190 protein-coding genes, 4 pseudogenes and 2 riboswitches (2 of these 196 running past the window's edge) are annotated in these 230,686 nt (G+C 41.2%); of the genes and pseudogenes, 160 read left to right on the top strand and 34 right to left on the bottom strand.

Annotated features, from left to right (window positions below; genetic code table 11):
- From MKZ11_RS21395 to hfq, 47 genes are all read left to right on the top strand, one after another.
- Nucleotides 1-1,340: the 3' portion of a proline--tRNA ligase gene (locus MKZ11_RS21395; RefSeq protein WP_340796369.1), read on the top strand. The gene continues 367 nt to the left of window position 1, outside the view; only the last 1,340 of its 1,707 coding nucleotides appear in the window; its start codon lies beyond the left edge, outside the window; the stop codon is at nt 1,338-1,340.
- Nucleotides 1,341-1,628: 288 nt separating this feature from the next.
- A complete protein-coding gene (locus tag MKZ11_RS21390) occupies nt 1,629-5,939 on the top strand; it encodes a PolC-type DNA polymerase III (protein ID WP_340796368.1) in 4,311 nt (1,436 codons plus the stop codon).
- 342 nt (nt 5,940-6,281) lie between these two features.
- On the top strand, nt 6,282-6,758 hold the full coding sequence (rimP, locus tag MKZ11_RS21385) for a ribosome maturation factor RimP (RefSeq protein ID WP_340796367.1): 477 nt from the start codon (nt 6,282-6,284) through the stop codon (nt 6,756-6,758).
- A gap of 22 nt (nt 6,759-6,780) precedes the next feature.
- On the top strand, nt 6,781-7,977 hold the full coding sequence (gene nusA / locus MKZ11_RS21380) for a transcription termination factor NusA (RefSeq protein WP_340796366.1): 1,197 nt from the start codon (nt 6,781-6,783) through the stop codon (nt 7,975-7,977).
- Nucleotides 7,978-7,995: 18 nt separating this feature from the next.
- Complete coding sequence (rnpM, locus tag MKZ11_RS21375) at nt 7,996-8,274, top strand: RNase P modulator RnpM (RefSeq protein WP_340796365.1); 279 nt, start codon at nt 7,996-7,998, stop codon at nt 8,272-8,274.
- Nucleotides 8,271-8,648 carry a YlxQ family RNA-binding protein gene (locus tag MKZ11_RS21370; protein WP_340796364.1) on the top strand — a complete coding sequence of 126 codons (378 nt, stop codon included), beginning with the start codon at nt 8,271-8,273 and terminating at the stop codon, nt 8,646-8,648. The genes rnpM and MKZ11_RS21370 overlap by 4 nt, the downstream gene beginning before the upstream one ends.
- Nucleotides 8,596-11,034, top strand: coding sequence for a translation initiation factor IF-2 (gene infB, locus MKZ11_RS21365; RefSeq protein WP_340796363.1), 2,439 nt, complete (start codon nt 8,596-8,598; stop codon nt 11,032-11,034). The genes MKZ11_RS21370 and infB overlap by 53 nt, the downstream gene beginning before the upstream one ends.
- The gene (locus MKZ11_RS21360; protein WP_340796362.1) at nt 11,031-11,309 is read left to right on the top strand and encodes a DUF503 domain-containing protein; all 279 of its coding nucleotides are present in this window, start codon (nt 11,031-11,033) and stop codon (nt 11,307-11,309) included. Before infB ends, MKZ11_RS21360 begins: the two co-directional genes overlap by 4 nt.
- A 22-nt stretch (nt 11,310-11,331) precedes the next feature.
- Nucleotides 11,332-11,694 carry a 30S ribosome-binding factor RbfA gene (gene rbfA, locus MKZ11_RS21355; protein ID WP_340796361.1) on the top strand — a complete coding sequence of 121 codons (363 nt, stop codon included), beginning with the start codon at nt 11,332-11,334 and terminating at the stop codon, nt 11,692-11,694.
- Nucleotides 11,695-11,778: 84 nt separating this feature from the next.
- Nucleotides 11,779-12,690, top strand: a complete 912-nt coding sequence (gene truB / locus MKZ11_RS21350; protein WP_340796360.1) for a tRNA pseudouridine(55) synthase TruB — start codon at nt 11,779-11,781, stop codon at nt 12,688-12,690.
- 13 nt (nt 12,691-12,703) lie between these two features.
- Nucleotides 12,704-13,651 carry a bifunctional riboflavin kinase/FAD synthetase gene (locus tag MKZ11_RS21345; protein ID WP_340796359.1) on the top strand — a complete coding sequence of 316 codons (948 nt, stop codon included), beginning with the start codon at nt 12,704-12,706 and terminating at the stop codon, nt 13,649-13,651.
- A gap of 128 nt (nt 13,652-13,779) precedes the next feature.
- Entirely contained in the window at nt 13,780-14,049 is a 270-nt protein-coding gene (gene rpsO / locus MKZ11_RS21340) for a 30S ribosomal protein S15 (protein WP_179391441.1), read from the top strand.
- A gap of 192 nt (nt 14,050-14,241) precedes the next feature.
- Nucleotides 14,242-16,359 carry a polyribonucleotide nucleotidyltransferase gene (gene pnp, locus MKZ11_RS21335; RefSeq protein ID WP_340796357.1) on the top strand — a complete coding sequence of 706 codons (2,118 nt, stop codon included), beginning with the start codon at nt 14,242-14,244 and terminating at the stop codon, nt 16,357-16,359.
- A 230-nt stretch (nt 16,360-16,589) separates the two neighbouring features.
- Nucleotides 16,590-17,840, top strand: coding sequence for a M16 family metallopeptidase (locus MKZ11_RS21330; protein WP_340796356.1), 1,251 nt, complete (start codon nt 16,590-16,592; stop codon nt 17,838-17,840).
- A 40-nt stretch (nt 17,841-17,880) separates the two neighbouring features.
- Nucleotides 17,881-18,183 (top strand): YlmC/YmxH family sporulation protein, encoded by a 303-nt coding sequence (locus tag MKZ11_RS21325; protein WP_340796355.1) that lies wholly within the window; start codon nt 17,881-17,883, stop codon nt 18,181-18,183.
- Nucleotides 18,137-18,946 carry a hypothetical protein gene (locus MKZ11_RS21320; RefSeq protein WP_340796354.1) on the top strand — a complete coding sequence of 270 codons (810 nt, stop codon included), beginning with the start codon at nt 18,137-18,139 and terminating at the stop codon, nt 18,944-18,946. Before MKZ11_RS21325 ends, MKZ11_RS21320 begins: the two co-directional genes overlap by 47 nt.
- 12 nt (nt 18,947-18,958) lie before the next feature.
- The gene (locus MKZ11_RS21315; RefSeq protein WP_340796353.1) at nt 18,959-19,543 is read left to right on the top strand and encodes a dipicolinate synthase subunit B; all 585 of its coding nucleotides are present in this window, start codon (nt 18,959-18,961) and stop codon (nt 19,541-19,543) included.
- A 182-nt stretch (nt 19,544-19,725) separates the two neighbouring features.
- Nucleotides 19,726-20,751 carry an aspartate-semialdehyde dehydrogenase gene (locus tag MKZ11_RS21310; protein WP_340796352.1) on the top strand — a complete coding sequence of 342 codons (1,026 nt, stop codon included), beginning with the start codon at nt 19,726-19,728 and terminating at the stop codon, nt 20,749-20,751.
- Between the two features lie 26 nt (nt 20,752-20,777).
- On the top strand, nt 20,778-21,668 hold the full coding sequence (dapA, locus tag MKZ11_RS21305; RefSeq protein ID WP_340796351.1) for a 4-hydroxy-tetrahydrodipicolinate synthase: 891 nt from the start codon (nt 20,778-20,780) through the stop codon (nt 21,666-21,668).
- Between the two features lie 108 nt (nt 21,669-21,776).
- A complete protein-coding gene (locus MKZ11_RS21300) occupies nt 21,777-23,444 on the top strand; it encodes a ribonuclease J (protein ID WP_340796350.1) in 1,668 nt (555 codons plus the stop codon).
- Between the two features lie 253 nt (nt 23,445-23,697).
- The gene (locus MKZ11_RS21295) at nt 23,698-26,037 is read left to right on the top strand and encodes an FtsK/SpoIIIE family DNA translocase (RefSeq protein WP_340796349.1); all 2,340 of its coding nucleotides are present in this window, start codon (nt 23,698-23,700) and stop codon (nt 26,035-26,037) included.
- Between the two features lie 159 nt (nt 26,038-26,196).
- Complete coding sequence (locus MKZ11_RS21290) at nt 26,197-26,925, top strand: GntR family transcriptional regulator (protein ID WP_340796348.1); 729 nt, start codon at nt 26,197-26,199, stop codon at nt 26,923-26,925.
- A gap of 48 nt (nt 26,926-26,973) precedes the next feature.
- The gene (locus tag MKZ11_RS21285; RefSeq protein ID WP_340796347.1) at nt 26,974-28,047 is read left to right on the top strand and encodes a BMP family lipoprotein; all 1,074 of its coding nucleotides are present in this window, start codon (nt 26,974-26,976) and stop codon (nt 28,045-28,047) included.
- Nucleotides 28,048-28,181: 134 nt separating this feature from the next.
- Nucleotides 28,182-29,753 (top strand): ABC transporter ATP-binding protein, encoded by a 1,572-nt coding sequence (locus tag MKZ11_RS21280; protein ID WP_340796346.1) that lies wholly within the window; start codon nt 28,182-28,184, stop codon nt 29,751-29,753.
- Nucleotides 29,743-30,789, top strand: a complete 1,047-nt coding sequence (locus tag MKZ11_RS21275) for an ABC transporter permease (protein WP_340796345.1) — start codon at nt 29,743-29,745, stop codon at nt 30,787-30,789. The genes MKZ11_RS21280 and MKZ11_RS21275 overlap by 11 nt, the downstream gene beginning before the upstream one ends.
- Nucleotide 30,790: 1 nt before the next feature.
- A complete protein-coding gene (locus MKZ11_RS21270; RefSeq protein ID WP_340796344.1) occupies nt 30,791-31,750 on the top strand; it encodes an ABC transporter permease in 960 nt (319 codons plus the stop codon).
- 189 nt (nt 31,751-31,939) lie between these two features.
- Nucleotides 31,940-33,214 carry an EF-P 5-aminopentanol modification-associated protein YfmF gene (gene yfmF, locus MKZ11_RS21265; protein ID WP_340796343.1) on the top strand — a complete coding sequence of 425 codons (1,275 nt, stop codon included), beginning with the start codon at nt 31,940-31,942 and terminating at the stop codon, nt 33,212-33,214.
- A gap of 1 nt (nt 33,215) precedes the next feature.
- Nucleotides 33,216-34,514, top strand: a complete 1,299-nt coding sequence (yfmH, locus tag MKZ11_RS21260) for an EF-P 5-aminopentanol modification-associated protein YfmH (RefSeq protein ID WP_340796342.1) — start codon at nt 33,216-33,218, stop codon at nt 34,512-34,514.
- Nucleotides 34,511-35,245 carry an elongation factor P 5-aminopentanone reductase gene (ymfI, locus tag MKZ11_RS21255; protein WP_340796341.1) on the top strand — a complete coding sequence of 245 codons (735 nt, stop codon included), beginning with the start codon at nt 34,511-34,513 and terminating at the stop codon, nt 35,243-35,245. Before yfmH ends, ymfI begins: the two co-directional genes overlap by 4 nt.
- A gap of 151 nt (nt 35,246-35,396) precedes the next feature.
- Nucleotides 35,397-36,194, top strand: coding sequence for a DUF3388 domain-containing protein (locus MKZ11_RS21250; RefSeq protein WP_340796340.1), 798 nt, complete (start codon nt 35,397-35,399; stop codon nt 36,192-36,194).
- A gap of 16 nt (nt 36,195-36,210) precedes the next feature.
- Entirely contained in the window at nt 36,211-37,089 is an 879-nt protein-coding gene (locus MKZ11_RS21245; RefSeq protein WP_340796339.1) for a helix-turn-helix domain-containing protein, read from the top strand.
- A gap of 50 nt (nt 37,090-37,139) precedes the next feature.
- Nucleotides 37,140-37,718: a CDP-diacylglycerol--glycerol-3-phosphate 3-phosphatidyltransferase gene (gene pgsA / locus MKZ11_RS21240; RefSeq protein WP_340796338.1), complete on the top strand. Its 579-nt coding sequence runs from the start codon at nt 37,140-37,142 to the stop codon at nt 37,716-37,718.
- Between the two features lie 14 nt (nt 37,719-37,732).
- Complete coding sequence (locus MKZ11_RS21235) at nt 37,733-38,980, top strand: competence/damage-inducible protein A (RefSeq protein WP_340796337.1); 1,248 nt, start codon at nt 37,733-37,735, stop codon at nt 38,978-38,980.
- A gap of 180 nt (nt 38,981-39,160) precedes the next feature.
- Nucleotides 39,161-40,222, top strand: coding sequence for a recombinase RecA (recA, locus tag MKZ11_RS21230; RefSeq protein WP_340796336.1), 1,062 nt, complete (start codon nt 39,161-39,163; stop codon nt 40,220-40,222).
- Nucleotides 40,223-40,847: 625 nt separating this feature from the next.
- Nucleotides 40,848-42,410 (top strand): ribonuclease Y, encoded by a 1,563-nt coding sequence (rny, locus tag MKZ11_RS21225; protein ID WP_340796335.1) that lies wholly within the window; start codon nt 40,848-40,850, stop codon nt 42,408-42,410.
- A 64-nt stretch (nt 42,411-42,474) separates the two neighbouring features.
- Complete coding sequence (locus MKZ11_RS21220; protein WP_340796334.1) at nt 42,475-43,272, top strand: TIGR00282 family metallophosphoesterase; 798 nt, start codon at nt 42,475-42,477, stop codon at nt 43,270-43,272.
- Between the two features lie 86 nt (nt 43,273-43,358).
- The gene (locus tag MKZ11_RS21215; RefSeq protein WP_179391467.1) at nt 43,359-43,631 is read left to right on the top strand and encodes a stage V sporulation protein S; all 273 of its coding nucleotides are present in this window, start codon (nt 43,359-43,361) and stop codon (nt 43,629-43,631) included.
- A gap of 643 nt (nt 43,632-44,274) precedes the next feature.
- The gene (gene miaB, locus MKZ11_RS21210; protein WP_340796333.1) at nt 44,275-45,816 is read left to right on the top strand and encodes a tRNA (N6-isopentenyl adenosine(37)-C2)-methylthiotransferase MiaB; all 1,542 of its coding nucleotides are present in this window, start codon (nt 44,275-44,277) and stop codon (nt 45,814-45,816) included.
- A complete protein-coding gene (locus MKZ11_RS21205; protein ID WP_340796332.1) occupies nt 45,816-46,247 on the top strand; it encodes a RicAFT regulatory complex protein RicA family protein in 432 nt (143 codons plus the stop codon). Before miaB ends, MKZ11_RS21205 begins: the two co-directional genes overlap by 1 nt.
- A gap of 122 nt (nt 46,248-46,369) precedes the next feature.
- Nucleotides 46,370-46,930, top strand: coding sequence for an outer spore coat protein CotE (gene cotE, locus MKZ11_RS21200; protein WP_340796331.1), 561 nt, complete (start codon nt 46,370-46,372; stop codon nt 46,928-46,930).
- A 240-nt stretch (nt 46,931-47,170) separates the two neighbouring features.
- Entirely contained in the window at nt 47,171-49,738 is a 2,568-nt protein-coding gene (gene mutS / locus MKZ11_RS21195) for a DNA mismatch repair protein MutS (protein ID WP_340796330.1), read from the top strand.
- A 5-nt stretch (nt 49,739-49,743) separates the two neighbouring features.
- Nucleotides 49,744-51,564 carry a DNA mismatch repair endonuclease MutL gene (gene mutL / locus MKZ11_RS21190; protein WP_340796329.1) on the top strand — a complete coding sequence of 607 codons (1,821 nt, stop codon included), beginning with the start codon at nt 49,744-49,746 and terminating at the stop codon, nt 51,562-51,564.
- 15 nt (nt 51,565-51,579) lie between these two features.
- A complete protein-coding gene (gene glpK, locus MKZ11_RS21185; protein WP_340796328.1) occupies nt 51,580-53,073 on the top strand; it encodes a glycerol kinase GlpK in 1,494 nt (497 codons plus the stop codon).
- 18 nt (nt 53,074-53,091) lie between these two features.
- A complete protein-coding gene (locus tag MKZ11_RS21180) occupies nt 53,092-54,738 on the top strand; it encodes a glycerol-3-phosphate dehydrogenase/oxidase (RefSeq protein ID WP_340796327.1) in 1,647 nt (548 codons plus the stop codon).
- Entirely contained in the window at nt 54,735-55,661 is a 927-nt protein-coding gene (locus MKZ11_RS21175; RefSeq protein ID WP_340796326.1) for an alpha/beta hydrolase, read from the top strand. The genes MKZ11_RS21180 and MKZ11_RS21175 overlap by 4 nt, the downstream gene beginning before the upstream one ends.
- Nucleotides 55,627-56,592 (top strand): tRNA (adenosine(37)-N6)-dimethylallyltransferase MiaA, encoded by a 966-nt coding sequence (gene miaA / locus MKZ11_RS21170; RefSeq protein ID WP_340796325.1) that lies wholly within the window; start codon nt 55,627-55,629, stop codon nt 56,590-56,592. Before MKZ11_RS21175 ends, miaA begins: the two co-directional genes overlap by 35 nt.
- Nucleotides 56,593-56,635: 43 nt before the next feature.
- Entirely contained in the window at nt 56,636-56,863 is a 228-nt protein-coding gene (hfq, locus tag MKZ11_RS21165; RefSeq protein ID WP_340796324.1) for an RNA chaperone Hfq, read from the top strand.
- A 322-nt stretch (nt 56,864-57,185) separates the two neighbouring features.
- Here hfq and MKZ11_RS21160 read toward each other — a convergent pair whose 3' ends face one another.
- Nucleotides 57,186-57,785: a trimeric intracellular cation channel family protein gene (locus MKZ11_RS21160; protein WP_340796323.1), complete on the bottom strand. Its 600-nt coding sequence runs from the start codon at nt 57,783-57,785 to the stop codon at nt 57,186-57,188.
- Between the two features lie 145 nt (nt 57,786-57,930).
- Between MKZ11_RS21160 and MKZ11_RS21155 the strand changes: the two genes are divergently transcribed.
- A complete protein-coding gene (locus MKZ11_RS21155; protein ID WP_340796322.1) occupies nt 57,931-59,193 on the top strand; it encodes a methionine gamma-lyase family protein in 1,263 nt (420 codons plus the stop codon).
- 136 nt (nt 59,194-59,329) lie between these two features.
- On the opposite strand, the gene lexA is transcribed toward MKZ11_RS21155, so the two are convergent.
- Nucleotides 59,330-59,950: a transcriptional repressor LexA gene (gene lexA, locus MKZ11_RS21150; RefSeq protein WP_340796321.1), complete on the bottom strand. Its 621-nt coding sequence runs from the start codon at nt 59,948-59,950 to the stop codon at nt 59,330-59,332.
- Nucleotides 59,951-60,154: 204 nt separating this feature from the next.
- Between lexA and yneA the strand changes: the two genes are divergently transcribed.
- From yneA to MKZ11_RS21120, 6 genes are all read left to right on the top strand, one after another.
- Nucleotides 60,155-60,463, top strand: a complete 309-nt coding sequence (gene yneA, locus MKZ11_RS21145) for a cell division suppressor protein YneA (RefSeq protein ID WP_340796320.1) — start codon at nt 60,155-60,157, stop codon at nt 60,461-60,463.
- Entirely contained in the window at nt 60,460-61,122 is a 663-nt protein-coding gene (locus tag MKZ11_RS21140) for a YneB family resolvase-like protein (RefSeq protein ID WP_340796319.1), read from the top strand. The genes yneA and MKZ11_RS21140 overlap by 4 nt, the downstream gene beginning before the upstream one ends.
- A gap of 63 nt (nt 61,123-61,185) precedes the next feature.
- A complete protein-coding gene (locus MKZ11_RS21135) occupies nt 61,186-61,419 on the top strand; it encodes a DUF896 domain-containing protein (RefSeq protein WP_340796318.1) in 234 nt (77 codons plus the stop codon).
- A gap of 75 nt (nt 61,420-61,494) precedes the next feature.
- Nucleotides 61,495-63,501, top strand: a complete 2,007-nt coding sequence (gene tkt / locus MKZ11_RS21130) for a transketolase (RefSeq protein ID WP_340796317.1) — start codon at nt 61,495-61,497, stop codon at nt 63,499-63,501.
- A 176-nt stretch (nt 63,502-63,677) separates the two neighbouring features.
- Nucleotides 63,678-64,127, top strand: coding sequence for a sporulation inhibitor of replication protein SirA (gene sirA, locus MKZ11_RS21125; RefSeq protein WP_340796316.1), 450 nt, complete (start codon nt 63,678-63,680; stop codon nt 64,125-64,127).
- 203 nt (nt 64,128-64,330) lie between these two features.
- On the top strand, nt 64,331-64,573 hold the full coding sequence (locus MKZ11_RS21120) for a YneF family protein (protein WP_340796315.1): 243 nt from the start codon (nt 64,331-64,333) through the stop codon (nt 64,571-64,573).
- A 404-nt stretch (nt 64,574-64,977) separates the two neighbouring features.
- On the opposite strand, the gene MKZ11_RS21115 is transcribed toward MKZ11_RS21120, so the two are convergent.
- The gene (locus MKZ11_RS21115) at nt 64,978-65,904 is read right to left on the bottom strand and encodes an alpha/beta hydrolase (RefSeq protein ID WP_340796314.1); all 927 of its coding nucleotides are present in this window, start codon (nt 65,902-65,904) and stop codon (nt 64,978-64,980) included.
- Nucleotides 65,905-65,919: 15 nt separating this feature from the next.
- Nucleotides 65,920-66,822, bottom strand: a complete 903-nt coding sequence (locus MKZ11_RS21110) for a hydroxymethylglutaryl-CoA lyase (protein WP_340796313.1) — start codon at nt 66,820-66,822, stop codon at nt 65,920-65,922.
- Nucleotides 66,823-66,899: 77 nt separating this feature from the next.
- On the opposite strand from MKZ11_RS21110, the gene MKZ11_RS21105 reads away from it, so the two are divergent.
- Nucleotides 66,900-68,084 carry an acetyl-CoA C-acetyltransferase gene (locus MKZ11_RS21105; RefSeq protein WP_340796312.1) on the top strand — a complete coding sequence of 395 codons (1,185 nt, stop codon included), beginning with the start codon at nt 66,900-66,902 and terminating at the stop codon, nt 68,082-68,084.
- A gap of 19 nt (nt 68,085-68,103) precedes the next feature.
- Nucleotides 68,104-68,355 carry a DUF3886 domain-containing protein gene (locus tag MKZ11_RS21100; RefSeq protein ID WP_340796311.1) on the top strand — a complete coding sequence of 84 codons (252 nt, stop codon included), beginning with the start codon at nt 68,104-68,106 and terminating at the stop codon, nt 68,353-68,355.
- 92 nt (nt 68,356-68,447) lie between these two features.
- On the opposite strand, the gene MKZ11_RS21095 is transcribed toward MKZ11_RS21100, so the two are convergent.
- The gene (locus MKZ11_RS21095) at nt 68,448-68,720 is read right to left on the bottom strand and encodes an alpha/beta-type small acid-soluble spore protein (protein ID WP_340796310.1); all 273 of its coding nucleotides are present in this window, start codon (nt 68,718-68,720) and stop codon (nt 68,448-68,450) included.
- Nucleotides 68,721-68,917: 197 nt separating this feature from the next.
- Between MKZ11_RS21095 and MKZ11_RS21090 the strand changes: the two genes are divergently transcribed.
- The 4 genes from MKZ11_RS21090 to MKZ11_RS21075 all read left to right on the top strand — a co-directional run bounded on the left by MKZ11_RS21090 (nt 68,918) and on the right by MKZ11_RS21075 (nt 74,174).
- Nucleotides 68,918-70,183 carry an ATP-binding protein gene (locus MKZ11_RS21090; RefSeq protein ID WP_340796309.1) on the top strand — a complete coding sequence of 422 codons (1,266 nt, stop codon included), beginning with the start codon at nt 68,918-68,920 and terminating at the stop codon, nt 70,181-70,183.
- An 11-nt stretch (nt 70,184-70,194) separates the two neighbouring features.
- Nucleotides 70,195-71,085, top strand: a complete 891-nt coding sequence (locus MKZ11_RS21085; RefSeq protein WP_340797077.1) for a response regulator — start codon at nt 70,195-70,197, stop codon at nt 71,083-71,085.
- A 181-nt stretch (nt 71,086-71,266) separates the two neighbouring features.
- Nucleotides 71,267-72,547 carry a cation:dicarboxylate symporter family transporter gene (locus MKZ11_RS21080; protein ID WP_340796308.1) on the top strand — a complete coding sequence of 427 codons (1,281 nt, stop codon included), beginning with the start codon at nt 71,267-71,269 and terminating at the stop codon, nt 72,545-72,547.
- A gap of 736 nt (nt 72,548-73,283) precedes the next feature.
- Nucleotides 73,284-74,174: a 3-hydroxyacyl-CoA dehydrogenase gene (locus tag MKZ11_RS21075; protein ID WP_340796307.1), complete on the top strand. Its 891-nt coding sequence runs from the start codon at nt 73,284-73,286 to the stop codon at nt 74,172-74,174.
- Nucleotides 74,175-74,237: 63 nt separating this feature from the next.
- On the opposite strand, the gene MKZ11_RS21070 is transcribed toward MKZ11_RS21075, so the two are convergent.
- A complete protein-coding gene (locus MKZ11_RS21070; RefSeq protein ID WP_340796306.1) occupies nt 74,238-75,062 on the bottom strand; it encodes an aldo/keto reductase in 825 nt (274 codons plus the stop codon).
- A 396-nt stretch (nt 75,063-75,458) separates the two neighbouring features.
- Between MKZ11_RS21070 and MKZ11_RS21065 the strand changes: the two genes are divergently transcribed.
- The 10 genes and pseudogenes from MKZ11_RS21065 (at nt 75,459) to MKZ11_RS21020 (ending at nt 87,856) form a co-directional block, all read left to right on the top strand.
- Nucleotides 75,459-76,592 (top strand): DUF418 domain-containing protein, encoded by a 1,134-nt coding sequence (locus MKZ11_RS21065; protein WP_340796305.1) that lies wholly within the window; start codon nt 75,459-75,461, stop codon nt 76,590-76,592.
- Nucleotides 76,593-76,608: 16 nt separating this feature from the next.
- The gene (locus MKZ11_RS21060; RefSeq protein ID WP_340796304.1) at nt 76,609-77,733 is read left to right on the top strand and encodes a sensor histidine kinase; all 1,125 of its coding nucleotides are present in this window, start codon (nt 76,609-76,611) and stop codon (nt 77,731-77,733) included.
- Nucleotides 77,730-78,338 (top strand): response regulator transcription factor, encoded by a 609-nt coding sequence (locus MKZ11_RS21055; RefSeq protein ID WP_340796303.1) that lies wholly within the window; start codon nt 77,730-77,732, stop codon nt 78,336-78,338. The genes MKZ11_RS21060 and MKZ11_RS21055 overlap by 4 nt, the downstream gene beginning before the upstream one ends.
- Before the next feature lie 729 nt (nt 78,339-79,067).
- Nucleotides 79,068-79,307, top strand: a complete 240-nt coding sequence (locus MKZ11_RS21050) for a hypothetical protein (RefSeq protein ID WP_340796302.1) — start codon at nt 79,068-79,070, stop codon at nt 79,305-79,307.
- Entirely contained in the window at nt 79,304-79,711 is a 408-nt protein-coding gene (locus MKZ11_RS21045; RefSeq protein ID WP_340796301.1) for a conserved phage C-terminal domain-containing protein, read from the top strand. Before MKZ11_RS21050 ends, MKZ11_RS21045 begins: the two co-directional genes overlap by 4 nt.
- 228 nt (nt 79,712-79,939) lie before the next feature.
- Nucleotides 79,940-81,061: a DUF4145 domain-containing protein gene (locus tag MKZ11_RS21040; protein ID WP_340796300.1), complete on the top strand. Its 1,122-nt coding sequence runs from the start codon at nt 79,940-79,942 to the stop codon at nt 81,059-81,061.
- Between the two features lie 281 nt (nt 81,062-81,342).
- Nucleotides 81,343-82,650 (top strand): sensor histidine kinase, encoded by a 1,308-nt coding sequence (locus MKZ11_RS21035; protein WP_340796299.1) that lies wholly within the window; start codon nt 81,343-81,345, stop codon nt 82,648-82,650.
- Between the two features lie 165 nt (nt 82,651-82,815).
- Nucleotides 82,816-82,986 (top strand): annotated as a pseudogene (locus tag MKZ11_RS21030) (LexA family protein); the annotation flags it as partial.
- 613 nt (nt 82,987-83,599) lie between these two features.
- Nucleotides 83,600-87,082 carry a right-handed parallel beta-helix repeat-containing protein gene (locus tag MKZ11_RS21025; RefSeq protein WP_340796298.1) on the top strand — a complete coding sequence of 1,161 codons (3,483 nt, stop codon included), beginning with the start codon at nt 83,600-83,602 and terminating at the stop codon, nt 87,080-87,082.
- Between the two features lie 402 nt (nt 87,083-87,484).
- On the top strand, nt 87,485-87,856 hold the full coding sequence (locus MKZ11_RS21020) for a YrhA family protein (protein ID WP_340796297.1): 372 nt from the start codon (nt 87,485-87,487) through the stop codon (nt 87,854-87,856).
- A gap of 45 nt (nt 87,857-87,901) precedes the next feature.
- Here the strand turns inward: MKZ11_RS21020 and MKZ11_RS21015 are convergent, their stop codons facing one another.
- Both MKZ11_RS21015 and MKZ11_RS21010 read right to left on the bottom strand, forming a co-directional pair.
- On the bottom strand, nt 87,902-88,186 hold the full coding sequence (locus MKZ11_RS21015; protein WP_340796296.1) for a hypothetical protein: 285 nt from the start codon (nt 88,184-88,186) through the stop codon (nt 87,902-87,904).
- Nucleotides 88,187-88,565: 379 nt separating this feature from the next.
- The gene (locus tag MKZ11_RS21010) at nt 88,566-89,117 is read right to left on the bottom strand and encodes an ECF transporter S component (protein ID WP_340796295.1); all 552 of its coding nucleotides are present in this window, start codon (nt 89,115-89,117) and stop codon (nt 88,566-88,568) included.
- A gap of 226 nt (nt 89,118-89,343) precedes the next feature.
- Here MKZ11_RS21010 and MKZ11_RS21005 point away from each other — a divergent pair, with 226 nt between their 5' ends.
- The 4 genes from MKZ11_RS21005 (at nt 89,344) to MKZ11_RS20990 (ending at nt 92,391) form a co-directional block, all read left to right on the top strand.
- Nucleotides 89,344-90,192 (top strand): pyridoxamine kinase, encoded by an 849-nt coding sequence (locus MKZ11_RS21005; RefSeq protein ID WP_340797076.1) that lies wholly within the window; start codon nt 89,344-89,346, stop codon nt 90,190-90,192.
- A gap of 968 nt (nt 90,193-91,160) precedes the next feature.
- Nucleotides 91,161-91,421: a hypothetical protein gene (locus MKZ11_RS21000; RefSeq protein ID WP_340796294.1), complete on the top strand. Its 261-nt coding sequence runs from the start codon at nt 91,161-91,163 to the stop codon at nt 91,419-91,421.
- A gap of 56 nt (nt 91,422-91,477) precedes the next feature.
- The gene (locus MKZ11_RS20995) at nt 91,478-92,092 is read left to right on the top strand and encodes a hypothetical protein (protein ID WP_340796293.1); all 615 of its coding nucleotides are present in this window, start codon (nt 91,478-91,480) and stop codon (nt 92,090-92,092) included.
- Between the two features lie 221 nt (nt 92,093-92,313).
- The gene (locus MKZ11_RS20990) at nt 92,314-92,391 is read left to right on the top strand and encodes a hypothetical protein (protein ID WP_340797075.1); all 78 of its coding nucleotides are present in this window, start codon (nt 92,314-92,316) and stop codon (nt 92,389-92,391) included.
- Between the two features lie 265 nt (nt 92,392-92,656).
- Here the strand turns inward: MKZ11_RS20990 and MKZ11_RS20985 are convergent, their stop codons facing one another.
- Nucleotides 92,657-93,220, bottom strand: a complete 564-nt coding sequence (locus tag MKZ11_RS20985; protein WP_340796292.1) for a recombinase family protein — start codon at nt 93,218-93,220, stop codon at nt 92,657-92,659.
- A 119-nt stretch (nt 93,221-93,339) separates the two neighbouring features.
- Between MKZ11_RS20985 and MKZ11_RS20980 the strand changes: the two genes are divergently transcribed.
- The 3 genes from MKZ11_RS20980 to MKZ11_RS20970 all read left to right on the top strand — a co-directional run bounded on the left by MKZ11_RS20980 (nt 93,340) and on the right by MKZ11_RS20970 (nt 96,524).
- Nucleotides 93,340-94,749: a SulP family inorganic anion transporter gene (locus tag MKZ11_RS20980; RefSeq protein ID WP_340796291.1), complete on the top strand. Its 1,410-nt coding sequence runs from the start codon at nt 93,340-93,342 to the stop codon at nt 94,747-94,749.
- Nucleotides 94,750-94,762: 13 nt separating this feature from the next.
- Nucleotides 94,763-95,176 (top strand): universal stress protein, encoded by a 414-nt coding sequence (locus MKZ11_RS20975; RefSeq protein ID WP_340796290.1) that lies wholly within the window; start codon nt 94,763-94,765, stop codon nt 95,174-95,176.
- Nucleotides 95,177-95,408: 232 nt separating this feature from the next.
- Nucleotides 95,409-96,524 carry an S-layer homology domain-containing protein gene (locus MKZ11_RS20970; protein ID WP_340796289.1) on the top strand — a complete coding sequence of 372 codons (1,116 nt, stop codon included), beginning with the start codon at nt 95,409-95,411 and terminating at the stop codon, nt 96,522-96,524.
- A 119-nt stretch (nt 96,525-96,643) separates the two neighbouring features.
- Here the strand turns inward: MKZ11_RS20970 and dapA (MKZ11_RS20965) are convergent, their stop codons facing one another.
- Nucleotides 96,644-97,528 (bottom strand): 4-hydroxy-tetrahydrodipicolinate synthase, encoded by an 885-nt coding sequence (gene dapA / locus MKZ11_RS20965; protein WP_340797074.1) that lies wholly within the window; start codon nt 97,526-97,528, stop codon nt 96,644-96,646.
- Between the two features lie 363 nt (nt 97,529-97,891).
- A riboswitch (Lysine riboswitch) is annotated at nt 97,892-98,069 on the bottom strand.
- Nucleotides 98,070-98,399: 330 nt separating this feature from the next.
- On the opposite strand from dapA (MKZ11_RS20965), the gene MKZ11_RS20960 reads away from it, so the two are divergent.
- From MKZ11_RS20960 to MKZ11_RS20930, 7 genes are all read left to right on the top strand, one after another.
- Nucleotides 98,400-99,665 (top strand): polysaccharide deacetylase family protein, encoded by a 1,266-nt coding sequence (locus MKZ11_RS20960; RefSeq protein ID WP_340796288.1) that lies wholly within the window; start codon nt 98,400-98,402, stop codon nt 99,663-99,665.
- A gap of 20 nt (nt 99,666-99,685) precedes the next feature.
- Nucleotides 99,686-100,189 (top strand): sigma-70 family RNA polymerase sigma factor, encoded by a 504-nt coding sequence (locus MKZ11_RS20955; RefSeq protein ID WP_340796287.1) that lies wholly within the window; start codon nt 99,686-99,688, stop codon nt 100,187-100,189.
- Nucleotides 100,186-101,259, top strand: a complete 1,074-nt coding sequence (locus MKZ11_RS20950; RefSeq protein ID WP_340796286.1) for a S26 family signal peptidase — start codon at nt 100,186-100,188, stop codon at nt 101,257-101,259. Before MKZ11_RS20955 ends, MKZ11_RS20950 begins: the two co-directional genes overlap by 4 nt.
- A gap of 463 nt (nt 101,260-101,722) precedes the next feature.
- Nucleotides 101,723-103,735, top strand: a complete 2,013-nt coding sequence (locus tag MKZ11_RS20945; RefSeq protein ID WP_340796285.1) for an acyltransferase family protein — start codon at nt 101,723-101,725, stop codon at nt 103,733-103,735.
- 417 nt (nt 103,736-104,152) lie between these two features.
- Entirely contained in the window at nt 104,153-105,538 is a 1,386-nt protein-coding gene (locus MKZ11_RS20940) for an S-layer homology domain-containing protein (RefSeq protein ID WP_340796284.1), read from the top strand.
- A gap of 135 nt (nt 105,539-105,673) precedes the next feature.
- Entirely contained in the window at nt 105,674-107,038 is a 1,365-nt protein-coding gene (locus tag MKZ11_RS20935) for an S-layer homology domain-containing protein (protein ID WP_340796283.1), read from the top strand.
- Nucleotides 107,039-107,639: 601 nt separating this feature from the next.
- Entirely contained in the window at nt 107,640-107,855 is a 216-nt protein-coding gene (locus tag MKZ11_RS20930) for a hypothetical protein (RefSeq protein ID WP_340796282.1), read from the top strand.
- A 284-nt stretch (nt 107,856-108,139) separates the two neighbouring features.
- On the opposite strand, the gene MKZ11_RS20925 is transcribed toward MKZ11_RS20930, so the two are convergent.
- The gene (locus MKZ11_RS20925) at nt 108,140-110,212 is read right to left on the bottom strand and encodes a S9 family peptidase (protein ID WP_340796281.1); all 2,073 of its coding nucleotides are present in this window, start codon (nt 110,210-110,212) and stop codon (nt 108,140-108,142) included.
- 549 nt (nt 110,213-110,761) lie between these two features.
- Here MKZ11_RS20925 and MKZ11_RS20920 point away from each other — a divergent pair.
- From MKZ11_RS20920 to MKZ11_RS20905, 4 genes and pseudogenes are all read left to right on the top strand, one after another.
- Nucleotides 110,762-111,406 carry a 2OG-Fe(II) oxygenase gene (locus MKZ11_RS20920; protein ID WP_340796280.1) on the top strand — a complete coding sequence of 215 codons (645 nt, stop codon included), beginning with the start codon at nt 110,762-110,764 and terminating at the stop codon, nt 111,404-111,406.
- 191 nt (nt 111,407-111,597) lie between these two features.
- Nucleotides 111,598-112,157, top strand: a pseudogene (locus MKZ11_RS20915) (ATP-binding protein).
- Nucleotides 112,158-113,294: 1,137 nt separating this feature from the next.
- A complete protein-coding gene (locus MKZ11_RS20910) occupies nt 113,295-115,901 on the top strand; it encodes a cation-translocating P-type ATPase (RefSeq protein ID WP_340796279.1) in 2,607 nt (868 codons plus the stop codon).
- Between the two features lie 211 nt (nt 115,902-116,112).
- The gene (locus MKZ11_RS20905) at nt 116,113-117,690 is read left to right on the top strand and encodes a M2 family metallopeptidase (RefSeq protein ID WP_340796278.1); all 1,578 of its coding nucleotides are present in this window, start codon (nt 116,113-116,115) and stop codon (nt 117,688-117,690) included.
- A gap of 672 nt (nt 117,691-118,362) precedes the next feature.
- Here MKZ11_RS20905 and MKZ11_RS20900 read toward each other — a convergent pair.
- Entirely contained in the window at nt 118,363-118,584 is a 222-nt protein-coding gene (locus MKZ11_RS20900; protein ID WP_340796277.1) for a hypothetical protein, read from the bottom strand.
- A gap of 455 nt (nt 118,585-119,039) precedes the next feature.
- Here MKZ11_RS20900 and MKZ11_RS20895 point away from each other — a divergent pair, with 455 nt between their 5' ends.
- From MKZ11_RS20895 to MKZ11_RS20885, 3 genes are all read left to right on the top strand, one after another.
- Nucleotides 119,040-119,834, top strand: coding sequence for a SurA N-terminal domain-containing protein (locus MKZ11_RS20895; protein ID WP_340796276.1), 795 nt, complete (start codon nt 119,040-119,042; stop codon nt 119,832-119,834).
- A 170-nt stretch (nt 119,835-120,004) separates the two neighbouring features.
- Nucleotides 120,005-121,537, top strand: coding sequence for a DEAD/DEAH box helicase (locus tag MKZ11_RS20890; RefSeq protein WP_340796275.1), 1,533 nt, complete (start codon nt 120,005-120,007; stop codon nt 121,535-121,537).
- Between the two features lie 276 nt (nt 121,538-121,813).
- Nucleotides 121,814-122,596 (top strand): YqhG family protein, encoded by a 783-nt coding sequence (locus tag MKZ11_RS20885; RefSeq protein WP_340796274.1) that lies wholly within the window; start codon nt 121,814-121,816, stop codon nt 122,594-122,596.
- Between the two features lie 233 nt (nt 122,597-122,829).
- Here MKZ11_RS20885 and MKZ11_RS20880 read toward each other — a convergent pair whose 3' ends face one another.
- From MKZ11_RS20880 to MKZ11_RS20870, 3 genes are all read right to left on the bottom strand, one after another.
- Nucleotides 122,830-123,219, bottom strand: a complete 390-nt coding sequence (locus MKZ11_RS20880) for an immunoglobulin-like domain-containing protein (protein WP_340797073.1) — start codon at nt 123,217-123,219, stop codon at nt 122,830-122,832.
- Nucleotides 123,220-123,470: 251 nt separating this feature from the next.
- A complete protein-coding gene (locus MKZ11_RS20875) occupies nt 123,471-123,950 on the bottom strand; it encodes a class I SAM-dependent methyltransferase (RefSeq protein ID WP_445327061.1) in 480 nt (159 codons plus the stop codon).
- 249 nt (nt 123,951-124,199) lie between these two features.
- Nucleotides 124,200-125,414, bottom strand: coding sequence for a DUF418 domain-containing protein (locus tag MKZ11_RS20870; RefSeq protein WP_340796272.1), 1,215 nt, complete (start codon nt 125,412-125,414; stop codon nt 124,200-124,202).
- A gap of 138 nt (nt 125,415-125,552) precedes the next feature.
- On the opposite strand from MKZ11_RS20870, the gene MKZ11_RS20865 reads away from it, so the two are divergent.
- Nucleotides 125,553-126,251: a response regulator transcription factor gene (locus tag MKZ11_RS20865; RefSeq protein ID WP_340796271.1), complete on the top strand. Its 699-nt coding sequence runs from the start codon at nt 125,553-125,555 to the stop codon at nt 126,249-126,251.
- A 1-nt stretch (nt 126,252) separates the two neighbouring features.
- Complete coding sequence (locus MKZ11_RS20860; RefSeq protein ID WP_340796270.1) at nt 126,253-127,920, top strand: sensor histidine kinase; 1,668 nt, start codon at nt 126,253-126,255, stop codon at nt 127,918-127,920.
- 171 nt (nt 127,921-128,091) lie between these two features.
- On the opposite strand, the pseudogene MKZ11_RS20855 reads toward MKZ11_RS20860, so the two are convergent.
- Together MKZ11_RS20855 and MKZ11_RS20850 are read right to left on the bottom strand one after the other, a co-directional pair.
- Nucleotides 128,092-128,460: pseudogene (locus MKZ11_RS20855) on the bottom strand (VOC family protein).
- 167 nt (nt 128,461-128,627) lie between these two features.
- Complete coding sequence (locus MKZ11_RS20850; RefSeq protein WP_340796269.1) at nt 128,628-129,812, bottom strand: MFS transporter; 1,185 nt, start codon at nt 129,810-129,812, stop codon at nt 128,628-128,630.
- A gap of 124 nt (nt 129,813-129,936) precedes the next feature.
- Nucleotides 129,937-130,036: riboswitch (purine riboswitch) on the bottom strand.
- 246 nt (nt 130,037-130,282) lie between these two features.
- Here MKZ11_RS20850 and MKZ11_RS20845 point away from each other — a divergent pair.
- The 6 genes from MKZ11_RS20845 to MKZ11_RS20820 all read left to right on the top strand — a co-directional run bounded on the left by MKZ11_RS20845 (nt 130,283) and on the right by MKZ11_RS20820 (nt 136,814).
- Nucleotides 130,283-131,023, top strand: a complete 741-nt coding sequence (locus MKZ11_RS20845) for a hypothetical protein (protein WP_340796268.1) — start codon at nt 130,283-130,285, stop codon at nt 131,021-131,023.
- Nucleotides 131,024-131,092: 69 nt separating this feature from the next.
- Nucleotides 131,093-131,548: a tetratricopeptide repeat protein gene (locus tag MKZ11_RS20840; RefSeq protein WP_340796267.1), complete on the top strand. Its 456-nt coding sequence runs from the start codon at nt 131,093-131,095 to the stop codon at nt 131,546-131,548.
- Nucleotides 131,549-131,557: 9 nt separating this feature from the next.
- On the top strand, nt 131,558-132,091 hold the full coding sequence (locus MKZ11_RS20835; RefSeq protein WP_340796266.1) for a hypothetical protein: 534 nt from the start codon (nt 131,558-131,560) through the stop codon (nt 132,089-132,091).
- A 945-nt stretch (nt 132,092-133,036) separates the two neighbouring features.
- Nucleotides 133,037-133,552 (top strand): hypothetical protein, encoded by a 516-nt coding sequence (locus MKZ11_RS20830; RefSeq protein ID WP_340796265.1) that lies wholly within the window; start codon nt 133,037-133,039, stop codon nt 133,550-133,552.
- 235 nt (nt 133,553-133,787) lie between these two features.
- On the top strand, nt 133,788-135,080 hold the full coding sequence (locus MKZ11_RS20825; RefSeq protein WP_340796264.1) for an MFS transporter: 1,293 nt from the start codon (nt 133,788-133,790) through the stop codon (nt 135,078-135,080).
- Nucleotides 135,081-135,257: 177 nt separating this feature from the next.
- Nucleotides 135,258-136,814 (top strand): ABC-F family ATP-binding cassette domain-containing protein, encoded by a 1,557-nt coding sequence (locus MKZ11_RS20820; protein ID WP_340796263.1) that lies wholly within the window; start codon nt 135,258-135,260, stop codon nt 136,812-136,814.
- A gap of 631 nt (nt 136,815-137,445) precedes the next feature.
- On the opposite strand, the gene MKZ11_RS20815 is transcribed toward MKZ11_RS20820, so the two are convergent.
- Nucleotides 137,446-138,027, bottom strand: coding sequence for a hypothetical protein (locus tag MKZ11_RS20815; RefSeq protein ID WP_340796262.1), 582 nt, complete (start codon nt 138,025-138,027; stop codon nt 137,446-137,448).
- 455 nt (nt 138,028-138,482) lie between these two features.
- On the opposite strand from MKZ11_RS20815, the gene MKZ11_RS20810 reads away from it, so the two are divergent.
- The 4 genes from MKZ11_RS20810 to MKZ11_RS20795 all read left to right on the top strand — a co-directional run bounded on the left by MKZ11_RS20810 (nt 138,483) and on the right by MKZ11_RS20795 (nt 143,681).
- Entirely contained in the window at nt 138,483-139,028 is a 546-nt protein-coding gene (locus tag MKZ11_RS20810; RefSeq protein WP_340796261.1) for a GNAT family N-acetyltransferase, read from the top strand.
- A 271-nt stretch (nt 139,029-139,299) separates the two neighbouring features.
- Entirely contained in the window at nt 139,300-140,775 is a 1,476-nt protein-coding gene (locus MKZ11_RS20805; protein WP_340796260.1) for a protein adenylyltransferase SelO, read from the top strand.
- 137 nt (nt 140,776-140,912) lie between these two features.
- Nucleotides 140,913-142,310 carry a DEAD/DEAH box helicase gene (locus tag MKZ11_RS20800; protein ID WP_340796259.1) on the top strand — a complete coding sequence of 466 codons (1,398 nt, stop codon included), beginning with the start codon at nt 140,913-140,915 and terminating at the stop codon, nt 142,308-142,310.
- A 444-nt stretch (nt 142,311-142,754) separates the two neighbouring features.
- Complete coding sequence (locus tag MKZ11_RS20795; protein ID WP_340796258.1) at nt 142,755-143,681, top strand: dipeptidase; 927 nt, start codon at nt 142,755-142,757, stop codon at nt 143,679-143,681.
- Here the strand turns inward: MKZ11_RS20795 and MKZ11_RS20790 are convergent.
- On the bottom strand, nt 143,666-144,043 hold the full coding sequence (locus MKZ11_RS20790) for a DUF3899 domain-containing protein (RefSeq protein ID WP_340796257.1): 378 nt from the start codon (nt 144,041-144,043) through the stop codon (nt 143,666-143,668). The genes MKZ11_RS20795 and MKZ11_RS20790 overlap by 16 nt on opposite strands.
- Before the next feature lie 170 nt (nt 144,044-144,213).
- Between MKZ11_RS20790 and MKZ11_RS20785 the strand changes: the two genes are divergently transcribed.
- From MKZ11_RS20785 to MKZ11_RS20735, 11 genes are all read left to right on the top strand, one after another.
- Entirely contained in the window at nt 144,214-145,572 is a 1,359-nt protein-coding gene (locus MKZ11_RS20785) for a transposase (RefSeq protein WP_340796256.1), read from the top strand.
- A gap of 182 nt (nt 145,573-145,754) precedes the next feature.
- Nucleotides 145,755-147,404 (top strand): peptide ABC transporter substrate-binding protein, encoded by a 1,650-nt coding sequence (locus tag MKZ11_RS20780; protein ID WP_340796255.1) that lies wholly within the window; start codon nt 145,755-145,757, stop codon nt 147,402-147,404.
- Between the two features lie 243 nt (nt 147,405-147,647).
- Complete coding sequence (locus tag MKZ11_RS20775) at nt 147,648-148,580, top strand: ABC transporter permease (RefSeq protein WP_340796254.1); 933 nt, start codon at nt 147,648-147,650, stop codon at nt 148,578-148,580.
- Between the two features lie 53 nt (nt 148,581-148,633).
- Nucleotides 148,634-149,635 (top strand): oligopeptide ABC transporter permease, encoded by a 1,002-nt coding sequence (gene opp3C, locus MKZ11_RS20770; protein WP_340797072.1) that lies wholly within the window; start codon nt 148,634-148,636, stop codon nt 149,633-149,635.
- Between the two features lie 14 nt (nt 149,636-149,649).
- Nucleotides 149,650-150,669, top strand: a complete 1,020-nt coding sequence (locus MKZ11_RS20765) for an ABC transporter ATP-binding protein (protein WP_340796253.1) — start codon at nt 149,650-149,652, stop codon at nt 150,667-150,669.
- Nucleotides 150,669-151,688 (top strand): ABC transporter ATP-binding protein, encoded by a 1,020-nt coding sequence (locus MKZ11_RS20760; protein WP_340796252.1) that lies wholly within the window; start codon nt 150,669-150,671, stop codon nt 151,686-151,688. The genes MKZ11_RS20765 and MKZ11_RS20760 overlap by 1 nt, the downstream gene beginning before the upstream one ends.
- A 302-nt stretch (nt 151,689-151,990) precedes the next feature.
- Complete coding sequence (locus MKZ11_RS20755; RefSeq protein WP_340796251.1) at nt 151,991-153,289, top strand: serine hydrolase domain-containing protein; 1,299 nt, start codon at nt 151,991-151,993, stop codon at nt 153,287-153,289.
- Between the two features lie 345 nt (nt 153,290-153,634).
- A complete protein-coding gene (locus tag MKZ11_RS20750; protein ID WP_340796250.1) occupies nt 153,635-154,519 on the top strand; it encodes an alpha/beta fold hydrolase in 885 nt (294 codons plus the stop codon).
- On the top strand, nt 154,516-154,983 hold the full coding sequence (locus MKZ11_RS20745; protein ID WP_340796249.1) for a DUF2691 family protein: 468 nt from the start codon (nt 154,516-154,518) through the stop codon (nt 154,981-154,983). Before MKZ11_RS20750 ends, MKZ11_RS20745 begins: the two co-directional genes overlap by 4 nt.
- Entirely contained in the window at nt 154,946-155,566 is a 621-nt protein-coding gene (locus MKZ11_RS20740) for a GNAT family N-acetyltransferase (protein WP_340796248.1), read from the top strand. The genes MKZ11_RS20745 and MKZ11_RS20740 overlap by 38 nt, the downstream gene beginning before the upstream one ends.
- Before the next feature lie 105 nt (nt 155,567-155,671).
- The gene (locus MKZ11_RS20735) at nt 155,672-156,106 is read left to right on the top strand and encodes a YugN family protein (protein ID WP_340796247.1); all 435 of its coding nucleotides are present in this window, start codon (nt 155,672-155,674) and stop codon (nt 156,104-156,106) included.
- 196 nt (nt 156,107-156,302) lie between these two features.
- On the opposite strand, the gene MKZ11_RS20730 is transcribed toward MKZ11_RS20735, so the two are convergent.
- Nucleotides 156,303-157,481 carry an ROK family transcriptional regulator gene (locus tag MKZ11_RS20730; protein ID WP_340796246.1) on the bottom strand — a complete coding sequence of 393 codons (1,179 nt, stop codon included), beginning with the start codon at nt 157,479-157,481 and terminating at the stop codon, nt 156,303-156,305.
- Between the two features lie 150 nt (nt 157,482-157,631).
- Between MKZ11_RS20730 and xylF the strand changes: the two are divergent.
- From xylF to MKZ11_RS20700, 6 genes and pseudogenes are all read left to right on the top strand, one after another.
- Nucleotides 157,632-158,729: pseudogene (gene xylF / locus MKZ11_RS20725) on the top strand (D-xylose ABC transporter substrate-binding protein).
- Nucleotides 158,730-158,799: 70 nt separating this feature from the next.
- Entirely contained in the window at nt 158,800-160,320 is a 1,521-nt protein-coding gene (locus MKZ11_RS20720; protein WP_340796245.1) for a xylose ABC transporter ATP-binding protein, read from the top strand.
- A gap of 62 nt (nt 160,321-160,382) precedes the next feature.
- Nucleotides 160,383-161,480 carry a sugar ABC transporter permease gene (locus MKZ11_RS20715; RefSeq protein WP_340797071.1) on the top strand — a complete coding sequence of 366 codons (1,098 nt, stop codon included), beginning with the start codon at nt 160,383-160,385 and terminating at the stop codon, nt 161,478-161,480.
- A gap of 55 nt (nt 161,481-161,535) precedes the next feature.
- Complete coding sequence (xylA, locus tag MKZ11_RS20710) at nt 161,536-162,858, top strand: xylose isomerase (protein ID WP_340796244.1); 1,323 nt, start codon at nt 161,536-161,538, stop codon at nt 162,856-162,858.
- Nucleotides 162,859-164,009: 1,151 nt separating this feature from the next.
- Nucleotides 164,010-165,509 carry a xylulokinase gene (gene xylB, locus MKZ11_RS20705; protein ID WP_340796243.1) on the top strand — a complete coding sequence of 500 codons (1,500 nt, stop codon included), beginning with the start codon at nt 164,010-164,012 and terminating at the stop codon, nt 165,507-165,509.
- A gap of 20 nt (nt 165,510-165,529) precedes the next feature.
- On the top strand, nt 165,530-166,531 hold the full coding sequence (locus MKZ11_RS20700) for a Gfo/Idh/MocA family protein (RefSeq protein WP_340796242.1): 1,002 nt from the start codon (nt 165,530-165,532) through the stop codon (nt 166,529-166,531).
- A 68-nt stretch (nt 166,532-166,599) separates the two neighbouring features.
- Here MKZ11_RS20700 and MKZ11_RS20695 read toward each other — a convergent pair whose 3' ends face one another.
- Both MKZ11_RS20695 and MKZ11_RS20690 read right to left on the bottom strand, forming a co-directional pair.
- Entirely contained in the window at nt 166,600-168,075 is a 1,476-nt protein-coding gene (locus MKZ11_RS20695) for a DHA2 family efflux MFS transporter permease subunit (protein ID WP_340796241.1), read from the bottom strand.
- A gap of 65 nt (nt 168,076-168,140) precedes the next feature.
- Complete coding sequence (locus MKZ11_RS20690) at nt 168,141-168,578, bottom strand: MarR family winged helix-turn-helix transcriptional regulator (protein ID WP_340796240.1); 438 nt, start codon at nt 168,576-168,578, stop codon at nt 168,141-168,143.
- A 388-nt stretch (nt 168,579-168,966) separates the two neighbouring features.
- Between MKZ11_RS20690 and MKZ11_RS20685 the strand changes: the two genes are divergently transcribed.
- From MKZ11_RS20685 to MKZ11_RS20670, 4 genes are read left to right on the top strand one after another with little or no spacing between them, the layout of a single operon-like run.
- The gene (locus MKZ11_RS20685; RefSeq protein WP_340796239.1) at nt 168,967-170,574 is read left to right on the top strand and encodes a spore germination protein; all 1,608 of its coding nucleotides are present in this window, start codon (nt 168,967-168,969) and stop codon (nt 170,572-170,574) included.
- Between the two features lie 15 nt (nt 170,575-170,589).
- A complete protein-coding gene (locus MKZ11_RS20680; RefSeq protein WP_340796238.1) occupies nt 170,590-171,777 on the top strand; it encodes a Ger(x)C family spore germination protein in 1,188 nt (395 codons plus the stop codon).
- Nucleotides 171,778-171,783: 6 nt separating this feature from the next.
- Complete coding sequence (locus MKZ11_RS20675) at nt 171,784-172,008, top strand: hypothetical protein (RefSeq protein WP_340796237.1); 225 nt, start codon at nt 171,784-171,786, stop codon at nt 172,006-172,008.
- Between the two features lie 35 nt (nt 172,009-172,043).
- Nucleotides 172,044-173,156: a GerAB/ArcD/ProY family transporter gene (locus MKZ11_RS20670; protein WP_340796236.1), complete on the top strand. Its 1,113-nt coding sequence runs from the start codon at nt 172,044-172,046 to the stop codon at nt 173,154-173,156.
- Between the two features lie 150 nt (nt 173,157-173,306).
- Here the strand turns inward: MKZ11_RS20670 and MKZ11_RS20665 are convergent, their stop codons facing one another.
- Nucleotides 173,307-175,163, bottom strand: coding sequence for a serine hydrolase domain-containing protein (locus MKZ11_RS20665; protein ID WP_340796235.1), 1,857 nt, complete (start codon nt 175,161-175,163; stop codon nt 173,307-173,309).
- A 295-nt stretch (nt 175,164-175,458) separates the two neighbouring features.
- On the opposite strand from MKZ11_RS20665, the gene MKZ11_RS20660 reads away from it, so the two are divergent.
- Nucleotides 175,459-176,811: an amino acid permease gene (locus tag MKZ11_RS20660; RefSeq protein WP_340796234.1), complete on the top strand. Its 1,353-nt coding sequence runs from the start codon at nt 175,459-175,461 to the stop codon at nt 176,809-176,811.
- Here MKZ11_RS20660 and MKZ11_RS20655 read toward each other — a convergent pair.
- The 8 genes from MKZ11_RS20655 to MKZ11_RS20620 form a co-directional block, all read right to left on the bottom strand.
- A complete protein-coding gene (locus MKZ11_RS20655) occupies nt 176,796-177,422 on the bottom strand; it encodes a LysE family transporter (protein ID WP_340796233.1) in 627 nt (208 codons plus the stop codon). The genes MKZ11_RS20660 and MKZ11_RS20655 overlap by 16 nt on opposite strands.
- Nucleotides 177,423-177,544: 122 nt before the next feature.
- Nucleotides 177,545-178,777: an MFS transporter gene (locus tag MKZ11_RS20650; protein WP_340796232.1), complete on the bottom strand. Its 1,233-nt coding sequence runs from the start codon at nt 178,775-178,777 to the stop codon at nt 177,545-177,547.
- A gap of 151 nt (nt 178,778-178,928) precedes the next feature.
- On the bottom strand, nt 178,929-179,555 hold the full coding sequence (locus MKZ11_RS20645) for a LysE family transporter (protein ID WP_340796231.1): 627 nt from the start codon (nt 179,553-179,555) through the stop codon (nt 178,929-178,931).
- Between the two features lie 800 nt (nt 179,556-180,355).
- On the bottom strand, nt 180,356-180,673 hold the full coding sequence (locus MKZ11_RS20640) for a hypothetical protein (protein WP_340796230.1): 318 nt from the start codon (nt 180,671-180,673) through the stop codon (nt 180,356-180,358).
- A gap of 111 nt (nt 180,674-180,784) precedes the next feature.
- Nucleotides 180,785-181,006: a small, acid-soluble spore protein tlp gene (locus MKZ11_RS20635; protein ID WP_340796229.1), complete on the bottom strand. Its 222-nt coding sequence runs from the start codon at nt 181,004-181,006 to the stop codon at nt 180,785-180,787.
- Nucleotides 181,007-181,290: 284 nt separating this feature from the next.
- Nucleotides 181,291-182,739, bottom strand: coding sequence for an N-acetylglucosamine-specific PTS transporter subunit IIBC (nagE, locus tag MKZ11_RS20630; RefSeq protein ID WP_340796228.1), 1,449 nt, complete (start codon nt 182,737-182,739; stop codon nt 181,291-181,293).
- 75 nt (nt 182,740-182,814) lie between these two features.
- Nucleotides 182,815-183,633, bottom strand: a complete 819-nt coding sequence (locus MKZ11_RS20625) for a PRD domain-containing protein (protein ID WP_340796227.1) — start codon at nt 183,631-183,633, stop codon at nt 182,815-182,817.
- Between the two features lie 38 nt (nt 183,634-183,671).
- Nucleotides 183,672-184,154, bottom strand: coding sequence for a PTS sugar transporter subunit IIA (locus MKZ11_RS20620; protein ID WP_340796226.1), 483 nt, complete (start codon nt 184,152-184,154; stop codon nt 183,672-183,674).
- 400 nt (nt 184,155-184,554) lie between these two features.
- Here MKZ11_RS20620 and MKZ11_RS20615 point away from each other — a divergent pair, with 400 nt between their 5' ends.
- From MKZ11_RS20615 to MKZ11_RS20580, 8 genes are all read left to right on the top strand, one after another.
- Nucleotides 184,555-185,238: a YjgB family protein gene (locus MKZ11_RS20615; protein WP_340796225.1), complete on the top strand. Its 684-nt coding sequence runs from the start codon at nt 184,555-184,557 to the stop codon at nt 185,236-185,238.
- Between the two features lie 256 nt (nt 185,239-185,494).
- The gene (locus tag MKZ11_RS20610) at nt 185,495-187,135 is read left to right on the top strand and encodes a glycerol-3-phosphate dehydrogenase/oxidase (protein ID WP_340796224.1); all 1,641 of its coding nucleotides are present in this window, start codon (nt 185,495-185,497) and stop codon (nt 187,133-187,135) included.
- A 64-nt stretch (nt 187,136-187,199) separates the two neighbouring features.
- Nucleotides 187,200-187,760 (top strand): glycerol-3-phosphate responsive antiterminator, encoded by a 561-nt coding sequence (locus MKZ11_RS20605; protein WP_340796223.1) that lies wholly within the window; start codon nt 187,200-187,202, stop codon nt 187,758-187,760.
- A 167-nt stretch (nt 187,761-187,927) separates the two neighbouring features.
- Nucleotides 187,928-188,737 carry an MIP/aquaporin family protein gene (locus tag MKZ11_RS20600; protein ID WP_340796222.1) on the top strand — a complete coding sequence of 270 codons (810 nt, stop codon included), beginning with the start codon at nt 187,928-187,930 and terminating at the stop codon, nt 188,735-188,737.
- Between the two features lie 45 nt (nt 188,738-188,782).
- Nucleotides 188,783-190,276: a glycerol kinase GlpK gene (gene glpK / locus MKZ11_RS20595; RefSeq protein WP_340796221.1), complete on the top strand. Its 1,494-nt coding sequence runs from the start codon at nt 188,783-188,785 to the stop codon at nt 190,274-190,276.
- Nucleotides 190,277-190,421: 145 nt separating this feature from the next.
- Nucleotides 190,422-191,855 (top strand): 4-hydroxyphenylacetate 3-monooxygenase, oxygenase component, encoded by a 1,434-nt coding sequence (gene hpaB, locus MKZ11_RS20590; protein ID WP_340796220.1) that lies wholly within the window; start codon nt 190,422-190,424, stop codon nt 191,853-191,855.
- 248 nt (nt 191,856-192,103) lie between these two features.
- Nucleotides 192,104-193,156, top strand: coding sequence for a calcium/proton exchanger (gene cax, locus MKZ11_RS20585; RefSeq protein ID WP_340796219.1), 1,053 nt, complete (start codon nt 192,104-192,106; stop codon nt 193,154-193,156).
- A 136-nt stretch (nt 193,157-193,292) separates the two neighbouring features.
- A complete protein-coding gene (locus tag MKZ11_RS20580; RefSeq protein WP_340796218.1) occupies nt 193,293-194,966 on the top strand; it encodes a ribonuclease J in 1,674 nt (557 codons plus the stop codon).
- Between the two features lie 60 nt (nt 194,967-195,026).
- Here MKZ11_RS20580 and MKZ11_RS20575 read toward each other — a convergent pair whose 3' ends face one another.
- Nucleotides 195,027-195,959, bottom strand: coding sequence for an MBL fold metallo-hydrolase (locus MKZ11_RS20575; RefSeq protein WP_340796217.1), 933 nt, complete (start codon nt 195,957-195,959; stop codon nt 195,027-195,029).
- 269 nt (nt 195,960-196,228) lie between these two features.
- Between MKZ11_RS20575 and MKZ11_RS20570 the strand changes: the two genes are divergently transcribed.
- The 5 genes from MKZ11_RS20570 to MKZ11_RS20550 all read left to right on the top strand — a co-directional run bounded on the left by MKZ11_RS20570 (nt 196,229) and on the right by MKZ11_RS20550 (nt 203,583).
- Entirely contained in the window at nt 196,229-198,025 is a 1,797-nt protein-coding gene (locus tag MKZ11_RS20570; RefSeq protein WP_340796216.1) for a sigma 54-interacting transcriptional regulator, read from the top strand.
- A 268-nt stretch (nt 198,026-198,293) separates the two neighbouring features.
- Entirely contained in the window at nt 198,294-199,499 is a 1,206-nt protein-coding gene (locus tag MKZ11_RS20565) for an iron-containing alcohol dehydrogenase (RefSeq protein WP_340796215.1), read from the top strand.
- 60 nt (nt 199,500-199,559) lie between these two features.
- Nucleotides 199,560-200,903: a GntP family permease gene (locus MKZ11_RS20560; RefSeq protein WP_340796214.1), complete on the top strand. Its 1,344-nt coding sequence runs from the start codon at nt 199,560-199,562 to the stop codon at nt 200,901-200,903.
- 13 nt (nt 200,904-200,916) lie between these two features.
- On the top strand, nt 200,917-202,368 hold the full coding sequence (locus MKZ11_RS20555) for a CoA-acylating methylmalonate-semialdehyde dehydrogenase (protein WP_340796213.1): 1,452 nt from the start codon (nt 200,917-200,919) through the stop codon (nt 202,366-202,368).
- 60 nt (nt 202,369-202,428) lie between these two features.
- Nucleotides 202,429-203,583, top strand: coding sequence for an iron-containing alcohol dehydrogenase (locus MKZ11_RS20550; protein ID WP_340796212.1), 1,155 nt, complete (start codon nt 202,429-202,431; stop codon nt 203,581-203,583).
- A gap of 92 nt (nt 203,584-203,675) precedes the next feature.
- Here the strand turns inward: MKZ11_RS20550 and MKZ11_RS20545 are convergent, their stop codons facing one another.
- Nucleotides 203,676-204,464: an alpha/beta fold hydrolase gene (locus tag MKZ11_RS20545; RefSeq protein ID WP_340796211.1), complete on the bottom strand. Its 789-nt coding sequence runs from the start codon at nt 204,462-204,464 to the stop codon at nt 203,676-203,678.
- Between the two features lie 2,433 nt (nt 204,465-206,897).
- On the opposite strand from MKZ11_RS20545, the gene MKZ11_RS20540 reads away from it, so the two are divergent.
- The 21 genes from MKZ11_RS20540 to MKZ11_RS20440 all read left to right on the top strand — a co-directional run bounded on the left by MKZ11_RS20540 (nt 206,898) and on the right by MKZ11_RS20440 (nt 228,503).
- Nucleotides 206,898-207,389 (top strand): DinB family protein, encoded by a 492-nt coding sequence (locus MKZ11_RS20540; protein WP_340796210.1) that lies wholly within the window; start codon nt 206,898-206,900, stop codon nt 207,387-207,389.
- Between the two features lie 141 nt (nt 207,390-207,530).
- Nucleotides 207,531-207,947, top strand: a complete 417-nt coding sequence (locus tag MKZ11_RS20535; RefSeq protein ID WP_340796209.1) for a hypothetical protein — start codon at nt 207,531-207,533, stop codon at nt 207,945-207,947.
- Between the two features lie 22 nt (nt 207,948-207,969).
- Entirely contained in the window at nt 207,970-208,434 is a 465-nt protein-coding gene (locus MKZ11_RS20530) for a hypothetical protein (RefSeq protein WP_340796208.1), read from the top strand.
- A 627-nt stretch (nt 208,435-209,061) separates the two neighbouring features.
- Nucleotides 209,062-213,513 (top strand): S8 family serine peptidase, encoded by a 4,452-nt coding sequence (locus MKZ11_RS20525; protein ID WP_340796207.1) that lies wholly within the window; start codon nt 209,062-209,064, stop codon nt 213,511-213,513.
- A gap of 371 nt (nt 213,514-213,884) precedes the next feature.
- Nucleotides 213,885-215,189, top strand: coding sequence for a phenylacetate--CoA ligase family protein (locus MKZ11_RS20520; RefSeq protein ID WP_445327060.1), 1,305 nt, complete (start codon nt 213,885-213,887; stop codon nt 215,187-215,189).
- 108 nt (nt 215,190-215,297) lie between these two features.
- Complete coding sequence (locus MKZ11_RS20515; protein WP_340796205.1) at nt 215,298-215,537, top strand: ferredoxin; 240 nt, start codon at nt 215,298-215,300, stop codon at nt 215,535-215,537.
- Nucleotides 215,538-215,662: 125 nt separating this feature from the next.
- Nucleotides 215,663-216,613: a 1,2-phenylacetyl-CoA epoxidase subunit PaaA gene (gene paaA / locus MKZ11_RS20510; RefSeq protein ID WP_340796204.1), complete on the top strand. Its 951-nt coding sequence runs from the start codon at nt 215,663-215,665 to the stop codon at nt 216,611-216,613.
- Between the two features lie 18 nt (nt 216,614-216,631).
- On the top strand, nt 216,632-216,979 hold the full coding sequence (paaB, locus tag MKZ11_RS20505) for a 1,2-phenylacetyl-CoA epoxidase subunit PaaB (protein ID WP_340796203.1): 348 nt from the start codon (nt 216,632-216,634) through the stop codon (nt 216,977-216,979).
- Nucleotides 216,976-217,788, top strand: coding sequence for a 1,2-phenylacetyl-CoA epoxidase subunit PaaC (gene paaC, locus MKZ11_RS20500; RefSeq protein WP_340796202.1), 813 nt, complete (start codon nt 216,976-216,978; stop codon nt 217,786-217,788). Before paaB ends, paaC begins: the two co-directional genes overlap by 4 nt.
- Nucleotides 217,789-217,814: 26 nt before the next feature.
- The gene (gene paaD, locus MKZ11_RS20495; protein WP_340796201.1) at nt 217,815-218,315 is read left to right on the top strand and encodes a 1,2-phenylacetyl-CoA epoxidase subunit PaaD; all 501 of its coding nucleotides are present in this window, start codon (nt 217,815-217,817) and stop codon (nt 218,313-218,315) included.
- A gap of 17 nt (nt 218,316-218,332) precedes the next feature.
- Complete coding sequence (locus tag MKZ11_RS20490; RefSeq protein WP_340796200.1) at nt 218,333-218,635, top strand: EthD family reductase; 303 nt, start codon at nt 218,333-218,335, stop codon at nt 218,633-218,635.
- Nucleotides 218,635-219,411: an enoyl-CoA hydratase/isomerase family protein gene (locus MKZ11_RS20485; RefSeq protein WP_340796199.1), complete on the top strand. Its 777-nt coding sequence runs from the start codon at nt 218,635-218,637 to the stop codon at nt 219,409-219,411. Before MKZ11_RS20490 ends, MKZ11_RS20485 begins: the two co-directional genes overlap by 1 nt.
- A 12-nt stretch (nt 219,412-219,423) precedes the next feature.
- Nucleotides 219,424-220,197, top strand: coding sequence for an enoyl-CoA hydratase-related protein (locus MKZ11_RS20480; protein ID WP_340796198.1), 774 nt, complete (start codon nt 219,424-219,426; stop codon nt 220,195-220,197).
- A 13-nt stretch (nt 220,198-220,210) separates the two neighbouring features.
- A complete protein-coding gene (locus tag MKZ11_RS20475; protein ID WP_340796197.1) occupies nt 220,211-221,728 on the top strand; it encodes an aldehyde dehydrogenase family protein in 1,518 nt (505 codons plus the stop codon).
- Nucleotides 221,729-221,845: 117 nt separating this feature from the next.
- Complete coding sequence (locus MKZ11_RS20470) at nt 221,846-222,718, top strand: 3-hydroxyacyl-CoA dehydrogenase (protein ID WP_340796196.1); 873 nt, start codon at nt 221,846-221,848, stop codon at nt 222,716-222,718.
- Nucleotides 222,715-223,920: a thiolase family protein gene (locus tag MKZ11_RS20465; RefSeq protein WP_340796195.1), complete on the top strand. Its 1,206-nt coding sequence runs from the start codon at nt 222,715-222,717 to the stop codon at nt 223,918-223,920. The genes MKZ11_RS20470 and MKZ11_RS20465 overlap by 4 nt, the downstream gene beginning before the upstream one ends.
- A 197-nt stretch (nt 223,921-224,117) precedes the next feature.
- Complete coding sequence (gene paaX, locus MKZ11_RS20460; protein ID WP_340796194.1) at nt 224,118-225,008, top strand: phenylacetic acid degradation operon negative regulatory protein PaaX; 891 nt, start codon at nt 224,118-224,120, stop codon at nt 225,006-225,008.
- 327 nt (nt 225,009-225,335) lie between these two features.
- Nucleotides 225,336-225,737, top strand: coding sequence for an NUDIX hydrolase (locus MKZ11_RS20455; RefSeq protein WP_340797070.1), 402 nt, complete (start codon nt 225,336-225,338; stop codon nt 225,735-225,737).
- A 49-nt stretch (nt 225,738-225,786) separates the two neighbouring features.
- Nucleotides 225,787-226,812 carry a serine hydrolase domain-containing protein gene (locus tag MKZ11_RS20450; protein WP_340796193.1) on the top strand — a complete coding sequence of 342 codons (1,026 nt, stop codon included), beginning with the start codon at nt 225,787-225,789 and terminating at the stop codon, nt 226,810-226,812.
- 250 nt (nt 226,813-227,062) lie between these two features.
- On the top strand, nt 227,063-227,308 hold the full coding sequence (locus MKZ11_RS20445; RefSeq protein ID WP_340796192.1) for an AlkZ-related protein: 246 nt from the start codon (nt 227,063-227,065) through the stop codon (nt 227,306-227,308).
- A gap of 490 nt (nt 227,309-227,798) precedes the next feature.
- Nucleotides 227,799-228,503 carry a class I SAM-dependent methyltransferase gene (locus MKZ11_RS20440; RefSeq protein ID WP_340797069.1) on the top strand — a complete coding sequence of 235 codons (705 nt, stop codon included), beginning with the start codon at nt 227,799-227,801 and terminating at the stop codon, nt 228,501-228,503.
- A 917-nt stretch (nt 228,504-229,420) separates the two neighbouring features.
- Here MKZ11_RS20440 and MKZ11_RS20435 read toward each other — a convergent pair.
- Nucleotides 229,421-229,948, bottom strand: a complete 528-nt coding sequence (locus tag MKZ11_RS20435; RefSeq protein ID WP_340796191.1) for a gamma carbonic anhydrase family protein — start codon at nt 229,946-229,948, stop codon at nt 229,421-229,423.
- 88 nt (nt 229,949-230,036) lie between these two features.
- Here MKZ11_RS20435 and MKZ11_RS20430 point away from each other — a divergent pair, with 88 nt between their 5' ends.
- Nucleotides 230,037-230,686, top strand: the 5' portion of a protein-coding gene (locus tag MKZ11_RS20430; protein ID WP_340796190.1) for an NAD(P)H-dependent flavin oxidoreductase. The gene runs 325 nt beyond the window's last position; only the first 650 of its 975 coding nucleotides appear in the window; the start codon lies at nt 230,037-230,039; the stop codon falls past the right edge of the window.

Below are 230,686 nucleotides of genomic sequence, written 5' to 3'. Positions count from 1 at the left end.
AATCTTATAAGAAGTTGCCGCTGACAATGTTTCAAATCCAGACGAAGTTCAGAGACGAGCAACGGCCCCGTTTTGGACTTCTTCGAGGACGCGAATTCATCATGAAAGATGCGTATTCCTTCCATGCGACGGAAGAAAGCCTAGATGAGAAATACCAGGAAATGATGCAAGCCTATACGAATATTTTTACAAGGCTTGGGCTTGATTTCCGTGCAGTTATGGCAGATGGCGGCTCAATCGGTGGAACAGATACGCATGAATTTATGGCGCTTTCGGATATCGGTGAAGATACAATCGCATATAGTGATTCCTCTTCATATGCAGCTAACATTGAAATGGCTGAAGTGAATATGCAATATGAAAAATCGGACGAAGTATTACAGGCAATGGAAAAAGTTGCAACACCTGGCCAAAAAACGATTAGTGAAGTTGCTTCATTCCTCGATGTCGATGCGACTCGTCTGATAAAAACACTTATATTTAAAGCAGATGATGAACTAATTGCCGTTCTCTGTCGCGGCGATTATGAAATCAATGATATTAAGCTGAAAAATGCTCTTGGTGCATCTGAAGTTGAATTTGCTTCTGAAGAAGATGTTACTAAGCTTCTTTCTTGTGAAGTTGGTTCTATCGGTCCTGTTAAACTTCCACTCGATCTCAAAGTAATTGCGGACCATTCAGTCGCTTCAATCGTAAACGGTGTATGCGGAGCGAACGAAGATGGTTTCCATTTGATTAACATCAACCCTGAACGCGATTTTGCTGTGGACCGCTATGAAGATCTTCGTTTCATCCGTGAGGGAGACGTATCTCCGGATGGCAATGGGACAATTAAGTTCGCCAAAGGAATTGAACTTGGACATGTATTCAAACTAGGTACGACATATAGTGAACCAATGGGCGGAACATTCCTAGATGAAAACGGCAGGGCGAAACCGTACATCATGGGTTGTTATGGCATTGGTGTTTCGCGTATACTTGCAGCTGTTGCGGAGCAGTTCAATGATGAGTTGGGGTTGAAATGGCCGAAGAAAATCGCGCCGTTTGATGTCCATCTTATTGCGGTAAACATTAAAGATGACAGCCAAGTAGAATTAGCTGATGAATTATATAAAATTTTAAAATCTTATAGGTATGATGTACTCTATGACGACCGTCCTGAACGGGCAGGCGTTAAATTTGCTGATTCGGATTTAATTGGTTTGCCGGTTCGGATTACAGTCGGAAAGAGAGCTTCTGAAGGAATTGTTGAAGTTAAATTTAGACAATCCGGGGAATCTGCTGAATGGCAAAAAGAAGAAATCACTGAAAAGTTACAAGCATTTTTCACAGCTGAATAACTATCGAGAAGGGAAGGCCGCATGTCGGTACTTCTCTTCTTTTAAAAGATAAATTTATAAGTTTTTCAATATGGAACAGTGTCTAGCTCCAGGCGCCAGCCCCTTGGGTCATAAGCCGTTTTGCTATAGTGGCTGAAGTACGCCTCCTTGTGCCTGCAAGGATACAGGTATGCAGTCGTTGCGACAGGACTTCGCGATCCTAGACTGCCTTCCCATTATCTCTTATGCCTGTCGGGGCTAAACGGCGCCTTACGCTTTTCTTACACTGATGGAGGATAGGAGAGGCTTATGGACGCTATAAATAAATTATATATCTTGTTGCAGCAAATCGGGATGACGGATGACCAATATGCCATCCACTTTGAAAATGCAGCACTTAACCGCGTGAATATTCATCGGAAATCACGGGTATGGCAATTTAACTTAACCCTCGATAAGCCGCTGCCGGCGGATGTCTACGCTATATTTTCACAGCGTATAAATAAAACATTTTCGGCTATTGCGACGGTTAAGTTACATATAACATCCAATAGTCTGGAGATGGACGGTCAATTGCTTGCGGATTATTGGCCATTTATCATCGAAGAGATGAGTGATATGTCACCGCCGATTAGAGAACGCCTTATAAGCCAAAAGCCGGTCATGGCGGGCGGGAAAATGACGCTACTTTGCATGAGTGACATGGAACTGCAAACGATGAAAGGTAAGTATGCCGTACTTATATCAGATGTCTATACATCATTCGGATTTCCGCGGCCGGCTGTTGATTTTAAATTAACGGAGGAAGACAGCGGAGCAGAAGCGGCCCGTGAAGCGTTCGTTGCGCAACGGCTGGCCGAAGAGGAAGCTTTCGGCCAAAAAGCACTTGCCGACTTGAAGCAAAGGGAAACGTCCATGAAAGAAAGTGGCAATATATCTGGGCCATTCCGTCTTGGAACGCCTATTAAACCCGATGAGCCGTTGCTCGAAATCCAGCATATCCAAGACGAAGAACGCCGTGTGACAATCGAAGGATATGTGTTTGATACAGAAATCCGTGAACTACGGAGCGGACGATCACTTTTGACAATCAAAGTGACAGATTATACGGATTCAATTCTTGTGAAGATGTTCTCGCGTGATAACGAAGATGCAGAAATGATGAAGGTATTGAAAAAGGGAGCATGGATTCGAGCGCGCGGTGGTATCCAGAACGATACGTTCGTACGTGATCTTATTATGATGGCACAAGACATTATGGAAGTGTCACCTATTATCAGGAAAGACAAGGCACCGGAGGGCAGAAAGCGAATTGAACTACATGCGCATACGACGATGAGTCAGATGGATGCTGTCGTATCTGCATCAGCACTCGTTGGACAAGCGGCAAAATGGGGACATCCTGCAATCGCGATTACGGATCATGCTAACGTACAATCATTTCCAGAGGCGTATAACGCCGGGAAAAAACATGGTGTGAAAGTCATTTTTGGAATGGAAGCAAACTTGGTGGATGATGGTGTGCCAATCGTTTTTGAGGAACAGCACCGAAAACTTGAAGATGATTCATATATAGTATTTGACGTCGAGACCACCGGACTATCGGCGGTGTATGACACGATCATCGAGCTGGCTGCAGTCCGAGTGAAAAACGGCGAGATCGTTGATACCTTTGAAAGATTTTCAAACCCGCATCATCCATTATCATCTACTACGACTAAGTTGACCGGTATTACTGATGATATGGTAAAAGATGCACCTGAAATTGCAGATGTCACAAAAGATTTCATCGAATTCATCGGTGATTCGATTCTTGTCGCCCATAATGCAAAATTTGATATGGGATTCTTTTACGAAGCATGTAAAAAAGCAAGTTTGGAAGCTGCCGCTTATCCGGTAATTGATACACTTGAGCTAGCCCGTTTCCTCTATCCTGAAATGGGGAATCACCGGCTGGGTACGCTGGCGAAAAAGTTCGGCATCGAACTGACTCAGGCTCACCGTGCAATCTATGATACTGAAGCGACTGCGCATTTGTTCCTTCGTTTGTTAAAAGACGCGGAGGAGAAGGGTATCGAATACTTGGATGACTTTAACCGCCATATTGGTGAAGGAGACGCATACAAAAGAGCTAGGCCATCGCATTGTACGCTTTTGGCGACAGACGATGAAGGATTGAAAAACCTGTTTAAACTTGTTTCATACTCGCATATGGATTATTTTTACCGGGTTCCGCGTATTCCGCGTTCATTGCTTGTTAAATATCGTAAAGGACTCCTGGTTGGTTCCGGTTGTGATAAAGGAGAAGTGTTCGAGGGCCTTATGCAAAAACCGATGGATGAGGTAGAAGAGATTGCGAAATTTTATGATTACCTTGAAGTACATCCAAAACCAGTTTACTCTCATCTTGTTGAACTTGAATTGATCCGTGATGAGTGGAACATGGAAGACATTATGCGGAAACTGATCAAGCTTGGGAAAAAAGTCGGTCTGCCGGTCTGTGCAACAGGCAACGTTCATTATATCGATGAGACTGATGCGACATTCCGCCAAGTGCTAGTCAGATCGCAGGGCGGGGCAAATCCGATGAACAGGCATTCGTTGCCGGCAGTCCAGTTTCGAACAACTGATGAAATGCTGGAAGAGTTTGCATTTCTTGGTGAGCAAGTTGCGGAAGAAATCGTTATTGACAATCCGCATGCCATCTTAGAGCGGATCGGCAATGTGAAACCGATTAAAGATGATCTTTACACACCAACGATTGAAGGTGCTGACGAAGAAGTACGCGAATTGACGTATACGATGGCACATCACATATATGGCGAGCAATTGCCGGAAATCATCGAAGCGCGTATTGAGAAAGAATTGAAGTCAATCATCGGTCATGGGTTCGCGGTTATCTATCTCATCTCACATAAACTTGTGAAGAAATCACTTGATGATGGGTATCTTGTCGGGTCCCGGGGATCGGTGGGCTCGTCGCTTGTCGCAACGATGATGGAAATAACCGAAGTGAATCCGATGGCGCCGCATTACGTGTGCCCATCCTGTAAGACATCTGAGTTTTTCGATGATGGATCCGTCAGTTCTGGATATGACCTTCCGGATAAAGTGTGTCCTTCTTGCGGCACGATGTTCAAAAAAGACGGTCAAGATATCCCGTTCGAAACATTCCTAGGTTTTAATGGGGATAAAGTTCCGGATATCGATCTCAATTTCAGCGGTGATTATCAAGGGCATGCCCATAATTATACGAAGGATCTGTTCGGGGAGGACTTTGTATATCGCGCAGGTACAATCGGAACAGTCGCCGAGAAGACTGCATACGGATATGTGCGCGGTTATATGAATGATAACAATTTGAACTTCCGCGGCGCTGAAATTGATCGGCTTGTGCAAGGTTGTTCAGGCGTTAAACGGAATACTGGGCAACATCCCGGGGGAATTATCGTTGTTCCCGATGATATGGATATATTCGACTTCACCCCGGTGCAGTTCCCGGCGAATGATTTAAATTCAAGCTGGATGACGACTCACTTCGACTTCCATTCCATCGACAATAACTTGTTGAAACTCGATATTCTTGGTCACGATGATCCGACCATGATTAAAATGTTGCAGGACTTATCTGGTATCGACCCGTTGACGATTCCGCCGGACGATAAAGGCGTTATGCAATTATTCAGCGGTACGTCTTCACTCGGGGTCACGCCGGAGCAGATCGGCTGTAAGACGGGCACGCTCGGTGTACCGGAATTCGGGACAAGATTCGTTCGCCAGATGCTTGAGGAGACGAAGCCTTCGACATTTTCGGAACTGATTCAGATTTCGGGATTATCCCACGGTACGGACGTCTGGCTCGGCAATGCCCAGGAATTGATTCAGAATAAGACGTGCGAATTGTCCGACGTTATCGGCTGCCGTGACGATATTATGGTGTACTTGATCTATCAAGGGTTAGAACCTTCGATGGCATTTCAAATCATGGAATTCGTGCGTAAAGGCCGTGGTTTGACGCCGGAGTTCGAAGCGGAAATGAAAGTGCAAGGCGTGCCAAACTGGTACATTGAATCATGTAAAAAAATCAAATATATGTTCCCGAAAGCGCATGCGGCTGCCTATGTATTGATGGCGCTGCGCATCGCTTATTTCAAAGTGCATCATCCTATTTTGTACTATGCAACATACTACACGGTACGGGCAACCGATTTCGACCTGTTGTCCATGACACAGGGATCGGCATCAGTACGGGCTCAAATTAAAGAAATTAATGCAAAAGGGCTCGATGCAACACCGAAAGAAAAGAGTTTGCTGACAGTGCTCGAACTGGCACTAGAAATGTGGGAACGGGGCATCTCATTGGCTAAGCCGGATTTGTATAAATCTGATGCGACGAAATTTCTTATTGAAGGCAATACATTGATTCCCCCCTTTAACGCGGTGCCTTCTCTTGGAACGAACGTAGCGAATTCAATTGTAGAAGCAAGGAAAGATGGAGAGTTTCTTTCGAAAGAGGACTTTCAGCAGCGTGGCCGTGTTTCGAAGACAATTGTCGAATATATGGATTCACTTGGCTGTCTAGAAGGAATGCCAGAAGCGAATCAACTTTCCCTCTTTTAGCACAATGTTTGCACCACAATATTTCATATGGTATGATGGGAACAACTTTTGTAATAGTCTTGCGCAAAAAGAGTGGGATTTCCCGCTCTTTTCTGTTGTTCTGTACTGTTTTTTATCTTATTTGGCGGGAGTTCGTATTTTTGCTAAATAAGATTCAAGCCTCCGGTGGATGTCATAGGTTTTATAGTGAAGTGAATCGTGCAAGCATGCCACCTGTGTGAAAGCCTACACGATGTAGGTCATTGTCATCAATGCCACGGGACGTTCTTAGGCTAACTTCTCTGCTCAATCTGGGCACAAATACGCCGAGGCGTATTTGATTAATATTTCGGGAGGGATAAGATGAGTAATATTACGGAAGAAGTCACAAAACTCGTCAGTCCGATTGTAGAAGAATTAGAATTGGAACTTGTCGACGTCGAGTTTTTAAAAGAAGGAAGAGACTGGTTTTTACGCGTTTATATCGATACGCCTAATGGTCCTATCGATATTGACCAATGCGCTCAAGTTAGCGAAAAGCTGAGTGAAGAGCTCGACCGCACTGATCCAATCCCGCAAAACTACTTTCTTGAAGTATCTTCACCTGGTGCAGAGCGCCCGTTGAAGAAGGAAGAAGATTTTCAAAAAGCAATTGGACAGTTTGTATTCATTAAGACATACGAGCTCATTGATGGTATGAAAGAGTTCGAAGGTTATTTGCTGTCATATGGCCCAGATGCCGCAGAAGTTGAAATACGTATTAAGACAAGAAAATTGACCGTCGTGATCGACAAGGAAAAAATCGCACTTGCCCGTTTGGCCATCGACTTTTCCGCATAATTGAATAGTAGGAGTGATTAACATGAGTAGTGATCTACTCGATGCATTGACAGCCCTTGAAAAGCAAAAAGGCATTTCTAGGGACGTATTAGTAGAAGCAATCGAAGCGGCACTTGTAACCGCATATAAACGAAACTTCAACCAAGCTCAAAACGTACGCGTGGACTTGAACCTTGCAAAAGGAACAATGAAAGTCTATGCCAGAAAAGACGTCGTCGAAGAGGTTGAGGATGATCGTTTACAAATTAGTCTTGAAGATGCACACAAAATCAATCCTGCTTATGAACTTGAGGATGTCGTTGAAGAAGAAGTAACACCGCGTGATTTCGGCCGTGTAGCAGCACAAACTGCTAAGCAGGTTGTTACACAACGTGTGCGTGAAGCTGAACGCGGTATCATTTATGAGGAGTACGTCGACAGAGAAGATGATATCGTCAATGGTATCGTTGAGAGGCTCGACGCACGGAATCTATATGTTGGTCTTGGGAAAGTGGAAGCTGTTTTGCCGGTTGGCGAACAGATTCCAACTGAAACGTATCAGCCACATGACCGCATCAAAGTATATATTACAAAAGTTGAACGTACGTCGCGAGGTCCTCAAGTGTTTGTATCAAGAACGCATCCGGGACTTCTCCGTAGGCTGTTTGAAGTTGAGGTTCCTGAAATTTTTGAAGGCATCGTTGAAATTAAATCGATTGCCCGAGAAGCGGGCGACCGTTCCAAAATTTCAGTGCATACGAATAATGAAGCAGTCGATCCAGTCGGTTCATGTGTAGGTGCAAGAGGCGCCCGGGTTCAATCCATTTCAAATGAACTCAACGGCGAGAAAATCGATATTGTCGAATGGTCCGAGGATCCGGCTATATTCGTTGCAAATGCGCTGAGCCCGTCAAAAGTCATTGACGTTCAGGTGAATGAGGAAGATCGATCGACAACTGTCGTTGTACCTGACTATCAATTGTCACTCGCTATAGGTAAACGTGGACAGAACGCTAGACTGGCTGCGAAGATGACGGGATGGAAAATCGATATTAAGAGTGAAACGGATGCACGCGAACTAGGAATTTATCCGTCGGCCACTAGTGCGTTAATTATAGAACAGGTCCAGTTGGATGAAGACGCGAACGAAAGCGATCCATACTTCGTTGAAGATGAAGTGACAGAAGACATTGAAACTGAAACAATTGATCTGTATACGGATACGGAAAACGAAGACTGAGAGGGAGGATGAGTACACATGACTAACATGAAAAAAATTCCTCTACGTAAATGTGCGGCAACAGGCAATATGTTCCCGAAAAAGGAAATGATTCGCATTGTTCGCCCGAAAGAAGGGGAAGTTTCAGTCGATCTCACTGGCAAGAAGTCAGGCCGCGGGACATATGTGTCAAAATCCGAAGAAGCAGTTGAAACCGCGCGCCGTAACAAATCGATTGAGAGTCAGCTTGGAACGGCTATTCCTGAACAGGTATTCGATGATCTTCTTCACGCAATTCGTCGGGAGGCACTAAAATGACAGATCCGAAACGGATTTATCAAATGCTTGGCATGGCAGCCCGTGCAAGGATGCTTATAATGGGTGAAGATTTGGTTGTGCGGGAAATTCGTTCCGGTAATGCGCGTCTTGTGATTGTTTCTGAAGATGCCTCTAAAAATACGATGAAAAAGTTATCTGATAAAAGTACGTTTTACAACGTTGAGAAGCATGTTTTCGGGACTCGTGAAGAGCTTGGACATGCAGTTGGAAAAGAGTCGCGGGTTGTACTCGCGCTAACGGATGCCGGTTTTGCCGGAAAAGTGTCCGGGCTACTCAACGAATATAACCGGGGGTGGACTAATGACGAAAATACGGGTACACGAATACGCGAAAAAAGTGAATCGGACGAGTAAAGAAGTTATTGATGAGCTTGGAAAGATAAATGTGAGTGTGACAAATCATATGTCAACATTAGATACAGATGCAATTACGAAACTGGATAGTAAATTCAGTGCCAATGGGAACAAACAAAATGCACCAAAAGTATATCCAAAGGCTCCTGAGCGCAAAGAAGCACCGAAAGCTGCACAATCTGCAACCAATAACCGCCCAGCACAAGGATCAACAGGCGGCAATCGTCCGGCTCAGAGACCAGCAGGCGGCAATCGTCCAGCACAAGGATCAACAGGCGGCAATCGTCCAGCACAAGGATCAACAGGCAGCAATCGTCCAGCACAAGGGTCAACAGGCGGCAACCGTCCAGCACAAGGATCAACAGGCGGCAACCGTCCGGCCCAAGGGTCAGCAGGCGGCAATCGTCCAGCGCAAGGATCAACAGGCGGCAACCGTCCGGCCCAAGGGTCAACAGGTGGCAACCGTCCAGCGCAAGGCGCACCAAGCGGACAAGGCGGACGCCCAGGTGGCGGAGGCCCGAGTCGTCCAGGTGGCGGTCGCGGTGGACGTCCACCGGCACGCGGTATAAACCAAGGACGCAGAAGATACCGTCCGGCGAACCCGATTCCAAAAGTGGAGAAACCGTTACCGGAAAAAATCACTTTTTATGAATCACTTTCAGTAGCTGAACTTGCGAACAAACTGGGACGCGAGCCATCAGCTATTATCAAAAAGCTCTTCATGCTTGGTATCATGGCAACAATCAACCAAGAACTGGACAAAGATGCGATTGAACTCATCTGTGCAGATTATGAAGTTGAAGTAGAAGAGGAAATCCGTATCGACGTAACTGATCTTGAAACGTATTTTGAAGAGCATGAAGAAACAGCAACTGATCTAGCAGAGCGTCCTCCAGTCGTTACAATCATGGGGCATGTTGACCACGGTAAAACGACGCTTCTAGACTCAATTCGTAATACGAAAGTTACACAAGGCGAAGCGGGCGGTATCACTCAGCATATTGGTGCCTACCAAATCGAAGAAAAAGGTAAGAAAATAACATTCCTTGATACACCAGGTCACGCGGCGTTCACAACGATGCGTGCGCGCGGTGCGAAAGTGACAGATATTACGATTCTTGTTGTTGCAGCAGATGATGGTGTTATGCCACAAACAATCGAAGCAATCAACCACGCGAAAGCGGCTGAAGTGCCGATTATTGTTGCGGTGAATAAGATGGATAAGCCTTCTGCCAATCCAGATCGTGTCATGCAAGAATTGACAGATCATGGACTTGTAGCTGAAGCATGGGGCGGCGATGCAATTTTTGTACCGATCTCTGCATTGAAAGGTGAAGGGATAGATCAATTGATTGAAATGGTCCTTCTCGTTGCTGAAGTTGCTGAATTGAAGGCTGATTCAAACATCCGCGCACGCGGAAGTGTGATTGAAGCATCTCTTGATAAAGGTCGCGGTGCTGTTGCAACGCTTCTTGTCCAAGACGGAACACTTCACGTAGGTGACCCGATTGTAGTAGGTAACACATACGGCCGTGTCCGTGCAATGGTTAGTGATATCGGACGCCGCGTAAAAGAAGCAGGCCCATCCACACCGATTGAAATTACAGGCCTTAGCGATGTGCCACAAGCCGGAGATCGTTTTGTTGTCTTTGAAGACGAAAAGACAGCGCGTCAAATCGGTGAAACAAGAGCTGGTGAAGCACTCCAAGACCAACGTGTAGAAAAAACACGTGTGACGCTTGATAACTTGTTCGATCATATGAAACAAGGTGAAATCAAAGAGTTGAACTTAATCGTTAAAGCAGACGTACAAGGTACAGTTGAAGCGATGGCTTCCTCACTTATGAAAATTGAAGTCGAGGGTGTAAACGTGAAAATTATCCATACGGGTGCGGGCGCGATTAACGAGTCTGACATTTCACTAGCTGCTGCATCGAATGCTATCGTTATTGGATTCAACGTTCGTCCAGACGTCAACGCGAAACGCGCTGCGGAAGAAGAAGGCGTTGATATTAGGCAGCACCGTGTCATCTACAAAGTAATCGAAGAAATCGAGTTGGCGATGAAGGGGATGCTTGATCCCGAATACGAAGAAAAAGTTATCGGTCAAGTTGAAGTGCGCGAAACAATTAAAGTGTCTAAAATCGGGACGATTGCGGGAAGCTATGTAACGAGCGGTAAAATTACACGTGATTCAAGCGTTCGCATCGTCCGCGATAATATCGTTATCTTCGAAGGCGAAATAGATACATTAAAACGCTTTAAAGATGATGCAAAAGAAGTTGCAAAAGGCTATGAATGTGGGATTACAATCAAAAACTTTGATGATATCCATATCGGCGATATTATTGAAGCCTTCATCATGGAAGAGATTAAACGAGTATGATCGTCTACGCGGAATGTTCATTTTTCATTCCGGAGGCGGCTTCTTTGAAAGAGAAGCGGTCTGTTTTAAAACGGATGACTGACAGAGTGAAAAATGCTTATAACGTCTCCATTTCAGAACTTGATCATCAAGATCTTTGGCAACGGACAACAATCGCTCTTGTTGCTGTCGCCTCATCAAAAGATGCAGCTGAGCGTGAGGTTAGGCGGGCGATCCGATTCCTGGAGTCAAATCCGGAATGGGAATTGTCCAACTTGACGCTCGACTATTATTAAAACGGGATTGGGGTGACCATCCATGACAATGCGTGCTAATCGTGTTGCAGAACAAATGAAAAAAGAGCTTGGCGCAATTATCGGCCAAAAAGTGAAAGATCCAAGAATTGGTTTCGTTACAGTAACTGATGTTGACGTTACTGGGGATCTTCAACAAGCGACGATTTTTATTTCTGTTCTTGGAAGCGATTCGGAAAAAGAAGATACGCTGAAAGGGCTTAATAAGGCGAAGGGATTCATTCGCACTGAAATTGGCCAGCGGATCAGACTTCGAGTAACACCTGAAATCAAATTTGAATTTGATAGTTCCGTTGCATATGGAACACGGATTGAATCACTGCTTAAACAGGTGAAAAGCGAAGACGAAAAAGAAATTGAACAATGATGAGAGGAGGAAGTCGGTGTCCACAAGGACTTTCCGGCTTCCTCTTTTTACATATAATTGATACTTTGAGGGGTGGTGGCATGCATGAATGGAATACTTCCTCTATGGAAAGAAAAAGGAATGACATCGCATGATTGTGTATTCAAATTGCGTAAAATCCTTGGCACTAAAAAAGTGGGACATACTGGTACCCTTGACCCAAGCGTGGAAGGCGTATTGCCGATTTGCATAGGGCAGGCAACGAAAGTAGCTGAATATATAACGGATTCCGGCAAGGAATATATTGCGGTTGTCACCATTGGGACTGCAACTGAAACGGAAGATGCGGATGGAGCGGTAATCGCTTCGGATTTGACACTAAAACATATTACCCGAACGGAAATTGAAACAGCGCTCGCTAAGTTGAAAGGTGAAATTGTTCAAATCCCACCTATGTATTCTGCGGTAAAAGTGAATGGTCGTAAATTATATGAATATGCACGAAAAGGGATTGAAGTTGAAAGACCTGAACGAACAGTACTCATTCATGAAATTGAATTACTGGATCCTGTACAATGGTATGAAGGTGAAACAATCTCATTTCGAATCAGGGTTGCTTGCGGGAAAGGCACGTATATTCGGACGCTTGCTGTCCAGATTGGGGAACTGCTCGGCTACCCGGCGCATATGGCGGCTCTTGTCCGCACATCGTCAGGTACATATGTACAGAACGACTGCCGGACGTTGGACGAAGTGAGAACGCTTCAGGACGCAGGAAGAATTACAACATTACTTCGTCCTCTTGAAGATGCGCTCACTGATTTCGCCACTGTTGAAGTTAGTGAAGAGCTCCTTGAAAAAGTGGTGAACGGGCAAGTGTTACCTGAACATCCTTTGCTTGAAAGTGAAGAGGCAATCGTATTTATGAATGAAGGCAAGGCAATTGCAGTGTACAGGAAGCATCCTACCAAGCTTGGTCTCATGAAGCCTGAAAAGATGTTTCCGTTGAACAGGTAAGGGAGCGATTACAATGGACATCTACAAATTGCATTATCCCGGGAAAGTTTCGATTGAAAGTGAAGAGCATTTTTCCCTTGCACTCGGCTTCTTTGATGGCTTGCATAAAGGACATCAGACAGTTATCAACGAAGCAAAAAGGAAAGCTGAAGAGCTTGGTATCCGTTCAGCTGTTATGACATTCGATCCGCACCCTTCCCATCTATTTGGTGACGGAGAAAATAAAGTAGGCTACATTACGCAGTATGCAGAAAAGGCGCGGCTGCTTCGTTCTATGGGCATTGATGCTTTGTTCATTGTGGCATTCGATTGGGCGCTTGCTTCGCTTTCGCCTAACCAATTCATAGATGTTTTTTTGAAGGGACTGCATGTTAAACATGTGACCGCGGGATTTGATTATACATTTGGTTCAAAGGGCGCTGGTACTATGGAACAGATGGCTGAGTTGTCAGGCGGAGCATTCGGTACAACTGTCATAAAAAAAGTGACGGATAACGAGGAGAAGATTTCATCTACCCGGATTCGTAAGCTTCTTGCTGAAGGCAATGTTGAAGAAACAGCATTGCTTCTTGACAGACCTTATCGAACTGTCGGCATAGTCGTCGACGGGGAAAAAAGGGGAAGGCTGCTCGGCTTCCCGACTGCGAACGTGATGCCTGAGAAAAATACAGTGCTCCCCGCGAATGGTGTCTATGCAGTGCATTTCACTGTGGAGGGAAAAACGTATCAAGGCGTATGCAATGTCGGCGTAAAACCGACATTCCATGACCCAAGTGATAGACAGGCCGTCGTAGAGGTGCATGTACTCAATTTTGATGGAGATCTCTATGGTAAAGAAGCATTTGTAGACTGGATTGGACATATCCGTGATGAGCAAAAATTCGGATCCATTGATCTGCTTATTAAACAGATAGCAAAAGACAAAAATAGCGCAGTTAAGATTTTGGAAGCCCATCGATGATTGTTGCATTTCAAAAATAGGCATGGTACTATAAATACGTGCCAATACGCACAAACCATTCCTTGGCATCGCGAATCACCAACGCTTGCTCGGGAACCGGGGATATCTTACTATTGGAGGTGAAGAAGATGGCTATCACACAAGAACGTAAAAATGAATTGATCAATGAATACAAAATTCATGAAACTGATACTGGATCAGCAGATGTACAAATCGCTGTCCTAACAGAAGAGATCAATAACCTGACAGAACATTTCCGTCTTCATAAGAAAGACAACCACTCACGTCGTGGTCTTTACAAAATGATCGGAACTCGTAAAAGACTTTTGAGATACCTACGAGACAATGAAGTTCAGCGTTACCGTGATCTTATTGCTAAACTCGGCCTTCGCCGTTAATAAGATTTCTATCGAAAGCGGGCCTTGCCCGCTTTTTTCTTTGTTTAATGAAATATCAAGGCGTTACTACAGCATATAGCCCCGACAGACACCTTTCGCTTTACTATTCGCATAAGAGTGCCTTTTTTGATACACTACTACTAATACATACATGTATACAGTCCAGGCTGGAATATGGAGAGGGGTTCAATTATGACAGAGAAAAAAGTTTTTACACTTGATTGGGCGGGACGACCGTTAACAATTGAAACGGGTCAACTTGCTAAACAAGCGAACGGAGCAGTACTCGTACGCTACGGAGAAACGACAGTGCTTTCAACTGCAACATCTTCAAAAAATTCACGGGGGCTGGATTTCTTCCCGCTTACAGTGAACTATGAAGAGCGCATGTATGCTGTTGGTAAGATTCCGGGCGGCTTCATTAAACGTGAAGGACGTCCGTCAGAAAAAGCGGTCTTGACGAGCCGACTAATCGACCGTCCGATTCGCCCTTTATTTGCAGAAGGGTTCCGCAACGATGTACAAGTTATCTCACTTGTTATGTCAGTCGATCAAGATTGTCCATCTGAAATGGCAGCAATGCTCGGTTCTTCCCTTGCATTGTCGATTTCTGACATTCCTTTCGAAGGACCGATTGCCGGTATTCAAATTGGGTTAATCGACGGGAAATTCATCGTTAACCCAACACCGGCACAATTGGAGAAGAGTGAGCTTGACCTTGTTGTCGCTGGTACGAAAGATGCAATCAACATGGTTGAAGCAGGCGCACAAGAAGTTGCGGAAGATATCATTCTTGAAGCAATTATGTTCGGACACGGAGAAATCATTAAACTAATCGAATTCCAAGAAAAAATTATAGCTGAGGTCGGCAAAGTGAAAACGGAAGTTGCACTATTCACATTGGACGAAACAATCATGTCTGATATCAAAAATAGCTGCGAAACCGATTTAATCAATGCGATCCAGACAGTTGAGAAGCATGCACGTGAAGATGCTATCAATGCAGTGAAAAACGAAGTAATCGAACGCTACAAAGCAAACGAAGCGGACGATGCTACGATGAAACAAGTAAAAGGCGTTTTGGATCATATTGTTAAAGAAGAAGTCCGTCGTCTTATTACGGATGAAAAAGTTCGTCCTGATGGTCGTGGTCTTGACGAAATTCGTCCGCTTGCATCAGAAGTGGGCATCTTGCCACGTACGCACGGTTCGGGTCTCTTTACACGTGGACAAACGCAAGCGCTTAGTGTGTGTACCCTTGGAGCCCTTGGTGAAGTACAAATCATTGATGGTCTTGGCCTTGAAGAAACAAAACGTTTCATGCACCATTATAACTTCCCGAACTTCAGTGTCGGTGAAACGGGTCCAATCCGTGGACCGGGCCGTCGTGAAATTGGTCACGGTGCACTTGGCGAACGCGCACTTTCAGCGGTTATCCCGAATGACACTGATTTCCCGTATACAATCCGTCTCGTAGCAGAAGTGCTTGAATCGAACGGTTCTTCTTCCCAAGCATCAATCTGTGCTTCTACAATGGCTATGCTAGATGCAGGTGTTCCACTTAAAGCGCCGGTTGCGGGTATCGCAATGGGACTTGTGAAAAAAGGGGACAACTATTCTGTCCTTTCCGATATCCAAGGGATGGAAGATCATCTTGGCGATATGGACTTCAAAGTTGCAGGAACTGAAAAAGGAATTACTGCGCTTCAAATGGATATTAAAATCGAAGGTCTTTCCCGCGAAATTTTGGAAGAGGCATTGTCTCAAGCAAAAATTGGGCGCTTGAAAATTTTAAATCATATGATCACAGCAATCTCAGGCCCGCGTGAAGAACTTTCACAATATGCACCGAAAATTATCGTCATCAAAATCAATCCAGACAAGATTCGTGACGTAATTGGACCAGGTGGAAAAGTAATCAACAAAATCATCGAAGAGACGAATGTTAAAATCGATACGGAACAAGACGGAACGATTTATATCTCTTCACCAGATAATGAAATGAATGCCAAAGCGAAAGCGATGATTGAGAATATCGTTCGCGAAGCAAAAGTTGGCGAATATTACATGGCAAAAGTGAAACGAATTGAAAAATTCGGTGCATTCCTTGAACTCTTCCCAGGAAAAGACGGACTTCTTCATATTTCTGAAATTGCAGAAGAACGGACAAAAGCGGTTGAAGACGTTTTGAAAATGAACGATGAAATGTTCGTTAAAGTTATAGAAATTGATAACCAAGGACGAGTTAACTTGTCTAGGAAAGTTGTCATTCTTGAAGAAAAAGAAGCAGCTGAAAAAGAAAAAAACTGATTCCAAACACAGGAATAGGATGGAAAGCCTCTCTTCATTAAGTGAAGATGAAGGCTTTTTCTTTATGCCCGTACTTTCGAATATGAGAGAAAATCGCCTGTGTTTGTCACGGGTCTATAGGATGTGGTGAACTTGATCTGCGTTCTTTAGTCCGGGCCGCTTGCGCTTTTCTTCAGCCATCAAATATAATGAAGTCAAATAGAATAGAGTTCACAAGGGGGATTCGGGGAATGATAAAAACACATGTATGCCAAAATGGCGTCAGAATCGTCCATGAAAAAATGCCGCACGTTCGTTCAGTGGCGCTGGGCGTATGGGTCGGAGCGGGTTCAGGAGACGAAAAAGAATCTGAGGCGGGAATCGCTCATTTTATTGAACATATGCTCTTTAAAGGGACTGCGAAAAGAAGTGCCCGCACAATTGCTGAGGAATTTGATCGCATCGGTGGAGACGTCAATGCATTCACTTCCAAAGAAATGACTTGTTATTACACGACCGTACTCGGGCATCAAGCACCCCGCGCCCTGTCGATTATGGCTGATATGTTTTTCAATTCAACATTTGAAGAAGCTGAAATAGCAAAAGAGAAATCGATTGTCCTCGATGAGATAGCAGCAGTTGAAGATGCACCGGATGACGATGTGGATGAAAGATTATGGGCGGTCATGTATCCGGAACAGCCGATAGGTAAACCCGTTCTTGGCGATGAAAAGACAATAAATACATTCAATCGTAAAATGATAGATGAATTCATGGAGCGGAAGTATACGCCTGAACGAATTGTTATTTCAGTTGCAGGTAACTATGATGACCGATTAATACAGCTAATCGAAGTTCAATTCGGTTCGTTCAAAAGGGGTGAGCTGGCTGCCCAATCATCCACTTTAGCGTTACCTGAATTCCACGGAGGCATGACTTTAAAAGAAAAAGATATTGAACAAGCGCATATCTGTCTTGGTTTTTCAGGACTTCCTGTAAAAGATAATCGAATCCACGATTTAGTGGTGTTGGATAGTATAATAGGCGGCTCGATGTCATCACGTTTATTCCAGGAAGTCCGTGAAGAACGCGGTCTTGCTTATTCGGTCTATTCTTATTACTCAGCGTACAAAACGACAGGTACCTTTATGATCTACGGTGGAACTTCGCCTGAGAACTTAAAGGAATTGTCTGATACGATTGATGAAGTCATTCATTCCATTTTGACCGATGGGATAACGGAAAACGAATTGTACAATGCAAAAGAACAGTTAAAAGGCGGATTTTTGCTAGGGCTTGAAAGTTCTGAGTCGCGGATGCACCGCAATGGTAAAAACGAGCTCATATTAGAGGAGCATAAAACAGTTGATGAAGTCGTAGCTCTCATTGACAATGTCGAGTTAAGTCAGGTATATAGAATGGCAAACGATATCTTTACGGGGCAACGGGCAATTTCAATTGTTGCGCCAAAGGAGATTCTAAAAGAATTCAAAATTGATTGATGGTGTCAGTCAGTTTTCCTGTGTTCGTTTCATATGATGAATGGAGACGAAGGAAAGGGGAATGACGATGCTACTTTCAGAACTTGCTCAGAAAGAGCTTATTCAAGTTGAGGACGGGGTCCGCTATGGATTTCTAGCGGATACCGACCTTATTTTTAACGGGAGAACAGGTGATATTATCGGATTTGAAATTAAGAAAAAGTCCGGTCGTTTTTCATTCAAAAACCGTCAAGAAGGTTCGGATGAATTCATACCTTGGCATGAAATCGTCCTAATTGGGGAACATCGCATTCTATTTGGGAAAACGCATAGCATGGATGGGTTGGCTAGCGATGATAGATGATAACTGGCTTTTCATAGGCACAGATAGCAGATTAGCAGCTTGCAGTGAGATAATGGCTGAAAGAGGATTTACCACCCGCCATGCCGGGGTCGATCATTATACGGAGGAACTTGGTGAATGCATTACGGACTATTCACCACTGCAAATTGTATTCCCGATATTACAAATGAAAGGCTCGATCCCTCCTGCATTGCTAGAAAAAGGGACAGAGCTTTATACAGGCGTTGCGTCGGAAGAATGGCTGAAACCCCTCAAAGAAGCCGGGCTGCTAGTCAATTCTTATCTGAAAGAAGAGCAATTCATCTGGCAAAATGCAAAGCTGACTGCAGAGGGCTTCATCCATGACTATTATTCACATACAAGACGAAGCATTTTTGAAACTCATTTCTACGTGGCTGGTTTTGGTAAAGTCGGAAAGGCGACAGCTCATGCACTGGCATCTCTGGGGGCCAAAGTGACCGTTCTTGCTAGATCCGACGCTCAACTCGGTGAGGCATCTATCCATGGATATAAGACCGAACGGCTCACCGACGATTGGGGGATAAAAGAGGGTAATCTTATCAATACGATTCCCGCAAAATGGCTTTCCGTTTCAGAAAGTCCCGGACTCCATATCTTTGATCTTGCATCAGCGCCGGGCTGCCTAAAGGAGCAGCTTTCATCTGAATACTATACAGTACTCCTCGGATTACCGGGAAAACACTTTCCTGTAGATGCAGCAGTCGCTTTAGCGAATGCGCTCGAGAGAATGTATAGAAGATGAAAGGGGAACACGATGCTAAAGGGAAAAAGGATAGGCCTTGGAATTACGGCGTCACATTGTACGTATGAGGCAATCATACCGACCATTGATGCACTAAAAGACGCGGGAGCAACCGTTGTACCCGTTATCACTCACTCTGTTTTGACCGCTGCCACGCGTTTTGGAACGGGCGAAGAATGGATTGAACGAATTGAAAAGGCAACCGGAGAGAAAGTAATTTCTACTATTGTCGGTGCCGAGCCATTCGGTCCCAAAACACCTGTTGATTGTATGATCATTGCACCGATGACTGGTAACTCCATGAGTCGGTTTGCTAATGCAGCGACAGATTCGCCAGTATTGATGGCTGCAAAAGCAACACTGCGAAATGACAGCCCGGTACTCATTGGAATTTCGACAAATGATGCACTCGGTTTAAATGCGATGAATCTCATGAAGCTCCTTAATATGAAAAATGTTTTTTTTATACCTTTTGGACAGGACGATCCGTTCAAAAAACCAAACTCACTTATCTCCGACTTTACACTAATGGTACCCGCGGCGGCCGCTGCCCTCGAAAAACAACAACTTCAACCATTACTAATTATTCATAAATAAAATAAAAATACAGAGCAGAATATTTGAATATATGTTATAATTCCTCCAATGAACTGCTAACGGTGTAAGGGAATATAGGATTTCTGCCAATTGTGCCGCTTTTGGTGACAATGCGGAAATCAGCATGACTTATGCATATCCTGATTATTTATACAACCGTATAAGCTGAAAGGGAGATAGAGATGAATAAAATGAATATTGCGATAGTTGGAGCGACAGGCGCTGTTGGTACGAAAATTCTTGAAAAGTTACTTGAGCGTGATTTTCCTGTCGCTTCAATCAAGCTACTGGCATCTAAACGTTCTGCTGGAACAAAAATTACGGCGAATGGCCAGAACTATATTGTTGAAGAAACTGTACCTGAGTCATTTGATGGCATTGATATCGCGTTTTTCAGTGCGGGTGGCTCCATTTCAGAAAAGTTTGCACATGAAGCAGTTAAAAGAGGAGCGGTCGTTATTGATAATACGAGCGCGTTTCGCATGACAGAAAAAATTCCGCTAGTCGTTCCCGAAGTGAATGCAGGCGCTTTAAGCGGCCATAAAGGCATCATTGCCAACCCCAATTGTTCCACAATACAAATGGTAACTGCATTGCAACCGATTCGTGAGAGTTTCGGACTTAATCGAATCATTGTTTCGACGTATCAAGCGGTTTCGGGTGCTGGTTCTGAAGCGATTGATGAACTGGAAAGTCAAAGTTTGCAGTTTGAAAACCGTTCGAAAACGGAAGCATCTATTTTACCATCGGCATCGGCAGAACGGCATTATCCAATCGCATTCAACGCGATTCCTCAAATCGATTCATTCGATTCTTCCGGTTATACACTTGAGGAACTCAAAATGATGAATGAAACCAAAAAAATCTTCGATGATCAGAAGTTGTCCGTGTCAGCGACTTGTGTACGACTTCCTGTCGTTACAGGGCATTCTGAGTCGGTTTATATTGAAATTGGCAGAGAAGAAGTTTCTGTAGAAGAACTTCATGCCTTACTTGAAAAGGCACCGGGCGTCGTCGTCCAAGATGATCCATCTAAACAATTGTACCCGATGCCATTATTTGCTGAAGGCAAAGACGAAGTGTTTGTGGGCCGTATTCGAAAGGACCCAGAACATCCGGCAGGATTCCATCTGTGGATTGTATCGGACAATCTCTTAAAAGGAGCAGCACTCAATTCGGTGCAAATCGCAGAAGCTCTACTTAACTAATAAACCTAAGCAAAGGGCTGATAATTATGGAAATTGGACGTGTATCGACGGCGATGGTCACTCCTTTTTCATCAACGGGTGAAATTGATTACGACAAAACGGAAAAACTGATTGAACATCTGATTGCAAATGGAAGTGATTCATTGGTCGTCTGTGGGACGACTGGTGAATCGCCTACCCTTTCTGTAGAAGAGAAAGAATCACTATTTTCGTTCACGGTAAAAACAGTAAACAAGCGCGTACCTGTCATTGCGGGAACGGGCACGTTTTCTACAAAGGAAACAGTCAAGCTTACACGGATGGCGGAACAAGCAGGGGCTGACGGCATTATGCTGGTCGCACCTTATTACAACAAACCCGATCAAAAAGGAATGTACGCTCACTTCTCGCTTGTTGCAGGGGAAACCAGCCTGCCGGTGATGCTCTACAATATTCCAGGTCGGTCGGCCGTCAATATGCTTCCAGAGACGCTTATCGCTTTATCGAAAATACCAAATATCCGGGCGGTAAAAGAAGCTAGTGGGAGCCTTGACCAGATGGTGGATATCATTTCAGGAACGGATAATGGATTTTCCGTTTACAGCGGAGATGACGCATTAGCGTTACCGACTCTAGCGATAGGTGGAAAGGGAATCGTATCCGTCGCTTCACACGTCGCTGGGAATGAAATGCAGCAGATGATAGCAGCGTTCAAAGAGGGGCGGACAGAACAAGCCGGTGCGATGCATAGAGCGTTACTTCCTTTGTTCCGGTCAATTTTCTCTGCACCTAACCCGGTAATGGTGAAATACGCATTAGAAAAATGCGGAGTCCAAACAGGGGGAGTCAGATTGCCATTAATTGGGATGGGTGGCAAGGATGAAGCCTTCGATAAAGTCTGGGAAAATTATGAAAAAAACCTTCATATTTTCAATTAATCAAAGCCGGTATCAAATACCGGCTTTTTTTGTTTGTACAGATAGCTCCTCTCCCGTATAATGAAACATAGTCGTTATGGACGGGAATTATTAATAGGAGGAAACAAAGTGACAAAAACTCAAAATGAAGTAATTAAAATCATTCCGCTCGGCGGAGTGGGAGAAATCGGGAAAGCGATGTACGTAGTCGAAGTCGATGACGAGCTTTTCATCGTTGACGCGGGACTCATGTTCCCTGAAGGAGAAATGCTAGGAATTGACATTGTAATTCCGGATATAAGTTATATCGAAGAAAACAAAGAACGGGTAAAAGGAATCTTCCTGACACACGGTCATGAAGATGCAATCGGTTCTATTTCATATCTTTTGCAAAAAGTACAAGCGCCTGTCTATGGTTCGAAATTGACAATTGCACTGGCAAAAGAACACCTGAAGCAAATGCCGGCCCCCCAGAATGTTAAGTTTTTTGAAGTGACGAACAAAAGCCGGATGAATTTCAAAGGTACGTATGTGACATTCTTCCATACGACACACAGTATCCCAGATTCGCTCGGAATTGTTTTCCATACGAGTGAAGGCGCGATTGTGCATACAGGAGAATTCAAATTCGATCAGTCTGCTAAAGGCAAGTATCGTCCAGATATAGCGAAGATGGCTGCACTTGGCGAAGAAGGCGTCTTCATTCTTATGTCGGACTCTTCCGAAGCAGAGCGTCCAGGTTATACGACATCTGAATCGGTTATTGAAAAAAGCCTTTCTAAAACGTTCCACGGAGCTGAAGGCAGAATTCTAGTTGCACTTTATGCCTCCAACTTCATCCGTATCCAACAAGTTTTCGATACAGCGTTCGAAACAGGCAAAAAAGTGGCGGTCGTCGGTAAAAGTTTGGAAAGTTATTTTGAAGTCGGCATGAAACTCGGTTATTTGACGATTGAAGATGACATTGTTATCCCTGTCAAAGAAATCGAGAAGTATGACGATGATCGAGTTGTCATTATCGTCACAGGCAACCAAGGTGAGCCGCTGGAAGCTCTTGAGAAGATTGTTCGTAAACAGCATAGAGATGTGCGCATCAAAGAAACGGATACAGTTCTAATTACGTTTACGCCATCTCCGGGTATGGAAGTATCTATGTTCCAGACGATGAATGACCTTGCAAAAGCGGGAGCTTCGGTTCTTACTTCAAGTAAAAATGTTCACGTATCAGGGCATGGCAGTTCGGAAGACTTGAAACTGATGCTGAACTTAATGCAACCTAAATATTTCATTCCAATCCAAGGCGAATACCGGATGCTTATTGCGCATTCGAAGCTGGCACAGGAGACGGGAATGCAAAAGTCACAAGTATTTATTGCGGATAAAGGCGACATCGTTGAATATAAAAACAATAAAATGCGTATGAGCGGACGCGTTCAAGCGGGTAATATCCTGATTGATGGAATTGGAGTAGGGGACGTTGGAAATATTGTTCTCCGTGACCGCAAACTCCTTTCACAGGACGGGATCTTTACAGTTGTTGTAACGCTAAATCGTAAACAGAAACGTATCGCTGCCGGACCCGAAATCGTCTCTCGCGGATTTGTCTATGTACGTGAATCTGAAGAGCTTCTCGGTGAGTCGGCAAACCTCGTTACCAAAATTGTTGAGAAGTATGTGAATAAAGAGACGTTCGAATGGACAAACATTAAACAAGAGATACGCGATACACTTAGTTCGTACTTATACCAACAAACAAAAAGAAGGCCAATGATTATTCCTATCATTATGGAATACTAATTCAAAAACTATATAAGTTGAACATATGAATACGTGTATAATTTGAGCGTAGGCGCCTAGGGGGAGCAAGAGCCATAAGACTATTAGCCAAGCAGTCAGTCTTATGGCGGAAGGCATCCCAAAAGTGCCGAAGCGTATTTGAGGGAAATCTTTATTTCAATTTATATAAAATCTATAAAAACGTTACAAAGGGTTTCCTTGCCGTCTGACCGGCGGGAAACCCTTTTTTGTAAAAAGGAGGCAGCGTAAGAACATGTCGAAGAAAACAAGTAAAAAGAAAAAGAAATCGGCCGCTCAGAAAAAGAAATCATCCGAGTTGCATCCTTTGATATATGAAGTGATGGGCTTGGTAATGATCGGCCTCGCAATCATCATCATATTCGAATTCGGGGTTGTCGGGAGAGGACTCTCCTCCTTGTCTAGATTTATTTTTGGCAACTGGCATGTTGCAATCCCATTGTTGCTCATTGTACAGGCGCTTATGTTCATGATTAAACAGAAGGTAGGCGGTTGGAGAAACCGTGTTGTGGGAGGCAGTTTATTCATCTTGGCGAGCCTTGTTCTGTTCAGTCATGTCCACCTGTTTAAGGAGTTGTATGAAAGTCGTGTTCTTATGACGGATTCCGCGCTAAAAGAGACATGGAAAGTGCTCGTCACGAATGATGGCATTACATCGAGGAGTGGGGCACTTGGCGGGGGGATGGCGGGAGCATTTCTCTTTGCTATGTTTTACTCGTTATTCGATTCGGCCGGAGCAACAGTTGCAGGCATTTTATTCTTTCTCATTGGTCTTGTCCTCATAACTGGAAAAGCACTAGTCCCCTATGCGGTTGAACATTTACCTAAGTTGCTAGGGTCTTTAAAAGACTTATCCTTTAAAAAAGCACCGCCCGCTAAAAAGTCTGTCAGCCAATCGAGAACAACGCGCTCGAAAAAGAACGCAAAATCAGTGGAGGAACAACCAGCAGGAAATTCAGCAGGACTCCAGCCGGAAGTCGAGGAAGTCGTGTCACAACCGATCATCTCGGCATTTAGTGAACGGATTGATAAGCCAGTTGAGGATGAGCAAGCGGCTGTTGTGGAAGAACAGCAACAAGAAATTACCGGCGAGATCATCGGAGAAATTGCTGCCTATACAGGTGTGACGGGGGAAGAAGAGAATGAATCTTATATCCTGCCCCCCGCATCCTTACTGAAACAAACACCCTTAATCGATCAATCGGAAGAATATAATTCAATACAGGCGAATGCCCAAAAGCTAGAACGAACTTTTCTCAGTTTCGGAGTGAAAGCAAAGGTCACTGAGGTACATCTTGGACCGGCTGTCACGAAATATGAAGTATTGCCGGATACGGGGGTCAAAGTTAGCCGTATCGTCAGCCTTGCCGATGATATTGCACTCGCGCTAGCAGCAAGTGGTATCCGTATTGAAGCACCAATTCCCGGAAAGTCGGCAATAGGTATCGAAGTCCCAAACAGTTCGGTTGCAGTTGTCAGTCTCCGTGAAGTCGTTGAAGCGAAAGAAAATAATCGGCCAGATTCAAAATTGATGATTTCACTGGGACGTGACGTTACAGGACAGGCGATGCTCACAGAGTTGAACAAGATGCCACATGTACTTATAGCTGGCTCCACAGGAAGCGGTAAAAGTGTATGTATCAACGGTATTATCGTCAGTATATTAATGCGTGCGAAACCGCATGAGGTGAAAATGATGATGATCGATCCAAAAATGGTGGAGCTGAATGTCTATAACGGCGTTCCTCATCTTCTTGCGCCTGTCGTCACTGATCCGAGGAAAGCGTCACAAGCGTTGAAGAAAGTTGTCTCTGAAATGGAAAGAAGATATGAATTGTTTTCTCATACGGGAACTAGGAATATTGAAGGCTATAACGAGCATATCGAAGTGTGGAATGAAGAGAATGATGAAAAACACCCGCGCATGCCGTACATCGTTGTTATTGTGGATGAGCTAGCAGACCTTATGATGGTCGCATCCAGTGATGTGGAAGATTCGATTACAAGGCTTGCGCAAATGGCCCGTGCCGCAGGGATCCACTTGATCATCGCTACACAGCGGCCGAGCGTCGATGTTATTACGGGAATCATTAAAGCGAATATCCCTTCGCGTATCGCATTCGCAGTGTCGTCATCGATTGATTCTAGAACAATCCTAGACAGTGGCGGGGCGGAAAAACTGCTTGGTAGGGGAGATATGCTATTCCTTCCGGCTGGTGTTGCGAAACCGGTACGAATTCAAGGCGCTTTCGTCACAGACAGTGAAGTTGAGGCTGTTGTCGATTTTGTGATTGAACAACAAAAAGCGCAATATCAGGAAGAAATGATCCCGACAGATATTGAGGAAGTAGCTCCGCATGAAGAAACAGACGAGTTGTATGATGAAGCAGTTCAACTCGTGACAGATATGCAGACAGCTTCTGTATCACTGTTGCAGCGTCGTTTCAGAGTCGGCTATTCGAGGGCGGCACGTATCGTTGATCAGATGGAAATGCGCGGTGTAGTTGGGCCGCCTGAAGGCAGTAAACCGCGTCAAGTGCTGATGACTAAGGATGAAGCGGACATCCATTCGTAATTGGGGTGACTCAATAGGTACATTTCAGCACTTTAAAAGAACACATTCGTAATATTTTTCAAAAGTGTTGTTTATTTTATGTGACGAAAGTGATATAGTATGGTTGATTAGTAGTGACGTTTAACATCAGAGGTCTGACCTCGTTGAGGGGGAGATGTAATGATGGTAAAAACGGATCAAAGGCATTTGTATGTTCAGGTGATTGAACGTCTGAAAAAGGATATAGAATCGGGCATATTCAAAGAGAATGAGCGGTTCCCTTCGGAATTCGAACTCGCTCGTACGCTTGGTGTCAGCCGTGCAACACTCCGTGAAGCGCTTCGTGTGTTAGAGGAGGACAAAGTCATCGTCCGTAAACACGGTGTTGGAACATTTGTTAATCCTAAACCGTTGTTTTCTTCGGGCATTGAACAGTTATCAAGTGTTTCTTCTATGATTCGCGATGCAGGGATGGAGCCGGGAACGATTTTTATGGATGTTTCAGAAACACCTCCGTGTGAAGAAAACATCGCTAAATTTGACTGCGGTGGGGATGATCGTTTAGTTACCATTAAAAGAGTAAGGACTGCGGATGGCACTCCAGTCGTCTATTGTATCGATCAGGTGCTTTCAAAAAACCTTTCGTCGAGTACTGAAGAACTATTGAATGACTCTATATTCGATGCAATCGAAAAGTCTGGCACAATCCGTATCGTTCAAGCTGTGGCGCATATTGAGCCTGTTGGATATGATGATGAAGCATCGTCCATCTTGAGATGTGGTGTCGATGTTCCGCTACTCGTCCTCCTGCAACATCATTACAGTGAGGAAGGCGAAATGGTCCTTTACTCTAAAAACTATTTCCGGGCTGATAAATTCAGCTTCCACGTTGTACGAAAAAGGGTATAAGACGTTAATACGTCCTACTAATATGAAGAAAACAAGGGGGTTCCAACAATGAGCAAACGTAAATTTGGTCTTGCATTATCAATGGTCCTAGCTGCTGGTACAATTCTTGGCGCATGCGGAACGGATAAAGCAAAAGACAAAGAAAGTTCTACAGGCGGTTCGAAAGAAGATACATTTTCGATTGCAATGGTAACTGATACAGGCGGCGTTGACGACAAATCGTTCAACCAATCTGCTTGGAAGGGAATCCAGGATTTCGGTAAGGAAAACAATCTTGAAAGAGGCGACGGCGGATTTGAATATCTGCAATCTAAAGAGGATGCTGACTACCCGCCAAACTTGAACAAACTTGTTCAACGTGACTTCGATCTTATTTTCGGAATCGGCTTCCTGTTAAAAGATTCTCTTGAAGAAGTAGCTACACAGCGTCCAGACAATCAGTTCGCACTTGTTGATGAAGTTTCTGACATGCCAAACATTGCAAGCCTAATGTTTAAAGAGCAAGAAGGGGCATTCCTTGCAGGAGTAGCAGCTGCCCGTATGACAAAGTCTGATAAAATTGGTTTTGTTGGCGGTATGGATATTCCGGTAATTGAACGTTTTGAAGCTGGCTTCCTTGCAGGAGTAGCAGCAGTGAAACCTGACCTTAAAGTTGACGTTCAATATACGGGCGATTTTGCAAAAGCTGAACTTGGTAAAGCACTTGCAAACCGTATGTATTCTTCAGGCGTAGATATTATTTTCCACGCTGCTGGCGGTTCAGGTACTGGTGTATTCGCTGAAGCGAAAGAACGTAAAAAAGCAGATCCAAATGACTATGTTTGGGTAATCGGTGTTGACTCTGACCAGTATGAAGAAGGTAAAGTGGGCGACGATAACATTACTTTAACTTCAATGCTTAAACGTGTAGACATCGCAGTTAAAAACACAGCTGATCTAGCTGCTAAAGGTGAATTCCCAGGTGGAGAAGTAACAACTTTCGGTCTTGCTGACGATGGTATTGCACTTGCTGATTCACACGGAGCGATTCCACAAGAAGTGCTAGACGAAGTGGAAGAGTTTACAAAGAAAATTGCAGACGGTGAAATCGAAGTTCCAGAATTCAGAGCTAAAAAGAAATAAAAGTATAAGCAATCATGAAGACCGAAGTAGTTCGGCCTTCATGATTTAAATTAATAGAAGAAAAGATTCCGTACAAGGTTTCTTTTCTTGTGTTAATTTAATCTTACATACGCATACGCGAGGGAGTGGACCCAGTGGAATATGTTATAGAAATGCTGAATATCCGAAAGGAGTTCGGTAATTTTGTTGCCAACGACGATATAACTCTTCAGCTTGAAAAAGGTGAAATTCATGCTTTATTAGGTGAGAACGGCGCAGGGAAATCTACATTAATGAACGTTCTGTTTGGTCTTTACCAGCCTGAAGGCGGAGAAATTAGGGTGCGAGGAAAAGCAACTGCCATTACGGATCCCAATGTCGCGAATAATTTGGGTATCGGAATGGTGCATCAGCATTTCATGCTAGTAGAAAATCTGACAGTCACAGAAAATATCATTCTAGGTAATGAACCGAAAAAAATGGGTATGATTAACGTGAAGGACGCTGCAAAAAAAGTAGCTGAAATTTCGAAGTTATATGGACTTGACGTGGATCCTTATGCAAAGATTGAGGATATTTCGGTTGGTATGCAACAACGGGTTGAAATTTTGAAAACGCTTTATCGTGGAGCGGAAATTCTTATTTTTGATGAACCAACTGCATCTTTGACGCCCCAAGAAATTACTGAACTGATTTCAATCATGAAAAAACTGATTGAAGAAGGAAAATCGATTATTATCATTACACACAAACTGCAGGAAATAATGGATGTATCTGATCGTGTGACGATTATCCGTAAAGGTAAAGGGATTGGAACGGTTATTACTTCAGAAACGAATCCAGAAGAGCTGGCGACGTTAATGGTAGGACGTCAAGTGACGTTCAAAACAGAAAAAGGACCCTCCCATCCCACAGAGGAAGTACTTCGCATTGAAAATCTTGTCGTCGAAGACTATCGAGGGATTAGGAAATTGAAAGGATTGAATCTCTCTGTCCGCAAAGGTGAAATAGTAGGGATTGCAGGAATTGATGGAAATGGTCAATCTGAATTAATAGAAGCAATAACAGGTCTTCGTAAAGTGAAAAGCGGAAAAATATTTCTTGATTCCAAAGATATCACGGGAAAAAAACCGCGTGAGATTACAGAATCGGGTCTGGGTCATATTCCCCAAGATCGTCATAAACACGGACTAGTTCTTGACTTCTCTGTTGGCTATAATGCAGCTTTACAAAGCTATTATAAAAAACCTTTTTCCAAAAATGGCATCATGAATTATAAAGTCGTATCTGAAGAAGCAAAAGAAATCATCGAGATGTTCGACGTACGGACGCAAGGTGAGCATGAGTTGGTCCGTGCGCTTTCAGGCGGTAATCAGCAAAAACTTATCATCGGCCGTGAAGTGGTTCGGAATCCAGATTTACTTATCGCTGCTCTTCCAACACGGGGTCTTGATGTCGGTGCGATTGAATTCATTCATAAAAGATTAATAGAGCAACGTGATAATGGAAAAGCTGTTCTTCTTATTTCGTTTGAATTGGATGAGGTCATGAATGTTTCTGACCGTATTGCAGTTATTTACGATGGTGTTATTGTAGATACGGTAATACCTGTTGAAACAACTGAACAGCAACTGGGTCTTCTGATGGCTGGCCACTCGAAGGATGGGGCTGTCAGTAAAGGGGAAGAAGTTGTTTTGAAAGAAGGTGATGATCACCATGTCGAATAAAGTTGTAAATATATTGGTACCCATCATCTCGATTATTCTAGGACTGCTTGTCGGGGCAATCGTTATGTACTTTAGCGGATACAATCCGATTGTTGGATATACTGCATTATGGAATGGTATTTTCGGAGATATGTATTCAATAGGAGAAACGATTCGTCAAATAAGCCCTTATATATTAGCGGGTCTTGCTGTTGCTTTTGCATTCCGTACAGGGCTCTTCAATATTGGAGTAGAAGGACAATTGATGGTTGGCTGGTTTGCAGCAGCATACGTCGGAATGGCGGTTGAACTGCCGAAAATCATTCACTTACCGCTTGCTCTTATTGCCGCGGCATTGGCAGGAGCACTCTGGGGACTTATTCCAGGCATTTTGAAGGCGACACTTCAAGTACATGAAGTTATCGTCACAATCATGATGAACTATATCGCGCTTCATACAGTGAATGCGCTGATTAAAGCAGTCTCGGATGGCGGCTATAAGACTGAGAAAATTCATCAAACTGCATCGCTTCGTTCAGAATTTCTGTCCAATTTGACCGACTTTTCTACGATGCATTATGGGATTTTCGTTGCACTTGCGATGGTGGCGGTCATGTGGTTCATCTTGGAAAAAACAAAAACAGGTTTTGAGCTTAAATCGGTCGGTTTTAATGACCACGCTTCTCAATATGCAGGAATGAACGTGAAAAAGAACATTATCCTGTCTATGGTAGTCTCGGGTGCATTCGCGGGACTTGGAGGTGCGATGGAGGCTCTTGGAACATTTGGTAACATGGTGAATCGCGGTGCATTCACTGGTATTGGATTTGACGGGATTGCCGTCGCCTTATTAGGCGCAAATACGCCTCTTGGGGTTGTGTTCGGGGCATCACTGTTCGGATCATTAAAATATGGTGCCGGCAATATGCCGAATGAAGCAGGAGTACCAATTGAAATTGTTTCAATTGTCATTGCACTTATCATATTCTTTGTTGCATCAGGCTATATCATTCGGGTTCTTCTTAGCAAGATGAAAAAGAAAAAGGAGGCGAAATGATATGAGCATTCTAGAGATACTTTATTTCATTATCCCGATGACCATTTCATACGCTGCCCCTCTTATTTTCACTGCTATCGGAGGCGTCTTCTCGGAACGTGCGGGTGTAGTAAACATCGGACTCGAAGGACTAATGGTAATGGGTGCTTTTATCGGTATTTTATTCAATCTGATTTACGCTGACACTTTCGGTGCATGGACACCGTGGCTTGCATTACTTGTGGCAATGGTTGTTTCTGCCGTCTTCTCTATTATGCATGCTGTTGCATCAATTACATTTCGTGCTGACCAAGTGGTGTCAGGGGTGGCCATCAATATGCTTGGTATTGCCATTGCTTTGTTCTCTGTAAAAATGATCTATGGTAAAGGGCAAACCGATTTTATCCAACAGAGCATCCCACGTTTCAATGTTCCGATTTTACATGAAATTCCGTTTATCGGACCGCTACTTTTCAAAGGGATTTATGGTTCTTCGATATTAGCGATCGGACTTGCTTTTCTAGCATGGTTCATTATCTATAAAACGCCATTTGGCCTTCGTCTTCGGTCAGTCGGCGAACATCCGATGGCTGCCGATACGATGGGCATCAATGTAACGAAAATCCGTTATATTGCGGTTATTATATCGGGAGGCTTGGCAGGTATTGGTGGAGCTATTTATTCGCAAACGATGACGAATGATTTTAGTCATGCCACGATTAACGGACAAGGATTCATGGCACTTGCTGCGATGATTTTTGGTAAATGGCATCCGATTGGTGCGATGGGCGCTGCATTGTTCTTCGGATTCGCACAAGCGCTTGCGATCAGTTCGTCGAGCATCAGTTTCATGGAAAACGTTCCAGCTGTTTACTTGCATATCTTGCCGTACGCATTGACGATTCTTGCGCTTGCAGGATTTATTGGAAGATCGAAAGCCCCAAAAGCGAGCGGGGAACCTTATATTAAAGGAAATCGTTAAAAAATGAAAATACCTCGATAGTCTGTTACGTTGGACTTCGAGGTATTTTTGAGCCTATAGAAAGTAGGTCACATATCCATGTAGGGATTGCTTTTTTAAAATGCCTTACCTGTTTATTTGCATCTTTAGACTTACGGAATGTATAGTGAAGTGAGGATTCCGCATATTAACTAAAACAGAGGTGTTTATATGTTCAAAAAAGTCGAGTTACAAGAAGGCGTCACATTATATATCCGTAAGTCAGAACAATTCAAAACCGTCAATTTTTCTGTCAAGTGGAAAACAGCCCTTGATGAAAAGAAAGCGGCACATCGCGCAGTGTTGGCAAATGTCTTGGAAGATTCTAATGGCCGTTACCAAACACAAACCGAACTCCGCAATGCCTTGGACGAATTATATGGAACAGTCTTGTACACGGATGCTGGAAAACGTGGGGAGACTCATATCGTGTCGCTCTCCGCTGAATGTGTTAATGACGAATATCTTTCAGAAGGCGGAGTGCTTGAAGAAGTGTTCAGCCTGATCCAGACAGTGATCTTTGATCCCAACGTGGAGAACGGACAGTTCGATGAATCAGTTGTCAACCGTGAAAAAAGGTCTGTGAAAGAGCGAATTCGTTCACTTTACGATGACAAGACACGATATGCGCAAAAGCGTATGCTTGAAATAATACGTCCCAACAGCGCAGCTTCGGCACCCTCGTATGGAACGGAAGCGGACGTAGACGCACTTACCTCTGCAGATTTGTTTGCAGCATATGAAAGCATGTTAAATGAAGATGAAATCGATATCTATGTTGTAGGCGATATTGACGTTGAGGAGATGACTGAGAAAATTAGGTCATTATTCACGTTCAATGGCCGTTCAGTACATGGACGCCAATCAGCAGCACAACCCCCGGCAGATAAGGATAAAGATGTCCTCCATGTTCAGGAAAAGCAAGACATGAAACAAGGGAAGCTACATCTTGGTTTCAGTACACCTATTACTTTCCGCCATCCCGATTATTCAAAAATGCAAGTGACCAACGGAGTTTTCGGTGGTTTTGCGCACAGTAAGCTATTCATGAACGTGCGGGAAAAAGAAAGTATGGCGTACTACGCATCAAGTTCTTATTCTTCCCACTATGGACTTCTCTATGTAATGGCAGGTATCGATGCTGAACTTGAGGAGAAAGCCGTTAAACTTATTAAAGAACAACTGACAGCACTCCAACAAGGTGAAATTACAGACCTTGAAATGGAACAGACGAAAGCGTTACTCGCCAATGGTATTAAAAGTGCATTTGATTCCGCACGAGGACAGATTGAAGTATTCGATCAATACAAAGAACTGGATGAAAATTTCACTGCAGAAACAATCATTTCTGGCTGGGAATCTGTTTCCAAAGAGGATGTAAAAAACATGGCTTCTGAAATTAAACTAGAAATCGTTTATCTGTTATCTGGCAAGGAGGCTAACTAAGATGGAAAAGATTCAATTCGATAATTTGCAGGAAACATTATATAACGAGAAGCTCGCCAATGGATTGGACGTCTATATTTTACCAAAGCGTGGATTTTCAAAAACATTTGTGACATTCACGACTAAATATGGTTCAATCGACCGGACATTCATACCACGCGGAAAGACTGAAGAAGTGACGGTTCCGGACGGTATCGCTCATTTCCTTGAGCATAAAATGTTTGAAAAAGAAGACGGGGATGTTTTCCAGAAATTTAGTGTGAACGGGGCTTCCGCCAATGCGTTTACTTCATTCACACGAACTGCTTATTTGTTCTCTGCTACAGATAAGTTGTATGACAATACAGAGATTCTACTGGATTTTGTGCAGGAGCCTTATTTTACGGAAAAAACAGTTGATAAGGAAAAAGGAATCATTGCCCAGGAAATAACGATGTATGATGATCAGCCGGATTGGCGTTTATATTTTGGCACAATTGAAAACCTGTACCATGAGCATCCTGTGAAAATTGACATTGCCGGTACGGTCGCCTCGATTCAAGATATCACGGCGGACTATTTGTATGAATGCTATGAAACCTTCTACCATCCGTCCAATATGGTGCTTTTTGTTGTTGGTGCTGTTGATCCTGCGGAGATGATGGCATTCATTAAAAAGAATCAGGATGCAAAAACATTCGATGATCCTGCAGAAATTGTACGAAGTTTTCCAACAGAAGCGGATACCGTTGCATTGTCTGATCGGACACTTGCTATGGATATATCGAAACCGAAATTTAATATGGGTTTGAAATGCAATAAAACGGATATTGAAGGAGAAGAGATGCTCATTCAAGAACTTTCCGCAGGGCTTGTCCTTGATATTCTGTTTGGCAGATCCTCCGATTTCTTCACGGAAGCCTATAATGATGGGCTTATCGATGAATCGTTTTCATATGACTTCACGATGGAAAACGGATTCGGTTTCGCGATGATTGGTTCTGACACTGAGCAGCCAGAGCAACTGGAGAAAGAAATCCGGACAACGATACAAAATGCTGTGAAAACGTGGCCTATAACAGATTTAGAACTAAATAGGATGAGGAAAAAGAAAATTGGCCAATTCATGCGTTCATTAAATTCACCTGAATTTATCGCTAACCAGTTTACACGTTACACGTTCAATAACATGAACTTGTTCGATGTTGTGCCGACGCTCGAAAAATTAACGCTCGAAGATTTGAAAGATGCATTCCATACATTTTCAGATGAAAGCGGTCATACGGTTTATTCAATCGTTCCAGCTGAAAAGGCACAATGACAGAACGGAAATACTGCGTCGTTCTTGGCGCATCTGGTGGAATAGGCGAGGCGATTAGCCGGGACTTAGCATCAGCAGGCTGGTCGCTATTCCTCCATTACAATGAAAACGCAGCACATATCGGGAATTTGCAGAGGGAACTGATTGTGGATTATCCGCAATCAGATTTTCTATTGGTTCAGGCGGATTTCAGTACGCTTGACAGTGCGGAAACACTTGCTAGACAAGTCCGGCATGTTCGTGCTGTCGTTGTTGCGAATGGCCAATCGATGATGAAACTATTAACGGAAACGACTGCGGAAGACATGGATGCATTATGGAAAGTTCATGTACAAAACCCTGCACGATTTATAGGTCTTGTCTCTCCTCAATTACGCAAATTTGAACAATCATACATTGTAATGATAGGTTCAATTTGGGGCAATACAGGGGCGGCCGGAGAAGTGATGTATTCTGCTGTGAAGGGGGCACAACATGCTTTTGTGAAAGCGTATGCGAAAGAAGCAGCCTTATCAGGAATTCGCGTCAATGCTATCGCTCCGGGATGGATTGAAACCCGCATGAACAGTGATATACCAATGGACGAACGACAGATGGTCATCGATGAGATTCCGCTTATGAGAACAGGGACGCCCGCGCATGTTGCCGAAGCGGTGAATTTCCTGTTAAGCGGCAAGGCAGATTACATAACGGGCGAAATTATGAAAGTGAATGGCGGCTGGTATATTTGAGACAGGAAAGGGAAGGACCACAATCCTCGTTCTCTATTTCCCCTTTTTCCTTTTCATAATGCGTTAAATCCGCTATCATAGAACTAAGTTGCTTCTTGTGCGTCCTATAAGTAGTACGTGTTCAAAAAAACGGCAAAGGGGTGTGTGTCGGATGGGTGAATGGTATCTTGAATACGAAATTCAGGTTAACCGTCCTGGTCTTCTGGGTGATATTTCGTCGCTGCTTGGAATGCTACGCGTGAACATCGTTACAATTAATGGTGTCGATGGCGGACATCGCGGAATGTTGCTGCGGGCTGATAACGACGATCAAATAGCACGTTTTGAACAAATCGCTGAAACGATGGAAACAATTCATGTGATAAAAATTCGTGAACCGAAGTTGCGCGATATTCTTGCGGTCCGGCATGGGCGTTATATTCAGCGCGATGCGGATGAAAGAAAAACATTCCGGTTTCTGCGAAGAGATCTCGGGATTCTGGTTGATTTCATGGCAGAAATCTTCAAGCAAGAAGGCCATAAATTGATTGGTGTACGCGGGATGCCGCGTGTTGGGAAAACTGAATCGGTTGTTGCCGCTAGCGTCTGTGCGAACAAAAAGTGGATTTTCCTTTCATCGACAATGATTAAGCAAACGTTGCGTAAAAACTTAGCGGGCGATGAATTCTCTAAAGATAATATCTTTATTCTTGACGGAATCGTTACACGGCAGGCGGAAGATGAGCGCCATATGCAACTCGTTAGGGAAATGATGCGCATGCCATCTATAAAAGTGGTTGAGCATCCGGATATGTTTGTTCAGCATTCCGAATATAATATTGAAGACTTTGATTACATTATTGAATTACGAACAGATCCAGATCAAGAAATTACATATGAAATGATGGAAAAAAACCATATGATGTCCGACCGTGGAACAATGGATGGATCGGGTTTGTTTAACTTCTGATAGGCAGGTGTTTTTGGTGACCGGATTAGGTGATCGTCTCAAGCAGGCGAGAACGGCTAAAGGATTTACATTGGATGATTTACAGTCAATAACGAAAATACAGAAACGGTACCTTTCCGGTATCGAAAACGAAGATTTTAGTATGATGCCCGGTTCATTTTATGTGCGGGCGTTTATCAAGCAATATGCGGAGGCGGTAGGCCTTGATCCCGATGAAATGCTTGCTATGTATAAAGATACAGCTCCAGCAGTGCCGGCTGAAGAAGAATCGGGTCAGCTTTCTTCACCGACATTAACACGCAAAAGGGGTTTGAAAAGCAATACACAGCTAAATGAAATGATGCCGAAAATAATTGTTGCTTTATTTATCATCGTTATCTTGGTTGTTATTTGGACTCTCTATCAAGGAACATCTCCTGGCAAACAGGTGGACGTGGATAGCGGCGGGACGAATTCGCCAGTAACAATGGAAAATAGCAAGCAGGATCCTCCTAAGGCCGACAAAGATAAGGCAGAGGAAAAGCCTGTAGTAGAAGAAGAAGTAGAAGAAGAACCGGAGCCAGAACCCCAAGCTTTAACTTTTGAAAGTGCAAGCGGGGAAACATCAATGTATGGGCTAACCGGAGCGGAATCATTCCAACTTGAGATTCGCTTAACGGGAGGATCTTGGATCGGTGTTAAAGATAATACCGGAAAAGAATGGATGACACCTGCACGTGTTATGAACGCAGGAGAATCGATTGAATTTGATGTCTCTGCAACAGACAATGTCAGAATCCGTGTAGGGCGCCCAATGTCTACTGAAATCTATGTAAACGGAGAGTTACTTGAGTACGGCGTACCGCCACAGGCAACTGTTCCGCAAAACATTGTGATTGAATACAAGAAAGAGTGATAGTCATCTACTTCAGATGACTATTTTCTTTGAAAGGATGAGTGTAATTTATGAATTTGCCAAATAAAATAACTATATCACGCGTTCTGCTCATTCCGGTTTTTATGGTTTTCATGCTAGTCGATTTTAAAATGGGCACGATAACTGTCGCTGGTACTGAAATGATGAAAGAACATTTAATTGGTGGACTCCTTTTTATTATTGCTTCTATAACAGACTGGTTAGATGGCTATATCGCAAGGAAAAATGGTCTTGTAACGACTATGGGGAAATTCCTCGATCCTCTTGCTGATAAATTACTCGTTTCTGCTGCACTCATTATACTTGTTGAAATGGGTGTAGCTCCTTCGTGGATTGTTATCATCATCATAAGCCGGGAATTCGCTGTCACGGGACTTAGGCTTATCCTTGCAGGCGGCGGAGAAGTTGTGGCGGCCAACCAGCTCGGAAAAATTAAGACGACAACACAGATCTTGGCGATCGCTTCCCTGTTGTTGAACAATATATTTTTCGAATCGATTGGCGTGCCTTTCGGTATCATAATGCTTTATATTGCGCTCTTCTTTACAATTTGGTCGGGTGTAGATTATTTCTATAAAAACAGACGCGTATTAATTGAGTCAATGTAAGGGGGTGGGAAGCTATGAAAGCGGAGATTATTGCAATTGGTTCAGAATTATTGCTGGGGCAAATTACGAATACAAATGCAAAATTCATTTCATTAAAGCTCGCAGAAGTTGGCATCGACGTTCATTATCAGACGGTAGTGGGTGACAATCCGGATCGTTTGGATGAAGTAATTGAAATTGCGCGGAAACGTGCAGATGTTTTAATTTTTTCTGGCGGACTCGGGCCGACGAAAGATGATATGACAAAAGAGACCATCGTGAAACATATTGGTACGACGTTAGTCAGCGATGACGAGGCGCTGCTTTATATTCAACAGTATTTCGAACGAAGCGGTCGGGTAATGACAGAGAATAATAAGAAGCAGGCACTTGTGTTTAAAGGCGCGAAAGTCTTACCGAACCGTAAAGGAATGGCGCCTGGCATGGCTGTAGAAAAGGATGGCGTTCGATACATCCTTCTGCCAGGCCCGCCGCATGAAATGGAGCCGATGTTTACAGATGAGGCCATTCCTTATCTGCTGGGCGCTGCAGGGAAAAAAGAAGTGATTACTTCCAGGGTGCTGAAGTTTTATGGTATTGGTGAGGCTGAGCTTGAGCACCGAATCCAGCACATTTTGGAGAAGCAGACGAATCCGACAGTAGCACCGCTGGCAACAGCCGATGCTGTAACGCTGCGCATCACTGCAAAGGCGGAATCAGAGGCTGCTGCGTTTAAGCTTATTGCACCTATGGAAAAAGAAATCCGCTCACTGGTGGGGGACTATATCTACGGCACAGATGAGGATACATTGTCATCTAAAGCTGCTGAACTCCTAATGCGAAATGGTTGGACAATAGCTTCTGCAGAAAGCTTGACGGCAGGTCTATTTATGGCAGAATTAGCCGGTGAACCGGGAATTAGTTCGTCACTTGAAGGTGGCCTGGTTGTCTATAACGAGAAAACGAAAACCGAACAGCTTGGTATAGAACAGTCTTTGCTGACGGAATATGGCGTAGTTAGTGCAGAATGCGCCGCCGCTCTTGCGGTAAACGTAAAACGAAAGTTTAATGCTGATATCGGAATCGGCCTCACTGGTGCGGCGGGGCCAGACTCCCATGATGGAAAGCCGGTTGGTACTGTTTGGATTGGTATCTCTTCTGCAAACGCTGAAACCGAAACGTATAAATTGTTGCTGTCGGGTTCAAGAAATGTGAATCGTCTCAGAGCAGCAAGATTTGCGCTCTATTATCTCATCAAATATCTGTCTGCCAAAGAAAGCTAAATTCAAAATCTAAGCCATTTTCTCACTTAAATTTTGAATATACCCCTTATTCTCATTTAAATTCTCCTTTTAAGAAAAAATGACGAATAAATGTTCGCTTATTTATTGAGTATTTCTCAATAAAGGAGTATAGTAGAGACAGTAAGAAAAACAGAACATTACCTTTAGGGAGGAAATAAATTGAGCGATCGTAAAGCAGCATTAGATATGGCATTAAAACAAATTGAAAAGCAATTCGGTAAAGGATCCATCATGAAACTAGGGGAAAAAACGAATCTTGAATTATCAACTTCTTCAACAGGATCCCTGGCTCTTGATGCTGCCCTCGGTATAGGCGGATATCCACGCGGACGCGTTATTGAAATATATGGACCAGAAAGTTCAGGTAAAACGACTGTTGCTCTGCATGCTATCGCAGAAGTACAGGCAGCCGGAGGAACAGCGGCATTTATCGACGCTGAACATGCGCTCGATCCGGTTTATGCACGGAAGCTAGGTGTCAACATCGACGAATTACTACTTTCTCAGCCTGATACGGGAGAGCAAGCACTTGAGATTGCTGAAGCGCTTGTACGGAGCGGTGCAGTTGATATTTTTGTTGTGGACTCCGTTGCTGCATTAGTACCAAAAGCAGAAATTGAAGGCGAGATGGGTGATTCGCATATTGGATTACAAGCACGTCTAATGTCACAAGCCCTACGTAAACTTTCGGGTGCTATCAATAAGTCGAACACGATTGCCATATTCATTAACCAGATCCGTGAAAAAGTCGGTGTTATGTTCGGTAGCCCTGAAGTCACACCAGGTGGGCGTGCACTGAAGTTTTACTCTTCCGTACGTTTAGATGTGCGACGTGGAGAAGCAATTAAACAAGGCAATGATATAGTGGGAAATAAAACACGGATCCGCGTTGTTAAAAATAAAGTTGCACCTCCATTTAAAACAGCTGAAGTTGATATTATGTATGGAGAAGGGATTTCCAGAGAAGGGGAAATCATCGATCTGGGTGCCGAATCCGATGTTGTCCAAAAAAGTGGATCATGGTATTCATATGAAGGAGAACGACTTGGACAAGGGCGGGAGAATTCGAAACAGTTCCTTAAAGAAAACCCCGATATCCGTACGGATATTGCCAATAAAATTCGTGATTCATATGGACTTGCAAGCGCAAATGATATTATTGCCGGTCATGATGTAAACGATGAGGATGAAGAGTTGGAACTTCTCCTTGACCAAGAATAAGATTTTCTGAAAAACCGATCAGTCCTATTACTTGGGAGCTGATCGGTTTTTGTTTTTTCAAAAAGTGGATATATAAATTGAGGTATTGAATCCGTTGTAAAAACTGAGCGAAGCCACTGAAAAAGTTCTTTTTTAGTAAGAACTAGTTGATTGTAGTGAAAAGCGTCCGCTCGGAACGGAAATCAACGGGATTGAAAGAACTCGCACTTTTTCAGTACCCTTGCTTATAGCGGGAGTCATTCCCTTGCGCCGTAGCGGCAAAGGCATCCCCGTATTACAACTCTCTCATTATTGAGCACCACAGCAGATTCAATGGGATTCTTTAATTCAACATATATAGTGAAAATAACACTAAAATCCGAACACTTTGAAATTAAAAGTGATAGAGTCAAAGTAACTGAAGCCGACGGAGACTGATTGCAATTGCCGATTTGAGAGACAAAGACTGCTATTGCCACAAGTAATAATGTGTTGCGAAGACTTATGTATCCTTGACATGTTAAATTTACATAGATACAATTAGAATTGTATAATTTCATACCATTGAAATGATTTTGGCAGTATGTTGCACGTTGATATATGAGCCGACTGAAAATGAAAAGAATAGCAGGAGGAGGTGACCTGGATGTCAGGACTATATTTGTTCATCTCCGTTTTGGTCGGTCTGTTTGTCGGTGCCGTTGTTACCTATTTCTTTAATAAGAAAGTGAATGATTCAAAAGTGACTGGTGCCAAAAACTCGGCAGAACAAATCGTCGAAGAGGCGAAGCGTGAAGCAGAGGCTCTTAAAAAAGAGGCACTACTGGAAGCGAAGGATGAAACTCACAAACTGAGAATTGAAGCGGAATCAGAGATCCGTGAACGAAGGGCGGAACTGCAAAAACAAGAAAGCCGTCTTTTGCAACGGGAAGAAAATCATGATCGCAAGGATGAAGCTCTCAATAAAAGAGATGCAGGTCTGGAGCGCAAAGAAGAAGCGCTTACCGGAAGACAACAGCATATCGAACAAATGGAACGCAAGGCGGAAGAACTTGTTACGGTTCAGAAAAATGAACTTGAAAAGATCTCATCACTGACACGTGATGAGGCGAAAAGGCTCATCCTTAGTGAAGTAGAGAAAGAACTTGCTACAGATATTGCCGTTATGACAAAAGAATCAGAACAACGAGCAAAAGAGGAATCGGATAAAAAATCACGCGAAATCCTTTCCATTGCATTACAACGTTTCGCAGCAGACCATGTTGCCGAAACAACTGTATCGGTAGTAAACCTGCCAAATGATGAAATGAAAGGCCGTATTATCGGTCGCGAAGGACGTAATATCCGAACACTCGAAACGTTGACAGGAATTGACCTGATTATCGATGATACACCAGAAGCGGTTATCTTATCGGGCTTTGATCCGGTACGCCGCGAAACTGCCAGACTTGCATTAGAAAAACTTGTTCAAGATGGACGGATTCATCCTGCACGTATCGAAGAGATGGTTGATAAATCGAGGCGTGAAGTGGATGAGCTTATCCGGGAAACTGGAGAGCAGACAACATTCGATATTGGAATTCATAATCTACACCCAGATCTTATTAAAATCATTGGAAGATTGCGTTTCCGTACAAGTTATGGGCAGAACGTACTGAAACATTCGACGGAAGTTGCTTATCTTGCAGGCTTGTTAGCAGCGGAACTCGGAGAAGACGTTACGCTTGCAAGGCGTGCTGGACTCCTTCATGATATCGGAAAAGCGATTGACCATGAAGTTGAAGGAAGTCACGTGGAAATTGGCGTTGAACTTGCAACGAAATACAAAGAACATCCTGTTGTTATTAACAGTATCGCATCCCATCACGGGGATACTGAAGCTACATCAGTAATTGCAGTCCTAGTTGCAGCAGCAGATGCATTATCAGCTGCAAGACCGGGAGCGCGCAGTGAAACGCTTGAGAATTATATCCGCAGGTTGAAAAAACTTGAAGAGATTTCTGAATCGTACGACGGTGTTGAAAAGTCATTTGCAATCCAGGCTGGACGTGAAGTTCGGATTATTGTCCGCCCAGATCAGATCGATGACATTACAGCACATCGTCTAGCGAGAGATATCCGTAAACGGATTGAAGAAGAGCTCGATTATCCAGGACATATCAAAGTGACGGTCATCCGTGAAACGCGGGCGGTTGAATACGCAAAATAAAGAAAAAGGGGGTTTCCGTGCATTTCGGTCCGGGAGCCTCTTTTTCTATTGGGAGAGATTTTTAATGAGAGTATTATTCATAGGTGACATAGTGGGGTCGTTGGGACGAGATATGATATTCGACTATTTACCGCGGCTCAAAAGAAAGTATAACCCTGATGTTATTATTGCTAACGGGGAAAATGCAGCAGCCGGAAGAGGAATCACGAAAGCGATATTTGATGACCTGCTCCGTGCTGGAGTAGATGTTGTAACAATGGGAAATCATACATGGGACCAAAAAGAAATTTACGATTTTATCGATGATACAGATTATCTTATCCGTCCTGCCAACTTTTCAGATGAAGCACCTGGTAAAGGGATGACAACGATTTCACGTAATGGTGTAACGTTATCAATCATCAATTTGCATGGCCGCACTTTTTTACCTCCCCACGGAGATCCGTTTGAAAAGGCAGATGAGCTAGTAGCGCAAGCAAAAGAAATTTCTCCGCTTGTCTTCGTTGATTTCCACGCCGAAGCAACGAGTGAAAAAATAGCGATGGGTTGGCATCTTGATGGCAAGGCGTCTGTTGTTGTAGGAACGCACACGCATGTCCAGACAGCGGATGACCGCATTCTACCAGGGGGAACAGCCTATTTAACTGATGCAGGCATGACGGGCCCTTACGATGAAATCTTGGGTATGAAAAAAGAAGACGTCATCTATCGTTTCCGTACGAATTTACCAGTTCGTTTTGAAGTTCCGAAAACAGGACGTGCCCAGTTAAACGGTCTCTTTGCCGTATTGGATGATGAAACAGGAAAAGCAATCAGGGTTGAACGAGTTGCCATCAATGCTGACCGTACATTCAAAGGCTAAGACGCGTCTAAACATCGCCTCCGAATCATAGGATAGTTTATGGAGATATCCGTTCCATAGACACCGAAAAATAAGGAGGAATCATGTTGAATCCATTGAAAGTATCATCTCGCTCGAATCCGAATTCCGTAGCAGGAGCACTTGTCGCAGTTATCCGGGACCAGGGTTATGCAGAAATGCAGGCAGTAGGTGCTGGTGCATTAAACCAAGCTGTAAAGGCAATTGCGATTGCCAGGGGATTCGTCGCTCCAAGTGGCGGAGATCTCATCTGTGCACCTGCTTTCACTGACATCGAAATTAATGGTGAAGGCCGTACAGCATTGAAGTTGCTAGTTGAAAAAAGACAACGCAACGTTTAATTTTAAAAAAGTCAAGACCACAGGAAGCAACAAGTTCCTGTGGTCTTTTAGGTGTTTAGAAGAAAAAGAGCATTTTCAACACTAAACGAAGTCAAGAAAACGGGCGCCTTTCGCTATTCTTGGTGTCCAGCCGCTTGGGCGTGCAGGATGCAGGTCATGCAGTGGGGAGGGATTGAAAATTCATCCCTCCTTGTTGCAACACGATGTCGTGAACTTAGGCTGCCTTCCCTTTGTTCGCCTTATGCCTGTCGGGTCTACTATGGAGCTTGCGCTTATTTAAAAGATAAGAAAATATAAGTTTTTGAACTTGGAGCAGTGTCTAGCTCCAGCGCCCAGCCCCTCGGGTCTACCAAGGCGCTTACGCTTATCTTAAAAGATAAGAAAGTATAAGTTTTTGAATCTGGAGCAGTGTCTAGCTTCAGCGCCCAGCCCCTCGGGTCATAAGCAATCCAGCTATGTGGCAAAGAGCGCCACGTCGCTGGATTGACTTATGCCTGTCGGGTCTACCAAGGCGCTTGCGCTTTTCTTAACTGTGACAAACAAGCGACAAAGCTGTCTCTCCTTGTACAGGGGGGATACAATTAAGTATAATGGAATCATATGTTTAAATTCCTAAAGCTTCGTAGGAAAGGGGACAAGTTAAATGAGCGAAGAACAGCACCAAGACGCGGGGCTTTTGAAACCGGATCTTGAAAAGACATCTGAAAAGGACTATAGCCAATACTTCCAAACTGTCTATGCACCACCTTCATTGAAGGACGCAAAAAAGCGTGGTAAGGAAGAAATCGCATATCATGACGATTTCGAAATTGACGAACGTTTCCGTGGGATGGGAACAAACCGGAAGTTTTTTATCAGGACTTTTGGCTGTCAAATGAACGAACATGATACCGAAGTGATTGCAGGTATTTTGATAGGGCTTGGTTATGAACCGACAGAAACCGTCGCTGAGGCGAATCTCATACTGCTCAACACTTGTGCCATTCGGGAAAATGCGGAAAATAAAGTGTTCGGGGAACTGGGCCATTATAAACCGTTGAAACAGAAAAACCCTGATGTTTTAATTGGGGTATGCGGCTGTATGTCACAGGAAGAATCAGTCGTCAATAAAATTCTGAAAACATACGATCAAGTCGATATGATTTTTGGTACACATAATATTCATAGACTGCCTAACATATTGCATGAGGCATACTTATCAAAAGAAATGGTTATCGATGTATGGTCGAAAGAAGGCGATATCATTGAAAACCTTCCGAAAGTCCGGCATGGTAATATCAAGGCGTGGGTCAACATCATGTATGGCTGCGATAAGTTTTGCACGTATTGCATCGTTCCATATACACGCGGCAAGGAACGGAGCAGGCGACCTGAGGACATTATCCAAGAAGTCCGGCAGTTGGCATCGCAGGGCTATAAAGAAATAACATTGCTCGGTCAGAACGTCAATGCATATGGAAAAGACTTTGAAGATATTGGATACCGTTTCGGGGATTTGATGGATGATTTACGTAAAATTGATATTCCGAGAATACGTTTTACGACGAGCCATCCGCGTGACTTCGATGACCATCTTATTGACGTGCTTGCGAAAGGTGGCAATCTTGTCGACCATATCCATCTTCCCGTTCAATCAGGTTCAAGCGCTATTTTAAAAATCATGGCAAGGAAGTATACACGCGAACACTACCTTGAACTTGTCCGGAAGATAAAAAAGGCGATTCCGAACGTTACGTTAACGACGGATATCATTGTCGGATTCCCGAATGAGACGGATGAACAATTCGAAGAAACGATGTCATTGTACAAGGAAGTCGGTTTTGATATTGCCTACACGTATATTTATTCACCCCGGGAAGGTACTCCTGCTGCAAAAATGGTCGACAATATCCCTATGGAAGTGAAAAAAGAACGTCTACAGCGATTGAACAAACTCGTCAACGACCTGTCTGCAGAAGCGATGAAGCCATATAAAGGGGAAATCGTGGAAGTACTTGTCGAAGGGGAAAGTAAGCGAAATCCAGAGGTGCTGGCAGGATATACCGAGAAAAACAAGCTGGTCAATTTCAAAGCACCTCGATCGGCTATCGGAAAAATAGTCAAGGTGAAAATAATAGAGGCCAAAACATGGTCACTCGACGGTGAGTTTATCGGCGTCGTAGAAAAGGAAAAGGTGATGTCATAATGGAAAAAACATATACTAAAGATGAAATTATCGCAAAGGCACGCGAAATTGCAGTAATGATTGCGAATACAGAACAAGTTGAATTTTTCAAACGTGCAGAAGAACAAATTAATGAAAATCAGAAAATCCGTGAAAACATCGCAAGTCTGAAATCATTGCAAAAACAGGCAGTCAATTTCCAACAGTATGGGAAAGAAAAAGCGTTAAGCCTTATTGAAGGTAAAATCGAGAAAATCCAAAACGATATAGATGAAGTGCCGATCGTTCAGGAATTTAAACAATCACAATATGAAGTGAATGATTTACTGCAGCTCGTATCAAATACAATTGCAAATACTGTAACGGATGAAATCATCAAAGCAACAGATGGTGATATTAGACGCGGGGAAACTGGTTCTTATATAAAAAATACGACATATGAAAAACTATAATTAAATATACCAATCGGCGGAAAAATTTTCCTGCCGATTTTTTTCACTCTCTGGGCTTCTGTTGCATAGAATGGATTGAAGCGAATGGAGGAGGAATCGAGCTGAAAAATTTACGTCAGATCGTGACGAAGACGGTTATTGCCAAAGGGAAGAAGCGGACTGAAACGACTGTTTCATTGAAGCCGCCGAATCGTCCGACGAGTATACTGGGATGTTGGGTTATCAATCATACACATCAGGCTAAAAAGGTCGGTAAATTCATCGAAGTTACCGGTAAGTTCGATGTCAATGTTTGGTATTCCCATCAAGATCATTCAAAAACATCCGTCTTTACAGAGTCAGTTCCTTACAAAGACCGGATTCGTCTGCACTATCGGGATGAGCCGACATCAGGGCATGAAGAAGTTATCGTAGATGTCATCCAGCATCCAAATTGTACCGAAGCGATTATTTCGGAATGCGGCGAGAAATTCTTGATCACGATTGAGCGAGAGTTAGTAGCCGAAGTTGTGGGAGAAACAAAAGTTAATATTACGATACACCCAACAGATTTTGAAGAAGAGTGGTCGTTCCGAGATGAATCATCGTCACATGAACATGGCCACAGTCAAGAACATGAGCAAGGAAAAGGGAGAGATCCCGGACACGATCATAAAAAAGGAAAAGATTCATCATCATTTTGAGAGCCGGAAAACACTACCGGCTTTTTTTTCGTTTTTCTACGAATATAGGAGAGTTGCAATTACGGATGCTTCATTGTTCGGTGTTTGCAAGCCCATGTGACGTGCGCAGAAATTAGACCTTTTGTGTATAAATCATTTTGCTTAGATTTTGAAAACCATTAAAATCATACAGAAGTTGGGCTCTTTGTGGTCCAACTTTGGTATAATAATAAAAAATAGCAAACGTAAAGAGGTTAAATAATGACAACACATACACCAATGATTCAGCAATATTTAAAAGTTAAAGCGGACCATGAAGATGCATTTCTGTTTTTTAGATTGGGAGATTTTTATGAACTGTTTTTCACAGATGCGACAGAAGCGTCTCAAATTCTTGAAATCACATTAACGAGCCGGGATGCCGGGAGCCGCGATCGAATTCCGATGTGCGGTGTACCCTATCATGCGGCTGCAGGCTATATTGAAACACTTGTACGTAAAGGACATAAGGTAGCGATTTGTGAACAAACCGAAGATCCAAAAGTCGCAAAAGGGATTGTCAAAAGGGAAGTTGTTAAAATTATTACCCCAGGAACGATGACGGAAGGAAAAACGATTGACGCGAATACAAACCATTTCATCGGCTCAGCTGACATTATTGATGGTAACAATTATGCACTCGCTTATCTTGACCTTGCGACCGGGGAGGGGAAAGTAGAGCGTGTTGAAGGCGATGAACGGACGTTGATCGCTGAAATCGAGGCGCTTGGCATGAAAGAGGTCGTCGTTGGTGAAAGATTACATATTGCACTCAGTGACAGCATGGCAAAACGCAGCATTGTGTTATCTATTGAGTACGGTGACCAGCGGCCCGAGATTGTAGATCTGTTTGGTGCAATTCCACCCGAAGTTACAGAAGCATGCAGCATGCTCATTTCTTATGTGAAACGGACACAGAAAACGGCACTCGACCATATTCGTCCGTTCGAATTTATTCAAAAACAAGCGAAGCTATCCATCGACGCCAATTCAATGCGCAATCTGGAACTAATCCAATCAATTCGTAGCGGAAGCAAAGAAGGCACCCTTTACTGGCTCCTTGATGAGACTGTTACAGCGATGGGTGCACGGAAACTGAAGATGTGGATTCATCAGCCCCTTGCAGAAAAAATAGCAATTGAAAATCGTCTCAATGCAGTAACTGAGCTGATTGAAGAGTTTTTCCTGCGGGATGAATTGAAGACAAGCCTAAAGGAAGTATACGACTTGGAGCGCCTCGCTGGGCGTATTTCGATGGGCAGCGCGAGCGGAAGGGATCTCGCACAACTTCGTAACTCACTCCGTCGTGTCCCGGATATTAAAAAAGCACTTCATGAATCAGAGCGCTCTTTACTTCATCAGTTTTCTGATCGAATTGACGGTTGTGAAGAAGCGCTTCAAATACTTGAAACGGCAATCGCCGAAAATCCACCGCTGTCCGTTAAAGAAGGCGGCATTATCAAGGACGGATATGACACGAAACTCGACCAATACCGGGATGCATCAAAGAATGGGAAAGTGTGGCTTGCAGAACTTGAACGTGAAGAGCGCGAGCGGACAGGCATTAAATCTTTGAAAATAGGGTATAACAGGGTATTCGGCTATTTTATAGAGGTAACAAAATCCAATATCCATCTTGCCGATTTGGAGCGATATGAAAGAAAACAAACGCTTGCAAATGCAGAACGGTACATAACCCCGGAATTGAAAGAGAAGGAAGACCTTATTTTGAATGCGGAAGCGGAAGGGCAAGACCTTGAATATCAATTATTCAGTACTGTCCGTGATGCGATGAAAACCCATATTAGACATATTCAGCATCTAGCAAGTGTCCTGAGTGAACTGGATGTTCTTCTTTCATTTGCAGCGGTTTCAGAAAAACGAAACTACGTGAAACCGGTGTTCCAGGAAGGAAAAGCATTAGAAATCAAAAATGGACGTCATCCAGTCGTCGAAAAGATGATGGACCATTCACTCTACGTACCCAATAGCTGTAAATTAACAGAGGACGCAAATATGCTACTGATCACTGGACCGAATATGTCTGGTAAAAGTACCTATATGCGGCAAGTGGCGCTCATCGTCGTTATGGCGCAAATCGGCTGCTATGTACCTTGTGACCAAGCATTACTTCCTGTCACCGATCAAATATTTACAAGAATCGGAGCTGCAGATGACCTAGCTTCAGGGCAAAGTACATTCATGATGGAAATGATGGAATCGCAGCATGCTATTGCCAACGCGACTGCTCAAAGTCTTCTTCTTTTCGATGAAATCGGACGAGGTACCTCAACATATGACGGTATGGCTTTGGCACAGGCGATGATGGAACATATTCATAATGAAATCGGAGCGAATACGCTGTTTTCTACGCATTATCACGAACTGACTAATTTAGATAAAGAGCTGTCCCGCCTTGAAAATGTCCATGTCGCCGCAATGGAACAAGATGGTAAAGTCGTGTTCCTCCACAAAGTGATGACAGGACCGGCAGATAAAAGTTACGGAATATATGTCGCAGATCTAGCAGGGCTACCCGAATCGCTTCTGAACCGTGCTAAAACATTACTCATCACATTTGAAAATGTAGAGAAACTGCCGATTCGTGAAGATGAGCCTAGGCAATTGAACTTCTTTGATTTACAGAATGAAGAAAAGGGAGTCCTCTCAACTCTGGAACGAGAAGTGCTAACGAATCTGGGGGACGCTGATCTCTTAAACATGACGCCGTTTCAGGCATTGCAGTACGTCCATGAACTGAAAGAAAAGCTCGGATCTAAGAAAGGGTGAACCCGATGGACATCATCAGAGTGATGGATGATACATTGTCCAATAAAATCGCTGCAGGCGAAGTTGTCGAACGTCCTGCTTCCATCGTAAAAGAACTTGTTGAAAACGCGATTGATGCAGAGAGCACCGTTATTGAAATTGCACTTGAGGAAGCTGGTCTTTTGACAATTCGCGTCACAGATAATGGTAACGGGATGTCTAAGCAAGATGCTGTTCAAGCATTTGAGCGCCATGCGACGAGCAAAATAACGAACGAGCATGACTTGTTCCGAATTCGGACGCTCGGTTTCCGGGGAGAGGCGCTTGCGAGTATTGCATCCGTTTCTAAAATCATGATGTGGACATCTGACGGAGAAACGGAAGGGACAGAAGTCCAAATTGATGGCGGCCGGCTCGTTAAACATGATTTTGCGGCATTCCGCAAAGGGACGGATATTACGGTCTCCCAATTATTTTTTAATACACCTGCTCGTCTTAAATATATGAAAACAATCCAGACGGAACTGGGTCATACGATTGACCTCGTCAACCGGCTTGCGTTAAGTCATCCTTCAATTGCGTTTAAACTCTCACATTATAGTCAAGTATTATTGCAGACTGCAGGGAGCGGAGACCAACGCCGTGTCTTGTCAGACATATACGGCATAGCCGTAGCTCGTAAAATGGTGGGCTTTGCCGGTTCAAATGCGGATTACAAAGTGGAGGGCCATGTTACATTACCCGAAATGACACGTGCATCAAGAAACTATATGACGTTAATTGTCAATGGCAGATGGGTGAAAAGCCATGCGATAAATCATGCCGTTCTGGATGCATTCCATACCTATTTGCCAATCGGACGTTCTCCAATCGCAATCGTCAACATCGAAGGGGATCCTTATTTGACAGACGTCAATGTGCACCCTTCCAAACAGCATATTCGCATGAGTAAAGAGGGCGAGCTGTTGGCTCTCATTAAAGAATCCGTCCAGAAAGCGATTCGAAAAAATACAATCGTTCCAGATGCCGTAAAAAAAGAACCGGCACGGAAAGTTCAATCTGAACAAGTGAATATGTGGAATCAATTCCGACCGGAAAGACCGTTAGAGGCGATTGAACCATCGACGACTCCATTAGTAAAACCTGCGTACCAGCCTTACGATATTCCAGAAAGAGAAACAGAAACCGTGGAACAAACACCGTGGACGGTCAATGAACCACCGATTGTTCAAGAAGAAGTAGAACCTCATGAAATAGACAAAAACTTCCCTTTGCTTTTTCCTGTTGGACAAGTACATGGGACGTATATCATTGCGCAAAACGAAGATGGTTTTTTCATGATTGACCAGCATGCCGCACAGGAACGTATAAAGTATGAGTTTTTCAGAGATAAATTGGGTAAAGCAGATAATGATGAACGCCAACTATTACTTATTCCACTGATGTTCCATTACGCTGCAGACGAAAAAACTAAAATAGAGGAAAATATGAACCTTCTGAAAGATGTCGGTATTTTCCTTGAAGAATTTGGACCCTCTTCTTATGCGGTAAAAGAATATCCGTCTTGGTTCCCGGCAGGAGAAGAGACAGTGATCATCGAAGATCTTATTGAACAAGTGTTAACTACACGCAAAATTGATATTGGTAAACTTAGAGAAGATGCAGCGATCATGATGAGCTGCAAACGATCCATTAAGGCGAATCACCATTTGACACTGGCAGATATGGAAAAGCTGCTGAATGATCTGGCAGAAGCCGACAATCCCTTTACTTGTCCGCATGGCAGACCAGTGCTTGTCCATTTTACAACATACGAAATTGAAAAAATGTTCAAACGAGTGATGTAGGGAGGGGGAAGTAAAATGGGGAAATATATACTTGCAATTGATCAAGGTACCACCAGTACACGGGCAATTCTTTTTGATCGGCAAGGGGATATTGTTCATTCATCTCAACGGGAATTTAAACAGATCTATCCGAAGCCAGGCTGGGTTGAGCATAATGCCAGTGAAATCTGGGGATCTGTCTTGTCCGTTATCGCTTCTGTTTTGACGGAAAGTGGCAACCAGCCCGAGGACATTGACAGTATTGGAATTACCAATCAAAGAGAAACAACCGTCGTGTGGGATAAAGAGACGGGTCAGCCAGTGTATAACGCAATCGTCTGGCAATCCAGGCAATCGCAGGGAATTGTCGATGCATTGGCGGAAGCCGGACATGAAAAGATGATTCAGGATAAAACGGGACTGAAATTGGATCCCTATTTTTCGGCTTCAAAAGTAAAATGGATTCTCGATAATGTGGAAGGGACAAGGGAACGAGCTGAAAAAGGCCAATTATTATTTGGCACAATGGATACCTTTCTCATCTGGAAGCTATCAGATGGAGCTGTCCACGTAACGGATTATTCAAATGCATCAAGGACCATGCTCTACAATATCGGTGAACTGCAATGGGATACTGAATTGTGTGAGCTGATGCAAGTGCCCGACACGATGCTTCCTGAAGTCCGCTCATCTTCCGAAATCTACACAACAACAGCTAAGTCTATATTTTTTGGTGCCGAAATCCCCATTGCCGGCGCTGCAGGTGATCAGCAATGCGCGCTTTTCGGTCAAGCATGTTTCCATAAAGGTATGGCAAAAAATACGTATGGAACCGGCTGTTTCATGTTGCTTAATACGGGTGACAAGATGGTGCGGTCCGAAAATGGTTTATTAACAACGATTGCTTGGGGGCTTGAAGGGAAAGTGACATATGCGCTTGAAGGCAGCGTGTTTGTCGCTGGTTCGGCTATCCAATGGCTCCGGGACGGTTTGCGGATGATTCAGAAAGCTGCGGAAACGGAAGCGTACGCAACCCGTGTAACGTCCTCCGATGGCGTATATGTTGTTCCTGCATTTGTAGGACTCGGAACGCCCTATTGGGATTCTGATGCACGCGGAGCCGTCTTCGGTTTGACGCGCGGCACGGAGAAAGAACATTTCATACGGGCAACCGTAGAAGCACTTGCTTACCAGTCAAAAGATGTCTTGCTTACAATGGAAAAGGATGCCGGAATGGACATCGGTATATTGAGGGCAGACGGAGGTGCTGTAGCTAACGCATTTCTCATGCAATTTCAAAGTGATTTGTTGCAAGCGGATGTTGAACTATCCAAATACCATGAGACGACTGCACTCGGGGCCGCCTATCTCGCAGGTATGGCAACTGGATTCTTTGGAACACTCGAAGATGTGGAATCATTATGGACAAAAGATAAAACGTATTCACCTTTAATGCCAGAAGAAGAACGTGACCGCTTATATACTGGATGGCAAAAAGCGGTGGAGGCTACACGCATCTTTAAACGTTGACAAGAAGGGGATGAGCGCATGTTATCAGCGATTACAAGACCTAAAGTGAAACAGTTTATGAGCGACTATCAATTCGACGTCCTTGTCATAGGCGGCGGTATCACCGGGGCAGGGATTGCACTGGATGCAGTGACACGCGGCTTATCGGTGGCGCTAATTGAGATGCAGGATTTTGCAGCAGGAACCTCCAGCCGGTCGACAAAGCTTGTTCATGGCGGCTTGCGCTATTTGAAGCAGCTCGAACTGAAAATTGTTGCCGAAACAGGACGGGAACGTGATATTGTCTACCAAAATGCGCAACATGTAACTGTTCCTGAGAGGATGCTTCTGCCGTTTCACAAAGGAGGCACGTTTGGAAAATATACAACTTCTGCGGGGTTATTTGCGTATGACATGCTAGCTGGTGTGAAAAAAGATGAACGCCGTGAAATGCTGACAGCCGGAGAAACATTAGAAATGGAACCACTGCTAAAACGTGATGGGCTACTTGGCGGAGGCCACTATGTCGAATACCGCACAGACGATGCGCGGCTGACGATTGAAACGATGAAAAAAGCTGTGGAAAAAGGCGCGCTTTGCTTGAATTATGTAAAAGCGGAAGACTTTATCTATGAAGAAGGAAGAGTGACGGGGGCCATCGTTAAGGATATGCATCACGGAGATACGTTCCGTATTCATGCCTTGGCCATCGTAAATGCAACCGGTCCATGGGTAGATGAAGTACGCGGGAAAGACGAGCTTTCCAATTCAAAAAGATTACGCCTGACGAAAGGCGTTCATATCGTTATCGACCGTTCGATTTTCCCGCTTCGTCAAGCGGTTTATTTCGATGCACCGGACAAAAGAATGATTTTCGCTATTCCGCGAGGGGAAAAGGCGTACATCGGTACGACAGATACGTTTTTTGATGGAGAGAAATCATCACCGCTCGCAACGGAAGAAGATATTACTTATCTCCTGAGTACGGTGCGCCATATGTTTCCAACCACGGTTGTTACTCGACAAGATGTTGAATCGACATGGGCTGGTGTCCGACCGCTGATTTATGAAGATGGCAAAGACCCGTCCGAAATTTCGAGAAAAGACGAAATCTGGGAAGCGGGCAGCGGTCTTATCACAATTGCAGGAGGAAAACTGACTGGCTACCGTAAAATGGCGGAAACCGTCGTTGACTTGGTTGTCAAAAGGCTGGCATTGCATTCAACCGATCCATGTATTACAGAACATCTTCCATTATCAGGCGGTGATTTCGGCGGTATCCAAAAGTTTGAGTTGTTCATTGAGAGCAAAGCGAATGAAGCGGAGTTATTCGGACTAACGAAAGAAGAAGGAAGACGACTTGCCAGTTTCTACGGAACGAATGTCGATACTGTTTTCATCTATGCTCACGCGCTTGAAACCGCTGATTCGGATATACCGATTACATTGAAAGCAGAAGTTTTCTATTCGGTTCATCATGAAATGACGCTTACCCCGTCAGACTTTTTCATCAGAAGGAAGGGTGCTCTTTATTTTGACATCCATTATGTAGAACTCGTCAAAGGAAAAGTGACAAATTATATGGCGAAACTGCTTGGTTATAACCAAGTAGAAAAAATGCGTCATTTACAAGAACTGGACCGCCATATTGCCGAAGCAAAAGTGAAGGATGGTGCACCCCGATGAGAGAAGCGACACTTGAAATGTCAGATGGTTTTTTAGTCCATGCTATCGTGATGAAACCTGCAGGCAAACCGGTCGGACATATCCATCTGCTTCACGGTATGGCCGAACATATTGCCAGATATGAAGAATTTGCAGAATATCTCGTGGGGAAAGGATATATCGTATCCGGTCATGATCATCGAGGACATGGTAAGACTGCTAAAATGAATGGAATAAAAGGTCATTTTGCAGATGAAAACGGCTTTGATCGTGTTGTTCAAGATGCTTATGAAGTCATCTCGAACCTGCGGGGACAATATCCATCCCCGCGTTTTATTCTGTTCGGTCACAGTATGGGATCATTCGTTGCTCGGAGGTATGTTCAACTCCATGGCAGTGAAGTGGACTCGGCGATATTTTCAGGGACAGGCGGAGATCCTGGAGCCAGCCGTTTTGCAGGACAGGCAGTTGCTTATTTGCGTGGCAAGAAAAACGGTCTTGACCAGCCAGATAATTTCTTGAATAAGCTCGTTTTCGGAGGTTTCAATAAATCAGTAGATAAGCCAAAAACACCTTTTGATTGGCTATCCACGGATACTGAAGCTGTCGAGAAGTACATTGTGGATCCTGCTTGCGGAATAGTCCCGACAACGCAGTTTTTTGCAGATTTATTCAAAGGGCTTGGGGAAATCCACGCCACAGATGAAATAAATAAGATCCCGAAAGAACTTCCTCTTTTCCTCTTTTCAGGGAGCGAAGACCCGGTGGGGGACAATGGAAAAGGGGTTTGGAGTGTAGCAAAGCAATATGATAACGCGGGTATAGAAGACGTTACGTTATTTTTATTCGAAGGCGGCAGGCACGAAATGCTCCATGAAAAAAAACGTCAACATGTGTTCAAAGCCGTTTATGACTGGATTGAAAAAAATGAGAAATTATCCTGAAGTGATTGCAATAGTTGGACCGACAGCGTCGGGCAAGACGGCTTTAAGTATCGAACTCGCCAAAAAAATAGGCGGGGAAATCATTAATGGTGATGCGATGCAAGTATACAAAGGGCTTAATATTGGGACGGCAAAAATTACGAAAGAGGAAATGGATGGCATTCCGCATCATTTATTCGATGTAAAAGTACCGGATGAATCTTTTTCCGTCGCCGAATACCAAAGCGAAGTGCGCAAATGGATTACCGATATACGAGATCGTGGAAAAATACCAATCATCGTAGGGGGTACAGGATTATACATTCAATCTGTACTGTTCGATTTTCGTTTTACAGAAGAAGCGGCGGATCTTGAAGTAAGAACTCGATTAGAGCGGGAACTGGCTGAAGAAGGTGCCGCTTTCCTTTATGCAAAACTTGTTGAAATCGACCCCACGGGTGCAGAAAAAATTCATCCAAACAACCATCGCCGGCTTGTACGGGCACTGGAAATCATTGAAGTGACAGGTAAGACAAAAGGTGACCACGAAGACGGGGCAGGACGTGTACCGCTTTATGAGCATCACATCATCGGACTTGAAATGGACCGTGATCTCCTCTATGAACGAATCGGTCAACGTGTCGATTTAATGATGGAAAAAGGCCTTCTGGAAGAAGCGAATCGATTATGGGAGGAAGGAATTCGCGGAGTACAATCTGTCCAAGCAATTGGTTATAAGGAAATTCATCAATACATCGAAAAAAAATTGCTACTAGATGAAGCCGTTGAATTGATCAAGAAAAATACACGCAATTATGCTAAACGGCAAATGACCTACTTCCGTAATAAACTAGATATCTCCTGGTTCAATGCAGAATTGGGTACAGATGAAATTGTAAAGGGAATTTTGGCAATCTTGAAGGATTTTGATCATGCGGGTCGAATAAAGTAAGTGGGCAAGAGAAATATGTTATGACAACTGGAGGACTTGGCGTATGAAACAAGGAAGCATGCAAGAAATCTTTTTAAACTCGTTACGTAAGAATAATACATTTGTAACGGTATTCTTACTGAATGGATTTCAATTGAAAGGACTTATTAAATCGTATGATAATTATACCGTCCTGCTTGAATCAGACGGCAAGCAACAACTGATTTATAAACATGCGATTTCCACATATGTCCCATCGAAACCGGTTATATTAAAAGATGAAACGGTGTAAACAAAAGCGGAACAGGGAGTAAAAACCCCGTTCCGCTTTTATTTACGTTTAGACGCCAGCACCTAGAGGCACGGAGGCCCACATGATGTGGGTCACGCAGCCATTGCCGCAGGACGCGGCGTACTTAGGCTGTGTTCCTTTGTAACAGGCGCTTCCGCTTTGTTTAAAGATAAGAAAATATAAGTTTTTCAACCTGGAGCAGTGTCTAGCTCCAGCGCCTAGCCCCTCGGGACATAAGCAATCCAGCTATGTGGCAAAGACCGCCACGTCGCTGGATCGACTTATGCCTGTCGGGTCTACCAAGGCGCTTGCGCTTTTCTTATTAATGAATTTTTCCGTTAGGCAGTTTCCATTGGAAAACAAGCGAGAAAATGCGAAGACCGGCTGTCATCACGAGTAACGCATAAAGTGCCAGATCACTCTTAAATAGCCCGAGGCCGACTATAAGACCGGCGAGTGCAGCCCACACTGCGTAGATGTCCCGTTTGAAGACGAGTGGCTTCCTTCCTGCGAGCAAGTCACGGATGACACCACCGCCAGCTCCTGTTAAAACTGCTGCAACCATAACTGCATAAAGTGACATGTTCAGTGATATGGCTAGCATGGCGCCTTGAATGGCGAATGCAGCCAATCCGATTGCATCAAAGTAATTACCCCATCTATTCCAATGTGAAAGAAGATACCTAGAAAAAAAGAAAATAATGGTTATCAAAATACTTGCTACAAAAAATAAGAATTGCTGATCCCATAATACAGAGACAGGCACACCTATTAAAACATTACGAACTGCACCACCGCCAAAAGCAGTGACCATACCCAATATATAAACGCCAAAAATATCATATTCCTCTTCCATCGCAACAATTGCGCCCGAGATAGCGAATGCTGCCGTACCGATAAAACTAAAAACATCCCAAGCCACTTCATTTCCTCCATTCAATATACCCTTAAGAATTCTAACAGATAACAATTAATAATCAATGACAAAAACCTTGTAAACGTTGACCTCTACGGACAGACTGATAAGATAATGAAGTGACTATTTAAAGAAATGAGGAATACCCATTATGCTTACTGAACAAGACGACCTCTTATTCGAGGATGCGGAAGCAATCGAAGAGAAATTGGCACCATTTTTTAAAGGAATCGAAAAAACTGCTTTTTACAATCAACGGAAAGTGCTTGCTGCGTTCCGTAAAAATACGGTGAGCGATTTTCATCTGACAGGCTCAACAGGTTATGGCTATGATGACGCGGGTCGAGATGTATTGGAACAAGTATATGCTGACGTTTTTGGAGCGGAGGATTGCCTTGTGCGCAATCAAATCATATCCGGAACACACGCAATCTCCATCAGCCTTTTCGGTATTCTAAGACCGGGTGATGAACTGCTCTATATAACAGGGAAACCTTATGATACATTGGATTCCATTGTATCGGGAAAAGGGAAGGATACAGGTTCGCTACATGATTACGGCATTACTTATAAACATATTGATTTGAATGAAGATGGGACAGTTAATTTTGAAGAAGTCGTGAAAAACATGCACGATAAAACGAAAATAGTAGCCATTCAGCGCTCGAAAGGTTACTCCGATCGGCCGTCTTTCATGGTGGATGAAATCGGTGAAATGGTCCTTCAAGTGAAAGCTGTCAATCCGGATGTTGTCGTTTTTGTCGACAATTGCTATGGTGAATTTGTTGAAGAGAAAGAGCCGACCGAAGTCGGTGCTGATCTGATGGCGGGCTCGCTGATTAAAAATCCAGGCGGCGGTCTTGCAAGAACAGGCGGTTATATTGCAGGCCGTGCCGATCTCGTTGAAAAATGTGCGTACCGCATGACCTCTCCAGGCCTTGGCGCAGAAGCAGGAGCATCCCTTGATACACTACGGGAGATGTACCAGGGATTTTTCCTGGCCCCTCATGTTGTCAGCCAAGCTGTAAAAGGTGCGCTATTCACAGCCGCACTCCTTGAAAGTTTCGGGCTCGATACATCCCCGCATTTCACGGAAAAAAGAACAGATCTAATTCAGACCGTCTCATTCAAGAATGCGGACCAAATGATTGCATTCTGTCGATCCATTCAAGAAAACTCGCCCATCAATGCGCACTACGCCCCCGAACCGTCGTATATGCCAGGCTACACAGACGATGTCATCATGGCAGCAGGGACTTTCATCCAAGGTTCCAGCATCGAGCTGACTGCAGACGGCCCAATCAGACCGCCTTACACTGCGTATGTCCAAGGAGGCTTAACATACGAGCATGTAAAAGTGGCTGTATTATCTTCTATAGGTAAACTTGTTCGTGAGAACTTAATCGGCAAATAAAGTTGACTAGTAGATATGGCTAAGACGAAGGGTAAGCTGGAACCCGTCAAGGCAAAGCCTGGCACGGTCATATTAATTCCCCAAATAAAAAAGGGTTGTTTCCTTCGAAGGAAACAGCCCTTTTGCATACTATAAATTAATGAATCATGCGATAAACGCCGACTACTTTACCAAGAATAGAAACGTTATCCAAAATGATAGGATCCATTGAAGCATTCTCAGGTTGCAGGCGGAAATAATCTTTTTCCTTAAAGAAGCGTTTGACTGTAGCTTCGTCTTCATCAGTCATCGCAACAACAATCTCCCCGTTATTTGCTGTCTGTTGCTGTTTGACGACAACGTAGTCTCCATTGAGAATTCCGGCTTCAATCATACTGTTTCCTACTATTTCAAGCATGAACAGCTTGTCCTCTGAAGTACCGAAGGATTCAGGAAGGGGGAAATACTCCTCGATATTTTCAATAGCTGTGATGGGCAGTCCAGCCGTAACTTTACCGACAAGAGGCACGTGAAGAACACCTGGCTTTAATGTTTCCAAACCTTCCGGATCGAGTACTTCGATTGCTCTTGGTTTTGTCGGATCTCTTCGAATGAAGCCTTTGCTTTCCAAACGAGCTAGATGGCCGTGAACAGTTGAGCTTGATGCAAGACCGACAGCCTCGCCAATTTCTCTTACGGATGGTGGATAACCTTTTTGTTTCACTTCTGATTTAATGAAAGACAAAATATCTTCTTGTCTCTTCGAAATCTTTTTCATCCCATTCACCTCTCACCTTATATTCTGCTAATTTCCGAAAGTCGTGAAATAGGTCACCGACAATCTAGACTTTTCAATAGATTCATTATATCAGCCCTCTATAGAAATGGCAAACACAGGTTCTAATAAGTGTTGACATTTCATTTTGTATTTCCTATAATAGGAACAGGTATTCCGAACAGACATTCGCAAGGGGGAATTATAATGACTTTTATTAAAAAAAATAACTATGTTCTGCTTATTATCGTTTTATGTATAGGTTTCGCAATCATAGGTGCAAATAAATATGGACAAGAGCAGGCAATTACAACAATCACCATTACAGAAGGAGATACCCTTTGGGACCTCGCATATCTTCATTCCGAAAATGTGCCTGCAGATAAGTGGATCAAAGAGGTAATGAGCTTAAATGACCTATCATCTGCTACTATTAAAAAAGGGGAAGATTTGCTTCTGCCTGTTGTACGAACCGTTGAAAAAAATAAAACACAATTGGCTGGTGTTAATCGATGACTGGACAGCATGAAAAATGTGTCATCTACTGCCGGGTGAGCACTGAAAAAGAAACACAGGAAATGTCGCTGACGAGACAGGAAGAAGAACTAGTGGACTTGGCAGCTGAACTTGGTCTTGACCATGTTGCAACATTTAAAGATAAGCATAGCGGTTTTGATATCGACCGTGAAGGGCTTCTAAGTCTTCTGGATTACATTCGTGATGAAGAGGTCGATGCGGTTCTGATCCAAGATGAGACACGACTTGGACGGGGAAATGCACGGATGGCAGTGTTGCATCTACTGGCAAAAACAGACACTGCGATTTATTCGCATAATGACAGCGGGCCAATAGCGCTTAATGAAATGGATACAATGCTACTCGAAATTCTAGCCATCGTTGAAGAATATCAGCGTAAATTACACAATGCAAAAATCAAACGGGGCATGAAACGTGCGGTAAGAGAAGGATATCGACCGGAACGCAATTTGAAGAATAGAGGCAATGCAGAAGGCCGTGAGCGAATTGAAGTGCCGATAGGTGAAATTGTTTCGTTGAGAGAAAAAGGGCTGACTTACGAAGAAATTACAGGGGTTCTGAAAGGGCTCGGGCATGATATCAGCAAAGCTACGGTACATCGCAGGTATAAAGAATATGAGGTTGAGCAGGAAGGCTGATTCATTGCACTTTCTGCTCTTTTTGTATACGTTAATAACACAAAACTAAATGGAGGAAATAATATGCTATCAGCTGATAAAATCAAACGAATTAATGAACTTTCAAAAAAATCGAAGACGGCGGGTCTATCTATCGAAGAGGCAAAAGAACAGACCCAATTACGGAAAGAGTATCTTGAGACATTCCGCTCATCAATGCGAGACACGATTGAGAATGTTAAAGTGGTTGATCCTGAAGGCAATGATGTGACACCAGACAAAGTGAAAGACGCCCGTAACGGTAAATACCTAAACTGACCTTTGCATTCGCGGCGCTGATTGTCTAAACTAGGATATGTAGATAAATAGACAACACGGGAAAGGATGTACACAATGACTCAACAGATTGACCAACTAGCCATTAACACTATCCGTACACTCTCAATTGATGCAATCGAAAAAGCGAATTCCGGACATCCGGGATTGCCGATGGGCGCTGCTCCAATGGCCTATACACTTTGGACAAAGCATATGCACCATAACCCTTCGAATCCGCAATGGTTTAACCGCGATCGCTTTGTCCTCTCAGCGGGACACGGTTCGATGCTTCTATACAGCCTGCTTCATCTTGGAGGCTACGGTCTTCCTATGGAGGAAATCAAGAACTTTAGACAATGGGACTCCAAAACTCCTGGGCATCCAGAATATGGCCATACAGTCGGCGTTGAAGCTACGACTGGCCCACTCGGACAAGGTATTGGTATGGCAGTCGGAATGGCAATGGCGGAAAAACACCTTGCAGCGACGTACAACCAACCAAGTTTTGACGTAGTCGATCATTATACGTACGCACTTTGCGGCGATGGTGATCTTATGGAGGGTGTTGCAGCCGAAGCGATTTCACTTGCAGGGCATCTGCAGTTGAATAAACTGATTGTCCTGTACGATAGTAACGACATCTCACTCGATGGTGAACTTGACATGTCTTTCTCCGAAAATATCTGTAAACGCTTTGAGTCATATGGCTGGAACTATATCCGTGTTGAGGACGGCAATAACATTGGCCTCGTTTCGACAGCAATTGAAGAAGCGAAAGGCAATGTCGGAGGGCCAACGATGATCGAAGTTAAAACGGTCATTGGTTATGGTTCACCAAACCGCTCCGGAAAATCGGATGCACACGGCATGCCGCTTGGCGAAGATGAAATGAAACTCACAAAAGAATATTATGAATGGACACTAGATGAAGATTTCCATGTTCCTGAAGGTGTCTATGAAACATTCCAAGAAGCGGCTGAGAAGTTAGGCGCGCAAAAAGAACAGGAATGGAACGCATTATTTAAAAAATACGAAACGACACATGCGGATCTTGCGAAGCAATTGAAAGATGCGATTGACCGCAAATTGCCGGAAGGCTTCGAGAAATCATTGCCGACGTATGAAGCGGGTTCATCACACGCGACACGTTCTGCATCCGGCGACGCCATCAATGCAATTGCTAAACAGCTTCCATCATTCTTCGGCGGAAGTGCGGATCTTGCAGGTTCCAACAAAACGACGATCAAAGGATCAGGGGATTTCCTTCCTGCAAATTATGCCGGTCGGAATATTTGGTTCGGTGTACGTGAATTCGCAATGGGAACCGCGTTAAATGGAATGACTTTGCATGGTGGTTTACATGTATTCGGCGGAACGTTCTTCGTATTCAGTGACTACGTGCGTCCTGCAATCCGTCTTTCATCCCTTATGGGTATACCGGTCACATACGTATTCACACATGACAGCGTAGCCGTCGGTGAAGACGGCCCTACACATGAACCGGTTGAACATCTTGCTTCACTCCGTGCAATGCCGGGTCTTTCGGTTATTCGACCAGCAGATGCGAACGAAACTGCCGCTGCCTGGAACATTGCCGTGTCATCGAAGAATGCGCCGACTGCGCTAGTATTATCTCGTCAAAACTTGACTGTCCTTCCGAAATCAGCAGAGCTTGCAATGGAAGGCGTCAAAAAAGGTGCTTACACCGTTTCACCTGCTAATAAAGAACAAGCAGATGCAATTTTGATTGCAACTGGTTCTGAAGTAAGTCTTGCAGTTGCGGCACAAGCGAAATTGCTGGCTGAAGGAATCGATGTATCTGTCGTTTCTATGCCATCATGGGATCTGTTTGAGAAACAAGACGACGCATACAAACAAAGTGTATTGCCGAAAGATGTGAAAAAACGTCTTGGTATCGAAATGGGTGTGTCATTTGGTTGGCATAAATACATTGGTGATGAAGGTGCGATGATTGCAATCGACACGTTCGGAGCGAGTGCACCTGGAGATACTGTCATTAAAGAATTCGGCTTTACAGAAGAAAATGTCCTTGCTACGGTAAAAATGTTAATCAATAACTAAAAATGAAGCAGCTCTGTTTGCCTAAGATTCTTTGGCAAATGGAGCTGCTTTTTTGAAGGTTTTAACGGAATCTTTAGTTATCCGTATTTTCCGACAATAATAGTGTTCGTCCATTCCGCAATGTGACATCCTTTTTAAATCAACTAATGTAGGCTTATTACTAGGGGGTGGCGATTTTGCGATCATACGGAATTTATAAAGTGAAAGAAGCGTACCAGCCATTCGTCATTGGACGTGAACGGCTCTTGTATGACCTATTAAAAGAGGATGAGCAACAGAATGATTGTATGCTTGAAGTCCATTACTTATGTGACAAACTTGAAGAGAAAATGATTGATGAAGCCATTATTGCAAACTTAGGTGAAGGATTCACATCGATTGAATCCAGAAACGGGGAATACAAACTGACGCATCCCGTCAAAGGATCCATTCTTATTTCGCTATCATCATATTCACTTAATGTATATTGCGATGGATCCCGTATGCTGGACTTGGATTTGTTTGTTGCGTTGTCAGGCGCAGCTGATCGTTTCTTCGCTGTCATGGACGGTCACGGGGAATGGGGATGGCTTAAACCTGTCAAAACGACTGACTTTCGTGCATATGAAGAAGCTGCATATCTATAAAAACAAAAATCAGATACACAGACAAAAGGACCCGACTTGTATAAAAGGGTCTATTTGTCTGTCCAAATAGTAGCAAGTATAATTCCATATTATGTGATGATTAGAATATTTAATTACGGTCCATTGCTATTCACTAGTACAATGTTGTATAATTCATCATGGTTGAGTAAAATCGAATAACTGAAGTAGAGGAGGTATAGCGGATGACTACAGTATGGTGGATCGTTTTGATCATCGTCGCGCTATTAGCAGGTGTGGCCCTCGGATTTTTCATTGCACGTCAATATATGATGAAATATTTGAAAGATAACCCGCCGATTAATGAAGACATGTTACGTATGATGATGATGCAAATGGGACAAAAACCCTCACAAAAGAAAATTAATCAAATGATGGCACAAATGAACAAAGTGAGTGACAAAAAAGATAAAAAGACTAAAAAGTAATTAAAAGCAATCCAGTCATCATATAGTTTGTAAAAGAGTAGTGAAAAGACAACCTGCAATGTATTGTACATAGGTTAATCTTTCTGCCAACTAATTAGTAAACCACTTTTTCTGTTGAAGTTTTGACAGGAAAGGTGGTTTTTTGTTGTTTGTAAGTTACTGGGTCTTGGATTGAGGATGAGTTACCAGATGGCGAGGGGGGATGGGGCGGTCGCGAGGCTGATATGATCGGTTGTTGAGGAGATATGGGCGGTCGCGGGGTTGATATGATCGGTTGTTGAGGGGATATGGGCGGTCGTGCAGCTAATACGATCGGTTGGTGAGGATTTATGATCGGTCGTGATACAAACGTCTGGCAAATGAATAGAAAAAACATCCATTCAGCTCCCTGAATGGATGTTTTCTTAGTCTCTGAAACCGAATCGCCCTAGAAACTCCTGTACTGTCTTTTCGTATTGCATCGGATTGTCATTGAACGATTTGGCGTGGGTACCCTTTTGAAAGAGCTTCAGCATTTTGTCACCTTGTTTTGCTGCGTACAATTCTTCCGTCATATAGGGAAGGATGAAATCATCTTCCATACTATGGATGAAAAGAACAGGTTTCACAATGTTTTTAACTACTTCACGCGGTGAGACCAAGTTCAGCGTATAACCGTCACGCATTTTAAGAAAAACGTTGGCAATACGCAGAGCCATGGATGAGCGTATAGGAGTATTTTTTCTTAAAATATGAAGAATCTGTTCGGAAAAGTCCGAAAATGGACAATCGACGATATGGAAATTTGCTTCATCTTTAAATGTACCCGCATACAAAATTGTTGTTGCAGCACCCATTGATTCGCCATGGATGCCAAGCAAAGCTCTTTTTCCAATCCGTTGCCGCACGGCATGGACAATCGCCTGCAAGTCATTTTTTTCATAATACCCGAAACTCGTTGTCTTTCCGCCTGAGTCCCCGTGCCGTCGATGATCATAGACGACAGAGTTAAAACCAAGCCGTTCGAAAAGACGAGCATATTTCATTGAATTAATCTTATTTTCGGTTACACCGTGACAAATGATCACGGTTTTCGCCGTTTCAAGTGGTTTCAGAAATATCGCCCTCAATAAATAACCGTTTGGTGACTTAATCCACATATCATCTTTGCGCACTGTTTCATACCAATGTTCATCAAATCGTTTTGAAATTATTTCTCGTTCTAAAATAAAATTGGAATCCTTCAACTTCAAAAACATCAGCCTATTCGTGGAGACAATTCCAAAAATGGCCAGTAACGCAGTGAATGTACTAGAAATCACACCGGTTATATAAAGAACGCGCCGTTTCAACCCACTCAACTCCTTTTACAGTTGATCGTTCTCAAACAATCTGTACATTCCTGTGTCAATTGGCCGCGACACATGCGGCGCAATCACTTGGACTGCTTCACAAACTTTTTTCACATCAACGCCTGTTTCGATGCCAAGCGCATCGAGCATGTTGACTACATCTTCAGTCGCAACATTGCCCGTTGCACCAGGAGCGAAGGGGCACCCACCTAAGCCGCCCGCAGATGTATCAAATCGGTCAATGCCTGCTTGTAGCGAAGCAAAAATATTTGCTATCGCCATTTTGCGTGTATCGTGGAAATGAGCTGTTAATAGGACGTCAGGTAGTTCTTTCTTCAATGTCTTAAACAACTCATAACTTTCACGCGGATTCGCTTTCCCAATCGTATCCGCTACACTTAGCTCATCGGCTCCCATAGCGACAAATCGTTTACAAAGTGCTACGACATCCTCTATCTCTATCTTCCCTTCATACGGACAATAAAACGCAGTGGAGATGCAAGCCCGGATAAAAATGCCATCTATTTTCAGTTTCGCAAAGACGGGCTCAAGCGCGTCGATGCTTTCAGCGGTTGTTCGGTTAATATTTTTAGTGTTAAATGTATTGCTTACCCCGACGAACACGGCAATACTGCGTGCACCCGCTTCAATTGCAAGCTCGGCGCCTTTTTCATTTGGTGCAAGGACGAATTGCCTGCCGACTTTCTTTGTCTTTTCTACAATTGTTTTTGCATCCGCCATTTGCGGCACCCATTTTGGAGATACAAACGAAGTCAGCTCCATTTCCTGAATGCCTGCCCCTTGTAAAGCTTCAATAAATGCCAGCTTGTCGTTTTCATCGACATGCTTCTTTTCGTTTTGCAGTCCATCGCGCGGACCAACCTCGATAATTGTAACGTTGTTTGGTAAAATGAACATATCATCCCTCCTCTAGTATATTGTAATGAAGGGATGCATATACAGGCAACTTAAATAAGGGAATAGGGGGAAAAGAAATGTCGAATGAAGTCGTCATCATCAGTGCAGTTCGTTCTGCAATCGGGTCGTTCCTTGGTTCGTTGAAAGATATACCTGCAACTGATCTCGGAGCAACGGTCATAAAAGAAGCTCTCAAACGCGCTGGGGTAGCGCCGGAGAGCGTCGACGAAGTAATCATGGGGAATGTATTGCAAGCAGGGCTCGGTCAAAATCCGGCTCGGCAAGCTGCGATGAAAGCGGGACTTCCTGAAACTGTTCCTGCTCTGACCATCAACAAAGTATGCGGTTCTGGATTAAAGGCTGTCCATCTTGCCCGCCAGGCAATCCTTGCAGGAGATGCAGATATTATTGTTGCAGGCGGAATGGAAAATATGAGCCAAGCACCTTACTTACTGAAAAATGGCCGTGAAGGCTTTAAAATGGGTGACCAAAAAATAATCGATAGTATGATTTCAGACGGTCTATGGTGTGCATTTAATGATTATCATATGGGGACCACGGCTGAAAATCTATGTGACCGTTACGAAATAACTCGCGAAGAACAAGATGGATTTTCAGCAAAATCACAACAGAAAGCGGCGGCAGCAATTGAAGCCGGCACTTTCGCAGAGGAAATCGTTGCAATTGAGATTCCACAGCGCAAAGGCGATCCACTCATATTCAATCAAGACGAATATGTCAAAGCAGGAACGACTGCTGACAAGCTTGGAAAACTGCGACCGGCTTTCAAAAAGGATGGAAGCGTAACTGCAGGAAATGCATCAGGCATTAACGATGGTGCAGCTGCATTTGTTATTATGTCAAAAGAAAAAGCTGACGAGCTTGGCTTAACGCCACTCGCTACAATTGCCGCGAATGGGAATGCAGGCGTCGATCCGTCCGTTATGGGACTGGGTCCTGTGCAAGCGGTTAAAAAAGCACTGACTAAAGCAAATATGCAACTAGCCGAAATTGATTTAATTGAAGCGAACGAAGCATTCGCCGCACAATCAATCGCGGTAGGAAAAGAACTTGAATTTGATGAATCAAAACTGAATGTCAATGGCGGTGCAATTGCACTTGGCCATCCGATCGGGGCGAGTGGGGCGCGTATCTTGGTTACACTTCTTCACGAAATGAAACGTCGTGATGTAAAGTCGGGTCTTGCCACACTGTGTATTGGCGGGGGACAGGGTGTCGCAACCATCGTTACACGACCATGAACGAAAGCAGGTGAAAAAAATGGCGAAAAAACGTAAACAAACTGCACCACAGCCGAAAAAGAGAGACAATGGGACATCGGTATTTTCCGATGCACTTGATGATGATATTCTTGAAAAATTGAAAGCGGCGAAAAAAGCATTATCAGCCGCGGAAGAAACGAAAGAAGAGGAGCGTCAAGAGCAACTTCGCCTTGAGCGGAAAGAACGTGAGAAGAACAAAAGCTTTGGAGAACTACTCAAAGAGTATGGAGATACTGGATCCAAGTTCTAATAGGTGCACCGGCTGCAAGTTGGCCGGTGCTTTTCTAGGTGCTCCCATTCCTAAATAATCCAACGAGCGCGACAGAGTGACCGACCATCATTTCATTTCTTCGCCATTTGCTCTTGTGCCATTCTCACCATTTCTTTTACCATATTGCCGCCAATTGGTCCACCGATTTTCCCCGCTTGTTCCGACGTCAGTTTTCCGTTATATTCTTTAGAAAATGGAATGCCAAGTTCCTCTGCGATTTCGAATTTAACGTCATCAGGTGCAGATTTATCTACATTGTACCCTTGTGCATGCATGACATCTGCCTTTAGTCTATCCAACGCTGGTCGTGCATCAGGCACTAAAATTCTATTCTTGCTAGCCATTTTATCTCCTCCTTCAAACAGTAGTGTTCCCAGAAATCGAAAAATCACAACCGCAAATTGATGAAATGCCAACCGTCATAAAATTGAATTCAGCTTGTTCCTTCACAAGCAGCCAAATTTTCTTCCTTTCATTTTTCACTAAATAGGTTGATAATAAACTAAATAAATCAGTGTGAGATGTAATAAAGGAGAAAATAATGTTTTTTATAAGCAAACTTAAGAAACCTATCGGGACTACTGGCGTTTCTTACGTTGTAATCGCCTTATTGACTGCAATTGCTAGTGAAATTAAAGTGATTCCTTTTAACGGTGAGAATTTTCGATTCGGATTAGGGAGCATTGCATTTTTTTTACTTATTCTTATTCGTCCTTCAATTCCCTTGATTCGGACGGGTTTCATCACCGGACTAACTGTCGTTTGTTTTCGCCTAATTAGCGATCTTACGAATGAGCATATTTCTTTTTTTGCAAGTTTACAAAACCATTTTCCTGCTTTCTTGTATTATTTACTATTTGCAATCGGATTTAGCATTATTAAGATAGAATCCTACAAAGCGTCTCCGTTGTTTTTAGGGGCATGGGCTTTCTTATTCGAATTCATTGGAAATGGTGCAGAGCATCTTATGCGCTACTTATTATCAACGCATGTAGATTTAGGTATGCAGGAGTGGGCATTAGTAGGTGGAATGGCATTATTCCGCAGTTTTTTTGTTGTTGGTCTTTATAGCATGATCACGGTCTCTGAACAAAAGAAACAGGTGCAAGAGATGCTTGGCGTGGGGGCAGACCTCTATGCGGAAAGTCTTTATCTGCAAAAATCATTGGATCATATTGAACAGATTACAGCAGCAAGCCATGAGTTGTATCGAAAATTGAAAAAGGAAAACCTACAAGAGTTAAGCGTGCAAGCATTGCTTATCACACAAGAAATACACGAAGTGAAAAAAGACACACAGCGGATTCTTTCAGGAATTTCCAGTATATCGACAGAAAAAAGGAATAACGTTCGCTTGCTTTCCGAAGTGCTCAGTTTGGTCGTTACAGCAAATGAAAAATATAGTGTTTTGTTAAGAAAAAAAATCACTTTCCATTTATCTCTTTCTGTTGATTTCGAAACGACTCAACAAATTCCGCTTCTTGCTCTTTTGAATAACCTTACTGCAAACGCTGTTGAGTCAATTGAGCAAAAAGGCGAAATTGAATTAACGATATTTGAAGAAATGGCGCATACCTGTTTCATACTAAAGGATACGGGAGAAGGCATTCAGGAAGAGGATTTGCCAATCATATTTGAAGCGGGTTATACGACGAAATTTAATAATCACGGCGTTGCCGCAACAGGAATAGGCTTGTCTCATGTGCAACATATTATTCAGACGCTTGAAGGCCGAATCCAAGTTGAGTCTTCAGGTGAAGAGACGTTTTTCCGAATCCAAATTCCAACAAAGAAGCTTAGAAAGTGAGTTGAATGAAGTTGCAGTATTTTATTGTAGATGACGATACAGCCAGTCGGAAAATGTTGTCGAAAATTATTACGGAAGGCGAACTTGGCGTCGTAATTGGTGAGGCGGAAAGCGGAGTGAAGTCTCTCCCGCTCATACATTCCACAAATCCCGATTTTGTCTTGATTGATTTATTAATGCCTGAACTAGACGGAATTGAAACGATGGAACAATTAAGAACGCAAGGATTCCAAGGCCAATTTATAATGATTTCACAAATTGTGAATAAGGAAATGGTAGGGGAAGCCTACGGCAAAGGTGTGGAGTTCTTTATACATAAACCAATTAATCGTGTTGAAGTGCAAAGTATCCTAAAGAAAATGGTAGAACAATCGCGTCTAAAAAATTCTTTATTAGCTATCCGGGAATCACTGGCTCATATTGGCTCAACCACCGTATTACCTAAGAAGCAAACTATTAAAGAATGTGTTTTTTCACTGTTAAATGAGTTAGGGATCATCAGTGAACCTGGGAGTAAGGATATGGTTTTGATGATGGAGTTTTTAATGAACCGAAAAGAGACAGGGAGTCAATTGCCTTCCTTAAAAGATCTTTACGAGGCTGTAGCTAGTTCATATAAAACAGACGATAAGGATATAAAGAAGGAATGCAAGTCGATTGAACAGCGAATCCGCAGAACGATACTGACAGCAGTCACGAATTTTGCTTCGTTAGGAACAATGGATTACATGAATCCAAAGTTTGAATATTTTGCACCGCGCTATTTTGAATTTGAGGAAATTCGGCGACGGATGAAAGAGATTGATGAAAACACCAATGAACCGACAAAAGTGAAGATTAATATAAAAAAATTCCTTCAAGTGTTATACCTCGACACCGCCGAAAAGTACAATCAACCTTGATCTTTAAAACTTCGTTCAATAATAAGAGACGGGGTTTAAATCAATTACTGTGAAGGTTCTAAATAATTGATTGAGGGAAATTGTCGGATTTTGTTGGATTTCGTAATGCCCACTTATAATTGCTTACATGTTCTAAAAAACGAATGAGTAAGCGTTTTCATTTTTGAAAAGAGGTGGGTAAATGAAGAAATTTAAATTTACATTAGCGTATCAAATTCTACTTGGGTTGATCTTAGGGATTACGATCGGGGCAATATTCTTTGGAAACCCGGCGGTTGAAACATATTTGCAGCCAATCGGGGATATGTTCATCCGGATGATTAAAATGATTGTTGTACCTATTATTATTTCAACCTTAATCGTCGGAGTCGCGGGTACAGGCGATTTAAAACAATTAGGTAAGTTAGGTGGAAAAACACTTCTTTACTTTGAAATCGTTACAACAGTTGCGATTATTGTTGGTTTACTGGCAGCGAATCTATTTAAACCTGGTGTAGGTTTGGATATGTCCACAATGGAAAAAGGGGATATTTCGCAATACGTACAAACAACTGAAGAAGTATCCAATAATGGCTTTATGGATATAATTGTGAACATTGTTCCAAGCAATATTATTCAAGCGATGGCTGAGGGCGACATGCTCGCAATTATTTTCTTCTCTGTCCTGTTTGGTTTGGGTGTTGCGGCAATTGGTAAAAGAGGGGAGCCAATACTGGCCTTCTTCCAGGGAACTGCCGATGCGATGTTCTGGGTAACGAATCTTATTATGAAGTTTGCACCATTTGGTGTGTTTGCACTAATAGGGGTAACCGTTTCAAAATTTGGGTTGGAGTCGTTGATACCACTGGGGAAATTACTCGTCCTAGTGTACGCAGTCATGGCATTCTTTATCGTAGTGGTTTTAGGAGCTATTGCGAAAATGTGTGGGACAAGCGTTTTCCACCTTATCAAAGTATTGAAAGATGAACTACTTTTGGCATACTCGACGTCAAGTTCAGAAACGGTATTGCCAAAAGTAATGGAGAAGATGGAGAAATTCGGATGCCCGAAAGACATCGTATCCTTTGTCATTCCTACAGGTTATTCATTTAACTTGGATGGGTCTACACTTTATCAAGCGCTTGCAGCGATCTTCATCGCGCAAATGTACGGAATCGAATTAAGCATTATGCAACAAATTACATTGATGGTCGTGTTGATGGTTACATCTAAAGGGATTGCCGGTGTACCGGGCGTTTCTTTTGTCGTACTACTGGCGACACTTGGAACTGTAGGGATTCCGCTTGAAGGACTTGCTTTCATCGCAGGAATCGACAGAATTCTAGATATGGCAAGAACAGTTGTCAATGTAATCGGCAACTCATTGGCAGTCGTTGTGATGTCTAAGTGGGAAGGTCGATTTGATGGTGCGAAGGAGAAAGAATATCTTGCGGAAATTGGTAAACCTAGCGTGAGCGTATAAAAAATCGTTACCCCTTGGTAAGCGACTTTGCCCAGTTGATATAAGGGATTCATTTGTTCAATATATAGCACGAAAAAAGCATGACCCTCAGTAGAGGATCATGCTTTTTCCATTCCCCGATAAAAAGGGGGTGCACTCGGAAAATTTGATGGTTTTTTCAATTACGCAAACTGTTCTTTCTGACGATTATTAGTTAAACACTCGTCAGTGCAGTTTGATTGGGCTGACCAAAGTGACGATACAGTCGCAAGATGTTTGACACGCGATCTGTTTTTAAGTCAGTCTTCAAGTTGCACTTTTACAAAAAACTTAACGCTTACTGCTTGGTTACCACATCGAGATTTGAACCTGTGAACACGGTCCTTGACAAGTGTACCGATCGTCAGCAAAGCAAATTTTCCGCCAAGGCTGTGCATTTCATCCTCAGAATCGCCTGTAGGTTACTCGTCTATCAGGTTCATCTTTCGGTAGTTCCGCCTTGTGTTCTATGTATACCCGTAGTGAATGAGGATAAACCTCATTAAAACGAAAGTTTATTAAATAATCGCGAGAACTCGATTGCCTAGTAAAAAAGGAGGGGAGAACTGGTTATAAACCTCTGATTGGAAAAGGTGATTCGACGGTTTTATACACCCATTGTAATATAAGTATCAGCAGTGCATTTGAATTGACTTGCTTTTTTATAAGAGTAGCATTACTTGTATAGTAAATAATGCTGATAAAGGAGTCGAATCAAATGGATTTTAAAAATATTACTGTTGCAGGAAGCGGTGTATTAGGAAGTCAAATTGCTTTCCAAACCGCATTTCACGGTTACAATGTAACTGTTTATGATATTAATGAAGAAGCGCTCGTAAAAGCCGAAGAACGTCTGGCAAGTTTAAAAGAGGTTTATGCGAATTTCTTTAAAGATGCAGAAAAAGCTGAGAAAACACTTGGACGCTTTACATTTAGTGCAAATTTAGCCGAAGCTGTTAAGGATGCGGATTTGGTTATTGAAGCAATACCTGAAATCGTAGCTATTAAAAAGAGTTTTTATGAAGAACTTGCAAAAGTCGCGCCCGAGAAAGCGATTTTTGCGTCGAACTCTTCGACGATGGTGCCAAGTCAATTTGCTGATTATACAGGGCGTCCTGAAAAATTCTTAGCACTTCACTTCGCCAATGAAGTTTGGGAAAAGAATACAGCTGAAATAATGGGACATGCGGGCACAGATGAAAGCATCGCCCAACAAGTCATCGAGTTCGCGAAATCGATTGGAATGATTCCTCTTCATGTCAAAAAAGAACAACCCGGTTATATTTTAAACTCTCTTTTAGTGCCTTTTTTGAGTGCGGGACAAGGATTATGGGCAACAGGTGTGGCTGACCCGGAAACCATCGATAAAACGTGGATGATTGCTACAGGAGCACCAATGGGACCTTTTGCTATTTTAGATGTTGTCGGTATTCAAACTGCATACAATATTGTTTTAGCACAAGCGCAAGCAGATCCTACTAAACAACCGCTTGCTGATATGCTAAAATCACAATTCCTCGATCAAGGGAAGACAGGGCAAGGAACGGGTGAAGGCTTTTATAAATATCCGAATCCTCGTTACTTGGATGCAGATTTTTTAAAGGCTTAATCGGTAATAAACAGGAAGGAGCTAGCCATTAAGTAGGGCAGCTCCTTATTTTTTTGTCTGCACTTAACGGTTGTTTAATTCGCTAGGTACTGCATTATGGCGCTCATTGCGGTCAAGTGTCGCAATCTTATTTAGATCCGCGTTACTTAATTCAAAGTCAAATACGTTTAAGTTTTCGTCCATTCGTGAAGGATTCACAGTTTTAGGAATGGCAACGACATCTGATTGAATATGCCAGCGCAGAATGACTTGGGCTGGTGTTTTGCCGTAGTGATTTGCAATTTCCTGAATTACAGGATCTTGTAAAACCTTGGTACCGTTCATTAATGGGCTGTATGCTTCAAATAGAATGCCCTGTTCTTTACAAAACTCCTTGAGTTCTATTTGCTGTAAATAGGGGTGACACTCTACTTGGTTCACAGTTGGCATTATTTCGCATTCAGTTATGATTCGTTGTAAATGCTCGATATCAAAGTTGCAGACTCCTATTGCCTTTGCACGGCCATCTTTATAAATCGTTTCTAATGCCTTGTATGATTCAACATACGTATCATACATAGGTGTGGGCCAATGAATTAAATAAAGATCGACATAATCGAGAGCTAGTTTTTCAAGACTTTCATCGAATGCTTTTAGTGTATTTTCATAGCCTTGATCAGCATTCCAAAGTTTGGTTGTAATGAATAGTTCCTCTCGTGGCACATTGCTCGTGGCAAGTGCTTTTCCGACGCCAACTTCATTGCGATAAATTTTTGCGGTATCAATCAAACGATAGCCAGCTTCCAGTGCTTGTTCCACTGCAGTTTTTGCTTCCTCATCAGGGATTTTCCACACACCGTAGCCAAGTTGTGGGATATCGAGTCCGTTGTTTAGTGTTTTAAATTGCATAAGATCGCTTCCTTTCTTTGCTATTCTATTAGTTTATCATAGGTTTTAGAAAATTGAATTTTTTGAGGTGTGCATGAGGTGAAAATATCTCAAGGTAGTAAGCTTACAACCTTAAGACGCAACAAAACTTGGACAATGGTTCCTGTTTTGAAAAGTTATAAAAAAATGGTTTATGCCACCAAAGATCTTTGCTACTATCTGCTAAGGTCTTTTTAACTTGTTCGAAGAAGTGCATTGGAATAAAAACGATTGAATTTGTAACGTTATGGAAATTGAAGCCTCATTAGCTGTTCGGATATGACACCTGTCATCATCATTTTCTTACACCTGTGAATATGCGATGGACTTCCTGACAGCTACAATGAAGACAACAACTTAAGCTGGAGGGAGATTACTATGGGAACGCATCGTAATAGAATAAGATTATTGGACATTTTACGCGGTTTTGCAGTATTAGGAACGCTCGGAACAAATATTTGGATATTTGCCCATCTAGGTGATTTAGGGGCGATTACCACTTTGGACTTTGCAGGGAGATCGGAGACCGATGACTTAATCCGTATGTTTGTTTTATTTTTAGTGAATGGAAAGTTATTAGGTTTGCTAACGATCATGTTTGGCGTTGGTGTCGAATTGAAGTATCGGCAAGCTTTGCGAAATGGAAAAGCGTGGCCAGGTGTTTATCTTTGGACATCCGCCTTTCTCATTGCGGAAGGGTTCCTGCATTTTGTATTTGTCATGGAATACGATATTTTAATGAGCTACGGAGTGACAGCCGTCATTGTCGCTTTCGTTATAAAAGGTGGAAATCGTTCGATTAGCAGGGCAATGTGGGGATTTGGAGGCTTTCACGTTGTTGTCATTCTGTCGGTTCTACTACTTGGCTTGCTTGGCGCAAATATGTCGCTCGGGAGCTTCCAAGAAGTAACTGCCTTGTATCAAAACGGGTCATGGTTCCAACAAGTCGACTATCGCCTGTCCAATTTTCTCTTACTCAGGGCGGAAGCCATCTTTATTATCCCGATGAATATTTTCCTCTTCTTGTTGGGAGTTCGGATGATGCGCGCAGAGGTTTTTTCGCCTACTGAAAAGGGGCGACATCAGCGGAGTAAACTGTTGAAATTAGGTATTTTCATTGGAATCCCTTTGAATCTTTTTATTTTCATTCCGGGCGGTGTTTTTGATATGCCGGTTCGTTATCTGTTTGCCCCTTTGATGGCACTTGGCTATGTCGCTATTATTTCGAAAATGGTAGAATGGAAGAAATGGGACGGCTTTTGGCAACTCTTTGAAAATGCTGGAAAGATGTCGCTAAGCTGCTATGTCATGCAAAATATTATCGCTTCGGTTTTATTCTATAGTTGGGGATTTGGGTTGGGGGGGAAATTAAGTGCGTTGCAAATCATTGGGATTTGGTTATGCATTTCAATGATTCAACTTCTATTTGCTTCGGTCTGGCACAGGTATTTTGCATTCGGACCAATGGAAACAATCCGCAGGCGGGTTCTTGGGACGCTTTCAATGAGATGAAAAGGGGGAAGGCGATATGAACGTGAAGATTTACCCGAAAGAACAAATGAAACATTATTTGATCGTCGATGCAATTTCTCTGGTCTTCCTGTTTTTTATCGTTCTTGAAACAGAAACTGTCTTAGGAATGCCTTTGCGCCTAGCTTTGTTAGCTATCTTTCTCTTCACGTTCTATATTGGTTTATGGTATCGGGACGGGAGATTGCTGCTAGCTGTGTTAGTAGGCCTTGCTATCCTCACTGTCCTTGGGGTACTCATTAAACCAGCTGTACTACTGTTCGGATTCAGTTTTGCGGATTTCTTGGGAAGAGCAACTAGTCACTGGCACCGCGGAATAGGCATAGCGGCGATTGGTGCCATGTTCCTAATCGTTTTTTTCACGACATTCGATATGGGATTCGGATGGGAGCATTCGGTCCTTTTGCCCATCATGATTCTGCAAATGGGTTTCCCTCTGTTGATTTACATTCAGGATAAAAATATGCATTTGAAGGATGAATTGCTCGTAGCCAATCATCAGCTTGAGCAACAGTCCATCGAGGAACAGGAGAGGCATCGCATTGCAAGAGATCTCCATGATACATTAGGGCAAACATTAACGATGATTAAACTAAAAAGCGAGCTAAGCGCCAAATGGATTGATCGTGATGTGGAACAGGCCAAAAGAGAGTTAGTGGATATTTTATCATCGTCAAGAATCGCATTGAAACAAGTGAGAGAGCTAGTCTCTGAAATGAAATTCATTCCGTTGAATAAAGAAGTTGAGCAGCTGCGGCATATACTGACGCAAGCTGGAATTGATGCGACGGTAGAAGTAGAGGAAGCGCCTTCCCTTCTTTCTAGCGTAGAAGAAACGATGCTTAGCCTTTCATTGCGCGAAGCGGTAACGAACGTTATTAAGCATAGCGAGGCTACCCATTGTCTGATTAAGCTACGTGTGGAAAGTGATACATACCATGTTCAAGTCGTTGATAACGGAATCGGTTTACAGCAGATGAAAAACGGAATGGGTACGCAAACGATGAAAGAACGGATGCAGGCGATACTTGGAAGTGTCACTGTGGAAGATTATGTGCCAGGTGGTACTAGCGTTTCGCTTCGTCTACCAGTAAGTCATCATGAAAGGAGAGTCCTGGAATGATTCGAATACTCATTGCGGAAGACCAACAGATGGTTCGTAGCGCTTTCACTTCTTTATTACAGTTCGAACAGGATATCGATGTGATTGCTGCCGTATCCGATGGGAAAATAGCTTATGACTCAATCAGGCAACTTGTCCCTGACGTATGTATCTTAGACATTGAAATGCCAAATCTGAGTGGTTTAGAAGTTGCCCGAAAAGTCCGTGAAGACCGGCTGCCTTGTAAAATCATTATTGTTACGACATTCGCCCGTCCAGGCTATCTGCAAAAAGCGATGGATGTGCAAGTGGAAGGCTATTTGTTGAAAGATGAACCGATTGACTACCTTATCCAATCAATCCGCCGGGTAATGAAGGGAGAAAGGGTCATCAGTACAGATCTGTCGGCAATCCTATTCATGCAGGAGAAGAACCCACTTAGCGAAAGGGAGGCAGATGTACTGCGTTTGACGAAAGATGGGCTGACAACGGACGATATTAGCAAAACACTGTTCTTGACGAAAGGAACAGTACGGAACTACGTCTCATCAGCCATTCAGAAGTTGGAAGCGGAATCCAGGTCAGAAGCGGTGCAGATTGCGTTGGAAAAAGGTTGGATTGAGTAGTTGGCCTATTTCTTTGCAAACATGTTTTCCGAATCGGACCTTTCAATTGAGCAGGAGTAAAGATAATGGAGGTACGCTACGCATTATGATTCAAGCAGCGCAGACATACTGGAATGCGTATTGAAAGAACCAAGCTAGACCACAGTCAGTGAGTGTGTGGCAATTCGGGATTGAACCTGATTACTTTGCACAATTAGGCGTGGATGGAATTCACGGATGATATGTTACTCGTTTGCAAACGTTTTAAAGTGATTGATGTGAAAAATGGGGGAGATAAAAATTACTTATTTAAAAACTTAATTGACCCTTACCTGTGCATGATACAATAAATTCATACACGTGATAATCAATCATCCCTTCTGATTATTTCTTGAAATTAAAATAACTGATTTCCTCAAAAGCGCTTTAATCTTTCAAAATCTTTAACGGTATAAATTTGTACTTTCTTGACGTCACCCCATTGGTAAACTCATTGGCAACGAGTGGTTCATTCTTATGGCAGTAATCATTACCATCGTGAAGAAAAAATAAATTTCATCAAGCTGTATCCTTTTTCGAATGAATTGTCTATATAAAGAGTGAAGGTAGCGTTCGTCTAGGCAAAAGACGCTCAGGTCACAAGTCAATCCTGCTGTGCGGCAAAAAGCGTCGCTTCGCATGCTTGCCTTGTGCCTGTCGCATCTAAACAGGCGCCCTGCGTTTTTGTACTTCATTTGAGGAGGATTCGTGATGAATTTATTAATTAAAGAGTCGCCACTTCCAGTGCTTCCGTCGCTAGCAGTGGAAGTGGGATTAAACGCGGCTGTTTTACTTCAGCAACTGCATTTTAAATTGCTCATCTCGCCAAATGTGCGGGATGGGCATAAGTGGGTTTACAAAACATATGAAGAGTGGAAAAACGAAGAGTTCCCGTTTTGGTCTGTTATACAAAGCTGCAAGGGCAGTCGGTGCAACTTGCGCCTTCGATGACGGCAGAATCACCCCAAGAGGAAGTGCAGATTGCCCCCTCTACAGAGGGCAAAATGCCCCTAGCAATAACCAAAGAGGTTAAGAGTATTAAAAAAAACCTTGTCGAGAACGATCTCGACGTTGTATCTGTCATTGAGTATTTAAATGATATAGCAAACAAGCAATTCAAAGCTTCCTCGAAGGCGACAGCACGATTGGTGAAGGGGCGTTTCTCTGAAGGGTACACAGTGGCGGATTGCAAAAAGGCCATTGACACGAAAGCGAAGAACTGGCTGGATGATCCACATTGGCAGAAGTATTTACGTCCTTCCACATTATTCAATGCGACGAATTTTGAAAACTATTTGGAAGAATCGAGGGCAGTGACTTGCCAGAAAGCAGTTCACCAAAGCCACTCGAATTAGACTTTAGCAAAGGGGAGGCGTAACGGATGGCGTGTCAGGAGCAGATTGAAAAAAGTGTGTTAGGAACGATGTTGGCGGAGAATTATTTAATGATCGATAATAAAGTGAAATATTATTTTTTCATCAGCCAAATTTATTACTAAAGGCTTTGGTTTTGTTTTGTTGGGGTTCCTAATGTGATAAAATAGTACCATATAGACAATTTACGATTATCGGGGGACATGCTGTATGAACAATCAAACCTACTTCTATCAATTTCTTGAACCGCTCTCTAAAGAACTTGCATTTGTCGCACGTGAACTTGAAAACAGTATCTTCTCTAGTCCTCGTACAATGCTTACCCACGCGAGAGCGTTCGTTGAAAATATATTGCAACAAGTCATTCTGGCAGAAAAACTACCTAATGAACAATGGACAAACCTTAAAGAACGACTCGATCTGCTAAATGACAATGGTTATTTAACACCCGATATCCGTGACGCGCTTCACCACGTTCGCCAAATCGGCAACAAAGCGGCACATGATACCCGTAGATTCCGCTATTCTGAAGCGCTCCTTTCATGGGAAGCCATCTACACAATCGTCAAATGGTACGTCGAAGTATACGGACCTGTTGACCTTATCGTACCGGAATATGTGGATCCATCACCACAAGAAAAGACGTACGCCATCAGCGAGCTAGAGGGGCGGTTGAAAGTGCTTGAGGAAATGCTAAGACAAGCACTAAATACCGAGCCAATAGATCCCGGTCAAAAAGAACCTGCCACCATACCTGTGATGATCCCGTCCGTTACAGAACAACCAGGCTTTACAACAATCCGAACACTGACATACAAAGGGCAAACACTCGACATCCCATACTTCCTGCGCGATGCTTTCCTGTTGCCGCAGCGCTTCGACAAATCCGAAACGTTCCTCATTCGTCTCGGAGCAGAGCAACAAGCACGCATCATGAGCGAACTTCCAAACGACCTCGAAGGCTTGCACAAGCACGTCAAACGCTATACCGAAAAAAATGACGAAAACCTCTTTGGGGAATTAAAAACGTTTATCGAAGAAGAGAAAGTTCGTAGACAATTACTACTGGATCGACCAGGTGAACTATTTTTCTTCTACAAAGCCGACTATATTGTTGTAACAGAAGAACTGGCCATGATTCCATTCACAGTCGATGAATTCACAGGAAGCCCAAGTCTTCTTAAACAATTGAAGGAGGACCAGATTGAAACGGTTGGGCAATTACCGAATGAGCTTGTGATCTTGGCGAAGTATGAGCATGTTGGGGTTGGGACAGTGGAGAAGGTATTTGAGCAGTTGAAGGGGAAGCAAGGAATGGAAGTAAACGTATAAGGATTAATCATGCCTGTTTGTCGCGTAGGATCTGAAATAGGTTTAGAATATTTATTTAATCAATTGCGAGATATTGGCACCCAAAGCTTGAGGGAGTAACGAGAAAGAAGAGCTTTATATATTTCTTGCGAATGATCTTAAATAAAGTATGATAGTATGATGCTGTAGTTGAAAAGAGAATTCTTATTTTCATAGGCAAAAGAATATTTTATATGAAATTCGGATAATCAATGTGTTTACCCAAATTTTTAATTAAAAAAGATAAGGAAGTACAAGTCTGTATGAAAAATCGTAAAATAAAACTAATTTTAGTCTTATCTACTGTCTTGTTATTGTTGTTTACAAGTTTAAATGTCTTTACCTCATTCGTGAAGATGAAAAAGACGGTTGAAGAGTCAATGGCCAATCAAAGTCTTGTAGCAGCAGAATCCATTGCGTCTGCGATAGATAAAGAAACGTATCAGAATTTTTTGAAGAATCCCGTGAAAAACGAATATTATTGGGAATTAACAAACTACTTAGTTGATGCAAGAGAAAAACTGGGTGCATTAGTTGTGTATACATTAAAAATCGATAATCCAAAAGTATCGAACATAATGATAGGCGGATTACCGAAGGAATTAGACGATAGCTATAGCATTGGAGTGATTTGTACAGTACCCGAAAAGCAGGTCAAAAGAGCCTTTGAAGGAAATACATATGCTACAAATGTAATTGAGGATCCCGATCATGGCTCTTATCTTTCTGTTGGAGTACCGATAAAGGATGAAGTAGGAAAGGTCATGGGATACTTAGGTATCGATATTAGTGTTGATACACTTAATGATATTAAAAGGACAGTATTGAAAAATAATATCCTTCTCTTCATCTTTAATGGTGTCTTTATTTTGGTCGTAATTGGATCCTTCTTATTATTGCAAAGATGGTATCAAAAAGAAGTGGCAAAGGAAGTCGGGTATACAGAAGATACATACCAAGCTGAACTTAAAACGTTAATCACTTCCATTTCTTCTTTAAGACATGATTTCACCAATCATATTCAGGTTTTACATGGACTACTTCAACTAGGGGAATCTAAGCAGGCTCAGCAATACGTATCATCTTTGTCAAAAGAAGTTCTGGCGATAGAATCCCTAAAGTTAAATATAGATCATCCTGGTCTTTCAATCCTATTGCAAACAAAAAAACTGGCTGCACAAAACAATCATATTGATATGAATCTTACGGTTTCTCATGATGCATTCGATAAAATAAAAACAACAGATTTAATTATAATACTGTCAAATTTAATTGATAATGCAATTGAGGCAACAATTGCATTACCTAAAGATGAACGTGAAATAACGATTAGCTGTAAAACGAATGTTACGCATTATGTATTTATGATTACGAATACTGGGCCTGAAATTATTGATCATGAACATATTTTTAAACAAGGATATTCAACAAAAAAAGCAGAACAAGGAAAGATTAGAGGGCAAGGTTTATTTATTGTGAAGGAAGTTGTGAATAGATATAATGGGAAATTCTCAATTGACTCAATAAATGAATTAGAGACTATAGCCATTGTGGAAATCCCTCTAAAGTAAATTTGACTGAGAGTGTAAACTCCCTACTACTAGTTGTGGGGAGTTTTTTCATTAATAATACAAAGTAAATCAATACCTATACGGTTTTACTTCTCTATTTGTATTATAAATTTATAATGTGAATTGTTTGTCATGGTCACAGGCTGCCTGTAACCACACAGTTTCGGAGAAATAAAAGTTGCCATGACAGAAGATGATGAAGCTACTGTTAAACGTTTCTTTAAAGAGACATCATACTTCCGTTTGCAACCTGAAAATTCATCTATGGAACCAATTATCGTTGATCAAGTAACAATCCTGGATAAAGTTGTTGGTGTATATCGTCATATCCAATAGTATTATATATACTTGATAATTGTCGTGAAAACACGTATGATTACTTAGAGCCGATATCATATCTAAACGAAAAGTGGACATTTCCATTTAGATTATCGAAAAAACCCCCTTTACCTTTATGGTTGAGGGGGTTTTTCTTTGTGCGCCGAGCATGGACGTAGTCTATAGGATGCAAGTCCTGTATAAAGACAAGCATGAGTACCATTTGGGACAAAAAATAATACCACTTCGGACAAAATCTAGTACCATCTCTGCCACAGTGATGGCTGTCTGTGAACCACACAATTCAAATTTGTTCCTTCCATGGAGCAAATCTGATTGTTGAAACAAACATGAAAGTTTCGTGCACAGGCATACACCACTCATTCACGACTGCGGTTCTTTCGACCGTGCACGATTCTTTTAACCCCGGGTGCTTTCATCGTAGAATATTGGGAATGCCGAATCCGATCGTCAATTAGTGGAAATGGTGCTCAAATCAAGCAGTTCTTTACTCTGCCCCTAGGCTTACTAGTATACTTAACTGAGGATAGAACTCATTCGTATATTTGTGTTTAGAAAAATACAAAGTATAGAAATCAATTGAATTTACTAATAGAAAGTGGGAAGATACGTGGCAATTATTCAAGTGTCTCAGCGTGAAGGATCCAACTACAAAACCATTCAGGTTGCAGTAGAGGCAGCTCTACCAGGAGATACAGTGGAAGTTGATGAAGGTGTTTATTATGAACATGTAACAATCGATAAGCTGCTCGTTCTTCGAAGTTCAGAAGGTGAAGCGAGCTCAGTTCGTCTAACAGGAAGTGTTCGTATCGCGACAACGGAAGAAGTGCGTATCGAATCGATCAGTATTGGTGGAGGCACTGGTCCAGTGGACTATGGTTTACATATCGAATCAGGAGATGTAACTCTTCACCACTGTCTTTTCTATGAGATTCAAGGAGTTGCAATGCGAGTTGATGCAGCTGCAAAAGTATCCGCAGAGCATTCGATCTTTCAAAAAAACATACAAGGGATTGAGGTATTAGGGCGTTTGGCTTTGTTCGAATGCATAGTAGAAGACACGATCAAGTCTGCACAAATTAGTGTGCGCGCGGGAGGAGAAGTCGCGGTAACGAATTCCGGAATTTTAAGTGGGCAAGAAGAAGGCCTTTGCTTGTATGAAACGAGTCGAGCAACAATCACGAAAAGTTCATTCATCGGAAATCGCGGGGTTCAACTTCGTTTGGAACAAGACAGTTCTATGGACGTAGAAAGTACGAATTTTTATTTTGGACATGTCCAAGGAATCTATTGTGATCAATCTAAGGGTGTCCTGAAAAATTGTGTCTTTAAAAACCAAACTTTGGAGCATGTAGCATTTACGAATGGATCCCATATCGAAGTCGAGGCAAGTACGTTTGAAAATGGTGAGGCTGAAGGAATGAACGTCAGTGGCTCATCAGTTGAGCTATCCGACTCACAGTTTAAAAACCAAAAAGGAGATCAAATTTCCTGTAACGAACAAAGCAAACTCTCGATTACAAAAACACAGATCCTTTCCGGTGAGTCTAGAGGAATTGTGTCCGGAAATTCCACGTGTACTCTCACCGAATCTGAAGTGAAGTACAATCAGATGACGCAACTCTCTGTGTTTACTCAAAGCGTGTTCACGATTCTGGGTTGTGAAATTGAGAGTGGAAACAATAAAGGAATTTACGTGACAAGTAGTCAAGTGACTATTTCGGATTCTCTTATTAGCCATCATAGTGGTGTACAGATTTTTGCTTCTGAACAATCGGAAGTAATTCTGTCGAATACCGCAGTAAAGAGTGGGGATAGCGCAGGGATAGTTGTGAAAGAATCCGAGTTGACGGCGGCCAATTGCATCATCTTCGGTCATAAGGGATCCAACGTTTTACTCAGTGCTGCGGCTAAAGCAGAAATTACCGATTGTAAAATATCGAGTGGCGATAAGAACGGCATACTTGCAGGTCCTGAAGTAGTTATTTCAGTAGAACGGTCAATTTTGTTCAATCATAAAAGGCCACAAATAAGAGCAACGGAATCTGCAGAAGTCTTTATAACGGAGTGTGAAATCTATGACGGTAAATCGTCAGGAATCGTCTTGAGTCAGGTGGAGCGTACTGAAGTGACGGTAACTCGAGTACATGGTCATCAAGATGATCAAATCATCTTGCAAGATTGTTCGGATGCTGTATTCACTGGGGTGCAAGTGATGAAAGGAAAGAAGGCTGGACTGAGACTCGAGCGTTCGGTTCCGGTTCTTAACGACTGTTCTGTTGAGAACAACCAAGCAGGAGATTTAGTCCGCTTTGATGACAGTGTTCCTGTGCTCACCGATACGGACTTGCAGGTTCCACCAATCACTAGTAAATTAGGCGGCAGTGCTGGACATTCCTCTACTGTAGATTCATCACCTACTGATCAGATGGATGTTTTCATGAATGGTTTGAACGGGTTTATTGGACTGGAAGATGTGAAAAACAAAATCCAGGAGTTTAAAAACGTAAGCGACATTAATCAATTCAAATTAGAGCGTGGAATGAAAGCTAATCCGATGGTAGCGCCTCATATGGTCTTTCAAGGTAATCCGGGTACTGGTAAAACGACAGTCGCTCGGCTTATAGGAAAGATTTTTAAGGAACTAGGTTTATTAAAGACAGGCCACGTAACTGAAGTGAAGCGAGAAGATCTCGTTGGAACGCATGTTGGTGAATCAGAAGAACGAACGAAAGTAATTATTAAGGAAGCGATGGGTGGCGTCCTCTTTATAGACGAAGCGTATACGCTTGCAGCAGGGGGCAATTCTAGTAATGATTTCGGAAAAAAAGTAATTGAAACGTTGCTTCCTGCAATGGAAAATTCTCGCGGTGAATTCATTGTCATCGCGGCAGGCTATACCGAAGAAATGACCCGTTTCCTAGCGTCTAATCCGGGATTGAAAGATCGTTTTACTGAAAAGATTCACTTTCAAGACTATACACCAGATGAGTTGCTTCAAATCTTCTTAAGCCAGTGTGAAGGAAGCTATGTGCTTACTCCTGCTGCTAAACAAGCAGTTTATGAGGAGTTCGTGGAACGTTATCGTATGCGCGATGAAACATTTAGTAACGCTCGAATGGCACGTATACTATACGATCAAATCGGGCTTGCTCAGTCGATGAGAATTGCGAAACTTCCGCGTGAAGAGTGGACGGAAAAGGTATTGACGACGTTTGAAGAACAAGACGTTGTACAAGCGGTACAAGAGCGTGGAGCGAAGACGTACGAAGTACCAATCGATGAAGTACTACTCGCCCATAAACGTGCAGAACTCCATCAGTTTATCGGCCTTGATTCTGTGAAGGCTGAAATAGATAAAATGATTGAATTAATGAGATACTACAAACGAGAAAATCATTCTACAGAGAAATTGATGAACCACACGCTGTTGATTGGTAAACCAGGGACAGGTAAAACCGAGGTCGGTCGTGTGCTCGCTGGTATTTATCAAGCGCTTGGATTATTAGAACGAGGCGATCTGATTGAAGTAGATCGCAGCGATTTAGTCGGTAGTCATATTGGTGAAACGGAGAAGCTGACAGCCGGGCTGATTGAACGAGCGATGGGTAGTGCGTTGTTTATTGATGAAGCGTACACACTTGCGAGTGGTGGAGAGAATGACTTCGGGAAAAAAGCAGTGGACGTGTTGCTGAAAAAAATGTCCGATCGACAAGGCGAGTTCCTATTAATTGCCGCTGGGTACGAAAAAGAAATGAATCATTTCTTAGACAGCAACCCCGGACTCCGTCGACGTTTCGGACTAACGCTCCATTTTGAAGATTATACACCAAAGGAATTAATGGAGATTACCGACCTCTATAGTAAAGGGTACAGCATAACAGATGAAGCAAAGCGTGCATTAGTTCGTCACTATGAAGAAATTTATGCGCGTAGAGATAGTCATTTTGGAAATGCCGGTCTTGCTAAAAAAATAGCGAAAGAAATGACGCGTAAAGTCGATTATCGAATGGCTGTGGCGAGCAATAAACAAAATAGGATTGCACTCGAAAAAGAAATTACGGAGGATGATTTAGTTTTGTTGGAGAGTTGAATTAATTTCATGTACATATGATACTATTCCGACGATTAACTACAATTACATATTTATAAGGCGTGGATTAGGTATTTACTATAATATCTAATCTTCTTTGGTTTTTTATTCAATTGCGTGAATTGTTCGTTGTACCAATTAGTAGAGTCTTTGCCTTCTGTCTTTGTAACTTTTGTTATTAAAATAGTGAAATGAACAAGACTTAATGATACATATCATAAAGTTCTTACCAATTCACAAAAGGAATTAACTAAAGGCATGGAAGTTGGAGATTCAATCAATATTAAATGGCCACACCCAGAAGGATTTATATATCCAACAACTAAAAAATAGAGGTGAGAACATGATTTTAGAATTACTGGCTGATATTGAAAGACTCAAAAAACTAGATGGGAGTCAATTATGTTTCCTGTAAGCGATGAAAATATTCAAACCATAAAAGAGTGGATTTCAAGAAATATAAGTGAAAATCTATGGATAAGTGAATACGGAAATTTGTTGAAAAAAGTAAATGGGCTAGAATTTAATGAATTAGTTATCTACAATGCGAATTCTGATGATGAAAATAATGGTTTTATTGGAGCGAATGAAATTTGGCGAGATAATGAATGGGATAGTAATTATTTGTTTTTTGGAGATTCAAGTATTTCTTGGTATTGCCTAGATATAGAAAATAATGTATTCCTTGAACTCGACAAGCCGAGTGGGGATATAGTGGATAAATTTAACAGTTTTGATGAAATGATCAATGAAGCAATGAAGAGTGTTTTGTAAAACATAGTATATCATCAGGCGACTTTTTAAAGCCTTGATTAAATTTCAGGTACCCACTAGCGTTGCATAGCATTCATAAATAGTGAAAAAATCGATTATACCATCTATAAAACCAAAAAAGGAAACACGTCCGTAAATGACGAATTGTTTTCTTTTTTTTTCATTAGAGTTTTTACTTAAAAAATGATCTTCAGTAATCGGGCTTACAATCGCGAAATCTTCTCCAAAACGGATTTCTGTCGGTTTGGAATCCGGTAAGCTTTGCCTTCCTTTGCTTTTCTTTAACCGACGTTTACAGGTAGTTAAAAGTTGGCTGTTTGAATTAAACATATAGAGACGAAATACCCTTAAAAATTCCCATACTGATAAATTGAGCATATTTTAAAAAAGTAGGGGGTTTTGGCGTTTCCCCTGAACTTGATTTAGAACCGATGAACGACGGAATCATTGTAAAAGCCTTTATTACGGACTTCGAAAAGGACTCTTAATGAGTTCTATTTTTAACCGAATAAATATAAAAGTTTTACAATCAGAAATCACACTACAATTGCATAAATTAAAAGAAGAAGTCAACCATCTTAGCTTTTTGGTTGGCTTCTTTCTGTATTGATCTAACTTATCCTTGTGATTGCGCCCAGACTAAATTGAAATGCATGTTTGGCATTCATCCGGCCACTTATAAAAGAGGAGGGGCTTCCGCTGAATTAAGTTAAAAATTCCTTCGAAAGTACGGTGTTTTTTTCAGCACGATACAGACAGGAATCGCGATGAATAAACCGACTACATTTTGAATGATGTCCCCTGGAATGGATGCCAATGGCGCTACCCAGTTATTGTACATGAAACCTTGGCCAACATAGTAGACCGCCAACATCACAGGCATAGACACAATTGCCGCTAAAATGTTAAATCCAAGGTTGTCGCCCCGATGCCCCATCGACCAAGCAATTTTTCCAACGATGAAACCTTGTAATGCGCGGGCAACGATTGTAATGGGCGCCCAAATTAACCAGCCACCTAAGACATCGAATAAGCCCATCCCGATTGCTCCGGCGAGTGCCCCTTTTTTAGGGCCGAATAAAATTGCCGAGATGAAAAGCATGGATGTCCCTAAATGGATCAGGCCGCCTTGTCCGATCGGGAGTTTAATATTAATAAACAATGTTGAAACTAAAACAAGCGTTGCTAAAATCGCTGTTAAGACTAAATCAAATGTTTTCGTTCGCGTATTGTTATAGGATTGATTTTGTATATTTTGCATCTGAACTTGATCTCCCTCACTAAAGTTGATTTTTTTGATTACTTTTACTTTAGCAAAGGACTGACCATTGTAAAAGTGTCACTTTCATTAAAATTTAGAGGGTCAGATTGTTTTGTCTGTAAAATAATATTTCATTTCAACCTATATTAATTGGTGCATTTTCGCCTCTGCCTTATTATGATACGATGAAGAGAGTACAAGTAGGATTAGTTAGGTGGCGAATAGGATTAAAAAAGTTGCTGTAATTCAGGATATGTCATCCTTTGGGAAATGCTCTTTAACCGCTGTAATACCTGTGCTTTCAGTGATGGGTGTTCAGGCAGTGCCATTGCCAACTGCAATTTTAACCGCGCAGACTGGGTATCCAAGCTTTTATTGTGAGGATTTAACGTCAAAAATGGACTGTTTTGTAGAGGAATGGAGAAAACTTGGTGCAACCTTTGATGGCATTCATACAGGCTTTGTGACAGGAAAAGAGCAAATTGATAAGATATTTCAGTTTTTACAGGTGTTTCATTCTAGTGAAACGAAGCTACTTGTCGATCCTGTAATGGGCGATTCGGGCGAGGTATATAAAATGTTTACTGGCGAGTTGCTTGATCGTATGAAGGATTTAGTGAAGTGCGCAGACATTGTTACGCCAAATATTACAGAGTGTTGCTTGCTTACAGGGGTGTCGTATGAGAAGCTACAGAGCTATCGAAATGATTCAGATTATATTAAGGTGCTAGAGGAGGCGGGCCATCAGTTACAGCATGTAACAGGGGCGAACGTCATAATTACTGGGTTGAATCCGCCGTCAGCAGATGCGAACAAACGCTATATAGGCAATATGTATGTCGATGCAAATCATTCCTATTATCGTATCCGGGATTATAACGGCGAGAGCTATTCGGGAACGGGTGATTTGTTTGCATCAGTCATTATGGGTGGTATGATGCGGGGACAGGATTTAGTGGAGTCCATGAAGCTTGCGGAGGCATTTTTAGCCGCCGCGATTGAAGCTACGTCAAAGGAGCAAGTTCCGCGCGAGGCAGGCGTGAATTACGAACAATTTTTGCGCATGTTGCTTTAGTTGGTTGACAGTTACCTATTAACAAATCAAGCGTAAATTTAGATTTTTTATCTAAATAAAAATAGTATGTAATGACTAAAAATTGGACGTTTGCAGACGTTTAGGTCTTTTTACGTTAATTTATTATGTATTTACCAAAAAGGAATCTGCTCGTGCACGATTGAACGGTTAGATTCCTTTTTGCTATTTCTATTTTCCCACGAAACTTCTTCTATCCGTTTTTTTTATCTCTCCCAATCTTCCGGTGTAGCCGTAGACTTCTTTTTGGTTTACATCATGCACTTCATTTTCAACCTAATGAAAAATAAATAGCACCATTTTGTATCCTTTTTCGAGAATGTTGTCTATATAAAGAGCGATAAGGATTTTTCGTCTAGGCAAAAGAAGTTGTGCTGCCTTCAAAACGCTGCCAAGTAGGTGGAATTCTTTTTGTGATTTATTCGAAATGGGGGATGTTTGATGAATTTATTAATAAAAGAGTCGCCGTTTCAAGCGCTACCATCACTTGCAATACAAGTTGGATTGAATGTGGCAATTTAATTTTACTCCAATAATTCCATTTTGATCGCTCATCTCGACATTACTCGGGATGGGCATAAGTGGGTTTGCAAAACATATGAAGAGTGAAAAAACGTAGAATTTCCATTTTGGTCTGTCAATACCACATCCTACCCAAGAGGAAGTGCAAGTTGCCCCTTTTACAGAAGGCAAAGTGCCCTTAGCAATAACCAAAGAGAATAAAAGAATTAAAAAAGAACTAGTCGAGAACAATCTCGACGTAGTTTCTGTTATTGATTATTTCAATGACAAAGCAAACAAGCAATTTAAAGCATATTCAAAGGCGACAATGTGTTTACGTGAAAGGCACACAGTGGTGGATTGCAAAAAAAGTAATTGATACGAAAGTGAAAGTATGGCTATAGGCTCCTCGTTGGCAACAGTATTTACGCCCTTCCACATTGTTCAAAGTGACGAATTTTGAAAGCTTTTGGAACAAGCGAGAAGCTGGAATTCGGGTACCAGGTTATAAAACAACTCTGAATTGGTTTATAACCTGGTACCTTCCACTTCTTAGAAATACACACGCATCACCGCGACATGTTCCGAGAGACGGCAAAACGATGGATGAATGCCGATTGGGTACTGACGAAGGTTTTTCATTTTATACTTCCATCTTAACAAATTTGTTGCGTATTGTATTATATGGTAATTACACACCTCGTATATAATAGATAGTAAGAGTTTTCAGTAATGACTTTATTTTTTTATAAAGGAGATGGTGAAAATGAGGCGAATGGGGTTTGAACGACCGACAGAGCATTATGATGAACGAATTGAAACGATTGATGAACAACTATGTGCGTTGGTGAAACAACGAAAAGAGATGTCGAATAATAATCCTGGTTTTCCGGCAAATGAACGTATATCGACATGGGCGAAAGAATATCAGTTTGATGAGGCATTTTTAAACGTTCTTTTCGGGCATTTGTTTACAGAAGATTTGTATGGACCTGTTGTTGAACCAAAAGAATTTCTAAAAAACATTCCCGTTTTACGATCATTTGAAAAAGATGATTTGTTTTGTATGGTGACATTCGTGAGGCAATATGCCAATGCGAGTGTGGTGTCTCTCACGATAGATCGAGAGGCGTCTGAAGATATCCAAGGAGAGTTTGTCCAGCATGACTTTTTTGAGCTGTCAGTAGAGGAACAAAAAGGGACGGACTATACGTGTCGAAGTGATGGAGGGGGAGGTTCTGGTGGGCATATGGCGTATTCATACATTGTATCCCCATCTTTACCTGATGACCTTTCGATGGTGACGTTTCTGTTCAAAAAAGAAAAAGCGCCTTTTGGATCAAAAGCAACTCCATTTGAGTTTGTGATAACCGTAGAGTGAACAACACTGGTTAAGCGTTCGGTGGTGGGTGTGGGCGATTATTAAAATTGATAGATTGCTATTGTAACCTGGTACCTTTCACTAGTAAATTTATTGAAGTATAAACAACCATAATAGTTCGCCATATAGATGCCCTTTACCATTCCATACAAAAAGGAGAAAAAGTGAAAGCTAATGAAACGAATTTACTAAAGTTCCTATAAAGAAGTAAACAATTCCTTATTCCGATCTATCAAAGAAAATATGGTTGGACGATCACACAGTGCCAACAGCTTTGGGAAGACGTCTTGCCTGTCTAACAAGATGAACAGATTAAAGCTCATTTCATCGGTTCCACTGTTTCCATCGGAAGAGGGATTTATAATGTCTCAGCAGTCCCTCAATTATTGGTGATTTCACTAGCGTCGCATTAAGATAAAATAACTTGTAAGAAGGCTAATTGGAAATTTCTTCGATTACCTTTATGCGATATTTATGCGACGCTAGTGATCTACTATCTATATAACTTAAAAGGTACCCCTTTAAATTGTACTATTATTGCTAGCTACTTTTGCTTTAATACTACTACTCTTTCCCATCGGATATCAATGTAGAGCGATCATCCAAATAACGATATAAAGTGGATTTACTAATTCCAGTCGCTTCTTTTATGTCATATAACGTATAGGTCTTACTGTCATACATTGCAAAAGCCAACTGTAAATTATCATCTGGTTTTCGTGGACGACCAATCGATTTACCTTGCTGTTTAGCAGCTTGTAGCGTAAATGTAGAAGATTGGCTTAGAAATTTAGATTGTAAATCCGCAAAAAAAGCAGCACTTTGAAGTAGTGAAGCTTTTTGTATTGTTTGATTGGTTAATTGTTCATCGAGGAAGTGAATAGCGATTTGATCTCGTTCTGCTAGTCGTAAAATATCTAAAAGCTGCTGCAGGGAATCAGCTAATACTACAATATTTTGGACGAATAGTTCATCATCTTTTTTGAGCGCCATTAATAAGTGTTCAAGCTCTGTTCTTTTCCTGGCAAGTCCATGTGTTTCTTTAAATAATGTATCAATGAAAAGTGCATTTAATTGGTGGGCGCAATGTTGATCCAAGACTATCGGACGTATATATCCGTATTTCATTTTTTCGCTCCTAACTTCCCAAAAGTATTACCTTATGGGAATAAAAATGATATGATATTAACATTCTAACATTGGCATAAGCTTTTTTATAATTTTAGACTTCATGAAAGGGGAACAGTATGTATACTTTAAAACAACAATGGTTTGGGAATGTGCGTGCGGATATTTTAGCGGGTATTGTTGTAGGACTGGCACTCATTCCTGAAGCATTGGCTTTTGCGTTCATTGTGGGTGTAGACCCACGTGTCGCGTTATATGCTTCGTTTACAATTGCGGTCATTATTTCATTTGTAGGTGGGCGACCTGGTTTAATTTCAGCTGCGACAGGTGCGATGGCTTTAGTGCTCGTCAGCTTAATGGCGGATCATGGTCTACAATATGTCCTTGCAGCCACAATTTTAACAGGAATTATTCAATTAATACTCGGAGGATTTGGTGTTGCGAATTTAATGCGCTTCATCCCAAACTCCGTCATGCTTGGATTTGTGAATGCACTAGGGATTATGATTTTCATTACGCAAATGCCTTATTTACTGGGGTCAAACAGTATGACCTATCTATTTGCGATTGTTACATTAATTTTAGTGTACGCGGTTCCACGATTTTTCACGGCTATTCCTGCACCTCTTGTTGCGATTGTCGTTATGACTTGTATTGCACTCATAAGTGGTGTGAAGTTACAGACAATAGGTGATCTTGGAACAATGCCAAATTCATTACCGGTTTTTTTCCTTCCAGATATTCCACTTAACTTTGAAACGTTAAAAATCATATTCCCTTATTCTTTGGCTTTATCGATTGTTGGTTTATTGGAATCACTACTTACTTCCCAAGTATTGGATGATCTGACTGATACGTCGAGTAATAAAAATAAAGAAGCACGTGGCCAAGGGATCGCCAACTTTATTACTGGTTTTTTCGGTGGGATGGCCGGTTGTGCTTTGATTGGTCAATCAATCATCAATATTAAATCAGGTGGACGAGGACGCTTATCGACATTGACCGCGGGTGTATTTCTAATGTTTTTAATTATTGTTTTAGGTGATGTAGTTATCAAAATTCCAATGCCCGTTCTTGTCGGGGTGATGATTATGGTTAGTATTACAACATTTAATTGGGGTTCGTTTAAGTTTCTGAAACAAGCGCCTAAATCGGAATCACTTGTTATGCTCATTACAGTTGCGATTATTTTATATACACATAATTTAGCGATTGGTGTTGTTAGTGGTGTTATATTAAGTGCGCTATTCTTTGTTGCAAAAATTTCGCGTGTGACAGTGACGCATGATTTAGATGGGTATCAAGTAAAAGGTCCTTTGTTTTTTGCCTCAACTACAAAATTTATTCAGTCATTCGATAACGTTTCAGAAAATGAAATCGTCATTAATTTTGAAAATAGTCAGCTGTGGGATGAATCTGCGGTAGGTGCAATAGTTAAAGTGAAACAGAAGCTCGAGCAAAAAGATGTGAAGGTACAGATTCAAGGGTTGAATTCCTCAAGTGAACAATTGTACAAACGATTAACCTAAGGGAGGAATCTATATGAGGATTGCTGTAGCCATTGATGGGTCAGAAAACGCTTTACGTGCAGCAAAATATGCTATTACGCTTGTCCAATACCTATCCGAGACGCATTTAGAAGTTATTTATGTATCGGATTATGATAAGGCGAAAGATGAGCGACTGTTATCGCAAAGTCCAGAGAGCTTAACATTAAAACGAGAGCAAAAAGTGCATCCTGTTTTAAAAATAGCAAAAGACGCAGGAGTAAAGACGAAGCTTATCACGTTAAAAGGAAATCCGAGTCAAGAAATAATAAAGTATGTGAATTCTGAAGAAATTGACCAACTTGTCATCGGGAGCCGCGGCTTAAATACTTTTCAAGAAATGGTACTCGGTAGCGTTAGTCATAAAGTAATGAAGCATGTGGATTGTCCGATTACAATTGTTAAATAAAAGCTTTCTTTCCCACCCAATACTATATGAAGTGATGACTTAAATTTAGTGCCTATGCATCAAAATGAGGGATTAACCTATGAAGTATCCTCTTCTTTGCGTGCAGTCGCCCGCTTCAGCATAAATTCTCCCACCTTCCAAAACTTTTAAAAATACGTTTGAAACTTTTTCTGGAAATCTTCGTCTGTACGTTGCTTAACTGACAGTGGAAGTAGAAATAGGAGGAAGTTAAATGAAGAAGTGCAGAATGTTTATCGCAATCATGGCGGCAGCTGTTGCTATTTCTGCCATCGTTTTACCAATGCAGGCAGAAGCGGTAGTGAAGGGGCCGTTTAAGGACATATCCAAGAACAGCCCGTATTATGAGATCATCCATGAAATGCGGGACCGGCATATTATCAGTGGTTACGAAAATGGGGAATTTAGGCCGAATGAGGTCATCACAAGAAAACATGCGGCAGCCCTCGTCAACCGTGCGACAAAATTGCCAGCAACAAAGCATTTCGTTCCGTTCAAGGACGTATCCACGAAGAATGCCTTTTTCAATGACGTGAAGAAATTACAGCAAGCCGGTATTTTTGAACCTGATTCGAAGGGCAACTTCTACCCGAATAAACCGATTAACCGCGCAGAAATGGCAAAGGTACTAACGATCGCATATGATCTGAAAGTGAAAGTGGAACTGGATTTCATGGACGTGCCGAAAGACCATCCGGCAAACAAGTATATCCGAGCGTTATATTCGAATGGGATAACAACAGGGGATTTTGGGTTCTATAATCCGGACAAACCCATTACAAGAGCGCATTATGCCGTATTTCTACATCGATTGTTGCATATGGACGATCCCATCGATCCAGCGGCACCAGCACAACGGATCCTCGGGCAGTTTGCGGGCATTTCTGCGCAAGAGCTGGAGAGAAATTCCGGCACGATGGCCAATACGATGCTACGAATGCTTGCGCAAAAAGTGACGAGTCATCCATCCGATTATCTCATTACGGACGTGTTAGAGAATGGATGGGCGGAAGTGAATAGCTACTCCGCAGGCCATGCATCCGGACAAATGGCTAAGGAAAACATCCTCTATTTAAAAAGATTTGCTCCGAAGGGGTCTGAACTAGAAGGCATTTTGAATAAATGGTTGGATGGTGACTTTTCTCAAGTTAAAGATGACTATTTTGAATTGAGACGCATTGGAGACCCGGAATACGGGAATTGTGATATTTGTGAAGACCATTCTTCTATTCATATCAGGACCCAAAGAGCTGAAGAACATTTTGTGAACACCATCTATGGAGAAGAGGGATTACAACGGCATCGGTTGCAGTGGTATAAAGCGGGTTAACACTATCAAGCGCTAGGCACCAATTCAAACGGGTGCCTGGTCTTTTATGTGTTTTATTGTGAAAGGTGCCAGGTTCCAACACAATTTAGAATTGTGTTGGAACCTGGCACCGTTTCTTTTCAGACTTTCACATCATCATAGATTGACAACGTACGCTGTAGTGAATGTAGCTGTTCGTCGTTCAAGGGAATCATCGGCAAACGAACACTGCCGACTTGAATTCCTCTTAGGTTCAATGCCGCTTTTAATGGTGACGGATTCGGAGCGGCAAAAAGTGCATTCATCAGTGGCAACAGTTTACGGTGATCTGACGCCGCTTCTTTGACGTTGCCCATTTTGAAATTTTGGATCATTGTTTGCATTTCATTGCCTACAATATGAGATGCGACGGAAACAACGCCAACACCACCAATTGATAAGACGGGGATTGTTAAGCCATCGTCGCCGCTGTACAAGGAAAATCCTGTCGGTGTCTGTTCAATAATTTCAGCTATTGCATCTAAATTTCCACTCGCTTCTTTAACCGCGACGATATTAGGAATTGCAGCAAGGCGTACGACTGTATCGACAGCAATATTGACCAACGTTCGTCCTGGCACATTGTATAACATGACTGGTAAAGAAGTGGCTGCCGCAATTGTTTGAAAGTGTTGGAACATCCCTTCTTGGCACGGCTTATTATAATATGGAACGACGAGCATAACGCCATCAACACCGACATCTTCTGCTAACATTGTCAGTTCAACAGATTCTCTTGTATTGTTTGAGCCCGTTCCGGCAATTACGGGCACTCTTCCATTGACGACTTTTACCACAAACTTGAACAATTGTACCTTTTCCGTATTCGTTAACGTCGGAGATTCTCCGGTTGTGCCTGACACGACTAGACTATCTGTTCCGTTGGCTATTAAATGCTCAATTAAGTTCCTTGTCGCTTCAAAATCAATATCCCCGTGCTCATTAAAAGGAGTCACCATAGCTGTTACAACTTGTCCGAAATTCATCATTTCTCCACATCCTATTCATATTTGGTAGATACAATAGAGGGAGAAGGGCAATTTATCAATCTCGCCTCGGCGTGATTGCGTCCGGATTTTTTCGAGCGGGAGGCCTACACGATGTAGGTCATGCAGTCGTTGCGAATCGAACAGCGAAAGGTTCTATTTACCGTATTTCTGCGTTCTTTGCAGAAATTAAGGCACTTTCCGTCGCGAACTTAGTCTGCCATCCTTTACTTCCCTCGAAAATTCGTGACATTTGCCGGAGGCTTTAACTTGAATCGGCGTTCTTTGCCGATCCAAGATAAATGAACGCAAAAAGCAACAACGAGGGGTCGCTGTTGCAGTGAAATAATAGATTATTTCTTTGCATAAGATAGCCCTCCATATAGTCTCCTATATGACAATTCTGTGCTTATTCAACCCAGAACCAGCTTTGAGAAAATGAGCATCTCTCCACTTCGGCAAATCCCCCTTTCCACAGTCTTCATAGGACCTCATTATCCTCTGATTGTGTACTGATGGTCTTTGCGCCTCTATCCTTACTTCAAGATTTTGAAATAAGTAAATGTTTAATTGTTTTCACTTTACACGGAATTCGGTACAATTGCAAGTCGAAAAAGAAAATAACGTTCGTTTCCAACTAAACGGACGTCGTTTTATACTTGCAGGCACAAATGGCAACCGGACTTATTTAGCAAGAAATATAGACGCGGAATCAAATGAGGTATTGTCATATGAAGGTTCCTCTTCTTTGCGTGAAGTTGCCCACTTCAGCATAAATTCTCCCATCCTCCAAAACTTTTTAAAAAACTTTTGAAACTTTTACTGAAAATCTCCGTCTGTACGTTGCTTAATAGACAGTGGAGGTAAAGGTATGAGGAAAATTTCCAGCAATAAGCTGTTACTTGTGTGCTTGATTGTATTTATAATAAGTGTTGGTGCGATATGGATTTTGGTTGAATCGCAAGGAAGAGTGTTCGCGCAGGAAGGGGATCGGTTTGTCACAAAGCGGGTATTTGAGCGGGTGTTGACATCGCAGGAGCGTCAGCCGATTTATATGAAAGGGGCGAACTTGACGCAGATTGGCGATTTGGAGGCGGATCAGCCCGTTGCTATCATAGGTGAGGATGAGGCGTATTATGAGCTTCGATTGGGAAATATGGCTGCCTTTGTCCGTAAGGGGAAGGCGACGGTTGAAAAAAAGAAGCTTTCGACACTTGTACATACGGAGCGGTTGGCTGCTGTTCATACGCTACAAAAAACCGCGGTTTACGAGGATGCTGACTTGCAGAGCAGCGTTATACTGGAGTTGGAAGAAGGCTATCGCTATCCGGTTGTTCGGGAGGAAGAGGATTGGTATATCCTTACAATAGGAGAGCGGCCGGGATATATTTCTAAGCAGTCTGTTTCATTGGATGCGGGTCTACCGGTGCTTGTATATCATCAGGTTTTACCTCGCGAGTCGATGAGAACGATGGATAGTACGATTTCCTTGGAAGCGTTTGAGCAGCAGATGGGGTACTTGGCGGATCATCATTTCGAGACGCTGACGGCACATCAGCTGTATGATTATTTGGAAGGGCGCCTTGTTGTACCGAGCAAAGCAGTGCTCATTACATTCGATGACGGATTATTATCGACGAAGGAATATGCATATCCCATTTTAAAGCAATACGAGTTAAGTGCGCTTCAGCACATTATTTCCTCACGTACGGGTCGGGCACAGGGAGCCCAACTATTTGGTGCGGAAGGCCCGCTACAGTTTTTTACCGCTGCGGATTTAGAAGAGCTGGTGGATGTTTTCCAGTTCGAAGCACATACATATGAATTGCATTCACTTAATGAGGATTCGGGTGTAGGGGTGGCGTTAGATCATTCAAAAGAAGAAATTCTTTTGGATTTACAGCAAAATATAGAACAAGTGCCGGAAGCCGTCTCATTAGCCTATCCGTATGGGCATTATAATGAAGATTTCATCGCGGCGGCTAAAGAGGCAGGGTTGTTAATCGGCTTTACGACAACCGAGGGGTATGCAAATCGGAAGACTTCAAATTATGAAGTATGCCGATACGGAATAACAGAGAAAAAGTCATTTGAGCAATTTGTTGCGTATGTGGAGGGGGACATGACGTGGCCGTAGAAGAGGGCGAGGGTTCGTAAATGAGTACTATTGATCAAATAATCGATGAGCATTCGCGTTATTTAGTGCGCATCGCTTATTTATATGTGAAGAATTGGTCGACTGCGGAGGATATTGTACAAGAAGTATTTGTTACGTACTTCCAAAAGAGTGACCAGTTTCGCAATGAGGCATCCTTGAAGACATATTTGACGAAAATAACAGCCAATCGTGCAAAAGATTATTTGCGCTCGTGGAAGCATAAAAAAGATGTGCTGTTCGATACAATTTTTGTTTCTACAAAGGGCGCGGAAGAAGTAGTGTTGGAGAAAGAGCGGCTGGCTACACTTGAAAAAAATCTTTTCCAGCTTCCGTTAAAATACCGAGAGCCTTTAATATTATTTTATTATGATGAACAATCTATAGCGGAAATAGCTAACTATCTACAGCTGAACGAAAATACAGTGAAAACACGGCTGCGAAGGGGAAAGCAGCAGCTAAAGGAATTTTTTGAGGATGAGGACGGGGAGGTAACGAGCAATTGAGCGATTTTAAACGTAAGCTTGATCAAATGATGGGCGATACATCGAAGCAGGAAAAACGGATAAAGCAGCGTGTGCATGAACGTTTATGGTCACCGTCAAAAAAGTTTTCTTGGCAAGTGCTGTTTGTCACGGTGGCGCTTCCTGTAGTAGCACTGCTTCTTATTCTCACAATTGACCCTACAAATTATCTTTCTTCAGATAAGGGGCCTGGTAATCCATATGATCCACTGGATGATTTGGCGCAAATCTCGGCACTGCAGAAGAAGAAACAACTGTCAGCCGTTGATTATGAGGAATTTGCGGCACTTCCGCATTTTGATCAAGTCGATGGTCTGTATTATGTGGATAAAGAAACGTTTTCATTAAAAGGGAATTCGGAAGCAATGCATACGGTCATTGAGCGCAAAGCGAATTTATTCGATGAGGTTGTCTATGAGGCGGGCGACATAGTACGCACGATGACAAATACGACAAGCCATTTACCGACATATATGGATGCCTATTACGAGGTGATTGCGGTCCCGGGAGATCGTGTCGTGCTGAAAAACGGCCAGCTGAAGGTAAACGGCAAACCATTGCCATCTGAAATTATGGATCGTTATGAAAAACAGGGAGTCACGATTGCAGGGGGTTACGACCAGCTGTTGAATGCGCGGGAATATTTATTATTGAACCATTTCCCGGCAAGTAAAACAGTGCAAGGGGCAACGATTACCCCTGTGCATAAAATTTATGGGCAAGTTGTAGGCGTAGCAACGGAAGAGCGTACCCATTCAATTTATATGGATTATTTATCCGGACAGCTTACTGGTGAATATACACCGGAGCAATATTTTGATTTGTATTTATATGACGATCTGTTGGGGTTCGACAATTTGCCGGAAATACCTGCGTTTACACAAATTAGCCGGTTGGGTGAACTGTTTTTAGAGTCATCTTATCGAAAAGTGGCTCCTGTTTCTGAGAATGAGGTTGAAATCCGCTACCAATATGGGCGAGAAGGAGTAGCGGAGCAGGCGTTTACTATGAACCGGGATGCAGGCTCAGAGCGTTGGGTCATTCAGGAATAGTATGGAGTGAAGAAAGGGGGGATGCCAAATTTAGACGCAATTCAAGATAATTCATTCAATCATTTACGGGAAACCAGGTTGTTAGCTGTCCAGAAGAAGTAGCCGTCAACCAACCGCTCACTATATAGAGACACCAACCTGGTTTTCCATCCACTCAACGGTATTGAACAAAGGTGCCCGTTGGTAAGGATCGTTTCTTGCACCGTTCGCTGATTGGATTTAACCCAAAAAAGCAGAAGTACCTGAAATAGACTAATCAATGGACATTGTTTGGGAGCGTTTTTATTTGCAATTAGAATATACAAAAGACGTAAAGCATCTATTAGGAAAATCCTTCCACTGATTATTTTGTAGTAATTTGACCAAAGCGGAAGTAGGGTTTTTTTTTTATGGAATGAATTAATGAACTACCATATAAACATAGCGAAGGCATTCAAGATGTTGTCATAATACTGGGAGTGTAATGAATAAAATGGAAGATTTAAAGAGCCCTCAAAAAAGATATCGCCCGGAGATTGAAGGGTTACGTATGATTACGACGTTGTTAATCGTGATTTATCATATTTGGCTGGGGAGAGTATCAGGAGGAATTGATGTATTCTTTGTTCTATCAGGCTATTTGATTACCATGTCTCTTCTATCAAAAATAGAGAGAACGGGAACCGTGCAATTTGGAGATTTTTTAGTGGGACTTGCGAGAAGGCTTTTTCCTCAAGCCTTATTGGTCATCATCGTGATTGGAAGCCTTGCATTGCTGTTTTTACCTCAGTTGGAATGGAGCTCAATCATTACACATATGACCGCGTCTACCCTCTACTTTGAAAACTGGCGATTGGCGTTGGATGCTGTTGACTATCTAGCGCGAGATCATGCGGTAAGTCCATTTCAACATTTTTGGTCGCTGGGTGTACAAGTGCAATTTTATGTCCTTTGGCCGATTTTAATCACTTCCGTGTATTTTTTAGCCCGGAAAGTCTTGAAGACACCGGTACGTAAAACTTTTCTAATGGCATTGTTTGTCGTCTTCATCTGTTCGATTAGTTATTCTATTTATCAAACAGAAGTGAATCAGCCTTGGGCGTATTTTGATACGTTTGCGCGCATGTGGGAATTTAGCATTGGCGGTATGCTAGCATTGGTTTTACCATACTTACTGATGAATAAATGGGTAAACACGGTGTTGGGATGGCTCGGGCTCTCCATCATTTGTTTAACAGGTTTCTTGCTTCCAGTATCAACGGGGTTCCCTGGTTATTTAGCACTTGTCCCGATTAGTGGAGCAATATTGGTGTTACTCGCTTCCGAAAATAGTACGAAATTTGGCGTGGACCGATTGTTAAGTGTTAAGCCATTGACGTTTTTAGGCGGTCTTACTTATGGGATCTATTTATGGCATTGGCCTCTTTTGATCTTTTATAAGGCCATTGTGGACGTAGAAACCGTTCCGATTCTTGCAGGGAGTGTCATGGTCATGGCGGCGGTTCTTTTATCGCTGCTCTCTACAAAGCTACTGGAAGCACCCATTCTGAAGTTGGATAAAAAAAGAATGAAGGGCAGACTTGTGACTGTCTTATGTGGCCTGTTGATGGTAACAGGAAGTTCAATACTAGCCGTTACAACGTATATTGAAAAAGTAAAGGCTGATGCGCTGGTCGTCAGTCATGATGAAAAAAACTTCCCGGGAGCGAAGGCTATCTATGAGAATAGCGAGCCCCCAAAAGGCATCGCTCCGATCCCGGCTTCCATCGATATTCAATCAGATCTTCCTTCCTTTTATGAGAATCCAAACTGCTTTGCGAAAAATAGTGTCAACGTGAAGAAATGTTCGTATGGGGTGTTAACGAATCCTAGCTATACGGTAGCGCTGGTCGGCGGGTCGCATTCGGGACATTGGTTTCCTGCATTGGAAGTTTTAGCGGAAGACTTGAACTTCCAGATTGACGTCTACAATCAAGATGGCTGCCGATTTACAAACGAAGATCCGGAACATCACTTAACCAAAGCTTGTTTAAATTGGAATGAGAATTTAATCGAACACTTAAAAGAAGATCCGCCAGACTTGGTTTTCACCACATCCACATTGAATAAGCGGAAGACCATCCCAAAAGGTTACATTAACCAGTGGAAAGAACTGGAGGGGATTACCACGGTATTCGCTGTACGTGATAACCCTCGTATGAAAAAGAAAATCCCTAGCTGTTTAGAAAAGAAGAAAAACCCGTTGAGATGTGCGATTCCAAGGGATAAGGGGGTTTCGAAGGAAGTGCCATGGGAGAATACCGCGGGCATTCCATCGAACGTGATATTCGCAGACCTCACGGATTATTTCTGTGATCAAACAACTTGCTTTTCCGTTATTGGGAATATCATCGTGTATCGTGACAATAACCATATCACGGCAACGTATGCAAAAACATTAGCCTTACCTTTAAAGGAACCTTTGGAGCAGGCGTTGGAGAGTTTGGAAGGGTTTTAAAAAGAACTTTTTTGTTGAATAGTAATAAAGATAATGAAAGGTGCTTGGTTTTAATGCAATTCGGAATTGTTTTTGAACCAGGCACTTAAATTAACTCCGGTTTGATCAACAAATGAAAAAATAAACTGAATATATTAAGAGAGTGGCGGCGTCCTAACGACGCTAGCCACTTTTTTTAAACCGCTGCTGGTGTGATAATCTGTCATGTTTGTTACATGAATCCTATGAGGGCATGTATCGCGGAATTAGAACGCATTTCTATATTCTCCAAAATTATTTAAAAACATTTGAAACTTTTCCTGAAAATTGCCGTCTGTACGTTGGCTGCCGCAAACATTCATAATTGTTTCAATAAACACGAATGTTATTATTTCTATAAAAGTTTGTAGGCTCTGAAACTGTAAAAGGAGGACGATCATGATGAAAAGCAAATTAGCCGCAGCATGGATGACTCTGACACTGCTGCTCCTATTCGCAGTCATCCCATCCCAGGTACAGGCATCCGCCCTGTTTTCCGACGTGGATCAGCATTGGGCGAAGAAAGAGATCATGTACTTATCCGACCGTAATATCATCGGAGGCTATCCGGATGGCACAATCAAGCCGAATGAGCCAATCACACGAGCGCAGGCGTCCGCCATGCTCATTAAGGCATTGAACATTCCGTTGACGGAGGATACATCCGTCCAATTCAAAGATGTTTCGAAAAATTCTCCATCCTACAAGATTCTGGCGACGGTGAATGAAAAAGGAATCCTCCGCGGCGACAATGGTTTCATGCGTCCCGGTAAAATAACATCCCGTGCGCAAATGGCCGCGATTTTGCGCCGTGCGTTCGACTTGCCGCTTGACAAGCAAGCGACATTTGTTGATGTCACACCGGCTCACTGGGCGTATCAGGACATCAATGGAATCGCGAAACAGCGCATCGCGGGTGGCTCGGACGGCAAATATATGCCCGCAAATCCTGTTACCCGTGCACAATTTTCGGCATTTCTTGTGCGTGCGCTGGATGATAAAATGAAACTCAGCAGCTATCATTCTTATGTCAGTGTGAAAGGAAAAGCCGTCGAGCACGGCGGATCACTGTATACCATTCCTCCAGACTGCTATACATGCGGTAAACTGATCAAACAAGATTTGAAAACCGGCGCAAGCGAAGTGTTATTGAGTAATCAGAACTTTTCTTCTGATGCCATCTATATTGTCAGGTTCCATGAAGGTTTCCCGCTAATCGTCTATAACGAAGAAATTTTCATCCCGTTTTGGTCTGCAGTCCATGAAATGACCGATGTCCCGTTTTCGTATGGATTGATCCGAACGAAGACGAGTGTGGAGGACGCTCCCATTGACTCTTCTTTGATGCAGGGGATGGGTGGGCGAACGTTCCGCAATCTATTTATTTGGAATGATCGAATCTACTATACCAATGAAAAAAATCAAGATGAACCTTATTTAAATTGGAACTTTAACCAAGACATTCCACAGGACAGCCCGCTCATCCTCTATTCCACAGCGATGGACGGTAGCAATCAGAGAAAAGAATCTGCTTTTAATACACGGATTATTTTTGATGACGTATCTGCTATGCCAAGCGTTCCTTATGTGAACCAAAGCAACAAATCAGTGTTGTATGACCACTCCACTATGTACTATTTCAATAAAGCGGGCGTCTTCAAATACAGTCTGCTAGATAAAAAGTCGAGCAAGATTTCGAATGTGCTGGCGAAGGATATGGAAGCTACGACTACGCAGTTAATCGTCACGGATCAAAAAGGGAAGAAACATACGCTGAAGAAATAATGTCAGCAAGTACCAGGTTGGCAGCTGTCCAGAAGATAAAACCGTCAACCAACCGTTTACTATAGGGGCACACCAACCTGGATTTCACAAAAAGCGATCCTGCATAGGCATCGAAACCCAAGGAGGACTATCATTTTGAAAAGCAAACTAACCACAGCGTTGATGGCTCTGCTGCTCGTGTTCACAGCCATCCCGTTCCAAGCTCAGGCGGCCACCCGGTTTTCCGACGTGGACAAGCATTGGGCGAAGAATGAAATCAAGTACTTATCCGACCGTAATATTATCGGCGGCTACCCGGACGGCACGTTCAAGCCGAATGAGCCGATCACCCGGTCGCAAGCCGCATCGATGCTCATTAAGGCATTGAACATTCCACTGACGGAAAATACGTCCGTCGAATTCAAAGACGTATCCAAAAAATTACCTTATTATCAGATTCTGGCGACGGTGAATGAAAAAGGAATTCTCCGCGGCGACAATGGCTACATGCGTCCTGGTGAAAAAACATCTCGCGCGCAAATGGCCGCGATCCTGCGCCGTTCGTTCGACTTGCCGCTCGATAAGCAGGCGACGTTTATCGACGTTACGCCCGCTCATTGGGCATACCAGGACATCAACGGGATTGCAAAGCAGCGCATTGCAGGCGGATCCGACGGCAAATACATGCCATCGAATTCCGTCACCCGTGCACAGTTTTCGGCATTTTTAGTCCGTGCCATGGATGATAAAATGAAACTAAGCAAATACCATACTTATGTCAGTACAAAAGGGAAAACTGTTGAAAAGGATGGCTTTACCTATTTCACAGAGCGGGACAAAGAGTACCGTTATTCGATTATTAAAGAAAACAAGGAAACCGGTAAACGCGAAGTGATTTTGAAAAGAGAGGATATACCGAAGAGCCAATGGGATTTTGGATCAGTTATTTTCTTGCATGATAATACCCGGCTCGTCCTTTATAACGATGAGCTGTATATCCCTTACTGGAGCGGCGGATTTGCCGAAGCGGATGAAGTGCCATTCGCTTTCGCTGTGATGAAGATGAAGACGGATGGACAAGATTTGGTGAAAATGAAAGAGCCGAGCCAGATGACCAATATGTTTGTTTGGAATGACCGGATTTTCTACACAGATATGGGTCCACGCTCGATTGGTCCCGATGATTTTAAGGACAGTACGCTAGTGCTTTATTCCACAGCGATGGATGGCAGCAGCGATAAGAGGAAGGAACTTACTTTTGATGCGCGCGTGACGTATGACTTTTACGAGGAATCGCTCAACCAACCAAACTTGACTCGGGAAGCGGGCGGGGAATTCCTCTCCGTGCTGCATGACCACTCTATTATGTATTATTTCAATAAAAAAGGCGTCTTCAAGTACAGTTTACTGGATAAAAAAACAATCAAGTTGTCGAATATCCTTGGGAAACGGATGGAAGTGACGGATACGCAGTTGATTGTGACAGACACGAAAGGGAAGAAACATTCGCTGAAGAAATGATAAAAACAGTAAGTGAAATGTTGTTCTGAATTTATAAAAGAGTGGCAGCGTCCTGGCGACGGTTGCCACTCATTTTTAAACTGCTGCTGTGATAGTCTTGCGATGGGGATTTACCTTCGGCATCCATTCTTTCGTTCTCGAAGAATTACTAAAAAATTTGATACTTGTTCCGGAAAACCCCGTCATGCAGAATTGTTTTTCCTATTTCACTGAGCTGGATAAAGACGGGTACCAGTGTAAAAAGCTATCCGACAATGCCCTGTAATTGCATGAAAAGTAAATGGGGAGTCGATCATGTAGGTCTTAGAATGGCTCCTTATTGTACTTTGATCTTTTTAGTTGAATTGTTATAGATGCACCGTACTCAGCTGTCGCCACAATTTGAAAGGTACAAATGGTGTCAGTACCTGGCATCGAGGTATGTAGTATTTAACTTAAACCCTAGGTGCAGATAAGTTAAATAAGATCCCTTCCATCTGTTTAATTGTGTGTCCGCTCATGTTATAATAGGAAACTTAGGATAATTACGACTTTTACTCATAATTGAACGGATGCCCCAAAAAAGCCTCCGCCTATCGATAAAATATGGAGGTGTAAAAGAATGGCTAAACGATGGACAATCGATAAAATTAAAGTATTTGTAGAGAATAATTCCGAAAGTAAGTTGTTAACGACTGAATATCACGGTTTTTCTCAAAAGTTACTATTTAAATGTGCATGTGGAAGCGACTTTGAAAAAACATTTACGAAATTTAATAATAATAACCAACGTAAATGTGACGTGTGCCAACCGCCAAAAGCATCACGCAGCGTATAGGGAATAAACGAAGTGCTGATTTCTATTAAATAGAAATTGGTGCTATTTTTTTGTAGGAGAAATTGATTTTAGGTACCTGTGCTTAGTACTATTCAGTGAATCCAATACAAAGTGAAACAGTAAATGCGCGATTAACTTTGTATTTTGCGTAATTACTCAAACGTGTGAATTGTTCATCTTTGTGTCTAATACAGGTACCTCTTGTAAAATAAATCCAGGAGAAATGTAAAACCCGTTGGAGAAAAAACTTCCTGTTTTTCCAACGGGTTTATTTTAACTACTTATTAATGAGCCTCCTGAGCTTTTAGGTCGGCAGTCACACCAATCCTATCCAGAATGAATGCATAGCACGCCGCGGCTTCTTTCAAGTGATTGAAACGGCCTGACTCGCCGAAATGGCCGGCACCCATATTCGTTTTGAGGACAAGTACATGGTCGTCGGTTTTCAACTCTCTTAAGCGTGCGACCCACTTGGCTGGTTCCCAATAACCGACTCGCGGATCATTCAGGCCGGTAGTGACATACATATGCGGATAGTCTTTCGCTTCCACATTGTCATATGGGCTATAGGATTTCATATAGAAATAGTCTCCTTGGTCCCGAGGGTCGCCCCATTCGTCCCATTCTAGAGTGGTGAGGGGAATGGTCGTGTCGAGCATCGTTGTGACGACATCGACGAACGGCACTTCAGGAACGATAACTTGAAACAACTCGCCGGCCATGTTTGCCACTGCACCTGCAAGCAATCCTCCAGCACTGCCTCCGCGGGCAGCCATTTGGCTCGGGGTTGTGTATTCCTCTTCAATCAGATAATTCGCCGCAGCGATGAAATCAGTGAACGTGTTTCGTTTGTTACGCATCTTTCCATCCTCGTACCAACTACGCCCCATTTCGGAACCGCCACGAACTTGCGCCGTGACAAAGACAATTCCTTTTTCCAAGAGGGGGAGTCTGTACGGACTAAAATACGGATCGCTGTTCGCTCCATAGGATCCATACCCAGACAGGATCAGCGGAGCAGTCCCCTGATCGAACGCACTTTCCAGATAAACGAGGGTCAGCGGCACCTTAACTCCGTCTTCGGCTGTCGCCCAAACTTGCTTTTGGTGGAAGCGAGAACGATCGTAGTCGCCACTGACGGGAGCCACTTGCAAACGAAGCCTTTCTCCTGTTTGCAAATTTAGACTGTACGTTGTTTTTGGAGTGAGCAAGGACTCAAAGCTGAGTAATACTTCTGTTGCCTCATAGCTTTGATCGGATAAAATCGACACTGTGTAGAGTGGCTCATCCCATGTGAGCTGGACCAATTCACAGTCTTTTAGCTTCCAGATTTGCGTCAATCCATTCTCACGGCCCGCGACAAGCAAAGCGTCTTTGAATGGGTACATGGCTTGAAGATAACGATCTTTGTGATACTCCACGACTTTCACCCGTGAATGAAGGTCATCAAGTGGACAACGGAGTAGCTGAAAGTTCAGTGCCCCTTCGTTTGTCAGGATGAGTAGGTCATCTCCCCAATGCTCGACGTCGTATTTGATTCCGTCGCGCCGCGCATCTACTAGCTGTACAGGAGATAATGGAGAATCCGCATCGATTAGACGAATTTCGCTCGTCGTATTCGAATCTGAATGCACAACAATGAATTTCCCTGTTTGTGATTTATTCATATATAACGTAAATGTCGTATCTTTTTCTTCAAAGATCAGCTCATCGCTCTCGACATCACTTCCTAAATGATGCCGCCATAACCGGCAAGGACGTTGATGCTCATCGACGGTAACGTAAAATAGATAGTCACCGCACCGGCTCCATTCCATACTTCCATATATAAAGACATCTGGAATCCGGTCGGGTAGAAGCTCGCCTGTTTCCATGTCCTTTACATAGACGATATATCGGTCCGTTCCATCTCGATTCTCCAAATAGGCAAGACGGTGATGATCGGTACTCATTCGCTGTGCTGTAACGCTTAAATAGTCACCATCTGACGCCAATTCATTCAGGTCGAGCACCACTTCTTCCGGTGCTTCTGACAAGAGCTCGCGGCCTGCCGCCTTCTTGCGTGCATAGATGGGGTATTGCTTATCTTTGTCCAAACGGGAATAGTAGAAGTAGGGTCCGTGTTGAACCGGCACGTCTACTTCCGAATCAGGAACACGGTCCATCATGCTTTGATAAATCTGCTCAGTTTGTTCCTTGAGTGGATGCATGACTTCATCGTAATACCGATTTTCGTCTTCTAAATACTGGATAACCTCCGGATTCGTGCGATCCTTCAGCCAATAAAAGTCATCTTCGCGGACATCGCCATGCATTTCCTGGGTATATGGAAGGCGTTTAGCTATAGGTGGTTTCATTTATGATTCTCCTTTCGATATACGCATTATTTTCGCGATATGCTTCGGGAAACCCTCTTTTCAATAAGATTTACTCGAAACATTCTAGAATTTTTGAACAGACATGAATGTTTAAATAGCCTCATTAGTTTCATGCCTATGCAATTGCATGAAAAAAAGAAAACTCCTCCATTTTCACGTACAAAACGATTAAGGGATTTTAGATTTTCCCTTAGCATATAGAAAAATAACCGACTTTCCTTCACAAATGAAACTCCCAAGAAAAAATTGATAGTGTTATTCAGTTATTTTTCATTCTTTATATCCTCTTCATTAAATTTCACCACTAAATTTACACGGTATTAGCCATCGTATTTACGAAAACAGCCTTATGATAAAATGTTTTCTAAATTTGCGGTATGTTAAAAATATGTGATAAAATAGGACCATTCAGAGAAGATAGTATAAGAGCATTCTCTTGTAATCAAGTAAGAAGACCGTTAACACATATAATCATGTTAAAAAACGCACTCGTTCAGAAAATTAAATTGTATAAGGGGTCGTTTGAAGATGGTAACGGAGAATAAAGAACAAACTATATTTGATCACACTGGAAATAAAATAAAAACGGACAGAGAGATTGATATAATCACTCGATTTGAAGAGCCGTTAATCGTGGTTTTAGGTAATGTTTTAAGTAACGAAGAATGTGATGAACTAATCAGGTTGTCCAAGGACAAAATGCAACGTTCAAAAATTGGGAAGACACGTGAAGTAAATGAACTACGAACAAGTAGTAGTATGTTTTTTCAAGAAAGTGAAAGTGAAAATGAAACTGTAGCTAGAGTGGAAAAAAGAATTTCGTCGATTATGAATATACCTATTGAACACGGAGAAGGCATTCAAATTCTTAAGTATACCCCTGGTCAAGAGTATAAAGCTCATTATGATTTTTTTTCATCAACAAGTAAAGTAGCAAACAATAATAGAATCAGTACGCTCATTATGTACTTAAATGATGTAGAACAAGGTGGAGAAACCTTTTTCCCTAAATTGAATCTTTCGGTAACCCCACAAAAAGGTATGGCCGTTTATTTTGAATATTTCTATAATGACGAAAATTTAAACGAGTTAACTTTACATGGAGGCGCACCAGTTATAACTGGTGAAAAGTGGGTCGCGACGCAATGGATGAGAAAACAAAAAATTAGATGACAAAATCTTTTAATTTTAGTATTCATTCAACTGCTGTTGTTGCAAATAAAGGAATGAAAAATGGATAGTCGGTAAATTAGATTTTAACATATCATGAAAAGCGCTCAATACGAGTGCTTTTTTAGGTTGTAAAATTCCATCGAAATTGCACATGAAAAAACCTTACCTTCTTGAAGAATGGAGTTGCGTTGATGAAAAGGTTAGTGATTATGACCGTCGGTAAAACCCATAGCGGTAAAACTACATTTGCTAAAGCTTTAGAACAACAGCTGCCCAACTCACATGTGATTGATCAAGATAACCATGCTGAATTCATTAATACCTATTACAAAACCTTACAACCAAAAGAAGGACCTAATACGATCAAGTACGCCATCACCCAAACAATAGTAGATTATGCTGTTAACCAGACCAATTTTATCTCATTCTTTGTAACTCAAATCGTTCTCGCAAAGGTCGTTTGGATCTGCTCGCACATTTTCACAATAGAGGCTTTAGCAGCATCCTCGTCAATTTTGATATTCCGGATCAAGTTCTTCAAGCGCGAGTTGCTAAAAGTCAGCGCAGCACAGCTATATTTAGGAGTGCTTCTACTTTTGAGGAAGTACTTATTCGGCAACAGGCTAAGTCCCATAAAGACGACGTGACAGCACCAATAGAAAGTGAAGCTGGTCATTTCTTTGTAATCAAAAGTACGGATGAAGTTCAGCCAGTTACTCGAAAAATTATTGATATCGCTCAAAGTGTATAAGAATTCATAACGCATTGATGCGGTTGAAACGCGGGAACGATAAGGGGAACTCTTTAACTTACTGGATAATGATTAAGTTTAGTTTTGAACTATCTATGTTGAACAAATGAAAAAGCCCTAATACTTGGAGTGAATTAGAACTTCTACTAATACCGCTTCGACGCTTTGTGGATGCCTCCCGCGGTAAGCCGGAAAGGAGAGCACTTGGGAGGGATTGAACTGCATCCCTCCTTAGTCTTATCGCTCCGGCTACCACGAAGTCGCGCCTTCGTTGGATGGTCTATCTGAGAAAACGCATTTCATTATCTGTGATAAAATCTGCAATCTGGAGTCCGGCTTTCTTGACTATAATTAGTATCAAATAGTAATCACCTTATAATATGGGCATATACATTTTAAATTCACATTTCTCCCGATAATGAACACCCTAGCGCCGGCGCGGCAAAGGCATCCCCAAAGCGCCAAGCGATCTACAATCCACACCCCGAATTACAACTCTCTCATTATGGAGCGCTACAGCAGATTCAATGGGATTCTATAATTCAATATATATAGGTACCTTATTGCACTTTTGTTGCTTGTCTTATATGGAGAAAATACAGTTTAGTTGCATAATAATAAAATGAAAATCAGACATCTTGGCGAATGTCTGATTTTTTGTGTTTACTCATATATATATGTTGAACAAATGAATATCTATATAGACTAAGTGAAGGTGCCTTACAAGGCTACCTGGCTTATGGTGGGAGGCATCCCCTAGCGCCGAAGCGGATTCAATGGGATTCTTTATTTCAACATATATATATGAATTGTTTGCGTGAGTGTCTTACACAAGAACTCTTAAGTTCTTTCAGCTTTTTAGATTGATTATTATCATACGGGCATAGAATAAGGAATAATATTGCTAGAGTTTAAGTATTATGGTGGTGAAGTAGTTTAAGAGAAAAATGGATTGACTTATTATCAAACGCTATTTTTCGGAAATGTTTTCAAGTGAAGTCATTAATTGCAAAAGAAAGGACAAGTCAAAAGGGGTCTACTCAATGAGGAAATAAAATTCGCCAACTGAAAGATTAGGAAATAGAAGGATACTATCTACTGTATATAGTCAAGATCTCACACTGGAAGGAGAATCGAATGTCAGAATATCATCAACAATCATCAGTTGAAGTTATGAAGGTATTGGACGTAACAAATCAAGGATTGAGTGATTATGACGTCCAAAGAAGACAAGAAGTATACGGTTATAATGAGTTGGCGGAAGGAAAAAGGACGAGTACAGTCGCCGTTTTCTTTGGACAGTTTAAAGATTTATTAGTCATTATTTTATTGATAGCCGCTTTCATTTCATTTCTATTAGGTGAAGTGGAAAGTACGATTGTGATAATGATTGTCGTTATTTTAAACGCAATCCTCGGCACTGTACAGCATGTGAAGGCAGAACAGTCTTTGGATAGTCTGAAGACTTTGACCTCTCCCGTTGCAAAAGTGATGCGGGATAACCGGATAATGGAGATTTCTTCAGAAGATATAGTGGTTGGGGATCTTCTCTATTTGGATGCTGGTGACTATATAAGCGCTGATGGAAGATTGTTAGAAAGCTATAATCTGCATATAAATGAAAGTTCGCTGACAGGTGAATCATTGGCTGTGTCGAAAAGTACCACGCCCATCAAAGAAGAGCATGTAACGCTGGGTGATAAAAAGAATATGGTGTTCACTGGAAGCTTTGTCACGAATGGACGCGGTACTGTAATTGTTACAGCTATTGGAATGGAAACAGAAATCGGGAAAATCGCAAATTTACTGGATACTGCGAAAGAGAAGAAAACACCTTTACAGGTAAGCTTGGATCATTTTGGAGAAAAGTTAGCTTTAGGGATTACAATAATTTGTTTAGCCATTTTCACGATCGACCTTTTTCGGGGACGCGAGTTAGTAGATTCATTTATGTTTGCAGTTTCGCTAGCAGTTGCAGCAATTCCGGAAGCATTAAGTTCGATTATTACTATTGTACTGGCTTTCGGGACTCAAAAAATGGCGAAGGAAAATGCCATTATACGTAAGCTCTACGCTGTCGAAAGTCTAGGAAGTGTATCTGTTATATGTTCAGATAAAACGGGAACATTAACCGAAAACAAAATGAGTGTCCAACACGTATATGTTGATCAAAAAGTCATTCCGTATGATCAACTACATGTAGAAAATGTAATTGAGAAAAAACTACTCTTAAAAGCACTATTATGTAATGACGCCTTGGAAAGGGACCATAAAGAAATCGGTGACCCTACTGAAATTGCACTCGTGAAATTAGGGAAACAGTATAATCTTGACGAGTTAATCGTTAGAGATCACTATCCAAGAGTGGCGGAAATACCATTTGATTCAGACAGAAAGCTGATGACTACAGTAAATCAGTTCAATCAGCAATCGATCATGATTACAAAGGGAGCAGTAGATGTTCTTTTACCAAGGATTTTGAAAGTCGAGACTTCAAAAGGGATATTTGCGATTACGGAAGAACATCGTAAAAGAATCGAAGAAATAAACCGTGACTTCTCCATGAATGGATTAAGAGTGCTCGCAATTGCTTACAAAGAGGTAAAGAAAAATTTAACAATCGATGTGAAAATCGAAAGAGATTTAATCTTTGTCGGATTAATAGCGATGATGGATCCTCCGAGAAAAGAATCAAAAGCAGCGGTTGAAAGTTGTATAAATGCAGGTATTAAACCAGTTATGATTACAGGCGACCATAAAATAACTGCAACAGCGATTGCTAAACAAATTGGACTAGTAAATGAACCGTCAGAAGTGATTGAAGGATATGAAATTGAAGGATTAACGGATCAACAACTACAAGAAAAGGTTCAAGATGTCTCTGTCTACGCCCGCGTAACACCAGAACATAAAATTCGAATTGTGAAAGCTTGGCAGGAAAAAGGACATGTCGTTGCGATGACGGGGGATGGTGTCAATGATGGCCCTGCCTTAAAGCAAGCCGATATCGGTGTGGCGATGGGCATAACCGGGACCGAGGTAGCGAAAGATGCATCCTCCATGATCTTAACGGATGATAATTTTTCAACGATTGTCAAAGCGATTTCGAATGGCAGAAGCATGTATACGAATATTAAAAACGCTATTCAATTTTTATTATCAGGGAATGCGGGTGCTATCTTTGCTGTTTTATATGCAACCGTATTAGGTTTACCAGTTCCCTTTGCACCCGTGCATCTATTATTTATTAACTTACTTACCGATAGTTTGCCGGCAATTGCAATCGGTTTGGAGCCGCATAATAAAAATACGATGAAGGACAAGCCTAGAGATATTCATACACCATTATTAAATAAAACATTTACAACTCAAGTGGTACTTGAAGGTTTATTAATTGCTATCTCTACGATTATTGCTTTTCGAATGGGATTGTCAACGGGAGATACGCTAACAGCAAGCACAATGGCATTTGCAACATTATGTTTGTCAAGATTAGTACATGGCTTCAACTCCAGATCTAGAGAATCGATCTTTACAATTGGAGTATTTACGAATAAATATACGTGGTTTGCATTTTTAATAGGGTTTCTATGTTTACATTTAGTATTATTTGTTCCATCGCTAACGGGTGTGTTTGAAGTCGCGTCATTAAATGGAGTTCAATTAGGTTACATTTATATCTTGTCCTTTATGCCGTTTTTAATTAATCAGTGGTATAAAGTGTTATTCGTGAGAAGAAAATAATACTAGTTCAACGTTGGGGTTTAGATGTAGAATCTTTTGTTTTGCTATGTATCACCTAACTATAATCTACGGTACCAGCGTCTAACATAATCCGGAATTATGTTAGACGCTGGTACCATTTTAATTTTTGATGGATCGTATCGAACTCGAAGGACTTTCGCCACGACATGTGGAATATAGTGAAGAACGCTTGAATTAAGGGGGAGAAAAAATGACAGTTGAACAGTTTTTAGAAGAACAAAATAATGTCATCAAGGAATTGCATATCGCCAACACTGAAACTTCTTGGATGGCGGCGACGACAGGGGAAGATGAATGGAATCAAAAAACAGCCGAGGCGGAGACGGCTTATGATTTATATTTTGCGGATCCGGAGCGGTTTCAGAAAGTGAAAACGTATCTCGCACAAGATGATTTGACCGCCATTCAAAGACGGCAGCTGGAAGGCTTGCATAATGGCATGGTTGCGAATCAGATTCCCGAGAAAGATTTAAAGGAAATGGTGAGACTTTCGACAGAATTGATTGGTATTTTCAATACATACCGTGCCACAATTGACGGAAAATCAGTTTCGGAAAATGATGTCCGGCAAATTTTAATAAAGAGCAATGATTTGAAGGCACGTGAAAAGGCATGGCATGCCAGCAAACAGATTGGGAAAGAAGTGCAAGAGAAGCTATTGATTCTTGTGAAAAAGCGGAATGAGATTGCGCACGCGTTGGGGTACACGAATTACCATCAAATGAGTTTCGAGTTACAGGAGTTGGATCGGGATGAAGTTTTCTCGATATTCCACAAGCTCAAGGAACTTTCTGATGAGCCATTTCGTGAAATGAAACAAGAAATGGACGGCGAATTGGCTGAGCGTTTTGGCATATCAATTGAAGAGCTTCGTCCATGGCATTATGCCGATCCATTTTTCCAGGAGGCACCACCGTTAAAGGAGTTGGATCTAGATCCGTTTTATGATGGGAAAGATCTTGAGGTACTGACGATTGAAACGTTCAAGGCCATGGGCATGGATATTACGGACATGCTAGAGAAAAGCGACTTATATCCTCGTGATAAGAAAAATCAACATGCGTTCTGCACGGATATCGACCGTGAAGGCGATGTCCGTGTGCTATGCAACAATATACCGTCTGATTATTGGTCAGTCACAATGTTGCATGAGTTTGGTCATGCAGTTTATTTTAAATATGTCGATCCACAACTACCTTTCCTATTGCGAACGGCGGCACATACGTTGACGACGGAAGCGATTGCGATGCTCTATGGCCGATTCGGTAAAAATCCTGCTTGGCTGCAGCAGTTTTTAGGGTTAACTACATCCCAAGTGGAAGAATTGACGCCGCTCATTGCGAAATCGTTGCGTCGGCAAATGCTCATTGCAGGGCGCTGGATTATGGCATTCACTTTCTTCGAGCGTGAATTATATGAAAACCCCGATCAGGACTTGAACCAGCTATGGTGGAAGATCGTAAAGGATGTCCAATTTGTGAACCCCCCGGAAGGTATTGACTACCCGCATTGGGCAGCGAAAATCCATTTTACATTAGTTCCGGTTTACTATCAAAACTATCTAATGGGCGAATTGACGACTTCGCAATTGCAAACCTATATCGAGAAAAACATTTCGACCGACCTGTTCGCCCCAGAAGTGGGCAACTATTTGGTGGATGCGTATTTCAAACCAGGCGCGCTCTATCCTTGGAATGAAAAGATTAAAAAAGCGACGGGCGAAAAACTTAATCCACAGTATTTTATTGATCAATTTATGACGACATAAGCGAGAGTGTCTAATTAACTGTTCATTATTCGGAAAAGGAAGGACTGTTGATGATGCTTGCAGAGGCATTGATTGCATGAGGGGATTCTCAAAAAAGAATCACTTTCTATGTGAAGATGCAAGAAGGAGAAAAGCTGCTAATTGGGGGCGTTGGACTCAATGGTCGGTAGTGGGGCTATACCAAACGGTTCGAATGCCCCGTTACAACTGAAGACCAGTACTGTGACATGAATACAAATAGATTGTAAATGTAACTACCATGTACTACTTTGAGAAAGCAGTGAGGGTGGAGTCGGGGATCCCTTTGGGGGATGAAAAGTATCTATGGGTTAATCACATAGATGCTTTTTCATTTTTGGATGTCAGGTTCTCATTGTATTCGGAATCATATGGGTACCCAATGATAATTTTTATTAATGGCAATGCTATATACTCGTCACTATTAATTTAGAACTTAATGGAAACTGTAATAATCTCCTTGTACGACGAATGAATCCTGCGAAGGAGCGACAAGTGTGAGCTGGAGTAATGAGACTATGGAGGGATGCATTTCAATCCCTCCCCAGGGATCTTTTGACGGGCTCATTACGGGAGGCCATCACCAAGCGACGAAGCGGTATTGGAAACCACTTTCTTGTAATAATCATGAAAAACTCACTTATTTTCCATTTGTTAAGTGCCGAGTATGTAGTGTAATAATTCTATAATGTATTTTCTTACTACGGCAGTTTGTTCAACTTTTCGTCTATCTTGAATTGGTGTAAAATTAATCTTTTTTAAAAAATCAATAATCCTTTCTATTACTTCGCTTTTTGCTTCAGCTAAAAGCCCAACTTGCCAAAATACATATAAAGTAATTTTCCGGAGTGCATTGAGCAGGGAAATGATTAACATTAAACGTTTCTATATGTAAATTGTGAAACTGGGACCTCTCTGGAAGAGAGGTTTTATTTAGGCGGCTATTGATACGATGGAGTTTCAGACCATCGACAAATCTCAATTATATGCAGGAATATTTCCAAAGACATCTAAAAGCATTTTAGAAACCAAGGTTTCTGTTAGTGAAAAGTATCCGGTACCTCCATAATTTAAATAGATAAGGATATCCATGGGATTAATCACTCTACAATGAAAGTATAAACTGTACCTCATCTGTTCCTATAATAACCCTGTTTTTATATTCCGTTAAGTGCGCGCCCAATAGGTGATTATGTTGTTTGTTAATTTACATCCAGGTGACAATTTGATGTCATGGAGGGATATGGGTTTAACTTTTGACTAATATTCGTTAAGATACAATCTAAGCTCAAGAAATAAAGGGCGACAGATTTGAAAGGGGTTTACATGATATGAAATTTAAAAAAGTATTACTTCCGTTTATAGCAGGGGCGCTAGCATTAAGTTTAGCTGCTTGCAGTGAAGAAGATAAAGCGGCAAAAGACGCAAAGGACGAAGCACCACAAGAAGAAACAAAGCAAGAAGCTACTAAGGATCAAGAAGCCACTAAAGATCAAGAAAAAGCTGTAAAAGAGATGCAAGAGAAACTTGCGAAACAGCAAGTGGACAAGAACAAAATAGTAGCTGTTGTAAATGATGAAGAACTTAAAGGCGTGGAATATAACGCAGCATTATCATCAATCCAAGGTCAAATGCAACAAATGGGACAAGATCCATCGAGCGAAGAAGCAACTGAACAAGTAAAAGCGCAAACACTTGATACGCTTGTAAACCAGACACTGATTCTTCAAAAAGCAAATGAAGCGAAATTAAAAGCAGCTACAACTGAAATTGATGAAGAGTATTCATTACTTGAAAAGCAATTTGGTGGCGAAAAAGCAATGAAGAAAGCGCTCAAAAGCCAAAGTATGGATGTAAAAGCACTGAAAGAACAAATTGCCGACTCCATCGTATTTGATAAGTACCTGGATAAAGTAGCGCCAGCAGGTAAAGTAACGGAGAAAGAAATTAAAGAATACTACGATCAAGTTGCAGCTACATCAAAAGATTCTGGTCAAGAGCTGCCTCCTTTAGAAGAAGTAAGTAAGGACATCGAAGGAATCATTAAACAAGAGCAACAGCAAAAACTACTTGCTGCACATGTTGAAGAGCTTAAAGCAGCTGCTAAGATTGAATTGAAAATTTAACTGAAATAAGTGAGAGACATGGAATGCTTGACCATCGCGGTTAAGCGTTTCATGTCTTTTTGTATTTTTTAACAAAGTCATGGTTTACTGCTAAATCCAATGATCTTAACATAGGAACTTCATTTTTGGACAATCTAACAAGAAAGAAACAGTAGAATGAGGTGATGTTTATGATAATTGAAAGGTCGTCTGAATGGAAAGAAGGTTTTATCGAACGATTGGAGAACCGTGAAGCATGGGACAATTGGACATTATATACGATGAGTTATGAGATCGAAAAAAAGAACCTAATTACAGATTTCCGCGGTCTTCAATCCCCTAAATATTTACCTAATCTAACGCCTCTTGCCCATCAATTGGAAGTGGCGGAAACGGTCATTGAAAGAATGAATGGAAAAGCGATTCTTGCGGACGAAGTGGGGCTCGGTAAAACCATTGAAGCGGGTTTGATCTTAAAGGAATATTTAATCAGAGGCCTTGTGAAAAAAGCGCTTATTTTAGTCCCAGCTTCTCTTGTTGGTCAATGGATTGAAGAATTGAATCAAAAATTTCATATTCCGGCCATACAGTATAAAAAAAATTACGATTTAAACCATCTTACGATTGTCGTCATGAGTATGGATATGGCAAAAAGAAGTCCGCACAAAGAAAACATCTATAACCAAGATTTTGATTTAATTATCATTGACGAGGCGCACAAATTAAAGAACCATAAAACGAAAAACTACGAGTTCGCACAAAATTTAAAGAAAAAGTTTTGTTTGTTGTTAACTGCCACACCTATACAAAACGATGTGTTTGAACTATTTTATCTAATTTCTTTACTGAAACCGGGACACTTGGGCAATTACGAAACGTTTCAATCATCGTTTTCTGCGAGTAAGCACAATGTGGAAGGAGATGATTATTTGAAGGAATTGGTTAATCAAGTAATGGTTAGAAATCGAAGACGGGATACTGGAATTGAATGGACAAATCGCCGTGTCCAAATTATACCCATCGATTTTACGGCAGAGGAAAGAGAAGTCTACGATATGATTTCAGAACTGAAAAATGTTTCTCCTGTTTTTTCGGATGCTTTTTCTATGCTTACTTTACAAAGAGAAATGTGTAGCAGTAAGGAAGCTACAGCCTTAACCTTAACTAAAATGCTTGAAAAATGCACACGGCCTGAAGACGTCGCTTATCTGGAAGGTATTATTCAAAAGTTAATGGTACTGGACATTAACTCGAAAGCGGAAAAGGCTTATGAAATTATAACTCAGGCAAACGGTAAGGTTATTCTCTTTACCGAATATCGTGCGAGCCAAACCTATTTGCAGTGGTATTTACAATCAAAAGGAATCACAAGCGTCCTTTTTAATGGGCAATTCAGCAAAAGTAAACGAGAGTGGATGAAACAACTGTTTAAAGAAAAAGCACAGGTGCTGATTGCGACGGAATCCGGCAGTGAAGGGATAAACCTACAATTTTGTCACCATGTCATCAACTTTGATTTACCTTGGAATCCCATGAAGTTGGAGCAACGAATTGGGCGTGTCCACCGGTTGGGGCAGGAACATGACGTTCATATTTATAATTTAGCCATTCAGAATACAATTGAAGACCATATATTGGATTTGCTCTATGTTAAAATTGGGGTCTTTGAAAAAGTGGTGGGTGAGTTGGATGATATTTTATCTGCATTCAAAAAGACTATTTGAGGAGAAATTATGTAGGTTGAAATAAAAGATTCCATCGAATCTGTTTCGGCGATAGGGGATTCCTTCCGCTCCGCCTGAAGCTACTGAAAAAGTTCTTTTTTAGTAAGAACTAGTTGATTGTAGTGGAAAGCGTCTGCTCGGAATGGAAATCAACGGGATTGAAGGAAATCATACTTTTTCAGTGTCCTCCTCCCCCTCTAGAGGCGCCTTCGCTCAATTCATATAGACATTCAATGATCGAACATATGTAGCAAGGGTACTCAAAGGAGGATTCACATGCACCCACAACAAATCCATGGTTATTTACTACAATTTTTTAAAGAAAACGAGTGCCAAATTTTAAATGATCATGACCACTACATCAACGTTCAATTAACGATTGAAATGGATAAGAAGATTATGAACCGACCATTTTATTGGAAGTACTTGGAGAGTACAGATGGTGTGCCGTGTCCAGCACAACTCACTTTTATCACGGATAAAAATAAGCTTGTTGAAGACATTAAAGGGGAAGTTGTCCATATAGGTTCCCCTCGGCTTAGTCAATTGTTCCAAGTAACTAAAGAGCTAGGCTCATTTGTCCAGATGTATGAGCGGGTAGTAAATAAACATGAATCGCAAACGATATTAACCCCTTGGTTAGGAGTTAATTATAAAGTGTCATATTACAGTGATCAAACGAAAGAAATTCTTTATTCTTTGGGCATTAATTTAATGACAGGCGAACAACTAAATGGGTTTCAGGAATCGTTAAGCGAAGTTGATTTGGACAGAACCATGCCAGAAAATACATTTAATTTGCCGTATATTATAAAGCCTATTCGAGCCCTAGAGCGATTAGATGCGGTAATTGAAAATAACATACAGCAAGACGATCACACATGGGCTAAAGAAGCAAAAATGAGATGGGAAAAGGATAAGGAAGTATTAGAACACTTCTATGAAGGGGTAGAAAATAAACCGGAATGCTACGAGATGGAGAAACAAGCAATGGAAGAACAATACGAGACTAGAATTAAAATCGAAATTGTAAATGGTGGATTATTTTATCTGAAATGAATTTGTCATATAGGTAAGGCTTATCTAGTGTTAGGTGCCAGGTTATAAAACAACGCTGAATTGTTTTATAACCTGGCACCTTTTACTAAAGAAAGCAGCCCCGCCCATTCGTGGAGTTGCCAGACGAAAAGTTAGAATCTCCACCCATTCGTGGAGCTATGAGATGAAAAACCGAAGTTTCCACCCATTTGTGGAGATGTTAGAAGAAAGTGTTCTGCTCATTTGTGGAACGATTAGACCAAAAGCAAGAAGGTGCACTCATTCGCGCTCCTATCATTGTCGTAACAATAAACCGGAACAAGGCCCATTCGCTTTGTTCCTTCCCCGGTGAAAGGGACAGCGACAGATTGTTCATGCATGGGCTCTTCTTTTGAGAGAAATGTTTTCACAAGACGATAATTCCCTGGGATAAGTATGACACCAAGTGCGACAACGAAAAATTCCTGATGCGCTTCACCACCAGCTACAAACATGCTTCCAAAATCTATGAAAGCCGGATTCTCCAAGAACACGGCATCTAAATAGGTGATGATGTACCACTGGTTATCTTTCATGACATCTATATGATAAAATTTGACCAATCGGTAGTTGGACGCACTGTCATTTTGGACACTGGTTTTGATGACAGCCGGTGTCCCAACGAAATAATTTTCAACAAAAGTTAGTGATAAGCCATCAATATCGATAGTGCAGTTGTGAGCTCGTATTCACTAAACTCTGGATATAATAAAACTGCTGTTTTTTTCATTATTAAAACCACTCCCATAAATCTTTTTAAGTTATCTGACGTATTCGTAATACAATCAATTATAGCATTTGGGAATGGGCAAGTAAGATAACATTGTACTTGCCACAAACTACGTCCATTCTAACTTCAAGTGGTTAATGTTTTTGTACAAGAATCACATTTTTTTCTAAATAAAGTAGTCCATAATCCTACCATACCAAAAACCTCATCTGATATGTCTGCGCCGCCTAATTCTCCGCCTTGAACAAAACAAGTAATGGCAAAGTAACCACCTGGCTTTAAAGCCTTTTGCACCAAATGTACATAATCCATTCTTCTGTGAGAAGCTATATGATGAAAACAGCCTGAGTCGTAGACGATATCGTATGTTTCAACTTTAACTTTCATATCAAAAATATTTTTATGAATGAGGTTTACAGTTAGATTGTTTTCTTTCGCTCGTTCAGCTGCCCATTGTAGTGATTGTTCCGATAGATCTACTGCATCGTCTGTACAACCTTTTTGCATTAAGTAAATAGCGTTTCTACCGAGTCCACATCCAAGTTCAAGAGATCTTCCTGAATGTAGTAGTTCTATTGTGCTGTATACAATACGTAGAGGTATCAAATTTCCTTTTTGTAACACTTTCAAAGGGTTAGGTTTATTCTTGATTGGATTGCTACTAAACACTCTAGAATCACATTAGAATAGACGTGCTTTTTCAGTGATATGTACTTTTATTAAGAATGTTGCCATTATAATACAAAGATGATTGTAATCCTTTTTTTCTATTGACTATACACAAACCGGAGCAAGGCTAATATAAGCTTTGCTCCGGTTTGTGTATACTTCAATATTTTTTAATCCGTGGACAACTTATTGTCCTGTAAAACCTGGTTGTTGGTTATCCACAGGTGGGTAACTGGACTGTTTGTTTTTGACTTTCACACGTCCACTCCACGAAAAGTTTGTCCACATGCGTAGAATGAATTCGAGTGGTCCACGGCGGAAATGTTTTAGATACCAATGGCTGAGAACACATTGGACAGAGAAAATGACGAGTCCGATTACAATACTGTTCAGGACACCGAGTTTTCCAAATTGCCCGAGACCGTAGCCATAAAAAATGGATGTACAGATGACGGTTTGAAGCAGGTAATTCGTTAATGATAATTTGCCAACATTTTCGAAAGCGTTCATCATGATGAATTTGGAAAACCGGGTATAGGCGTAAGCAAATGCAGAAATATAGCCTAGTGCGAGCAATGGTCCACCGATGCTGAGGAAGACGTAGGTCCAGTCATTTTCTGCTGCGAGTGTCCCTACACTTTTTAGTAAAAGTCCCAAAGGTAAAAGGATAGCCATGCCGATTTTGTATCTGTTACGTTCGGATGTTGGGTTTGAAAAATGATTTGCTCTTGCTGCGTACATGCCAAATAAAAATAGTGGAGCTAAAGCAAGTGGCGCAAATAAAAGCATGAACGCGACTTCTAATCCAGATATGTTTAGCGGATCTTCATTGATTCGGTGTGTCATGATTTCCGTATACGTCCCATTCGCATACACATCATTTGTGTTTGTAATATATGTTGCCATTCGTTCCAAATCTTCGATGGGTTCTTCTAATTGTCCATATGTAAGCGCGCTTGAGAGTACGAAAAGGATTATGCCCCAAATCAGTAGTGTCTTCTTTTTGCGATTTAAAAACAGTAGAAGGAAAAAGCCCATCATTCCATAGAGGAATAAAATATCTCCCTCCCATAGGAAACTGCTGTGCAGAAGACCAATTGCCGCTAACAATATAAAACGTCGAACAAGGTGGCGCTTCACTTTTGCACCGTTTCTCTCTATTCCTTCCGCCATTTTAATCATGGAGTACCCGAAAAGAAATGTGAAAATCGGCATGAAACTGCTTTCGATAAATATTTTTAGAAACTGATAAGTCCCCGTATCTACTGATGATAGTGAAGGGATTGAAATCGAATCTTTCCCATAGATTCCATATTGAAAAATAAGCAAGTTTGCTAGTAAAATCCCGAATAAGCTCAATCCTCGCATTCCATCAATTAAGTGAATTCGTTGTGGTTGCAATTTTTATTCCCCCAATACTTTTGTCTGACAACGATGGTTGACCGTACTAAATACCTCCTTCATTTGTTAGTATAATGGAAGAAGCTTATATGGAAATGAAAGGAACCTTAACGGGACCTTAAATTTGGAGGGAATTTAGTGGAACAGGCAAAAATACTTGTTGTGGATGATGAACAGGCGATTGGGGATATGCTTGATATTATTTTACGCAAGGAAGGGTTTAGCGATATTGATGTTTGTGAGACCTATAAGGAAGCGGATGAGCTTATCTCTAAAAAACTGTATGACCTACACATTCTCGATATTATGTTACCAGATGGAACGGGTCTTGAGTTGGCACAAAAAATTCGTCATGTATCTGCCGCACCAATTTTCTTCCTGACAGCCAAATCATCCGACGCTGATAAATTGAGAGGTTTCATGCATGGAGCGGATGATTATATAACGAAACCGTTTAACCCGATGGAATTGGCTGCACGTGTAAAAGTGCAAACAAGTCGCTATATGGCAACGACAGAAATACAGCAAGACCCTTATGACTTTGGTCATTTCCGTTTTGATCCGATTGCCGCCGAATTGTTTGTGAATGGTAAAACGATGACGCTTCCGGGCAAGCAATTTCACTTGTTGGAACTGTTTTGTAATCATCCGGGTCAAGTGCTGTCAAAAGAACAGCTTTATGAAAAGGTATGGGGCGAGGACAGTTTCATAGATGATAATACGATTATGGTTCATATCCGTCGATTGAGAGAAAAGATTGAGGTAGATCCAAGCCGTCCAGAGTTTTTGAAGACTGTCCGTGGCATTGGCTACAAACTTCAAGGGAAGGGAGAATGACATGAAGTTATCAGGAAAAATGACCCTTCGATTCGCAGGTTATTTCTTTGTGTTCTATGCGATGCTTGGTGTTGTATCTCTTCTGATGCTTGTATATATATTTGCAGAAATAGTGACCGGATTTTCAACGTATGGAGATATTAGGGAGGCTACTACGAATGACATTGAGTCTCATATTGATATGAATAAAGAAGGGGATTATTCATTTTCAGCTTACCTAAAAGAGATTGCGCAGCGGAGTGGTGGGTCGTTGGAATTGATTGATGAACAAGGAAATGTCCTGTTGTCATCTTCGGAATTAATAACAGGTCCTGTTCCATACAGTTTTTCGGATTTGATAGCAATGTCGGGAGATAAACGTTCTCACATCTGGTCGGTCGAAGACGAAATTTACCTGCTATTCACGGAAAGTACGGAAAGTGACCGGGTTATGGTGGGCATTCAAAATACAGAAATGTTTCCCCAGCTTGGTGAAGATGGCAAGAGGCTACTTGAAGAACATAATGCGATTTTTGAGCTTTATGATAGAGAGGGCAATGTCATCGATTCCATAAACAGTGAAGGTGTTCCTTTGACTGGTGTAAATTTGTTAGCGAACTCTAGGAGACTTACTGAACATCAAGAAATGATAACGTCGATACAGTTGGATGATGGGACAACTGCTGTTGTTCGAATACCAAATCGCTATTATACCCAGTTTGATACACTATTTAATGACTTTATCATGAGAATGCTGATTGGTTTTGCAATTTTTCATGGTGTTCTGCTGCTGTTCATAGCAGGCTTCTCTTTGTGGATTGGACGTCGATTAGGAAGACCTGTGTTTTATTTTTTAAGACGAATTGAGCGGTTGTCGAAAAAAGATTATACGCTGTTAGCAGACAAGAAATTGCGGAATGCGAAGGATGGCAGGTTGAAACGAAAATATCGGATGTATGATGATGTCGATCAGTCTCTGATTGCGCTAGCTAACAGCTTGGAAGCGAATGAATGGAAGTTGAAAAAGACGGAGCAGCTGAGAGAGGATTGGGTGACGGGGCTTTCGCATGATTTGAAAACGCCGCTTAGTTCGATTTATGGCTATTCGGTTATGCTTGGGTCAGACCATGAATGGACAAGCGAAGAAGTACAGAAGTTTGCATTAGTTATGCAAGAGAAAGCGGGCTATATGGATGATCTTATCAATGATCTGACCTATACGTATCAGTTGAAAAGTGACGGCGTGGTACTTGAAAAGGAACGTGTTGAACTTGGAGGATATGTAAGGGGATATGTTGAACGAAATAGCTTGGAAGAACTCCATATCCAGAAGCAGAGGGAATCTATTTACGTCTCCATTGATCTGAAGCGTTTCGGACGGGTGTTGGATAATGTGATTGGGAATGCAGTGAAGCATAATCCGGTACAGACACCAATCCATATGAATGTGATTTCAGATGCTAATGAGGTATTACTGCAAGTGCGAGATGAGGGTGTGGGAATGTCGGCGGATGTATTGGAAAACTTGTTTGACCGTTATTACCGCGGGACAAATACGACTGCGGATGGCAGTGGAACCGGGCTAGGCATGACAATTGCCAAACAGCTTGTTGAAGCGCATGGTGGTAGGATACAGGCGGATTCAAATCATGAGGGTACGACGATTACAATTTCATTGCTAAGGGTTTAAAAATAAAATAATGAAGCGTGATTGAATCCTTGTTTATGTAGCAAACGCCAAGAGGAAATACAATTTCTTGGCGATTTTATTTTGTGTATGGTTGGGCGGAAATTCCTAATTCGCCCATAAACGACTGTCATTCGAGTTATCATAATATGGGTGCGCCCTTCTTCGTGGAATTCATTCAAACTCTAAAAACTCAATTCGATTACCAAACGGGTCATGGGTGAAAAATCGGTAACGTCCGTCGATTGGCGGTTCTTCGCTAATTGTGTAATTGGCTTTTTGCAATCGTGATTTTAAATGTTCTAGCGCATTCACTGTAAACCCAGGATGCGCTTTTATAGCTGGAGTGAAGTCGTTTTGGATACGAATATGAACTTCTTGAGGACCACAAAGGAACCAACAGCCGCTACGGGCTTATAAGTTTTCCGGTTTCGGAATTTCTTCCATACCGAGCAACTCACCGTAAAATCGTCTTGCGGCTTCATCGGAACCAGCTGGCGCTGCAATTTGGATGTGATCAATACCTGTCAGGAATGTAGTCATTGCTCATCTCTCCTTTGAACGTTGTATCTATAGTATAGGCTTCCCTGTATCAGAACACTATAGTGTTCTGATACAGGTTATAAAACAACGATGAATTTTTTTATAACCTGGCACCTTTTACTGATTGGCCATTCAATTAGCAACTGGGCTTTTTTGAAATACCCCTCTTATTTGCAATCGGGTTCGTTTGTTTGGAGGCTCGATGCCGTACGCGGTGACATGGAAAGTGAAATGACAGCGCATATAAAGGCGATGACTACAACTGCAGATCCAATCGTTGCCGTGCTGGTAACTGATCCGGTATGTCCCAACGCGACACCACCAATTCCTGAACCCAATGCAATTCCAAGCTGTAAAGCGGAGTTATTGAAACTCTGATGGATATCAGATGAAATCGGGTCTGTTTGAATAATATAATCCTGTTGAGGAGGGGCAAGGCTCCAACTTAATGCTCCCCAAATCATCATTACAACAATAAATACTGGAAAAGAAAATGTCGAATAAGGCAGTACAAATAGGATAACGGCGAATGCACCAAGGATGGTTAAGATGCTTTTCGTAGAACCGATTCGATTCGCAAGTTCTCCCCCGAAAGCTCCGCCACCCACAGCAGCAATCCCAAAAAGGAAATAACAAATACTGATCCAATACTGACTCAACTGTAAATTTGTTTCTAAAAAAGGTGTGAAATATGCGTAAACAGTGTAATGCCCGGCTAACATGAACATGGTGGCCAAGTGGGCAAAAATAATTTTTTTATTGCCAAGCGCTTTAATTTGTGCAGAAAGTGGTTGTACTTCTCCCGCTGGAATCTTTTCAAGAAATACAGAAATTAGAATGAAGGATCCAATTGAAAGAATGGCAATTCCTAAAAAGACAGCGCGCCATCCAAATGAATCTGTAATGATGATTCCTAAAGGAACGCCCAATACGAGGGACGAACTAATGCCCATGTATATGTAGCCCAATGCTTTTGCCCGACGTGGAGCATCTACAATCCTTGCTGTTATGGTCAGGGAAAGAACAATAACCAAAGCTGCACTCATCGAAGTAATAATCCTCGCGATCATGAGAAATGAAAATGTAGGGCTGAAGTAAGTCATTATATTTCCGACGAAAAATACGGATAACGTAATCAGATACAGTTTTTTTCGCTCGACTTTTGCGGTAAGTGATAAAAGAACAGGTCCAGCAATTGCATAAACAAGAGCGAAAACCGTAATAAGCTGCCCTGCGGTTCCAATTGTGACGTCTAAGTCGTCCGCGATAATCGGTAATATCCCTCCCACAATCAATTCAACGAGCCCTACTGTAATTGTAGATGCCGCAAGTATAAAAACTCTGAAATCCATTTTATTTCCTCCTATATATGTTGAATGAATGAATTCTTTCGTTCAACTTTTCTATTTTTCCATTCAGGAAAATGCTATCAATGTACCCGTTAATAGATTTTTTGAAATAAAAAAATCCCGATTACAAAGTGAGTAGCACTTTTGTAATCAGGATTTAACGGTTCCTGGTAGAGACCCTCAAACCATATTATTGAGGTTATACATATTGATTTCCGTATGAAATTTTCCATTTTCAATTTACCATGCCGTTAAAGGTTTATCAAGCCCTAATAATAATCAATCAACAACCAAGCCGCTTGTTTTAGTAAATTTGCTCCAGCCTGTAAAGTAATTCTAAACAGTTTTATAACTTGGGGCCTTTTACCAATAGTTATGATAGAGTAAAATTAATAAGCATTCTGTTTATCAATTTCAGTTGACGAATCACGGAATCTGAAGTTTTAAAATAATACAGGCGCGGAGGTAATGAAGTGAAAAAGTGGATTTTGACTTTAGTGCTAATTTTAGCAGTAGGAGCGTATTTTGTCTGGCCCAAAGCACATTTGGAAGAGCCAATTGTGATGTCTGTCCAATTTGACGAGGCCGCAAAAACGCTGGCAGTCTCCTATATAGTTGAGAATACCGATAATACATACGTAATGGAAATTGCATACGGTACAAAAGGTTTTTATCCGCCACGTACGAATGGAAATTGGGATGGTGAAACGGAATATACACAAGTACTGGAAAAACAAGATGGCTATGAGTTGCGAGAAGATGCCGTTGAACTGACAGACGATCAACTTGCATATTTTCTATCTCTGAAAGGCCGTGCCGTCTCCGCAGAAATTTCGTTTGAATCCTATTCACCGATTGCGACAATACTCGTGCTTTTATTGAAAGATGAGGCGGTTGAGGTAACGAAGAAAAATGAAGAACTCCAATATACATTTACAGCACCCGAAGATGTCATAATTGATACGATTGGCCACTATGATAGCGTCGCGACGATTTCTTTTGAAGATGCTAAGTTGCCATTAGTTTTAACAAAAGGACAATCTACCGAAGTTCTTATTAACGGGCCATATAAACTTAGCTCGCACGATGAATTACTGCTTGAAATCATTACGACAAAAGATCAGACATTTACACGACACTTTCCATTAACAGAGCCCATTCCAAAAGGGTATTTAAAGCAAATTGTGAATGAAGCAAAAGGTAATGTGGAATAGAGTTAACCTATCCTTTGAAAGAGGTTGCTTACTGAGTACTTTTATATAGATCTAAGGGGGGCTTTAACATTGGAAAGGTTGCAACAAGCAATTGAAATGCGGCGTGAGGGTGATATCGCCGGATCTACTGCATTACTGGAAAGTATTGAATTGAAAGATAGTCGTATCTATTTTGAGTGTGCGTGGAATTATAGCATTCAAGCACATGCACAGCAGGCAATCGATAATTATAAGCAAGCAATCGAACAAGGGTTGTCAAAAGAATTATTGAAAAAAGCCTATATGGATCTTGCCTGTAATTATTTTGAACTGCATCAGTATAAGCAAGCTGAACGTATCTTGGATAAAGGAATTTGTGAATATGGTGATTCAGAAGCTTTCCGCGCGATGTCAACAATTGCACACTATAAGTTAGGAAATCCAAAGCAAGCGATAGTCGATCTTATGCAGTTATTACTGGATCCGAAGCCGAGCAAAGAAATCGCGAAGTACAGGAAGGAGCTCATGCATTATGTGCAAAGATAGGGGTGTCGAATGTCGATTATAGAAAAAGTAAAAGACATTATAACGGGTGTCGGTGTGGGTTATTTTGATACAGGCAAAGTTGGCGAGTACGCCCGTTACGATTTATATATGGATGATAAAGACAGGGAAGTGCGTAAAAGTGCGTTGATGGCTTTTACGATGATGCTTGGTACATGGCATTCTGGGAGTTGTTTTTCATTTACTCCCCAGCATTTAAGAAAGTTCGATGGTGCTTTTGACGAGTGGCAGTGGCATGAGCTTCATCATTATATGAAGGCCTTTGTAACACAACAACAGGCTATTCAGCGAGATTTTCCCGTAATGTACGCGTTCATTATATGGTTTTTCATTCATATTGAAGAAGAAAGAACGTTGACGTATGAAGAAAGTTTTCCAGAATTGGACACAGCATGGTGTGCGCGTCTTAGGCAAGAGGTTTTACAGCCGAATACTGCAATTGAACGACCTTCCATGAAGAGTTTCTTTATAGAAACTGGCATCGAACCCTTTTTCATTTCAGATTTAACCGAAGATAAAGATTAATGAAAAGCGATGGTGACAGCACGTGTTCAAATAGTGTCGGGAACCTGGTATCTGACACTAATTTGAAGCACGTTGTGCAAGAAACTTTCGTGACTATTTGTCGCACAAGTACTCTACATTTAAGACACTTTTACTATGAATACGGTGTATGCGCTTTACTAGAGCTTTTGGTATGTAGCTTAAAAATTATCAAAACTAGGAATTAACTAGACCTCCTACTAATACCGCTTCGGAGCTTTGTGGATGCCTCCCGTGATAAGCCGGAAAGGAGAGCACTTTCAGTCTTATCGCTCCGGCTACCACGAAGTCGCGCCTGCGCTGGATGGTCTATTTGAGAAAGCGCATTTCATTATCGGGGATGAAATCTGCAATCTGGAGTGCGTCTTTCTTGACTCTAATTCTATATGTTGAACTATTGAATCCGTTGTATAAACTGAGCGAAGGCGCCTTAGCAGGGGTAGCCGAAGCCATAAGACTGGCGGCGAAGCTGCTTGGCTTATGGCGGAAGGCATCCCCTAGCGCCGGAGCGATTCGATGGAGTTCTTTATTTCAATTTATATAGTATCAACTAGTAATCACATATACTCTCGGCATATACATCTCAAAATCAAATTTCTCTCGATAATGAACACCCTAGCGCCGGCGCGGCAAAGGGGTCGCCGAAGCCGTAAGACTGGATGCGAAGCGCTAATCCAGGCTCACGGCGAAAGGCATCCCCAAAGCGCCAAGCGATCTATAATCCACATTCCGAATTACAACTCCCTCATTATTGAGCGCCACAGCAGATTCAATGGGATTCTTTAATTCATTATATAAAGAAAGAAATATAAGAAATGTTACGGAAAATAAAACAATACTTAAAATCGGAATACTATATGATGTTTCTATGGGATAGATGACCCTTTACTCATTTTGTACATGATAACGTTGTTTGGAGGAATCAAATTGTACGATCCAACAATTTTTGAGAATTTAAAAGTAGCATTTGAAAACCAAGTGTATGATCTCGATAACTTAGATCGAAAAATAACGATTACGAACCGGATTGATCGAATGGATTTTTCCATTCTTGCCAGGGATTTTGCTGTTCAATTTACACTAGTCAATCAACCGGATGTAACGGCGGAAATTGTATTGGGGGCATCCGTAGAAGATTTGGCGGGGGAGATATTGGAGCTGCCTGGAAAGAATTTCGGTTGTTCCTTGTTACTGCGATTTAACAAAAGTGTTCAAAATGTTGCTATACAGTGCAAACAGATTGAGCAAGCACTAAACACTATTTGGGAAGATGAAATTGAATTAACACAAATACTGAGCTTCGTATTTGAACAAGAAGCATCAAGTTATCTTGACAGTATTGAAGTTAAATTCAAGTCCAAAATGAATGAAGGGCATATGGATGACATTGCAGATTTTCTCGAACATGTTTTGGAGACGTTGGGAGTATTGAATGGAATCTGAGCATTACTGATAGGGATCTATTATTGGATAATAATACAAAGGAAATGAGATATCTACTTGACCTTATGACCTTTTTTGTATAATTTTTTGTACGTGCGACCATTTTGTCTTTGTGTCTGGTATGGAATTTTGGGAATGGTTAGAAACTCCACTAAGTAGGATAGACGGTTGTTAGCTATCAATAGGTGCTTTTTCAAAAAAACGTATCACGTGGGGCGTGGGAAGGGGGCGGAATATGAGGAAAAGAGATTTCACGGAAATAGCGCACTATGTAGATTCAATTGAGGAACAACAAAAGCTCTATAAAAGATCGCTGTTTGTTGTTGTAATGTCACAAATATTTGGCGGGGCAGGACTTGCGGCAGGGATTACTGTTGGTGCGTTAATTGCTAGGGATATGTTAGGCACTGCAAGCTATGCAGGGGTGCCGGCCGCCTTGTTTACGCTTGGTTCAGCGCTTTCTGCGTTCTTAGTTGGCAGGATTTCACAGCGTTTCGGTCGTCGTTACGGGCTTTCACTCGGGTTCATCACCGGTGGGATCGGGGCAATGGGTGTCATTCTCGCAACAACAATTGACAATGTGGTATTATTGTTTATTTCGTTATTCGTCTATGGAGCAGGTACATCGACGAATTTACAGGCACGTTATGCCGGAACAGATTTAGCCAATGAAAAGCAACGCGCGACAGCGATCAGTATCGCGATGGTTTCTACTACTATTGGTGCAGTGGCCGGCCCGAATTTAGTGACACCGATGGGGAACTTCGCAATGACATTGGGGATTCCAGCTCTGGCAGGGCCATTCATATTAGCAGCAGCTGCGTACCTCGTAGCAGGGCTAACATTATTTCTGTATTTACGTCCTGACCCATTTCTGGTTGCAAAAGCAATTGCTGTACAGCAGGAAGTGCAAGTTGATTCAAACAGTACAGAAGTAAGTAAAAAACTACATTATAAAATAAACCGAATTGGTATTGTTGTCGGTGCGATGGTTCTCGTCTTGTCTCATCTCATCATGGTAGCAATCATGACGATGACACCAATTCATATGCAAAATCATGGGTCTGGACTGACAGTCGTTGGAATGGTGATTAGTTTGCATATCGCGGCAATGTATTTGCCATCGCTTGGGACAGGTCTATTAGTCGACAAAGTCGGACGTACAGCTATGGTCATTGCTTCGGGTGTCACTTTATCAGTCGCAGGTTTCATTGCAGCCTTTGCTCCAGGTGATTCCATGGCCTGGTTAACGATTGCTTTGATATTGCTGGGCCTTGGATGGAATTTTGGCTTAATCAGTGGAACAGCCATCATAATCGATTCGACTGATATGAAAACACGCGCAAAAACACAAGGTTCTGTTGATGTGTGGGTTGCTTTAGCTGGAACAGCGGGCAGTATACTGTCAGGAATTATTGTAGCCTACTCCAGTTATGCCGTTTTAGGTTTGCTCGGTATGTATCTATCATTGCTGTTGATACCGCTAATTGTTTGGAAACGTTATAAAGAGAAAAAAGAACCGTACTAAATTCAGTGGAGATAAAATTAGGGTACCTGGCATGTGAAATAATCAAATACTTCGTAGCTTAAAATCCTATCTTCATCCGCTAAATCCCTATATAATGGAGAAGATTCGGCAATTATTAGTTGAAGATAGCGCTGGACAAGTAGAACCATTCTTAATGAAGGAAAAGGTGTAAAACATATGAGTTTATTGACTGTAACAAATTTAAGCCACGGTTTCGGGGATCGCGCGATTTTCGAAGACGTCTCTTTCCGTTTATTGCAAGGTGAACATATTGGATTGGTCGGTGCTAATGGTGAAGGGAAATCTACCTTCATGAACATCATCACGCGCAAGCTGGAGCCGGATGCGGGAACAGTGAGCTGGGCGAAGCGGGTGCGTGTCGGGTATTTGGATCAACACGTTGCGTTGAAACAGGGGATGAGCATCCGTGACGTTCTACGCACTGCCTTTCAATATTTGTATGATCAGGAGGCAGAAATGAACGCGCTATTCGCCAAGATGGCTGATGTGGATGCGGATGAACTGGAAGCGCTCCTTGAAGAGACGGGTGAAATACAAGAAGCGTTAACGCATAATGATTTTTACATAATCGATTCGAAAGTAGAGGAAGTGGCGAACGGACTGGGATTGGATGAATTCGGTTTGGATCGTGACGTTCATGACTTGAGCGGGGGACAGCGGACGAAGGTTTTACTCGGCAAGTTATTGCTGGAAAAACCGGATATCCTTCTCCTGGATGAGCCGACAAACTATTTGGATGTAGAGCATATCGATTGGCTGCGTAATTATTTACAGAACTATGCGAATGCGTTCATATTAATATCTCATGACATCCCTTTCTTGAATAGTGTCATACAGCTTATCTACCATATGGAGAACCAACAGATTACTCGGTATGCCGGGGATTATGATGAATTTTTGCGTGTGCATGAGATGAAGAAACAGCAAGTGGAGGCCGCCTTCAAGAAACAACAGAAGGAGATTGCACATCTCAAAGACTTCGTGGCCCGCAATAAAGCGAATGCCGCGACCAGCAGAATGGCCATGTCTCGTCAGAAGAAATTGGACAAGATGGATGTCATCGAATTGGATGCTGAAAAGCCGAAGCCGCAATTCGATTTCAAACAAGCACGGACGCCTGGAAGATTTCTATTCGAAACGAAGGAACTTGTTATCGGATATGAGGAGCCATTGTCGAAGGCCTTGGATCTGACGATGGAACGTGGGCAGAAAATCGCCTTGTCGGGTGCAAATGGGATCGGGAAAACGACGCTATTAAAGAGCATTCTTGGAGAAATCCCTGCACTTTCAGGTTCTGTTGAACGTGGTGAGCATTTGGAAATCGGGTATTTCGAGCAGGAAGCAAAGGCGGAAAATAACAATACCTGCCTAGAAGAAGTATGGGAAGCTTTCCCCCATTTTACGCAATATGAAGTACGTGCGGCATTGGCCAGATGTGGATTGACAACAAAACATATTGAAAGCAAAGTGAAGGTATTAAGCGGTGGAGAACGGGCGAAAGTGCGTCTCTGTAAATTAATTAACCGGGAAACGAATTTGCTTGTTCTCGATGAGCCGACGAATCACCTCGATCATGAGGCGAAAGAGGAATTGAAACGCGCCCTGAAGGAATACAAAGGAAGCGTCTTGCTTATCTCTCACGAACCTGATTTTTATGAAGGCGTTGTGACAGACGTTTGGAACGGTGAAAATTGGACGACTAAAATGTTTTAATTTAGTTGCAGGTACCATGAGCTGAATCGTTTAGAATTTGATTACCTTCTCTAAATAAGGACAAAGAAAGTCAACAACACCCCAGCTCCGAAAAATGGCAGCCGGGAGCAATAATACCCAATGGAAAATTCAATCTTTTTAATATACAGATACCAAAATAACAGCTATTGGCTTGAATGCATCAGCTATTCTGTATATAATGACAGCAGAAGCATATAGTAAAAAGACTGGATACGCTAATATCCAGTCCTACAATTACAGACCGCAGAAAGAGCGGTTGGTCCGAGGTCAGAAATAACCGTCAAACCTTTTGCGGGGGGACGGTTATTTCTTTTTTACAAAGAAAATAATCAATGTAACAAAAAGAGTAAAAGTAGTTAACAATACAGCACTAAGCTGTATTAGTAAACTCATCGTTTCGTATGTTGTCATTTGCATCACCTCCATTCTCATGGAAGTGACCAACCGCCCACCCTGCTATGCAATTGTCAATCTATTATATCGCGAAAGGAACGTATGTTTTGACTTCTTTTTCACTGCATGTTTACTTGGGCGTGTGAATTGGTTGTCTTTGAGTAAGTCATCAGGTTCCTCCGTTTCCGATGCTTGATAAAATAGCCACTATATTCATTCATCCCTTCTCCTCTTTTTCTTCATCAATTTCCTTTATTTTATTCATACTTTCCTGGTATTGCTCTTCTACATCACTTGTTGCAGGAATGAAAGGATCATTATTGTAGTCGGTCCGTTTACCATAGCGCAGCATTTCGTAAATGATCATCCCATTATTCGGCTTCCCATTTATGGTTATCATGGGAACCGCGTCAAAAAGCACATAATAGAAAGCATAAAAAATAAATCGCTCCCAAAACGTTTTATAGTCCTGTAGCATCCCATTAGCTAGAAGGGCATTGATGGTTACAGCAATTATGAGATTGGTAAGAATCGGCCCCGCGTAAATACATATATATGAAAAATTATTTTTTCTTTTTAACGAGTCATAGGAAAACCAACTGTATACATGATAATACTTTCGCACGTCAAAGACTCCGAATTTGAAAATCCGGGGACCTGATCCAATGGTAAGCCTTGGGTTTTTAACACCGAAAATACCACTGATAATGAAGTAACCAGACTCCCTTAAAAATATAACAACAGGCAAGATGATAAATGCAGAAGTAATCAATGACACTAAATCCCTGAGTCCAAACATTTAAAGATCCACCTCCTATGAAACAAGCTCCATCCAATAAAATACCCATGGAAGAAGGGGCTGAACCCTTTGTGTTAAAAGTTTGAATTTAGTGATTTTAATTGTGGGTATTTTCGGTACACAGGGCGGTCCAGACATTTCTCAAATGGGATATAATAAGATGATCCCAATTTGTAGGTTTTTGATTGTCTAATTTATGTTTAGACCTCGATAGTGTACGTTCAATACAAAAAGCGAACGCATTGGTGAAACTATCTAAATACGTTGAACAACTGAGTGCAACACAGGCGCAGCGGGTTCAATGGGATTCTTTATTTCAACATATCTAGTGATGAAAAAATCAGATATAGGAAATGAAACTGGAGTTATTCGTTTAAAAGAAAGAGCATTGAAATATAAAAAGGTAACTGTAAAGGCTTATTAGTAACGGTTGAAAATAGAAGGAGATGGTTTTAATGAAAAGAATTCGATTGAAAATGGTAAGGAAAAACTTGCTGAATATTCCTGAATACCCACTTCCAAATGGATTTCAAATTAGGTTGTTTGAAAAAGGTGACGAACATAATTGGGCGAGAATTGAAGCAAGTGTAGATGAATTCAAAGATGAAAAAAATGCACTCAAACACTTTACTAAAGAATTCGGGTCACATATCGATGACATGAAAATGCGTTGTCTATTCATTGAGAATGAACAGGGAGAGGCGATTGCAACAACGACAGCATGGTATGGCGACTTACGAGGCAATGGTGAAATAACGGGTCGAATACATTGGGTCGGTGTTATTCCTGAATATCAAGGACAGAAACTTTCGAAACCATTACTAAGTGCAGCAATGCACATTTTAGCCCGTTACCATTCATCAGCATATCTGACATCCCAAACGACAAGTTATCAGGCTGTTAATATGTATCTTAACTACGGATTTGAACCGTATCGCACGGCACCAAGCTGTGAGGAAGCCTGGAGCCTAATGGAGGATACGTTAAACCGACGAATATAATATGAATAGCTTAATCTTAAAAAATAGAATCGTTGCAGCTAAGGAAGCAATCGATTCTTTTTGTCGACAAAATTTACAGTGATAACATGTGGTTTAGGAAGTCTGCCAAATTTGGTTAAGCTTTCATGATGAAAGCTTTATAACATTCAACAGGGTATAATTAAATATCAGAAGTAGACACTACTAAGGATTGCCTTGTAGATAGGAATGTTCGAATGTGTGTTTTAGGAGAAAGAAGAAGGTATGATGCAACAAGGCGAAAGGAGATACAATGACAACTAGAAAAGAGTCGATAGAATCAGGGTGGAATTTAGATAACAGTTATGCCCTACTGCCACAAACATTTTTCACCGAACTCAATCCAAACCTTGTACAGTCACCGAAGTTGATTAAACTCAATGAGTCCCTGGCAACATCCCTTGGTTTGGATATCCAGGCGCTACAAAGTAAGGATGGCGTAGCGGAGCTAGCCGGGAATCAAGTTCCTGAAGGCGCTTTCCCACTAGCTCAAGCTTACGCGGGTCATCAATTTGGGCATTTTGCGATGTTAGGCGACGGCCGGGCAATGTTGTTTGGCGAACAGATGAATCCTTCAGGTGAGCGGTTTGATATTCAACTGAAAGGTTCGGGGCGCACGCCATATTCTCGCGGTGGTGATGGACGAGCGGCACTTGGACCGATGCTGCGCGAATATATCATCAGTGAAGCCATGCATGCATTGGGTATTCCTACGACCCGAAGCCTGGCGATAGTGACGACCGGCGAGTCTATCATCCGTGAGACCGAACTTCCGGGTGCGATTTTGACCCGTGTAGCTGCTAGCCATCTTCGCTTTGGTACCTTTCAATACGTTGCAAAATGGGGCACAGACGAGGAGCTCCGCGTGCTAGCTGACTATGCACTACAGCGCCATTTTCCAGATATTGAAGCGGACGAAAGCCGCTATCTTGCGCTGCTTCAAGCCGTCATCAAGCGTCAGGCTGCCTTAGTTGCGAAATGGCAACTAGTTGGTTTTATCCACGGAGTCATGAATACTGATAACATGACGATCAGTGGAGAGACCATCGATTATGGACCTTGTGCTTTCATGGATGCCTATAATCCGGCAACGGTCTTCAGTTCCATTGACGTTCAAGGTCGCTATGCTTATGGCAATCAGCCGAACATTACAGGTTGGAATCTCGCGCGATTTGCTGAAACCTTGATACCGCTGCTGCACGAAGATTATTCGGAAGGTGCCAAACTGGCCCAAGCTGCGATTTCAGGTTTTCCGGAGCAGTATCACTCGAATTGGCTCGCAGGAATGAGAGCCAAATTAGGAATAATTACTGAAGAGATAGAGGACGAATCCCTTATTGAAGGACTTTTGACTATGATGGAAAAGCATCGAGCGGACTACACGAATACTTTCCGCGCACTGACATTTGATAAGCTGAAGGATATGGCCCTTTTTGGGACTCCTGATTTCACACAGTGGCACGCGTTGTGGAAGGCAAGACTTAGCAGGCAACAGGAATCGAAGGTCAGCCCTCAACAATTAATGCAGGACAGCAATCCAGCGCTAATTCCTCGGAACCACCGGGTGGAAGCTGCGCTGGAAGCCGCGGTTGAACGTGGGGATTATAGTGTCATGGAACAGCTACTAGATGTTCTTTCAAGCCCATACGCACACTCTGCTAGGCAGGCTGATTATTCTACTCTTCCTGCGCAAACAACTAGCCCTTACCAAACCTTTTGCGGGACGTAATCGTTTGCTTTTCATGGTTTAAAAGAAGTACATAATAATGCTGCCCAATACACAAGGTAGCATTATTTTTGTTTATGGATGGTTCCACTTAATTGTAAAAAAAGTATGGTTAACTAATGAAAAACGAGGTAACTTATATGGGTGAAAAAAGTTTTGAAGATTATAATTTAAGCGATGAAATAAAACGAGGTCTAGCATTGTTGAAATATGAAACGCCAACAGAGGTTCAAAATGAGGTTATACCAAGAGCGTTACAAAACCAGAATCTTATCGTGAAATCTCAAACGGGCAGTGGTAAGACGGCATCATTTGGTATCCCTCTTTGCGAAATGATTGATTGGGAGGGTGGACATCCACAGGCATTAATTCTTACGCCGACCCGAGAGCTTGCTGTTCAAGTTCAGGAGGATATAACAGCTATCGGAAGAGTTAAAGGAATTAAAGCTCTCGCGGTTTATGGCAAAGAATCCTTTACAAAACAAGAGGAAGAGTTGGAACAAAAAACGCATATAGTCGTCGGTACACCTGGACGTGTGATGGACCATATTGAAAGAGAAACATTACTTGTAGATGAAATAAACTACCTGATAATAGATGAAGCCGATGAAATGTTGACCATGGGCTTCGTTGCCCAAGTGGAAGCTATCATAAAAAAACTTCCTCTAAATAAAGTAACGATGGTGTTTTCCGCAACATTGCCTAAGAAAGTCGAGAATCTTTGCCATAATTATATGAAAAACCCCATATCTATTCAAATTGCTTCTGCTGAAATCACGACGAGTGCGATTGATCATTGTGTAATGAAAGTGAAAGAAGCAGGAAAAATGTCGTTGCTTAAAAATCTTACTGTTATTGAAAACCCTAAAAGCTGTATTATCTTTTGCAGAACTAAAAGACAAGTCAACACTGTGTTTGCCGAGTTAGAAAGATCTAACTATTCTTGTGAAAAAATCCACAGTGGAATTGTTCAAGAAGACCGATTTGCAGTTATGGAAGGCTTCAAAATAGGGAATTTCCGTTATCTCGTGGCGACCGACGTAGCCGCAAGAGGGATCGATGTAGCTAAAATAACACTGGTGATCAATTACGACGTACCAATGGAAAAAGAAAGCTATGTTCATCGAACAGGCAGAACCGGTCGCGCTGGTAATAAAGGAAAAGCGATTACCTTTGCAACGCCTAATGACAGCAAACTCCTTAAAGCAATTGAATACTACATCGGCTTTGAAATACCTGTAAGGGAAGCACCGATGCAGCAGAAAGTAGTAGACCATAAAAATGTTCACTCAGATAAAGCTATCATGAAGCTCTACTTCACGGGAGGGAAAAAGAAGAAACTGCGAGCTGTAGATTTTGTCGGAACAATTGCGAAACTACCTGGCGTAACTGCGGATGATATTGGTATGATTACGATTCAGGATGAATGGACATATGTTGATATTTTAAATGGGAAAGGTTCATTAGTCTTACAAGCGATGAAGGAAACAGCAATCAAAGGAAAGAAGCTTAAAGTGAGCAAGGCAAATATACGGTAAAAAACAACCAAAATTTTGTTTTATATAAATATGTATCGCGTAGCCTATATTATTGGAAATGGTGAATTTCTGTCTTAGGTAGGGCGGCAAAGTAGTGTGAATAATCAGGTGCTATAATGTAGACTTTACCTTGAATCTTGCTCTTTATATAAAGTGTTTGAGTAGAATGCTTCTTTGTTATTGTTTATTGTAAATTCCTCCAAAAGTAAGCCTGAAACTTAAATAAAGAACTTGAAACCCGTCACTCGAATTATATCAGTGACGGGTCTATTTATTTGGAGATTAAGTTGTAATTGAAACAATATTAATTATTTGGTATTATCAGTATTGACGAATTGTTGAAATTAATAATTCTACTTGAAGAGATGGGATCTAATGGCGGAGCGGTACATGCTTCAAGTGAAGTGGAAATTATAAAGATAATCAGTGAAAGGGGCTTGAAAAATGGGAATTATCGACTTGCATTGTGACGTATTGCTAAGATTGTATGAATCAAAAGGGGAAATAAAATTTCAAGATTCTTTGGAACTTGATACGAGCTATGAGAAATTAATAAAGGGTGGAGTAAAGGTACAAGCATTTGCTATATTCGTGTATCCGGAAATGAAGTCGGATCAGAAATTTCAAGCTGCTTTAGATCAAATCCATTATTTCTATACAGATGTGCTCGGGAATAATCCGAATATGAAACTGATCAAGGAGTGGAGCGATTTCGATCAGTTAAAAGACGGAGAAATTGGTGCGATGTTGACGCTTGAAGGTGTGGATGCAATCGGAAACGATTTGCAAAAGCTATCTATTCTTCATCAATTGGGAGTCCGTTCGATTGGTCTTACATGGAACAATGCCAACTTGGCAGCCGACGGAGCGGGAGAATCACGTGGAGCGGGACTTACGTCATTTGGCAAAGAGATCGTTCATTTCAATAATGAACATAAAATTTTGACCGATGTCTCCCATTTATGTGAAAAGGCTTTTTGGGATGTCATGGAAGAAGCAAACTATCCGATTGCGAGCCATTCGAATGCCAGAGCGTTATGCAATCATGTTCGTAATCTGACAGATGATCAGGCAAAAGCACTGTTTGAAAAAAATGGGCTCGTCCATGTTGTCTATAATCCGCCGTTTGTAAAGGAACAAGGGGAAGTGGCGATAACGGACCTGATCGAACATATCGACCATTTCTGTTCATTAGGCGGTGAAAAACAAATCGGATTAGGCTCAGACTTCGATGGTATTTCGTCAAAGATTGTTAATTTAGAAGATGCATCTATGCATCCGAATTTACTAAATGAGTTGCTGAAAAAATACAGTGAAGAAACGGTCAAAGGTTTTGCCTACCAAAACTTTATGGATCATCGTCCTAAATGAACAGTTATAATAGACCCAATCACGCTCAGTGAAAAGCAGAAAGCGCCGAGGGGTAAAATATAGGTTAGTAAGGGAAACTTTTTTGAATAACTCGGGTTTCCTCCATTTTTACCTTCTACCTCCTGTATAACTTGCTCGCGTTTGCTAAGAGTTGAATAGAAACGTCTTGAATTGTTAATAAATCTAGTGAAAAATCCATCTTGGATGATGAGTAATACACTGCCGATTAGTAACATGATAATGCCGATATAAAAAAGTAAATCAAGTAAGACAACGATATACTTTGGAGCAAAAAATGTAGTGGAAAATAAAATAAGGAAAAATGTGCTGCAAAAAGAAAGAATAAAGCTTTTCTTTTTCATAGAGGTTTACAACTCCTACCTTTTTTATGGATAAATAGATAAATGAGTTAATTTCATAATTCTCAGCCCATACGCACCAATGCTTTCTAGACATTAAAAATAGAGTACCTCCCCAAATCTTGTATAATGTAGTCACCACAACAAACATTACAGACTGGAGAGATACCCCTATGTCTATTGTACGACAACAAAGCCTTTTTGACATGCATGAACTATATGATATTGAACCTACCCATCGTTTTAACGCCATTTTTTCAACGATAAACCTTGAACCTGTCTGGACTTTGTTCGATAAAAACACAAATGTAGGTGCGCCGAGAGAATTAAATTATGGGGCCATGGTCTATTCGTTAATCGCTCGTGTGGTGGAGCGAATTCCGACGGTGAAGGACCTTGTGAAACGTCTTGGAAATGACCCTTTTTTTCGATATGACTGTGGCTTTCTCCATTCGGATACGGTCCCATCCGAAGTATCTTATTCACGAATGATTGGACTGATTAGTGAATCAGATGCGATGGTACGCGTGCATGATGAACTCCTTCTGCTTGCGATTGATGAAGGATATATTACTGAAGAAAACATCGCCATTGACGCAACTCATTTTGAAGCGCGAGATCGCGCTTGGCCATCGGAAAAGAAAGAAAAACCTGCACCGAAAAAGCGGGGACGTAAACCGAAAGCAGAACATGAACAATGGTTGAAGGACAAACAAGTCGAAGAAGCAACACGCTCGATTTATGAAAAAGAGATTGTTCACCAACTATCCGAATCTGTGGAAACGTTATATACAGAGGCCCCGATCGATCCAAAGTGGGGAATCAAGAAAAACAGTGATGGGAAAAACTTTTCATGGTTCGGTTACAAAGCCCACTTAGCTGTCAGCACAAAGAGTCAATATATTCTTGCGGGGCTGATGACATCAGGTAATCTAAATGATGGAAAAGCAGCGATTCCCTTATTAAAAAAGATTGAACAGAATCTTCCGGATTTATTTACCGCAGGTCTTTTCGATGCAGGTTATGATTTTAAAGCGGTTTATCAGCAAGCAATAGATCAAAACTTACAAGCCGTCATTCCTTATAATCCTCGCGGTGAAGGAGAGGTAATTGGATACGATGCCCACTTCGCGCCAACATGCGTCCTGGAACATTCCTATCGTTACGACAGTTTTGACGCGACATACAGCACGCTGAAATATACCCGACCAAAAGAATGTGCAACTTGCCCATTACAACATGATTCACTTTGTCAGAAGACGTATAAAATCAGGCAGTCCGTGGATATCCGGAAATACACTTCCCCAGCGAGAGGGTCAAAAAGATGGACTGAACTGTACAAAGAACGTACAGCCGTTGAACGTGTCAATGCATATTTAAAGGAATACTTCGGCCTTACTAATGTCCGGCATCGAACTGGAAAGAAAGCGAGACTACACTTCCAATTGGTGACGCTTGTTTATAATGCCTCAAGATTAGCCACGGATCGGATTAGAGTAGAAATGAAACAACAGTCGTTACAAGCGGCCTAATTAAATCGTAATTCTATTTTTTAAAAAACTGAATTTCATTAAGGGGTTACTCCACGTATTTTTAAAAACGGCAATTATGAAATTAACTCAAATATCTATTAATTAAAAATATTATTGCTATTGCGTTTGTAAGCACTTACAATTATATATAGTTACTAGAATAGTACAAGGGGGGAATGGGAATGAAGAAAAAAACATGGTTAGGCTTAATTTTCTTGGCGATTTTTTCATTGATTGTATCGGGTTGTAATTTCAGCTCATCAACCGAAGAGAAAAACGACAAGAAAGAAGATGAAAAAAAAGCGGACGGCAAGGTTGCACAAGTACTTAATTTGAGTGCAACAGCTGATATTCCGACATTGGATTCAACAAAAGCACATGACGCTATTGCATTTGACGTTTTAAATAACATGAATGAGGGGCTGTACCGTCAGGATCAAAGTAATCAATCCGTTCCCGCGCTCGCAGAAAAGCATGAAAAAAGTGAAGATGGTATCGTTCATACATTTACGATTAGAGACGCGAATTGGAGTAACGGCGATCCTGTAACAGCTGCCGATTTTGAATACGCGTGGAAACGTGTTATGAAAGAAGCTGGTGCATATAATTATATGCTAGTTACTGCAGGCATCAAGAATTCCGAAGCAATCATGAACGAAGAAATGGATGCTGAAGAACTTGGTATTAAGGCGACAGGAGAAAAAACGCTTGAAGTGACACTTGAAAGTGCAAATCCATTGTTTGAAACTTTACTGGCATTCCCGACGTTCTTACCGCAAAATCAAAAGTTTGTCGAAGAGCTTGGGGATCAGTATGCACTTGAAGCTGAAAACATTTTAGCAAATGGTCCATTCAAACTTGTTAACTGGTCACAAGAACAAAGCTGGAAACTTGTTAAAAATGAAGATTATTGGGATGCGGGTACAGTGAAAATTGAAGAGGTAAATGTTTTTGTTGTCAAAGATCCGTCTGCTGGGGCGAATTTATATGAGACAGAAAAAATTGACCGCGTCAAATTAACTTCTGCACTTATTGACCAATACGTTGATGATAAAAACTTTAAAGTTGAAAAAGACTCAGGTATTGTCTTCTTACGCTTTAATCACAACCATCCAGTGCTTAAGAATTCAGAAATTCGCCGTGCGATTGGAATGGCAGTTGACCGTCAAGGTTTGACAGATGTCATTTTGAAAGATGGTTCTTCGCCAATTTATGGAGTGGTTGGAGAAGGATTTTACTTCTCGCCAGAGAATAAGGATTACCGAGAGTTAAATGGAGACTTCAATAAAGGGACTCCTGAAGAAGCAAAAGCAATATGGGAAAAGGCTTTAGCTGAAGTAGGACAAACAGAATTGACAGTATCACTCAATATTGCTGACTCGGATGAAATGAAAAAAGTAGCTGAGTACTTACAAGCTCAGCTTGAAGACAATCTACCTGGATTTAAGCTTGATATTAAAGCTGTACCATTCGCTCAGCGTCTTGAAATTGAAAAAGCAGTCGACTATGAACTTTCTCTTTCTACATGGGGACCAGATTATAGTGACCCGATGACCTACTTAGATATGTGGGTAAAAGGCGGTTCTTCTAACCGTATGGATTATAGCAATCCAAAATTAGATGCATTAGTTCATGATGCACGCGGTGAGACGGATCTAAGCAAGCGTTACGAGATGTTGCTTGGTATTGAAAAGGTTTTGTTGGAAGAAGATGCAGCAGTTGCACCTCTTTATCAACGAGGATCTGCAATTCTTGTACGTGATAAAATCAAAGATTTAGCTAAACATCCAACGGGTGCTGAATTCACCTACAAATGGGCTCACATCGAATAAACATATGATTTAAGCAATAGATGAGCGAAGGTGTATCCAACTGGAGCATCTTCGTTTTCTGATTGTTAAATGAGTTAAGAAAATGAGTACCTATTTAATCTGAGCGAAGGCGCCTTACAAGGGGTAGCTGAAGCCCTAAGACTGGTGGCATCCCTGAGCGCTGCAGCGAATTCAATGGGATATTTTATATCAACCTATATAGAAGGAAAATCAAAAGCTTTTTAAGGAATTGGGGTGTCCGATTTGAAGCGCTACATAGTAAAAAGATTCGGTTTTATGATTATTACATTGTTTATTATTATCACAGCAACTTTCTTCCTTATGCAATTCCTTCCGGGAACACCGTTTACAAACCCGGAAAAGTTATCTGATAAGCAACTCGTTATTTTAAATGCCAAGTATGGATTAGATCAACCAGCGGCAATCCAATACATCCGCTATTTAGGAAATTTGGTGCAAGGCGATCTAGGCTTTTCATTCCAATATGAAGGTCGAACCGTAAAAAGTATGATCGTTAATCGTATAGGCCCTTCGGCGCTCATTGGTTTACAAGCACTCGTATTTGGGACGATTGTGGGGTTGGTTCTTGGTATTATTTCTGCATTACGACATAATACACTTCTTGACTATGGTGCTGTGACACTTGCAGTACTCGGGATGTCTATCCCATCGTTCGTTTTTGCAGCGTTGCTACAATACTTCATTGGGGTGAAATATGAATTGTTACCCGTTGCTTTATGGGAAAGTTATGCGAGTACCATTTTACCGTCGTTCGCACTTTCCGTGACAGTTATTGCAACGGTCGCCCGTTTTATCAGAAGTGAAATGCTCGAAGTATTAGGACAGGATTATGTGACGACTGCAAGGGCAAAAGGTTTGCACGAATCCACGGTTATGGCGAAACATGTCATTCGAAATGCACTAATCCCTGTTGTTACGATGCTCGGCCCGTTAGCAGTATCTATCATGACAGGAACATTAGTTATTGAAAAGATATTTTCAGTACCTGGGCTTGGAGAACAGTTCACATTGTCAATTATGGTCCTCGATTATAGCGTAATTATGGGAATTACCTTATTTTATAGTGCATTGTTCATATTCGTTGTCTTTATAGTTGATATTTTATATGGTCTTCTGGATCCTCGGATTGATTATAAACAGGGGGGACAGGCATGAACAAAATCGAAAAAGATCCTGCCATTCAAAGCAAGTCTACGGATAACATCAAAATGAATACAGATGGAATTACAGCTGATCTATTCGTGCCTGCTCCACTGGATCCAATGGAGCTGGAAAACATTAACTCGCCATCTGTCTCATTTTGGCAAGAGGCATTCCACCGTTTATTCAAAAATAAGGGAGCAGTCATTTCCCTAGTTTTACTCGTATTGCTAATCATTGTGGCTCTAATAGGTCCCTTAATGAATGAACATACGTACCGAAGTCAAAACTTGGTTCACTCTAATCTACCGGCTAAAGTCCCCGGATTCGGGTGGCTTGGTTTTGATGGAACAGACATAAAGGGTGTAGATGTTTATGAAAAAAGAAATATAGAAACCAATTACTGGTTCGGAACAGATGAATTTGGTCGGGACTTATGGACAAGGGTTTGGAAAGGAACGCAAATTTCACTTTTCATTGCGCTTGTTGCTGCAGCTTTGGATTTAGTAATCGGCGTCGTTTATGGTGGTATTTCCTCTTTCTACGGTGGAAGAGTAGATAATGTCATGCAACGGATAATTGAAGTTTTAATGGGGATACCGAATTTGATTATCATTATCCTGTTTATTCTCATTCTTGAACCGGGTATTACGTCCATTATTTTAGCGATGGTGATAACCGGTTGGGTAGGAATGGCACGTGTTGTACGCGGACAAATTCTGCAGTTGAAAAGTCAAGAATTTGTCCTGGCCTCCCAAACGTTGGGTGCATCCAATTCCAGATTGATTTGGAGGCATTTGTTGCCAAACGTAATGGGACCGATAATTGTTACCATCATGTTCACGATTCCTACAGCCATATTCTTCGAAGCCTTTTTGAGTTTTATAGGATTAGGATTGCAAGCGCCACAAGCATCGCTTGGTGTGTTAATTGAAGATGGCTATAAATCTATGAGGTATTTCGCATATAAGCTATTATTCCCGGCACTTGTAATAAGTACGATTATGATTTGCTTCAATCTACTCGCTGATGGATTACGTGATGCGTTAGATCCGAAAATGAGAAAATAGGGAGTGGGTCATTTATGAATGAAGAAATATTGTCAGTCGACAACTTACACATTTCCTTCCAGACCCAAACGGGTGCGGTTAAGGCGGTAAGGGGTGTGAATTTCAAGTTGAACAAAGGTGAAACGTTGGCAATTGTCGGAGAGTCAGGTTCAGGGAAATCTGTTACTGCAAAATCAATTATGCGCCTTTTACCGAAGCATAATACCTTAATTCCGCAAGGAGACATCACTTACGAGGGGCGGGATCTTTTAAAACTATCGTTAAGTGAGATGCAAAAAGTAAGAGGTTCGGAAATATCAATGGTGTTCCAAGACCCAATGACATCCTTGAATCCGACGATGAAAATCGGGAAACAAATTATGGAGGGCCTCATAAAACATCAGAAGATGACAAAAAAAGAGGCGAAACAAAGGGCGTTTCAAATGCTTAAAATGGTCGGAATCCCGAATGCTGAAGAGCGTCTAGATGGATATCCGCATCAGTTTTCAGGTGGAATGAGGCAGCGCGTTGTCATTGCAATGGCGCTTGCATGTAACCCGAAAATATTAATAGCTGACGAGCCGACAACAGCCCTTGACGTAACAATTCAAGCGCAAATCTTGCGGCTGATGAAGGATTTACAGGGGAAAATGGATACGGCAATCGTCTTAATTACGCATGACCTTGGCGTTGTCGCAAACATGGCTAATCGAGTCGCTGTCATGTATGCGGGTGAAATCGTGGAGCAAGGGACGCTAGAAGAAATTTTTTATAAACCACAACATCCGTATACGTTAGGCCTTCTTCATTCCATGCCTAACTTGAATGCCAGTCGATCGGAACCACTTATTCCTATTCCGGGTTCACCGCCTGACCTCGCTACGCTTGGTACAGGCTGTCCATTTGCTGCCCGTTGTCCCTATACGATGAAGGTCTGTCACGACTTTCATCCAAAAACGACGCAGCTTGGTGAAAGTCACTCTGTTTCATGTTGGCTGCAAGATGTGCGAACACCGGCTGAACATGTCCCGGAAAAAGTTAGGAGTGCAAAGTAATGAACACGTATGAAGATTTATTAGTCGTTAAAGAATTGAAAAAACATTTCAAGCTCAACAAAAATAGTACATTGAAAGCCGTTGATGGAATAAGTTTCACGATAAAAAAAGGGGAGACGCTTGGTCTTGTTGGTGAGTCGGGATGTGGCAAATCGACAGTCGGGAGAACCATTACTCAAATTTATGAGCCTTCAAGTGGCGAAATTTTTTTTGCTGATGAAGTAGTCCATTCCAAACGCAACAAACAGGAGCAAAAAAAGAAGAAGCGCAATATGCAAATGATTTTCCAAGATCCCTATTCTTCATTGAATCCACGTATGACTGTTATGGAAATCATTTCAGAAGGGTTACTCATTCATTCAGCTGAATTGTCATTGAAAGAACGGGAAGTAAAAGTGAATGAACTGTTAGAGCTTGTGGGTTTGAACAAAAAACATTCGCAAAGGTATCCGCATGAATTCAGCGGTGGACAAAGACAACGTATTGGTATTGCACGCGCATTAGCGGTAGAGCCAGAATTTATTGTAGCAGATGAACCAATCGCTGCTCTCGATGTATCAATACAGGCTCAAATAGTCAATCTACTGAAAAAACTTCAAAAAGAAAAAGAGCTTACTTTTTTATTCATTGCGCATGATTTATCAATGGTGAAATACATAAGCGACCGGATTGCCGTTATGTATTTAGGGAAAATTGTTGAGTTATCAGAAAGTGAAACGCTTTATGAAAAACCATTGCATCCGTATTCTGAGGCACTGCTTTCAGCAATTCCATTACCCGACCCGGACTCGGAGCGCTCTAGAAAACAAATTGTCCTGAAAGGTGACGTCCCTAGCCCAATCGACATTCCAAGTGGATGTAGATTCCGAACGAGATGCCCGAAAGCGATGAATATTTGTTCTGCGCTTGAACCGACATTTATGGAAGTAGAGAAAGGCCACTTTGTCGCGTGTCATTTACACGATGAAAAAGTGATGTCCCGACAAGATGCAGTTCCAGTCAATAGAGAGTTGTCCTGATTAGCAGGGGCAACTTTTTTGTTTGATAAAGATCGCTTAAGATAACGTTATCTACTAGCATAATCCCTATAAATGTAATATCTATAATTAACTAAGCGAAGGCGCCTTAAAAGGGGTAGCCGAAGCCCTAAGACTGGCAGCAAAGCTGCTTGGCTTAGGGCGGGAGGCATCCCCGAGCACCACAGCGGATTCAATGGTGTTCTTGATTTCAACCTATACAGTCTTATTATTAACACAATCATTTCCTGTCTAATACTACCTATCTACTTAATAACAATAAACTTACGAAGGGATTGATAAAATTGATACAGTGGGAACCATTTGAAAAGTTCGTAGAGGAAGTAATGGAAAAGGAACAAATACCGGGAGTTGCGGTTGCACTTTCTAAAAACGGACAAACAATTTATGAGCGAGGGTTTGGGACAAGGAATTTTGAAACAAATGAGCCGGTCACCCCAGAAACGATTTTTGGAATTGCATCGATTACAAAATCTTTTACCGCGCTTGCTATTATGAAACTAGTAGAAGAGGGGCGTTTACAGGTTGAAGACGCTGTTATCGAACATCTTCCTGAATTTCAATTAGTTGATTATGCCAATATAGAAGATATAAAAATTCGTCATCTACTGTCTCACACAACAGGTCTGGCAACAATGGAGAGAAAGGAACAACTCACGAAATTCGATGAACATCTTCACTATTTAAACGAAAAGGCATGGAGCTGGGTAGGGAAGCCAGGGCAATATATGTGCTATAACAACGATATGTTTATCTTACTAGGCGCCATTATTGAAAAAATAACTGGTGAAAATTATCAGGTATATATCAATAAACAAATTATAAACCCCTTACATATGACCAGAACGACATACAATCTTCTTGAATTACAAAGTTTTGAAAATGTCACAACACCATATGTGCTGGCGGACGGTAAGCCAGTAGAATGTCCATGGCCGACGTTAGGAAATTACGCCGTCGGAGGGGGTATTCGATCGACGGTAGTTGATTTGTTGAAATACGGAAACATATATGTGGATGTACTTGAAAGGAATATTGTCAGTAGGACGTATACTTCACAAATGACACAACCCGTTCAACAAACAAATGGTAAGAGCTTTTATGGGTTTGCCCTTCAAACGACTCCAAATTACTCAGCGGTTACATTAGTCGAACATGGCGGTGGTCAGCCGGGTGTATCCTCTAATTTTGGTTTCATTCCAGAAAAGGGAATTGTTGCTGTCGTTTTAACGAATATGGGCGGTGTAAGTGCCGACACGATTTGGCTAGCTGCTATAAATACAGCATTAGGTATCCCAATCGAACAAAAGAGAAGTACAGAGCCTCATTTTGAAATGAGTAATGAACAAAAAGAGCGACTGGTTGGGACATATATATCAGTTGAAGGCTCCCACGTTGCCATTTTATTAGAAGATCAAACTCTGGTAGCAACCATTGATAATAAAACCTACGCACTTCGAGCAAGTAATGAGACAACACTTGTTATGAAGCTACTTGAAAAGCCAATTCGGTTCTTTTTGGATGAAAAAAACAATGCATGGGCTCTATTTATTGGGCTTAGAATGCTGATGAAGAAAAGTTGAGTAATTTCAATAAGAATATAATTTAAAAGTTAAAAGTCTATCTAAATTAAAATGAAAACTACTTACAAAATCCGCTTGTGATAAAGGACTCATTAACTTTATTCTTTGGTGAAATTTATATGTCCAAGTATAAAATTTAAACAATCAGTCTCTGAAACGTCATCCGAAAGACAAGCAATTGATTAAAACAGTTAAACATAAAAGGAAGCAGAGTAGATTGATAAATTTCATAAGTAGAAGAAATACAGGTAACCATATAGAATAAAATTTGTATTGAAACATTCTTTTAAAAAGAACCTAAAAAGAGCCAGCAGGATAAAATAATTAACGAAAAGAGGATTGAATATGTGGATTCAACGATTTATTGATACTGCAAGAGGCACTTTTGAACTTTTTGAAAAGGGTCAAGGAGTTCCGTTATGTGTTACACATTTATACAGCGCCTATGATAATCGGGGGAATACATTTGCAAATCCTTTCACTACAAACTATCGGGTTTATTTAATCAATCTACGGGGCTGCGGAAATTCTATTGAGGCTGAAGATGAATCACAATATAGTTTGATCGAATCTGTGAATGACTTAGAAGCAATTCGTTTGGCATTAGGCATTGAAAGGTGGGGAGTTGGAGGTCATTCGACAGGAGGGATGTTAGCTCTTCAATATGCTATACAAGTACCCGATGCACTTACTAAAATAATTGCTGGTGGAACAAGTGCGAGCAAGGAATATGCCGCAAATCCTAGTAGTATCTATTGCCGCAAAAATCCTAACTTTGATCGTATTATGGAAATTATGAACCAATTAAATGATCCTAGGACTCCTATTGAAATACGTAAAGAAATAAATCGTGAATGGGCTTCAATGTCTTTTTATTCAGCGGAAAAACTTGAGAAGGCCCTAACTATCCCAAACAGTGGGAAAACGGTAGGAGACCGTTTAAATTATTTTATGAAGAAGGAGTTCCCTACTTATGATTTGAGAAAAAGATTATCTAATGTTACCTTGCCAACTTATATATATGCCGGAAAATATGATGCGCAATGTCCCTATGAATATGGAGTAGAAATAGCTAATTTAATACCTCATGCAAGTTTCACAACTTTTGAAGAAAGTAATCATAATCCTTTTGTTGAGGAAGAGGAAGAATTTCGGGATTTTGTAAAATCTACGATTCATGACGATTTGTTACCCAAGTTTAATACCCTAATACAGGGAGCTGAAAAGTGATTAGAGGAATTACCTTTGAAATCCCAAACAATCCCGGACAATATTTGCAACATATTTTATCATGTGTAAACATGTCCCAGTTGAACTGGTATAACGCTGGCGGGGAAGCCTACATAATCAAAAATGGCGAGTTTGGGGCTTCGTTATTTGACGAAAATGAACGTTTCATTGATGGAAAGATACTACAGAAAAGATTGTCGGACAATCTTTACTACTTAATTTTCACCGATTTGAAGGGGTTTCCTAGAAATGTTAGAGCGGAAAATGTGGAGACATACGAGGAATTTGTAATGAGTAAATGTACATTTGTTATTTTAATCGTGGATTGTGTAAATGTGACTATTTACAGTAAAGACATGGCACAAATCCAGTTAATTTTTGAACAGGCAAATGGAGCTGGTTACGAGAACATTGTAGTAATTCAAGATGAGAGTGACGCAAGGAATCGTCTGTCTGTATGGTAATGTTTTATGGAAAATGAATAATCATTACACATTATTTCTTTTGACGAATAACAGCTATCAAAAAAAGAAATGGGGAATAGGTATGCGATTGGTGAGACCGTCCATCGAATGGAAAAACGAGCATGAAGCTTACATGAATGAGTGGGATGAACCACGGATGACGCCGAGTAGTTTTAATCTAGCTGGTTATGAGAACTATGAAGTCTATTTAGAAACTTTAAAAATCCGGGAAAAGGGCGATGGAAAATGGGTGCCCAGTACGAACTACTTCTTGGTGGATGAAAATGAACGGGTGCTCGCCATGGTCGACATACGGCATGATTTGACAGATTATCTACATAACGTCGGTGGACATATCGGATATGGTGTGAGACCGACAGAACGAAGAAAAGGGCATGCGACACGGATTCTGGCTGAGGCATTGAAAAGATGTGATGAATTGGGAATCCAGAGAGTTCTAGTAACTTGCAATGCTGACAATATTGGCTCTGCAAAAACGATAGTAAAGAATGGCGGCATTGAAGACAAAAGCTTTATGGAAGAGGATGGAACTGTAGTTAGACGATTTTGGATAGAAAGGTAAGATCAAATACGTAAATTAGTAAAGCCTGTTTGTGATTATTAGAAGTATTATTCCTCCTTCAATTGTGAATGCTGTTTAAGGAACATAGCAGAAGGAGGGAGAAATATGTTGAAATTACAAACGGAGCTTGATGGACAAAGGGCTTCTTTTGGTGTAGTAAGTGATTGTATTCGAGGGCTTGGCTATCATTTGGGTGGAAACTGGGACTATCATAAAGGAAGCTTCGATCATATTTTATGCCGCGAAGGCGGTGAAACGATCTATATCCGAATTCCTTTTATCGTAACGGAAGGAGAACTTGATGAATATGATGCTTCCATTGAATTTGGTACGTCTTACGTGATCAAGCATGTCGTGCACGTCGGTCTAGATAGTGATGAAAGTTCATTAATAGACGCAACAGGATTTAGTCAATTTCAGAAACCGATTGATACAGACGGCAAAATCATTGATAAAAACAGATGGATCCATGCAGGTGAAGTCGCTGTAAATGATCTTATTGAGTGTCTGTATGCACAAGCTCATCTAAAGTCTAGTTAAATGGAAAGTTCATAAAGAGGGGGATGATTTTGATCCCCCCTAAACCCGTCAGAGTCACTAAAATAATTGGCCCACAACATTTATGTTGTGGGCCATGTTATATCAAAACAGGGATGGATAGGGGGGTAACAAGTGCGAAAGTGTTAAAGCGTATTAACAGTTCCCCATTTTGTATTAGTTTGTCGACTGACCCTGCCTAAGTATTTTCTGCCTGATCAGTCTTAAGAAATTCTTCAATAGCAAAAGCAGATACTCCTAGTGCAGTTGAGTACGTGGATAGTTTGGAAAATTTCATCTTCATATCGGTTTGGTGGAAGGTGAGTAACTCTTTTTTTATAGTTTCTACAATTGGGTCTTCTATCCAATCTTTAGCTTTTGCAAGCCTATTTCCAACGATAACGAGTTGAGGATTAAAGGTTTTTATTAAGTTAGCCATTCCCGTGCCCATATAGCTGCCAATCTCTTGGAAAAGCTCAATCGAATCTTTATCGTCAGCTTCAGCAAAATCAATTAGTTGTTCAAGTGTTGCTTCGGATAAATGCACGAAATCCTTGGCCTGTTTCAATAATGAATGCTCAGAGGCATAAGCTTCCCAACATCCCGTATTCCCACATTCGCATTTTTTTCCGTCTTTTACAATCGTCATATGGCCACTTTCGCCTGCATATCCATTATTACCTCGGAATAATTCACCATCTAAAATAAACCCCGCACCAATTCCAATCCCTGCACTTACATAGATTATGTTGTTGCTCTCCTGTCCAGATCCAAATCTTTTTTCTCCATAGGCACCTGCATTTGCTTCATTTTCAACAAGGATCGGATAGTCGAATTCACGTTTAAGAATTTTCATCAAGTCAATATCTTTCCACTTTAAATTTGGAGCAAGTAACACCCTTCCGTTAATCCCAACAATTCCGGGAACGCCGATTCCAATACCTATGACCCCATACCTACTTTTAGGTGTTTGATCGATTAGTGTACCAATCGTTTCTATAAGCAGCCGAATTTGCTGATCAAACGAAAGTGGTTTATGGATAGGATGATTTTTTTCATAGATAACGTTACCTACTAAATCAGTTATAATGCCAAAAGTATAATTAACGCCCATATCAATACCGATTGAATAACCAGCGCTCTTATTAAACAACAACATAACGGGGCGTCTACCTCCACTCGACTCACCAGGTCCAGATTCAAAAATGAGTTCCTCTTGGATTAGCTCACTTACAAGTGAAGAAACGGTAGCTTTGTTTAAACCAGATCGTTGAGCGATATCAGCGCGGGATATTGGAGCGAGTGCAATAATTTTTTGTAAAACCATTTCTTTGTTCTTTTTTTTGACAACATGTTGATTCCATGAAGTTCGTTTCATTATCTCACCATCTTCTCTATTATAATTATTTTTCAGTCATTACTAGGTATTATACAGTAAACTTAGTTTATTCGATAGACAAACTAAGTTTGCGGTGGTAAAATTTCAATACAGTCTATAATTAGACAATTTTGAAAAGGGGGATTTTTTATGTTGGGAAAATGTAAGGGGTTACATTCTATTATCTCTATTTTACTGGTTTTACTTTTATTGGCGGCTTGTGGCCAAGATGCTAGTGGTGGAAATGAGAGTGGCGATAAGTCTGACAAGGGGGGGAAGTCCGATGCAAAGCTCAAGATTGGTCTTTCTGTTTCAGATTTAACGTTAGAACGTTGGCAACATGACCGGGATTTCTTTGTTGAAAAAGCTGAAGAACTTGGCGCAGAAGTAATCGTTCAATCTGCAAATGGTGATGAGGAAAAACAATTGTCACAAATTCAAAATATGTTATCGCAAGAAATTGATGTATTAGTCATTATCGCGATTAACTCGGATGCTTTATCACCCGTTGTTGATAAAGCAAAAAATGAAGGGATTCCTGTATTAGCTTATGATCGTCTCGTAAATGGTTCAGATGTTGATGCTTATGTGTCATTTGATAACGTACGAGTAGGTGAAATGCAAGCTGAATACCTAGTTGAAAAAGTGCCAGAAGGAAAATACTTCCTAATGGGCGGGTCGCCAACGGATAATAATGCCAAAATGTTCAGAGAAGGACAAATGAATATTATTCAGCCACTCGTTGATAGTGGAAACATTGAAATAATCGGCGATCAATGGGCCAAGGGCTGGGATGCAAGTGAAGCACTAAAAATAATGGAAAACGCTTTAACAGCGAACAAAAATGATATCGATGCCATTGTTGCTTCCAATGATAATACAGCCGGTGGTGCAATTCAGGCGTTAGATGCTCAAGAATTGGCTGGCAAGGTAGTTATCTCAGGGCAAGATGCAGATTTAGCTGGTGTATAACGTATTGCAGAAGGAATTCAAACAATGACAGTTTATAAACCTATCAAAGCGATTGCAATCAAATCTGCAGAAGTAGCGGTACAACTGGCGAAAGGAGAGGAAATCCCGTCAGACTCCACTGTAAATAACGGCAAAATTGATGTGCCCTTTATTAAACTTGATCCAATCAAAGTGGGTAAGGAAAATATCATTGATACAGTGATCAAGGATGGTTTCCATACGTATGACGAAGTTTATAAAAACGTTCCAGAAAGCGATCGTCCAGCACGTCCATAAGTTAACTTTTATAAAAGTGGGGGATGAGTCCCCCTTTAAATTTACCTATATTAAGAGGTGATAAGCTGTAATGGGAAATTATGCGCTTCAAATGAAGGCAATTACAAAAGAGTTTCCAGGTGTTCGTGCTCTAGATAATGTTACTTTTTCTGTGCGTAAAGGAGAAATTCATGCTTTATGCGGTGAAAATGGTGCGGGGAAATCGACCTTAATGAAAATATTAAGCGGAGTTTATCCACAAGGAACATATGACGGTGAAATCCTAATCAATGGTGAAAATGTGCAGTTCAAGTCGATTAAAGAATCTCAAAACGCAGGTGTTGCAATAATTTATCAAGAGCTTGCACTTGTAGAAGAAATGACAGTCGCAGAAAACTTGTTTTTAAGTCATGACTTAATGAGAGCGAAAATTATTGACTGGAATAAAATTTATGCGGAGGCCCAAAAGTGGTTAGATCATATAGGGTTGGATATCGATCCTCAAACAAAAGTAAGAGAATTAACAGTTGGAAAACAACAGCTTATTGAAATTGCGAAGGCATTGACTCGAAAAACGGATATTCTCATATTAGATGAGCCAACAGCCGCATTAACGGAAAGTGACGTCGACATTTTAATGAATCTATTAAATGACCTTCGTAAAAAAGGAGTCACTTGCATTTATATTTCCCATAAACTTGGTGAAGTGATGGCGTTAGCGGATTCTGTCACGATCATAAGAGATGGGCAATCTGTTAGTACAGATTCAATTGAAGCACTATCAGAGGAAAAAATTATTACGAAGATGGTAGGACGCGAATTAACTGAGCTTTTCCCATATGAAATTCGTGCTATAAGCCATGAAAATATAGTCGATGTGAAAAACTACTCTGTTACTAATAGTGTGGGGAAAAAAGTGATTGACAATGTTTCATTTACCCTTAAAAAAGGTGAAATCCTTGGATTTTCGGGATTAATGGGTGCTGGCAGGACAGAACTATTTATCAGCTTGTTTGGAGGTTTAAAAGGCAATCAAACGGGCACTGTCTTGATTGATGGGAAAGAAACGAATATAAAAAGTCCAGCGGATGCTATTAAAGACGGGCTTGCATATGTTTCTGAAGATAGAAAGCGTTATGGATTAGTTTTAGGAATGGATATTACTAAAAATACTACGCTTGCCGCATTGAATAAAATGATGAAAATTAAGGTAATTGATAACGCTTTAGAAGTAAAGAGTGCTGGGGATATTACATATAAAATGAATCTGAAAGCCCCAAATTTAGAAGCGTTAGTTGGTCAACTAAGCGGTGGAAATCAGCAAAAGGTTGTACTTAGCAAATGGTTATTAACTAATCCCAAAGTTTTGATTCTAGATGAACCGACTAGAGGAATTGATGTTGGAGCAAAGTATGAAATTTATAAAATAATAAATGAGTTGGCCAATCAAGGAGTTGGAATCGTGATTATTTCATCTGAGTTGCCTGAAGTGCTAGGTATGTCAGATAGAATTATTGTGATGGCAGAAGGAGAAATTACAGGGGAGTTCTTAAGAGAGGAAGCAACCCAAGAGAAAATTATGACGTGTGCAACGGGAGGGAAGATATCGTGAACACTCAACCAACAGCTGATACAGATACTCACGAAAAAAGAGGTTTAAGTTTTAAGTTGGATATGCAGGCGTACACGCTTATTATTGCATTGGTGTTAATTGCTGCTATATTCGGATTTTTCACTGGTGGTGAATTTTTATCTTCACGTAATATGTCCAATTTATTCTCCCAAATGTCTGTAGTAGCTGTTTTAGCAATTGGTATGACATTGATCATAGTAGCGGGACATATTGATTTATCTGTCGGTTCATTAGTAGGTTTAACTGGTGGAGTTGCTGCGATTTTACATGTTTGGTATGACTGGAATACATTTGCTGTTGTCGTTGCCGCGATTGTAGTTGGTGCAATTTTTGGCGCATGGCAGGGGTGGTGGGTTGCGTACAGAGCAGTTCCAGCATTTATCGTCACGCTAGGTGGAATGCTTATTTTCCGTGGCATCCTTATTGGATTAAGTAAAGGGCAAACGATAGCCCCGATGAGTAATGGTTTTAAGGAGATTAGTAATAGTTATTTTCCATTTGGTTTAGGCTATCTATTAGCATTAGTTAGTATTGGAATACTGATATTTTGGACGGTACGAAATCGATCTAAAAGAAAAGATATGGGCTTATTACTTCCAACACAGCTAATTGACTATGGGAAAATTGGAGTCTATTCGTTTTTCATTTTACTAGCTACGTATATGTTAAATCGCTACCATGGGATTCCAACGCCGATATTAATTGTGGTTCTATTAGCGGCCATCTTTATCTTTATTTCTAATAAAACTTCGTTTGGCAGATACGTTTATGCAATTGGTGGAAACGCAGAAGCAGCGGCCCTTTCAGGCATAAACATTAAGCGTAATACATTATGGGTTTTTATATCAATGGGCGCTCTTGCGGGAGTTGCGGGTGTGATTTTAACAAGTCGATTAAATGCAGCTACTGTTAATGCGGGTAATATGTATGAGCTTGATGCAATCGCGGCTTGTGTTATTGGTGGAACGAGTTTAATGGGCGGAAAAGGGAAGGTAGTTGGTGCCCTTATCGGTGCACTAATTATGGCAAGTATCGATAATGGGATGAGTATGTTGAATATTGAAACGTTCTGGCAATACATCGTTAAGGGCTTAATTTTGATTGTTGCAGTCTGGATTGATATTGCTAGTAAAAAGTAAACAAGTATCATAGCGGTATAGTTTTGAAAATATAAAGTTTGTGGAGGAATTTATCATGACTTATTTCGAAAACATTGATCAAATTAAATATGAGGGACATAAATCTACGAATCCACTTGCATTTAAATATTATAACCCAGAGGAAAAAGTAGCAGGCAAGTCTATGGAAGACACTTTGAGATTCGGCGTTGCCTATTGGCATACATTTACGATGGATGGATCAGATCCATTTGGCAGTGGAAATATGATTCGTTCTTGGGATAAATTTAAAGGGATGGATTTAGCAAAGGCACGTGTAGAAGCCGGATTTGAATTTTTTGAGAAATTAAATGTACCATTCTTCTGTTTCCATGACATCGATATAGCTCCAGAAGGAGAAAATCTTAGGGAAACATATAAAAATCTAGACGAAATTGTATTGATGATTAAAGAATATATGAGTACGAGTAATACTAAACTTTTATGGAATACAGCAAATATGTTCTCACATCCTCGTTTTGTTCATGGGGCTGCCACTTCCATCAATGCTGATGTATTTGCTTATTCGGCAGCAAAAGTGAAAAAAGGTTTGGAAATCGCCAAGGATTTAGGATCTGAAAACTATGTGTTCTGGGGGGGACGTGAAGGTTATGAAACCTTACTGAATACAGACATGAAGCTTGAACTTGATAATTTAGGGCGATTTTTCCACATGGCAGTCGATTATGCCAAGGAAATTGGATACAATGGTCAATTCTTAATTGAGCCAAAGCCGAAAGAGCCATCGAAGCATCAGTATGATTTTGACGTTGCAACAAGTTTAGCTTTTTTACAATCATACGATTTGCAAGATCATTTCAAATTTAATATTGAAGCAAACCATGCAACTTTAGCTGGACATACATTTGAACATGAACTTTGTGTGGCCCGTATTAATGGCATGTTAGGTTCAGTGGATGCAAACCAAGGAGATGGATTACTCGGTTGGGACACGGATGAGTTTCCAACGGACCTATACGCTACTACTTTAGCGATGTATGAAGTATTGAAAAATGGTGGACTAGGTCGGGGTGGATTAAACTTTGATGCTAAAGTTAGAAGAGGTTCATTTGAACAAGAGGACCTATTCCATGCGCATATTGCAGGTATGGACAGCTTTGCAATAGGACTAAAAGTTGCTCAAAAGTTAATTGACGATAAAGTGCTGGAAGAGTTTATTGAAAAGCGGTATGACAGCTATAACCATGGAATTGGAAAGGAAATCATAGAGGGAAACACCGATTTCCGTAAATTAGAAGATTACGCGTTGCAACTAGGAGACATTCAAAATACTTCTGGGAGAACGGAACGTCTAAGGGCTACAATAAACCAATATTTATTATCCGTGAGTTCAGAGTAATAGTTATATTAAATTGGGACGTAGTAGAATCAGCATAAATGGCTGCTATATATGTTGGTTTAAAGAATCCCATTGAATCCGCTGTGGCGCTCACTAATGAGAGAGTTGTAATTCGGGGAGTGGATTGTAGAACGCTTGGTGCTTTGGGGATGCCTTTCGCCTTAAGCCTGGGCTAGGGTGTTCATTATCAAGAAAAATGTGATTTTGAGATGTAGATGGCGAGAGTATAAGGTAATTACTAGTTGATACTATAAAAAATTCCATTGAACCGCTGCGGCGCTAGGGGATGCCTCCCGCCATAAGCCGAGCAGCTTCGCCGCTAGACTTATGGCTTCGGCTACCCCTGTAAGGCGCCTTCGCTCAGTTTATACACCGGATTCAGTATTTCAACATATATAATTATACTCAAGGAAGACGCACTCCGGGTTGCAGATTTCATTACAGATAACGATATGCGCTTTCTCAAATAGCCCATCCAGCGAAGGCGCGACTTCGTGGTAGCCGGAGCGATAAGACTGAAAGTGCTCTCCTTTCTGGCTTATCGCGGGAGGCATCCACAAAGCGCCGAAGCGATATTAGCAGGATATTTAATTCATTACTCCTGTATTGGGACATTCGTTGATCACATTCAATCGATTTATGGTACTCCAGGTTGTAGGTCCCACCCCCGAAAACGAAATGCGCTTTCACATAGCCCATCCAGCGAAGGCGCGACTTCGTGGTAGCCGGAGCTATAAGACTGAAAGTGCTCTCCTTTCCGGCTTATCGCGGGAGGCATCCACAAAGCGCCGAAGCGATATTAGCAGGATATTTAATTCATTACTCCTGTATTGGGACATTCGTTGATCACATTCAATCGATTTATGCCACTCCAGGTTGTAGGTCCCACCCCTGAAAACGAAATGCGCTTTCACATAGACTATCCAGCGAAGGCGGGTCTCCGTGGTAGCCGGAGCGATAAGAGCAAGGAGGGATGCAATTCAATCCCTCCCAAGTGCTCTCCTTTCCGGCTTAACGCGGGAGGCATCCACAAAGCGTCGAAGCGATAATAGCAGGAATTCTGATTCTATCCATTGTAAAGCGCCTATGCCGTATTCATTTGTTCAATATATCGCATGTCCTTACTTTATCAAAAGGAATGAGGGTGAAAAATGAAATATGTGATTGGAATTGATTTGGGCACAAGCGCAGTAAAGGTTCTACTTACGAATCAGAAGGGGGAAGTATGTAAGGAAATCTCGAAACCGTATCCACTCATTCAGTTGAAATCAGGATATAGTGAACAAGATCCGGAAGAGTGGGTGAAAAAAACAACAGAAGCTCTTTCAGAACTTGTGCAACAATTCGAAGGAAATCCGAAAGAAATAGAAGGAATCAGCTTTTCCGGTCAAATGCATGGACTTGTATTAGTAGGTCAAGATAACGAGTTATTGCGTCATGCTATTCTTTGGAATGACACGCGAACAACGAAACAATGTCAAGAGATCTATGACATTGTGAGCAAAGAAAAGTTACTTGAAATCACTAAAAATCCTGCTTTGGAAGGCTTTACTTTACCGAAACTCTTATGGGTAAAAGAACATGAGCGTAACATTTTTGAAAAGATCGCTTACTTTATGCTACCTAAAGATTATTTGCGTTATCGTTTGACGGGAAAAATACATAGTGATTACTCCGATGCAGCAGGAACATTATTAGTAGATGTGAGTAAAAAAATGTGGAGTAATGAAATGTGTGAACTGTTTGCTATTGATAAATCAATTTGTCCCCCACTTGTAGAGTCACATGAATATATTGGAACAATTACGCCTGAATTTGCAAATGAAACAGGGCTATTTGAGTTAACAAAAGTGTTTGCAGGCGGTGCAGATAATGCTTGTGGAGCCATTGGTTCGGGGATTTTATCAGAAGGAAAGACGTTATGTAGTATTGGAACATCTGGTGTAATTCTTTCCTATGAGGAATCTAAAAACCGTAACTTTGATGGGAAAGTTCACTATTTTAATCATGGAAAAGAAGATGCCTACTACACAATGGGGGTCACTTTAGCTGCTGGGCATAGTCTTGAATGGTTCAAGCGTGTTTTTGCTGAAAATGAGGACTTCGACGAATTACTAGATAGTGTTGATCGTATACCGATTGGAGCAAACGGACTGATTTTCACACCTTATTTAGTAGGAGAACGGACCCCGCATGCTGATTCTTCTATCCGTGCTAGTTTTATTGGGATGGACTCTGCTCATACAAAAAAGGATTTTGTTCGGGCAATCCTTGAAGGGATAACGTTTTCATTAAATGAATCTATTCATATCTTTAGAGAAAATGGAAAGGAAATAGATACAATTGTCCCCATCGGAGGCGGTTCGAAAAATGAAACATGGTTACAGATGCAAGCTGATATTTTCGATTCGAAAATTGTGAAGTTATCAAGTGAGCAAGGTCCCGGTATGGGTGCTGTGATGCTTGCAGCGTATGGATGTGGTTGGTTTGAATCTTTAAACCAATGTGCAGATGTGTTTATCGAACCGATTAAAATATATCAACCAGTAAAAGAAAATGTAGAAAAGTATAAAGCGCTATTTACAATTTACAGACAAGTTTATTCACAAACAAAGATACTGAATGAGGAGTTAAAGTCATTTAGGAAATAAAAATAAAGGAGAATGCTACGATGGATAAAATTCGTTGGGGAGTTTTAAGCACAGCAAATATTGCACAAACACAGGTGATCCCGGCTATATTTCGAGCGGAAAATGCAGAAGTAGTTGCAATTTCAAGTCGGGGAAGTAAAGTACATGCAATTGCATCTGCATTAAATATACCTAAAGCATACGAAAGTTATGAAGAACTTCTGGATGATCCCGAAATAGATGCAGTATATATCCCTCTTCCTAATCACTTACATAAGGAGTGGGTGGATAAAGCAGCCAAGCAAGGCAAACACATACTTTGCGAGAAGCCAGCAGCTCTAACAGCTATTGAGGCTACCGAAATGGTAGAAGGTTGTCGTATGCAAAATGTGAAGTTCATGGAAGGGTTCATGTACCAGTTACATCCACAACATGAGCGGGTGAAAGAAATTATAGCTTCCGGAGAAATCGGTGATCTTAAATTAATAAAATCAAGCCACTCTTTTAATTTAGAAAACCGTGGTAATGATATTCGAATGGACAAGGATATGGGCGGGGGTAGCCTATACGATGTTGGTTGTTATTCTATCCAAGTAATTCGTCATCTGTCGGGTGCAGAGCCGGTGGAGGTACACGCCATTGCAGAAATTGAGCCTGAATCAGGGATTGATATTAGTACCTATGGGTATTTAAAGCTGGATAGTGGTTTGACTGCTATTTTTGATTGTAGCTTCGATATGACCGAAAGAAATGAATATGAGATTGTGGGAACAAAAGGCACGATCAAAGTTCCTCTGGCTTTTCGCCCAGATACGAATGACGGTATAGGTTCTATCCTTGTTCAAGGGAACGGAACTATCCGTGAAGAAAAAGTATATGGTGATATCTATCGATTGGAAATTGAACACTTTTCTGCAGCTATTTTAACTAATACGGATCCTGCAATTTCAGGACAATCAACGATCAATAATATGCGTGTTATAGATGCTTGTTATCAATCCATTCAATCAGGGAAGATTGTGGAAGTGAAGGTACATTTATAATAATAACTTCACATTAAACGCTGTGCGCTAACCAATCATGATTAGGTTATCGCACAGGTGATTTTAACTTAGCTTTTCTCAGCAACCGCATTTTTACTTTTCTTCGTAATTGAAATCGCCAGCAAAATCATTGCAATTAGACTAATAATCGCAAATGTAGTAGCAGCTAAGAAAGCATAGTTAATACCATGTAGTAATCCATCCGATGAAATAATCCCCAACTGTTCGGATGACGAATTTGATCCTGCTGTATTTTCAACTTCTTTCGCTACAAATAAATTCGTTTGGGTCGTCATAATAGTTGTCATAACGGCTGTACCAATTGCGCCTGCTATGGCCTGGAGCGTATTTTGCATAGCTGTGCCATCACCGTGTAATTTACTTGGCAATGAATTTAATCCGGCAGTCGTAAGTGGCATCGTTAAGAAAGTGAGCCCAATTGACCGAACGAGATAAATAAAGGCAAGTAAGATGATTCCTGTTGTATAAGTCAAATTAGTATAAGCTGCGGTCGTTCCGACAAGTACAATAGTGCCGAAAATACCTAACCACTTGATGCCATATCGATCATACATTTTTCCTGCAATCGGTGACATAATAGCCATGGCAATGCTTCCTGGTAAAAGAAATAAACCTGATTCTAATGCAGACATGCCACGATTACTTTGTAAATAAATTGGGATTAAAATCATTGCTGCATATGTAACCCCATTTACGAAGAAGCTAATAATGATAGAAAATGTAAATTCAACTGATTTAAATATTTTTAAATCAATGAGCGGTTCTTCTGTATTCAGTTGTCGTATGATAAATAATATAAGTGAAATAACCCCGATCGTTAGAGGGATTATAACAGTCATACTTCCCCAACCTGCTTTTCCTGCAATACCAAACCCGTATAAAACACCTCCGAAGCCGAACGTTGAAGTAATAACGCCTAAGATATCTAGTTTGGCAGATCGTGGCTCTGAGACGTTTTTCAGAACAAAAAAAGCTGCGATTAATGCCGATAGTGAAAATGGTAAAATGGCGAAAAAGATAAAGCGCCATGATAAAGTCGTAATTAAAAGCCCTGAGAGCGTGGGACCTACTGCTGGCGCAAACATAATAGCAACCCCAACAATCCCCATTGCTGCGCCGCGCTTCTCCATTGGGAATAATCGGAACACAACACTAATTAATAAGGGCATAATAATACCTGCACCAATCGCTTGCACTACGCGTCCTGTTAAAAGAAGCGCAAAACTTGGTGCAACTCCGCAAATGATTGTACCGATGGAAAAAACAGCCATTGAGGTGAAAAAGAGCTGACGTGTTGAAAAACGGGCCATTAAAAATGCCGTAATCGGAATGAAAATCCCATTCACCAACATATACAATGTTATCAACCATTGCGCCGTTGCCGTTGATACTTTAAATTCTTCCGTTAATGTTGGTAATGCTACGTTTAATACTGTTTGATTTAAAATAGCAGCGATGGCCCCGATTAAAAGTACAGTTAAAATCGGGCCAGTTTTAAACGTATTTGTTTCTTGACTTTTCAATTAAACGAACTCCCTTTTCAAATGACTAACATTTGTTTAGTAGGCTAAGTAATTAGCTAAAATAATTATATATGTAAATTGACATCGATTTGTCGCAGGAGGCGTTTCAGTGTTACCCGGTCCTCTACGCTTATGTCAGTTAACATTTTTTCTTGATGATTTCGCCAGATTTCTGCGATTGGATATTCAAGTGCGCTTCCTTTCTCCGTTAAAAAAACCCTTGTTACTCGTGCATCCAACGAATCTTTCTTTCTTGTCACAAGTCCATATTCTTCTAGCTTTTTTACCATATTCGTTAAGGTCGGCGGTTCACAGCCCATAAGATCACATAACTCGGTTTGGGATGAACCGTCTTTCTGCCATAATTGCCAAAGTAGATAATCTTGCCCAACATGGATTTTAATCTCTCTTAACGACTCCGCGTAATCCTTTCTCATTTTCGCAGCATTTTTCGCAAACAATATCCGAATATCCTCTTCAATCATAATATCAATCCTTTGCAAATTGATTAGCTTGCTAACCTTACCTTATATTAAGTAGCCTTGTCAAAGAAAACTCGTTCGCTTTTTATTGGGGACTGTTTTTTCTACGACTTCAATTGTGCGACAGCTGGAACATAAACGCCTGTTCAGAGCGTTAAATAAAAGGAAGGTAGAGGAAGTAGCCGAAGAATGATAGTCAGTTTGGGCATGAGGGGCTTACATTTGACGTATGAAAAATAGAGAAATAGCCCATGCTAAATAATAGAGAAGGATACGTTTCACCAAATTTAATAATTTACACTAGTTATATGTTTTTGTTTCCCAAAAGAGAAAGTGAGGGCACTGATGAAAAATATTGATACTTGAAAGGTAATATGTAACTTGCAGCAGTAAACGAGGGAGGGCAGATATGCGATTTTTTAAAAAGAAAACTACAAACAAATCAAATGCCACTAACCCTTCACAAAATCAAGCGGTGGATCCTAATCAAAAAGATGCCCTGAAAATTAATCTTCAAGAAAATATACAAACTCTAAAAGGCGCTCTAGGGGAAAGTGCGGATGTTGTATTTCGTGAAATTCAAATTGGAAAAGAAGGAATCATTAAAGCGGGAATAATATACACGGATGGATTAACTGATACAACTGCGTTACAAGACTTCATATTAGAAACACTTATGTTAGATATCAATAGTTATAATTTGGAGAAAAAAGTAGCTCCCGGGAAAAATCTCATTACCGTATTAAAAGAGTTTGCCATGGCGGTAGGGGAAATTAAAGAGGTAACTACTTTTGATGTACTTTTCACCAGCTTGTTATCGGGGGATACAATACTGCTAGTTGATGGTTATGCACAAGCTTTAGCCATTTCTAATAAGCAATGGGTTGAGCGTGGGGTAACGGAACCGATGGCCCAGACGGTAGTGAGAGGGCCCCGTGAAGGATTCTCCGAAAATTTACGTGTAAACACAGCCTTGGTTCGGCGGAAACTGAAAGATCCCAATCTTTGGGTGGAATCGAAAACTATAGGAACGCGAACGAAAACGAATGTTGCAATGATGTACATCAACGGTGTTGTAGATGACAAAATAGTGAAGGAAGTCCATTTGCGTTTAAACCGAATAGACATTGATGGAATTCTTGAAAGTGGAAATATTGAGGAATTGATTGAGGATGCGGCGTATTCACCTTTTCCCACCGTTTTCAATACGGAACGTCCCGATGTAGTGGCTGCTGCGCTATTAGAAGGACGTATAGCCATTTTGGTGGATGGGACGCCATTTGTGTTAATTGTCCCGGCATTATTTGTTCAATTTTTTCAGTCCGCTGAAGATTACTATCAGCGTGCAGATATTGCGAGTTTTATTCGTCTACTTCGTTTTGTTTCTTTCGGTATTGCTTTACTCGCGCCATCGTTTTTTATTGCAATCACAACTTTTCATCAAGCAATGCTACCACCCGCACTGCTCATTAATCTAACTGCACAACGAGAGGGTGTTCCATTTCCGGCATTTTTTGAAGCGATGTTAATGGAATTCACTTTTGAAATTTTACGCGAGGCAGGTGTAAGAATGCCGCGCTCTATTGGATCCGCTATGTCCATTGTAGGTGCATTTGTAATTGGGACGGCAGCTGTTGAAGCAGGTGTAATCTCTGCGGCAATGGTAATCGTGGTTTCGATAACCGCCATTGCGAGCTTTGTTTCACCCACTTACGACATAGCCATCGCTGTTAGGTTACTACGTTTTGGATTTATGGGGATAGCTGCTATGTTCGGTTTATTTGGAATTACGGTAGGCTTAATTGCTCTTATACTGCATTTATGCAGTATACGCTCCTTTGGCATCCCCTATATGTCTCCAATTGCTCCATTTAATATTTCTGACCAAGAGGATACATTTATTCGTTTGCCTAGATGGAAAATGATTACTCGACCTCGCCTGATCAATCAACAAAATAAAGTTAGACAACAAAATTCAACCGCTGCAAAACCAATGCCGCCAAAAAATGGGGTGTAAGAAGGGGTTTAAACGATGAAAAGAAGTATATTTATTCTCGTGATTCTCAGCCTTTTCCTTACTGGATGTTGGGACAAAAGGGAATTAAATGAGCTAGCCATTACGGTGGCAATGGGAATCGATAAAGTAGAAGACGGGTTTCGGGTAACAGCTCAAGTTGTTGTACCTTCTGAAGTGTCTACGCAAGCTGGTTCAGGGCGCTCAACGATAACCCTTTTTCAAGAGGATGGAGAAACCGTATATGAGGCTCTACGGAAAATGACAATGGAAGCACCCAGAAAAATATATCCTGGACATCTACGAGTGCTCGTGATTGGCGAGGAGTTAGCCCAAGAAGGTATAGGAGAATCCTTGGATTTACTGTCAAGAGACTGGGAATTTCGATCGGATTTTTATGTCAGTGTTGCAAGGGATAGGACTGCAGCAGAAATATTGAATGTCACAACAACTATAGAAAACATACCGGCCAATGAAATGTTTAACACGCTTAAAACGTCTGAAAATAGCTGGTCTGTATCAAAAAGTATTACATTAGATAAGCTGATTGGAGATCTTATAAGTAAAGGAAAGGACCCTGTTATAACGGGGATTTATGTAACTGGAAACAAGGATTTGGGTTCAAGTAAACTGAATGTGGAATCAATTACTCCTGCTGCCAAAATCCGTTATGATTATTTAGCTGTGTTTAAAAAAGATAAACTAGTGGGATGGTTAACTGAACGTGAAAGTATTGGGTTTAACTATATTACCAACTCTGTAAAAACAACAATAACATCTGTAGCTTGTCCCGATGAAGGGAAAGTTTCAATTGAAGTTATTCAGTTTAAATCTGTTATGAAAGGTACTACATACAAAGGCGAGCCTCAAGTGGATATCAATATTAAGGCAGAGGGGAATGTGGGGGCAGTAGAATGTCAAATCGATCTGACAGAATTAAAAACAATGGAAGCCTTAGAGAAAGTTTATGAGGAAGAAGTGGAAGAAATCATAAAACAAACTATTGAAACAATCCAAAAAAATTATAAAGCAGATATTTTTGGATTCGGAGAAGCCATTCATCGATCAAATCCCAAAGAGTGGAAAAGATTGAAGGAGCAGTGGGATGAAAAGTATAGTGAGTTGGCAGTGGACATCAAAGTTGATATGAAATTACGACGTACGGGTACAGTGAAAAATTCTTTTTTAGATAGTATACAGGATTAATTAAACATGTTAAATAGTATTGGAATCCTGTTGATAGCAGCTGTAATTTTACGGATTGAAGTTCCACTACTTTTACAAAAGAAGCATAAAAAAGAAATGGTTGTTTTTTTATTCCTGCTTTTTATTGGAGTAAGCTTAGCCATTCTCCAGGGATTTGGAAAACCAATTCCAAACCCAATGGAATTATTAACTTTCATTTTTAAACCAATAAATAATACACTATTTCGTTAGTTGAAATAGAGAAATAAGTGAGGTGAAAATATGAAATGATGCAAAATATTAAAATAAACTCAAATCAGTTTTTGGTACTAGTTGTCTTTTTTACGATTGGTACGAGCATCTTAGAAGTACCATCGTTTTTCGCGGACAACACGAAGCAAGATGCTTGGATAACTGCCATAATTGGTACGGGAATTGGGTTATTGGTCATATGGTTTTTCACCACGATAGCACTTTGGTTTCCTCAACTAACCTATGTTCAAATCAATGAAAAAGTATTTGGAAAATGGATAGGTAAAGCCGCTTCTCTTATATTTATAGTTTTGTCACTTCTTTATACTTCAAGTCTTTTATTTCAATCAGGGAATTTCTTAAATACTCATATGTTGCCAAATACGCCTATGGTAGCGCTTAATATTCTTATGGTGGGGATTTTGATAATGGGAGTCCGTCTTGGATTGGAAACCATCGCCCGATCTGCCGAAATCTTATTTGGCCTATTCTTTATCCTTTTATTTGTATTTGTAATATTAATCGCACCTGAAGTCCGATTTGAAAACTTGCAACCTGTGTTTGAAGCAGAACCAAAAAGTATTGTTCAATCCTCCTTATTTTTTGTCTTCACGTCTTCTGTAAATGCCATTGTTTTATTAATGATTTTTCCTTCATTTATTAACAACGTTAAACAGGTAAGAAAATATTTTCTAATTGGAAATCTAATTGGTGGAGTTGTCATCATTGGCATGACATTTTTGAGTGTTTCGGTATTAGGCGCTGATAAGACTGCGAGAGAGATTTATCCAGCCTATGAATTAGCTAAAAGAATAAGTATTGGAAATTTTGTACAGCGAATTGAAGCGTTAATGGCCCAACTTGGGATTATTTCGCTCTATATTAAAATGATTCTTTATTTTTACGCCACTGTTTTTGGAATCGCACAAGTTTTACATTTGAGAGATTACCGTTCCTTAACAACACCGTTAGGGATAATTATCGTGGTCCTGTCTCTCGTAATTTATCCCAATGTCGTCTATAAACAAAATATGTCTACAACAACGGAATATTCATTTTCATTGGTTGTCGGAATTTTGATCCCCGTATTGTTGGTTTTAGTTTATGGAATACGAAAGAAGCATTTGAAACAAGAACCTGAAAGTTGAAAATATCTAGATACATTTAACGAAAGTATCAAGTTTTGAGAGAAATGGCACTAGGTCTAGCTAGTGATAAGGATCAGTAATACTTCTGGTTTATTTGTACGGGGGAACCCTTATTTTCAGCATGTATTCTACAATGCGAAAATAGCTAATTTATTTATAGAGTTCCCAACTAATAATTAAGCCTGCCAGTAGCAAAGCTGTCACACAAGAAAGTATATAACTTGTTTTTTGCAATTTTGTATAAGTTGCTTTTTTCCACTGCACGACAACCATACCTACAAAAACTCCGACAAAAATTAGATATGCATAAAAAATCCAAAAATGGATCAAGAGAGAGGTATAAGCTCCATACGAATATGCCCTAACGGCGAGAATAGCGAAGTTAACTAATATAGCAACTCCCGCAAAGTTTAATAAAGCAATCCATTTTTTCACAGAAGTATATACAACTACTTTTTTTCGGTTTTTAATGATACTACTAACCATTGCCAATAAGGATGCGAGGATATATAACACAGAAATAACTGCGGCAATTAAACTACCCATAAAGAACAGTTTCGTTTTACCTGATACGGGTAATAGATCAGTAGTCATCATAGATACATTCTCTACTTTATCGGCATTCATTGTAAAATGAAGAAATAGGTTATATTCATTATTAGATTTGTATACATAAGGAGTAATTTGTTCAAAAGTCATCCCGAACAATGAAAATGAATGGCTATCTTCCACCCTTAAATTCCCCATCGTCAAGGCACCCATTAACTTTGTAAAACCTTTGTAAGCTTGCCTTGCTTGCATATAGTTTCCTTTAAGTTTATGGGAATCAGGCAGTATCACACCATCTTTTTTAGCCACATAGTCGCCATATACGAACACTGGTAATCCATAGCTCAGCCCTGATTCGGCAATTTGATTTGTTAAGATGATAACACCCAGTTGCTCTTCCTTGGAAAAAGTGAAATTGCTTGAAAAACTATCTGTATTACCTCCATGTTCCAACACGTCTACAGCATACAACCCATTCCAAAATCCATGTGCATTTCTAGGGAATCCATTGTGATAAAAATTACTTGTAGTCAGCATTATATTTAACGTATTATTACTATGAAACAAAGGGCTGCTTTTTCCATCTGCTGGCATCAATGCCATTATAAATTTAGCCGCATCTTCTGCAGTACCGATTGCACTACCGGCTGGATACAAACCAATGTAAATTCGTTCCTTTTTTGAGCGGTTAAATATACCCTTTTTATTCACTAAATAACCATGTATAGTTTCTCTTTTTTCTGCTACAACTTTATTATCTTGTTGTGAAGGATGGATTGCGGTGTCATTCATGTCGAGGGCGGTAAATATATGTTCATTGACATACTCATAAAACGGTTGACCTGTAACTCTTTCCACTATAAAACCCGCCAGTGCAACCCCGTAATTGGAATAGGCAACAATTTCTCCAGGCTTGTTCACCTGACTAGGTTCGAAAATATGCAGCACTTCCTCAAGAGGTTTTACATCAGCGGGTGATAGATAGAATAAATCGGTATACTTATCCTCCCATCCAGCGTCGTGGTGCATGAGATTTAGCATGGAAATCGGTGTATCATAGTGTAACTTTGTGAAAAAGTCTTTAGGCAAATACTTTTGAATATCTTCCTCTAAATCCAGTCTTCCTTGCTCTACAAGCTGCATTACACTTGTCCACACAAGGAGCTTTGTAGCTGAACCCCATTCAAAAACCGAATCTGGTGTAACTTCTACTTGTTTTTCCAAATCCGCATAGCCATAGGACTGGTTAATAATCAGTTCACCGTCCTTCACAACAACGATTGAGGCTCCAGCCGTTGATTTGCCGATATAATTAGCAACATAATCATCCACTTGTTGTCCTAGTTGTGAATAGGGAATCCCAGATGGTGTGTTTTCCTGACTATCCGCTGCTAAAGAGGTCAAAGGGAAATAATGAAAAATTACTACCAATATACTAATTATTATTGCTCTTCTCATATCTATCTCCTCTGCAAATTGGATTTTTATGTGTTATACAAATGAATTATTTACTTTCCAAAAGAAGTGGCAAACACTATTAAGTAAGAGCGTTTGTTCTGGGTTGATTTCAATTCCTAATTATACGTTTTAAATGCTCATTAACTTTCACGTACTATGAAAGTGAGAAGACTTTAGTAGTGATGCTCTCTTAAGTTGGTTGAAGTTCTTGTCTAAAACTGAAGTTTTTTCATCATTTCATTTACACATAAATCCACTAGCTTGTGGAAGGCTATCCTTATGTGGAGGTGTGTAAATGGGGAAGAAAACATCTGGTGGCAAAGATGAAACAGCCAATCTTGCTTGGTGGCAATTATCCCTTATTGGTGTCGGATGCATTATTGGAACAGGTTTTTTCTTAGCGTCAAGTATTGCAATTAAAATGACAGGTCCGTCGGTCATCCTAGCCTTTATAATGGCTGCAAGTGCAACATATATAGTGTTTGAAGCCTTAGCCAAAATGTCTGCAAAGGATCCGCAAAAGGGATCTTTTCGAACGTATGCCAAAAAAGCATATGGACGTTGGGCTGGTTTTAGCAGTGGGTGGGTCTATTGGTGTTCGGAAATATTGATCATTGGCAGTCAGCTTACCGCAATCTCACTATTGTCACGATTTTGGTTTCCTGATATTAAATTGTGGATATTTGCATCGATCTATGCAGTTTGCGGCCTCATTGTTCTTTTTATTGGGGCAAAAGCGTTTGGGAAATTAGAGAGCATTTATGCCGTTATGAAAATTGCTGCTATTTTTATGTTTATAGTGATTGCCATTTTAGCACTGACCGGGACAATTGAGGGAAGTCCAAAGGCTGGTATCCCTCAATCTGTAAATGAATTTTTTCCTAACGGTGTAATTGGTTTCTGGAGTGCACTTTTGTTCGCCTTTTATGCGCATGGCGGAATTGAAGTGATGGGCGTAATGGCGATCCATTTGAAAAATAAAGAAGACGCTCCAAAGTCCGGAAAAGTCATGTTAGGGTTGCTTGGAGTCATTTATGTTACCGCACTTTCGTTAGCGCTATTACTGATGCCTTATGATAAGTTCAGGGAAAACAAAAGCCCGTTTGTTGAGGCTTTATCAGGTGTTAGTAATATTGAATTTTTCCCACATGTGTTTACTGCTGCAATTATTATTGCCGGGTTTTCAACGATGTCTGCATCCCTGTTCTCGGTTACCACGATACTTCTGACAATATCTGAAGATGGAGATGCTCCTAAAATATTCAGTAAACAAACGAAAAAGAAATTTAAAATGCCATTGCCTGCGATTGCTTTAACTTCAACTGGGCTAGTTCTTTCCATCGTGACCTCTTTATTATTGCCTGATAAAGTGTACGAATATATAACCACAGCCGCAGCACTAATGCTTCTTTATAATTGGCTGTTCATTTTAATCATGTATCACAAATTAATCGAGCCGACTACTGCGGATAAAGTGAAAAGGGTGATTGGAATGATTCTAGTCATAGCGGCCGTGAGTGGAACTCTTTTCCATCAAACAAGCCGGCCTGGCTTTTTTATCAGTTTACTGTTCCTCACAGTCATTGGAATAGTTGTCTTATTATTACGTAAAAAGTGGAAGAAAGATGAGGCTCAAAATAGTGCGTGATAGGCTTGAATCCCAAAATATATTCCGAAACCAATCATGGATAGGGAAGATAGTATAGAGATAACCTTCAGGAGCTTCGTGGATAATAATCTACGGGCTCCACTTGATATTGTGGCCATTATTGTATCCCATAAAATGATTCCAACGACGATGGCTAGGCTATTCATAATGAGTTGATTGCCAGTAAAGGTTTTGGCTGTTTCCGCAAGAACTGAACCATAGATGCCCAGCCAAAAAAGTATCGTTAGGGGATTTAATAGAGACATGAAAAAACCAGTTAATACTGAACGCCTAAGACGATTTTTTTCACCTGATTTCAAATTTAATTCAATTTTATGTAGTGATAGTAAACTTTCTATGCCTGTATATGTAAGGACAAAACAACCAAATGACCAAAGTATTATTTTTACAAGAGGTGAGTCAATAATTTGACCGACCCCGTAATAAACCATTCCCATATACAAGATGTCGGCTGTTAAGGCACCTAAACCAAAAATCCAAGCATGAAAAAATCCGTTTTTAATTCCTGTGTCTAGCTGCGCAGCGTTAACAGGGCCGATTGGCGCAGCTAAAGAAACGCCTAAAAAGATATAGGCGGCTAGTGAATTCATGGGATAGTCCTCCTTTAAAATGATGTCTATGCATCTTATTCGAAGGGAGTGACCTGTACAACCATCTAAATGAAAAATTCTAGAGAAAAAAGGACTTAGCAACAACCGCTAGGTCCTCTTTTTTACACCACTTTATTCGTTTTTTCAATTTCCTCGACTTTGATGAACTTAAAGACAATGAACACCAGAATAATCCCCAATACACCCGCTGTAATATAGCTGAGGTTAAGAAAGTTTTTCATAGCGAGTGACATAATAGGTGGGCCTGCTGCAACGCCAATAAACCTTGCCGAGCTATAAAAAGAAGAAACAGTTCCTCTTAGTTCTTTTTTTATATTTTCAGTTATAATAGCGTCCAGTGCAGGTAATAATGCGCCAATGGCAATACCCACTAGGCTTGTGACTACTAACAGAAGGACCAGTTTATCGCGCGTAAATCCTACGAAAATGACGCTGGCAGACATTACGATCAAGCATGTAATCATGACTTTTTTAATCGTCTTTACATTTCCTTTGATTTTTCGACCGGAGATAAACGATGCAATACAAAGTAAAAGAAGGGGAATAGCTAAAACAAAACCTTTCTTAATGCCCTTTATATCATGAACTTTTTCAAGGTTTTCTGATAAGAAAAATAACATACTGAATAATATCAGCATTACAAGGACCCCATTTAGGAATACGGTATACAACCATTTTCCTTCTGCCTTGAATACTTTTTTTGTGTTACTTAAAAATTGCTTGAACTTTATTGGTTCATCTTTTTCTTTGGGGACTTTAACAAAGAAAAAAATAAGTGCAATAGAGATTAAACTAAGCGCAGAAATGGAGAAGAACGGCAGAAACCATAAAATAGCGGCAAATACTGAACCCAGGATGGGACTTAATACTTTTCCAAAAGTGTTCGATGTTTCAATAATACCTAAACAAGAACTCATTTTTTCATCATCATCCTGATAGAGGTCACCCACGAGCGGCAAAATGATAGGCATGGCTCCGGCTGCCCCTACGCCCTGCAGGATTCTGCCAATGATAATCATGGTGTAAGGATCCTCCATTTTCCATGAAGCAAACCCAGCAATCAAACCCCCAATTAAAGCGAAGACTAAACTCGGTAGTATCACCATTTTCCTGCCGAAGCGGTCTGATAAATAGCCCGCTACTGGTATAAGAAAAATAGCGGCGACTGAATAGCTTGTAATGATCATACTCGACTGAAATGAAGTGATTCCAACCTTTTTTTCCAGTATCGGAAGCACTGGAATTAGCATGGAATTTCCTAGCGTCATGATGAGAGGAATTGATGCCATACTTACAACGCACCATACACTTACTTTATTTTCACTTTTTCCCATTACCACACCTCAGCTAATTCTATTTTGAGTAGTAAAGGTATGGTTTCCTTCTATGATTATTTTATGCGTGGGAAGTTTATTATAAGCGTTTTATGAAACGGTACTATGTAAAATTAGGAAGTCTTCCGTATGGACCATTTGGAGTAATTCATTAAAATAAAGCTTGAAAAGCCTGAAAGCCAAAGTAGATTCCGAACCCAATCATAGATATGGATGAGATAATAGAGACGATTTTCAAAAGCTTAGTGGATAATAATCTACGAGCTCCGCTGGAAAGAAAGGCCATTATAAAATCCACTAACATAATGCCAATCAATATCGCAATACTATTTAAAATGATTTGATAGCCTGTAGCGACGCCAGCGGTTTTCGCGAGGATGGAACCATATATCCCTAGCCAAAAAAGGATGGTAAGTGGATTAAACAATGACATGAAGAAACCAGATAAGATTGACTTTCTAAGTCGGACTCTTTTAGCGAATTTCAAGTTGATATCAATTTTATGTAGAGAAAGTAAATTTTCTATACCTGTGTACATAAGAACAAAACAGCCGAATGACCAAAGGATTGTTTTCAGTAAAGGGGAATCAATAAATTGTCCAATCCCAAAATAAACCATGAACATATACATGATGTCAGTTGCTAAAGAACCAAGACTAAAAAACCAAGCATGAAAAAATCCATTTTTAATGCCCGTGTTTAATAGAACTGTCTTAACGGGACCAATTGGAGTAGCTAATGATACACCTAAAAAGATATAGATAAATATTGAATTCATAGTTATAGCCCTCCAGTAAAATAGTGTCATTGTATTTTATTCAAAGGCAATGACTTCTACGACTATTTCATGGAGATTAAGAGGGAGCAAAGTTAAAAGTGAATTATATGAGTCAATTTCACAATAGAACTTATAAACAAATAACACGAACAATGTTGATCTCCGCTTCAGGTGGACGCTTTCCGCGGGCACGGCTTCAGCCTCCTCGTCGTTTCACTCCTGCGGGGTCTTCAGCTCGCGCTGTTCCCGCTGGAGTCGCCACCTTACGCTACAATCAACGAGAGTAGTCTGACATATTATCGAACAATGAAATGATAATAGATCCAAATCGTTCGTCTTTACTTATGGAATAAACAATTATGAAATTGACTCATATATGTTGAATTAAAGAATCCCAATGAATCTGCTTTGGCGCTAACTCAATAATGAGAGAATTGTAATTGGGGGGCGGATTGTAGATCGCTTGGCGCTTTGGGGACCTCTTTGCCGCGCCTGCGCTAGGGTGTTCATTATCGAGAGAAATGTAATTTTGAGATGTATATGCCGAGATTATAATGTGATTACTAGTTGATACTATATAAATTGAAATAAAGAACTCCATTGAACCGCTATGGCGCTAGGGGATGCCTCCCGCCATAAGCCAAGCAGCTTCGCCGCCAGTCTTATGGCTTCGGCTACCCCTGCTAAGGCGCCTTCGCTCAGTTTATACACCGCATTCATTAGTTCAACATCTATAATTATAGTCAAGAAAGATTCACTCCAGGTCGCAGATTTCATCACAGCTAATGAAATACATTTTTTCACATCGACCATCCAGCGAAGGCGCGACTTCGTGGTAGCCGAAGCGATAAGACTGAAAGTGATTTTCTTTCTGGCTTATCGCGGGAGGCATCCACAAAGCGTCGAAGCGGTATTAGCAGGATTTCTAATTCATTCTTCATGTATTGAGACATTCGTTGATCACATTCGATCGATTTATGGCATTCCAGGTTGTAGGTCTCATCCCTGATAACGAAATGCGCTTTCTCACATAGAAGACCATCCAGCGAAGGAGCGACTTCGTTGGAGGCATCCACAAAGCGTCGAAGCGATATTAGTAGGAATTCTAATTCATTCAAAAATGCCACTCCGTATAATCAAAAAAGCCCAGTAATCATAACGATAACTGAGCCAATTTAACGATACCTATTCACCAACTTAATGTCATTGACAAGAAGTTGTCCGTACTCTTAAAAATACCCGTTAATTCGAGATTTATTTTCCTCGCTGATTTCACTTTTTAAGTCTTCAATACTTTCTTCACGACGTTCATTTTTCTCCTTGATCGTAGCAAGTTCTTTCCCTTCTGCAAATTCCATTGCCGCTTCTGCTGCTTCCAGATTACTGATTGTTTTCTTCAGCCTATTAACATTATCATCTGAGTCGTTCGGTTTCGGAATAATTCGAGACATTTTACTTCCTCCTTTAATTTTTAGTATCTATCAAGAGGTAGTGTTCCCCAATTTCACAATAACTATTTGTGGATTATACTCCTTGGAAATAGCGTAAATAGTTAATTGGAAATAATGGTTAATCCTAAAAAAGCCCAGTCACAAAATCTTTTGGGTATGAAGCAAAAGAAAAACACCCAATCGAATTTCCATTGGGTGTTTCTATATCTAACCTTTTTAGTATCTGTTCGCGGTGGTAATTTGTCGAATTTCATTTAATTTTTTCTTATTAAGCATCGTTAGTTTCACTTGCGGATTTTTTCAATTTCATCTGCCACGAATTGTACGTTTGTTCCTACAATAACTTGAATGCTTTGTGGACCGACAACATTTATCCCCGGTACACCAGTATCTTTGATTTTCTTTTGATCGACAACAGTCATATCTTTTACCTCTACACGTAAGCGTGATGCACAGAAGTCAATAGAATTTACGTTAGCGTCTCCGCCTAAACCATCATAAATTTTAGCCGCCATCGCAGAGAATTTATTTCCTGATGGAGCAATCGTTTCGCCACCTTGATCTTCATAATCCTCGTCGTCTCCTCTGCCTGGTGTTTTCAAGTCGAACTTTACGATTAGGAATCGGAAGAGGAAATAGTAAATAACCGCGAATACTAACCCTTGAACGATTAACATATAAGGTTGGTTAGCTAGTGGTAATTTTGAACTTAAGAAAAGGTCTACAAAACCAGCACTAAATCCAAATCCTGCCGTCCACTGAAATGTTGCAGCAATAAATAAAGATAATCCAGTTAAAGCCGCATGTACGACATAAAGAGCTGGTGCAAGGAACATAAATGCAAATTCAAGTGGTTCAGTAACTCCTGTAAAGAATGCAGCAAACCCTGCAGCTAACATTAATGATGCCGTTTGTTTTTTTCTTTTTGTCTTTGCAGTATGATACATCGCTAGACCTGCAGCGGGCAACCCGAACATCATAATCGGGAAAAACCCTGCTTGGTACATACCGGTGACTCCTTTGATTCCGCTACCATCCCAGAACTTTCCGATGTCGTCAATACCAATTGTGTCAAACCAGAATACAGCATTCAAAGCATGATGTAATCCAGTAGGGATTAACAGGCGGTTAAAGAAGCCATATAGGCCTGCGCCAACATTGCCTAACCCACTTATTCCTTCTCCAAAAGAAACCAACGCACCATAGAAAAGGGGCCAGATAAAGAACAATGCAGCTGAAGCGACTAACATAGCAACTGCGGACATGATTGGGACAAGCCGTTTACCACTAAAAAATGCTAAGAAATCTGGTAATTGAACTTGGCTGAAACGATTGTACATGATCGACGCAATAATCCCAGAAATAATCCCTATAAAAGCATTATCAATTCTTTCGAAAGCTTTGTTAACATTTTCCGAATCAATACCTTGTAGCATTGCAACACTGTCTATTGATAGCAAGCTCGTGGCGACTAAGAAAGCGACCAATCCACTAAGTGCGGCAGAACCATCTTTGGTCTTAGACATCCCTAATGCGACTCCTACAGCAAATAAGATTGGAATATGATCAATAATCGAAGATCCAGCTGTAATTAAGAAAGCTGCTACTGCATTTCCCGCACCCCATCCATCATGGTCAATCCAGTATCCAATCCCCATTAAAATTGCTGCAGCAGGTAATACGGCTACAGGTAACATTAAAGAACGGCCAAGCTTTTGCAGATATTTCATCATGGTAACTCACCCCTATTCGAAATTTTTAGATAACTAATCCGAAAAAATACACAATGATGAAGACTCATGTTGTCCTTATTTTTTTTTTAATCTTTCAATATGTAGTGCAATGTATCCCAACTCTTGTTCTGGCAATTCTACTCCGTGCATCACAACTAATTCCTTTGCAACCTTGACAGCACAACTGTACGACAGGGGGAACTTCTTTTTAATCATAACCAACATTTCCTCATCCATCGTGTGAAGACCATAATTATTCATTCTCGTTAACGTAAACCGAAGATGCGTGATAAGCCGATGGTAAGATATGTCGTCCTCTTCAACGCTGATTTTTAACTGCCGCTTAATCGTTTTAACCATATCTCTTATAATCGTAGTCTGCCTAACTGTTTGGTGCAAATCACCTCCTTGCGGTTTCATAGTATGGATATGAAGGGCGATATAGGCTGCTTCATCCACAGGCATATCAACTTGACATTTTTCTTTAATATGTTGGATTGCCCAAAGACCAATTTCAAATTCTCTTCTGTATAAGATTTTTATCTCATGTAATAGCTTATTGTTTAAATGAATACCATCTCTCACTCTTTCAATGGCAAAGGAGAGGTGATCAGTAAGGACGATATGAATATGCTCGTTTAACTTTGCACCCATGTTTGTCTCTGCATATGTAATGATTTCTTCCGAGATGGTAAAATGCTCTTCTGGAATTCGGCTTAGAAGTTGCTGTAGTTTGTCATTTTCCCTCATGACAAATATCTTTTCAATTTTGTGGATATTGACGATGTCGTTGCGTTTCTTATTAAAAGCAATCCCGGCGCCAACTGCAATTTTTTCTTGCCTGTCGTCTAGTACAACTACAGCATTATTATTGAGAATCTTTGTGATTTTCATCGGTAGCCAACTCCTTTTTTCTTTAGGCTAGTAATGCATCACTTAGCGGAAACGGTCATTATGACCGTTTCTCCCATGATGCCTTCCATTGTATGGCTACATTGAACTTCTCTTTCTTTGCTATTTGTAATCACAATGGGCGTTATAATACTTTCAGCATGTTCGCGCACATAATCCCAATCTACCTCGATGAGCGACTGCCCAAGGGACACTTTGTCGCCTGCTTTCACTAATACTGTAAAGCCTTTTCCTTGAAGTGAAACCGTTTCCAAACCAATATGTATAAGAATCTCTGTTCCATCATTTGAACGGATACCGATCGCATGCAATGAATCCGCTACTAGAACAATTTTTCCTTCTATGGGAGCGTGGATATTTCCTGTGGTTGGCATAATAGCGATTCCCTCGCCAAGCATTTTTTGACTAAAGACTGGGTCTGGAACTTGGTCAAGCGGAATGATGTCTCCGTTGACTGGTGCAAAGATTTGTAATTTACGTTTTTTAAATAAATTTGATAGCATGTCTTTGGACTCCTTTATTTTCAGTTTTTTGAAGGTCCTATACCTATTTATACTGCCCAATCATAAGTACAAAACATAAAAAGGCATGGGGTAAAAGAGAAGATTTTAAAATCTTCTCAGTTTACCACCATGCCTGATCGTATCAGTAACATGTGATCCGCTATTGAACTTCTATTCAGATAATAGCATTGAAGCTTTTGCAAAGCAATAGAAAAATGAATTTTTTTTACAATTTCGAACTTGTTTTGTTCTCTTCATGTATAGAGCACGTATAAAAGTTTAAATACGTTCATTGCGCAAATTGTATAGAGCAATTTCTTTTTAAGAAGTTTAGATTTAAATTTAATTAGGTAAATATATACATCGCTATTTATAAAAATAAAATTAAAGGAGAAGCATGATGATAAAATCAGTTAATCGTAAGTCCATAAGTGGGGTTGTTCCAGGGGTTATAATCCTAGTTCTGTTTAGTGGATGTGCAGGTGCAGATGAGGTGCCTGAGGAAAGGAATAATATTGGAACAATTGAGCAAGGTGAGGTCGATAAGAAAGAGGTACCCAATGCTGGAAATCAAAATGGTGAATCATCGAAAAATCAGAAGTTTGAGGAGACTGGCAAAGTGACGGATACGCATGTGAATTTAATCAAAGAAATGTATCGTCTAGCTAAAGAGGGAAAGGTGCCCGGGGCTGACTTCATTTCAGGTAAAGAACTGATAGATAAAGTTCATGCATCATGGGGTGAGCCCGATAAACCTGTAGGGGCAGGTGATCCTTACGAAGGCTATAGTCCAGGAGCGGGCAGAGGTGAATTTGCTTTTGGAATTGGTCGCGGGGAGGTCATATATGATATCCGTTCTTTTGGTTCGAGTATAGATTCTAGTGTAGATTTCAGCAAAATTTCTTTTAAGGTTATTAAACAAACGTTAGGCAATCCAGCCGCAATCCGTAAAAATGACAAAGACGATATACTTCTATACGAAGTTGGAGAATATGAGCTAAAGTTTGTTGGCCCACATGAAAGTCGACTGTTACATCATATTTCTGTTTATTCACCGAAAGCTGCAGCACCTATGGGCGGGTAATAACGAAGTATCAAGAATAGTATTCAGGAAGTGCATCAAGATTTGAGCAAGATACTAGATGGAGAGGGTGGCTGGAAAATTTTTTCGCTAAAACAAACTAGTTTGTAATTCAATGGATATATGGTAAGCTGTACCTAAGTTAATATACAGGGTTTGAGCTATTGAGAGACCTCAAGAAACGGTTGCCTATCGCAACTTATTTCTTGAGGTCTCTTTTCATTTATAAAATCCCATATTTTAGAAGGAGACGAGAGAAATGACAAATTTTTCAGCACTAGAACGGGAAAAAGTATTCAATGAATTAGCAACAGAGGAATTTGATGTACTCATTATCGGTGGCGGTATTACAGGCGCTGGTATCGCTTTAGATGCTACGGCACGTGGACTGAAAACGGGGCTTGTCGAGATGGAGGACTTTGCATCAGGTACGTCCAGCCGTTCAACAAAGCTTGTACACGGAGGTTTACGTTATTTAAAACAATTTCAAATCAAAGAAGTGGCGGAACTTGGGAAAGAGCGGGCAATCGTCTATGAAAATGGGCCCCATGTTACGACTCCTGAATGGATGCTCCTTCCTTTCCATAAAGGAGGAACGTTCGGGAGGTACTCGACGTCACTTGGGTTGAAAGTATATGATTTTCTTGCAGGCGTTAAGAAATCAGAAAGAAGAACCATGTTAACGAAAGAAGAAATTCTTGCGAAAGCGCCGCTTGTTAAACAAGATGGATTATTAGGCGGTGGCATTTATGTTGAATACCGTACTGATGACGCTCGTTTGACGATTGAGGTTATGAAAGCGGCTGTTGAAAAAGGGGCAACCGCAGTAAATTACGCGAAAGCAGAAACCTTCATTTACACTCAAGGGAAAATTACCGGTGTGGAAGTTCTAGATAGAGTAACAAATAAAAAAGTTGTGATTAAGGCAAAAAAAGTTGTCAATGCTGCTGGTCCTTGGGTCGATGATGTGAAAAGGATTGAAGGCAAGACAAAAGGGAAACACTTAATTTTATCGAAAGGTGTACATCTTGTATTCGATCAGAAAGATTTCCCACTGCACCAAGCAGTGTATTTTGATACCCCTGATAAACGTATGGTTTTTGCGGTACCTCGTGATGGGAAAGCTTATGTGGGAACAACGGATACCTTCTACGAAGGAGATCCAAAAGTGATGCAAATGACAGAAGAGGATCGTTCTTATATATTGAATGCAATTCATTATATGTTCCCAAGTCTTAACTTGACGGCAGAGCATGTTGAGTCGAGTTGGGCAGGGGTCAGACCGCTTATACATGAAGAGGGCAAAAGTCCTTCCGAAGTTTCAAGGAAAGATGAAATTTGGGAATCGGAGAAAGGGCTTATTACAATTGCAGGCGGGAAATTAACAGGCTATCGTAAAATGGCGGAAACAGTAGTAGATAAAATTGTTGAACAGCTTAGCCATGAAGAAATACGTCATTTTAATAACTGTGTGACGAAGAAATTGCCGATTTCAGGCGGTGATATTGGCGGTTCGGGAAATTTGAAGCGGTTTATGGTCCAAGCGATTGAAAAAGGCCAATCAGTTGGTTTTTCAGAACGACAAAGCCGTCATTTGGCAGCTCTTTATGGCACCAATGTTGATCAAGTATTTGCGATTCCCTTTGAGGCACATACGGCAATTCCTCGTATTCTCTATGTGAAATTACGGTATGCAATCGACTGCGAAATGGTCGTCAAACCAACAGATTTCTTTGTTCGTAGAACTGGAGATATGTTCTTCAATATCGATAATGTCAATGCTGGGAAAAAAGATGTGCTGGATGAAATGGCAATTATTTTCGGGTGGTCGGATGCAGAACGTCAACAATATGAAAAAGAACTGGAAGAGGAGATGACAATCGCAACTACTGTACAATAACATGCTATATTGGAGACACGAAGAACTTCTGCGAGATGAAGCATGAAAGGAGGATGTGCAAAAGATGCCTTTTCACAATCAAAAGATTTTGCCTGCAGCACGCAGTTTAAAGCAATTCGAACAATTATTAAAAAGTCCATTTGAATACATTGTTCTATTGGAAGTGCATGTTGGTAATCTTAAAACGCTTAAAACAGAAGCGGAGAAATACGGCAAAAAAGTGATTATTCATGCGGATTTGATACAAGGATTGAAAACGGATAATTTTGCTGCCGATTTTCTATGCAATGACATCAGACCAGCCGGCATTATTTCGACAAGATCGAATATGATCATGAAAGCTAAAGCCAAAGGAATTATAGCGATTCAACGAATGTTTCTCCTAGATACAATCGCTTTGGAAAAAAGTTATTCGTTGATTGACCAGACTTCGCCTGACTATATCGAAATGCTGCCAGGGGTTATTCCAGAACTCATCAATGAGGTTTTTGAAAGGACAGGCATTCCAATCATTAACGGAGGCTTGATTCGCACACAAAAACATGTCCAGGATGCATTGAATGCAGGGGCTGTCGCCGTAACAACATCAGATCATCAGTTGTGGGAGTCCTTCACCAAAGATTGAAAGTGTTGACAGCTTATTTTAAGAAGAATATACTAATGGCAAGTCAATAATAGTGGTTGAGCTTAGGAGTCCACATTTAAACCCTGCATTATGTAGGGGTTTAAATGTGGACTTTTTCATGTTCTAAATTCAACCTCAAAAAGAATAGAAATGAAGGTGGACTAAAGATGACACCCTTTTTAGGAGAGCTTGTTGGGACAATGATTTTAATTGTTTTCGGCGCTGGAGTCGTCGGTGGTGTGGTGATGAAAAAGTCAAAAGCAGAAAATTCTGGTTGGATTGTCATCACCGTCGGATGGGGACTTGCCGTAGCGATGGGCGTATACGCAGTTGGTGGGGCGAGTGGCGCACATTTGAATCCCGCGGTGACGCTTGGAATGGCTTCAATCGGTGAATTTCCTTGGGCAGACGTTCCTATGTATATGTTGGCTCAAATGATTGGTGCGATTATTGGGGCAACCATCGTTTACTTCCATTACTTGCCTCACTGGAGGGAGACGGCAGACGAAGCGGCAAAGCTATCCGTATTTGCCACAATTCCAGCAATACGTCACCCACTCTCTAATTTAACGAGTGAAATAATTGGTACGTTCGTTTTGCTTCTTGGTTTACTAGCGATAGGGGCAAATGAGTTTACGGAAGGCTTAAATCCTCTAATCGTGGGTGCGTTGATTATTGCCATCGGGGTATCACTGGGTGGAACAACAGGCTATGCCATTAACCCAGCTCGTGATTTAGGACCGCGCATTGCCCACTTCTTTTTGCCGATTCCTGGGAAAGGGAAGTCAGATTGGAGCTATGCATGGATACCAGTCGTAGGCCCTTTACTTGGCGGAACGTTTGGTGCACTGTTTTATCAACAAGTGTTTGAAGGGATAAATAGCATTGCATTTTGGGTTGTCGGCGGCATTGTGATTACAATATTGTTTGGTGCTCAGTATTCACTACGAAAAAATTTGGTGCAAGTCGCAAAATAAAGCGTCATAGAATTACTACTAAGTAAATATGTGGGGGAATAAAGGATGACTAAAAAGTACATAATGGCACTTGATCAAGGCACAACGAGTTCACGAGCAATTTTATTCGATAAAAGCGGTAAGATTTTTCATACAGCCCAACAAGAATTCACGCAATACTTTCCTCAATCTGGATGGGTCGAACATAATGCAGATGAAATCTGGAGCTCCATTTTAGCTGTTATTGCAGGTGTGTTATCAGAAAAAAATATTACAGCCGAACAAATTGAAGGAATTGGTATAACAAATCAGCGTGAAACAACAGTTGTATGGGATAAAAATACAGGGAAACCGATTTACAATGCAATTGTTTGGCAATCACGTCAAACTGCTGAAATATGCGATGAGCTGAAAGAAAGCGGTTACAACGATCTGTTTCGAGATAAAACCGGCTTACTTATCGATGCGTATTTCTCAGGCACAAAAGTAAAATGGATTTTGGATAACGTACAAGGGGCAAGAGAAAAAGCAGAACGTGGAGACCTTCTATTCGGAACAATTGATACTTGGATTGTATGGAAATTATCTGGTGGGAAAAGGCATGTTACCGACTATTCCAATGCTTCGAGAACACTTATGTACAATATTCATGAATTAAAATGGGACGAAGAATTGCTCTCTATTTTAGAAATACCTGCATCGATGCTCCCAGAAGTCCGTCCATCTTCTGAAATTTATGCGTATACGGAAAGTAGTCATTTCTTCGGCCATGCTGCTCCAATTGCTGGAATCGCTGGTGACCAACAAGCTGCATTGTTCGGGCAGGCTTGTTTTGAAAGTGGCATGGTAAAAAATACGTATGGCACTGGGTGTTTCATGTTGATGAATACTGGGGATAAAGCAGTTAAGTCCGAACATGGTTTATTAACAACCATTGCGTGGGGGATTGACGGAAAAGTACAGTATGCGCTTGAGGGCAGTATTTTCGTTGCCGGTTCTGCCATTCAATGGTTACGCGATGGGCTGCGAATGTTCCGTAACTCATCCGAAAGTGAAGAATATGCTAGACGGGTCAAGTCAACAGAAGGCGTTTATGTAGTACCAGCATTTGTCGGTCTTGGCACACCCTACTGGGATAGCGATGTCAGAGGTTCTATTTTTGGGTTGACACGCGGTACAGAGAAAGAACATCTTATTCGTGCGACATTGGAATCGCTTGCGTACCAAACGAAGGATGTGCTTGATGCAATGGAAGCAGATTCGGGGATCTCGTTAAAAACGTTACGTGTAGACGGCGGCGCGGTTGAAAATGATTTTCTCATGCAATTTCAAGCGGATTTATTGAATGTGCCTGTCGAGCGCCCTTTAATTAGTGAAACAACAGCACTCGGAGCTGCTTACTTAGCGGGTCTTGCCGTCGGTTTTTGGACGGATTGTTCAGAAATCTCGGCTCATTGGAATCTGGATCGACCTTTTGAACCGGAAATGGAACAGCAACAACGAGAAGATTTATATGAAGGATGGCAAAAGGCAGTCAGGGCAGCGATTGCTTTTAAGTAAATGTTTTTTTGAGTAAGCAATGGCAAGCGCAGCACCTTGTAACAATCGATAGAAATTAATAATAGTATACAACTAAAGAAATAGGCAGATATTATTCTATTCTGAAGGGGAAACAATCGATTATTACTAATTAGGGGTGTGCATTATGCCAGCAATAACAGGCAACGACTATATTGAACGAATTAATCAGTTAAATACAAATATATGGATAGATGGTAATCGTGTGACAGGTAATATTTCTGAGCACCCCGCATTTAAGGGGGTTATGAAAAGTCAGGCGGCGTTATACGATATTCAGTATGATGCGCTAGTAAAAGATGTTATGACTTATCAATCACCGTTAACTGGCAATCCAGTAGGTATGTCTTATTTACAACCGAAGACGAAAGAGGATTTAGCTAAAAGGCGAGCAATGGTTCAACAGTGGGCTAAATCGAACAATGGGATGATGGGAAGAAGTCCAGATTATATGAATACGGTGTTAATGGCGCTTGCTTCATCTGCCGGTTTCTTAAATGGCAAAGAAAACTGTTTTCCGAGTAATATAGTAGCGTACTATGAGTATGCACGTGAAAATGATTTGTCCATGACACATACATTTATCGATCCACAAGTAAACCGGGCACGATTCTATTTCGAAGATTCGGAAGATCCGATTGCTGCGAAAGTAATGGAGAGAAACGAAGCGGGCATTATTGTAAAGGGTGCGCGGTTGCTGGCTACACAAGGCGGAATAACGGATGAAATAGTTGTTATAACAGCGGGCGGGGTTGATGATGAAGCGAATGGATTAGCGTTTTCTATACCGAGTAATAGTAAAGGCCTACGGTTCGTGTGCAGAGAATCATTTGTTGGGGGTGACTCCACATTTAATTATCCTCTAAGTTCGCGTTATGAGGAAATGGATACGATTGTTGTTTTCGACAATGTATTGGTTCCATGGGAGCGCGTGTTTTACTATGACAACATAGGTGTTGCAAACAGTTTTATGGCTTCTAGCTCGTTTTTACCATTTACGTTGCATCAAGTTGTTTCTAGACAGATTGTAAAAACGGAATTTGTTTTAGGGGTAGTCCAGTCTATCATCGACACTATTAATATCGGGGAATACCAGCATGTTCAAGAGAAGGCCTCTGAAATTATTGTGGCATTGGAAACAATGAAAGCATTGATAATGAAATCTGAAGCTGAAGCTGAAATTGATAAATGGGGATTTATGCGACCAGATCGAACAACACTGCAAATTGCGATTAATCTATTTCCCCGGGTCTATCCAAGATTTACAGAAATCATTCAGCTGTTAGGTGCAAGTGGATTGATGTCTATCCCGACAGAAAATGCATTTCAGTCAAGTATACGAAAAGATTTAGATCAATATTTGCAGTCTAAATCCAAAAATGCAGAAGATCGCGTCAAAGTTTTCCGCTTAGCATGGGATTTAACGATGAGTTCATTTGGTACACGCGAAACGTTATATGAACGGTTTTTCTTTGGTGATCCGATTAAACTTTCCAGTCAATTGTATAAATCCTACGACAAGGAACCTTTTGTGCAGCGAGTGAAGGATATTTTAGGATGAAATCTCAAATAAAAATGATTGCCTCCTATTGAGAGACAATCATTTTTATTTTGGAGAAAAGGGCGTGGCGGTCATAATTCATCTCAAGATAAACATAACTCTCAATATATCCAAAACGCACCGTTTATTTAAAATAAGCCGTGCGTTTGTCGCATTTTTTCCATTTAAACCGTTCAGATTGACGTTTTTAATTACTTCATAAGGGAAAGATAGTAGGGAGGTCTCAATTATTTAAAGAGGTGATTCTGTTGAATCGGTTATTTGCCATACTTGTTGTCACCGGTGTCCCACTCGTGATTGCAGGAGCGATCCTAAATTGGTCGGATATCGTTATGTTCATCCTTTGCTGTATAAGCATCATCGGGCTTTCGGGATACATAGGCCGGGCGACGGAAAGTCTTGCCATCGTTAGTGGACCGAGGATTGGGGGACTGTTGAACGCAACATTCGGAAACGCCGTCGAGCTCATCATATCGATCTTCACTCTGAAGGCGGGAATGGTCGGCATCGTCTTGGCTTCGCTTACGGGCTCTGTACTTGGGAATTTGTTGCTTGTACTCGGGCTTTCCTTTTTTGCCGGAGGCATTAAATTCAAACGCCAAAGTTTCAGTCTTCATGACGCGCGCTACAATTCGGGATTGCTGATTTTCGCTGTCATCGTGGCATTTGTCATCCCAGAGATTTTCTCTATGTCGATGGATGCACAAACGACATTCAACTTAAGTATTGGCATCGCGGTAGTACTGATCGTCCTTTATCTTGCTGGGCTGTTCTTCAAGCTTGTTACACATCGCGGCGTATTTGCCTCTTCCGATAAGGCCGTGGAGGAAAAGGAAACACCAGAATGGACGAAGCGCAAGTCGATTCTCGTCCTACTCTTAGCGACGATTACAGTTGCTTTCGTATCAGAGCAACTGGTTCATACATTTGAAATGCTTGGCGAAAAATTCGGGTGGACAGAGTTATTCATCGGTGTCATTATCGTCGCGATTGTCGGAAATGCGGCGGAGCACGTATCCGCTATTACGATGGCGGTGAAGGATAAGATGGATGTAGCCGTGGAGATAGCAGTTGGTTCTACGTTGCAGGTCGCCATGTTCGTTGCGCCAATCCTCGTCCTTATTTCGCTCATAATGCCGCAATCGATGGCACTTGTTTTCACTGTGCCAGAGTTGGTTGCAATGGTATCCGCAACATTCCTTGTCATCAATTTATGCAATGACGGCGAATCGAATTGGTTTGAGGGTCTCATTCTATTTGCCGCTTATCTGATTATGGGTATCGGTTTTTACCTCCTCTAATGTCCATTGTTAGTTGAAAACGTTTAATGTATAAAAGTATACAATTAACCGGATTCTTCCCCGAGAACCCAACTTCATAAATAAGTGCTTTATGGGCATACTTTGAATACTATTTCAAAGTGGGAGGAATTTAAATTTGAATACCACCGAAAATAAGTTGTCAATTTTTGCTTTAGGCGGCATTAATGAAATTGGTAAAAATATGTATGTCATTCAGTATGAAGAGGATATTGTTGTCATCGACTGCGGTGCTAAGTTTCCGGATGAAAGTCTATTGGGAATTGATTTGATAATCCAGGACATTTCATACTTACAAAGAAATAAGGATAAGATACGGGCATTGGTTATTACACATGGTCATGAAGATCATATTGGGGGCATTCCCTACTTTTTGAAACAATTAAATGTACCGATTTACGCAACACGATTAACGCTCGGTTTAATTGAACTTAAGTTAAAAGAACATGGGCTTCTAAGACAAACTGAGCTAGTACTGATAAATTCCGATTCCGATTTGGATTTTGGAACAGTAAGAGTGACTTTTTTCAAAACAAGCCACAGTATTCCCGATTGTTTAGGTATTGTATTTCATACGCCGGAGGGCGCAGTCGTACATACGGGCGATTTCAAGTTCGATTTAACGCCTGTCAATAGGGACTATCCAGATATTCATAAAATGGCTAAAATTGGCAGTGAGGGAGTTCTTCTTTTATTATCGGAAAGTACCAATGCGGAACGTCCTGGTTTTAATCCATCTGAAATACTTATAGGCGGGCATATTGAAGAAGCATTCCGCAAAGCCCGTCGGAAAGTATTTATTTCTACTTTCGCTTCTAACGTCCATCGTGTACAGCAAGTAGTAGATGCCGCACAAAAAACGAACCGTAAGCTTGCATTGCTAGGCCGAAGTATGGTGAATGTCGTAGCCGTAGCTTCAGAACTCGGGTATTTGACTATCCCTGAAGGAATGTTAATTGATAAAAATGAAGTCAGGGGAATGGACCCAGAGAAGGTAGTGATTCTTTGTACGGGAAGTCAAGGAGAGCCTATGGCGGCACTGTCCCGTTTGTCCAGTGGGAATTTTCGTGAGGTAGAAGTCCATCCTGAAGATACGGTTATTTTTGCTTCATCGCCAATCCCGGGGAATGAAAAAAGTGTGTCACGTATCATCGATAATCTATACCTTTTGGGAGCCAAAGTGATTTATGGATCTGGGACTGTAACAGGCATGCATGTTTCAGGACATGCATGTCAGGAAGAACTGAAGTTAATGCTCACTTTAATGAAGCCGAAATATTTCGTACCGATTCATGGTGAGTTTAGAATGCTTTATCAGCATCGTTTATTAGCAGAATCCGTAGGGGTGGAAAGAGAAAATATTTTCATTATTAACAATGGGGATGTTGTGGATATTAATAATCGCGAGGCCCGCCAAACACGAAAAGTACAATCAGGAAATATTTTCGTAGATGGATTGGGCATTGGTGATGTTGGAAACATTGTGTTACGTGATCGAAAACTACTTTCTGAGGAAGGTATGCTGGTCATTGTTATTTCTATAAGTAAAACGGATGGTCAGCTTATCTCTGACCCCGATACAATTTCTCGCGGGTTTGTGTATGGGAGCGAGTCGGAAGCATTATTGAATGAAGTGAATCAGTTGGTGATAAAGAACATTAACAAATTGCAGGGGGCTAATGAGAACAAAAGAATTAATCTGAAACAGCATATAAAAAAGTCGGTTGAAACACTTTTATATACCCAGACAAAAAGAAGACCGATGATACTTCCCGTCATTATTGAAATTTGAGCTGGGCACCTGAAAAAGAGCGAATTCCTTACAGATTTGGGAAGTTCGCTCATTTTTACTTTAAGTAGAAGAAGCCACTGTCTTAATGGTTTCCCCGAGTTTTAACACCATTAGCTTGTTGGCATCTAACTTTCTTTTTTCCCATTCGGCTAGTAGTCGATCAAGCGCTTCTTTCGGGGTATCATCGGCTAATCGGTAAGCACCATAATGCATTGGAATCATCACTTTTGACCGCGTATTGATGAACGCTTTAACCGCGTCTTCAGGACTAACATGCTGAGCAGCCATGAACCATTCCGGCTCATATGCACCAATTGGCATCAGGCAATAATCAATGGCGTACTTTTCTCCGATAGCGTGAAAACCTTCAAAATAACCGCTATCTCCCGCGAAATATATTGTTTGGTTTACATCTTTGATAATCCATCCACCCCAATGAGAGTGATTTGTATCTGTTAACGTTCTTTTTGACCAGTGTTGAGCTGGAACAAAGGCAATCGTTAATCCGCTCATTTGATGTTCATCCCACCAGTTAAATTCCACAGTTTTGCTGTATCCTTTTCTTTTAAACCAATTGCCAAGTCCAATTGGTACAAAAAAGGTTGGATCACCTTTCAATCTTTTAATAGAAGAATAGCTTAAATGATCGTAATGGCTATGTGAAATTAGAACAATATCGATTGGCGGCAATTCGTTTATTGGAAGCCCTGGCGATGTGAGCCGTTTATCGGTCCCAAGGCGATTTGCCCAAACAGGATCTGTCAGGATGTTCAGTCCATTTAGTTGTATAAAAAAAGTGGAATGACCAATCCATGTGATTGTCGGGATAATTCGGTTTGATTGTAAGAATAATTCTTCAGTTTTTTCAACCGACGGCACTTGGAACGATAAATCTTTTTGTTTGCCTTTTCGTTCTTTTCGCCACTGTCGTAACTCCTTAAATGTGGCAATTGCTGCACTTTTATCCGTATTTTCATAGCGCATCTTTTTCATAGATAGACACCTCGAATGAATTCTTCATATTTTTAGTTTAACTTCATGAAAAGTATGACGGGCTTAGCATTACTTACTCACTAATATTAGTATATACCACAATTATAGTCGCTTTGTTCTTAAGAGCGGAAAATCATTTGTATGATCAATATTCACTGCGCTAACAAATTAATACACAACGTAGTTCACGATATATATAACTCCATTCTACTTAACTCTCCAATCATGGTAAAATAGTTTAAATAGTAAAATAAGTTAGGGTGAAAAGAATGGAAAAAACAACTCGTGCAGACGAGGGAAAAGCGAAAAATAATCTGAATGCAGGGAGTTGGATGACCCCGTATCCACATATAATAGAAGTTGGTAAAACGTATAGGGAAGCTGCAACCATGATGGACAAGCTTGGGTTAAGCTATTTACCCGTTGTAAATAAGCTAGGACATCTAGTAGGAGTGGTAACCCTTAAACAATTGGTGAGTATCTTCTTAAATGGAGATTCAGACGAGCAAATAAAGGGAAGTATTCGTACACGTGATTTATTACTAATTCAAGAAGATGCCAATTTGTTAGACTTATTTTCTTTACCACATAAATACTATTTAGTGGTAGATGATAAGAAAAAGCTAATTGGAATTTTGACAAATCAAGATATACTTGATGCGTTTTCGAAATATATTTATAAACTAAAGCAAACGGAAAATACAGCAGAAGTATTGAGTATAATCTTGGAAAAGGCTTACGAAGGTATCGCAGTAGTAGACGAAAATGGAATCTTATTAGAGTTCAATGAAGCTTATAGCCGCTTTACTGGTGTTAAAAGAGAGGATGCAATCGGACGTCACGTCACAGAAGTGATTGAAAATACGAATCTGCATATGACGGTTAAAACGGGTATTCCTGATCGGAGTGTGCTGCAAATAATTCAAGGGCAATCTATGATAGTGCATCGAATACCGCTTTGGAAAGACGGCAAAATCATAGGAGCCATAGGGATGTTGATTTTTGAAGGTGTGTCAGAAGTTTACGGAATACTTAATCGACTACAAAGCGAAAAGATGCTTAAGCAAAGTGAACCCAAAATGGTGACCACTCAAATTGCAGAGGATAGCCGGATAACAATCGATCAAATTATAGGCGCAAGTGAAAGTATTTTACGTGTAAAGCGATTGGCACGTAAAGCTGCAAGAACGACGGCAACAGTACTGGTTTCTGGTGAAAGTGGAACCGGAAAAGAGGTATTTGCTAAAAGTATTCATAATTTAAGCCCGTATTATAATGGACCATTCATAAGTGTAAATTGTGGGGCAATCCCTGAGAAACTATTTGAATCAGAGTTATTTGGTTACGAAGAAGGCGCCTTCACCGGTGCAAAAAAGGGCGGGAAACCAGGTAAATTTGAGCTTGCACAAAACGGAACTATTTTTCTGGATGAGATTGGTGAATTACCACTTGTTCTTCAAACAAAATTATTGCGGGTATTACAAGAAAGGGAAGCTGAAAGGGTAGGGGGAGTCCGAAAGTATACTGTAAACGTTCGGGTGATAGCGGCGACGAATCGGAATATAGAAAACATGGTTGAAGAAGGAACATTTAGAGAGGATTTGTATTATCGTTTAAATATCATTCGTTTGGATTTGCCAGCTTTACGAGAACGAAAAGAAGATATCCCTACATTGCTATCTCATTTTATAAAAGAAGTATGTGTCAGATACCATATCCCTGAAAAACAATTTACTTCAGATGTCGTTGCAACATTAATTGATTATCCTTGGAAAGGGAATATTAGGGAGTTAGTCAATACAATCGAACATATTGTCATAATGACAGATAAACATATTGTCGATACAAGTGACCTACCCATCGTAATGAGAAATCAACAATTGGGAGACATAGAAACTGATAGCTCGCTGATTGAGCAGTTCAAATCTATAGGTGAGGATGAAGAAAAACAATTTATTCTGCAAACGCTTAAAGAAGTTGGTGGGAATAAATCAAAAGCAGCAAGTAAGTTAGGAATTCATAGAACAACGCTATATCAAAAATTAAGGAAATATAAAATACAGTAGTATTATGATACAAAAAACTACACAAAAACTACAACTGTAGTGCTGCCCCTACACTTTTTACGGAAAAAGTGAGATGAGGCAGCCTTTTTATATGCCTACTCTCCGACGGTCGGATGATCTGAAAAACAATTTGTGTTCCAATAGGTGCTGAAATAAGGCTCTGTTGGACAGTTTTTATATATTTTTTTGGGGGATTACTTCGCAGTTGTAAAAATTGGCATGCTTCTTGCATTTATATTAAGTAAGTAAAAAGAATGGAGTGAAGAATATGGAGCAATATGAGGTTTTTAGATCACCTCAGGTAACGGTTTATGGGCGAAATGCATTTAGCTGTGTGGGCAGAGAAACAGCCCTTAGAGGAAAGAAAGCCCTAATTGTAAGCGATAAAATAATGGCAAGCCTAGGTTATGTAGAGAAATGTATCGAATATCTTCAACTGGAAAACGTTCAAAGTGAAGTATACACGGGGGTAAATTCAGAACCGACTGATCAGTATGTTGAAGACTCACTATCTTTATTGAAAGACACGAAGTGCGATGTCATCATTTCGTTGGGGGGAGGAAGCTGTATTGATACGGCAAAAGCAATTGCTGTGTTGGGTACGAATGGCGGTTATATAGGCGACTATATGGGGGGAGCTAAAAGAGTATCAATTTCTCCAATACCGCATATCGCTATACCTACAACTGCTGGAACAGGTTCAGAAGTAACTGATGCAACAGTCATTACGAATACCAAAAATAATGAAAAAATGATGATTAAACAACCACAATTCATGCCCGCGGTAGCAATTGTGGATCCCCTGCTTTCATTGTCCTCTCCTAAAAAGGTGACCGCGGCTACCGGCATAGATGCATTAAGTCATGCAGTAGAAGCTTATTTATCCAAAAAGGCGCATCCAATGACAGATGTCTTTGCCTTATCAGCAATTCGTTTAATTGTCACGAACATAAAAAAAGCGTATGAATATCCGGAAGATGTTGCTGTGAGAGAAGCGATGTCCATAGGGTCAATGTACGGTGGAATGTCATTTTCAAACGCTTCTGTATGCCTCGTGCACGGCATGTCCCGACCTATTGGAGCAATTTTCCATGTTCCGCACGGAGAGTCCAATGCAATGCTTTTACCGGCTATCCTTGAATACAGCAAAGAAAGTTGTAAAGAAAGGCTTGCAACAATCGGACGAATATTTTCGAAGGAAGCAGAAAATATGAAAGTGGAAGAGGCAGCTGACTTTGCAGTCGAGCAAATAAAAAATCTCTGTTTAGATCTTAAAATTCCTAATTTGAAAGATTGGGGGATTGAAAAAGATAAATTTGAAAGCGCCATCACTAAAATGGCTTCGGATGCACTGAAAAGTGGAAGCCCTAGTAATAATCCACGTGTTCCTAGTCAGGAAGAAATTGAAAATCTATATCGCATTTGCTATGATTATCAATTTTCTGATGCGAAAGTTTCTACACAGGTCTGCTAAGTCAACAAGCTTTTTGGTGGGGAAATTTAAAAATGACCTATCAAGTAAAGGGGGAATAGTATGTTAGGTATGTTGGGGCTAATTGCATCTCTCGCTCTATTAATGTTTTTGACGATGAAGGGCGTTAACATAATTATTGGGGCAATTATCAGTTCACTTGTTGTTGCAATTACAGGAGGTCTTAATCTTGAAACGGCAATGACTGATTATTACATGACTGGTTTCACTGGATACTTTAAAAGCTGGTTTCTAATCTTTTTACTTGGTGCTATTTTCGGGAAAGTAATGGAAGGTACGAAAGCTGCAGACAGTATTGCAAAATGGGTCACAGGGAAACTTGGACATTCCCGAGCTGTTTTCGCTGTCGTGGCTGCTGCTGCAATTATGACATATGGCGGCGTCAGTTTATTTGTCGTAGGGTTTTCAGTTTATCCGATTGCGGTGTCTTTATTTCGTATGGCTAATTTACCGCATCGTTTCATTCCAGCTGCGCTTGTCTTCGGATCCATATCATTTACAATGACGGCTCCGGGATCACCGGAGATTCAAAATTTAATTCCAACCCAGTTTTTTGGAACAAAACCAACAGCTGGCGGATTAATTGGCGTATTAATGGCCCTTCTAATTATGACAGTTGGAGGCTGGTTTCTTGGCCGAATGGTTCGAAAGGCGGCAGAAAATGGGGAAGTATTTTCTTTGCCAGATAAAGAGAAGAAAAAGGAAAGCGAAGATGCTTCAGCTGCTATCGCTTCAGAAACAAAACCGAGTCAAGAAGAGAATAAAGCGCTTCCACCTATTCTTTTAGCCATATTGCCGCTTATTTCGGTTATAGCTATATTAAACATTATGGCAAATTTCATGTCTTCAACAGCAGCAGCACTCATTTCACTATCGGGTGGTATTTTTCTCGCAAGTCTATTAATGGCTAAATATTTAAAAGCTTTTTGGGATGCTTTAGCAAAAGGTGCACAAGATGCATTAGTTGCGGCAGCGAACACATGTGCAGTTGTCGGGTTTGGGAGTGTTGCTGCAAAAGTTTCGTCGTTTGACCAAGTAGTGGATACGCTAGTGAATATCCCAGGACCACCTTATTTAGGTCTTGCAATTGCAGTTACACTAATTTGTGGGATTACGGGCTCTGCTTCGGGTGGACTTGGGATTGCTCTTCCAATTCTAGCACCCATCTATATGGGACAAGGACTGGATCCTAACGCCATGCACCGTATTTCCGCACTTGCTTCGGGAGGTTTGGACTCACTGCCCCATAATGGTTATGTAGTCACAACAATCCGTGCAATTAGTGGGGAGACGCATAAACGGGCGTATAAACCGATTTTTATTTTAAGTGTTGTGATACCAACAATTGTGATGTTCTTGGCAGTTATTTTATATTCAATATTCTAAGGGGGAAAAAATAATGATAAAAAATAGTTTGAAAAACTTTATTAATGGTGAATGGGTAGATGCGAAGACAAAAAAATATGAGCAAGTTCCGAATCCTGCGACAGGAGAGATTTTAGCGGAAGTTCCTATTTCAACTGTAGATGATGTAAATGATGCAGTAAGAGCGGCAAAAGAAGCATTCAAAACTTGGAGTAAAACTGCTGTACCAAGAAGAGCACGTATTTTGTTCAAATACCAACAGCTTCTTGTAGACAATTGGGATGACTTGGCTAAATTAATCACAATTGAAAATGGAAAAAGTTTTACTGAAGCGAAAGGCGAAGTGTTGAGAGGAATTGAGTGTGTTGAATTCGCAGCTGGTGCCCCCTCGCTTATGATGGGAAAACATTTGCCTGATATCGCGACTAATATTGAATCGGGCATGTATCGTTATCCAGTAGGTGTTATTGGAGGTATCACACCCTTTAACTTCCCGATGATGGTACCTTGCTGGATGTTTCCACTAGCAATTGCTTGTGGGAACTCATTCATACTTAAGCCTTCAGAAAGAACACCACTTCTTGCAAATCGTTTAGCAGAATTGTTAACAGATGCTGGACTTCCAGCAGGTGTATTCAATATTGTTCACGGTGCACATGAAGTTGTAAATAGCATGCTTGAGCATAAAGATATCCCTGCCATTTCATTTGTTGGATCACAGCCTGTGGCAGAATATGTATATAAAACGGGTGCTAGTCACGGCAAACGTGTTCAGGCTTTAGCTGGTGCAAAAAACCATTCAATTGTTATGCCTGATGCTGATTTAGACGCATCTGTTAAAGAAATAATTGGAGCAGCATACGGTTCAGCTGGTGAAAGATGTATGGCTTGTGCTGTTGTTGTAGCAGTTGGGGACGTAGCAGATTCGCTTATTGAAAAACTAATGCAAGCCGCCGATGCGATTAAAATTGGTAACGGAATGGATGACGATGTATTTCTTGGTCCTGTCATCCGTCCGGAACATAAAGTGAAAACTGCTAATTATATTGAAACTGGCCAAAAAGAAGGTGCAGTTCTTCTACGAGATGGACGTGAAGATGCATGCATGACTGAAGGTGGTTACTTCATTGGACCAACAATTTTTGATAATGTTACGACTGAAATGAGAATTTGGAAAGAAGAAATTTTTGCCCCAGTACTTTCGATTGTACGTGTTGAAACGCTAGAAGAAGCGATTGAAGTTACGAATGAATCTGACTTTGGAAATGGAGCATGTCTCTTCACACAAAGTGGTCATAGCGTCCGATACTTCCGTGAAAACATTGAAGTTGGAATGCTTGGCGTTAACTTAGGGGTTCCTGCTCCAATGGCGTTCTTCCCATTCTCCGGCTGGAAAAATTCGTTTTACGGCGACTTACATGCGAATGGGTCAGACGGGGTAGAGTTTTATACGAGAAGAAAAATGCTAACTGCTCGCTGGTCATAAATGAAAATAACACGGTGCTATGATCACTATCAAATTTGATGAGAGAATGGAGCTGCTGATATGTACGATTATTTTATGCCAAATGTGAATTTCTTCGGTAGAGGTTCTGTCAGTGTAACAGGTGAAAGATGTAAAATTCTTGGCGGTAAAAAAGTGTTGATTGTTACAGATACTTTTTTAAGGGGACTTCGGGGAGGCCCGGTAGAAAAAGTCGTAAATTCCTTAAAAAAAGAAGACATCGAAGCAATATTTTATGATGGTGTAGAACCGAATCCCAAAGACACAAATGTGGCTGATGGTTTGAAGATTTTCAGAGCCGAAAATTGCGATATGATTGTGACTGTTGGTGGAGGTAGTGCGCATGATTGTGGTAAAGGAATTGGCATCGCTGCGACACATGAAGGGGATCTTTACGAAGATTATGCCGGTATAGAAAAACTGGAATACCCACTTCCACCCCTCGTTTGTGTCAATACAACAGCTGGCACAGGGAGTGAAGTAACGCGCCATTGTGTTATCACACATACAAAGAAAAAGATTAAGTTTGTAATTGTTAGTTGGAGAAATACGCCACTTGTGTCAATCAATGACCCGGAACTGATGACAGGGAAACCTGCTGGCTTAACAGCTGCGACAGGAATGGATGCATTGACGCATGCTGTAGAATCCTACATTTCTCTTGGTGCTAACCCTATAACAGATGCAGCAGCGATTCAAGCGATTAAATTGATTTCAGGAAATTTACGACAAGCTGTAGCGTATGGAATGAATATGGAAGCTCGTGAAAACATGGCTTATGCTTCATTGTTGGCTGGAATGGCCTTCAATAATGCTGGACTTGGATATGTTCATGCGATGGCTCATCAACTTGGCGGTGTATATGATATGCCTCACGGTGTTGCAAATGCAATTTTGCTTCCTCATGTTGCACGATTTAATTTAATTGCCAATCCTCAGAGGTTTGCTGATATTGCAGAATTCATGGGTGAGAATATCGATGGTCTATCTGTCAGGGAAGCTGCGGATAAAGCGATTCAAGCAATTGAAAAAATTTCCCAAGATGTCAATATCCCAATGAACTTAAAAGATTTAGGCGTTAGAGAATCAGATTTTGAATTGATGGCAAAAATGGCATTACAAGATGGGAATGCCATCAGTAATCCTATACAAGGTAATGAGAAAGATATCGTTTCTATTTTTAAATCTGCTTTTTAAACATGAAATTGCCAAAGTTTCTCTCTCCTTATAGGGGGGAACTTTGGCGATTTTTATTATTTACTTTTTTTGCTCTACAAATAGTTAGCTTACTATTTTTTCGATGATTCATCCAAAAAGTTATTCACGATTTCTTTGAATAGGTCTGGTTGTTCTACGTTTGGCGCATGACCAGACCATTTGAATTCCATGAATATTGCATTGGGAATCATGATTGCTGTCTCCTCGCCGTAATCGGGAGGATTGAGACCATCATATGTACCGCTAATAACAAGTGTTTCAGCGCGGACATCACAAAGCTTCGTCCGGAAATCAAATCCTATTAACGCATCCGAGGCGATGGCTTGCTCATGGAGGGTGAGTTGCCCGCTGACTTTAGCTGTTTCATGAAGCCATTTTCCGACAGCGGTCTGATTGTAAAACATATATTTTGATGCATAACTCAACTTATCGATCATGCTTAATCCCTGCATTTCATCTGCATGACGGCTGTATAGTTCGGCCATGGAAGATTGTTCGCCGTGAGATTTCGTGGAAACAAGGACAAGTTTCTTTACCCGGTCTGATTCTTCGATTGCTACGCCCTGTGCGATATAACTACCCATTGATACCCCGATAAGGTAGATAGAGACCAGTTCAAGATGATTAAGTAATGCAATGACGTCCTGCACATGATCTTCCAGCGTATAATGTTCTGGTTTATCGGATTTCCCATGGCCACGGGCATCCGGTGCAATTACCCGATATTGCCCCTTGAATGCATCAATTTCCTGATAGAACATAGCATGATTACTTGTCAAGCCATGTAATAACAGGAGTGGAATACCCTCGCCCGTGTCTTCGTAATATAAATTCGTACCATGTGAATTAAAAGTGGGCATTATAATTCTCCTCCTTACAGTTAAGACAATTAGACCATAAATCGATTATTTACCTTGTATACCCTTTATTTAAGTAATCAAATGATTCAAAGCCAAAAGGTTATATATAGTATTCCGGCACAATCTAGACTAGTAATAAAATATATAGAGGTTTAGTAAAAGATTCCATTCTATACCAATTATGAGCTTAGGGCATGCCTTCCGCAATAAGCCTGACTACTCTTTATAAGGTGCTTGCGCTCAGTTCAGAGACCGGATTAAAAACTTCATGCTATGTGTTATAAAGTATCCTACTATATATGTTGAACAAATGAATACGGCGTATGTGCTTTACAAGAGCTTTTGGGAGGGTGCTAAAAAACTCCTGATAATTGGAACTAATTAGAGTTCCCGCTAATACCGCTTCGACGCTTTGTGGATGCCTCCCGCGATAAGCCGGAAAGAAGAGCGCTTTCAGTCTTATCGCTCCGGCTACCACGAAGACGCGCCTTCGCTGGATGGTCGATGTGAGAAAGCGCATTTCATTTTCGGGGATGAGACCTACAACCTGGAGGGTCATAAATCGATCGAATGTGATCAACGAATGTCCCAAAACATGAGGAGTGAATTAGAATTCCTGCTAATACCGCTTCGACGCTTTGTGGATGCCTCCCGCGATAAGCCAGAAAGGAGACCGCTTTCAGTCTTATCGCTCCGGCTACCACGAAGTCGCGCCTTCGCTGGATGGTCATTTGAGAAAGCGTATTTCATTAGCTGTGATGAAATTTGCAACCTAGAGTGCGTCTTTCTTGACCATAATTATATATATTGAAATATTAAACTCGGTGTATAAACTGAGCGAAGGCGCCTATTCAGGGGTAGCCGAAGCCATAAGACTGGCGGTGAAGCTACTTGGCTTATGGGAGGTCACTGAAAAAATTCTTTTTTTAGTAAGAACTAGTTGATTGTAGTGAAGAGCTGCGACTCCAGCGGGAACAGAAAACAAAGATAGGAAGAGAAAGTTCACTCTTCCTTAGCTGAAGACCCCGCAGGAAGAGCCGTTACGAAGAACGGCTTTTGCGAGCAAAAGCGCTAGCGTTGGGAGCACAGGGGCAAGAATGCCTTATTTTCTGCAAAGAACACAGAAATACGGCCAATCGAACCCTTCGCTGTTCGATTGGCTGAAGCCGTGCCCGCGGAAACATACTAACATTAGTAGCACAAACCATGGCCGTGGTTTGTGCTACTATTTTTTATGGTAGAAGTGAAGCGAAGTCGTGCGGACGCTGGAATCTTTGAATTCGTTTAAGGAAACCGACTCACTTCACATCCTTATTTGAATCAGTTTAGTATGTTGGATCTTCGAGATCGTGTATAAGAAAGTGGAATCGATAAGGCACTGTGAAGGCTTCTATGAAACATAAGAGGAGGACGTAAGATGAATGATGTAGTTGCTTTTGACGTGAGTATGGGAAAAAGTCAAACTATAGCACAGAAGACCTTTCGAAAAAACAGATAATCGTCAGGTCTATTTATGATACTTAACTTCTCTAGCGGAGAGCCCTCGTATTCCTAACCTTTCTTGATTCCTCTCTCTTGTTGCTTGTAGTGGAAGCGCTCGACTCCTGCGGGAATAGCATGAGCCTTGAGACCCCGCAGGGAGCGAAGCGGACGAGGAGGCTCAAGCCATGCCCGCGGAAAGCGAGCGCTGGAACGAAAAGCAATTGCCTTGGGCTATTCTTTATTCCCCCACCAATTTTTTTAGAAATTACTTGATTAGAGGTAAGAAAGCGTCCGCTCGGAACGGAAATCAACGGGATTGAAGGAAATCGTACTTTTTAAGTACCCTCGCTTATGGCGGGAGGCATCCCCTAGCCTCGTAGCGCTTCAATGGAGTTCTTTAATTCAATGTATATAGAATAATCATTCACTGAACGAGGAACAACCCATCCAATTCTTTGGATGGGTTGTTCAAATGGTCCACTATGTAAAATGCGGCACTACTAGGCGATCCCTAGTCGGAATGAGCGTCGTATTATTTTCCACTTTCCGCCGAAAGTGCCCCCATGCGCGGGCCAGAGAAGTGCCGCGCCTCTGTGATTAGTAGTATATGCATGAGTGATAGACTATATACATGGATTTGTAAAAGATACCGGGAACCCTAATAAAAATGCTCATTCTGCAAGTTAATGATTACTGAATGTATTTCCACAAATTGAAGGGGTTGAAACCGGCTAAATTAGCTGGATTTTTGAATTAATAAACATTAAAGAAATACTTGCGAAAAAAGAAAAAAGCTTCTATTGTAGGTAAGGAAACAAGGCGGAATCAGTTTTTGCACTAGTAAATGGATGTTTGTAAGGAAACTAAAAACTGAAATTTCAAGTGCAATAGATTATTCATAAATGGAATGTTATGGGAAAGACTTTCGAGGCAATCAAAGGAGACATTTAAATGATTTTAGGAAAAAACATGGTAATCCGAAAAGAGCTATTTCAAACAATTGAAGGGTTAACGGATGATCAGTTCAATAAAAAACCCTCAAATGGCGGATGGTCTCCGAAACAAATATTCGAACACCTGGTACGTATGGAAACAGTAATTGCGACAAATATAGCAGAAGAACTAAAAAATCCTGATAGCCCGAAATCGATGAGCAAGCCAATAGTGCTTTCGACGAATCGCTTAGTGAAAGTGGAAGCCCCGGTATATACTGCACCAACTGAAGAATATAAGTCGAAATTAGAGATGAAAAAAGAGCTTTATGATTCGCGTCTTTTCTTGTTAGATGTGTATGAATTAAGCACGAAAGACGTACTTCGTGAAAAATCATTCAAACATCCGATTTTTGGTCAAGTTCCATTGATTCAATGGTTTCCGTTTGTCGGATTGCATGAAAAACGTCACTTAAAACAGTTGAAAAAAACAATTGAAATGGATGAATAGTAAAGAGTAAAGCTCATCTATGAAAGAAAAATAATGGCTATTTAATGCAATAGCACCCAGTTGATAAAAATACAATATTTATTTTTTACATGAATTCTTTTCACCCGTCATCGTCATAGAATGTCGGGAGGGGGAATCCATTTGTCAGCTTGGATTTGGGGTTTGTTGATATTTCAATTTCTGCTTGCCCTTGTCACCTATAGATTTTTGTACAACCGAAAAAAGTTGATCGGTTTTCATCTTGGCATGAACATCGCCATGGTAGCGGGTGGAGGATTGGCTCTTGGAACAGGTGTCCTTTTGATTTATGAATTCCCGGTTTACTATATGGAAGTCACAGTAGTAACTGCTTTGACAGGGATGGTGACGGGGAGCTTTTTCGGAGGAATGTTTGACAATCAAACGCTGCTTACTGGATATATTAGCGGGCTTATGACTGGCCTGATGGCGCCCATGATCGGTGTTGCCGCGTCTTACAGTATTCCATTTGCCATTATGGTGGAGTTTTTCGTCCTGTGTTCCTTTATGATGCTGTTTAGAGCAATGAGGTCTTCTTGAAAAACATAGGAAGAGGCGTGCGATGATCTTATTTGGATTGTTTTTGCTCGTGCTAAGTAGCTTGTTGGGCGTCTATATGTACGCGTTATTTTATAAGCCGCATTATAAAATCAGTGATCATCTCAGTTTTACAGTAACTTTAGCCGCAGGACAGGTAACCAGTTTTGTCATCGCAATTATATTATATTTAGTTTTCCCAATGGACTTTACTATTATTTGTACAGTTAACTTATGGGTTGGTATTGTAATAGGCGCTCAATTCAGTTCGGTGTTAAGCAAGCAATTGGCAGTGGCGGGTTTTTTTAATGGTGGCATGGCGGCAGTCATGGGGACGATGGTAGGTGTTATCGCCTTTGATCCGACCCTTTGCGGCTTGCCCGAATCGACTCTGAGTTTACAAAATACAGGCATGGCCGTTGGGATTTTCGGATTGTTGTTGCTTTGTGCCACGACATTGCTAGTGAGATACTCATTAATTAAAAAATGAAGGGAAGCATCGGCTATCGATTGCCGGTGTTTTTTTTTGCTTTCACTATACCATTTGGGGGCGTGGTAGTACTTTACGCATAATTCAGTTATATTCCAACAGGTTATAACTTCCTGTTTTCCGTTAATGAAATAACTGAAAATATCAATTATTTATTGATTCATAGTCATATCTATGTATTTTTCATTTGAGACTCTACTAGTGAGTTTTTTAACTTTTGGTTAATTAAATATGAAAACACAGTGACATCAAGGTTGAATCACATTTATCTATTCGATGTTGGGAAAATAACTACTATCTTTAATACTGGAAAAAACAGGTGTTAAATGGATAAGAACTACCATTTACTGGAGTGCTGTCATTATTCGACAAAAATCAATTCCAAGTCCATGTATGTTTAGTAGTAACAACTAGATTATCACAAGCGATGCCATGTGAGTACTACATTAAATTTTAGGAAGGGGGCAAGGGGGGGAGAAAGAATTATTATTTTTTACTCGGGTCGGTGCCCAGACTCTAGGCGTCAGCCGGCTGGTTCATAAACAAGCCAGACTATACAGACGCCTAACGCTTTTCTTATTATCTTAACGAAATGCAATCCAATCGCTGTAAAAATCGGAGGGAGGAATGAAGTTGAAGAAGCGTAGTCGAATTAGAATGTTCAGCATTGTTGCGACGTTACTTATGGTGCTTTCTTTAATCACACCTGGAATTGCGCACGCGGAGCCGAATAACAAACTGCACCAATCTTTAAATAGCGCTAATGTAATTTCAAAGGACAAAGTAAGTGATCGCTTGCTGGAAAGCTTCGGAAAATCTGACACCGTCACTTTTTTGATAAAATTCAAAGAAAAAACAGATACGGAAAAAGTAGCGAGCGAAGCTAAACAACATGCAATTAATGCAAACTTGTCAGCACAAAAAGCGGAACTTATGCAACGATCGGCTGTCGTATCCGAGCTGAAAACGACATCTATCGAAACACAACAAAATGTTAAACAGTATCTTGAACAGCAAGTTAAAGCAGGAAACGCTAAAGACATCACCTCTTACTTTATCGTAAACGGTATGGCTGTTACGGCCACGAAAGAAGTCGCGCAAAAGGTAGCGACATTCGCAGAGGTCGAAAAAGTGCTACCCAACGAAACGCGCGAACTTTTTGCAACAAAAACTGAAAACGCAGTGACTCCTGAATCTAAAATTGCAAATGTGGAATGGAATGTTGAACGTGTCAATGCACCGCAAGTGTGGGACATGGGTATTGACGGTTCCGGTACAGTTGTTGCAAGCATCGATACAGGTGCCCAATGGAACCACCCCGCATTGAAAGAACAGTATCGAGGGTACAACGCGGCTTCAGGTGAAGTAGATCATGACTTCAACTGGTTTGACGCAACTGTAGGACAAGCTACACCATATGATGATGTCGGTCATGGAACACATGTCACTGGCACAATGGTCGGTAGCGAACCAAATGGATCTAACCAAATCGGTGTTGCTCCCGGTGCTAAGTGGATTGCTGTTAAAGCATTCACTGCAGCTGGTGGGTCGGATAGAGATTTATTGGCTGCAGCTCAATGGATTTTGGCACCGACAGACGCCAACGGAAATGTACGCGTTGATCTAGCGCCAGATGTCGTGAATAATTCATGGGGCGGCGGACCAGGACTTGATGAATGGTATCGGGATGTCGTCAAAAACTGGCGAGCAGCAGAAATCTTCCCGGAGTTTTCTGCAGGAAACACGACGCTATCCAATCCAGGCGGACCTGGATCGGTTGCAGCACCGTCGAATTATCCTGAATCTTTTGCAACGGGCGCAACGGACATCAATAACAAAGTAGGGAGCTTTTCTCTACGCGGTCCTTCTCCATATGCCGAAACTAAACCCGACATTTCTGCACCGGGTGTGAATATTCGTTCATCCGTTCCAGGTAGCGGTTATGAAGGCGGCTGGAATGGAACGTCAATGGCAGGACCGGCTGTATCGGGCGTGGCAGCGCTACTTCGCCAAGTAAACGCCAACTTAACAGTCGATGAAATGGAACAGATTTTACTTGATACGGCAACACCATTGACTGACGCAGAATATCCACAGTCTCCGAACCACGGCTATGGATATGGACTTGTCGATGCTTACGAAGCCGTTTCATCAATCGCTAGTGGCCTTGGGAAAATTGAAGGTCAAGTTTCAAAACAAGGAGACGATCAAGAAGCACCAACATACAAGCATGATGCTCCTGCAGAAACATATGCGGGAATGGATTTAGATTTGACGGTTCAAGCGACAGATAATATTAGTATCGCATCCGTCACATTGAACTTTAAGGACGCAGCTAACAAGTGGCAAGCGGTGGAAGCTAGCCGTAAGTCGGGTAATTACCAGTCAGGTGAATTTGTAGCAACGATTGCGGGCGAAAGCATCGCAGGCAATACATTCACTTACAAATGGACAATCAATGATTTTGGGAATAATGAAGTGACAAGTGATGAATATACGGTCCAAGTGAAGCCGGGCATCACAATCGGTTTTTCAGAAGACTTTGAAACAACACCGATTGGTTGGACTTCATTTGGAGAGAAGAACAGCTGGGAGTGGGGTGTGCCGACGTCAGGTCCAAATAACGCCTCTTCAGGTGAAAAAGTATATGCGACAAATCTTGCAGGCACATATGAAACTAATATGAATGCAACACTTGTCATGCCTCCAGTTGACTTGCCAGAAGGGGATTCCTACTTGCAATTTAAACAATGGCATAACTTCGAGCAATCTACATCCGGCAGAGCATGGGATTATGGTCACGTGTTTATTTCCACAGATCAGGTGGAATGGACCCAACTACTCATGATTCAAGGTCAATCGGATGGTTGGATTGACGGAGAAGTTAACTTGTCGGAATATAGCGGTCAACGTGTCTACATCGGTTTTAATGCATTTTCCGATTCTAGCGTTGTGAAAGATGGCTGGTATATCGATGATGTTGCACTGACAACTACTTCAAAAACAGGCAAAATGCAAAAGGGAACTACACAAGATGTTAACGGAAACAATGAAAAAGATAGCGGTAAAAGCCTTGGCGCTATCAAAAACGAAACTGGCAAAGACCTCGGCATTATTAAAGAAAAAGAAAAAGATGCGTTCAAAGAACCTATCGACCCGACAAAAATTCACCCGGTAGTTCCTAAGAAAGAACAACCGCCGGTCCAAGATGAAAAGGCAAACCCTACACTGCTTCCTTTAAGTGCACAAGTCAGTGTGCTTGAAACCGGGCGTTCGGTCTATTCGAACCCTGCTGATGGAAAATATTCACTGACGCATGGAGCAGGAACATTTACAGCGAAAGCAGAAGCATACGGATTCCAGTCTGAAGAACAATCCGTAACAATTGAAGCAGACAGTTCAACAAAAGTGAATTTCACGTTAAACGAGATTACACAATCCACGGTAAGCGGTACAATTACTGATCAATCAACAGGTGAAGCAATCGGTGGAGCAACATTGCTGCTGATCGAAGATGCAAACATTACACCTGTCGAAACAGATGGAAATGGGAACTATTCCATTACCGCTTATGAAGGAGACTACACGTTGAAGGTGATTGCACGGGGCTACCATAGTCAAGAAGCGGCTATCACAATTGGCGACGGCGCGACTGAAAAAGATTTCGCTTTAGAACCATTTTACACATATCCAGGCGGCGAAATCGGTTATGACGACGGCACAGGCGAAAATGCGCGTGCATTCTATGATGCAGGCAATGGCTGGGGAGTGAAAATGTCTCTTCCAGAAGGTAAAGAATCCGGAATTGTCACAGACGGCGTACTTCGCTTCTGGGATACGGAATGGCCAGTTCCAGGAGGGACGAATTTTGCGGTGGAAGTATGGGATGCAACGGGTGCTGACGGGACTCCTGGCAAGAAACTTGCGGGACCAATCGATGCACAGGCTCTGCGTAACGGGGAGTGGACAGTTGTAGATTTAACTGAGCACAACATCGTTGTTAGCGGTGATTTTTACATGGTTTACATTCAGAAAGATCCAAGTCCAAATTCACCTGGACTCGCGACAGATGAAACTGGAACGAACGCGGGACGTAGTTATCAGTATGTATCGGGCGCCTGGTCAGCAGCACCTGCGGCGGAAGGGAATTACATGATCCGTGCACGTGTCAGCTATGAAGTCCATGCACCTATTATTACTTCGCCTGCAGAAGACTTCACTACGAATGAATCAAGCATTACAATCGAAGGAACAGCATCTCCGACGACAACAATCCAGCTGAAAAACAACGGAGAAGATGCAGGTTCGGCAGTGGTTGGGGAAGACGGCAAATTCACAATCGAAACGGGGCTTGCAGAAGGAGTAAATGAGTTCAAGGCAGTTTCCACGCTTAATGGCAAAGTGACAGGAGAATCTACTCCAGTTACAGTAACATTAGATACTAATAACCCTGAACTGACAATCGATAACCCGAAAAACGGTGATAAAACGAATCGTGAAACGGTTATGGTTGAAGGGACGGTTTCTGATGCTAATCTTGATTGGGTAAAAGTAAACGGTCAAAATGCAGAAGTCATAAATGGAAAATATTCTAAACGTATTTTACTTGATAATGGTGAAAACGAAATTATGGTTGTCGCAAGTGATAAAGCGAATAACCAAACTTCGATGACAGTTAAAGTAACAGCTCAATATAACGCACCGTCAATCGAAAATTTAACACCAACTAATGATGTCTACTTAACAACAGGAAAAAGTGTGAAAATAGAATTTGACAGTGCTCCAGGACTAAAAGCTAGTTTTGTAATCCACATGCCACTGACAAATGTAGGTAACGAAGTGACAAATGCCACCGAACTTCCATTTAGTGAGACATCACCAGGTCACTATGTAGGTTACTGGACAGTTCCGTTTGGCGTAACTGCTGACGGAGCGCGTATTGAAGCTAAAGTTATTGACAACTTCAATAACGAGGTACGTAAAGTGGCGGAAGGCAAGTTGTTTATAAACATGGAGAATACAGAAAAAGTGGAAGATGTCCAGATTATTCCGGACAGCGAAAGCATCGATCAAGAATAGTAAGAGTTAAGGATTATCGTTTTAAAAATGGACATCGGCAGAATTTTGCCGATGTTCTTTTAGTGTGTTGGACTTCTGTGATTATTTTAGATTCTGATTGTAACTCGAAAACTTTTGAACGAAACATAAGATTTTTAAACTTTCAGATATATCTGTTGACTTCTGTGTATTTTGCTATTAATCTATATGTATATTACTAATTAGGTAGATGTCGTTTGTTAAACGTTATATAAAAATCTGATTGATTAATTCAAAATGGATAAATTGAATACGGTGTAAAACGGAGCATAGGTCCATCACCTGGTATAGCCGGAGCAAATTCAAAGTAAGAATTGGGGGAATGGTGTTTGTATAATCCACAAATCGAAACGATGAAACGTGATGAAATGGAAAGTCTTCAACTTGACCGTTTGCGCAATACGGTGGGGGCCGTTTATAAGCATGTTGATTTTTATCGTGAAAAATTTGAAGAGTTGGGAATTGTTCCGGAAGATATTCGAAGTTTGGATGATATTGCGAAACTACCATTTACGAATAAACAGGACTTTCGAGATCATTACCCATTCGGTTTATTTGCTGTGCCACAAGAGGAGATTGTCCGAATACACGGGTCTTCTGGAACAAGTGGGAAGCCGACAATTGTCGGTTATACGTCAGATGATATAAACGTGTGGGCTGAAGTCGTTGCGCGATCCATTGTGGCGGCAGGTGGTAAAAGGTCGGATACTTTCCATAATTCTTACGGTTACGGTTTATTTACAGGGGGAATCGGACTCCATTATGGCGCAGAAGCCCTTGGGATGGCAGTTGTGCCAATGTCAGGAGGAAACACGAAAAGGCAGATCACGATGATTGAAGACCTCAAACCGAGAGGCATAGGAGGGACGCCTTCATACATGTTGACTATAGCGGAAAAAATGAAAGAAGCAGGCATCAATCCCAGACAATCGTCAATGGAGTACGGGATTTTCGGAGCAGAACCTTGGTCGGAAGAGTTGCGGAAAAAGATAGAGGAAACGTTCAATTTGAAAGCGGTGGATATTTACGGATTGAGCGAAATCATGGGACCTGGTGTCTCAGTAGAATGTCATGAAGCGCAAAATGGCTTACATGTGCAGGAAGATCATTTCTATGTTGAGGTTATTAATCCTGAAACGCTAGAACAGGTTGCCGAAGGAGAAGAAGGGGAACTGGTTTTTACTAGTTTAACAAAGAGAGCGCTTCCAATCATCAGATATCGTACGGGCGATATCTCTTCAATCACACGCGAAATATGCAAATGCGGCAGAACCACTATAAGAATGTCGAGAGTGAAAGGCCGTACAGATGACATGATGATTATTCGTGGAGTAAACGTTTTTCCTTCAGAAATTGAACGGGTGCTTCTAAAGGTGGAAAGCCTTGTACCTCACTATCAAATCCATTTAGTCAGGGCTGATTCACTGGACAACGTGGAATTACATGTTGAAATAGATGATGCCCTCTATGAAACGATTGCTGGAGATTTGACTGATGGAAGAGTGATTCAGCTAAAGAAAGAAATCCAAAGTCTGATAAAATCGACATGCTTAGTGTCGATGGAGGTCATTTTAAATATTCCAAAAACCATACCGAGATCAGAAGGAAAAGCAATTCGGATTATAGATTTCAGAAACAAAAATGTTGTCGGCGTATAAGTCTAGTATGAGGGAAAAGTGAAGCAGATCGCGTGTGTCTATTATGAAACACAGACGGCAATCAGCAACGTAAAAGTACGGAAAATTGATGAATAAAGGAGTAGGCCCATGCCTAAGTTTACAATTGTCAATCAGGAGACATGTATTGCTTGCGGAGCTTGTGGAGCCAGTGCACCGGATATCTTTGATTATGATGATGAGGGCTTCGCTTATGTCATCCTCGATGGAAATGAAGGGACAGCAGAGATCCCTGAAAATCTTCATGAAGATTTAGAAGATGCGTTTGATGGGTGTCCGACAGATTCTATTAAAATGAGCGACAGAGAATTAAGTAAAGAAATGGTCTAGGGAAAATGCCTGTGGATTTATCGGATTTCTATGTTGATGAATGTAACGTAATTATATATAGACGCAATTAAATCGTTATATAAGGTAGCAGAAAAACATACCTTGAATTAGGGGGGACTATGATAATGATCGGTTTGCACAACAAGGAAGAAGAACAATTAACTCACTTTATGCAACGGATTGAAGCAGGCGACAAGATTGAAGCGGATGATTGGATGCCTGAAGAATATAGACTGACCTTGATAAAATTAATTTCAATGCATGGGATGAGCGAAATAATGGGAGCTCTTCCCGAGAAGGAATGGGTACCGAAAGCGCCATCCCTCACTCGAAAGTTAGGCATTATGGCAAAGGTACAAGACGAAATGGGTCATGGCCAGCTTCTTCTCCGAGTAACGGAAGATTTGCTTAAGCCATACGGCAAAAATCGTGGGGATTTAATGCAGGACTTATTCAATGGAGATTTAAAATTTCACAATGTATTTCATATGAAAACGACCTCTTGGGCAGATGCGGGGATAATTGGCTGGCTCGTTGATGGGGCTGCGATAATTACACAAACAAATATGTTGGGATCTTCTTATGGACCTTACGGGAGAGCATTACAGCGTATTTGCGCTGAAGAAGTGTTTCATGCGCAACACGGAGAATCCATCATTATGGCACTTGCAGAAGGTACAGATGAACAGAAAGCAATGATTCAGGAATCTCTCAACTATTGGTGGGAGCCTTTGTTAATGTTTTTTGGACCAGTGAGTAAAGAAACTACAGGTTCTTCTAAACAAGATCTGACCATTAAGTATAAAATCCGGACGAAAACAAATGAAGAGTTCCGGCAAATCTTTTTCGATAAGTATATTCCGCGTATTTTATCACTTGGGTTGATAATTCCGGATCCCTCCATACAATACGATGCTGCGAGCAAAATGTGGTCATACAAACAGCCGGACTGGAATGAATTCAAAAAAATTATTAGAAATGAAGGACCTCGTTCTCAGGAACGTCTGAACTTGCGTCGTACATCTTATGAAAATAATGAATGGGTGCGTGATGCATTAAGTGCAGTCGTTAATTAACGAAAGGAGTCAGAGAAAATGACCGAAGAAAAAACATTTTATCAAGAATATGAAGTTTTTAGCAAGCGAACACCGAGCTCGGCATTCCAACACCAATTCAGCTTACTGGCTCCAAATGAAGATATGGCACTCGTCTTAGCACAGGAAAACTTCATGCGACGTGAGCCAGTTGCGGACATTTGGATTGTAAATCGAAAAAATCTCAGAAAAATGAATACAGAAGAGAAGATGACGCTCACCAGGCTTGACAATAAAGAGTACCGGACGACAAAAGGCTATGGGTACTTAAAGAAAAAATGGCGTCAATACGAGCAGCAAGTACTTGATGAAAAAGAGATATTGTCATGGGGAGGAGAGCGAAAATGAGCACAACAGATAATGGCATGAGTGCGGAATATAAAGAAGCACTCATTAGTTTACTGTTCCAATTAGCGGATGATGATTTATTATATGCATATCGCGGATCTGAATGGCTTGGGCTCGCTCCCCACATTGAAGAAGACGTCGCTTCCTCGTCGATTAGCCAAGACAGTATGGGGCATGCGGCGATGTATTATCAATTACTTGAAGACCTTGGAGCTGGAAAAGCGGATGACTTGGCTCATTTACGCCCGGCAAATGAAAGAAAGAACAGCGTTTTGACAGAACGGGTGAACGGTGAAGGCTATTATATGGAAACACCTAATTATGACTGGGCCTATCAAGTCGTAAGAAGTTATTTTTATATACAGGCGAAAAAGGTGAAAATTGAGTCGTTGTGCGAAAGCTCGTACAGACCAGTTGCTGAAGTGGCGATTAAAGTGAAAATGGAACTTTACTATCACAAGTTGCACTGGGAAACCTGGTTTAAGCAGTTAATGAGTTCTACGGATGTAGCAAAAAATAAAATGAATAACGCAATTACCCTTGTCATGAATGACTTTGGGGATATATTTTCTTTCGGAAACCAGAAACAAGCGATTGCCAATAGTAATTTAATAGACAATGAGGAAGAAATGAAGAAAAAATGGAAAGCAAGCATTGGCCCAATGTTCAAAGCCCTTCAAATTGAAGTGCCTGCGATTCCTGATCACCCCGCGAAAAATGGACGAAACGGCGAGCATACAAAAGACTTGGATGATGCACTCTTCACACTTTCCGAAGTTTACAAGCTTGACCCCATGGCCGTCTGGTAAGCAGAACGAGGAAAGAGGTGAATGGTATGACTGCTTCTATAGACGTTTCGATTGATCAGATTTATGAAGTTCTTATGAATGTGAAAGACCCGGAAATTGACTCAGTGAGCATTTTGGATCTAGGCATGGTAGGAGAAGTCACAGCAGTAGGGAAAAATGTGAAAATCACTCTGCTTCCGACTTTTTTAGGTTGTCCGGCACTCGAATTTATTAAAATGAATACGGTAAATGCCGTGAAAAAATTGCCGGATATTGAGAACGTCGAAGTAGAATTCGTCTTTCATCCGCCATGGACGTCAGACCGTATTACAGATGAAGGGCATGTGAATTTGAGGAAGTTTGGAATAGCTCCTCCCCCTCGTCATATTGAAGAGGACGGCTCATGGCATGTAGATTGCGCATATTGTGGATCTACTTATGTAACAATGGAAAATATTTTTGGACCGACAGCATGCAGAAGTATTTTGTACTGCAAGAGCTGTAAAAATGTATTTGAAGCAATGAAACCAGTTTCAACACTACTATAAAGTGAGGAGAATAAAAAATGGCTAAATTAATCGCATTATACAAACATCCTGAAAACAAAGAGGCATTTGATGATCATTACTTCAACGTTCATGGACCTCTTACAGCGAAAATACCTGGGCTTCGTGAAATGAAAGTGACTAAAATCACAGGATCTCCAATGGGAGGAGAGGGCAAATACTACCTCACTTGTGAGATGAGGTATGACAATTTAGAAGCGTTGCAGCAAGGTTTACGTTCTCCCGAAGGAAAGGCATCCGGCAAAGACTTGATGGGGTTTGCAGGTGATCTTGTCACTTTAATGATTGGTGAGGATGCGTAATGAATGGCTTTGAATTCATTGAAACTACATTAACAGGGAATATCGCGGTGATTGAATTGAACCGTCCGCGCCAGTTAAATTCATTGAATCGAAAACTGATTAGTGAGCTAGTCGATGCTATGGAAGAATTTGACCGTAATGATAACGTCCGGGTCATCGTGTTGACTGGAAAAGGACGCGCATTTTCAGCTGGAGCTGACATTGATGAAATGACGAATGATGATCCAATCAGCCTTGAACTAATGAATCAATTTGCTGACTGGGACCGCTTAGCACTCATTAAAAAACCAATTATTGGTGCAGTCAAAGGGTTCGTTTTTGGCGGAGGGTTCGAGCTAGCCCTTTGCTGCGACCTATTAATCGCCGCTAGTGGCACAGAGTTTTCATTCCCAGAAGTAGGGCTTGGTGTTATGCCGGGTGCAGGAGGGACACAGCGGCTGACAAAACTTGCCGGTCGTACGAAAGCACTTGAATGGCTTTGGACAGGGGAAAGGATTTCCGCGGAAATAGCCCTAAAACACGGGGTCATCAATAAAATCGTAGCACCTGAACTAATAATGGAAGAAACGCTGAAATTTGCAAAGCGACTTGCCAAACAGCCACCGCTATCGCTGCGACTCATTAAAGATTCAGTTAATAAAGCAGTGGATTATCCCTTGTATGAAGGAATGCAATATGAACGGAAAAATTTCTACCTTCTTTTCGCTTCGCAGGATCAAAAAGAAGGTATGAACGCATTTGTAGAAAAAAGAAAACCGGATTATCAAGGAAAGTAAGGAGTGTGCTGAATGTTTGAGACGATTCGCTATGACGTCAAAGGTGGAATTGCATGGCTCATCTTAAATAGACCTGATAAACTGAACGCTTTTACCGCGCAAATGAATCGTGAAATAAAAGATGCGATCAAAGATGCCTCTTTCGATGAACAAGTGCGTTGTGTTGTCATTACAGGCGAAGGACGGGCATTTTGTTCCGGTCAAGATTTATCAGAAGTGGATGATCAGATGGATCATGGCCAAGTGTTAAGAGACCATTACGGACCGATGATTATGCAAATTAGACGATGTGAAAAACCGATTGTTGCAGCAGTAAATGGGGTAGCTGCAGGAGCAGGGTTCAGTCTTGCGCTTGCTTGTGACTTCAGACTTCTTTCAGAGCGTGCGAGTTTTATGAATGCTTTTATCCATGTTGGTCTCATTCCGGATTCAGGTAATCTCTATTATTTAACACAACTCGTAGGGCATTCGAAAGCAGCGGAACTAGCCATTTTAGGAGAAAAAGTACCCGCAGCTGAGGCCGTGAAATTGGGGCTTGCAAATCGACTGATTTCTTCAGAAAAATGGGAAGAAGATGTATCCGCATTCGTAGAACATCTTGCCGCGCTACCAACAAAAGCAATAGGCTTGATAAAACGCTCGTTGAAAACAGTTAGTGAACTATCGTTTGAAGATTATCTTGAGCAAGAAGCACAAGGGCAGCGGATAGCCGGTTTAACAAAAGATCATCGCGAAGGTGTTACTGCATTTATGAAAAAACGCAAACCTGTTTATACAGGACAATAGGAGGAATAAACCAATGACGACAATTCAAGAAGGAACAATAGAACAAGAATCAATGAAACGTGACTTTTACAAGCTGTTCATTAACGGTGAACAAGTAGAAAGTAGCAGTGGCGAGCGCACAAAGATTTACAATCCTGCGACTGGTGAACTACTTGCAGAAGTCGCAAAAGCGACGAAAGAAGACGCTGAAAAAGCTGTCCAAGCTGCCAGAGATTCATTTGATAATGGAAAGTGGAAAATAACACCTGCTGGACGTCGTGCACGTGTACTAAACAAAATTGCAGCAATTATGGGTTCACGCTTTAAGGAGCTTGTAGAACTTGAAATTTTGAATACAGGTAAATCACTTGCAGCGGCTAAAGGGCAGATTTCACAAGCCATTGAAGACTTTGAATTTTATGCGGGCGCTATCGTTGCACACGGTGGATCAGTAAACAATGTACCTGGTCAATTCCATAACTACACAGAAAAAGAACCACTTGGTGTATGTGCACAAATTATTCCGTGGAACTATCCACTTATGATGGCTGCCTGGAAGATTGCTCCGGCTATTGCAGCAGGTTGCTCGGTGGTTATTAAGCCTGCGTCACTAACGCCACTTACAGCTATTATTCTAGGAGAAATTTGTTTCGAAGCAGGCGTTCCGGCAGGCGTTGTTAACATTTTGCCAGGATCAGGTTCTGAAATTGGTAACTACTTGGTAGAACATGAGCTAGTGAATAAAATTGCATTCACAGGGTCTACACCAATTGGAAAAGACATTATGGCAAAGGCGGCAGGAACAGTAAAACGCGTAACGCTAGAACTTGGCGGGAAGTCTCCAAGCCTTGTTTTTGAAGATGCAGATATTGATGCAGCCGTTGATGGTTCACTCTACGGTGCTTTCAATAACACAGGACAATCTTGTGATGCGCGTACACGAATTTATATTCATGAAAATGTGTACGACGAGTTTGTTGAGAAATTCATTGCTAAAACTGAAAAACTCGCCATTGGAGATCCATTTGACAAAGCAACACATATGGGCGCAGTTATCGATCAAGGTCAGTTGGACACAGTGAAAAGATATGTTCAGTCCGCAATCGATGATGGTGCTGAAATACTTACAGGTGGTAAGGAATTGAAACCAGAAGGCTTTGAAAACGGATTTTGGTATGCACCAACAATAATTGGAAATGTGACACAAGACATGAAGGTTGTTCGGGAAGAAATCTTTGGACCAGTTGTCATCGTATCGAAGTTTAAAAACGAAAAAGAGGCAATTGCATTAGCGAATGACTCGGATTTCGGTCTAGCTTCATCAATTTGGTCAACAAATACTGCAACGACAACACGTGTTGCCAATCAAATTCAAGCCGGAATCGTTATGATTAACACGCCATTCTCTGCATTCCCAGGAACACCATTCGGTGGCTACAAACAATCCGGATTTGGCCGTGAGCTATCAATCGGATCGCTTGATCTTTACACTGAAACGAAAAGCATCATGTCGTACTTTGGCAGCCGTCCAGTAAACCCATTTGGTCTATGAAAAGCGCAAAGCGCCGTCCAGCCCCGGGTTGAAAAATTATACCTATCTTTAAAAACAACGGACAGGGATGTATGATCTCCTGTCCGTATTCTTTCACCATAAAAAGGAGGATTACTTATGATTAACCGTGTAGTTGTTGTTGGTTCTGGCGTGATGGGCAGAGGGATTGCCTATGTAGCAGCACTTGGTGGGTATTCAGTTACAATCGTTGATATTAATGAAACAGCACTTCAAAATGCAAAGAATGAAATTGACGTTATTTTTGAAAAAGGACTTAAGTATGGAAAAATATCCGCGGATAAAGCTGCAAAGGCTCGCCAAAATCTGAGCTATGAAAATGAGCTTGCAAAAGTAGCTGGAAACGCGGATTTAATTATTGAAGCGGTGCCTGAAATCGCATCGATTAAAAAACAAGTGTTTGAAGAAATTGAAGAACTCGCTTCAAAGGAATGTTATTTTGCAACGAATACATCTACGATGAGTCCTACTGAAATTGCTTCTTTCGGTAAACGTCCAGAAAAAACAATTGCTATGCACTTTTTCAATCCAGTACATAAAATGCCACTTGTAGAAATTGTCCGCGGGTTGGAGACGAGTGATGAGACGGTGGAATTAATTAGAGAAGTAGCCGTGAAGATGGGCAAAGAAACAGTTGTCATTAATGAATTTCCAGGTTTCATCACAAGCAGGATTAGTGCGCTTGTCGGCAACGAAGCATTTTATATGCTCCAAGAAGGGCTTGGAACACCGGAAGAAATTGATAAAGCGATTAAACTAGGTTTAAATTATCCCATGGGCCCATTTGAACTCGTAGATTTGGTCGGGCTTGATACGCGTTTGAATAACTTGAACTATTTGCATCAAAAATTAGGAGAAAAATACCGCCCGGCGCCTCTTTTGGAGCAGTACGTCAAAGCGGGTCGCCTTGGTCGAAAAACCGGCAAAGGCGTATACGACTACGCCCTTGGAGAAGAGTTGGTTACAAAATGAGAGAAGTAGTTATCGTAGATGCTGTCCGTACACCTATCGGAAGATATAATGGCGCATTAAAAGATGTACGTCCGGATGATCTAGGAGCAGTTGTTATTAGAGCGCTTATCGAACGGAATCCTAATCTTCCTGCGAAGCAGATTGAAGAAGTTGTTCTCGGAAACGCCAATCAGGCAGGGGAGGATAACCGGAATGTAGCTCGAATGTCAGGCTTGTTGGCGGGTCTTCCAGTCGAAGTGGCAGGCACGACGATTAACCGTCTTTGTGGTTCAGGGCTTGATGCTGTTATTTACGCCGCCAGGGCAATCGCAGTTGGTGACGGCGATATTTACATTGCCGGTGGAACAGAAAGCATGACGCGTGCTCCCCTCGTCATGGCAAAGCCTGATAAAGCAAATCCCCGTGGGAATATGGAACTGCAAGATACAACAATCGGTTGGCGCTTCACGAATAATAAGTTGAAAGAAATGTATGGCGCGGACACAATGCCACAGACGGCTGAAAATGTCGCGCAAAAGTATACCATAACGCGGGAAAATCAGGATTCATTTGCTTATGAAAGCCAGCAACGCGCAAAAAAAGCAATGGAAGAAAATCGTTTCGCTGAAGAAGTAGTCCCGGTTGTCTATAAAGACCGAAAAGGGAACGAAATAACTGTGGGTCGGGATGAACATCCGCGGCCAGATACAACGCTAGAAAAGCTTGGTAAACTTAAACCGATATTTGAAGGTGGCACCGTTACAGCAGGCAACGCTTCGGGTGTCAATGACGGTGCATCTGCTTTGCTTCTTATGAGTGCTGAGAAGGCAAAAGAACTAAACCTCAAGCCACTTGCGAGGTATGTTTCTGGGGCAACTGCAGGACTTGAACCCGCTGTAATGGGTCTTGGCCCAATTTACGCTTCAAGAAAAGCACTGGAACGGGCGGGACTGACCAAAAATGATATTGGACTTGTTGAATTGAATGAAGCCTTTGCTTCACAATCACTTGCGTGTATACGTCAGTTAGAATTAGACGATAAAAAAGTAAATGTCAATGGCGGAGCAATCGCTTTTGGGCATCCTTTAGGAGCGAGTGGTGCCCGAATTTTAACGACACTTCTATTTGAAATGAAAAAACAGGAAGTTAAATACGGACTGGCAACGATGTGTATCGGGGTAGGCCAGGGTATCGCGGCAATTATTGAGAATGTGTCGGAGTAGTAGGTGAACAATGCTGTCCTTCACGGGCCAGTCCTCTTCTTGAAAAAGTTAGGATGAGCCTTGGCAAGAGTTGGGCAGTTTTTTATATAAAAAGGAGTTGGGGAAATAACTTACTGACCATTCATATAACGAAATAATGAAAGAATTGTCGAATCATGATACATTGATAAGAGACGATAAAAGAAAGAGTGAGTATCATGGCAAATACACAATCAATGATTTTTACAATATATGGTGATTACATTCGCCATTATGGAAACAAAATTTGGATTGGCAGCTTGATTCGGTTATTAAAAGAATTTGGTCATAATGAACAATCGGTTCGGGTTGCTGTTTCAAGAATGATGAAACAAGGATGGATTCAATCCGAAAAGCAAGGGAATAAAAGCTATTATTTCTTGACGGAACGTGGCGAAGCACGGATTGAAGAGGCAGCAATCCGTATTTTTAAGTTGAATCCAACTGACTGGGATGGGAAATGGCGTATGCTAATGTATACGATTCCGGAAGAAAAAAGGCAGATTCGCGATGAGCTTCGAAAAGAGTTACTATGGAGTGGGTTCGGCAGCTTTTCAAATGGATGCTGGATATCGCCAAATAATCTTGAAAAAGAAGTGAATCTTCTAATCGAAAAGTATGATATTCAAGCTTACGTGGATTTCTTCGTGTCCGAATACAAAGGTCCGCAAGCGGACAAGTTGCTCGTTGAAAAAAGCTGGCCACTTGAAGAAATTGAAGAGAAATATCAAGCATTCATAGCGACATATAGCAAAAAATACATTGTCCATCAAAGCATAATAAATGCTGGTGAAATGACAGATGCAGAGTGTTTCGTGGAACGGACCAACCTGGTGCATGAATACCGGAAATTTCTCTTTACAGATCCGGGACTTCCAAAAGAACTGCTACCGGAAATCTGGAATGGCAATCATGCCACTCTGTTATTTGAACAATATTATAAACTGCTAGCCCAATCAGCAAGCCGTTTTTTCGAAGATGTATTTCAAGAAGATAATGACATGCGCAGGAAAGACAAATCGTACGATGCAGATGATCATCCGCTCATTATAGACCAACTAACAAATTAAAAGTAACGGGTTTTTGGGGATAAAAAAAGGACGTTACCTAAAACTAATAATGTCCTTACCGGCATCCATTTAGCATCGCATTTTGCGGTGTTTTTATTTTTTGTGAAATCTCCTATCTCCGCTAGCAATAAGCCTGTATCGACATGAATTTACAAGAATAAATTTAAAGTTTTTCGAATTTCAAGTGAAATGATTAGTGTATAATTTGAAGACATATGAGTTTCTATCTTCAACATAGTGGGGCAGAAAAAAGGAGTAATAAATATTTTTAGGCTTAAATTGATATATTTACTATGTGAAAAAATTAAACCACAGGATGTGTATCTAATGAGAAATAGAGGTTCTTCAGTCCTTATAGAAAAAAATAAAGTTGCTTTAATTAAGAGAGTTAAAGAAAATTGTGTTTACTACGTTTTTCCAGGCGGTGGAATTGAAGAAGGAGAAACACCTGAAGAGGCTACAGAAAGAGAAACATTCGAAGAACTAGGCGTTAAAATAAAGATTAAAGAACATGTTTGTTCAGTTGATTTTATTGGCACACAATATTTTTATCTTGCTGATATTGTTGGTGGAACATTTGGTACTGGAAGCGGGGAAGAGTTTACCGATTTAAATCTAGATAGAGGTACCTACCAACCACTTTGGATGGAGATTAAAAATCTTTCCTCATTAGATGTAAGACCGAGAGAAGTAACTGAAAAGATTCAGTCTATCTTCGGGAAATTATGAAGTTTTGAAATAAAGGTATTCTATTTTGTCGAGGGAGTTGTGTTAAATCTTGTTTAGTGGTCAGCAATTATATGGTAAGTTCAATCCGGTTGTAGCTCATGTAAAGAAAACATTCGAAATGGTTAACGGTTCGGGAGGGGCAGTGGTAATTATACATAAGGATCAACTAGTTGCAGAGGATTACTGGGGAAAACATTCTAAAGCTATTAATGCAAGACGAATTCAAGAAGATTCACAGTTTCATGTTGCTTCCGTTAGAAAAAGCTATATCGGATTTGCTGTTGCCTATGCTGTCCATAACGGTTTTATAGCATCAATTGATGACCCAATAACAAAATACCTTCCTTCACTTGATGCAAACTTTTTAAACGGAACTACTATTCGACACTTACTCACACATACACATGGTTTGAAAATAGGTAGAGATGAAATTATTCGAGAATTTATTCCAGGCCAAAGTTGGGCATACCGTGGAATTGGTATTGACATGTTAACGCAAATTGTAAAAAATTCAACAGGTAAAACAATAGCTGAGATTGTTTCTGAACTGGTATTTCAGCCTATGAAATTTAATCAAACTGGTTGGTATGGGGAAATGAATGAAAAGCTGGTTGAAGTAATTCGAGAACCTAATGACCCTAATTGGTTCATATACAAAAGTACTGAAGGGGACAAGATGAACATGTATGTGTCAGCTCGAGAATTGGCACTATGGGGTTATTTTCATTTGAAAAAAGGTATGATCAATAAAAAACAGATTATACCTAAGGAAATTATACAATTAGCGACTTCTGTTCAAAGTCCGCCTTTTAAGGATACTGACAATCCTCAAAACGGTTTTTTGTGGTTTGCCAAAGGCTCCTCTGCTAAACGAAGCGAAATTGGCAAGTTGGTCCCTTATGGTTCGTACCAAATACTAGGATATACTGGCGTGGGCTTATTAGTAATTCCACAACATGACATTGTAGCAGTAAGAATGATGAATAGCTTTGGTTCACCTAAAGGATTTGATTATTTAGCAGATATTAGAGCTTTTGGCGATACGGTAATGAAAAATTATAGGGATACGTTTTAAATATTTCGCACTATTGAAGTAATTGATATTGCCTCGTGGAATATAAAGCTGTTGTACTACGAAATTCTTCTGTCTGAAAAACGTTTTGGGTGATGAAGCCTCAGTTGAAGGGCGCTATTTTAATGGCAACGTTTCAAAAGAAGCATTTAATTTGTATAAAATTATTAGCTAAGAGGAGGGAATAGACACAATGGCATTAAGGACAAAAGCAAACCTGAAGGAAAAGGATAAATAGAATCTATTTGAAAAAGTGTTAGTAGAGTTACCAAGAACAATGGACATCGTAATTTCAGGCATACAAGAAAAAAAGAATGCAGACGGAGAAAGGAATGGGTGGAGCAGTACAGCTTTTGAGACTTATGATTCTTGTAGAACTAGGAATAAAATAGACATTATTACTATGGCTAAAGAGGGCGCTAAGAAATATCTTAAGGCCTATTTTTTAATTGTGTGTAGTAATGATGAAACTGTAAAAAAACTCGAAAAATTATTCTGAAATAAAAGGAAGGACATGGGCTGGGAATGCTATCTGTCCTTCCTATTATGGTTATAAAGCTTTTAATGGAATAAATCTTCAATTATCTTTCGTAATGATATTGAAACATTTGTAATGTGAATTACGGAAAATGAAAAATGCCACCTCATTAAATGGTAGTAAAATCACTTAAAAAAGAAGTTAATAAGAAGTGGACCCCTACTATCTTGGAACGAATATAAAGTCACTAACAACCTGTCATGCATGTTTGAGTGTGAAATTCTGCTAAATAAGACAACTGACTATGATCCTATTTAATTTAGATGTAACCTCACCGATATAATAAACTTCGGAATTATTAGTACAATTAATTTATACTCATATGAGTTGAAAGTGAATACGGTGTGTAAACAGAGTGCAGGTGGCTTACCGGGCATCCCCATAGTGCCGAAGCGTATTTGAAGGCTTTACTTATTTCGACATACAGTAAATGAAGAAAGAAGGGGTTATTTTGAAAGAAACAATCACCAGTCATGAGGATGTATTAGAGATGTTGGATTCCTTACTACGTGAGCCTACAGGTTTTTGGAATGAGTTTTATTCGAATCGTGAAAAAGGAATTCCTTTTTTCGTCAATAAACCTGACGAAAATCTGGTAAGCTATTTTGAAAAAGACATAATAAATGCCGGAAATGTGCTCGAACTTGGTTGTGGTCCAGGAAGAAACGCCATATACTTTGCAGAGAAAGGGTGCACAGTTGATGCAATTGATCTATCAGAAGAATCGATTCAATGGGCAACAGAGCGAGCGAGAGAAAGCGAGGTAACCGTAAACTTTATTCAAGATAATATTTTTGATGTTCATCTAGAAGAAGAGACTTATGATATTGTCTATGATTCTGGCTGTTTTCATCACATTGCCCCGCACCGAAGAATGAATTACATAGAGTTAATACAAAAAGCGTTAAAGCCAGGCGGATACTTCGCTATTACATGCTTCGTGCAAGATGGGGACTTGGGTGGATCTGATATATCGGATTGGGAAGTTTACCGATTACGCAGCTTGGATGGTGGACTAGGTTTTACAGAAGAAAAGCTGAGGACGCTCTTTAATGGATTTGAGGAAATAGAAATGCGTAGAATGAAAGTTGCAAAAAAAGACGAGGAAGTATTCGGTGTTTCCGCTTTATGGGCAGCTTTATTTAGAAAAAAGTAATAGGCAGAAAATAAAGAGGCTTTATATGAGTTGAACAAATGATTACGGCATATGCGCTTTACAAGGGCTTTTTGGAGGCACTGAAAAATCCCTAATACTTGGAGTGGATTGTAATTTCTCCTAATACCGCTTCGACGCTTTGTGGATGCCTCCCGCGATAAGCCAGAAAGAAGTTCACTTTCAGTCTTATCGCTCCGGCTACCACGAAGTCGCGTCTTCGCTGGATGGTCTATGTGAGAAAGTACATTTCGTTATTAGGAATGAGACCAACAACCTGGAGTGCCATAAATCGATTGAATGTGATCAACGAATGTCCCAATACATGAAGAATGAATTAGAAATCCTGCCAATCCCGCTTCGACGTTTTGTGGATGCCTCCCGCAATAAGCCGGAAAGGAGAGCATTTGGGAGGGATTGAACTGCATCCCTCCTTAGTCTTATCGCTCCGGCTACCACGAAGTCGCGTCTTCGCTAGATGGTCTATGCGAGAGAGAGCATTTCGTTATTTGTGATGAAATCTGCAATCTGGAGTGTGTCTTTCTTGACTCTAATTCTCTATATGTTGAACTATTGAATCCAATGTATAAACTGAGTGAAGGCATCCCCTAGCGCCGTAGCGGTTCGATGGAGTTCTTTTATTTCAATTTATATAGTATCAACTAGTAATCACATATACTCTCGGCATACATGCGTTGATTAACCAGTAAATGACTACTTACTTTTGTGTTAAAACACTAGACACCCTATATACATGTGCTTTATGTAAGAAAGTGGTTAATCCACAGACGTCTTTTAATATCAACATATTGTCTCGGTAACACAAAGATAGAGCTGCAAATCATAGTGATTTGCAGCTCTATTTAATTAGTTGGACGACTGAACATGAACGATTAGTGTCAAGAAGCACGAGTCATTAGTTACTCATTTTCTCCATTCTTGAAAATCTCCCGATAGTCATATCCTTTTTGAACATATGAATCAATCGACAATTGAATGATTTCAAAGTCTTTGTCGTTTAATTCTCTCACTACTTTCCCCGGTGAACCAACAACCAGTGAACGAGGAGGAATTTTCTTGCCTGGTGGGATTAACGTGTTGGCGCCAATAATACATTCTTCACCAATTTCTGCGTGGTCAAGAATTGTAGAACCCATTCCAATAATCGATCGCTTTCTGACTTTGCAGCCATGCAGGATAACGTTATGCCCAACGGTAACTTCATCTTCTATAACGACTGGAGCGTCTTCATATAAGTGGATGGTTGAATTGTCTTGGATGCTGCACCTATTGCCTATTGTAATAGGCCCTTCATCTCCTCGCAGGACGGTATTAAACCAAATAGTAGATTCTGACCCAATCTGAACTTCTCCGATAATTTTAGCACCTGGAGCAACGAAGACCGTCGGATCGAGTACAGGGCTTTTCTCTTTGAATGTGATTAACAATACTTTCAACCCCCCTAGTTATTATTTAATTCTTAATTGTTTTTTAACTCTATTTAGTATAACATAATTACATAGGGGTGGACGAAAAATGATATACGTTTGTGAGCTACTTGAAATTGATTATCCAATTATACAAGGCGGAATGGGGAATATTAGTAATGCCCAGCTAACAGCGACTGTTTCAGAGGCAGGGGGGCTTGGTACGATAGGATGCGGTACAATGACTCCCGCTGAAGTAGAGAAATTAATAGTTGAAACGAAAAATCTGACGAAGAAGAATTTCGCAATTAATATTCCAATCAGTGTTACACCATATGTAAAAGAGCTGATTAATCTTGTCATCAAACATGCGATTTCAGTTGTTTCACTATCAGCAGGAAATCCAGCACCATATATTCCTGCATTACATGAACAAGGGGTGAAAGTCATTGCGCTTGTAGCCTCGGTGAAACATGCCCTTAAAGCGGAAGCTGCAGGAGCAGATCTTCTCGTGGCAGAAGGATTTGAAGCGGCTGGCATCAACTCTAGCCTGGAACTGACGACATTCACATTGATACCGCAAATAGTGAAAAACGTTAAACTACCGGTAATTGCGGCAGGAGGCATCGGTGATGGCAATGGATTGGCAGCTGCGCTTATGTTAGGCGCAAGTGGTGTGCAAATTGGAACTCGTTTAATTGCAACAAAGGAAGCGCCCTTTCATGACATATACAAGCAGAATCTTGTGCGAGCAAGTGA

Source organism: Sporosarcina sp. FSL K6-1508, from assembly GCF_038007465.1.
Lineage (GTDB): Bacteria > Bacillota > Bacilli > Bacillales_A > Planococcaceae > Sporosarcina > Sporosarcina psychrophila_B.
This window is presented reverse-complemented; position numbering and strand designations above follow the sequence as displayed.

Excerpts from the sequence above, each read along its gene's own strand:
- MKZ11_RS21390 (WP_340796368.1), top strand. The coding sequence starts at position 1,629 with ATGGACGCTATAAATAAATTATATATCTTGTTGCAGCAAATCGGGATG.
- rimP (WP_340796367.1), top strand. The coding sequence starts at position 6,282 with ATGAGTAATATTACGGAAGAAGTCACAAAACTCGTCAGTCCGATTGTA.
- nusA (WP_340796366.1), top strand. The coding sequence starts at position 6,781 with ATGAGTAGTGATCTACTCGATGCATTGACAGCCCTTGAAAAGCAAAAA.
- rnpM (WP_340796365.1), top strand. The coding sequence starts at position 7,996 with ATGACTAACATGAAAAAAATTCCTCTACGTAAATGTGCGGCAACAGGC.
- MKZ11_RS21370 (WP_340796364.1), top strand. The coding sequence starts at position 8,271 with ATGACAGATCCGAAACGGATTTATCAAATGCTTGGCATGGCAGCCCGT.
- infB (WP_340796363.1), top strand. The coding sequence starts at position 8,596 with ATGACGAAAATACGGGTACACGAATACGCGAAAAAAGTGAATCGGACG.
- MKZ11_RS21360 (WP_340796362.1), top strand. The coding sequence starts at position 11,031 with ATGATCGTCTACGCGGAATGTTCATTTTTCATTCCGGAGGCGGCTTCT.
- rbfA (WP_340796361.1), top strand. The coding sequence starts at position 11,332 with ATGACAATGCGTGCTAATCGTGTTGCAGAACAAATGAAAAAAGAGCTT.
- truB (WP_340796360.1), top strand. The coding sequence starts at position 11,779 with ATGAATGGAATACTTCCTCTATGGAAAGAAAAAGGAATGACATCGCAT.
- MKZ11_RS21345 (WP_340796359.1), top strand. The coding sequence starts at position 12,704 with ATGGACATCTACAAATTGCATTATCCCGGGAAAGTTTCGATTGAAAGT.
- rpsO (WP_179391441.1), top strand. The coding sequence starts at position 13,780 with ATGGCTATCACACAAGAACGTAAAAATGAATTGATCAATGAATACAAA.
- pnp (WP_340796357.1), top strand. The coding sequence starts at position 14,242 with ATGACAGAGAAAAAAGTTTTTACACTTGATTGGGCGGGACGACCGTTA.
- MKZ11_RS21330 (WP_340796356.1), top strand. The coding sequence starts at position 16,590 with ATGATAAAAACACATGTATGCCAAAATGGCGTCAGAATCGTCCATGAA.
- MKZ11_RS21325 (WP_340796355.1), top strand. The coding sequence starts at position 17,881 with ATGGAGACGAAGGAAAGGGGAATGACGATGCTACTTTCAGAACTTGCT.
- MKZ11_RS21315 (WP_340796353.1), top strand. The coding sequence starts at position 18,959 with ATGCTAAAGGGAAAAAGGATAGGCCTTGGAATTACGGCGTCACATTGT.
- MKZ11_RS21310 (WP_340796352.1), top strand. The coding sequence starts at position 19,726 with ATGAATAAAATGAATATTGCGATAGTTGGAGCGACAGGCGCTGTTGGT.
- dapA (WP_340796351.1), top strand. The coding sequence starts at position 20,778 with ATGGAAATTGGACGTGTATCGACGGCGATGGTCACTCCTTTTTCATCA.
- MKZ11_RS21295 (WP_340796349.1), top strand. The coding sequence starts at position 23,698 with ATGTCGAAGAAAACAAGTAAAAAGAAAAAGAAATCGGCCGCTCAGAAA.
- MKZ11_RS21290 (WP_340796348.1), top strand. The coding sequence starts at position 26,197 with ATGATGGTAAAAACGGATCAAAGGCATTTGTATGTTCAGGTGATTGAA.
- MKZ11_RS21285 (WP_340796347.1), top strand. The coding sequence starts at position 26,974 with ATGAGCAAACGTAAATTTGGTCTTGCATTATCAATGGTCCTAGCTGCT.
- MKZ11_RS21275 (WP_340796345.1), top strand. The coding sequence starts at position 29,743 with ATGTCGAATAAAGTTGTAAATATATTGGTACCCATCATCTCGATTATT.
- MKZ11_RS21270 (WP_340796344.1), top strand. The coding sequence starts at position 30,791 with ATGAGCATTCTAGAGATACTTTATTTCATTATCCCGATGACCATTTCA.
- yfmF (WP_340796343.1), top strand. The coding sequence starts at position 31,940 with ATGTTCAAAAAAGTCGAGTTACAAGAAGGCGTCACATTATATATCCGT.
- yfmH (WP_340796342.1), top strand. The coding sequence starts at position 33,216 with ATGGAAAAGATTCAATTCGATAATTTGCAGGAAACATTATATAACGAG.
- ymfI (WP_340796341.1), top strand. The coding sequence starts at position 34,511 with ATGACAGAACGGAAATACTGCGTCGTTCTTGGCGCATCTGGTGGAATA.
- MKZ11_RS21250 (WP_340796340.1), top strand. The coding sequence starts at position 35,397 with ATGGGTGAATGGTATCTTGAATACGAAATTCAGGTTAACCGTCCTGGT.
- pgsA (WP_340796338.1), top strand. The coding sequence starts at position 37,140 with ATGAATTTGCCAAATAAAATAACTATATCACGCGTTCTGCTCATTCCG.
- MKZ11_RS21235 (WP_340796337.1), top strand. The coding sequence starts at position 37,733 with ATGAAAGCGGAGATTATTGCAATTGGTTCAGAATTATTGCTGGGGCAA.
- rny (WP_340796335.1), top strand. The coding sequence starts at position 40,848 with ATGTCAGGACTATATTTGTTCATCTCCGTTTTGGTCGGTCTGTTTGTC.
- MKZ11_RS21220 (WP_340796334.1), top strand. The coding sequence starts at position 42,475 with ATGAGAGTATTATTCATAGGTGACATAGTGGGGTCGTTGGGACGAGAT.
- miaB (WP_340796333.1), top strand. The coding sequence starts at position 44,275 with ATGAGCGAAGAACAGCACCAAGACGCGGGGCTTTTGAAACCGGATCTT.
- MKZ11_RS21205 (WP_340796332.1), top strand. The coding sequence starts at position 45,816 with ATGGAAAAAACATATACTAAAGATGAAATTATCGCAAAGGCACGCGAA.
- mutS (WP_340796330.1), top strand. The coding sequence starts at position 47,171 with ATGACAACACATACACCAATGATTCAGCAATATTTAAAAGTTAAAGCG.
- mutL (WP_340796329.1), top strand. The coding sequence starts at position 49,744 with ATGGACATCATCAGAGTGATGGATGATACATTGTCCAATAAAATCGCT.
- glpK (WP_340796328.1), top strand. The coding sequence starts at position 51,580 with ATGGGGAAATATATACTTGCAATTGATCAAGGTACCACCAGTACACGG.
- MKZ11_RS21180 (WP_340796327.1), top strand. The coding sequence starts at position 53,092 with ATGTTATCAGCGATTACAAGACCTAAAGTGAAACAGTTTATGAGCGAC.
- MKZ11_RS21175 (WP_340796326.1), top strand. The coding sequence starts at position 54,735 with ATGAGAGAAGCGACACTTGAAATGTCAGATGGTTTTTTAGTCCATGCT.
- miaA (WP_340796325.1), top strand. The coding sequence starts at position 55,627 with ATGACTGGATTGAAAAAAATGAGAAATTATCCTGAAGTGATTGCAATA.
- hfq (WP_340796324.1), top strand. The coding sequence starts at position 56,636 with ATGAAACAAGGAAGCATGCAAGAAATCTTTTTAAACTCGTTACGTAAG.
- MKZ11_RS21155 (WP_340796322.1), top strand. The coding sequence starts at position 57,931 with ATGCTTACTGAACAAGACGACCTCTTATTCGAGGATGCGGAAGCAATC.
- lexA (WP_340796321.1), bottom strand. The coding sequence starts at position 59,950 with ATGAAAAAGATTTCGAAGAGACAAGAAGATATTTTGTCTTTCATTAAA.
- yneA (WP_340796320.1), top strand. The coding sequence starts at position 60,155 with ATGACTTTTATTAAAAAAAATAACTATGTTCTGCTTATTATCGTTTTA.
- MKZ11_RS21140 (WP_340796319.1), top strand. The coding sequence starts at position 60,460 with ATGACTGGACAGCATGAAAAATGTGTCATCTACTGCCGGGTGAGCACT.
- MKZ11_RS21135 (WP_340796318.1), top strand. The coding sequence starts at position 61,186 with ATGCTATCAGCTGATAAAATCAAACGAATTAATGAACTTTCAAAAAAA.
- tkt (WP_340796317.1), top strand. The coding sequence starts at position 61,495 with ATGACTCAACAGATTGACCAACTAGCCATTAACACTATCCGTACACTC.
- MKZ11_RS21120 (WP_340796315.1), top strand. The coding sequence starts at position 64,331 with ATGACTACAGTATGGTGGATCGTTTTGATCATCGTCGCGCTATTAGCA.
- MKZ11_RS21110 (WP_340796313.1), bottom strand. The coding sequence starts at position 66,822 with ATGTTCATTTTACCAAACAACGTTACAATTATCGAGGTTGGTCCGCGC.
- MKZ11_RS21105 (WP_340796312.1), top strand. The coding sequence starts at position 66,900 with ATGTCGAATGAAGTCGTCATCATCAGTGCAGTTCGTTCTGCAATCGGG.
- MKZ11_RS21100 (WP_340796311.1), top strand. The coding sequence starts at position 68,104 with ATGGCGAAAAAACGTAAACAAACTGCACCACAGCCGAAAAAGAGAGAC.
- MKZ11_RS21095 (WP_340796310.1), bottom strand. The coding sequence starts at position 68,720 with ATGGCTAGCAAGAATAGAATTTTAGTGCCTGATGCACGACCAGCGTTG.
- MKZ11_RS21090 (WP_340796309.1), top strand. The coding sequence starts at position 68,918 with ATGTTTTTTATAAGCAAACTTAAGAAACCTATCGGGACTACTGGCGTT.
- MKZ11_RS21080 (WP_340796308.1), top strand. The coding sequence starts at position 71,267 with ATGAAGAAATTTAAATTTACATTAGCGTATCAAATTCTACTTGGGTTG.
- MKZ11_RS21075 (WP_340796307.1), top strand. The coding sequence starts at position 73,284 with ATGGATTTTAAAAATATTACTGTTGCAGGAAGCGGTGTATTAGGAAGT.
- MKZ11_RS21070 (WP_340796306.1), bottom strand. The coding sequence starts at position 75,062 with ATGCAATTTAAAACACTAAACAACGGACTCGATATCCCACAACTTGGC.
- MKZ11_RS21065 (WP_340796305.1), top strand. The coding sequence starts at position 75,459 with ATGGGAACGCATCGTAATAGAATAAGATTATTGGACATTTTACGCGGT.
- MKZ11_RS21060 (WP_340796304.1), top strand. The coding sequence starts at position 76,609 with ATGAACGTGAAGATTTACCCGAAAGAACAAATGAAACATTATTTGATC.
- MKZ11_RS21055 (WP_340796303.1), top strand. The coding sequence starts at position 77,730 with ATGATTCGAATACTCATTGCGGAAGACCAACAGATGGTTCGTAGCGCT.
- MKZ11_RS21050 (WP_340796302.1), top strand. The coding sequence starts at position 79,068 with ATGAATTTATTAATTAAAGAGTCGCCACTTCCAGTGCTTCCGTCGCTA.
- MKZ11_RS21045 (WP_340796301.1), top strand. The coding sequence starts at position 79,304 with ATGACGGCAGAATCACCCCAAGAGGAAGTGCAGATTGCCCCCTCTACA.
- MKZ11_RS21040 (WP_340796300.1), top strand. The coding sequence starts at position 79,940 with ATGAACAATCAAACCTACTTCTATCAATTTCTTGAACCGCTCTCTAAA.
- MKZ11_RS21035 (WP_340796299.1), top strand. The coding sequence starts at position 81,343 with ATGAAAAATCGTAAAATAAAACTAATTTTAGTCTTATCTACTGTCTTG.
- MKZ11_RS21020 (WP_340796297.1), top strand. The coding sequence starts at position 87,485 with ATGTTTCCTGTAAGCGATGAAAATATTCAAACCATAAAAGAGTGGATT.
- MKZ11_RS21015 (WP_340796296.1), bottom strand. The coding sequence starts at position 88,186 with ATGTTTAATTCAAACAGCCAACTTTTAACTACCTGTAAACGTCGGTTA.
- MKZ11_RS21010 (WP_340796295.1), bottom strand. The coding sequence starts at position 89,117 with ATGCAAAATATACAAAATCAATCCTATAACAATACGCGAACGAAAACA.
- MKZ11_RS20995 (WP_340796293.1), top strand. The coding sequence starts at position 91,478 with ATGAGGCGAATGGGGTTTGAACGACCGACAGAGCATTATGATGAACGA.
- MKZ11_RS20985 (WP_340796292.1), bottom strand. The coding sequence starts at position 93,220 with ATGAAATACGGATATATACGTCCGATAGTCTTGGATCAACATTGCGCC.
- MKZ11_RS20980 (WP_340796291.1), top strand. The coding sequence starts at position 93,340 with ATGTATACTTTAAAACAACAATGGTTTGGGAATGTGCGTGCGGATATT.
- MKZ11_RS20975 (WP_340796290.1), top strand. The coding sequence starts at position 94,763 with ATGAGGATTGCTGTAGCCATTGATGGGTCAGAAAACGCTTTACGTGCA.
- MKZ11_RS20970 (WP_340796289.1), top strand. The coding sequence starts at position 95,409 with ATGAAGAAGTGCAGAATGTTTATCGCAATCATGGCGGCAGCTGTTGCT.
- dapA (WP_340797074.1), bottom strand. The coding sequence starts at position 97,528 with ATGAATTTCGGACAAGTTGTAACAGCTATGGTGACTCCTTTTAATGAG.
- MKZ11_RS20960 (WP_340796288.1), top strand. The coding sequence starts at position 98,400 with ATGAGGAAAATTTCCAGCAATAAGCTGTTACTTGTGTGCTTGATTGTA.
- MKZ11_RS20955 (WP_340796287.1), top strand. The coding sequence starts at position 99,686 with ATGAGTACTATTGATCAAATAATCGATGAGCATTCGCGTTATTTAGTG.
- MKZ11_RS20945 (WP_340796285.1), top strand. The coding sequence starts at position 101,723 with ATGAATAAAATGGAAGATTTAAAGAGCCCTCAAAAAAGATATCGCCCG.
- MKZ11_RS20940 (WP_340796284.1), top strand. The coding sequence starts at position 104,153 with ATGATGAAAAGCAAATTAGCCGCAGCATGGATGACTCTGACACTGCTG.
- MKZ11_RS20930 (WP_340796282.1), top strand. The coding sequence starts at position 107,640 with ATGGCTAAACGATGGACAATCGATAAAATTAAAGTATTTGTAGAGAAT.
- MKZ11_RS20925 (WP_340796281.1), bottom strand. The coding sequence starts at position 110,212 with ATGAAACCACCTATAGCTAAACGCCTTCCATATACCCAGGAAATGCAT.
- MKZ11_RS20920 (WP_340796280.1), top strand. The coding sequence starts at position 110,762 with ATGGTAACGGAGAATAAAGAACAAACTATATTTGATCACACTGGAAAT.
- MKZ11_RS20910 (WP_340796279.1), top strand. The coding sequence starts at position 113,295 with ATGTCAGAATATCATCAACAATCATCAGTTGAAGTTATGAAGGTATTG.
- MKZ11_RS20905 (WP_340796278.1), top strand. The coding sequence starts at position 116,113 with ATGACAGTTGAACAGTTTTTAGAAGAACAAAATAATGTCATCAAGGAA.
- MKZ11_RS20900 (WP_340796277.1), bottom strand. The coding sequence starts at position 118,584 with ATGTTAATCATTTCCCTGCTCAATGCACTCCGGAAAATTACTTTATAT.
- MKZ11_RS20895 (WP_340796276.1), top strand. The coding sequence starts at position 119,040 with ATGAAATTTAAAAAAGTATTACTTCCGTTTATAGCAGGGGCGCTAGCA.
- MKZ11_RS20890 (WP_340796275.1), top strand. The coding sequence starts at position 120,005 with ATGATAATTGAAAGGTCGTCTGAATGGAAAGAAGGTTTTATCGAACGA.
- MKZ11_RS20885 (WP_340796274.1), top strand. The coding sequence starts at position 121,814 with ATGCACCCACAACAAATCCATGGTTATTTACTACAATTTTTTAAAGAA.
- MKZ11_RS20860 (WP_340796270.1), top strand. The coding sequence starts at position 126,253 with ATGAAGTTATCAGGAAAAATGACCCTTCGATTCGCAGGTTATTTCTTT.
- MKZ11_RS20850 (WP_340796269.1), bottom strand. The coding sequence starts at position 129,812 with ATGGATTTCAGAGTTTTTATACTTGCGGCATCTACAATTACAGTAGGG.
- MKZ11_RS20835 (WP_340796266.1), top strand. The coding sequence starts at position 131,558 with ATGTCGATTATAGAAAAAGTAAAAGACATTATAACGGGTGTCGGTGTG.
- MKZ11_RS20825 (WP_340796264.1), top strand. The coding sequence starts at position 133,788 with ATGAGGAAAAGAGATTTCACGGAAATAGCGCACTATGTAGATTCAATT.
- MKZ11_RS20820 (WP_340796263.1), top strand. The coding sequence starts at position 135,258 with ATGAGTTTATTGACTGTAACAAATTTAAGCCACGGTTTCGGGGATCGC.
- MKZ11_RS20815 (WP_340796262.1), bottom strand. The coding sequence starts at position 138,027 with ATGTTTGGACTCAGGGATTTAGTGTCATTGATTACTTCTGCATTTATC.
- MKZ11_RS20810 (WP_340796261.1), top strand. The coding sequence starts at position 138,483 with ATGAAAAGAATTCGATTGAAAATGGTAAGGAAAAACTTGCTGAATATT.
- MKZ11_RS20805 (WP_340796260.1), top strand. The coding sequence starts at position 139,300 with ATGACAACTAGAAAAGAGTCGATAGAATCAGGGTGGAATTTAGATAAC.
- MKZ11_RS20800 (WP_340796259.1), top strand. The coding sequence starts at position 140,913 with ATGGGTGAAAAAAGTTTTGAAGATTATAATTTAAGCGATGAAATAAAA.
- MKZ11_RS20795 (WP_340796258.1), top strand. The coding sequence starts at position 142,755 with ATGGGAATTATCGACTTGCATTGTGACGTATTGCTAAGATTGTATGAA.
- MKZ11_RS20790 (WP_340796257.1), bottom strand. The coding sequence starts at position 144,043 with ATGAAAAAGAAAAGCTTTATTCTTTCTTTTTGCAGCACATTTTTCCTT.
- MKZ11_RS20785 (WP_340796256.1), top strand. The coding sequence starts at position 144,214 with ATGTCTATTGTACGACAACAAAGCCTTTTTGACATGCATGAACTATAT.
- MKZ11_RS20780 (WP_340796255.1), top strand. The coding sequence starts at position 145,755 with ATGAAGAAAAAAACATGGTTAGGCTTAATTTTCTTGGCGATTTTTTCA.
- opp3C (WP_340797072.1), top strand. The coding sequence starts at position 148,634 with ATGAATACAGATGGAATTACAGCTGATCTATTCGTGCCTGCTCCACTG.
- MKZ11_RS20765 (WP_340796253.1), top strand. The coding sequence starts at position 149,650 with ATGAATGAAGAAATATTGTCAGTCGACAACTTACACATTTCCTTCCAG.
- MKZ11_RS20760 (WP_340796252.1), top strand. The coding sequence starts at position 150,669 with ATGAACACGTATGAAGATTTATTAGTCGTTAAAGAATTGAAAAAACAT.
- MKZ11_RS20750 (WP_340796250.1), top strand. The coding sequence starts at position 153,635 with ATGTGGATTCAACGATTTATTGATACTGCAAGAGGCACTTTTGAACTT.
- MKZ11_RS20740 (WP_340796248.1), top strand. The coding sequence starts at position 154,946 with ATGAGAGTGACGCAAGGAATCGTCTGTCTGTATGGTAATGTTTTATGG.
- MKZ11_RS20735 (WP_340796247.1), top strand. The coding sequence starts at position 155,672 with ATGTTGAAATTACAAACGGAGCTTGATGGACAAAGGGCTTCTTTTGGT.
- MKZ11_RS20730 (WP_340796246.1), bottom strand. The coding sequence starts at position 157,481 with ATGAAACGAACTTCATGGAATCAACATGTTGTCAAAAAAAAGAACAAA.
- MKZ11_RS20720 (WP_340796245.1), top strand. The coding sequence starts at position 158,800 with ATGGGAAATTATGCGCTTCAAATGAAGGCAATTACAAAAGAGTTTCCA.
- MKZ11_RS20715 (WP_340797071.1), top strand. The coding sequence starts at position 160,383 with ATGCAGGCGTACACGCTTATTATTGCATTGGTGTTAATTGCTGCTATA.
- xylA (WP_340796244.1), top strand. The coding sequence starts at position 161,536 with ATGACTTATTTCGAAAACATTGATCAAATTAAATATGAGGGACATAAA.
- xylB (WP_340796243.1), top strand. The coding sequence starts at position 164,010 with ATGAAATATGTGATTGGAATTGATTTGGGCACAAGCGCAGTAAAGGTT.
- MKZ11_RS20700 (WP_340796242.1), top strand. The coding sequence starts at position 165,530 with ATGGATAAAATTCGTTGGGGAGTTTTAAGCACAGCAAATATTGCACAA.
- MKZ11_RS20685 (WP_340796239.1), top strand. The coding sequence starts at position 168,967 with ATGCGATTTTTTAAAAAGAAAACTACAAACAAATCAAATGCCACTAAC.
- MKZ11_RS20680 (WP_340796238.1), top strand. The coding sequence starts at position 170,590 with ATGAAAAGAAGTATATTTATTCTCGTGATTCTCAGCCTTTTCCTTACT.
- MKZ11_RS20675 (WP_340796237.1), top strand. The coding sequence starts at position 171,784 with ATGTTAAATAGTATTGGAATCCTGTTGATAGCAGCTGTAATTTTACGG.
- MKZ11_RS20670 (WP_340796236.1), top strand. The coding sequence starts at position 172,044 with ATGATGCAAAATATTAAAATAAACTCAAATCAGTTTTTGGTACTAGTT.
- MKZ11_RS20665 (WP_340796235.1), bottom strand. The coding sequence starts at position 175,163 with ATGAGAAGAGCAATAATAATTAGTATATTGGTAGTAATTTTTCATTAT.
- MKZ11_RS20660 (WP_340796234.1), top strand. The coding sequence starts at position 175,459 with ATGGGGAAGAAAACATCTGGTGGCAAAGATGAAACAGCCAATCTTGCT.
- MKZ11_RS20655 (WP_340796233.1), bottom strand. The coding sequence starts at position 177,422 with ATGAATTCACTAGCCGCCTATATCTTTTTAGGCGTTTCTTTAGCTGCG.
- MKZ11_RS20650 (WP_340796232.1), bottom strand. The coding sequence starts at position 178,777 with ATGGGAAAAAGTGAAAATAAAGTAAGTGTATGGTGCGTTGTAAGTATG.
- MKZ11_RS20645 (WP_340796231.1), bottom strand. The coding sequence starts at position 179,555 with ATGAATTCAATATTTATCTATATCTTTTTAGGTGTATCATTAGCTACT.
- MKZ11_RS20635 (WP_340796229.1), bottom strand. The coding sequence starts at position 181,006 with ATGTCTCGAATTATTCCGAAACCGAACGACTCAGATGATAATGTTAAT.
- nagE (WP_340796228.1), bottom strand. The coding sequence starts at position 182,739 with ATGATGAAATATCTGCAAAAGCTTGGCCGTTCTTTAATGTTACCTGTA.
- MKZ11_RS20625 (WP_340796227.1), bottom strand. The coding sequence starts at position 183,633 with ATGAAAATCACAAAGATTCTCAATAATAATGCTGTAGTTGTACTAGAC.
- MKZ11_RS20620 (WP_340796226.1), bottom strand. The coding sequence starts at position 184,154 with ATGCTATCAAATTTATTTAAAAAACGTAAATTACAAATCTTTGCACCA.
- MKZ11_RS20615 (WP_340796225.1), top strand. The coding sequence starts at position 184,555 with ATGATAAAATCAGTTAATCGTAAGTCCATAAGTGGGGTTGTTCCAGGG.
- MKZ11_RS20610 (WP_340796224.1), top strand. The coding sequence starts at position 185,495 with ATGACAAATTTTTCAGCACTAGAACGGGAAAAAGTATTCAATGAATTA.
- MKZ11_RS20605 (WP_340796223.1), top strand. The coding sequence starts at position 187,200 with ATGCCTTTTCACAATCAAAAGATTTTGCCTGCAGCACGCAGTTTAAAG.
- MKZ11_RS20600 (WP_340796222.1), top strand. The coding sequence starts at position 187,928 with ATGACACCCTTTTTAGGAGAGCTTGTTGGGACAATGATTTTAATTGTT.
- glpK (WP_340796221.1), top strand. The coding sequence starts at position 188,783 with ATGACTAAAAAGTACATAATGGCACTTGATCAAGGCACAACGAGTTCA.
- hpaB (WP_340796220.1), top strand. The coding sequence starts at position 190,422 with ATGCCAGCAATAACAGGCAACGACTATATTGAACGAATTAATCAGTTA.
- MKZ11_RS20575 (WP_340796217.1), bottom strand. The coding sequence starts at position 195,959 with ATGAAAAAGATGCGCTATGAAAATACGGATAAAAGTGCAGCAATTGCC.
- MKZ11_RS20570 (WP_340796216.1), top strand. The coding sequence starts at position 196,229 with ATGGAAAAAACAACTCGTGCAGACGAGGGAAAAGCGAAAAATAATCTG.
- MKZ11_RS20565 (WP_340796215.1), top strand. The coding sequence starts at position 198,294 with ATGGAGCAATATGAGGTTTTTAGATCACCTCAGGTAACGGTTTATGGG.
- MKZ11_RS20560 (WP_340796214.1), top strand. The coding sequence starts at position 199,560 with ATGTTAGGTATGTTGGGGCTAATTGCATCTCTCGCTCTATTAATGTTT.
- MKZ11_RS20555 (WP_340796213.1), top strand. The coding sequence starts at position 200,917 with ATGATAAAAAATAGTTTGAAAAACTTTATTAATGGTGAATGGGTAGAT.
- MKZ11_RS20550 (WP_340796212.1), top strand. The coding sequence starts at position 202,429 with ATGTACGATTATTTTATGCCAAATGTGAATTTCTTCGGTAGAGGTTCT.
- MKZ11_RS20545 (WP_340796211.1), bottom strand. The coding sequence starts at position 204,464 with ATGCCCACTTTTAATTCACATGGTACGAATTTATATTACGAAGACACG.
- MKZ11_RS20540 (WP_340796210.1), top strand. The coding sequence starts at position 206,898 with ATGATTTTAGGAAAAAACATGGTAATCCGAAAAGAGCTATTTCAAACA.
- MKZ11_RS20530 (WP_340796208.1), top strand. The coding sequence starts at position 207,970 with ATGATCTTATTTGGATTGTTTTTGCTCGTGCTAAGTAGCTTGTTGGGC.
- MKZ11_RS20525 (WP_340796207.1), top strand. The coding sequence starts at position 209,062 with ATGAAGTTGAAGAAGCGTAGTCGAATTAGAATGTTCAGCATTGTTGCG.
- MKZ11_RS20520 (WP_445327060.1), top strand. The coding sequence starts at position 213,885 with ATGAAACGTGATGAAATGGAAAGTCTTCAACTTGACCGTTTGCGCAAT.
- MKZ11_RS20515 (WP_340796205.1), top strand. The coding sequence starts at position 215,298 with ATGCCTAAGTTTACAATTGTCAATCAGGAGACATGTATTGCTTGCGGA.
- paaA (WP_340796204.1), top strand. The coding sequence starts at position 215,663 with ATGATCGGTTTGCACAACAAGGAAGAAGAACAATTAACTCACTTTATG.
- paaB (WP_340796203.1), top strand. The coding sequence starts at position 216,632 with ATGACCGAAGAAAAAACATTTTATCAAGAATATGAAGTTTTTAGCAAG.
- paaC (WP_340796202.1), top strand. The coding sequence starts at position 216,976 with ATGAGCACAACAGATAATGGCATGAGTGCGGAATATAAAGAAGCACTC.
- paaD (WP_340796201.1), top strand. The coding sequence starts at position 217,815 with ATGACTGCTTCTATAGACGTTTCGATTGATCAGATTTATGAAGTTCTT.
- MKZ11_RS20490 (WP_340796200.1), top strand. The coding sequence starts at position 218,333 with ATGGCTAAATTAATCGCATTATACAAACATCCTGAAAACAAAGAGGCA.
- MKZ11_RS20485 (WP_340796199.1), top strand. The coding sequence starts at position 218,635 with ATGAATGGCTTTGAATTCATTGAAACTACATTAACAGGGAATATCGCG.
- MKZ11_RS20480 (WP_340796198.1), top strand. The coding sequence starts at position 219,424 with ATGTTTGAGACGATTCGCTATGACGTCAAAGGTGGAATTGCATGGCTC.
- MKZ11_RS20475 (WP_340796197.1), top strand. The coding sequence starts at position 220,211 with ATGACGACAATTCAAGAAGGAACAATAGAACAAGAATCAATGAAACGT.
- MKZ11_RS20470 (WP_340796196.1), top strand. The coding sequence starts at position 221,846 with ATGATTAACCGTGTAGTTGTTGTTGGTTCTGGCGTGATGGGCAGAGGG.
- MKZ11_RS20465 (WP_340796195.1), top strand. The coding sequence starts at position 222,715 with ATGAGAGAAGTAGTTATCGTAGATGCTGTCCGTACACCTATCGGAAGA.
- paaX (WP_340796194.1), top strand. The coding sequence starts at position 224,118 with ATGGCAAATACACAATCAATGATTTTTACAATATATGGTGATTACATT.
- MKZ11_RS20455 (WP_340797070.1), top strand. The coding sequence starts at position 225,336 with ATGAGAAATAGAGGTTCTTCAGTCCTTATAGAAAAAAATAAAGTTGCT.